General features: G+C 64.6%; 234 protein-coding genes (2 of these 234 only partly in view). 113 read left to right on the top strand and 121 right to left on the bottom strand.

From position 1 onward, the window contains the following. The 5 genes from OIT41_RS10180 to rhaI form a co-directional block, all read right to left on the bottom strand. Window positions 1-941: the 5' portion of an MFS transporter gene (locus OIT41_RS10180; RefSeq protein ID WP_264636392.1), read on the bottom strand. Its footprint begins 544 nt before the window's first position; 941 of the gene's 1,485 nt are visible here — the first part of the coding sequence; it begins with the start codon at window positions 939-941; its stop codon lies beyond the left edge, outside the window. A gap of 168 nt (window positions 942-1,109) precedes the next feature. Further along, a complete protein-coding gene (locus tag OIT41_RS10175; protein ID WP_264636391.1) occupies window positions 1,110-1,508 on the bottom strand; it encodes a hypothetical protein in 399 nt (132 codons plus the stop codon). Window positions 1,509-1,554: 46 nt separating this feature from the next. Further along, window positions 1,555-3,051, bottom strand: a complete 1,497-nt coding sequence (locus OIT41_RS10170; protein WP_264636390.1) for a rhamnulokinase — start codon at window positions 3,049-3,051, stop codon at window positions 1,555-1,557. Next, on the bottom strand, window positions 3,048-5,087 hold the full coding sequence (locus OIT41_RS10165; protein ID WP_264636389.1) for a bifunctional aldolase/short-chain dehydrogenase: 2,040 nt from the start codon (window positions 5,085-5,087) through the stop codon (window positions 3,048-3,050). Before OIT41_RS10165 ends, OIT41_RS10170 begins: the two co-directional genes overlap by 4 nt. A 3-nt stretch (window positions 5,088-5,090) precedes the next feature. Further along, window positions 5,091-6,257: an L-rhamnose isomerase gene (gene rhaI / locus OIT41_RS10160; protein ID WP_264636388.1), complete on the bottom strand. Its 1,167-nt coding sequence runs from the start codon at window positions 6,255-6,257 to the stop codon at window positions 5,091-5,093. A 198-nt stretch (window positions 6,258-6,455) separates the two neighbouring features. Between rhaI and OIT41_RS10155 the strand changes: the two genes are divergently transcribed. After that, window positions 6,456-7,472, top strand: coding sequence for a LacI family DNA-binding transcriptional regulator (locus tag OIT41_RS10155; RefSeq protein ID WP_241708570.1), 1,017 nt, complete (start codon window positions 6,456-6,458; stop codon window positions 7,470-7,472). Here OIT41_RS10155 and OIT41_RS10150 read toward each other — a convergent pair. Then, entirely contained in the window at window positions 7,469-8,104 is a 636-nt protein-coding gene (locus OIT41_RS10150) for a TetR/AcrR family transcriptional regulator (protein ID WP_264636387.1), read from the bottom strand. The two genes, OIT41_RS10155 and OIT41_RS10150, sit on opposite strands and share 4 nt — an antisense overlap. Before the next feature lie 134 nt (window positions 8,105-8,238). Between OIT41_RS10150 and OIT41_RS10145 the strand changes: the two genes are divergently transcribed. From OIT41_RS10145 to OIT41_RS10130, 4 genes are read left to right on the top strand one after another with little or no spacing between them, the layout of a single operon-like run. After that, entirely contained in the window at window positions 8,239-10,155 is a 1,917-nt protein-coding gene (locus tag OIT41_RS10145) for a primary-amine oxidase (RefSeq protein WP_413542326.1), read from the top strand. Next, entirely contained in the window at window positions 10,152-11,666 is a 1,515-nt protein-coding gene (locus OIT41_RS10140) for an APC family permease (RefSeq protein ID WP_264636385.1), read from the top strand. Before OIT41_RS10145 ends, OIT41_RS10140 begins: the two co-directional genes overlap by 4 nt. Before the next feature lie 27 nt (window positions 11,667-11,693). After that, entirely contained in the window at window positions 11,694-12,221 is a 528-nt protein-coding gene (locus OIT41_RS10135; protein WP_264636384.1) for a hypothetical protein, read from the top strand. A gap of 52 nt (window positions 12,222-12,273) precedes the next feature. After that, entirely contained in the window at window positions 12,274-13,683 is a 1,410-nt protein-coding gene (locus OIT41_RS10130) for an aldehyde dehydrogenase family protein (RefSeq protein ID WP_264637951.1), read from the top strand. A gap of 57 nt (window positions 13,684-13,740) precedes the next feature. On the opposite strand, the gene OIT41_RS10125 is transcribed toward OIT41_RS10130, so the two are convergent. Both OIT41_RS10125 and OIT41_RS10120 read right to left on the bottom strand, forming a co-directional pair. Beyond that, window positions 13,741-13,899, bottom strand: a complete 159-nt coding sequence (locus tag OIT41_RS10125; protein WP_264636383.1) for a hypothetical protein — start codon at window positions 13,897-13,899, stop codon at window positions 13,741-13,743. Beyond that, window positions 13,899-14,279, bottom strand: coding sequence for a low temperature requirement protein A (locus OIT41_RS10120; RefSeq protein WP_264636382.1), 381 nt, complete (start codon window positions 14,277-14,279; stop codon window positions 13,899-13,901). Before OIT41_RS10120 ends, OIT41_RS10125 begins: the two co-directional genes overlap by 1 nt. A gap of 218 nt (window positions 14,280-14,497) precedes the next feature. Between OIT41_RS10120 and OIT41_RS10115 the strand changes: the two genes are divergently transcribed. Both OIT41_RS10115 and OIT41_RS10110 read left to right on the top strand, forming a co-directional pair. Then, complete coding sequence (locus OIT41_RS10115; protein ID WP_241708576.1) at window positions 14,498-14,722, top strand: hypothetical protein; 225 nt, start codon at window positions 14,498-14,500, stop codon at window positions 14,720-14,722. Between the two features lie 75 nt (window positions 14,723-14,797). After that, window positions 14,798-14,989, top strand: a complete 192-nt coding sequence (locus OIT41_RS10110; RefSeq protein ID WP_241708577.1) for a hypothetical protein — start codon at window positions 14,798-14,800, stop codon at window positions 14,987-14,989. Window positions 14,990-15,140: 151 nt separating this feature from the next. Here OIT41_RS10110 and OIT41_RS10105 read toward each other — a convergent pair whose 3' ends face one another. The 10 genes from OIT41_RS10105 to fdh are packed head-to-tail and all read right to left on the bottom strand — an operon-like array spanning window position 15,141 to window position 24,517. Beyond that, entirely contained in the window at window positions 15,141-16,967 is a 1,827-nt protein-coding gene (locus OIT41_RS10105) for a complex I subunit 5 family protein (RefSeq protein ID WP_264636381.1), read from the bottom strand. Window positions 16,968-16,971: 4 nt separating this feature from the next. Beyond that, on the bottom strand, window positions 16,972-17,319 hold the full coding sequence (locus tag OIT41_RS10100; protein ID WP_078105144.1) for a sodium:proton antiporter: 348 nt from the start codon (window positions 17,317-17,319) through the stop codon (window positions 16,972-16,974). Further along, window positions 17,316-18,104: an MnhB domain-containing protein gene (locus OIT41_RS10095; RefSeq protein WP_264636380.1), complete on the bottom strand. Its 789-nt coding sequence runs from the start codon at window positions 18,102-18,104 to the stop codon at window positions 17,316-17,318. The genes OIT41_RS10100 and OIT41_RS10095 overlap by 4 nt, the downstream gene beginning before the upstream one ends. After that, window positions 18,101-18,394: a Na(+)/H(+) antiporter subunit B gene (locus OIT41_RS10090; RefSeq protein ID WP_264636379.1), complete on the bottom strand. Its 294-nt coding sequence runs from the start codon at window positions 18,392-18,394 to the stop codon at window positions 18,101-18,103. The genes OIT41_RS10095 and OIT41_RS10090 overlap by 4 nt, the downstream gene beginning before the upstream one ends. Continuing rightward, window positions 18,391-18,696 carry a monovalent cation/H(+) antiporter subunit G gene (locus tag OIT41_RS10085; protein ID WP_241708581.1) on the bottom strand — a complete coding sequence of 102 codons (306 nt, stop codon included), beginning with the start codon at window positions 18,694-18,696 and terminating at the stop codon, window positions 18,391-18,393. The genes OIT41_RS10090 and OIT41_RS10085 overlap by 4 nt, the downstream gene beginning before the upstream one ends. Continuing rightward, window positions 18,693-18,983: a monovalent cation/H+ antiporter complex subunit F gene (locus OIT41_RS10080; RefSeq protein WP_264636378.1), complete on the bottom strand. Its 291-nt coding sequence runs from the start codon at window positions 18,981-18,983 to the stop codon at window positions 18,693-18,695. The genes OIT41_RS10085 and OIT41_RS10080 overlap by 4 nt, the downstream gene beginning before the upstream one ends. Further along, window positions 18,984-19,526, bottom strand: a complete 543-nt coding sequence (locus OIT41_RS10075) for a hypothetical protein (protein WP_264636377.1) — start codon at window positions 19,524-19,526, stop codon at window positions 18,984-18,986. 1 nt (window position 19,527) lies between these two features. Next, complete coding sequence (nrfD, locus tag OIT41_RS10070; RefSeq protein ID WP_264636376.1) at window positions 19,528-20,460, bottom strand: NrfD/PsrC family molybdoenzyme membrane anchor subunit; 933 nt, start codon at window positions 20,458-20,460, stop codon at window positions 19,528-19,530. Further along, the gene (locus OIT41_RS10065; protein WP_241708595.1) at window positions 20,457-21,275 is read right to left on the bottom strand and encodes a 4Fe-4S dicluster domain-containing protein; all 819 of its coding nucleotides are present in this window, start codon (window positions 21,273-21,275) and stop codon (window positions 20,457-20,459) included. The genes nrfD and OIT41_RS10065 overlap by 4 nt, the downstream gene beginning before the upstream one ends. After that, window positions 21,272-24,517 (bottom strand): formate dehydrogenase, encoded by a 3,246-nt coding sequence (gene fdh, locus OIT41_RS10060; protein ID WP_264636375.1) that lies wholly within the window; start codon window positions 24,515-24,517, stop codon window positions 21,272-21,274. The genes OIT41_RS10065 and fdh overlap by 4 nt, the downstream gene beginning before the upstream one ends. A 293-nt stretch (window positions 24,518-24,810) precedes the next feature. On the opposite strand from fdh, the gene OIT41_RS10055 reads away from it, so the two are divergent. The 3 genes from OIT41_RS10055 (at window position 24,811) to OIT41_RS10045 (ending at window position 28,863) form a co-directional block, all read left to right on the top strand. Continuing rightward, window positions 24,811-25,866 (top strand): zinc-dependent alcohol dehydrogenase family protein, encoded by a 1,056-nt coding sequence (locus OIT41_RS10055; protein ID WP_241708599.1) that lies wholly within the window; start codon window positions 24,811-24,813, stop codon window positions 25,864-25,866. 112 nt (window positions 25,867-25,978) lie between these two features. Further along, window positions 25,979-27,847, top strand: coding sequence for a glycoside hydrolase family 15 protein (locus tag OIT41_RS10050; RefSeq protein ID WP_264636374.1), 1,869 nt, complete (start codon window positions 25,979-25,981; stop codon window positions 27,845-27,847). A gap of 17 nt (window positions 27,848-27,864) precedes the next feature. Then, a complete protein-coding gene (locus tag OIT41_RS10045; protein WP_264636373.1) occupies window positions 27,865-28,863 on the top strand; it encodes a zinc-dependent alcohol dehydrogenase family protein in 999 nt (332 codons plus the stop codon). Between the two features lie 176 nt (window positions 28,864-29,039). On the opposite strand, the gene OIT41_RS10040 is transcribed toward OIT41_RS10045, so the two are convergent. Next, complete coding sequence (locus OIT41_RS10040; RefSeq protein WP_078105154.1) at window positions 29,040-29,402, bottom strand: SPW repeat protein; 363 nt, start codon at window positions 29,400-29,402, stop codon at window positions 29,040-29,042. Window positions 29,403-29,796: 394 nt separating this feature from the next. On the opposite strand from OIT41_RS10040, the gene OIT41_RS10035 reads away from it, so the two are divergent. The 4 genes from OIT41_RS10035 (at window position 29,797) to OIT41_RS10020 (ending at window position 34,687) form a co-directional block, all read left to right on the top strand. Next, the gene (locus tag OIT41_RS10035; protein WP_264636372.1) at window positions 29,797-31,017 is read left to right on the top strand and encodes a sugar ABC transporter substrate-binding protein; all 1,221 of its coding nucleotides are present in this window, start codon (window positions 29,797-29,799) and stop codon (window positions 31,015-31,017) included. A gap of 7 nt (window positions 31,018-31,024) precedes the next feature. Continuing rightward, window positions 31,025-33,142 carry an ABC transporter permease subunit gene (locus tag OIT41_RS10030; RefSeq protein WP_264636371.1) on the top strand — a complete coding sequence of 706 codons (2,118 nt, stop codon included), beginning with the start codon at window positions 31,025-31,027 and terminating at the stop codon, window positions 33,140-33,142. A 136-nt stretch (window positions 33,143-33,278) separates the two neighbouring features. Beyond that, window positions 33,279-33,755: an SRPBCC family protein gene (locus OIT41_RS10025; RefSeq protein ID WP_241708609.1), complete on the top strand. Its 477-nt coding sequence runs from the start codon at window positions 33,279-33,281 to the stop codon at window positions 33,753-33,755. A gap of 17 nt (window positions 33,756-33,772) precedes the next feature. After that, a complete protein-coding gene (locus OIT41_RS10020) occupies window positions 33,773-34,687 on the top strand; it encodes an SDR family oxidoreductase (RefSeq protein ID WP_413542325.1) in 915 nt (304 codons plus the stop codon). Here OIT41_RS10020 and OIT41_RS10015 read toward each other — a convergent pair. After that, window positions 34,684-37,179: an ATP-dependent Clp protease ATP-binding subunit gene (locus OIT41_RS10015; RefSeq protein WP_264636369.1), complete on the bottom strand. Its 2,496-nt coding sequence runs from the start codon at window positions 37,177-37,179 to the stop codon at window positions 34,684-34,686. The two genes, OIT41_RS10020 and OIT41_RS10015, sit on opposite strands and share 4 nt — an antisense overlap. A gap of 171 nt (window positions 37,180-37,350) precedes the next feature. Between OIT41_RS10015 and OIT41_RS10010 the strand changes: the two genes are divergently transcribed. Next, window positions 37,351-37,815 (top strand): GatB/YqeY domain-containing protein, encoded by a 465-nt coding sequence (locus tag OIT41_RS10010; protein ID WP_241708614.1) that lies wholly within the window; start codon window positions 37,351-37,353, stop codon window positions 37,813-37,815. A 28-nt stretch (window positions 37,816-37,843) separates the two neighbouring features. Further along, window positions 37,844-38,707: an HNH endonuclease gene (locus OIT41_RS10005; protein ID WP_241708615.1), complete on the top strand. Its 864-nt coding sequence runs from the start codon at window positions 37,844-37,846 to the stop codon at window positions 38,705-38,707. An 89-nt stretch (window positions 38,708-38,796) separates the two neighbouring features. Here the strand turns inward: OIT41_RS10005 and OIT41_RS10000 are convergent, their stop codons facing one another. Beyond that, window positions 38,797-39,030: a hypothetical protein gene (locus tag OIT41_RS10000; RefSeq protein ID WP_264636368.1), complete on the bottom strand. Its 234-nt coding sequence runs from the start codon at window positions 39,028-39,030 to the stop codon at window positions 38,797-38,799. On the opposite strand from OIT41_RS10000, the gene OIT41_RS20970 reads away from it, so the two are divergent. Beyond that, a complete protein-coding gene (locus tag OIT41_RS20970; RefSeq protein WP_413542324.1) occupies window positions 38,978-39,292 on the top strand; it encodes a hypothetical protein in 315 nt (104 codons plus the stop codon). The genes OIT41_RS10000 and OIT41_RS20970 overlap by 53 nt on opposite strands. A 113-nt stretch (window positions 39,293-39,405) precedes the next feature. Further along, complete coding sequence (locus OIT41_RS09995; RefSeq protein WP_264636367.1) at window positions 39,406-40,998, top strand: AMP-binding protein; 1,593 nt, start codon at window positions 39,406-39,408, stop codon at window positions 40,996-40,998. Window positions 40,999-41,010: 12 nt separating this feature from the next. On the opposite strand, the gene OIT41_RS09990 is transcribed toward OIT41_RS09995, so the two are convergent. From OIT41_RS09990 to OIT41_RS09980, 3 genes are all read right to left on the bottom strand, one after another. Beyond that, window positions 41,011-43,167 (bottom strand): bifunctional polysaccharide deacetylase/glycosyltransferase family 2 protein, encoded by a 2,157-nt coding sequence (locus OIT41_RS09990; protein WP_264636366.1) that lies wholly within the window; start codon window positions 43,165-43,167, stop codon window positions 41,011-41,013. 622 nt (window positions 43,168-43,789) lie between these two features. Next, a complete protein-coding gene (locus tag OIT41_RS09985; RefSeq protein WP_264636365.1) occupies window positions 43,790-48,619 on the bottom strand; it encodes an NAD-glutamate dehydrogenase in 4,830 nt (1,609 codons plus the stop codon). 174 nt (window positions 48,620-48,793) lie between these two features. Further along, a complete protein-coding gene (locus OIT41_RS09980; RefSeq protein WP_241708619.1) occupies window positions 48,794-48,970 on the bottom strand; it encodes a CsbD family protein in 177 nt (58 codons plus the stop codon). Between the two features lie 145 nt (window positions 48,971-49,115). On the opposite strand from OIT41_RS09980, the gene OIT41_RS09975 reads away from it, so the two are divergent. Then, on the top strand, window positions 49,116-50,087 hold the full coding sequence (locus tag OIT41_RS09975; RefSeq protein ID WP_264636364.1) for a magnesium transporter CorA family protein: 972 nt from the start codon (window positions 49,116-49,118) through the stop codon (window positions 50,085-50,087). A 10-nt stretch (window positions 50,088-50,097) separates the two neighbouring features. Here OIT41_RS09975 and OIT41_RS09970 read toward each other — a convergent pair whose 3' ends face one another. After that, window positions 50,098-51,756: a phosphodiester glycosidase family protein gene (locus tag OIT41_RS09970; RefSeq protein WP_264636363.1), complete on the bottom strand. Its 1,659-nt coding sequence runs from the start codon at window positions 51,754-51,756 to the stop codon at window positions 50,098-50,100. Between the two features lie 462 nt (window positions 51,757-52,218). On the opposite strand from OIT41_RS09970, the gene OIT41_RS09965 reads away from it, so the two are divergent. Together OIT41_RS09965 and OIT41_RS09960 are read left to right on the top strand one after the other, a co-directional pair. Beyond that, window positions 52,219-52,803 (top strand): histidine phosphatase family protein, encoded by a 585-nt coding sequence (locus tag OIT41_RS09965; RefSeq protein ID WP_241708624.1) that lies wholly within the window; start codon window positions 52,219-52,221, stop codon window positions 52,801-52,803. Next, window positions 52,769-54,208, top strand: a complete 1,440-nt coding sequence (locus OIT41_RS09960; RefSeq protein WP_264637904.1) for an alkaline phosphatase family protein — start codon at window positions 52,769-52,771, stop codon at window positions 54,206-54,208. Before OIT41_RS09965 ends, OIT41_RS09960 begins: the two co-directional genes overlap by 35 nt. Before the next feature lie 20 nt (window positions 54,209-54,228). Here the strand turns inward: OIT41_RS09960 and OIT41_RS09955 are convergent, their stop codons facing one another. The 9 genes from OIT41_RS09955 to OIT41_RS09915 all read right to left on the bottom strand — a co-directional run bounded on the left by OIT41_RS09955 (window position 54,229) and on the right by OIT41_RS09915 (window position 62,568). Further along, window positions 54,229-55,338 (bottom strand): AI-2E family transporter, encoded by a 1,110-nt coding sequence (locus OIT41_RS09955; RefSeq protein ID WP_264637903.1) that lies wholly within the window; start codon window positions 55,336-55,338, stop codon window positions 54,229-54,231. 62 nt (window positions 55,339-55,400) lie between these two features. Further along, the gene (locus OIT41_RS09950; protein ID WP_264637902.1) at window positions 55,401-55,853 is read right to left on the bottom strand and encodes a DUF1003 domain-containing protein; all 453 of its coding nucleotides are present in this window, start codon (window positions 55,851-55,853) and stop codon (window positions 55,401-55,403) included. 26 nt (window positions 55,854-55,879) lie between these two features. Continuing rightward, on the bottom strand, window positions 55,880-57,049 hold the full coding sequence (locus tag OIT41_RS09945; RefSeq protein WP_264637901.1) for a glutamate--cysteine ligase: 1,170 nt from the start codon (window positions 57,047-57,049) through the stop codon (window positions 55,880-55,882). Between the two features lie 103 nt (window positions 57,050-57,152). Further along, the gene (locus tag OIT41_RS09940; protein WP_078105172.1) at window positions 57,153-57,356 is read right to left on the bottom strand and encodes a hypothetical protein; all 204 of its coding nucleotides are present in this window, start codon (window positions 57,354-57,356) and stop codon (window positions 57,153-57,155) included. A gap of 79 nt (window positions 57,357-57,435) precedes the next feature. Then, window positions 57,436-58,050 (bottom strand): TetR/AcrR family transcriptional regulator, encoded by a 615-nt coding sequence (locus OIT41_RS09935; protein WP_241708632.1) that lies wholly within the window; start codon window positions 58,048-58,050, stop codon window positions 57,436-57,438. Between the two features lie 222 nt (window positions 58,051-58,272). After that, a complete protein-coding gene (locus OIT41_RS09930) occupies window positions 58,273-59,439 on the bottom strand; it encodes an NAD(P)/FAD-dependent oxidoreductase (protein ID WP_264637900.1) in 1,167 nt (388 codons plus the stop codon). Beyond that, window positions 59,436-59,630 carry a ferredoxin gene (locus tag OIT41_RS09925; RefSeq protein ID WP_241708636.1) on the bottom strand — a complete coding sequence of 65 codons (195 nt, stop codon included), beginning with the start codon at window positions 59,628-59,630 and terminating at the stop codon, window positions 59,436-59,438. Before OIT41_RS09925 ends, OIT41_RS09930 begins: the two co-directional genes overlap by 4 nt. Continuing rightward, entirely contained in the window at window positions 59,627-60,799 is a 1,173-nt protein-coding gene (locus tag OIT41_RS09920) for a cytochrome P450 (protein WP_264637899.1), read from the bottom strand. Before OIT41_RS09920 ends, OIT41_RS09925 begins: the two co-directional genes overlap by 4 nt. A gap of 47 nt (window positions 60,800-60,846) precedes the next feature. Continuing rightward, window positions 60,847-62,568, bottom strand: a complete 1,722-nt coding sequence (locus OIT41_RS09915; RefSeq protein ID WP_264637898.1) for an MFS transporter — start codon at window positions 62,566-62,568, stop codon at window positions 60,847-60,849. Between the two features lie 218 nt (window positions 62,569-62,786). Between OIT41_RS09915 and OIT41_RS09910 the strand changes: the two genes are divergently transcribed. The 6 genes from OIT41_RS09910 (at window position 62,787) to OIT41_RS09885 (ending at window position 69,631) form a co-directional block, all read left to right on the top strand. Beyond that, on the top strand, window positions 62,787-63,797 hold the full coding sequence (locus OIT41_RS09910) for a phosphotriesterase (protein WP_264637897.1): 1,011 nt from the start codon (window positions 62,787-62,789) through the stop codon (window positions 63,795-63,797). Window positions 63,798-63,848: 51 nt separating this feature from the next. Further along, window positions 63,849-64,802, top strand: coding sequence for a phosphotriesterase (locus OIT41_RS09905; RefSeq protein WP_264637896.1), 954 nt, complete (start codon window positions 63,849-63,851; stop codon window positions 64,800-64,802). Between the two features lie 78 nt (window positions 64,803-64,880). Next, window positions 64,881-66,023: an FAD-dependent oxidoreductase gene (locus OIT41_RS09900; protein WP_264637895.1), complete on the top strand. Its 1,143-nt coding sequence runs from the start codon at window positions 64,881-64,883 to the stop codon at window positions 66,021-66,023. A gap of 5 nt (window positions 66,024-66,028) precedes the next feature. Then, window positions 66,029-66,961 (top strand): alpha/beta hydrolase, encoded by a 933-nt coding sequence (locus OIT41_RS09895; RefSeq protein WP_264637894.1) that lies wholly within the window; start codon window positions 66,029-66,031, stop codon window positions 66,959-66,961. Beyond that, window positions 66,958-67,926: an MBL fold metallo-hydrolase gene (locus OIT41_RS09890; RefSeq protein ID WP_264637893.1), complete on the top strand. Its 969-nt coding sequence runs from the start codon at window positions 66,958-66,960 to the stop codon at window positions 67,924-67,926. The genes OIT41_RS09895 and OIT41_RS09890 overlap by 4 nt, the downstream gene beginning before the upstream one ends. After that, the gene (locus tag OIT41_RS09885) at window positions 67,919-69,631 is read left to right on the top strand and encodes a CocE/NonD family hydrolase (RefSeq protein WP_264637892.1); all 1,713 of its coding nucleotides are present in this window, start codon (window positions 67,919-67,921) and stop codon (window positions 69,629-69,631) included. Before OIT41_RS09890 ends, OIT41_RS09885 begins: the two co-directional genes overlap by 8 nt. Here the strand turns inward: OIT41_RS09885 and OIT41_RS09880 are convergent. The 5 genes from OIT41_RS09880 to OIT41_RS09860 form a co-directional block, all read right to left on the bottom strand. Continuing rightward, on the bottom strand, window positions 69,621-70,214 hold the full coding sequence (locus tag OIT41_RS09880; RefSeq protein WP_264637891.1) for a hypothetical protein: 594 nt from the start codon (window positions 70,212-70,214) through the stop codon (window positions 69,621-69,623). The genes OIT41_RS09885 and OIT41_RS09880 overlap by 11 nt on opposite strands. A gap of 72 nt (window positions 70,215-70,286) precedes the next feature. Then, window positions 70,287-70,892, bottom strand: coding sequence for a DUF1326 domain-containing protein (locus tag OIT41_RS09875; protein ID WP_241708652.1), 606 nt, complete (start codon window positions 70,890-70,892; stop codon window positions 70,287-70,289). Between the two features lie 78 nt (window positions 70,893-70,970). Then, window positions 70,971-71,309 (bottom strand): YciI family protein, encoded by a 339-nt coding sequence (locus OIT41_RS09870; RefSeq protein WP_264637890.1) that lies wholly within the window; start codon window positions 71,307-71,309, stop codon window positions 70,971-70,973. Beyond that, a complete protein-coding gene (locus OIT41_RS09865) occupies window positions 71,306-72,646 on the bottom strand; it encodes an RNA polymerase sigma factor (RefSeq protein WP_264637889.1) in 1,341 nt (446 codons plus the stop codon). The genes OIT41_RS09870 and OIT41_RS09865 overlap by 4 nt, the downstream gene beginning before the upstream one ends. A 43-nt stretch (window positions 72,647-72,689) precedes the next feature. Then, complete coding sequence (locus OIT41_RS09860) at window positions 72,690-73,016, bottom strand: YciI family protein (protein ID WP_319801850.1); 327 nt, start codon at window positions 73,014-73,016, stop codon at window positions 72,690-72,692. 214 nt (window positions 73,017-73,230) lie between these two features. Between OIT41_RS09860 and OIT41_RS09855 the strand changes: the two genes are divergently transcribed. From OIT41_RS09855 to OIT41_RS09805, 11 genes are all read left to right on the top strand, one after another. Then, a complete protein-coding gene (locus tag OIT41_RS09855; RefSeq protein WP_264637887.1) occupies window positions 73,231-74,109 on the top strand; it encodes an FAD binding domain-containing protein in 879 nt (292 codons plus the stop codon). Between the two features lie 5 nt (window positions 74,110-74,114). Then, window positions 74,115-74,651 carry a (2Fe-2S)-binding protein gene (locus tag OIT41_RS09850; RefSeq protein ID WP_241708660.1) on the top strand — a complete coding sequence of 179 codons (537 nt, stop codon included), beginning with the start codon at window positions 74,115-74,117 and terminating at the stop codon, window positions 74,649-74,651. After that, window positions 74,648-77,041 carry an aerobic carbon-monoxide dehydrogenase large subunit gene (locus tag OIT41_RS09845; protein ID WP_264637886.1) on the top strand — a complete coding sequence of 798 codons (2,394 nt, stop codon included), beginning with the start codon at window positions 74,648-74,650 and terminating at the stop codon, window positions 77,039-77,041. Before OIT41_RS09850 ends, OIT41_RS09845 begins: the two co-directional genes overlap by 4 nt. A 1-nt stretch (window position 77,042) precedes the next feature. After that, complete coding sequence (locus tag OIT41_RS09840) at window positions 77,043-77,993, top strand: XdhC family protein (protein WP_264637885.1); 951 nt, start codon at window positions 77,043-77,045, stop codon at window positions 77,991-77,993. Between the two features lie 76 nt (window positions 77,994-78,069). Then, entirely contained in the window at window positions 78,070-78,921 is an 852-nt protein-coding gene (locus OIT41_RS09835; RefSeq protein WP_241708710.1) for an AAA family ATPase, read from the top strand. Window positions 78,922-79,462: 541 nt separating this feature from the next. After that, window positions 79,463-80,209 carry a VWA domain-containing protein gene (locus OIT41_RS20965; protein ID WP_413542319.1) on the top strand — a complete coding sequence of 249 codons (747 nt, stop codon included), beginning with the start codon at window positions 79,463-79,465 and terminating at the stop codon, window positions 80,207-80,209. Continuing rightward, on the top strand, window positions 80,202-81,140 hold the full coding sequence (locus tag OIT41_RS09825) for an ATP-binding cassette domain-containing protein (RefSeq protein ID WP_264637883.1): 939 nt from the start codon (window positions 80,202-80,204) through the stop codon (window positions 81,138-81,140). Before OIT41_RS20965 ends, OIT41_RS09825 begins: the two co-directional genes overlap by 8 nt. Continuing rightward, the gene (locus OIT41_RS09820; protein ID WP_264637882.1) at window positions 81,137-82,246 is read left to right on the top strand and encodes an ABC transporter permease; all 1,110 of its coding nucleotides are present in this window, start codon (window positions 81,137-81,139) and stop codon (window positions 82,244-82,246) included. Before OIT41_RS09825 ends, OIT41_RS09820 begins: the two co-directional genes overlap by 4 nt. Continuing rightward, window positions 82,246-83,346 (top strand): ABC transporter permease, encoded by a 1,101-nt coding sequence (locus OIT41_RS09815; RefSeq protein WP_264637881.1) that lies wholly within the window; start codon window positions 82,246-82,248, stop codon window positions 83,344-83,346. The genes OIT41_RS09820 and OIT41_RS09815 overlap by 1 nt, the downstream gene beginning before the upstream one ends. Window positions 83,347-83,362: 16 nt before the next feature. Then, complete coding sequence (locus OIT41_RS09810; protein ID WP_264637880.1) at window positions 83,363-85,078, top strand: FAD-dependent oxidoreductase; 1,716 nt, start codon at window positions 83,363-83,365, stop codon at window positions 85,076-85,078. Beyond that, window positions 85,075-86,310 carry a cytochrome P450 gene (locus tag OIT41_RS09805; protein WP_264637879.1) on the top strand — a complete coding sequence of 412 codons (1,236 nt, stop codon included), beginning with the start codon at window positions 85,075-85,077 and terminating at the stop codon, window positions 86,308-86,310. The genes OIT41_RS09810 and OIT41_RS09805 overlap by 4 nt, the downstream gene beginning before the upstream one ends. A gap of 14 nt (window positions 86,311-86,324) precedes the next feature. On the opposite strand, the gene OIT41_RS09800 is transcribed toward OIT41_RS09805, so the two are convergent. Next, on the bottom strand, window positions 86,325-87,224 hold the full coding sequence (locus tag OIT41_RS09800) for a diacylglycerol/lipid kinase family protein (RefSeq protein ID WP_264637878.1): 900 nt from the start codon (window positions 87,222-87,224) through the stop codon (window positions 86,325-86,327). Window positions 87,225-87,588: 364 nt separating this feature from the next. Here OIT41_RS09800 and OIT41_RS09795 point away from each other — a divergent pair, with 364 nt between their 5' ends. After that, window positions 87,589-88,470, top strand: a complete 882-nt coding sequence (locus OIT41_RS09795) for a transglycosylase domain-containing protein (RefSeq protein ID WP_264637877.1) — start codon at window positions 87,589-87,591, stop codon at window positions 88,468-88,470. Window positions 88,471-88,527: 57 nt separating this feature from the next. Here OIT41_RS09795 and OIT41_RS09790 read toward each other — a convergent pair whose 3' ends face one another. The 3 genes from OIT41_RS09790 to OIT41_RS09780 all read right to left on the bottom strand — a co-directional run bounded on the left by OIT41_RS09790 (window position 88,528) and on the right by OIT41_RS09780 (window position 91,175). Further along, window positions 88,528-89,178 (bottom strand): hypothetical protein, encoded by a 651-nt coding sequence (locus tag OIT41_RS09790; RefSeq protein ID WP_264637876.1) that lies wholly within the window; start codon window positions 89,176-89,178, stop codon window positions 88,528-88,530. A gap of 84 nt (window positions 89,179-89,262) precedes the next feature. Next, window positions 89,263-90,294, bottom strand: a complete 1,032-nt coding sequence (locus OIT41_RS09785) for an aldo/keto reductase (RefSeq protein ID WP_264637875.1) — start codon at window positions 90,292-90,294, stop codon at window positions 89,263-89,265. Between the two features lie 8 nt (window positions 90,295-90,302). Next, on the bottom strand, window positions 90,303-91,175 hold the full coding sequence (locus OIT41_RS09780) for an NAD-dependent epimerase/dehydratase family protein (RefSeq protein ID WP_264637874.1): 873 nt from the start codon (window positions 91,173-91,175) through the stop codon (window positions 90,303-90,305). Between the two features lie 137 nt (window positions 91,176-91,312). Here OIT41_RS09780 and OIT41_RS09775 point away from each other — a divergent pair, with 137 nt between their 5' ends. After that, entirely contained in the window at window positions 91,313-91,897 is a 585-nt protein-coding gene (locus tag OIT41_RS09775; protein WP_078105204.1) for an HhH-GPD-type base excision DNA repair protein, read from the top strand. Between the two features lie 48 nt (window positions 91,898-91,945). After that, window positions 91,946-92,368, top strand: a complete 423-nt coding sequence (gene arfB, locus OIT41_RS09770; RefSeq protein ID WP_264637873.1) for an alternative ribosome rescue aminoacyl-tRNA hydrolase ArfB — start codon at window positions 91,946-91,948, stop codon at window positions 92,366-92,368. Between the two features lie 5 nt (window positions 92,369-92,373). Here arfB and OIT41_RS09765 read toward each other — a convergent pair whose 3' ends face one another. The 4 genes from OIT41_RS09765 to trxA (OIT41_RS09750) form a co-directional block, all read right to left on the bottom strand. Continuing rightward, complete coding sequence (locus tag OIT41_RS09765) at window positions 92,374-92,754, bottom strand: carboxypeptidase-like regulatory domain-containing protein (protein ID WP_264637872.1); 381 nt, start codon at window positions 92,752-92,754, stop codon at window positions 92,374-92,376. A 23-nt stretch (window positions 92,755-92,777) separates the two neighbouring features. Then, complete coding sequence (locus tag OIT41_RS09760; protein ID WP_264637871.1) at window positions 92,778-93,248, bottom strand: cupin domain-containing protein; 471 nt, start codon at window positions 93,246-93,248, stop codon at window positions 92,778-92,780. A 69-nt stretch (window positions 93,249-93,317) separates the two neighbouring features. Then, complete coding sequence (locus OIT41_RS09755; protein WP_264637870.1) at window positions 93,318-93,710, bottom strand: heavy metal-responsive transcriptional regulator; 393 nt, start codon at window positions 93,708-93,710, stop codon at window positions 93,318-93,320. A 62-nt stretch (window positions 93,711-93,772) separates the two neighbouring features. After that, window positions 93,773-94,099, bottom strand: a complete 327-nt coding sequence (gene trxA, locus OIT41_RS09750) for a thioredoxin (protein WP_264637869.1) — start codon at window positions 94,097-94,099, stop codon at window positions 93,773-93,775. Window positions 94,100-94,293: 194 nt separating this feature from the next. Here trxA (OIT41_RS09750) and OIT41_RS09745 point away from each other — a divergent pair, with 194 nt between their 5' ends. After that, window positions 94,294-95,031, top strand: coding sequence for a hypothetical protein (locus OIT41_RS09745; RefSeq protein WP_264637868.1), 738 nt, complete (start codon window positions 94,294-94,296; stop codon window positions 95,029-95,031). A gap of 10 nt (window positions 95,032-95,041) precedes the next feature. Here OIT41_RS09745 and OIT41_RS09740 read toward each other — a convergent pair whose 3' ends face one another. Beyond that, window positions 95,042-95,539, bottom strand: a complete 498-nt coding sequence (locus OIT41_RS09740; RefSeq protein ID WP_264637867.1) for an SDR family oxidoreductase — start codon at window positions 95,537-95,539, stop codon at window positions 95,042-95,044. A 22-nt stretch (window positions 95,540-95,561) separates the two neighbouring features. Further along, on the bottom strand, window positions 95,562-96,158 hold the full coding sequence (locus OIT41_RS09735; RefSeq protein WP_241708712.1) for a dihydrofolate reductase family protein: 597 nt from the start codon (window positions 96,156-96,158) through the stop codon (window positions 95,562-95,564). A gap of 275 nt (window positions 96,159-96,433) precedes the next feature. Between OIT41_RS09735 and OIT41_RS09730 the strand changes: the two genes are divergently transcribed. From OIT41_RS09730 to OIT41_RS09720, 3 genes are all read left to right on the top strand, one after another. Next, window positions 96,434-97,618 carry an integrase catalytic domain-containing protein gene (locus OIT41_RS09730; RefSeq protein ID WP_264637414.1) on the top strand — a complete coding sequence of 395 codons (1,185 nt, stop codon included), beginning with the start codon at window positions 96,434-96,436 and terminating at the stop codon, window positions 97,616-97,618. Window positions 97,619-97,867: 249 nt separating this feature from the next. After that, window positions 97,868-98,281 (top strand): hypothetical protein, encoded by a 414-nt coding sequence (locus tag OIT41_RS09725; protein ID WP_241708482.1) that lies wholly within the window; start codon window positions 97,868-97,870, stop codon window positions 98,279-98,281. Window positions 98,282-98,358: 77 nt separating this feature from the next. Beyond that, complete coding sequence (locus OIT41_RS09720) at window positions 98,359-99,432, top strand: DNA polymerase IV (RefSeq protein WP_241708481.1); 1,074 nt, start codon at window positions 98,359-98,361, stop codon at window positions 99,430-99,432. Between the two features lie 17 nt (window positions 99,433-99,449). On the opposite strand, the gene ggh is transcribed toward OIT41_RS09720, so the two are convergent. After that, window positions 99,450-100,805, bottom strand: coding sequence for a glucosylglycerate hydrolase (ggh, locus tag OIT41_RS09715; protein ID WP_241708480.1), 1,356 nt, complete (start codon window positions 100,803-100,805; stop codon window positions 99,450-99,452). A gap of 188 nt (window positions 100,806-100,993) precedes the next feature. Here ggh and OIT41_RS09710 point away from each other — a divergent pair, with 188 nt between their 5' ends. The 8 genes from OIT41_RS09710 to OIT41_RS09675 all read left to right on the top strand — a co-directional run bounded on the left by OIT41_RS09710 (window position 100,994) and on the right by OIT41_RS09675 (window position 107,163). Further along, window positions 100,994-101,587, top strand: coding sequence for a sulfite oxidase-like oxidoreductase (locus OIT41_RS09710; protein ID WP_241708490.1), 594 nt, complete (start codon window positions 100,994-100,996; stop codon window positions 101,585-101,587). A gap of 10 nt (window positions 101,588-101,597) precedes the next feature. Continuing rightward, entirely contained in the window at window positions 101,598-102,335 is a 738-nt protein-coding gene (locus OIT41_RS09705; protein WP_241708479.1) for a ferredoxin reductase, read from the top strand. After that, on the top strand, window positions 102,332-102,679 hold the full coding sequence (locus tag OIT41_RS09700; RefSeq protein WP_241708478.1) for a DUF6510 family protein: 348 nt from the start codon (window positions 102,332-102,334) through the stop codon (window positions 102,677-102,679). The genes OIT41_RS09705 and OIT41_RS09700 overlap by 4 nt, the downstream gene beginning before the upstream one ends. 81 nt (window positions 102,680-102,760) lie before the next feature. Beyond that, the gene (locus OIT41_RS09695; protein WP_241708477.1) at window positions 102,761-103,744 is read left to right on the top strand and encodes an MTAP family purine nucleoside phosphorylase; all 984 of its coding nucleotides are present in this window, start codon (window positions 102,761-102,763) and stop codon (window positions 103,742-103,744) included. After that, complete coding sequence (locus OIT41_RS09690; RefSeq protein WP_241708476.1) at window positions 103,741-104,805, top strand: NAD-dependent epimerase/dehydratase family protein; 1,065 nt, start codon at window positions 103,741-103,743, stop codon at window positions 104,803-104,805. Before OIT41_RS09695 ends, OIT41_RS09690 begins: the two co-directional genes overlap by 4 nt. Before the next feature lie 74 nt (window positions 104,806-104,879). After that, window positions 104,880-105,704, top strand: coding sequence for a glycosyltransferase family 2 protein (locus tag OIT41_RS09685; protein ID WP_308196788.1), 825 nt, complete (start codon window positions 104,880-104,882; stop codon window positions 105,702-105,704). After that, on the top strand, window positions 105,701-106,402 hold the full coding sequence (locus tag OIT41_RS09680; RefSeq protein ID WP_241708475.1) for a DUF2064 domain-containing protein: 702 nt from the start codon (window positions 105,701-105,703) through the stop codon (window positions 106,400-106,402). The genes OIT41_RS09685 and OIT41_RS09680 overlap by 4 nt, the downstream gene beginning before the upstream one ends. Beyond that, complete coding sequence (locus OIT41_RS09675; protein ID WP_241708474.1) at window positions 106,345-107,163, top strand: SAM-dependent methyltransferase; 819 nt, start codon at window positions 106,345-106,347, stop codon at window positions 107,161-107,163. The genes OIT41_RS09680 and OIT41_RS09675 overlap by 58 nt, the downstream gene beginning before the upstream one ends. On the opposite strand, the gene OIT41_RS09670 is transcribed toward OIT41_RS09675, so the two are convergent. Both OIT41_RS09670 and OIT41_RS09665 read right to left on the bottom strand, forming a co-directional pair. Further along, window positions 107,124-107,636, bottom strand: a complete 513-nt coding sequence (locus OIT41_RS09670; protein WP_241708473.1) for a hypothetical protein — start codon at window positions 107,634-107,636, stop codon at window positions 107,124-107,126. The two genes, OIT41_RS09675 and OIT41_RS09670, sit on opposite strands and share 40 nt — an antisense overlap. Further along, window positions 107,636-108,853, bottom strand: a complete 1,218-nt coding sequence (locus OIT41_RS09665; RefSeq protein WP_241708472.1) for a molybdopterin-dependent oxidoreductase — start codon at window positions 108,851-108,853, stop codon at window positions 107,636-107,638. Before OIT41_RS09665 ends, OIT41_RS09670 begins: the two co-directional genes overlap by 1 nt. A 111-nt stretch (window positions 108,854-108,964) precedes the next feature. Between OIT41_RS09665 and OIT41_RS09660 the strand changes: the two genes are divergently transcribed. Beyond that, on the top strand, window positions 108,965-110,365 hold the full coding sequence (locus OIT41_RS09660) for a glycosyltransferase 87 family protein (protein WP_241708471.1): 1,401 nt from the start codon (window positions 108,965-108,967) through the stop codon (window positions 110,363-110,365). Here OIT41_RS09660 and OIT41_RS09655 read toward each other — a convergent pair. Together OIT41_RS09655 and OIT41_RS09650 are read right to left on the bottom strand one after the other, a co-directional pair. Beyond that, on the bottom strand, window positions 110,358-110,489 hold the full coding sequence (locus tag OIT41_RS09655; protein ID WP_264637866.1) for a hypothetical protein: 132 nt from the start codon (window positions 110,487-110,489) through the stop codon (window positions 110,358-110,360). The two genes, OIT41_RS09660 and OIT41_RS09655, sit on opposite strands and share 8 nt — an antisense overlap. Window positions 110,490-110,503: 14 nt before the next feature. Beyond that, on the bottom strand, window positions 110,504-111,082 hold the full coding sequence (locus OIT41_RS09650; RefSeq protein WP_241708470.1) for a TetR/AcrR family transcriptional regulator: 579 nt from the start codon (window positions 111,080-111,082) through the stop codon (window positions 110,504-110,506). 134 nt (window positions 111,083-111,216) lie between these two features. Between OIT41_RS09650 and OIT41_RS09645 the strand changes: the two genes are divergently transcribed. Beyond that, window positions 111,217-111,927: an SDR family oxidoreductase gene (locus OIT41_RS09645; RefSeq protein WP_241708469.1), complete on the top strand. Its 711-nt coding sequence runs from the start codon at window positions 111,217-111,219 to the stop codon at window positions 111,925-111,927. 53 nt (window positions 111,928-111,980) lie between these two features. Further along, window positions 111,981-112,529: an NAD(P)H-dependent oxidoreductase gene (locus OIT41_RS09640; RefSeq protein WP_241708468.1), complete on the top strand. Its 549-nt coding sequence runs from the start codon at window positions 111,981-111,983 to the stop codon at window positions 112,527-112,529. Between the two features lie 132 nt (window positions 112,530-112,661). On the opposite strand, the gene OIT41_RS09635 is transcribed toward OIT41_RS09640, so the two are convergent. Next, complete coding sequence (locus OIT41_RS09635; RefSeq protein WP_241708467.1) at window positions 112,662-113,006, bottom strand: hypothetical protein; 345 nt, start codon at window positions 113,004-113,006, stop codon at window positions 112,662-112,664. Window positions 113,007-113,071: 65 nt separating this feature from the next. Beyond that, window positions 113,072-113,554 (bottom strand): MarR family winged helix-turn-helix transcriptional regulator, encoded by a 483-nt coding sequence (locus OIT41_RS09630; RefSeq protein ID WP_241708466.1) that lies wholly within the window; start codon window positions 113,552-113,554, stop codon window positions 113,072-113,074. A 158-nt stretch (window positions 113,555-113,712) separates the two neighbouring features. Between OIT41_RS09630 and OIT41_RS09625 the strand changes: the two genes are divergently transcribed. Continuing rightward, a complete protein-coding gene (locus OIT41_RS09625; RefSeq protein WP_241708465.1) occupies window positions 113,713-114,408 on the top strand; it encodes a maleylpyruvate isomerase family mycothiol-dependent enzyme in 696 nt (231 codons plus the stop codon). A gap of 110 nt (window positions 114,409-114,518) precedes the next feature. Next, window positions 114,519-115,394 (top strand): alpha/beta fold hydrolase, encoded by an 876-nt coding sequence (locus tag OIT41_RS09620; protein ID WP_241708464.1) that lies wholly within the window; start codon window positions 114,519-114,521, stop codon window positions 115,392-115,394. A gap of 28 nt (window positions 115,395-115,422) precedes the next feature. Here OIT41_RS09620 and OIT41_RS09615 read toward each other — a convergent pair whose 3' ends face one another. Further along, window positions 115,423-115,884 (bottom strand): GyrI-like domain-containing protein, encoded by a 462-nt coding sequence (locus OIT41_RS09615; protein ID WP_241708463.1) that lies wholly within the window; start codon window positions 115,882-115,884, stop codon window positions 115,423-115,425. A 12-nt stretch (window positions 115,885-115,896) separates the two neighbouring features. After that, window positions 115,897-116,202 carry a hypothetical protein gene (locus OIT41_RS09610; RefSeq protein ID WP_078105227.1) on the bottom strand — a complete coding sequence of 102 codons (306 nt, stop codon included), beginning with the start codon at window positions 116,200-116,202 and terminating at the stop codon, window positions 115,897-115,899. Window positions 116,203-116,421: 219 nt separating this feature from the next. Between OIT41_RS09610 and OIT41_RS09605 the strand changes: the two genes are divergently transcribed. Together OIT41_RS09605 and OIT41_RS09600 are read left to right on the top strand one after the other, a co-directional pair. Continuing rightward, window positions 116,422-117,540 carry an alanine racemase gene (locus tag OIT41_RS09605; RefSeq protein WP_241708462.1) on the top strand — a complete coding sequence of 373 codons (1,119 nt, stop codon included), beginning with the start codon at window positions 116,422-116,424 and terminating at the stop codon, window positions 117,538-117,540. A 535-nt stretch (window positions 117,541-118,075) separates the two neighbouring features. After that, a complete protein-coding gene (locus OIT41_RS09600; RefSeq protein ID WP_241708461.1) occupies window positions 118,076-118,396 on the top strand; it encodes a hypothetical protein in 321 nt (106 codons plus the stop codon). 230 nt (window positions 118,397-118,626) lie between these two features. Here the strand turns inward: OIT41_RS09600 and OIT41_RS09595 are convergent, their stop codons facing one another. Together OIT41_RS09595 and OIT41_RS09590 are read right to left on the bottom strand one after the other, a co-directional pair. Further along, window positions 118,627-118,974, bottom strand: coding sequence for a UBP-type zinc finger domain-containing protein (locus OIT41_RS09595; RefSeq protein ID WP_241708460.1), 348 nt, complete (start codon window positions 118,972-118,974; stop codon window positions 118,627-118,629). Window positions 118,975-119,064: 90 nt separating this feature from the next. Continuing rightward, window positions 119,065-119,985 (bottom strand): DUF5996 family protein, encoded by a 921-nt coding sequence (locus OIT41_RS09590; protein WP_241708459.1) that lies wholly within the window; start codon window positions 119,983-119,985, stop codon window positions 119,065-119,067. Window positions 119,986-120,080: 95 nt separating this feature from the next. Between OIT41_RS09590 and OIT41_RS09585 the strand changes: the two genes are divergently transcribed. The 12 genes from OIT41_RS09585 to OIT41_RS09530 all read left to right on the top strand — a co-directional run bounded on the left by OIT41_RS09585 (window position 120,081) and on the right by OIT41_RS09530 (window position 129,128). Next, window positions 120,081-121,352 (top strand): phosphatidylserine decarboxylase family protein, encoded by a 1,272-nt coding sequence (locus OIT41_RS09585; RefSeq protein WP_241708458.1) that lies wholly within the window; start codon window positions 120,081-120,083, stop codon window positions 121,350-121,352. Beyond that, the gene (locus OIT41_RS09580; RefSeq protein ID WP_241708457.1) at window positions 121,349-121,486 is read left to right on the top strand and encodes a hypothetical protein; all 138 of its coding nucleotides are present in this window, start codon (window positions 121,349-121,351) and stop codon (window positions 121,484-121,486) included. Before OIT41_RS09585 ends, OIT41_RS09580 begins: the two co-directional genes overlap by 4 nt. Window positions 121,487-121,575: 89 nt before the next feature. Beyond that, entirely contained in the window at window positions 121,576-121,992 is a 417-nt protein-coding gene (locus OIT41_RS09575) for a hypothetical protein (RefSeq protein WP_241708456.1), read from the top strand. Window positions 121,993-122,001: 9 nt separating this feature from the next. Then, window positions 122,002-122,802: an MIP/aquaporin family protein gene (locus OIT41_RS09570; RefSeq protein ID WP_241708455.1), complete on the top strand. Its 801-nt coding sequence runs from the start codon at window positions 122,002-122,004 to the stop codon at window positions 122,800-122,802. Window positions 122,803-122,822: 20 nt separating this feature from the next. Next, window positions 122,823-123,275, top strand: coding sequence for a hypothetical protein (locus tag OIT41_RS09565; RefSeq protein ID WP_241708454.1), 453 nt, complete (start codon window positions 122,823-122,825; stop codon window positions 123,273-123,275). Window positions 123,276-123,548: 273 nt separating this feature from the next. Continuing rightward, on the top strand, window positions 123,549-124,460 hold the full coding sequence (locus tag OIT41_RS09560; RefSeq protein ID WP_264637865.1) for an EamA family transporter: 912 nt from the start codon (window positions 123,549-123,551) through the stop codon (window positions 124,458-124,460). After that, window positions 124,435-124,677, top strand: coding sequence for a hypothetical protein (locus OIT41_RS09555; protein WP_241708453.1), 243 nt, complete (start codon window positions 124,435-124,437; stop codon window positions 124,675-124,677). Before OIT41_RS09560 ends, OIT41_RS09555 begins: the two co-directional genes overlap by 26 nt. Before the next feature lie 99 nt (window positions 124,678-124,776). Then, a complete protein-coding gene (locus OIT41_RS09550; RefSeq protein WP_241708452.1) occupies window positions 124,777-125,190 on the top strand; it encodes a hypothetical protein in 414 nt (137 codons plus the stop codon). Continuing rightward, window positions 125,187-126,323 carry a cysteine desulfurase family protein gene (locus OIT41_RS09545; protein WP_241708451.1) on the top strand — a complete coding sequence of 379 codons (1,137 nt, stop codon included), beginning with the start codon at window positions 125,187-125,189 and terminating at the stop codon, window positions 126,321-126,323. The genes OIT41_RS09550 and OIT41_RS09545 overlap by 4 nt, the downstream gene beginning before the upstream one ends. 1 nt (window position 126,324) lies before the next feature. Beyond that, complete coding sequence (locus tag OIT41_RS09540) at window positions 126,325-126,891, top strand: cysteine peptidase family C39 domain-containing protein (RefSeq protein ID WP_241708450.1); 567 nt, start codon at window positions 126,325-126,327, stop codon at window positions 126,889-126,891. Between the two features lie 395 nt (window positions 126,892-127,286). Then, complete coding sequence (locus OIT41_RS09535) at window positions 127,287-127,856, top strand: RNA polymerase sigma factor (protein WP_241708448.1); 570 nt, start codon at window positions 127,287-127,289, stop codon at window positions 127,854-127,856. A 3-nt stretch (window positions 127,857-127,859) separates the two neighbouring features. Continuing rightward, window positions 127,860-129,128, top strand: a complete 1,269-nt coding sequence (locus tag OIT41_RS09530; RefSeq protein ID WP_241708447.1) for a hypothetical protein — start codon at window positions 127,860-127,862, stop codon at window positions 129,126-129,128. Here the strand turns inward: OIT41_RS09530 and OIT41_RS09525 are convergent. The 3 genes from OIT41_RS09525 to OIT41_RS09515 all read right to left on the bottom strand — a co-directional run bounded on the left by OIT41_RS09525 (window position 129,125) and on the right by OIT41_RS09515 (window position 132,224). Beyond that, entirely contained in the window at window positions 129,125-130,717 is a 1,593-nt protein-coding gene (locus tag OIT41_RS09525) for a GMC family oxidoreductase (RefSeq protein ID WP_241708446.1), read from the bottom strand. The two genes, OIT41_RS09530 and OIT41_RS09525, sit on opposite strands and share 4 nt — an antisense overlap. Beyond that, window positions 130,714-131,481, bottom strand: coding sequence for a glucose 1-dehydrogenase (locus OIT41_RS09520; protein ID WP_241708445.1), 768 nt, complete (start codon window positions 131,479-131,481; stop codon window positions 130,714-130,716). Before OIT41_RS09520 ends, OIT41_RS09525 begins: the two co-directional genes overlap by 4 nt. Window positions 131,482-131,717: 236 nt before the next feature. Then, window positions 131,718-132,224, bottom strand: coding sequence for a hypothetical protein (locus OIT41_RS09515; protein WP_241708444.1), 507 nt, complete (start codon window positions 132,222-132,224; stop codon window positions 131,718-131,720). 937 nt (window positions 132,225-133,161) lie between these two features. Here OIT41_RS09515 and OIT41_RS09510 point away from each other — a divergent pair. Next, a complete protein-coding gene (locus OIT41_RS09510; RefSeq protein WP_264637864.1) occupies window positions 133,162-133,905 on the top strand; it encodes a hypothetical protein in 744 nt (247 codons plus the stop codon). 119 nt (window positions 133,906-134,024) lie between these two features. Here the strand turns inward: OIT41_RS09510 and OIT41_RS09505 are convergent, their stop codons facing one another. From OIT41_RS09505 to map, 4 genes are all read right to left on the bottom strand, one after another. Next, window positions 134,025-135,035, bottom strand: coding sequence for a LacI family DNA-binding transcriptional regulator (locus OIT41_RS09505; RefSeq protein WP_241708442.1), 1,011 nt, complete (start codon window positions 135,033-135,035; stop codon window positions 134,025-134,027). Window positions 135,036-135,116: 81 nt separating this feature from the next. Next, window positions 135,117-135,758 carry a VC0807 family protein gene (locus tag OIT41_RS09500; protein ID WP_241708441.1) on the bottom strand — a complete coding sequence of 214 codons (642 nt, stop codon included), beginning with the start codon at window positions 135,756-135,758 and terminating at the stop codon, window positions 135,117-135,119. Further along, window positions 135,748-135,897, bottom strand: a complete 150-nt coding sequence (locus tag OIT41_RS09495) for a hypothetical protein (RefSeq protein ID WP_241708440.1) — start codon at window positions 135,895-135,897, stop codon at window positions 135,748-135,750. Before OIT41_RS09495 ends, OIT41_RS09500 begins: the two co-directional genes overlap by 11 nt. 66 nt (window positions 135,898-135,963) lie before the next feature. Further along, window positions 135,964-136,746 carry a type I methionyl aminopeptidase gene (gene map, locus OIT41_RS09490; protein ID WP_241708439.1) on the bottom strand — a complete coding sequence of 261 codons (783 nt, stop codon included), beginning with the start codon at window positions 136,744-136,746 and terminating at the stop codon, window positions 135,964-135,966. 43 nt (window positions 136,747-136,789) lie between these two features. Here map and OIT41_RS09485 point away from each other — a divergent pair, with 43 nt between their 5' ends. Beyond that, window positions 136,790-137,092 (top strand): helix-turn-helix domain-containing protein, encoded by a 303-nt coding sequence (locus OIT41_RS09485; RefSeq protein ID WP_241708438.1) that lies wholly within the window; start codon window positions 136,790-136,792, stop codon window positions 137,090-137,092. Window positions 137,093-137,107: 15 nt separating this feature from the next. On the opposite strand, the gene OIT41_RS09480 is transcribed toward OIT41_RS09485, so the two are convergent. Beyond that, entirely contained in the window at window positions 137,108-137,989 is an 882-nt protein-coding gene (locus tag OIT41_RS09480) for a helix-turn-helix transcriptional regulator (protein WP_241708437.1), read from the bottom strand. Window positions 137,990-138,202: 213 nt separating this feature from the next. Here OIT41_RS09480 and OIT41_RS09475 point away from each other — a divergent pair, with 213 nt between their 5' ends. Then, window positions 138,203-139,087: an aldo/keto reductase gene (locus tag OIT41_RS09475; protein ID WP_241708436.1), complete on the top strand. Its 885-nt coding sequence runs from the start codon at window positions 138,203-138,205 to the stop codon at window positions 139,085-139,087. Window positions 139,088-139,124: 37 nt separating this feature from the next. Beyond that, a complete protein-coding gene (locus OIT41_RS09470; RefSeq protein ID WP_264637863.1) occupies window positions 139,125-140,153 on the top strand; it encodes an aldo/keto reductase in 1,029 nt (342 codons plus the stop codon). 28 nt (window positions 140,154-140,181) lie between these two features. Here OIT41_RS09470 and OIT41_RS09465 read toward each other — a convergent pair whose 3' ends face one another. Then, window positions 140,182-141,243: an NAD(P)/FAD-dependent oxidoreductase gene (locus tag OIT41_RS09465; protein ID WP_264637862.1), complete on the bottom strand. Its 1,062-nt coding sequence runs from the start codon at window positions 141,241-141,243 to the stop codon at window positions 140,182-140,184. A gap of 121 nt (window positions 141,244-141,364) precedes the next feature. On the opposite strand from OIT41_RS09465, the gene OIT41_RS09460 reads away from it, so the two are divergent. Next, on the top strand, window positions 141,365-141,949 hold the full coding sequence (locus OIT41_RS09460) for a helix-turn-helix domain-containing protein (RefSeq protein ID WP_264637861.1): 585 nt from the start codon (window positions 141,365-141,367) through the stop codon (window positions 141,947-141,949). Between the two features lie 66 nt (window positions 141,950-142,015). Here OIT41_RS09460 and OIT41_RS09455 read toward each other — a convergent pair whose 3' ends face one another. The 6 genes from OIT41_RS09455 to OIT41_RS09430 all read right to left on the bottom strand — a co-directional run bounded on the left by OIT41_RS09455 (window position 142,016) and on the right by OIT41_RS09430 (window position 147,628). Next, window positions 142,016-142,834 (bottom strand): class I SAM-dependent methyltransferase, encoded by an 819-nt coding sequence (locus OIT41_RS09455; protein WP_264637860.1) that lies wholly within the window; start codon window positions 142,832-142,834, stop codon window positions 142,016-142,018. A gap of 9 nt (window positions 142,835-142,843) precedes the next feature. After that, window positions 142,844-144,382 carry a putative bifunctional diguanylate cyclase/phosphodiesterase gene (locus OIT41_RS09450; protein WP_241708431.1) on the bottom strand — a complete coding sequence of 513 codons (1,539 nt, stop codon included), beginning with the start codon at window positions 144,380-144,382 and terminating at the stop codon, window positions 142,844-142,846. Between the two features lie 39 nt (window positions 144,383-144,421). Beyond that, window positions 144,422-144,940 carry an STAS/SEC14 domain-containing protein gene (locus tag OIT41_RS09445; protein ID WP_319801848.1) on the bottom strand — a complete coding sequence of 173 codons (519 nt, stop codon included), beginning with the start codon at window positions 144,938-144,940 and terminating at the stop codon, window positions 144,422-144,424. A gap of 13 nt (window positions 144,941-144,953) precedes the next feature. Continuing rightward, window positions 144,954-145,892 carry a 5'-3' exonuclease gene (locus tag OIT41_RS09440; RefSeq protein ID WP_264637949.1) on the bottom strand — a complete coding sequence of 313 codons (939 nt, stop codon included), beginning with the start codon at window positions 145,890-145,892 and terminating at the stop codon, window positions 144,954-144,956. A gap of 377 nt (window positions 145,893-146,269) precedes the next feature. Then, window positions 146,270-146,827 (bottom strand): pyridoxamine 5'-phosphate oxidase family protein, encoded by a 558-nt coding sequence (locus OIT41_RS09435; RefSeq protein WP_264637859.1) that lies wholly within the window; start codon window positions 146,825-146,827, stop codon window positions 146,270-146,272. 48 nt (window positions 146,828-146,875) lie between these two features. After that, window positions 146,876-147,628, bottom strand: coding sequence for an AfsR/SARP family transcriptional regulator (locus tag OIT41_RS09430; RefSeq protein ID WP_241708429.1), 753 nt, complete (start codon window positions 147,626-147,628; stop codon window positions 146,876-146,878). Window positions 147,629-147,692: 64 nt separating this feature from the next. On the opposite strand from OIT41_RS09430, the gene OIT41_RS09425 reads away from it, so the two are divergent. The 3 genes from OIT41_RS09425 to OIT41_RS09415 all read left to right on the top strand — a co-directional run bounded on the left by OIT41_RS09425 (window position 147,693) and on the right by OIT41_RS09415 (window position 149,855). After that, on the top strand, window positions 147,693-147,851 hold the full coding sequence (locus tag OIT41_RS09425; protein WP_241708428.1) for a DUF1059 domain-containing protein: 159 nt from the start codon (window positions 147,693-147,695) through the stop codon (window positions 147,849-147,851). Between the two features lie 50 nt (window positions 147,852-147,901). Beyond that, the gene (locus OIT41_RS09420; protein WP_241708427.1) at window positions 147,902-148,744 is read left to right on the top strand and encodes a sulfurtransferase; all 843 of its coding nucleotides are present in this window, start codon (window positions 147,902-147,904) and stop codon (window positions 148,742-148,744) included. 85 nt (window positions 148,745-148,829) lie between these two features. Then, window positions 148,830-149,855 (top strand): NADPH:quinone reductase, encoded by a 1,026-nt coding sequence (locus OIT41_RS09415; protein ID WP_241708426.1) that lies wholly within the window; start codon window positions 148,830-148,832, stop codon window positions 149,853-149,855. Between the two features lie 57 nt (window positions 149,856-149,912). On the opposite strand, the gene OIT41_RS09410 is transcribed toward OIT41_RS09415, so the two are convergent. Then, window positions 149,913-151,607, bottom strand: a complete 1,695-nt coding sequence (locus OIT41_RS09410; protein WP_241708425.1) for an APC family permease — start codon at window positions 151,605-151,607, stop codon at window positions 149,913-149,915. Window positions 151,608-151,955: 348 nt separating this feature from the next. Between OIT41_RS09410 and OIT41_RS09405 the strand changes: the two genes are divergently transcribed. From OIT41_RS09405 to OIT41_RS09375, 7 genes are all read left to right on the top strand, one after another. Continuing rightward, entirely contained in the window at window positions 151,956-152,567 is a 612-nt protein-coding gene (locus OIT41_RS09405) for an NADPH-dependent F420 reductase (protein WP_241708424.1), read from the top strand. Window positions 152,568-152,650: 83 nt separating this feature from the next. Further along, the gene (locus OIT41_RS09400) at window positions 152,651-153,328 is read left to right on the top strand and encodes an NADPH-dependent F420 reductase (RefSeq protein ID WP_241708423.1); all 678 of its coding nucleotides are present in this window, start codon (window positions 152,651-152,653) and stop codon (window positions 153,326-153,328) included. Between the two features lie 90 nt (window positions 153,329-153,418). Further along, window positions 153,419-154,420 (top strand): alcohol dehydrogenase, encoded by a 1,002-nt coding sequence (locus OIT41_RS09395; protein ID WP_241708422.1) that lies wholly within the window; start codon window positions 153,419-153,421, stop codon window positions 154,418-154,420. A 115-nt stretch (window positions 154,421-154,535) separates the two neighbouring features. Then, on the top strand, window positions 154,536-154,964 hold the full coding sequence (locus OIT41_RS09390; RefSeq protein WP_241708421.1) for a pyridoxamine 5'-phosphate oxidase family protein: 429 nt from the start codon (window positions 154,536-154,538) through the stop codon (window positions 154,962-154,964). Between the two features lie 173 nt (window positions 154,965-155,137). Continuing rightward, window positions 155,138-155,560, top strand: coding sequence for an Hsp20/alpha crystallin family protein (locus tag OIT41_RS09385; RefSeq protein WP_241708420.1), 423 nt, complete (start codon window positions 155,138-155,140; stop codon window positions 155,558-155,560). 139 nt (window positions 155,561-155,699) lie between these two features. Then, window positions 155,700-156,143, top strand: a complete 444-nt coding sequence (locus tag OIT41_RS09380; RefSeq protein WP_241708419.1) for a universal stress protein — start codon at window positions 155,700-155,702, stop codon at window positions 156,141-156,143. 19 nt (window positions 156,144-156,162) lie between these two features. Further along, window positions 156,163-156,606 (top strand): pyridoxamine 5'-phosphate oxidase family protein, encoded by a 444-nt coding sequence (locus OIT41_RS09375; RefSeq protein ID WP_264637858.1) that lies wholly within the window; start codon window positions 156,163-156,165, stop codon window positions 156,604-156,606. Between the two features lie 37 nt (window positions 156,607-156,643). Here the strand turns inward: OIT41_RS09375 and OIT41_RS09370 are convergent, their stop codons facing one another. The 5 genes from OIT41_RS09370 to OIT41_RS09350 form a co-directional block, all read right to left on the bottom strand. Further along, window positions 156,644-157,072 carry a universal stress protein gene (locus OIT41_RS09370; RefSeq protein WP_319801847.1) on the bottom strand — a complete coding sequence of 143 codons (429 nt, stop codon included), beginning with the start codon at window positions 157,070-157,072 and terminating at the stop codon, window positions 156,644-156,646. A 63-nt stretch (window positions 157,073-157,135) separates the two neighbouring features. Beyond that, a complete protein-coding gene (locus tag OIT41_RS09365) occupies window positions 157,136-157,456 on the bottom strand; it encodes a DUF3040 domain-containing protein (protein WP_241708417.1) in 321 nt (106 codons plus the stop codon). A 40-nt stretch (window positions 157,457-157,496) separates the two neighbouring features. Further along, window positions 157,497-158,882, bottom strand: a complete 1,386-nt coding sequence (locus OIT41_RS09360) for an MBL fold metallo-hydrolase RNA specificity domain-containing protein (protein WP_241708416.1) — start codon at window positions 158,880-158,882, stop codon at window positions 157,497-157,499. A gap of 69 nt (window positions 158,883-158,951) precedes the next feature. Beyond that, window positions 158,952-159,314: an SPW repeat protein gene (locus OIT41_RS09355; RefSeq protein ID WP_241708415.1), complete on the bottom strand. Its 363-nt coding sequence runs from the start codon at window positions 159,312-159,314 to the stop codon at window positions 158,952-158,954. Next, window positions 159,311-159,832 carry a universal stress protein gene (locus OIT41_RS09350; RefSeq protein ID WP_241708414.1) on the bottom strand — a complete coding sequence of 174 codons (522 nt, stop codon included), beginning with the start codon at window positions 159,830-159,832 and terminating at the stop codon, window positions 159,311-159,313. The genes OIT41_RS09355 and OIT41_RS09350 overlap by 4 nt, the downstream gene beginning before the upstream one ends. Window positions 159,833-160,025: 193 nt before the next feature. Here OIT41_RS09350 and OIT41_RS09345 point away from each other — a divergent pair, with 193 nt between their 5' ends. Continuing rightward, window positions 160,026-160,724 carry a response regulator gene (locus OIT41_RS09345; protein ID WP_241708413.1) on the top strand — a complete coding sequence of 233 codons (699 nt, stop codon included), beginning with the start codon at window positions 160,026-160,028 and terminating at the stop codon, window positions 160,722-160,724. Between the two features lie 20 nt (window positions 160,725-160,744). On the opposite strand, the gene OIT41_RS09340 is transcribed toward OIT41_RS09345, so the two are convergent. Next, the gene (locus OIT41_RS09340) at window positions 160,745-162,460 is read right to left on the bottom strand and encodes a GAF domain-containing sensor histidine kinase (protein ID WP_241708412.1); all 1,716 of its coding nucleotides are present in this window, start codon (window positions 162,458-162,460) and stop codon (window positions 160,745-160,747) included. A gap of 167 nt (window positions 162,461-162,627) precedes the next feature. Here OIT41_RS09340 and OIT41_RS09335 point away from each other — a divergent pair, with 167 nt between their 5' ends. From OIT41_RS09335 to pta, 7 genes are all read left to right on the top strand, one after another. Next, window positions 162,628-163,098 (top strand): pyridoxamine 5'-phosphate oxidase family protein, encoded by a 471-nt coding sequence (locus OIT41_RS09335; RefSeq protein WP_241708411.1) that lies wholly within the window; start codon window positions 162,628-162,630, stop codon window positions 163,096-163,098. 63 nt (window positions 163,099-163,161) lie between these two features. Beyond that, the gene (locus OIT41_RS09330; RefSeq protein ID WP_241708410.1) at window positions 163,162-163,626 is read left to right on the top strand and encodes a pyridoxamine 5'-phosphate oxidase family protein; all 465 of its coding nucleotides are present in this window, start codon (window positions 163,162-163,164) and stop codon (window positions 163,624-163,626) included. A gap of 60 nt (window positions 163,627-163,686) precedes the next feature. After that, window positions 163,687-164,754, top strand: a complete 1,068-nt coding sequence (locus tag OIT41_RS09325; protein WP_264637857.1) for a zinc-dependent alcohol dehydrogenase family protein — start codon at window positions 163,687-163,689, stop codon at window positions 164,752-164,754. A gap of 62 nt (window positions 164,755-164,816) precedes the next feature. Next, entirely contained in the window at window positions 164,817-166,709 is a 1,893-nt protein-coding gene (locus OIT41_RS09320) for a heavy metal translocating P-type ATPase (RefSeq protein ID WP_241708408.1), read from the top strand. A 45-nt stretch (window positions 166,710-166,754) separates the two neighbouring features. Further along, a complete protein-coding gene (locus tag OIT41_RS09315) occupies window positions 166,755-167,216 on the top strand; it encodes a universal stress protein (RefSeq protein ID WP_241708407.1) in 462 nt (153 codons plus the stop codon). Window positions 167,217-167,607: 391 nt separating this feature from the next. Continuing rightward, window positions 167,608-168,468, top strand: coding sequence for a universal stress protein (locus OIT41_RS09310; protein ID WP_264637856.1), 861 nt, complete (start codon window positions 167,608-167,610; stop codon window positions 168,466-168,468). A gap of 33 nt (window positions 168,469-168,501) precedes the next feature. Continuing rightward, a complete protein-coding gene (pta, locus tag OIT41_RS09305) occupies window positions 168,502-170,598 on the top strand; it encodes a phosphate acetyltransferase (RefSeq protein WP_241708405.1) in 2,097 nt (698 codons plus the stop codon). A 61-nt stretch (window positions 170,599-170,659) separates the two neighbouring features. Here pta and OIT41_RS09300 read toward each other — a convergent pair whose 3' ends face one another. The 3 genes from OIT41_RS09300 to OIT41_RS09290 form a co-directional block, all read right to left on the bottom strand. Further along, window positions 170,660-171,406: a glucose 1-dehydrogenase gene (locus OIT41_RS09300; protein ID WP_264637855.1), complete on the bottom strand. Its 747-nt coding sequence runs from the start codon at window positions 171,404-171,406 to the stop codon at window positions 170,660-170,662. A gap of 130 nt (window positions 171,407-171,536) precedes the next feature. Next, a complete protein-coding gene (locus OIT41_RS09295; RefSeq protein ID WP_264637854.1) occupies window positions 171,537-172,499 on the bottom strand; it encodes a 1-phosphofructokinase family hexose kinase in 963 nt (320 codons plus the stop codon). 27 nt (window positions 172,500-172,526) lie between these two features. Continuing rightward, window positions 172,527-172,979 carry a flavodoxin domain-containing protein gene (locus OIT41_RS09290; protein WP_241708402.1) on the bottom strand — a complete coding sequence of 151 codons (453 nt, stop codon included), beginning with the start codon at window positions 172,977-172,979 and terminating at the stop codon, window positions 172,527-172,529. 148 nt (window positions 172,980-173,127) lie between these two features. On the opposite strand from OIT41_RS09290, the gene istA reads away from it, so the two are divergent. From istA to OIT41_RS09275, 3 genes are all read left to right on the top strand, one after another. Continuing rightward, window positions 173,128-174,801, top strand: a complete 1,674-nt coding sequence (gene istA, locus OIT41_RS09285; RefSeq protein WP_241708401.1) for an IS21 family transposase — start codon at window positions 173,128-173,130, stop codon at window positions 174,799-174,801. Beyond that, entirely contained in the window at window positions 174,798-175,616 is an 819-nt protein-coding gene (istB, locus tag OIT41_RS09280) for an IS21-like element helper ATPase IstB (RefSeq protein WP_241708400.1), read from the top strand. Before istA ends, istB begins: the two co-directional genes overlap by 4 nt. A 121-nt stretch (window positions 175,617-175,737) precedes the next feature. Then, entirely contained in the window at window positions 175,738-176,259 is a 522-nt protein-coding gene (locus OIT41_RS09275; RefSeq protein WP_241708399.1) for a hypothetical protein, read from the top strand. Here the strand turns inward: OIT41_RS09275 and OIT41_RS09270 are convergent. The 17 genes from OIT41_RS09270 to OIT41_RS09190 form a co-directional block, all read right to left on the bottom strand. After that, complete coding sequence (locus tag OIT41_RS09270) at window positions 176,256-176,798, bottom strand: hypothetical protein (protein WP_234750377.1); 543 nt, start codon at window positions 176,796-176,798, stop codon at window positions 176,256-176,258. The two genes, OIT41_RS09275 and OIT41_RS09270, sit on opposite strands and share 4 nt — an antisense overlap. Before the next feature lie 634 nt (window positions 176,799-177,432). Further along, window positions 177,433-180,603, bottom strand: coding sequence for an HAD-IA family hydrolase (locus tag OIT41_RS09265; protein ID WP_241708398.1), 3,171 nt, complete (start codon window positions 180,601-180,603; stop codon window positions 177,433-177,435). A gap of 64 nt (window positions 180,604-180,667) precedes the next feature. Beyond that, window positions 180,668-181,114 carry a universal stress protein gene (locus OIT41_RS09260; protein WP_241708397.1) on the bottom strand — a complete coding sequence of 149 codons (447 nt, stop codon included), beginning with the start codon at window positions 181,112-181,114 and terminating at the stop codon, window positions 180,668-180,670. Window positions 181,115-181,173: 59 nt separating this feature from the next. Next, window positions 181,174-181,848, bottom strand: a complete 675-nt coding sequence (locus tag OIT41_RS09255; protein WP_241708396.1) for a BON domain-containing protein — start codon at window positions 181,846-181,848, stop codon at window positions 181,174-181,176. Further along, window positions 181,845-184,292, bottom strand: coding sequence for a phosphoenolpyruvate synthase (gene ppsA, locus OIT41_RS09250; protein WP_241708395.1), 2,448 nt, complete (start codon window positions 184,290-184,292; stop codon window positions 181,845-181,847). Before ppsA ends, OIT41_RS09255 begins: the two co-directional genes overlap by 4 nt. After that, entirely contained in the window at window positions 184,289-184,759 is a 471-nt protein-coding gene (locus OIT41_RS09245) for a pyridoxamine 5'-phosphate oxidase family protein (RefSeq protein ID WP_241708394.1), read from the bottom strand. Before OIT41_RS09245 ends, ppsA begins: the two co-directional genes overlap by 4 nt. Window positions 184,760-184,859: 100 nt before the next feature. Beyond that, on the bottom strand, window positions 184,860-185,300 hold the full coding sequence (locus tag OIT41_RS09240; protein ID WP_241708393.1) for a universal stress protein: 441 nt from the start codon (window positions 185,298-185,300) through the stop codon (window positions 184,860-184,862). After that, window positions 185,288-185,935 (bottom strand): V-type ATP synthase subunit D, encoded by a 648-nt coding sequence (locus OIT41_RS09235; protein WP_241708392.1) that lies wholly within the window; start codon window positions 185,933-185,935, stop codon window positions 185,288-185,290. The genes OIT41_RS09240 and OIT41_RS09235 overlap by 13 nt, the downstream gene beginning before the upstream one ends. Continuing rightward, window positions 185,932-187,377, bottom strand: coding sequence for a V-type ATP synthase subunit B (locus OIT41_RS09230; protein ID WP_241708391.1), 1,446 nt, complete (start codon window positions 187,375-187,377; stop codon window positions 185,932-185,934). Before OIT41_RS09230 ends, OIT41_RS09235 begins: the two co-directional genes overlap by 4 nt. Then, window positions 187,374-189,089: a V-type ATP synthase subunit A gene (locus tag OIT41_RS09225; protein ID WP_264637853.1), complete on the bottom strand. Its 1,716-nt coding sequence runs from the start codon at window positions 189,087-189,089 to the stop codon at window positions 187,374-187,376. Before OIT41_RS09225 ends, OIT41_RS09230 begins: the two co-directional genes overlap by 4 nt. A 20-nt stretch (window positions 189,090-189,109) precedes the next feature. Further along, window positions 189,110-189,631, bottom strand: coding sequence for a hypothetical protein (locus tag OIT41_RS09220; protein ID WP_241708389.1), 522 nt, complete (start codon window positions 189,629-189,631; stop codon window positions 189,110-189,112). Then, window positions 189,628-189,849, bottom strand: a complete 222-nt coding sequence (locus tag OIT41_RS09215) for a V-type ATP synthase subunit F (RefSeq protein ID WP_241708388.1) — start codon at window positions 189,847-189,849, stop codon at window positions 189,628-189,630. Before OIT41_RS09215 ends, OIT41_RS09220 begins: the two co-directional genes overlap by 4 nt. A 15-nt stretch (window positions 189,850-189,864) precedes the next feature. Further along, window positions 189,865-190,308 carry an ATP synthase subunit C gene (locus OIT41_RS09210; protein ID WP_241708387.1) on the bottom strand — a complete coding sequence of 148 codons (444 nt, stop codon included), beginning with the start codon at window positions 190,306-190,308 and terminating at the stop codon, window positions 189,865-189,867. Continuing rightward, window positions 190,305-191,633, bottom strand: coding sequence for a V-type ATPase 116kDa subunit family protein (locus OIT41_RS09205; RefSeq protein WP_241708386.1), 1,329 nt, complete (start codon window positions 191,631-191,633; stop codon window positions 190,305-190,307). The genes OIT41_RS09210 and OIT41_RS09205 overlap by 4 nt, the downstream gene beginning before the upstream one ends. Continuing rightward, on the bottom strand, window positions 191,620-192,546 hold the full coding sequence (locus tag OIT41_RS09200) for a hypothetical protein (protein ID WP_241708385.1): 927 nt from the start codon (window positions 192,544-192,546) through the stop codon (window positions 191,620-191,622). Before OIT41_RS09200 ends, OIT41_RS09205 begins: the two co-directional genes overlap by 14 nt. Beyond that, window positions 192,543-192,977, bottom strand: coding sequence for a hypothetical protein (locus OIT41_RS09195; protein WP_241708384.1), 435 nt, complete (start codon window positions 192,975-192,977; stop codon window positions 192,543-192,545). Before OIT41_RS09195 ends, OIT41_RS09200 begins: the two co-directional genes overlap by 4 nt. 35 nt (window positions 192,978-193,012) lie before the next feature. Then, window positions 193,013-193,297, bottom strand: coding sequence for a PEP-utilizing enzyme (locus OIT41_RS09190; RefSeq protein WP_241708383.1), 285 nt, complete (start codon window positions 193,295-193,297; stop codon window positions 193,013-193,015). Window positions 193,298-193,301: 4 nt separating this feature from the next. Between OIT41_RS09190 and OIT41_RS09185 the strand changes: the two genes are divergently transcribed. Continuing rightward, entirely contained in the window at window positions 193,302-193,667 is a 366-nt protein-coding gene (locus OIT41_RS09185; protein ID WP_241708382.1) for a hypothetical protein, read from the top strand. Between the two features lie 127 nt (window positions 193,668-193,794). On the opposite strand, the gene OIT41_RS09180 is transcribed toward OIT41_RS09185, so the two are convergent. From OIT41_RS09180 to OIT41_RS09150, 7 genes are all read right to left on the bottom strand, one after another. Then, on the bottom strand, window positions 193,795-195,078 hold the full coding sequence (locus OIT41_RS09180; RefSeq protein WP_372489649.1) for an MFS transporter: 1,284 nt from the start codon (window positions 195,076-195,078) through the stop codon (window positions 193,795-193,797). A gap of 107 nt (window positions 195,079-195,185) precedes the next feature. After that, entirely contained in the window at window positions 195,186-196,598 is a 1,413-nt protein-coding gene (locus tag OIT41_RS09175) for an MBL fold metallo-hydrolase (protein WP_241708380.1), read from the bottom strand. An 84-nt stretch (window positions 196,599-196,682) separates the two neighbouring features. After that, window positions 196,683-197,045 (bottom strand): thioredoxin, encoded by a 363-nt coding sequence (gene trxA, locus OIT41_RS09170; protein WP_241708379.1) that lies wholly within the window; start codon window positions 197,043-197,045, stop codon window positions 196,683-196,685. Window positions 197,046-197,093: 48 nt separating this feature from the next. Continuing rightward, window positions 197,094-197,390: a rhodanese-like domain-containing protein gene (locus OIT41_RS09165; RefSeq protein WP_241708378.1), complete on the bottom strand. Its 297-nt coding sequence runs from the start codon at window positions 197,388-197,390 to the stop codon at window positions 197,094-197,096. A 32-nt stretch (window positions 197,391-197,422) separates the two neighbouring features. Continuing rightward, a complete protein-coding gene (locus tag OIT41_RS09160; RefSeq protein WP_241708377.1) occupies window positions 197,423-197,764 on the bottom strand; it encodes a rhodanese-like domain-containing protein in 342 nt (113 codons plus the stop codon). A 22-nt stretch (window positions 197,765-197,786) separates the two neighbouring features. Further along, on the bottom strand, window positions 197,787-198,545 hold the full coding sequence (locus tag OIT41_RS09155; protein ID WP_241708376.1) for a sulfite exporter TauE/SafE family protein: 759 nt from the start codon (window positions 198,543-198,545) through the stop codon (window positions 197,787-197,789). Then, a complete protein-coding gene (locus OIT41_RS09150; protein ID WP_241708375.1) occupies window positions 198,542-199,159 on the bottom strand; it encodes a rhodanese-like domain-containing protein in 618 nt (205 codons plus the stop codon). Before OIT41_RS09150 ends, OIT41_RS09155 begins: the two co-directional genes overlap by 4 nt. Before the next feature lie 120 nt (window positions 199,160-199,279). Between OIT41_RS09150 and OIT41_RS09145 the strand changes: the two genes are divergently transcribed. The 8 genes from OIT41_RS09145 (at window position 199,280) to OIT41_RS09110 (ending at window position 205,273) form a co-directional block, all read left to right on the top strand. Next, complete coding sequence (locus OIT41_RS09145; protein WP_241708374.1) at window positions 199,280-199,537, top strand: metal-sensitive transcriptional regulator; 258 nt, start codon at window positions 199,280-199,282, stop codon at window positions 199,535-199,537. A gap of 33 nt (window positions 199,538-199,570) precedes the next feature. After that, window positions 199,571-199,834 (top strand): hypothetical protein, encoded by a 264-nt coding sequence (locus tag OIT41_RS09140; RefSeq protein WP_241708373.1) that lies wholly within the window; start codon window positions 199,571-199,573, stop codon window positions 199,832-199,834. 173 nt (window positions 199,835-200,007) lie between these two features. Further along, entirely contained in the window at window positions 200,008-200,592 is a 585-nt protein-coding gene (locus tag OIT41_RS09135; protein ID WP_241708372.1) for a TetR/AcrR family transcriptional regulator, read from the top strand. 81 nt (window positions 200,593-200,673) lie between these two features. Beyond that, entirely contained in the window at window positions 200,674-201,363 is a 690-nt protein-coding gene (locus OIT41_RS09130) for a type 1 glutamine amidotransferase domain-containing protein (RefSeq protein ID WP_241708371.1), read from the top strand. 305 nt (window positions 201,364-201,668) lie between these two features. After that, window positions 201,669-201,989, top strand: coding sequence for a PadR family transcriptional regulator (locus OIT41_RS09125; protein ID WP_241708370.1), 321 nt, complete (start codon window positions 201,669-201,671; stop codon window positions 201,987-201,989). Continuing rightward, entirely contained in the window at window positions 201,982-203,235 is a 1,254-nt protein-coding gene (locus tag OIT41_RS09120) for an APC family permease (RefSeq protein WP_241708369.1), read from the top strand. Before OIT41_RS09125 ends, OIT41_RS09120 begins: the two co-directional genes overlap by 8 nt. 462 nt (window positions 203,236-203,697) lie before the next feature. Next, on the top strand, window positions 203,698-204,237 hold the full coding sequence (locus OIT41_RS09115) for a TspO/MBR family protein (protein ID WP_241708368.1): 540 nt from the start codon (window positions 203,698-203,700) through the stop codon (window positions 204,235-204,237). A 340-nt stretch (window positions 204,238-204,577) separates the two neighbouring features. Beyond that, window positions 204,578-205,273 carry a response regulator gene (locus tag OIT41_RS09110; RefSeq protein ID WP_241708367.1) on the top strand — a complete coding sequence of 232 codons (696 nt, stop codon included), beginning with the start codon at window positions 204,578-204,580 and terminating at the stop codon, window positions 205,271-205,273. A 12-nt stretch (window positions 205,274-205,285) separates the two neighbouring features. Here OIT41_RS09110 and OIT41_RS09105 read toward each other — a convergent pair whose 3' ends face one another. Further along, window positions 205,286-206,143 (bottom strand): universal stress protein, encoded by an 858-nt coding sequence (locus OIT41_RS09105; RefSeq protein WP_241708366.1) that lies wholly within the window; start codon window positions 206,141-206,143, stop codon window positions 205,286-205,288. A gap of 176 nt (window positions 206,144-206,319) precedes the next feature. On the opposite strand from OIT41_RS09105, the gene OIT41_RS09100 reads away from it, so the two are divergent. After that, complete coding sequence (locus OIT41_RS09100) at window positions 206,320-207,501, top strand: acetate/propionate family kinase (protein ID WP_241708365.1); 1,182 nt, start codon at window positions 206,320-206,322, stop codon at window positions 207,499-207,501. Here OIT41_RS09100 and mgtA read toward each other — a convergent pair. Then, window positions 207,488-210,175 (bottom strand): magnesium-translocating P-type ATPase, encoded by a 2,688-nt coding sequence (gene mgtA, locus OIT41_RS09095; RefSeq protein ID WP_241708364.1) that lies wholly within the window; start codon window positions 210,173-210,175, stop codon window positions 207,488-207,490. The two genes, OIT41_RS09100 and mgtA, sit on opposite strands and share 14 nt — an antisense overlap. 250 nt (window positions 210,176-210,425) lie before the next feature. Here mgtA and OIT41_RS09090 point away from each other — a divergent pair, with 250 nt between their 5' ends. Further along, the gene (locus tag OIT41_RS09090; protein WP_241708363.1) at window positions 210,426-212,834 is read left to right on the top strand and encodes a phosphoketolase; all 2,409 of its coding nucleotides are present in this window, start codon (window positions 210,426-210,428) and stop codon (window positions 212,832-212,834) included. An 18-nt stretch (window positions 212,835-212,852) separates the two neighbouring features. On the opposite strand, the gene OIT41_RS09085 is transcribed toward OIT41_RS09090, so the two are convergent. Continuing rightward, window positions 212,853-213,101, bottom strand: a complete 249-nt coding sequence (locus tag OIT41_RS09085; protein ID WP_241708362.1) for an SHOCT domain-containing protein — start codon at window positions 213,099-213,101, stop codon at window positions 212,853-212,855. 194 nt (window positions 213,102-213,295) lie between these two features. On the opposite strand from OIT41_RS09085, the gene OIT41_RS09080 reads away from it, so the two are divergent. Both OIT41_RS09080 and OIT41_RS09075 read left to right on the top strand, forming a co-directional pair. Beyond that, entirely contained in the window at window positions 213,296-213,739 is a 444-nt protein-coding gene (locus OIT41_RS09080; RefSeq protein WP_241708361.1) for a pyridoxamine 5'-phosphate oxidase family protein, read from the top strand. A 61-nt stretch (window positions 213,740-213,800) separates the two neighbouring features. Beyond that, window positions 213,801-214,682, top strand: coding sequence for a universal stress protein (locus OIT41_RS09075; protein ID WP_241708360.1), 882 nt, complete (start codon window positions 213,801-213,803; stop codon window positions 214,680-214,682). 23 nt (window positions 214,683-214,705) lie between these two features. On the opposite strand, the gene OIT41_RS09070 is transcribed toward OIT41_RS09075, so the two are convergent. Then, window positions 214,706-215,191: a pyridoxamine 5'-phosphate oxidase family protein gene (locus OIT41_RS09070; protein ID WP_264637852.1), complete on the bottom strand. Its 486-nt coding sequence runs from the start codon at window positions 215,189-215,191 to the stop codon at window positions 214,706-214,708. A 288-nt stretch (window positions 215,192-215,479) separates the two neighbouring features. Here OIT41_RS09070 and OIT41_RS09065 point away from each other — a divergent pair, with 288 nt between their 5' ends. Together OIT41_RS09065 and OIT41_RS09060 are read left to right on the top strand one after the other, a co-directional pair. Further along, window positions 215,480-216,181, top strand: coding sequence for a cytochrome b N-terminal domain-containing protein (locus OIT41_RS09065; RefSeq protein WP_241708358.1), 702 nt, complete (start codon window positions 215,480-215,482; stop codon window positions 216,179-216,181). Then, window positions 216,178-217,131 carry a hypothetical protein gene (locus tag OIT41_RS09060; RefSeq protein WP_241708357.1) on the top strand — a complete coding sequence of 318 codons (954 nt, stop codon included), beginning with the start codon at window positions 216,178-216,180 and terminating at the stop codon, window positions 217,129-217,131. The genes OIT41_RS09065 and OIT41_RS09060 overlap by 4 nt, the downstream gene beginning before the upstream one ends. A gap of 12 nt (window positions 217,132-217,143) precedes the next feature. Here the strand turns inward: OIT41_RS09060 and OIT41_RS09055 are convergent, their stop codons facing one another. The 8 genes in view from OIT41_RS09055 to OIT41_RS09020 are tightly spaced (at most 59 nt apart) and all read right to left on the bottom strand, a layout consistent with a single transcriptional unit that may run on beyond the window. Then, entirely contained in the window at window positions 217,144-217,638 is a 495-nt protein-coding gene (locus OIT41_RS09055; protein ID WP_078105280.1) for an FMN-binding protein, read from the bottom strand. Beyond that, window positions 217,635-219,050 (bottom strand): ferric reductase-like transmembrane domain-containing protein, encoded by a 1,416-nt coding sequence (locus OIT41_RS09050; protein ID WP_241708356.1) that lies wholly within the window; start codon window positions 219,048-219,050, stop codon window positions 217,635-217,637. Before OIT41_RS09050 ends, OIT41_RS09055 begins: the two co-directional genes overlap by 4 nt. A 59-nt stretch (window positions 219,051-219,109) precedes the next feature. After that, the gene (locus OIT41_RS09045; RefSeq protein ID WP_241708355.1) at window positions 219,110-220,402 is read right to left on the bottom strand and encodes a sensor histidine kinase; all 1,293 of its coding nucleotides are present in this window, start codon (window positions 220,400-220,402) and stop codon (window positions 219,110-219,112) included. Then, on the bottom strand, window positions 220,399-221,070 hold the full coding sequence (locus OIT41_RS09040; RefSeq protein WP_241708354.1) for a response regulator transcription factor: 672 nt from the start codon (window positions 221,068-221,070) through the stop codon (window positions 220,399-220,401). Before OIT41_RS09040 ends, OIT41_RS09045 begins: the two co-directional genes overlap by 4 nt. Window positions 221,071-221,107: 37 nt before the next feature. Then, complete coding sequence (locus OIT41_RS09035) at window positions 221,108-221,332, bottom strand: ferredoxin (protein WP_241708353.1); 225 nt, start codon at window positions 221,330-221,332, stop codon at window positions 221,108-221,110. Further along, window positions 221,329-222,552, bottom strand: coding sequence for an NADH-ubiquinone oxidoreductase-F iron-sulfur binding region domain-containing protein (locus tag OIT41_RS09030; protein WP_241708352.1), 1,224 nt, complete (start codon window positions 222,550-222,552; stop codon window positions 221,329-221,331). The genes OIT41_RS09035 and OIT41_RS09030 overlap by 4 nt, the downstream gene beginning before the upstream one ends. Next, window positions 222,549-223,118 carry a ferric reductase-like transmembrane domain-containing protein gene (locus OIT41_RS09025; RefSeq protein ID WP_241708351.1) on the bottom strand — a complete coding sequence of 190 codons (570 nt, stop codon included), beginning with the start codon at window positions 223,116-223,118 and terminating at the stop codon, window positions 222,549-222,551. Before OIT41_RS09025 ends, OIT41_RS09030 begins: the two co-directional genes overlap by 4 nt. Further along, a protein-coding gene (locus tag OIT41_RS09020; protein WP_241708350.1) for an FAD:protein FMN transferase crosses the window boundary here: on the bottom strand, window positions 223,115-223,445 show its end. It continues 605 nt past the right edge of the window; 331 of the gene's 936 nt are visible here — the last part of the coding sequence; its start codon lies off the right edge, out of view; its stop codon occupies window positions 223,115-223,117. The genes OIT41_RS09025 and OIT41_RS09020 overlap by 4 nt, the downstream gene beginning before the upstream one ends.

The following is a 223,445-nucleotide window of genomic DNA, read 5'->3' as shown; positions in this document are numbered from 1 at the left end:
GTCAGGGCTGCCAAGGAGAGCCCCGCCGTGATGGGCGAGACTGAAAGCGCGCCCTGAAGGAACGTGGGAACGTACGACGTGAGGCCAAGCACGACCGCTCCGGCACCGAAGGAAATCAGTGCGGTCGTGGCGAGGAGGCGCCTCGAAACGACCCACGGCGGCAGGACGGGTTCAGCTGCTCGTCGCTCCACCAGGATGAACGCAACAAGCAAGACGGCACCAAGGGCGAACACTGCGATGCTGATTGGAGAGTCCCAGGCCCACGCCTGGCCACCTTCGAGGGCCCCGAGGATGGTCAAGGTCAACGTGAACGTGAGAAGGGCGGCTCCAAGATAGTCGACGCGGTGCTTTACCCGTTCGATGTTCTCGTGGAATCTTTGGACCAACATCCAGGCAGCCACGAGGCACAGCGGAATGTTGACCAGGAAGATCCCGCGCCACGCTCCAAGCGAAGAGAACACCCCGCCCAGGGTTGGGCCGACAACCGACGAGGTTGCCCACACGCTGGCGAGGTAGCCTTGCACCTTCGCGCGCTCGGCCAGGGTGTAGATATCGCCGGCGATGGTAATGGCCACAGGCAGGACGGCGCCGGCACCCAGGCCCTGCACCACGCGGAAGGCGATGAGCGCGGGCATGCTCCACGCAAGCCCGCAAAGGATGGATCCAAGCAGGAAGAGTCCGATGCCAGTGAGAATGATTGGCTTCCGGCCCGCAATGTCGGAGAGTTTCGCGTAGACCGGGACCGAGACGGCCTGTGCGAGCAGGTACGCGGAGAAGAGCCACGGGAACGAGGCGAACCCGCCGATTTCATGAACGATCGAAGGCACAGCGGTCGCCACGATGGTTGCATCGATCGCGACAAGGCCGCTTGAGAGCATCAGGGCTATGAGTATCGGGCCCCGTGTGGAACGGAAGCCTACGCCGTCGCTTTGAGTTGCCATGTCTGGGCCCGTCTTTCCCCTATGCCGCGGCGTATCCTCATCACGTTTCCGGCACCGACCTCGGCCGGCATACTTCTCTGCACCCACCATTTATCCCTGCACCCATTCAGTTAGGCGCCATCCATGGACATGAATGTCAGGGACCATTGGCCGAAGTGATCGACCCGGTCATTCGTCGCCGTCGTCATCCGCTGGCGCCGGTGGATTTGCTGCCTCACGCAGCGGTCCCACTGCCCCGTCCGTGCCGAAGTCCCCTTCGGCGTACTGTCCGATTTCCGACTCGGCTGTTCGCCCCGGAACGGCTCCCGCGTTGCCGAGGTCGGCTTCTGCGTAGCGCCCGGATTCCTTGGCCTTCTTACCCAACGGTTCGGGCAAGCCGCCTTGACTACCTGCTGATCCGTAGTCGCCTTCGCTGTATTGGCCTTCTTCGTCTTCGGAGTGCCGCCCGGGCTCCATTCCCGTCTTGCCGTAGTCGCCCTCGACGTACCGGCCCCGAAGTTCCGGTTCCTCGGGAGCTTCGGCTTTGTCGTCTTCAGTGGGTTCTTCGACGCCGCTGCTATCAGTCATGATCTTGCCTTTCGCGCAACTTACCTCGCGTCTCTTCGGCGCCCCTTCAGTTTATCGAGGGGCTTTGCGGGGCAACAGGGCGATGGCCATAGGGACTCTGATCTACCAGGCCCGTTTCGTAGCTTTCAAGGCCGACACTTGCCCTCACGAGTGCCCGGAGTCCGGACAGGCCTCCCGTAACCACTCCGGCCGCCCGGGCCTGGACCAGGACGTTTCCGAGCGCCGTGGCTTCCACGGGACCGGCCACAACCGTCTTGCCGGTGGCATCAGCGGTGAGTTGGCACAGGAGCCTGTTCTGCGATCCGCCGCCCACGATGTGGACCACCGACGTCTGCTTGCCGGACAGTTCTTCGGCACGCGCCAGGGTCCTCGCGTAAGCGGCCGCGAGGCTGTCCAGGATGCAGCGCACGACGGCGCCCGGACGGTCCGGGAGGACGGCACCACCGGCGCGAACCGCGGATCTGATGCGCTCAGGCATATTGTCCGGGGCGATGAACGCCGGATCGTCGGCATTGATTTGCGGGCCTCCCGTGGGCAGTGCCGCCGCGGACTCGAGGAGCGCGGCCAGATCCTGCCGGTGACCCTCGGCGGCCCAGGTGCGTTGGCATTCGCTGAGCAACCACAGGCCGCCGACGTTGCGCAGGTACCGGATGGTGCCGTCGACTCCCCGCTCGTTGGTGAAGTTGGCCAAGCGGCTTGTTTCATCCAGGACCGGGTTGCCCAATTCCACGCCCACGAGGGACCAGGTGCCGGAGGAAATGTAGGCGAAGTCCTCCTGCTGCGCGGGTACGGCTGCCACTGCCGAGGCGGTATCGTGCGATCCCACGGCAACCACGGTAGTCTCCTGCGGCAACCCCGTCCGGGCTGCCACTTCCTGTAGCAGCGTGCCTATCGTCTCGCCCGGCTGGATGATGGCCGGGAACAGGTTCTTGTGCAGCCCCAGTACCTTGAAGAATTCTGAGGCCCACTCCCCCGCGACGGCGTCAAAAAGCCCGGTGGTGGAAGCATTCGTGGCCTCGGTACGGCGTTGCCCCGTGAGCCTGAACGCGATCAAGTCCGGAATGAGCAACGCCTGGACGCCGAGCAGTTCAGGTTCGGTGGCGAGCTGGTAGAGCGTATTGAACTGCAGGAACTGCAGTCCGGTGGTCGCATAGAGCCGTGCCGGGTCCAGCACCTTGTGGACGTCCGCGACGGCGGTGCGCCCGCGCTCGTCGCGGTAGCTGAACGGCTGGGCCCGGAGGGCACCGGCGGGATCCACGAGTCCGTAGTCGACGGCCCACGTGTCGATCCCGATACTGGCGATCCGCTCCCCGCTTGCGGCGGCCGTTTCCGCGGCCGCCGCAAGTCCCGTGAGCACCTCCTCGAACAGGGCGTCGAAATCCCAGTGGAGTCCGCCGTCGAGCTCTACGACGCCGTTGGGGAAACGGTGCACTGTTTCGAGGGAGACGCGCCCGCCGGTGACCCGGCCGAGCATGACACGCCCGGACGAAGCACCGATATCGACGGCGGCGAAAACGCCGCCCGCACTGGACTGTCCCCTCATCGCAGGAAAGCGGCCGCGACGCCCGCGTCCACGGGAATGTGCAGGCCCGTGGTGTGCGAGAGCTCGTTGCTGGTGAGCACGGCGGCCGCGTTGGCCACATGCTCAGGCAGGACTTCGCGCTTGAGCAGGGTGCGCTGGGCGTAGTACTTGCCCAGTTCCTGCTCCTCGACGCCGTAGACGGCGGCGCGTTTGGCGCCCCAGCCGCCGGCGAAGATGCCGGAGCCGCGGACCACTCCGTCGGGGTTGATGCCGTTGACGCGGATACCGTACTCCCCCAGCTCAGCGGCCAGCAGACGGACCTGGTGGGCCTGGTCTGCTTTGGTGGCGGAGTAGGCGATGTTGTTCGGCCCGGCGAAGACCGAGTTCTTCGAGGAAATGTAGACGATGTCCCCGCCCATGCCCTGCTCGATCATGACCTTCGCGGCGGCCTTCGAGACCAGGAACGAGCCCTTGGCCATGACGTTGTGTTGCAGGTCCCAGTCCTTCTCCGTGGTTTCCAGCAGGGGCTTGGAGATCGACAGGCCCGCGTTGTTCACCACCAGGTCCAGTCCGCCGAACGCGAGCACCGCGTCCTGGATCGCGGCTGCGACCTGGGTTTCGTCGGTGACGTCGGCCTGCACGCCGATGGCGACGTCCGCGCCGCCAAGCCCGGCCGCGACTGCCCGCGCGTTGTTCTGGTTGAGGTCGGCGATGACCACGCAGGCACCCTCCGCGGCGAGGCGGGTGGCGATCGCCTTGCCGATGCCCGACGCCGCGCCGGTCACCAAAGCGATGCGCGTGGCGTGCGATTTGGGCTTGGGCATCCGGGCGAGCTTGGCTTCTTCGAGGGCCCAGTATTCGATCCGGAACTTCTCGGATTCCTCGATCGGGGCGTAGGAGGAGATGGCCTCGGCGCCGCGCATGACGTTGATGGCGTTGAGGTAGAACTCGCCCGCCACGCGGGCGGTCTGCTTGTCCTTGCCGTAGGAGAACATTCCGACGCCGGGGACCAGGACGATGGCCGGGTCCGCGCCGCGCAAGGCCGGGGACTCGGCGTCGGCATGGCGGTCATAGTAGGCCTGATAGTCCTCGCGGTACGCGGCATGCAGTTCCTTGAGGCGTGCGATGCTTTCCTCGATGCCGGCGTCGGCGGGCAGGTCCAGGACGAGGGGCTTGACCTTGGTGCGCAGGAAGTGGTCCGGGCAGGAGGTGCCCAGCGCTCCAAGGCGGGGATGCCCAGCGCCTTCGAGGAATTCCAGGACACGCGGATCGTCGCTGAAATGACCCACCTGCGGCTTGTCGGCCGAGGCGAGGCCGCGGATGGCGGGAGCCAACGCGGCCGCTTTGGCGCGGCGCTCGGCTTCCGGGAGCGCGGCGTAGCCGGGGAGTTTGGCGCCGAAAGGCTCGGCTTTGCCGTTCCGGGCAATGTAGCCTTCGGCCTGCTCGATGATCCAGAGGGAGTTGGCCTCGGCTTCCCCGCTCGTTTCGCCCCACGCGGTGATGCCGTGTCCGCCCAGGATGGTGCCGATGGCTTGCGGGTTGGCTTCCTTGATCGCCGCGATGTCCAGTCCCAGCTGGAATCCGGGCCGGCGCCAGGGAACCCACACGACCTTGTTACCGAAGATCTTGGACGTCAGCGCTTCGCCGTCCACCGCCGTCGCGATCGCGATGCCCGAGTCCGGGTGCAGGTGGTCCACGTGAGCGGCGTCGACGAGTCCGTGCATGGCGGTATCGATCGACGGCGCGGCGCCACCCTTGCCGTGGAGGCAGTAATCGAAGGCGGCCACCATTTCGTCTTCGCGCTCGACGCCGGGGTAAACGGACTTGAGTGCCTGCAGCCGGTCCAGGCGCAGCACAGCCAGGTTTTCGGCCTTCAGCGTGCCCAGATCGCCGCCGGAACCCTTGACCCACAACAGCTCGACGCCCTCCCCGGTGACGGGGTCCTTGTCCGTTCCCTTCGCGGAGGTGTTCCCGCCGGCGAAGTTCGTGTTCCGCTTGTCCGCACCGAGGCGGTTGGAACGGGTGATCAGTTCTTCAACAGTCTTGTTGTTGCTCATGCTCTATGCGCCCCATCCGGCTTGCTGGCCGCCCACGCGGTCCTCGTTGATCTTCTTCTGGTAGCCGCTTGCCTTGAACGCCCTCATCGGGTCGGCGGGCAGGCCACGCTGTTCACGCCATTGCGCCAGCATCGGCCGGACGTCCGTGTAGAAGGCATCGTTGAAAATGCCGTTTGCAGCCAAGACATCCCCTTCACGCTGGGCTTCGGCCAGTGCATCGGTGTCGATGAGCAGTGCGCGGGCCGTCATCTCCTGGACGTTGAGCACGGACCGGATCTGGCCGGGGATCTTCTCCTCCAGGTTGTGGCACTGGTCAAGCATCAGGGCAACCCCTGACTCTTTCCCGAAGCCGCCGCCGCGGATGACCTCGTGCATGATGCGGAACAGCTGGAAGGGATCCGCGGCACCGACGATCAGGTCGTCGTCGGCGTAGAAGCGCGAATTGAAGTCAAAGGAACCGAGCTTCCCTAGGCGCAGGAGCTGCATGACGATGAACTCGATATTGGTTCCCGGGGCATGGTGGCCGGTGTCCAGGCAGACGAAGGCCTTCTCCCCCAGTGCCAGGGTCTGGGCGTAAGAGGTACCCCAGTCCGGAACATCGGTGTGGTAGAAAGCCGGCTCGAAGAACTTGTACTCCAGGACCAGGCGCTGGGTTTCGGCGAGCCCGGCGTAGATTTCCTGCAGGGATTCCGCGAGGCGGTCCTGGCGGCCGCGCATGTCGTCCTGGCCGGGATAGTTGGTGCCGTCGGCCAGCCAGACCTTCAGGTCCCGGGAGCCGGTGGCGTGCATGATGTCGATGCACTCCAGATGGTGGTCGACCGCCCGGCGCCGCACAGCCGCGTCCGAGGACGTCAGGGAGCCGTACTTGTACTCATCGTCCTGGAACGTGTTCGAGTTGATCGTCCCCAGCCCCACGCCAAGGCTCTCTGCAAACTCGCGCAGGGCGGAGTAATCATCCACCTTGTCCCACGGGATGTGCAGTGCCACCGTGGGCGCAAGGCCCGTCAGTTCGTGGACTTTCGCGGCGTCGGCCAGCTTCTCCTGGATAGTCCGCGGGGTGCCGGACGTACCGAACACCTTGAATCGCGTTCCCGAGTTGCCATAGGCCCACGAGGGAACTTCGACGGCCAGTTCCCCGAGGCGGCCCAGGGCCGTTTCAGTGGTGTTCATGATTGTTCCTTCTGTTGCCTGTGCGTCGTCTTTGAATGGGAGGCCCAAGTCTTGTTTTGAATCGATTCATTCAAGAACCTACTCACACGGTAGGGCCTGCTTCCATGGCGTGTCAACAGTCAATCCAGGAGATCGCCGGTTGAGCCACGTAACATTGACGAAACGGATTGATTCGATTCATCAATTGGGAGGTTCAGCGTGCCAACCGGACCGGGTGCGAAGCTGGCGGACGTCGCCGCTCTTGCGGGAGTTTCGGTCGGCACTGTTTCGAATGTCCTCAACCGGCCGGACCAAGTGTCGTTCGACAAGAGAAGCCGGGTCCTGGCCGCGATCGACCAGTTGGGATTCGTGCGAAACGAATCAGCCCGCTCGCTACGGTCCGGATCCACGCGGAGCCTGGGCATGCTGGTGCTGGACGTCCGCAACCCCTTCTTCACCGATGTGGCCCTGGGGGCTGAAAACGTCGCCGAGGACCACAAGCACTCCCTGATCCTGGCCAACAGCGCCGAAAACGCCGGGCGTGAGCAGGCCTATCTGGACCTGTTCGAGCAGCAGCGTGTCCAAGGCGTCCTGATCACTCCGTTCGGGAACGTCCTTGAACGGCTTGAGAAAATGCGCACCCGGGGCATCCCCTCCGTACTCGTGGACAGGCTCGCAAGCACAGATCAGTTCTGCTCGGTTTCGGTGGACGACGTCGCCGGCGGGGCGACCGCCCTGGACCATCTTGTCAGCATCGGCGCAGTCCGCCCTGCTTTCGTGGGAGGCCCCTTCACGCTGCAGCAGGTTGAGGACCGCTACCGGGGTGCAGCCGACGCGGCGCAACGGGCGGGCCTCCCCCTTCAATTATTCGAAACGCCCGATCTGAAATTTGAACGCGGGCGCCAAATTGGCGATCTCATGTGGAATCTCCAGCCCGCCAAGCGGCCGGACGCCGTGTTTGCGGCGAACGACCAATTGGCGCTCGGGCTCTTGCAGTCCTTCGCGGCCAACGGGCTCCGCGTGCCCGAGGACATCGCGATCGTGGGCTTCGACGACATCGATTTCGCTTCGCAGTCGAGCATCCCGCTCAGCTCCATCAGTCAGCCAAGACAGCTGATCGGCGAGCGCGCCGCCCAGCTGCTCTTCGACGAAATCGACGACGAGCCCGGCCACGTGCACAGCCAAGTGGTGTTCACGCCGGAACTCGTAGCGAGGCAGAGCACCCTGCGCCGCTAAGCGGATCTTTTGGGGCCGGTCGTCGGCACAAGATCGCCCTTCCCGGATGAAATGAGCGATATATAGGTCTCCAGTTGGGACCGCAGCTGATCCGCTGAGTGGTGTTCCGGCGTCAGAGTGGCCGTGATCTGGGCACCGAGCGCGAACGTCATGATCCCGCCGACCACGTCGTCGTCGTTCAGTCCTTCCTTCAGTTCGCCAAGCTCCCTGGCCTCATGGAGCTTGGCGAACAGGGCCTCACGCCATTGTTCCATCGAGGAATCATGCAGGGCGGCCTTCGCCGGGTCCGTCAGGGCGCGCTGCCAGAAGGCAATCGCGATGCGCGCTTCGTTGAGCCTCTCGGCGTCGAGCGGCAAAATTTCATGGCAATAGCTGCGCAATGCAGGCAGGCCCCGCAGTCCTGCAGTGGAGCTGCCCATACGAGTGTTCGTCTGGTTGAAAATGTGCGAGAAGGCAAACGTCAGCAGGTCATCCTTCGTTGGAAAATACGGCTTGAGCGCGCCGTTGGCAAAGCCTGCTTCCGTTGCTATCTCGCGCATGGTGGCTCCTTCGATCCCCCTGCTGGCAATGATCCGCCACGTGGCTTCGACGAGCTCCACCCTGCGCTTGTCGTGGTCTACGATCTTCGGCACGCTTTCCCCAAATCTTTTTTTCTACAACCGTTGTGACTCAGATTACACGATGCTATTCTCTACACACATAGAAAATAAATCGCCACTCACAAAGGCCTTCCATGAGCACAACTTCCTCTCCAGAAATCGCCGAAATGGCTGCGTTTGCCGGACCGTCTCCGTTTGCCTTGACGAGTGCCGAAGACATCAGGGCCGTCAGGGGCGTCCTGGCCGACGCCGGACTCTTCGACGGCTCCATCCGGATCGCCTACCTTGGCCTCCTTGAGCCACCGCGGAATGCGGAGGCTGTGGACCGCAGGTTCAGGGCGTTCCTGCACAACGTTTCAACCGGTGCGGCCCAGGACGTCGTGGTCTCCGTGACGCATCAGGAAGTGGTCTCGAAAGTGGAACTCGACACCTCGGTGACGGGCGAGCTTCCGGTGATCGAAGAAGAATTCGAGGTGGTTGAAGAGATACTCGCCCAGGACGAACGATGGCTCAAGGCCTTGGCTGACCGGAACCTCGATGTCAGCAAAGTCAGGGTCGCTCCCCTGTCGGCCGGAGTCTTCGAGTACCCGGAAGAGAAGGGCCGCCGGATTCTGCGGGGTTTGGCTTTCGTCCAGGAGTTCCCCGGGGACAGTGCCTGGGGCCACCCCGTGGACGGGCTGGTTGCCTACGTCGACGTCGTCAGCAAAACGGTGGACCAGGTCCTGGATTTCGGGCCGGTCCCGGTGCCGGAAGAACACGGCAACTTTACGGACCCTGAATTGACCGGGCCGATGCGAACCACCCAGAAGCCGATCCACATCACCCAGCCGGAAGGCCCGAGCTTCACGGTCCACGATGGAAACCACGTCGAGTGGGAGAAATGGAGCCTGGACATCGGCTTCGATGTCCGGGAAGGCGTCGTTCTCCACAATGTGGCGTTCGACGACGGCGATCGCCGTCGCAGCATCCTCAAGCGGGCTTCCATCGCCGAAATGGTGGTGCCTTACGGGGACCCCTCCCCCGTGCGCTCCTGGCAGAACTATTTCGATACCGGCGAATACCTGGTGGGCCAGTACGCCAACTCGCTCGAGCTCGGCTGCGATTGCCTCGGCGACATCACCTACCTCAGCCCGGTCGTCAGCGACGCGTTCGGCCGCCCACGGGAAATCCGCAACGGAATCTGCATGCACGAAGAGGATTGGAGCATCCTCGCCAAGCACAGCGACCTCTGGAGCGGCGTGAACTACACTCGCCGGAACCGCAGGCTCGTCATCAGTTTCTTCACGACCATCGGCAATTACGACTACGGCTTCTACTGGTACCTCTACCTCGACGGAACCATCGAGTTCGAAGCCAAGGCCACCGGCGTCGTCTTCACCAGCGCCCACCCCGGAAAGGGCTACCCGTACGCCTCGGAGCTCGCCCCCGGCCTTGGGGCTCCCTTCCACCAGCATCTTTTCAGCGCGCGACTGGATTTCGCCATCGACGGCCTGAGCAACCGGGTCGAAGAAGAGGACGCCGTCCGTGTGCCCATGGGAGAAGGCAACGAGCGCGGCAACGCCTTCGCCCGCCGTCGGACGGTGCTCAAGAGCGAATCTGAGGCCGTCCGCGAGTCCGACATGGCGGCCGGACGGGCCTGGATCATCTCCAACCCCGAATCACTCAACCGCCTGGGCGACCCCGTCGGCTACAAACTCCACGGCCAGGGGCATCCCATGCTCCTGGCCGACCCCGAATCGTCCATCGCCCGGCGTGCAGCATTCGCAACGAAGGATCTGTGGGTGACCCGCTACGACGAGAACGAGCGCTACCCGAGCGGCGACTTCGTCAACCAGCACTCCGGAGGGGCCGGACTGCCGTCCTACATTGCCGGCGACAGGGACATCGACGGACAGGACATCGTCGTCTGGCATACCTTCGGACTGACTCACTTCCCCCGCCCCGAGGACTGGCCCATCATGCCCGTGGACACCGTGGGCTTCAAACTGCGCCCCGAAGGCTTCTTCGATCGGAGCCCCGTCCTCGATGTCCCCGCCTCAAAGCCCGCCGGAGGCGGCCACTGCCACATGGAGGTCCAGAAATGAGCTTAACAACCGGGAAAGAGACCACTGAGGTGGATCACCCGCATCACCATCGACGCCGTCTCGGCGTCCCGGCAGTGACCTTCATGATCATTGCCGCCTCGGCTCCGCTCACGGTCCTCGCCGGCGGGGTGACGACGACGTTTGGCGTCACCGGAGTCACCGGAGTACCGCTGTCCTTCCTGCTGCTCGGCGGAACCCTCGCTGTGTTCGCGGTCGGCTACGCGGCAATGAGCCGTTACGTCGTCAACGCCGGTGCCTTCTATTCCTACGTTGCCCAGGGCATCTCGCGACCGATCGGCGTTGGTGTTTCCATGGTGGCGCTGATGGCCTACAACCTGATGCAAGTCGGCATCTACGGGCTCTTCGGCTTCACTGTCTCAAGCTTGATCAACGAACGATTCGGCGCCACTGTCCCGTGGTGGATTCCGGTGCTCGTCTGCATCGCCGTCGTCGCATTCCTCGGCGTGAACCGGGTGGACCTGTCAGCGAAGGTCCTCGGAGTGCTCGTCGGACTGGAGTTCCTCGTGGTGATCGTCTACGACGTCGCCTCCTTCATCGTGGCACCCGAGGGAGTCAGCGGCGCGCCGCTGAGCCCGCAGAGCCTCTTTGTCCCGGGCGTCGGGGCCGTCCTCTCCTTCGGCATCGCGGCGTTCATGGGATTCGAATCGGCCGCGATCTATGGCGAGGAAAGCAAGGACCCCAAGCACACCGTCGCCCGGGCCACGTATACGGCAGTGGCCATCATTGCCCTGTTCTACGCGGTGTCCTCCTGGGCCATGGCGGTCGGAACCGGTCCGTCCGCTGTGGTCGACGCCTCCGCGAAACAAGGACCGGACCTGATGTTCGGTTTCCTGAGTGACCACGCAGGTGTCCTCGTCGCCGACCTGGCCCGCTTGCTCTTCGTCACCAGCCTGTTCGCAGCCTTGGTCAGCTTCCACAACGCCGCCGCGCGCTACTTCTTCTCCCTTGGCCGGGAACAAGTCCTTCCCCGGAAGCTGGGTGCAGTACGGCGGCACAGCGGCGCCCCCTACGCCGGCTCGATCGCCCAGACGGTGATCGCCGTCGTCGTCACGGTGGCGTTCGCCATCGCCGGGACCGGATCCTCGCTCGGTGATCTCTACCCTGTCCTCACCATGTTCACGTGGCTGACCAACGACGGCGCGATGGGACTTGTCCTCTTGATGACCGTTGTCTCCCTGGCGGTCATTGGATACTTCCGCAAGAACAGGCATGACGCCGGTTTGTGGACCCGCGTGGTCGCCCCTGCACTGGGATTCGTGCTCCTGACGGCGATCTTCGTTCTGATTGTGGTCAACTTCAACGTACTGCTGGGCCAAAGCGAGACCAATGCGCTGACGTTCATCCTGCCGGCAACGATCATCGTGCCCGGGCTGGTGGGGATCGCCTGGGCGTTCCGCATCCGCCGGAACAACCCCGGCGTATATCGGCGGATCGGGCACGGCGAAGAGGGGCCGGCGGCTGTCCACCTCGGCGACGAAGAAGACGTGTAGCGCCGGGACCGATGACCTGTGAACACCATGCACACGACCCTTTCGATAGTCATGCTGGCCTGCTGCGCCCTCGGAATCTGGAGCCCCCTGCGCGAAGGCGTGGTCAGGAACCTCAGCCAGTGGGGACCGATGGCACTCATGCTCGTGGCAATGGCGGACACGAGTGTCGGGCCCGGCATCCTTCCAGGCGTCGTGTGGGGCCTCCTGCTGCTTCTCACTTCACCGTTACCGCTGATGCTCCTGCCCAAGGATCGCCGCGGCGGCATGGAAATACACCGTTCCTTGTCCATAGTGGCGATGTTCGCCGTTTTCGTCACAACCCTTCCCACAGCCCCATCCGGTTCTGTACACCAAACCCATGCGCACGCGGGACTTGGTGGAGCGAACCCGGCCCTGGCATTTGTCCTCGCGGCAGCGGTCATCGCCTACTCGATCGTCCTGGCGGTCCAATCGCTTTGCCGGAAAGGGCGCGGACACCGTTGTCACGCGTCCGCCCCGCTTGAAGCCATCTCTTCGGCTGGTGCCTTGGGCGCCATGATCCTGATGGCCGTCTGACCGCAGTGTCCAATCCTTGAAAACCATTACCAACTCAGAGTGGAGTAACCCCTTGGAAAGCTACGACGCCCTCCTCGCTTCAATCACCCCGGCCACCGGCGAAACCCGGACCATCCTCGACCCCGCCACGGGCACCGCCGTCGGCGAGGCACCGGTCCACACCGTCGAGGACCTCCAGGCGGCCATCGACGCCGCCCGGGCAGCCCAGCCGGCATGGGCTGCGGCCGGCCACGACGCCCGGTCCGCCGCGCTCCTGAAGGCCGCCGACGCCGTCGAGCGCTCCGCCGAGGAACTCGCCCGCTTGCTCTCCCGCGAGCAAGGCAAGCCCCTGAACGGCCCCAACGCCCGCTTCGAAGTCGGCGCCTGCGCCGCGTGGCTCCGCGCCACCGCCGCCACCCCGCTCGAGGCCGAAACCGTGGTGGACGACGGCGACACCCGCGCCGAACTGCACTACCGGCCCATCGGCGTCGTCGGCGCCATCGGACCCTGGAACTGGCCCATGATGATCACCGTCTGGCAGATCGCCCCCGCCCTGCGCATGGGCAACGCCGTCGTCGTCAAACCCTCCGAATACACACCCCTGTCCGTCCTGGCCCTCGCCGCCGTGATCAACGAAGAACTCCCCGAAGGCCTCCTCACCGTGGTCTCCGGCGGCCGCGACGTCGGCGAAGCGCTCGCTACCCACCCCGCCATCGGCAAGGTCATGTTCACCGGCTCCACCGCCACCGGCAAAGCCATCATCCGCTCCAGCGCAGACACCGTCAAACGCCTCACCCTCGAACTCGGCGGCAACGACGCCGGCATCGTCCTGCCCGACGCCGACCCCGCCGCCATCGCCGAAGGACTCTTCTGGGGCGCCTTCATCAACACCGGCCAGACCTGCGCCGCACTCAAACGCCTCTACGTCCACGACTCCCTCTACGACGCCGTGTGCACCGAACTCACTGCCGTGGCGAAGGCCATGCCCATGGGGAACGGCCTCGACGAAAACAACGTCCTCGGCCCGCTGCAGAACCGCCAGCAATACAACATCGTCGCCCGCCTCGTCGACGCCGCCCGCGACTCCGGCGCCCGCATCCTGCTCGGTGGCAACCCCGAGACCGGCCAGGCCGGCAACTTCTACCCCACCACCCTCGTGGCCGACATCGACAACAACAACCCGCTCGTCGCCGAGGAGCAATTCGGCCCGGCACTGCCGATCATCCGCTACACCACCATCGACCAGGCCATAGCGATGGCGAACGCGCTCGACGTCGGACTCGGCGCCTCCGTCTGGTCCACGGACCTGGACGCCGCCCGCGACGTCGCCGCCCGCCTCCACGCCGGCACCGTCTGGATCAACAAACACGGCGCCGTCGACCCCCGCATCCCCTTCGGCGGCGCCAAGCAATCCGGCTACGGCCTCGAATTCGGCGTCGAAGGCCTCAAAGCACTCGGCGTGCCGCAGGTGATCAACGGCTGACCCAACTGACTCGCAGTTGTTGTCGTTTTGAGGGCCCAGAACGACAACAACTGTCAGCTAGTTGGGGCGTGCCGTCACCCCCGGAACCAGGAGAAACGGCATGAACAACGTGGTCTGAAGGATCCCGGCGAAATCGGACCGAGCCTGGAGGCGCTCGAGCCCCACAGTGATGGTCCCGGTGCCGTACTGGAAGAACGCCCAGCCGAGGAAGGCCACTACCAGGAATCCGAGATGACGAACAGGCCAAGCCGCTCGGAAGCGTGTTCGATATTGATGCCGCCGATGCTCCGGTCGGGCCAAAGGCGGGCTCCAACCACCATCATGCCAACCTCGACGACGATCGCGGCAGCCCACAGAACGACGGCGATGTGGAGCGGCAAGACGGCAGAGATGAGCCAGAGGACCGCTGTGCCGCCGTTGTAGATCCAGATCCGCCACGGAGTTTCGGACGAATTTTCGCGGTGTTGGTCGCGGTGTTGGTACAGCCACAGGACCAGCAGGACAACACGAATCGCAGCATTGGCCAGCGAAAAGGCCCACGCCCGTTCGCCAAAGGCACCGGGCGCGGCGGCGGCCATGACGCTCGCCGCAGCCATGGCAGCGAGCATCGCGACACCCAGCGCCCGGGACGGGGATCACGGGCCACCTCGTGCTTCAACGCGCCGGGAACCGACGACTTATCCATCATTGCCCCATGGTATTGGCTGCCGAGGTTGCGCCACCCGCGGTTTGGGATAGTAGCATTTGTGAGGCAGGAATACCTTATGCGGGGAGCGTCCTACGCGCAGGGAAACATCGGGGGCAAGCAGAGGTCATGGATTCGGAACCGTTACAGCCAGAAGTAAATCCGCGATTCAGTAACACCCGGAAGCAGAATACCGAGCTCGCTATCCAGCAACTCCGGGACGGCGGGTTCACCACCACCCAAATAGATGATTTCCTGGCCACGTTGCATCGCATGGAAGCCGACGATTCGATTCTTGCGCCCCTGACGAATGCCTTGCTCGCCATGAACGTCTCAGTCCAATGGCTCATGTAGCGGCGCGCCGGCGCCCTCCATCCGAACGATTTTCAACCTCTTTTGGGGAACGCTTTCGAGTGGGACGATTTTGATATGAGCGAAAACCAAGACCATAAGCTCGCGTCCCCGGCAGCCGGCTACTTTCCCAGGGAGAAGGGCATGTCCGCGGAGGAGTACGAGCACCCGACCACCCACCAGATGCGCATCGTAGGCCAGCGGCGGACGGATGCGGAAGCCAAGCTTGAGCGGCAACAGCGCGAGGCCCGGAACAAATCACACGACTAGGGGGCGCGCTTGAGGAGCCGGCGCTGAATCGCAGTCCAGCGATATTTTCGTCATCCTTGCCCCGCTGTGCCTGGCAGCTCGACTACCGCCGTTGCATCGCTCGCTCCGGGCGCCGGCAATCTTAGGCTTCCACTCCACGCCGCGGAAGATTTCAGCCGAGCACCAGGGCCCACCCTGCCGCGAGGCCCACGAGCAGCCACACGACATAGTCGCCGACGCGCCCGGAGTGCAAGCGCCGGAGGATTCTTAGCGCCGGCTGGGCCGCGTGCGCGGGGCTGCGGAGAGCGGAAGGCAGACGCCAGCCATGGAGCGCCGCGGCCGCCATGACGACGGCGATCGTGGTCGACAGCAGCCCCAGCGCGACGCTCGTCGGCTCCCATGCGGCGCCCGTGGCTGGGTGCGACACATAAGGGGTCGGACCCTCGAGGACGGCCGATACATAGCCGGCGCGGTCCATGAACCGGGCTGCGGCCTCTTCGGCGGCATCGCCGATCGACGGAAGCACCCCCAAAGCAAGGGCGCCCGCCAGCAATCCCACAGCCGGCGCACCCATTGATATCGGGATACGGCGCAGGCCGATGGGTACTTCGATACGCTCCTCGTCCCCGCTCATCCCCTCCGCCTCGATCCCGGCGGGGCGGCCGCCGAGACCCAGGAATATCCGCCCGCAAACACGGAACACAGCGGCGGCTGTCACCGCCGACACCCCGACCATAAGGACAGGGACCCAAAGCCGCCCTGCACTCGATGAGGCATGCTCGGCGATGCCCTTGCCCAGGCCGGCGGCGAAGGGCGGCGCGCCTGCGAGCGCGGCACCGGCGACCACGAAGGCGATTCCAAGCACCGGCGAATCCTTTCCGCGTCCGCGGAGCGTGTACTCGTCGACGCTGCCGTACCTGTTCAATATGATTCCGCTCAGCAGGAACAAGGAGCCCTTGACCGCAGCGTGGCCGAGGACGTACGCGGCAACCCCTCCCAGCGCATCCGGGGAAGCGGTGCCGAGAACAGCCAGGAAGACTCCCATGTGGGCAATCGTTGAGTACGCCAGCAGTCTCTTGATGTGCCGCTGAAGGAAGCACATAACGCTCCCCACGACGGCGGTCAGGATGCCAAGCACTATGAAAAGGACCTGGGCCGGGGAAGCGATCTGTGAACCGGCGAAGGCCGCCCAGTACACCCGAGCGACGCCATAGAGGCCCAATTCGACCATCACTCCGGAAAACAGCACGCATACGGGCGAGGGTGCGACGGCGTGGGCGTCGTCGAGCCAAAAATGGAACGGGACGATCGCGGCTTTCACGAGGAACCCTGCGCACAGGAGGATGAACGCGGTCGCGATCAGCGGGCTCCGGTCACCAAGCAGTGCTGTGGAGATGGCCGCCAGATTCAAGCTGCCGGTGCGTGCGTACAGGAGCCCGACGCCCATGAGCGAAAAGTAGGCGGCCAGTGAGTTCACGATGCCGAAGTTGATGGCACCGTGGACTGCGGACGGGTCTTCGGCCTTGAGCCCTGTCAGTGCGTACGCCGCCACGCCCATCAGTTCGAAGAAGACGAACATGGTGAAGACGTCGCCCGCGAACGCGAAGCCTGTCATACCGGCGAGGAAGAGCACCATCAACCCGTGGTAGTGGACGGTGTCCGACTCGAAGTACCGCCACGAGAAGATGAGGGAAGCGACCATCAGCACCGCCGCGAGGAGGGAAATCCCGATGCTGAATTGGTCTCCGACCAGGGCGATTCCAACGGCACGGCCGCCCTGGGGCTGCCACGCGCCCATCCAGTAGACAAGACGTTCGCTCCCCGCCAGAGCCATCATAAACACCTCAAGCGTTGCTGCCGCCGCGGCGGCAGCAAGGGAGATCACGTCAGCGAAACGGCGTGGAAGGCGGGACCCTAGGGACATCAGCACACACGAAGCCAGGATCAGGACGATCACGGCCGCGGGCATGAGGGCTGCGGCGGCCGTACCCGGGACCATGCGCTCAGCCCTCCAACCGACCGAGTCGGTCGGGATCGATCGCCTGATGGCGCTTGGCGATTTGAATCACGAGCGCCAGCAGCATCGACGTCACTGCTGCCGAGACGACGATGTCGGTCAGGGTCAATGCCTGGACCACAGGGTCGACGACCGGGGTGGTCTTGCCGACTTGCGCGCCGAAAATGGGTGCCACGCCCCCGTATTGAAAGCCGACGGCGACGAGCAGCACGTACGTGCCCGACTGGGCCACCGAAAGGCACACGACAGTGTGGACCAGGTTGCGGCTCGTAGCGATCCCCGCGACGCCAAGGAGCATGATGCTGACTGCGACAAAGTATGCGTAGTAGTTCACGACGCAGACCCTTCCTCGTAACCGGAGCGTGGCGTTCGCCCTGAATCGCTTACCCGCTCGGCCCGGATCGCGAGCGCTTGGTCCAGGAAGCTGGCCAGGAGGACGATGACGCTGCTGCAGACGGTCATTCCCACGGCGATGTTGAAGAGCGGCACTGTTCCCGAGGAGATGAAATCGCCGAGCTGGCCTTGCGGGATGACGTTGGCGAAGAGTGCCGAGCCGAGCGCGGCACCCGTGATCCCGAGGGCTCCGAACAAGACGACGCCCAGCGCCTCGCCCTGGTGGAACCATGCAAGCGGCCGCAGCTTGCGCAGGAGGGAGTATCGGCCGCCGACGTATAGCAAGTGGATGCCCGTTGAAAGGATGACGCCACCTTGGAAGCCGCCGCCAGGGGTGACGGCCCCGTGCGCTAGTACGTTGACGGCCAGCACGACGGTCAGCGGAAACAGGAAATAGACGAGGAGGTTCGTCGATTCGAGCACGTGGCCCGCCTCGCTGACCTCCCGCCGTCGTTCGCGGTAGACCGGCCTCAGCAACGCCGCGACGCCGACGACGGCGCAGAACAGGATCGTCTCTTCCCCGAAGGTGTCGAAGCCGCGCTGGTCGAAGTTGATGCTCGAAACGGCGTTTGCGGTGTCATGCGCGTAGGTGGCCGCAACGGCCGCGTCACGGTATGCGTGGAGGTCCCCGCCGAACTGCGGCATGCCCGTGAACGCGAGCGCCATCGAGACCGCGAAGGCGACGATGCCGACGCCAAGAACGATGAGGCGGATCCGCCGCGTCATTTCTCCTCCTGCCCGTCTGTCATCCCGCGGTGTTCGGCACGGATGACGGATACTTTCCGGATCGCGAGAACCACGATCAGGGGGACCACAGCCGTTCCGATGGCCACTTGGCTGAGCGCCACGTCGGGTGCCTGGAGGACGACAAACAAGATGGTGAGCAGCAGCCCATAGCCGGAAAGGACCACAGCCTGCTTTGAGGGATGGTGCGAGAACACGACGGCCGCGGCTCCCACAAGCACCAGGGTGAGGCTGACGCCAATCAGGAGGTTGCTCAGGACTCCGTCGTTCATTCGGGCGACCTTCCGACATCCAGTCCCCGCTCGTCGGCGAGCGACCTCCCGACCGCGATCGTCACTGCGGGACCGCCGAAAGCGGCGACCAGCGCGATCAGGATGATGGTGGCGCTACCCAGGGAGAATCCAAAATAGATCACGGCTGCGACAGAAAAAAGCGGCACTCCGAGCGTCGTCACGGGCGCCAGGAAGTGCAAGCGTGCGAGGGGCTCGCGCGCCAGTACTGCTCCCACGCAGCCGAAAGCCGCCGCCAGTACGCCCAATCCGGCAAAGATGGACTCGAAGATCATTGCAGTCATTCCTCGTCCCTTACCGCTTGCGCATCAATGCCCGGTTTCAACAGCCTGGTGTAGACGAGCGTCCCGATCGAGGCGAGCACGGCAAGCACGAGCGGGACGATCAGGTACGAAGACTGGCCGACGATGATCGAGAGGCCTATCAACACCATGATGCTCGAACCCGTGAGCAGCTGGAGTCCAACCAAGCGTTGGACGTCGCTACCGCGGGCAACCAGGAACAGGCTTGGCGCCACCCCGAGGAGCAGTAACGCCAAGGTCACTGCCGACCACAAGATCGCGGTATCCATTCATAACCCTTGTCCGGTGCCTGGCGACACGTGGCGGTCGAGCCGGGGCCAGCCTTCTGCCAGGACGTGTACGTGGATCCGGTGCGCGTCCGGGTCGGAATAGAAAACCACGGATCCGGGTGTCGAGGACAAGGCGATCATGGCCGCGGCGCGCCATCCTGTTGCTTTGGGGCTAGCCGTTCCCGGCATCCGTTGGTCCTGCAAGGACTCCCCCCGGGGGCCCGCGAGCCAGCGTGCGAGACGCACGGTATCGGTTACGGCCGCGGCGGGAACAAGAGCCGCCCATCGTAGCCAGATGCCGCGCGCCGCGGCCTGGAAACCCATGGCGCGCCGGGCCGTGCGGGCAAGCACCGCGCCGAGTAACGCCGACGACGCTGCCGCGACCGTCTCCGGAAGCGTCACGGTGCTCACCGTGACGAGCCAGGAGAGCGTTCCCCCCATCCACCAGAGAACCAGCTCCAGGACGGCCCTCGAGACCCCGCGTGCCCCGGGAAGCCCGAAAAACCTGCCGACGGGGCCGTTTCGATTTCGGTTCGCCGTCACACTATGCGCCCGCTGCTTCGCGCTGTCGGGCGGCCTCGTCGGCACGTTCCCGCTGCGGTACCACGACGTATTTGGGATCGAGGGTCGAGGCTACACCGGCTTCGAACACCCCGAAGCGAAGCAGCGCCGATCCGGCAGCGACAGCAAGTCCGCACATCGTGCTCACGAGGCGCGAATGCCGTCCGCCCAATGCGAGACCCACGGCGCCTCCCACGGTGAATGCCTTCGACAGCCGCAGTAGTGTCCCTGCGCGGCCCTGGTGCAATGTCTCGGCGGACAGCTTTCCGCTGCGTTCCATCTTCAGGCTCATCACCGTTTCCAGCACGGCACCGCCTACCGCCATGCGTCGGGCGGGAGCAGCCTCGGCCACAGGAGCCAGGGCAGCGGCAACGCCGCCAGCCGACGCCGCGGCGGAGCCTGCGAAGACGAAGGGCAGCGCCTCGTGGGCGTCGTGCCAGGTGGGTACGGCGGTATCGGCAAGCAGCACGCCGGTGTACGTGGCCACGGCAGCACCCGCCACCGCGGCACCGACTCCGCATGCGCGGCCGGCGCGAGGCAGGATGCCGAGGACATTGGATGCCGCACTCGCCCCAGCCAACGGACCATAGAGGGAAAGGATCCAGGAGCCCATGCTCATCGGCGAGGTCGGTTTCGCCACGCGCAGCATGTTCAGGAACCTCTCCGGGCGGCCAAGGTCATGCACGAGCGCCACCGCGGAGGCTGAGATCGCGGTCAGGGCCATAAGTTTGGAGCGCCGCTCAAGGGACGGCCGGGCGCTGTACTGCGCACCGGCCGCGAGCATCGACGTCGCCCCTGCCAGGCCACCCGCGAAGATGTAGCCCGCAATGTCCACGGCGCTCCAGGTCGGCTTCTTGAGGATCGGCCGGCCATAGTAGGACGTGAACTCCTCAGGGGCACCACGACGCGGGCTCAATTCCTGGCTCCCCAGAAAACGGCGACTGCGCCGAGCAACAGACCGGCGGCCGCACCCGCCGCACGCTTCCACATCACCGGCAGATCCCTCGTCGTCACCACGGGGTCAGGGGGCAGGCCGTAGGTCTCAGGCTCATCCAGCAACAGGAAGAATGCGCCGTCACCGCCTACCCCGTCGTCGGGGTTGTGCCCGTACAACCTGGCGCCCTCTTCGCCCCGCTCGTGCAGCTCAGTCACGCGTGCATCGGCCCGTTCACGGAGTTCGTCGAGCTCACCGTACTGGATGGACTTCGTAGGGCAGGCTTTCGCGCAGGCAGGCTCCTCGCCGGCGCCGAGCCGGTCGTAGCACATCGTGCACTTGAATACCCTGCCGTCGCCCTGCCGCTGGTCGATCACACCGTACGGGCATGCTGAAACGCAGTAGCCGCAACCGTTGCAAATGTCTTGCTGGACGACGACGGTGCCGTGCTCGGTGCGGAAGAGGGCCCCTGTGGGGCATACGTCCAGGCAAGCGGCGTGTGTGCAGTGCTTGCACACATCCGAGGACATGAGCCACTTGACGCCATCATGCGCCGACGGGTCCGCCGCGGGAACCTGCTTCTCGATGAACGCCACATGCCGCCAGGAATCCGCACCCAACGCTGACGTGTTGTCGAACGATTCGCCTGTGAGTTCAAGCGATGTGTCCGCGGGAACGGAGTTCCACTCCTTGCACGCCACCTCACACGCCTTGCAGCCGATGCACAGGCTCGTATCGGTGAAGAAACCCTTGCGCGGGACTCCGATCGACGGCATTCCCAGTTGGGTGACGCTCATTTGGTGGCTCCTTGAACTCCGGTGTGCTCGTCAATGCCGGCCCGCAGGCGGTAAGTCTCAACAAGGGACAGCAGTGCCGGCCCGCGAGGGCGCCTGCCGGGGCGTATGTCGACGGTCAGCGCCTTGACCTCCTGGATGTGCACATTCGGATCCATGGCGATGGATGAGAGTTCGTTCATGGCATCCCCTCGTGACAGTCCGTTGGGCCCCCAGTGGTAGGGCATTCCAATCTGGTGGACAGTGCGTCCGTGCACCGTGAGCGGCTTCATCCGGTTCGTTACCAGTACGCGCGCCTCGATGGCGCCCCGGGCCGAGACCAGTGTTGCCCAGCCCTTGTGGTCCAATCCGCGCACGTCGGCCAACTCCGGCGAGACCTCGCAGAAGGCCTCCGGTTGGAGTTCCGCCAGGTAGGGCAGCCAGCGGGTCATTGTTCCCGCGGTGAAGTGCTCGGTCAGGCGGTAAGTCGTCAAGACGTAGGGGAAAACGTCGGCGCCGCGGTCCCGGCCGCTGGGGTGGTAGCGGTTTCCCTCGCGGGACATGAGCTTCCGCACCGGATTTCTTTGCTGGCTGTACAGCATGTTGTCGAAGGGCGACTCCTGAGGTTCGTAGTGAACCGGCATGGGTCCGTCCACCAGCCCCGCCGGAGTGTAGAGCCAGCCCTTCCCGTCTGCCTGCATGATGAAAGGATCGACGCCGGAAATCGCCTCCGTGCCCATGGCATCCTCTTCGGGGCGGTAGGACGGCGGTTTCGTCGGCTCGAAGTCCGGCACGTCGTCGCCGGTCCATTGTCCGGCATCCTCGTCCCACCAGATGAGCTTCTTCCGCTCACTCCACGGGCGGCCCTCAGGGTCGGCGGAGGCCCGGTTGTAAAGCTCCCGGCGGTTGGCGGGCCACGCCCATCCCCACTCCCTGCTCGAGATGCTCTGCTCTGTGTGAGGCTTGCGGCGCGCGGCCTGGTTGACGCCGTCGGCCCGGCACCCGCAGTAGATCCAGCAACCGCACGACGTCGATCCGTCGTCTTTCAACTCGGTGTAGGCCGAGAGCGGAGTTCCGTCGGCCTTGGTCCCGTTGATCTCGGCAAGAACGGCGTCCGAGTCAGGCTCCGCGTGGGTTCCGATCGTCGGGTAGTTCCACGTCAGATCCAAGACCGGCTGGTCGGCCGGATCATCCGAAGCCGCGAGCATCGCACGCACGCGGTTGCCCAGGTGCCACATGAACCACAAGTCACTGCGCCGGTCCGCTTCCGGCTCCACTGCCTGTTCGCGCCACTGCAACAGCCGGTTGGTGTTGGTGAAGCTACCGGCTTTTTCCGTGTGGGCGGCAGCGGGGAAGAAAAAGACCTCGGTGGCGATGTCTTCGGTCCGCATCTGTCCGGTGGCGATCTCCGGACCGTCTTTCCACCAGGTGGCACTTTCGATGAGGGAGAAATCGCGCACCACGAGCCAGTCGAGCTTGGACATGCCTTCGCGTTGTAAATGTGCGTTGGCCGAGCCGACGGCGGGATTCTCGCCCATGAGGAAATAGCCCTTGCAGATTCCGTCCAGCTGGGCGGCAACCGTGTCATAGGTGCTGTGACTCCCCGTGATGCGGGGCAGATAGTCGAAGCAGAAGTCGTTCTCGGCAGTCGCGGCATCCCCCCACCAGGCCTTGAGCAAGCTGACGGTGTAGGCGCGCATGTTGGCCCAGAAGCCGCGCTCCGCGGAGTCGGCCTCGACGTATCCGTCCAGGTCGATGTGTTGCTGGGCGTGCGGCATCGGCAGGTACCCGGGCAACAGGTCGAAAAGCGTCGGGATGTCGCTGGAGCCCTGGATGCTCGCGTGGCCCCGCAGCGCCATGATTCCGCCCCCGGGCCGGCCGATGTTCCCGAGCAGCAACTGCAGGACCGAGGCGGCACGGATGTATTGCACGCCCGTGGTGTGTTGGGTCCAGCCGACGGCGTATGCGAAAGCGGTGGTGCGATCGCGCCCGGAATTGGCCGTGATTGTTTCGGCCACCTCGCTGAACAGATCCTGTGGCACGCCGCAGATCTGTTCGACCATCTCTGGTGTGTACCGGGCGTAATGCCGGCGGAGCGTCTGGAACACGCACCGCGGGTCCTGCAGCGTTTCGTCCCTCCGCCAGTGTCCACGCAGCGAGGGGCCGCCGGAACCGTGGGAGTGCGCGTGCCCGGACTCCCCCAGAGGGCTTCCCCCCTCCTGGGATTGCGATTCCCTCTCACCGGACGAAGCCGCAACGTTGGCGCCCTCGTACTGCCAGCTCTCGGGGTCGTAAGACGGCCCCGAGGGGTTGAACCCGGAGAACAGGCCATCGAGCTCTTCCGTGTCCTGGAAATCGTCCCGCAGGATCGTGGCCGCGTTCGTGTAGTTGACAACATACTCGCGGAAGTACGCCTCGTGGGTGAGCACCCAGTTGATCAAACCGCCAAGGAATGCGATATCGGTGCCGGCGCGGATCGGCACGAAGGTATCGGCCAGGGCACTCGTCCGGGAGAAGCGAGGGTCCACGTGGATGATTTTCGCACCGCGTTCCTTGGCTTCCATCACCCACTGGAAGCCCACAGGATGGGCTTCGGCGAAGTTGGAGCCCTGGATGACGATGCAGTCCGCCCGTTGAAGGTCCTGCAAGTAGGTCGTCGACCCGCCGCGCCCGAAGCTCGTGCCGAGGCCGGCGACGGTGGAGCTGTGGCATACCCTCGCCTGGTTTTCGACTTGGACTATTCCCAGCGACGTGAACAACTTCTTGATGAGGTAGTTCTCTTCGTTGTCCAGCGTTGCACCGCCCAGGCTCGCGATTCCGAGGGTGCGGCGGGTACGCACGCCGTCGCTTTCCCACTCCCACGTCCGACGCCGTGTATCGACAACCCGCTGAGCCACCATGTCCATCGCCGTATCAAGATCCAGCCGTTCCCAGCCGGCACCGTGGGGACGGCGGTAGAGCACGTGCTTCTCCCGTGATTCGCCGGTGGTCAGCTGCAGCGACGCAGACCCTTTGGGGCACAAGCGGCCGCGGCTGATGGGCGAGTCCGGGTTGCCCTCGATCTGGGTGACCTTCCCGTCTTTGACGTAGACGTTTTGTGCACAGCCAACGGCGCAATACGGGCAAACCGAGGGAACAACCCGGTCCGCAGTTGCAATCCGGGCGGTGAGTCTTTCGGTCGCCGGCGACTTGGCAGCGTGATGGCGACCGGTGGGATCGTGTTCGAGGAGCTGACGCAGAACGGGCCATTGCAACGGATTCGCCATCGGGCACCTCCAGGTCGTCGGGCTGCCGCCGCATGACCTCGGTCACACGGGTGTCACGAGGACGATAGTAGCCCGGTCATCTTCGGGTGGGAACCCACCGGCTTGATCAAAAGCACCTGGGGCTTGTTCACCAAAGCGCGGGCCATCACAACCCGCTGCTTCTGTCCTCCGGTACCGATTGAACCCGGTAGCGATGGAGAGCGGCACGACGCCTGGCTACCGGCCAGTACAGGACCATGGGCGCGGCGGGATAGACTCGATTCAAGCCCAACAACCACCATTTGAGGAGCCCCATGCGCGCCACCATTATCCACGGTCCCGGCGACATCCGTGTTGAAGACCGTAACTACCCCACGGTCCAGCTGCCCACCGACGTCGTCGTCAAAGTCACTGCCTCCTGCGTCTGCGGATCGGACCTGTGGCCGTACCGCGGCGTCAAGCCCACCCACCAGCCTTCGGCCATTGGACACGAATTCATCGGCACGGTGGAAAGCATCGGCGACGACGTCACCACCCTGGCGGTAGGCGACTTCGTCATTGCTCCCTTCCTGGTCAGTTGTGGCGCGTGCCCGCAGTGCTTGGGCGGCGTCACGGTTGCCTGCGACCATTTGGCGGGTTGGGGCGGCAAAGACGACAGCGGGCACGCGATCGACGGCGGCCAGGGCCAGGCGGTGCGCGTACCGCTCGCCGAATCCACCCTCGTCAAGGTCCCCGGCGTCACGGAACCAGACGACGCGCTCCGCGCGAGCTTGCTGACGCTCTCCGACGTGATGGCCACCGGCCACCACGCAGCCCTTGCGGCGAAGGTCGGCCCCGGCAGGACCGTCGTCGTGGTCGGCGACGGCGCGGTGGGACTCTGCGGCGTGCTCGCAGCGAAGCGGCTCGGAGCCGAACGAATCATCGCGATGTCCCGGCACGCCGACCGACAGGCGATTGCCCTCGAGTTCGGGGCCACGGACATCGTCTCCGAGCGCGGCGAGGAAGGCGTAGCCAAGGTCCGCGAGTTGCTCGGAGGGGTCCTGGCCGACTCGGTGCTGGAGTGCGTCGGAACCAAGGAATCCATGGAACAGGCATTGCACAGTGTCCGCCCGGGCGGTGCCCTCGGCTTCGTGGGTGTCCCGACGGGCGGAGCCGAAGCCCCGCTGCGCTACTTGTTCGACACGAACATCTCGATCGCCGGCGGCATGGCACCGGCCCGCACGTACATCCCCGAACTGCTCGCGGATGTGCTTGACGGCAAGATCAATCCGGGCCGCGTCTTCGACACCGTGATGCCGCTCGAGGAAGCACCCGAGGCCTACCGCGCCATGGACGAACGGCGCTCCATCAAGGTCCTCCTCACGCCCTGAGGTCGCGGCCTGAACCCGCGGTTTCTTGGTGCCGGCGGACTGTGGCGTGCGCGCGGGAACGGCGAGAGAATCCATATAGGAAGCCTCGCCTGAACCCAAAGGAGTGAACACGATGATCACTGGTGCCGAGGCACGCCCGGTGGTTAGGCAGGATGGATATTTGCCCATCGAGGATCATGGACTCATTGGCGACGGGTCCACGTGCGCCTTGGTGGGGCGGGACGGCGCAATGACCTGGCTTTGCCTGCCGGAATTCGACAGTCCCCCGTTCCTGGCCGGCATCCTTGACGCCGAGTCGGGCGGCCGTTTCGAAATAGCCCCTCTCCGCACTCTGGCATCCTCCCAGCGCTATACCGAGGATTCCTGCGTGCTGGTCACGTCCCTCGTATCCGATCGCGGCGTGCTGCAGGTGACGGACGGACTGACGCTGCGTGCCGGCGCCGAGCTATCGGAGCCGGTGCCGGCTGGCCGTTCCGAACTCCTGCGGCACGCGAGGGCCGTGGGCGGGGACGTCCCGCTGCGCATCAGCCTGGTACCGAAGGCCGGTGTCACCTTTGAGACCTTGGCCACCGGCTGGCGGTTTGATTGGCGGAAGGACGGAGTCCAGGAGGTCTACCTGTGGTCTTCAGTTGAACTCATGCCCGACGGTCGCGGCCTGTCCGCCGAGATGACGCTTCGCGCGGGAGAAACGCTGACCATGGTCCTGCATTGGTCGGGTCGGTTCCGGCTCCGTCAGCATCCGGAGAGCAAAAAGCTCATTGACCAGACCGTCTATGCCTGGCGCCGGTGGGCATCAAACCTGGATTGCGAAGGCTCCCAAGCGGAGCTGATGAAGCGTTCGGCCCTGACGCTGAAGATGCTGGATCACGCCGAGACGGGAGCCATCCTCGCGGCGGCCACCTCGTCCCTGCCTGAGTGGCCCGGCACGTCGCGGAACTGGGACTACCGGTACACGTGGGTGCGCGACGCGTCCTTCTCCAACTACGTGTTCCGGCGCATTGGCGATCCCAGTGATGCGGACGTCTTCCTGGCCTGGGTCCTGACCAACGTTGAGCGGGACGGTATCCCGCACGTCATGTACGCCCTCGACGGCTCCCAGCCGCCCGACGAGGTGCAGGACCCGCAGCTGCGGGGATACCGGGGCTCGGCCCCGGTGAGGTGGGGAAACGGCGCCCGGCACCAACTCCAGCACGATGTGTACGGAGAAATCGTCGACATCGCCTACCAATGGTCGGGCAGCGGAAAGCGGGTCGATGAGCGGCTCTGGGCGGCATTGGTCCCGATCGTGGAAATGGCCATCAGGAGTTGGCGGGTTCCGGACTCCGGGCCGTGGGAAATCAGGGACAAGAGCACACCCTTCACCTACTCGGCGGCACTGTGCTACGTCGCGATCGACCGCGCCATCCAGATCGCGCGCAGGGACGGGCTTCCCTACCCCAAGCGCCGGTGGGAGGCCACGGCCCGGCGGATCCGGCAGGCTGCCTTGACGCAATCCTGGGACCCCCGGCGTCGCACCTTTACCGAGAATCTGGGCGGCAGCGGCGGCCTGGACGCGTCCCTGTTGACCCTACCCGTCCGCAACGTCATCGAATTCGACGATCCGCGGATGGTGTCCACCACAAAAGCGATAGCGGCAGAGCTCGACGCCGGCAACGGGCTTTTGTTCCGCTACCTGCCAGAGGTTTCTCCCGACGGTTTGCCCGGAAGCGAAGGGGCGTTCCTCCTCTGCAGCTTCTGGCTGGTGGACAACCTGGCCGGTCAAGGGCGGGTGGATGAAGCCCATGAACTCTACGAATCCCTCTGCAGACGCGCGAATCCGCTGGGCCTGCTGCCTGAGCAGATCCACCCGGACACCGGCGAGTTCCTCGGGAACTTCCCGCAGGCGTTCAGCCATGTGGGCGTGCTGGCCAGCGGCCTGCGCCTGCTGAAAGCGGAGCGGCGGGCCGCCAACGGGGACCCCGCCGCGCGGAATCAGAGTTAGCAGCGAGGGAGAACACGATGCGTGCATGGTGGGTCCGGGAACCAGGCCCGATGGAATCCCGGCCGCTGGTTTGGGGCGAACGGGCCGATCCGCGCCCGGGGCGGCGGGAACTCCTCGTCAGTGTCCGCGCCTGCGGTGTCTGCCGCACGGATCTGCACCTCGCCGAAGGCGACCTTGCGCCGCGGAGGCCGAACGTCGTACCGGGCCACGAAGCGGTGGGAACAGTCAGCGAGACCGGCGACGGGTGTGTGAGGTTCCGGCGCGGTGACAGGGTCGGAGTCGCATGGCTAGGGGGAACCTGCGGGAGCTGCGCGTATTGCCGCCGCGGCGACGAGAACCTCTGCCTCTCCCCTGTCTTCACCGGATGGGACAGGGACGGCGGCTATGCCGAACAACTCACGGTATCCGAAGATTTCGCCTATGCCATCCCGCCCCGGTTTTCGGACGAGCAGGCGGCCCCTCTATTGTGCTCCGGCATCATCGGGTACCGTGCGCTCAAACGGGCCGAGCTTCCGCCAGGTGGCCGGCTGGGCATCTATGGTTTCGGAGGCTCTGCCCATCTCACGGCACAGATGGCGCGCCACCAAGGGGCGCAGGTCTACGTGATGACCCGTTCGGAGTCCGCCCGTGAGCTGGCACGTGAACTGGGAGCGGTGTTTGTGGGCGACGCGTACGATTCCCCGCCGGACCCACTCGACTCGGCAATACTTTTTGCTCCCGTGGGTGACCTTGTTCCTGTGGCACTCAAGGCGCTGGACCGGGGCGGGAGCCTTGCCATTGCGGGGATCCACCTCAGCGACATACCGCCTTTGAACTACTCCGCGGATCTCTTCCATGAGCGGCAGCTCCGTAGTGTTACCGCCAATACCCGGGCAGACGGCGAAGAGTTCTGGTCCCTCGCCGCGGACATCCCGCTGGCCCCCACCACGACGGCGTATCCGTTAGCCGAAGCCGACACGGCGTTGCAGGACCTGGCCAACGACCGGATAACCGGCGCTGCCGTCCTCATAGTCTGAGCCGCAGCTCCCTGGTCGGGCGGCCGTTTTGACGGCGGCATTCGCGGCGCCCGCCGTCGGGATACCTGCGCAGAGCAGCAAGCGGCCGGCGGGTCCGATGACGGCCCGCCGGCCGATGTTCCCGCTGTTCGGCGTTTCAGCACTTCAGCGTTTCAGCACCTGAGCGTTTCACCACGTCAGTGCGAAGGGCTGACCATGTGATGCCGGTGTTCCTCGGTGCTGGGTTTGATCGCCATCGCGGTGACGACGAGCGCCACCAGACCGGTGATCCAGGACGTCCAGGCGACGCCGGTTTGCATGGCGTAGGAACCGAACCACGGGGAAAGGAACAACAGGGCGCCAAAGGCTGCCTGGATCCACTCCATGACCGGGGTTCCGGGCATGGCCAGATTGATGACGCCGCTGATGACCAGCAATGCGCCGAACACGAGCATCAAGGCAGTCGAGCCGCCGGCCGCCTTGGTCCAGATGACTGATAGAACAGCGTAGAGCCCGGCAACTACCGTGACCCAATCCTGCCATCGCGTCCATTTCTTCATTGAACCCACCTCTGTGATGTGGACTGCATCCCGGGGTATCGGGCAGGTACTCCGGTATTGATGTAACAAAATCCGAGCCCGGCTGCTTCCCGGCATCCCGTCGTCGAATCCTGCCCCGCACGAAGCCTTGCTAAGCGCAGACTTCCGGTCTACAACGTAGTCATAGAGCAACATCGACGGACATGCCCGGCGTCGCCGCCGTGTCCGTCCGGAGAGGACCCCGTGATATCGAGTCGCTGGTCATAAAGTCGCAGTCAGCCGAGTGCTGGCTCCTCGACGTCCGTTGGTGAGAACCGCCGTGGCCTCCGGCGTGGACCTGCGTCCGGCGCCAACGCCCAGGTTCCGGCCCGACCCCGCCAGGTCGCCTGCTGTCGAAACCAATGGAAGGAAAGAAATGTTAAACATGAAGGTCCCGGCACGAGGCGCCGGAACCGCCTTCATTGCAACCCTCGCTATCACGGCACTCGCCGCATGCTCGAGCACGAGCACATCGTCCACGTCGAGCGCCACGAGCTCCGGAGGAGCGGTGCCGCAGATCTCTGCGGATGCGTTCACAGCCGATTTCTCGGCCATGAAACAACTCACGTCCCTCGCATCCCAAGGCAAAGGGATGGTCGGGGTGCTGCTGCCGGACACCACCACCTCCGCACGATACGTCACCTTCGATGCCCCCTACCTGAAGAAGGCATTCGAAGCCGCGGGACTCGACTCTTCCAAGTTCAAAATCGACAACGCGCAAGGCAGCGCAAGCACCATGCAGACGCAAGCCGAGGCTGACATCACGGCAGGGGCATCCGTGCTGCTGGTCGACGCCCTCGACTCCGGTTCGGGCGCAGCCATCGAGGCGGCCGCCAGCGCGCGCGGCGTCAAGGTGGTCGACTATGACCGGCTCGTCAAAGGCGGGGCCAAGGACCGCACCTACGTCAGCTTCGACAACGTCAAGGTTGGCCAGCTGATCGGACAGGGCGAAGTCACGTGCATCGCGGACTGGAAAGTCACCAAACCAAACATCCTGGTCATGGATGGCGATCCGACCGACAACAACGCGAAACTGTTCGCCGAAGGCTATAACGGCGTGCTCAAGCCGCACTTCGACAATGGCGAGTACGTCAACGTAGGAGAGCCGGCAGGCACGTGGACGCCGTCGGTGGCACAGACCACGTTCGCCCAGCAATACACCGCCCACCCGAACATCAACGCGGTGGTCACGCCGAACGACGACAACGCCAACGCTGTGATCGCCTACCTGCAGAGCAAGCAGATCCCCGCCAAGACCTTCCCGACGACGGGACAGGATGCGTCGTTGTCCGGCCTGCAGAACATCCTGAAGGGTTACCAGTGCGGAACGGTGTACAAGCCGATCTACTTTGAGGCCCAGGCGGCCGCCGCAGCAGCCCTTTACCTGCGGGCGGGCGTGACCGTTCCATCGACCCTCGTGAACGGCAAGACCACAGACGACACCGCGAAGTCCGACGTCGCATCGGTCCTGCTGACCCCGCTGTGGGTGACCACGAAGAACATGGCGGACACGGTGGTCAAGGACGGTGCCGTGGCGACTTCTTCGCTGTGCATCTCGCAAGTGAAGGACGCGTGCACGGCGGCAGGTATCCAGTAGTTCGACGATGAGCGAGTTGGTAGCGCCGGGCCCCGCCGACGTCGGGCCCCTGCTTCGGCTGGAGGGCATCGACAAGAACTTCGGGCCGGTGCAGGCACTGGTCGACATCACCCTCGAGGTGCCGACCGGCAAGGTGACCGCCCTTGCCGGCGACAACGGCGCGGGCAAATCGGTGTTGATCAAATGCGTGGCCGGCATTCACGCTCCCGACGACGGGCAGCTGTTTTGGGAAAACCAACCCGTCCGGTTGAACTCGCCGCACGAAGCCGCAGCGCTCGGCATCGAGACCGTGTACCAGGACCTTGCACTGTGCGACAACCTCGACATCGTGCAGAATCTGTTCCTCGGCCGCGAACGCCTTCGCCATCTTCTCCTTGATGAAGAGAGCATGGAGATCGCGGCCCGGGAGACGCTCGCGAGCCTGGCCGTGACCACCGTGCGGTCGATCCGGCAACCCGTCGCGTCCCTGTCCGGCGGGCAACGCCAGTCCGTCGCCATCGCGAAGTCGGTGCTGTGGAACTCGAAGCTGGTCATCATGGACGAGCCCACCGCGGCACTCGGCGTCGCCCAGACGGAGGTTGTCCTTCACCTGATCCGCCAGCTCGCCGATCGCGGCGTCGCCGTCATCGTCGTCTCGCACAATATGAACGACGTGTTCGAAGTCGCGGACCGCATCGCCGTGCTCAGGCTCGGGCAGCTTGTGGCCATCCGACCTGTCGCGGAGATGGACCGGCAGATCGTGGTCGACCTGATGACCACGGGGTTCTCCGATCGGGCACGGCCGGAACTTGCGCCTCCATCGCCGTCGAACCGTCAGCTGACCGCCGCCAAGGGGCCCCTCCCCTCCGCGGCGGCGGTGCTCCAGGACGAGCCGACCACGGCTGCGGCCAAGCGGAAGGCCGCATTGGCGTTGAACCCGGACATCACCGCGACCTCGCTGCCCGATTACTTCCGCGCGGCGTTCGCTCGGGTCCGGGGCGGCGAGAGCGGAGTGCTGCCGGTTCTCGCGGGCCTGTTGCTGATCTCCGTGCTGTTCCAATCCCTGAACCCGAATTTCCTGACTCCCGGCAACTTGGTGAACCTGCTCATCCAAGGTTCGGTTTTCATGCTCTTGGCGATGGGCCAGGTTTTCGTGCTCCTGCTCGGCGAAATCGACCTGTCCATCGGGTATGTCGGCGGGGTGGGCGGCGTCATCATGGCCGAACTCGTCCAGGAGTCCACAGGCTGGCCCTGGTGGGCGGCGATCGCCGTCGGCTTGCTGAGCTGCGCCGGGATCGGACTGCTCCACGGGACGATCATCACCCGGCTCGGCCTGCCGTCGTTCGTCGTGACCCTCGGCGGCCAACTCGGCTGGCTTGGGGTGATGCTCATCATCCTCGGCAGCGGCGGCGTGGTGCCCATCAATGACACCGTCATCAACAACATCGCGAGCGGCAACCTCAGCCCGGTCACCAGCTGGATCCTCATGTTCGTCGTCGTCGGGGCGTTCAGCGCGTGGACATGGCTGCGGGACGCCCGCAGGCGCAATACCGGGCTCGTCGCGCCGCCTGCCAGCGTGAGCGCCTTGAAGATCGCAGCGGCGCTCGCCGCGGGCGTGGCCATCGTGTGGCTCTGCAATACCGACCGGGGCACCCTCGTGGAAATCAGCGGCGTGCCGTGGGTGCTCCTGGTGGTGCTCGGGGTCCTCGCCGCCTGGACGCTGTTGCTCGGGCGTACCCGGTTCGGCCGCTACGTCTACGCGATTGGCGGCAACGCCGAGGCCGCGCGGCGGGGAGGCGTGAACCTTGCGCGCATCCGTACCCTCGCCTTCATGCTCGCTTCCTTCACGGCGGGAATCGGCGGAATCGTCTACGCGTCGCGGCTCCGCTCCGTCTCGACGTCATACGACGGCGGCACGCTGGTGCTTTACGCGGTGGCGGCCGCAGTGATCGGCGGGACCAGCCTGTTCGGCGGGCGCGGCAAAGTGCTGCACGGGGTCCTGGGCGGGCTGGTGATCGCGACGATCGATAACGGCATGGGCCTGCAGGGCTACAGCGCACCGGCCAAGTACGTCGTCACCGCGCTGGTCCTCGTCGCGGCAGTGACGATCGACGCCGTCGCGCGCCGCGGGCGCTCCAGGACGTAACTGCCAAACCGGCTTGTGCCTGGCAACACTGGACGTGGATGGTCAGCAGGCTTAATGTTCAAGGGTGGCAGGCTTCCTCGAGGGACCGTTGGCCACCCCTGCGGCCTGTCCATGCAAGTCCAACGGAGGAGGAAAGATGCGAAAGGTTGAAGAAGCCATTGACGTGGATGTCCCTGTCCGTGCCGCTTACAACCAGTGGACGCAGTTTGAGTCGTTTCCCCGATTCATGTCCGGTGTGGAATCCGTAACCCAGTTGAGCGACACGACCAACCATTGGGTCACCAGGATAGGGGGCGTGGAACGGGAGTTCGACACGGAAATCGTCGACCAGGAACCCGACGACCGGATTGCTTGGCGCAGCATTGACGGTAAATCGCACGCCGGCATCATCAGGTTTTCGCCGCTGGACGCCAACCACACCCACGTCAAGGTCCATTTCGAGTGGGCGCCCGAAACCTTCATGGAGAAGGCCGGAGCCGCGCTCCAAGTAGACGAGATGCAGGTGAAGGCGGACCTGAAGAAGTTCAAGGAATTCATCGAGGCGCGTGGAGCCGAAACCGGAGGGTGGCGTGGCCAGGTGGAGGATCAAGGCCCCACAGGCACGCAACCGTGACGCCCTCCGAGTCAACAATGACCGACCTGGGACCAGTGCTTGTGGTCGGCGGTACCGGGATGCTCGGCAGCCAGGTGGTGTCCCGGCTGCTGGCGGGAGGTAAACAAGTCCGCGCCTTGGTGCGGCCCGGTTCGGATGCGGGCCGCCTCGAAGAACTGGGTGCCACGATCGTACGTGGCGACATGATGGACCCGGAATCGCTTGCGCACGCCATGGACGGCGTCGACGCGGTGATCACCTCAGCGGCCGGATACACCCACCATCGGGAGGGCGACACCCCTCTCACCGACACGGTGGGCAACATCAACCTCGTCGATGCGGCCAGCCGCGCCGGTACTCGCCGATTTGTCCTCACCAGCATCCTCACCTGCGATCAGACTCCGGATGTCCCGCACTTCTGGCACAAGAAGCTGACCGAGGACCGTCTGGAAGAACTCGGGGTCCCGTTCGTAGCCCTGCGTCCGGGCGCTTTCCTTGAGCAGATCACCCGCTTCGGCGACCCGTTCAGCGAGGGGCGGCTCATGTGGTTCGGGTCGTCCACGGTCCCCCTGACATACGTTCTTGCCAGTGACCTCGCCGGATACCTTGCAGCCGCAGTCGACGCAGGCGGCGTCGAGGGCCAACGCATCGACATCGGCTGGAACCGGCCGGTAACCATGCAGGACATCGCCGATATCTCCGGTCAGATGCTCGGCCGCCAGATCGAGCTCGTCCTGAACCCGGTCAGCCAGATGGGACCGGACTTCGGGGCGATGATGGAGTGGTTCCAGACCGGCCGCTATGTCGCCGACACCTCACGCCAGCGCGATGTCTTCGGCCCACCGCCGACCGCGGAGGACGCCGTCGCACGCTTGCTCGCGGGCCTCGGGCACAAGGTTGACCGGGAAAGGCCCGACGGCGGCAGGACGGGGCAGTCGGTCGACTCGTCCTAGCCCACGGCGGGCAGCGCATCCGGGATGCGTGGCTTGGCGTTGCCGGCGAACGTGAATTTCGCGTCGTCGCCTTCGCCGTCTACGTCGACCACCACGATGTCACCCGGGTGCAGTTCGCCGAAGAGGATCTTCTCGGAGAGCTGGTCCTCGATCTCGCGCTGGATGGTCCGGCGCAGCGGCCGCGCACCCATGGCGGGGTTGTATCCGCGGGTGGCCAGGAGGACCTTGGCGGCGTCCGTGAGCTCGATGCCCATGTCCTTGTCGGCCAAATGCTGCTCCAGCCGACGGATCATGAGGTCAACAATCTCGATGATCTCGTCCTGCGTGAGCTGCGGGAAGACAATGACGTCGTCAACACGGTTGAGGAACTCGGGACGGAATTGCTGCTTGAGCTCCTCCGTGACCCGGGCCCGCATCCGGTTGTAACCGGTGGTGGTGTCCGTGCCGGACTGGAAGCCCGTCGCGACGCTCTTGGAGATATCGCGGGTGCCGAGGTTGGTGGTCATGATGATCACCGTGTTCTTGAAGTCCACCACCCGGCCGTGGCTATCCGTCAGGCGGCCGTCCTCGAGGATCTGCAGCAGCGAGTTGAACAAGTCGGAGTGCGCCTTCTCCACCTCGTCGAACAGGACCACGGAGAACGGACGACGGCGGACCTTCTCGGTCAGCTGCCCGCCCTCGTCGTAGCCGACATAGCCCGGAGGGGCACCGAAGAGACGCGACACGGAATGCTTTTCGGAGTACTCGGACATGTCCAGCGTGATGAGGGCCTCTTCGTCAGCGAAGAGGAACTCGGCCAGGGCCTTCGCGAGCTCGGTCTTGCCGACGCCGGTGGGTCCGGCGAAGATGAACGAGCCGCCCGGACGCCTGGGATCCTTCAGGCCCGCACGGGTGCGGCGAATGGCACGCGACACCGAGTTGATCGCCTCATTCTGCCCGATAACGCGCTTGTGCAGCTCCTCCTCCATCTTGAGGAGGCGGCTGGATTCTTCCTCGGTGAGCTTGAAGACCGGGATGCCGGTGGAATTCGCCAGAACCTCGGCGATCAGCTCCTCGTCTACCTCGGAGTGGCCTTCCATGCCGCCGGACTTCCATCTCAGTTCCTTTTCCCTGCGTTCGGCGACGAGCTTTTGCTCCTTGTCGCGCAGCGACGCGGCGCCTTCGAAGTCCTGCGCGTCGATGGCCGACTCCTTCTCCATCTTCACCTCGGCGATGCGTGCATCCATCGCTTTCAGCTCCGGCGGACGGGTCATCCGGCGGATCCGCAGCCGGGCGCCGGCTTCGTCGATCAGGTCGATAGCCTTGTCCGGCAGGAAGCGGTCCGAAACGTAACGCTCCGAGAGGCTCGCCGCCGCCGCCAGGGCGCCGTCGGTGATGGTCACCCGGTGGTGCGCCTCGTAACGGTCACGCAGGCCCTTGAGGATCTCGACCGTGTCGGCCACCGACGGTTCCTGGACCTGGATCGGCTGGAAGCGGCGCTCCAGTGCCGCGTCCTTCTCGATGTGCTTGCGGTACTCGTCCAGTGTGGTGGCACCAATGGTCTGGAGTTCACCACGGGCCAGCAACGGCTTGAGGATGGACGCGGCATCGATCGCACCCTCGGCAGCGCCGGCACCTACGAGCGTGTGGATCTCGTCGATGAAGAGGATGATGTCGCCACGGGTCCGGATTTCCTTGAGGACCTTCTTCAGGCGCTCTTCGAAATCACCACGGTAGCGGGAACCGGCCACCACGGACCCCAAATCGAGCGTGTAGAGCTGCTTGTCTTTCAGGCTCTGGGGCACGTTGCCCCGGACGATCGCCTGGGCAAGGCCCTCGACGACGGCGGTCTTGCCGACGCCGGGCTCACCGATCAGCACCGGGTTGTTCTTGGTGCGGCGGGAGAGGACCTGCATGACGCGTTCCATCTCCAGCTCGCGGCCGATCACGGGATCGAGCTTGTTCTCCCGCGCGGCCTGGGTCAGGTTGCGGCCGAACTGGTCCAGCACCACCGAACCGGCCGGAGCCACCTCGGGCTGGCTCGGTCCGGCGACCGTTCCGCCGGGGTCCTTACTCTCATAGCCGGAAAGCAAATGGATCACCTGCTGACGGACCCGGCCAAGGTCGGCGCCAAGCTTGACGAGGACCTGCGCGGCAACGCCTTCACCCTCACGGATGAGGCCGAGCAGGATGTGCTCGGTACCGATGTAGTTGTGGCCGAGCTGCAGGGCTTCCCGAAGTGCGAGTTCAAGCACCTTCTTGGCGCGCGGGGTGAAGGGGATGTGACCCGACGGGGCCTGCCGGCCCTGGCCGATGATCTCCTGTACCTGCTCGCGGACGCCATCGAGCGAAATGCTCATCGACTCCAACGCCTTGGCGGCAACCCCCTCACCCTCCTGGATCAGACCCAAAAGGATGTGCTCGGTACCGATGTAGTTATGGTTGAGCATGCGTGCCTCTTCTTGGGCAAGCACAACAACGCGACGGGCACGGTCCGTAAATCTCTCAAACATTTCGCCACACTCCTGGCAGCCACCTACCTTGATGCTACGTCGCGGAGGGCCTTCTTGGGGGATCGCCGGAGGCAGAATTTTAGATACCGGACCGGCCGGCCGCATGGCTCTTCTGCACAGACGCTCCAGACCGTGAAGAATGAAAACAATCACCAAGTAGAGGGAATTACCATGAGCACCTTGAAGCAACGCCTGCATGCTGACGTCGTAGTCCACATGAAGGATCGCAACAAAACTGCGCTCACGACGGTCCGCAACGTCCTGGGCGAAATCGAGACGCGTGAGAAGTCCGGCAAGACACCCATCGAGTTGGACGACACCCAGGTGACGGCGCTGCTGCAAAAGGAAGCCGCCAAGCGCCGGGACACGGCCCGCATTTACACGGAGGCCGGAGAGGCCGAACGCGCCGCGGCGGAAATCGCCGAGGCCGAAGTCATCGAGGCCTACTTGCCTACAATGCTGACATCCGCCGAAGTCGAGGACATCGTCGACGAGGCAATCGCCGCGTTGAAGGCCGGTGGCACTGAACTCTCGGTCAGGCAGATGGGCGCCGTGATGAAGCCCGTCACGGCAAAGGTCGCCGGCCGCTTCGACGGCAAGGCCGTCAGCGAAATCGTCCGAAACCGACTCGCATAATTTCACCGGCACGCAGGGAGGAGCAGCCATGGTGGCCATCATCCTGGGATGGAATCCACGGCTTGGGAACGACTGGAACTACGAGGCTGTAATCGAGCAGGTCGCCGAAACAGGGCAATTCCTGGAGCGGTGGAACGTCGGGCGGCACCGGAAGATCCAGCCTGGCAGCCAGGCATGGCTTCTCCTGCAAGGCGAGGGCCAGCACGGACGCGGGCTGATCGGACACGGCGTGGTGATGTCCGAAAGCTACGAGGCGCCACAACGCACCGGGCCGAAGAGCGGTGCGCGGTACGTCAGCGTGTCCTTCGACGCCGTGCTCCCCCTGGGCAGCCAAATACCATCCAGTGTCCTCACCAGTGAAGTGCCGGATGTGGCCTGGAATACCTTCCGCGGTTCTGGGCGGTCCATTCCGGCAGAGTCGGAACCGCGGCTTCAGCGCTTGTGGCGAGAGCACGGGCCGGCAGCCTCGGAACCGTGCCGGATCGTCCCCGGAACCTACCCGGAGGACGCCGTCAGCCGGATCGATACGAACCGCTACGAACGGGACCCTGAAGCGCGTCGCGTCTGCTTGGCTTTCCACGGAACGTCCTGTGCCGCGTGCTCTTTCTCCTTCGAAGTAAGCTACGGCGACATCGGCAAGGACTACATCCACGTCCACCACGTGGTTCCCGTTTCACAGCTTGGCGGCAATTACCGGCTGGATCCCATAGCGGACCTCGTGCCGCTGTGTGCCAATTGCCACGCCATGGCGCACCGGGGCGTGGGCAATCCCCGCACTGTGGCGGAGTTGCGGCGGGCGATCGCCGCAGCCGGACACCTGCCGGGCCGGATTTTAGACGACAGGGCCTTGACCGCACAGGACGACGCGCACAGGATCCTCGAGCAGCATTGAACGTCGTTCCGTCCCGAGCACTAGCCAGCCAGGGTTCTTCACCGTATTTTGGTTAACTACACCGTGTGGCGAGCACCATGCACTGTGAGTCAGATGATCCATTTGCCGGCTGAAAGACCGGGGCGCAACGTCGCGCCCCGGTCCCGGCGAAACCTACCGGGCGTCACGCGCCGCCCGCTGTTCGGGAGGATACGCATGACCGGGATGTTTGAACTCTTCATCGACGAGGACACGAGCTTCAGATTCAGGCTCAAGGCTCCGGACGGAACGGTGGTGGCCGTCTCCAGGTCCTTTCCGGACAAGCGGGCCGCAGTGTGCGGCATCAGTGACGTACGCGAATATGCAGGAATGGGCCTGATCACCGATCTATGCCCCGAAGTCCCACTTCGCGGACCAGCAGCCGCGCCACAGGTTCCCGTCGTACGGCAACCCAATCCTGCCCCCATGCCGCCTAAGCCACCGATGCCGCCTCTTCCCGTTCCCCCGCGGCACCATAAACCACTCCCCCAAAGGGACCGGAGCGGCCATCCTTGGCACACTCCCGCCTTGGTCGACGCGCCCCGCGCAGACTTGGTTGAGGCGTAGACCCTTCCGCTGAAGGGGCATCCGGCCGCGGCAGGCCTTGTCCGGGCCCCGCACCGCCGGGTGTAATGGACGCACGACGGCGACTCCCGGCGTCGTGCGTCGAAGGAGCCGCCATGTTCACCAGCCCGTACGCTGATGTAGAGATCCCCGAAGTCACCATTTATGAGTACCTGTTCGGTGGGCTGAGCGACGAGGACCTTGACCGGATTGCACTTGTGGACGGCACATCCGGTGCGGAAATGAGCTACCGGCAACTCGTCAGCCGAATCGATGCCACCGCAGGCTGGCTCGCAAGCCACGGGGCCGGCCCCGGGACCACCGTGGGCCTTTTCTGCCCCAACGTGCCGGCGTTCGCCGTCGTCTTCCACGGTGTCCTCCGTGCGGGCGCCGCCGTCACCACGGTCAACGCGCTGTATACCGCCGATGAAGTAGGCAGCCAGCTCAGCGACGCGGGCGCCTCCTGGCTCTTCACCATCTCGCCGTTCCTCGAGCGTGCGCAGGCCGCGGCGCTGGCTGCAGGCATTCCCGCGGAACGGCTCGTGGTGCTCGACGGCGGCGACGTCACCACTGCCGCGGGGCATCCCTCGCTCGCGGACGTGCTGGAAGCCGGCCTTCCCGCGCCGACGCTCAGCGTCGATCCGCACGCCGCCGCCGTCGTGCCCTACTCGTCCGGCACGAGCGGCACGCCGAAAGGCGTCCTGTTGAGCCAGTACAACCTCGTGGCGAACGTCGCCCAGTCGAGCGCCTTCTTCCGGGTGACTCCCGACGACGTGTTGCTTGCCGTCCTGCCTTTCTTCCATATCTACGGGCTGACGGTGCTGCTTAATCTCGCTCTCGGCGAGCGGGCCAGGCTCGTCACGATGCCGAAGTTCGACCTCGCCGAATTCCTCCGCATCGCACAGGACCATCGCTGTACCTACCTTTTCATCGCGCCGCCCATCGCCGTCGCACTGGCGAAGCATCCGCTGGTGGACCAATACGATCTTTCCTCCGTCCGCGCGGTGCTTTCGGGAGCGGCGCCCCTCGACGGCGAGCTGGGGCACGCCGTCGCGAAGAGGCTCGGCTGCACGATGCTCCAGGGCTACGGGATGACCGAGCTGAGCCCTGTATCCCATGCCATTCCGCGTGACGGCGCCGAACGCATCCCCCTCGACTCAGTGGGCTACACCGTGCCGAACACGGAGTGCAAGCTCCTCGATCCCGCCACTGACGAGGAGATCGACGTCCCGGCCGAGGGACCGAGCGCCCCGGGACAGCTCCTCGTCCGCGGCCCGCAGGTCATGCTCGGCTACCTGAACCGGCCCGACGCGACCGCTGCGACGATCGACCCGGATGGATTCCTCCGCACGGGCGACATCGCGACCGTCACGGCTGACGGCATCGTGACGATCGTCGACCGGCTCAAGGAGCTGATCAAGTACAAGGGCTACCAGATCGCGCCCGCTGAGCTCGAAGCCCTCCTGCTCACCCACCCGCGTATCGCGGACGCCGCGGTCATCGGCATCCACGCGGACGACGGCGAAGAGGTACCGAAGGCGTTCGTCGTCAGGCAGGCGGGAGCCGAGCTCGGGGACGGGGACGTCATGGAGTTTGTCGCCGGTCACGTGGCGCCGTTCAAGCGCGTGCGATCGGTCGAGTTCGTCGAGGTGATTCCGAAGTCGGCGTCGGGGAAGATCCTTCGGCGGGAGCTGCGCGCGAAGGGCTAGGAGGTTACCGCTTTATGCGGTCGGCGGCACGCGCAGGCTTCCATACCTCTCCATCCGATGCCATCGCAGGTGCACGCCCGCCAAGGCCGTGACTACCGACTGGATGACGACGAGGTACATGAGCTGCCTATAGACGAACTGCTGAAGCGGAAGGGTCCACAGTGGGCGAAGCGACTCATTGTCGAGCCGGAACGCATAGGCCGCCATGAGGAATTGAACCAGGAGGAAGGCAAGCCAGAGCGCCGCGATCCGGACCGGATCAAGGAAGATCAGGCCGTAGATGGCAAAGACATCCACTACCGGTGCGAACAACGGCAGCAGGACCTGCAGGACGAGCAGGTAGCCAAGCCCGCGTCGGCCGAGCTTGCCGGCCGCGCCGCCCTGCAGAACCGCGCCACGGTGCTTCCACATCGCCTGAAGCGTGCCGTAGCACCATCGGTACCGCTGTTTCCACAGCGCCCCGAGGCTTGCGGGTGCTTCGGTCCAGGCCCTGGCATCGTCTTGGTACACGACGCGCCAGCCGTCGCGGCACAGCGACATGGTCAGGTCCGTGTCCTCGGCAAGCGTGTCGTCACTGACTCCGCCCACCCGGAAGAGTGCATCGCGGCGGAAGGCGCCAATCGCCCCGGGGACGGTCGGCATGCACTCGGCGATGTCGAACAGCCTGCGGTCCAGGTTGAAGCCGACAACGTATTCGATGTGCTGCCAGGCGCCGAGGATCCCTCCGCGGTTGGCGACTTTGGTATTACCGGAAATTGCGCCCACCCGAGGGTCGGCGAAAGGCTGAATGAGGGCGTGGACCGTTTCCGGCTCGAAGACGGTGTCGCCGTCGACCATGACCACAAGTTCGTGGCTGGCGGCGGCAAGCCCGGCATTCAAGGCCGACGGTTTGCCGCCGTTCTCTTTCCGGATCAGTGTGACGCCCGGCAGGCCGAGCCTTTCCACGATGTCCGCGGTATCGTCGGTCGACCCGTCGTCAACCACGATGATCTCCACCGGATGGCTCGAGGCGAAGATCGATCGGACTGCGGCTTCGATGCCGGCCGCCTCGTTGTACGCGGGAACGATGACGCTGACCGGCTCGATAACCTCAGGCCGGACCGGCACGTCCACCCGGCGCCGACTGCGGCCGGCCGCTACCGAGCGTCGCGCCGCTCTCCGGTGGCGCGCCGCGAACACCACCACGAGGACGGCCCGGACCACCGTCACCACTCCGGCCGCAACGAGCGCCCACGAGATGGCGGTGATGAAGAAGTCGCTGAGCCGGATTCCCCATATCAACGCGGATCCGCTGGCCTGCTCCCCCGCGGAGGCATCGCGCATGCTCGCGATTCCGACGGCGTCTCCCGCGGTCGTGACCCGGAACCCTTGATCCGCGAACTTCGTGAGGACGGAGTCGAGGGCGGCGACCGTCTGTTCCCTGTCTCCACCGCCGTCGTGCATGAGGAGCACCTGGCCCTGCGGGCCTGAGGGCGTGAGATTCTTCTCGATCGTCGCGACGCCGGGCCGCTGCCAGTCCTCGCTGTCCCGGGTAGTGAGGACCGTGAGGTAGCCCTGATTGGCGGCCGCGCGCATTGCCGTCCAGGTGCCGTCCCTGACGGCGTCGTTCTCGGAGCTGTACGGCGGCCGCAGGAGCGTTGCCGCGCGGCCCGTGATTCCGGCGATGACCTGCTGGTCGCCCTGCACTTCAAGCTGCTGGCGCCACGCCGGGGCGCTTCCCAGGTCCGCATGAGTCAACGTGTGCACGCCGATCTCGTTACCGTCCGCCAGGATGCGGCGCACAAGGTCTGGATTGTCGATGGCGGCCGAACCGACCACGAAAAACGTGGCATGGACATGGTGCTTGCGGAGAACGTCGAGAATCCGGGGCGTCCACACCGGGTCCGGACCGTCGTCAAAGGTCAAGGCGAGTGTGCGGTCCGGTGGACTGACCGTACGGACGGTCCCGCCGCGGGAATCGACCACCGGGCCGCCGTGCGAGACCGCGTCCGGGACAGACCCGGCAGACCCGCCGGCAGCGACGGAGTCATCGCCGATCCCTGCCAGGTGATGCATGTACCCCTGCACGACGAGGGCAGCAGCCAGCGCCAACAGGACAGCCACAAGGATGAACCAGTGTGCCTTGACGCTGACCGGAGCATTGCGCTTGCTTAAGCGGCGCGCACTCACGGGTGCGTAGGCGTGAACGGTCTCGTGGCCTGGCCCGGAGCCGTCCCGCTCTTGTCCGGGCTCGTCGGCGACGTGACGGGCGCGGGAGTGGTAATCGGGGCGAAACGGGCAGCCTGCTGCGTGGTCGCACCGGTAGGCGCTGGTGCCACGGGCACGGGCACGGACGACGGCGAAGTCACCAGAGCCTCAAGCGTCGTCGGCGCCAAAGGGGCAGGCAACCGAGCACCCCCGGTTGGGAGCCCGGCTCCGGCAGAAGGCGGTGCTGGTGGGGATGACGGAAGATCCCGGGCCACTGGGGCAACCGGATCAGGCGCCGGGGGCTTGGCTGCGGTCGGTAGGGGCAGGTATGGCGCGGCAACGTTAGGCCCTCCCATGAACGCAACGAGAAGGAGGAGCACATACCCTGCCACGAGCCCGAGGGCTCCGAGCCCAATCAGCTTGAGCCTGCGCAGGCGCCGGCCTGATGCGTCGACGAAGACGGGCCCACGCGGCGCGGGCCCCGATTGATCGGGCGTTTCATTTAAAGCTGCCATCGCGCACCAACCTTAGAGGATTCGCATTGCCTACCCCAAAAACGTCATGTGCGAAGTCGTTCCGCTGGCAGTGTATTCAAAGGAGCCTCCTAGCGCTTCGCCAGCGTGCGCAGGAGTTTCAGGGCCACGGAGATCGACGCGAGGTCCACCTGCCCGGGTTTGGTGACCTCCACGAAGGTGTCCTTGATCCTCCCCAGTTGCTCTTGGCGTCCGCTCTCCCACTCCACAATGCGGTCCACGGCGGAGGCGCCGGAGTCGCCGCTTGCCCGGGTGGCCCGCATGACGGAAACGGTGATGTCGACGACGGCGGAATAGGCGTCGTCGCGCAAGGCCGCACGAGCCAAGGCTTCCCACCGGCTCTGCCTTGGCAGGTCAGTGATGCGCAGCAACAGCGTTCCCACGCCGATCCAATGAATGACCGTGTGGTACATGTCGGCGATCGTGGTGAGTGGCTCCTCCACCTGCTCCGCCACGAGCGAGATGTCCAGGAGGGAGAAGCTCTCCAACAAATCGGAGGCCCGCCGCCCCAGATCACCCGGCATCCCGGCGTCGTTCCAATGCGTTAACCTCTGCTCCGCGCGGTCAAGGTCCGAGCCGCGGAGAAATTCGGTGGTCCGGGTCCGCAGCAGGTCCAGGGTCGGCCCGATCCTCCGCAGGGCTTCGTCGATGGTTTGGTCCCGGTGATCGTGTGTCACGTACCACCGGGTTGCGCGGTCGAGGAGCCTGCGCAGTGGAAGGGCAACCGCGGCTCTGTGTTCGCCGGGAAACCCGGGAGGCAGGCTGGCGACCCTGTCCACGAAGCGCTGCAGCCCATAAGCCTCGCGAACAACCACGAAGGCCTTCGCCACGGCCGCGGCGGCGGCCGTGGTTTCCTCGATGGCGCGGAAAGCGAAGGTGATCCCTCCAAGGTTGATCATGTCGTTGGCCACCACCGTGCAGATGATCTGCCGACGCAGGGGGTGGGAGTCCAGCTCAGCGTCAAAGCGCTCGGACAATTGGCGTGGAAAGTAGCCACGAAGGACCCGCTTGAACCAAGGATCATCGGCGAGGTCGCTCGCGGTGAGCTCCCTGGCCAGCTCGATCTTCGCGTACGCTGCCAGCACCGACAGCTCCGGCGAGGTCAATCCGGTGCCGGCCCTTAGCCTGTCCTGGAGTTGTTCCGTGCTCGGCAGGGCCTCGAGGCCGCGGTCCAGGTCCGCTGCGCTTTCCAGCCAGTCCATGATCCGCTCAAAGCCGGGATTCAACTCGAGCGCCAGGTGCCGGTCGTTGAAGAGGAGGACGTTCTGGTCAACGTTGTTTGCCAGGACCAGGCGGCTTACATCGTCGGTCAGGGAATGCAGGAAGCCTGCCCGTTCGTCGGGGCCAATCTTCCGCGCAGCAATCATCCGGTCAACGAAGATCTTGATGTTGACCTCGTGGTCCGAGCAGTCCACACCGGCGGAATTGTCGATCGCATCGGTGTTGAGGAGGACGCCGGCGAGGGCTGCCTCTATCCGGCCGCGCTGCGTGAAGCCCAGGTTCCCGCCTTCCGCCACGATCCGGGCCCTCAGCTCGTTGCCATTGACCCTGATGGCGTCGTTGGCCTTGTCTCCGACGTCTGTCTGGCTTTCCGTGGAGGCTTTGACGTAGGTTCCGATGCCGCCGTTGTAGAGCAGGTCCACGGGTGCCCGGAGAATCGCCTGCATCAGCGCGTGGGGCGGCAGCGAGGACGTCCCCGGCTCCAGGCCGAGGGCAGTCCGGACCTGCTCGGTGATCCCGATGGCCTTGGACCGGCGGGAGTGGACGCCCCCGCCGGCGCTGATCAGCGAAGGATCGTAGTCGGCCCAGGACGAACGCGGAAGACGGAAGAGACGCTTGCGTTCTTCGAAGGAAGCTGCCGCATCGGGGTCCGGGTCAAGGAAGATGTCCCGATGGTCGAAGGCCGCCACCAGACGGATGTGCGGCGAGAGCAGCATCGCGTTACCGAACACGTCGCCGCTCATGTCGCCGATGCCGCCCACGGTGAAGCCCCCGGTCTGTGAATCCATGCCGAGCTCGCTGAAATGGTTCTTCGCGGATTCCCACGCCCCACGGGCCGTGATGCCCATCTGCTTGTGGTCGTATCCCACGGATCCCCCGGACGCGAACGCGTCGCCGAGCCAAAAACCGTACTCCTGGGCGACCGAATTGGCTGCGTCCGAAAATGACGCTGTTCCCTTGTCCGCTGCAACCACCAAGTAGTAATCATCGCCGTCATGGCGTACCACGCCGGCCGGTGGCACCACTGACTCTCCCCGGTCTGTGGTGAGCAGATTGTCCGTGAGGTCCAGAAGGCCCTTGACGAAGATTCGGTAGCAATCCAGGCCTTCAGTGAGCCAGGCTTCGCGGTCCGCGCCGGGGTCCGGCAACCGTTTGGGATAGAAGCCTCCTTTTGCCCCTGTGGGCACAATGACGGAGTTCTTCACGTTTTGTGCCTTGACCAGTCCCAGTACCTCTGTCCGGAAATCCTCGCTTCGGTCAGACCACCGCAAACCCCCGCGTGCCAACGTCCCGAATCGCAAGTGAACGCCTTCCACCCGCGGCGAGTACACCCAGATCTCGAACTTCGGCCGTGGAAACGGCGCACCGGCGATCGCGGCCGGATTGAGTTTGAAGCTCAAGTGGGCCTTGTCCAGGAAGTAGTTGGTCCGCGTTGTGGCTTCCACGAGGTTCATGAATGTGCGCAGCAGACGGTCTGCGTCGAGGACCGGGATGTCATCGATCGCGGCCAACAATTCCCTCTTCGCGTCTGCGGTGTCCCTGTCGCGGTCGGCTTCGTCCAGCCCGGGATCGAACTTCGCGTGGAACAGCGCCAGGAGGGCGCGGGTCGCCCGGACGTTGGCGACGAGCGTCTCGGCGATGAATCCGTACGAGTTGGTGGTCCCCAACTGCTGGAGGTACTTCGCGTAGCCTCTCAGGATGACGGCCTGCCGCCACGCAAACCGTTCCCGGATGACGAGGGCGTCGATCCGGTCGGATTCGATGTCCCCCCGCATGGCGGCCGCGAAGGCATCCGCGAGCAGTCCGCTGGTTTCCTCAGGGTCAACGCCGCCGGGATACTTCACGCCGAGGTCGTAGAGAAACAGCTCCCGGCCACTCCGCCGAAGCTCGAATGGCCGCTGGTCCAGCACTTCAAGCCCGAAGTTGTGCAGGAAGGGCAGGATCTGCGTGAGGCTCCTGGGCCGTGTCAGGTAAAGGCGGATCCGGGCGTCCTCAACGAGCGTGGTCGGCGCGTCCTTCCTGACATATACGGTGAGCAACGGATCCCCGTATGGCCTGCCGCCCGCGCCGTCCAGGTCGAACGTCTCGAAATTGATGATGTCCCCGACGGCGGCCTCCGCCTCGTGGACCGCGCGATAACCAGGCGGAAAGGCGTCCGGCCAAAGCCCGGCGAGCCTTGCGGATTCCGCCGCCGGGAAGCGGTCGCGGATTGCGTCCTCGAGCGCGTCCGACCATGAACGCGTGGCAGCTATGAGTCGCCGCTCCAGCCGGGAGGCGTCGACGACGTCGGAGCCGCCCGCCCGGACGTCCCGCGCCGCCGCGCCCACATGGATCCGGAAGAACACCCGGGCCATGGCTGACCCGGTCAGTCGGACCTCGAAGTCGACAGAGTCCGCCTCGAACGACCTCTTGAGTTCTTCTTGCATCAATAGTCGGACCGCCGTGCTGTAGCGGCGGCGCGGGAAGAGGACGAGGGCGGACACGAACCGTCCATGGCTGTCCGGACGAAGGAATACGCGGATCCGCTGCAGCACCTCGGCATGAAGGATTTCGTCCGCGAGGCCCGCGAGCTCAGCCGCCTCGATGTGGAACAGCTCGTCCCTCGGAAAGGTCTCCAGGACAGCCGTCAAGTCCGTGGCCTGGTGCGACCGGGGCGGAAACCCCAGGTCCACGCTGACTGCCTGGACTTTCTCGCGGATGACCGGAATCCGCAGGACCGACTGGTGCGCGGCGCCGGACGTGAACAACCCCAAGAAGCGCCGTTCGCCTGTGACCTGGCCGGCGGTATCGAACATCGGCACGCGCACTTCGTCCAGGTAGGACCGCCTCAGGACTGTGGACCGCACTTCCGAGGTGGAAAGGGCGAGGGCTTGGGACCCGCGGATGTTGGGTAAGCCGGGCCAGTCGCCTCCGCCGGCGTCCCTTGGCGGCCGCCTCAACAGACCCAGCCCGGAGCCTTGCCGTTCGGAGAGACCTTCCTGGCCGCCCGCCGTCGTGTGTTCTTCTTCGGCGTAACCAAGGAACAGGAAGTTTCCGTCGTCGAGCCAAAGAAGCAGCTCACTGAGCTGTTCAGGGGGCGGCACCACGTCGCGCGGGAATCCGTCCACGGAGGCTACCGCTTCCGCGACCTTGCCGCGGATGGCGGCCGCGTCTTCGGCGGCAACCCGAACATCATCCAGCACTCTTCGCAGGTTTTCCGTCAGTTCACTGACGGCCGCCGCGTCCGGCAGCCGGCCGATCTCCACAGCAATCCAGACCTCTGTTTCCCCGGCCTCCGGTGGGGCTTCGCCTTCCACGGACGTTCCAAGCCGGACGTCCAGCAGCTCGCGGCTCACCGGGTCGCGAAGCACCCGAAAGCTACGATGAACAAGCAGGGTGATCGGCGTGTCGCCGCGGGTGAGCTCCGCCGTGACGGAGTGGACAAGATACGGGATGTCCTCTGCCACCACGGCAATGACGCTCGCATCCAATTCGGTCAGGATCCCGACGACGGCCTGCCCGGGCGGGCGCGGGGACGACACTTTCAGATGGTGCGCAGCCCGCGCGCGGAGCGTCTCGGAACCGTAGCTCCGCAGATCCTCCGGGGGCACCTGGGCAAAGTATTCGGCCAGGAAATCTTCGCTGGGCTCAAAGGAATCCACTGAATCCGACTGCTCCGCCGGGACCGATTTACGTGCCATGTCACCGCGCCTCCACTGCGGGTACCACTCGCAAAACTGCGGTTGACGATCCAGCCCCCGCGCCTTCATTCATCATGGCGGGCGGCGGGAACCCCGTCCAGTAGTGGAATGAGGCCACAATGCAGATGCGGGCGCGGGCCGCATGGCCCGCGCCCTGCTGTCGACGTCGGAAGACTAGTGCTTCCTGAAGGCGCCTTTGATCTTTTCGCCTGCCAGCTTCAGATCGGCCCGGACCTGACGGGACTTGCCCTCAGCCTTCAGCCGGTCATTGCCGGTGGCCTCGCCGGCCGCTTCCGTGGCCTTGCCATGGAGCTTCCCGGCAGCGTGATGGATCCTCTCACCCCAACCCATGATGGCTCTCCTTAGTCGGCGGCCCGCGGCAGGACACCGTGAGGCCGCACTTAAATTGTAGGGACGGAAGTCCGGCAAGGCACGTCCCCGCCGGGAAACCTCACCACTCAGGAAGCACGGATTCTCGTCCCGTACCATGGGGCGGATGGTGTTCATACGGCTATACCGCGAAGGCAAACTCGAACGCGACGACGTCCGCGCCCACGAAATCGAAGCCCTGGCCCGCCAGGATGACGTGGTGCTGTGGATCGACTACACGGACCCGACGGCGGATGACCTGCTCGGCGTCGAAACGGTATATGGGCTCCACCGCCTCGCCGTCGAGGATGCCGTCCACGACTTCCAGCGGCCCAAACTGGACCGGTACCCGAACCATCTGTTCCTCTCGGCCTACCAGGCGGCGCTGCAGCCCGGCACCGGCGAACTGGCCGTCGTCGAGCTCTCGGCATTCGTGACCCACAACGCCCTCGTGACTGTGCACGGGCCCGAGTTCGACACCGACAAGCTGACGGCGCACTGGGACGCCGAACCCGACCTGGCGCAGCACGGGGTGCCATTCCTCTTCTGGGGCCTGTTGGACATGATCGTCGACGGACATTTCGATGCCGTCCAGGAGCTCGATGGCTACATCGACGCCCTCGAGGAGTCGCTCTTCGAGGACCACTCCCCTGACCACGACCTGCAGCGGAAGACCTTCGAACTCCGCAAAAACCTCGTCCGGCTCCGCCGCATCGTCCTGCCCATGCGTGAAGTCCTCAACACCCTCCTCCGGCGGGAGGACCTGGTCGGCTGCAGCCCGGCGATGCAGCCCTTCCTGCAGGACGTTTACGACCATGTGCTGCGTGCCTCGGAATGGACGGAGTCGCTCCGCGACCTGGTCACCACCATCCTGGAGACCCACATCAGCATCCAGGGGAACCAGATGAACCTGGTCATGAAGAAGGTCACCAGCTGGGCCGCGATCATCGCCGTCCCCACAGCAGTGACAGGCTTCTTCGGGCAGAACGTGCCGTTCTTCGGCTTCCAGAACGATTACGGTCTCTGGCTATCCAGTGCACTCATGGCCGGCGGTTCGATCTTCCTGTACCTGGCCTTCAAGAAGCGGGACTGGATCTAGCGCGGGAGCCCTACTGTCCGTCCTTGCGACCCGGAAGCACCAGCAGCGCGTCCCCGATGGCACGTTCCGATCCGCCGGACGGGCTGTTCTGGACCTTCCCTTGGGCAACCGCTGTTGTTGAACCTCCGCCATCGAGGTTCATGGCCTGGACCATGCCGAGCGAGAGTGCGACGTCCGCCTCTTCCTTCAGGCTCAGTCCCAGCGAGGCAGTCGATCGTCCATCCGCGGTTACAAGCATGGTCCTGCCCTGGGCGTCGGTCCCGGCGAAGGTCCGGGGGTTCCGCTTGTGGACCCACCCGTAGTAGAAGCTGTTTCCATCGTTGGGGTGCACCATGCCGTCATGCCGCACCGTCACGTCTTCACTGCCGTCCTTGACCAGCAGCGGGCCGCCGTTGACCACGCTCGTGGCCTTGTTCGTGTGCAAGGGTTTCCCGTCCTGGCCGAGCAGTCCGGCGTCGATCCTCAGCTTCGCGCCTACAGGAGCGAGGGCGCGGAGCCGTGCGACGTCGGTTCCGGTGGCCTGGATGGTGTGTCCGCCCGCAGGGACGGCCGCGCCACGGGTATCGGCGATGGAGGTAACGGTGTCATGGCTGTCTACCATCACTTCAAGGCCTGGACCGGCAGGCGTGGTCGGACCGAACTCCGGAGTGAAGGTGACGAGCTCGTTGGAGTTCGTGCAGGTCACGTCCTGGAGCGGGCCTGAGGTAGGCAGGTCGTTGACGCCCCCGCAGTTGCGGATCAGGCCGGGTACCCGGTCGATGCCGTCCAGAGCGGCTTCCCCGGAAGGGGCGGAGACCTTCCCCGCCCAGGTCAGCCGCTGGATGCTGATGGAATTCTTCTTTCCGTCAATGACGAAGGCCGGACGGTCCGCCACGGCTTCGCTGAGAACCCTCCCTCTGTACACACCGACGCCGGCGGGGTCACCTTCGGCGCCGGCCTTCGGGTCGAAGACGAAGAAGCCCGCGTTGACAGCCGCGAGGGCGTGGGCGTCCGATGCCAGCTGGCTGGTCGTCTCCCGCTTCTCAAGATCCGGGCCGAACGAGGCGGCGAGCTGGCCTTGGTACTTCCCCGGGTCGACCGTGATGACGTCAAGGTTCCACGGTCCGCGCGTCGTGGTGCTGGTCCCGGCGTCGCCGTCCCACCCGGTGTAGATCACGGAGGAGGCGAAACCGGCGGCCTTGATCTGCGCGACGAGGGCCGCGCCGTCGGCCTGCGCGGCAAGGTGGCCGGCACGGACCCGGTAACCCAGATCGCCTCCGGCGTCGGCAAGCTGCGGAGACTGGACATGTTCAACGCGGGCATCGACGCCGCCAGCCTTGAGCTTGTCCGCCGTGCGCTGGGCGGTGTCCTGGCTTGAGAGCGCCGACGCCGGAGCATCCGGATCCGGCGAATCCGCGGGGATGGCCACTTCGGCCGTCCAGAAAAGCGAAGAGTCCGCTCCGCCGCGGCTGATTTTGGTCAACGTAACGCCTGGGGCGAGGGTCGTCACCGTCCGGCTCTCGGGAAGGTCCGCGGCGCCAAGGTTGAGGTGCGAACTCTGATCCGTGCCGTTGTCACCAATCCGGCCATCATCCGCCTGGGCTGGGCTCACGGGGCTGAGGAGCGCCGACACGACGGCCACGACCAGTCCGCCGGTGAGGGCAGTGCGGTGCTTAAGGGAGTCATTCATGCGTCCACCGTATAAAGACCGGGCCGTCGCCCGGGCCGGTTTTACGGGTTTACGATGCCTATTGACCGAACCTTCATGCCACGTTCACTTGTACGCGGCATGTTCCCTACGGCCAGAAATCCCGGTTCCGCCAGACCCCGACGGTGGGCCTGGGAACCCGGCTTAACCCCACGGGGTCGAAGGAACCATCCTTGGGCGCCGCGGCGTCCGTATACGACTCTTGAGTATCACCTTGCGATACGTCGTGTGGCTCGTCAGGCGACTGCTGGCTGTTGGACACAACTCCCCCTTGATATTTGTCCAGATTGGCGTGGGTACGAGCTGCCCCTCAGTCCCCACACGCACAATATTATGAACAGCTGGTTAATGAAAGAGTTATAGGCGGTTAACCGAGAGATCTTCGGTGGAATCCCGGATTCCGGCTTGGAGCCACGTCGAAGGACTCAAGGCAGAATGGACAGCATGCCCCAGACTACGTTTGCCCTCGTCCGCCACGGCCAGACAGACTGGAATGCCCAGCGCCGGCTGCAGGGATCCACCGACATCCCGCTGAACGGGGTCGGCCGCGGCCAGGCGCGCGACGCCGTCGCTGTCCTCTCCGGTGACGAGTGGGACGCCGTCGTGTCGTCCCCCCTGAGCCGGGCCGCGGAAACCGCCGCGCTGATTGCTGCAGGGCTGGGGCTGAGCGTGGACCGCCACATACCTGAGCTCACCGAGCGCCGCTTCGGGCCTGCCGAGGGCCTGCGCGCAGGACCAGAACTGGAAGCACTGCGCATTCCCGGAGGCTTCCGCGGGGCGGAAAGCGAGGAGGAAGCAGCGTCCCGCGGCTTGGCCGCGCTGGAAGCCCTGGCCGAAGAGTTCCGCGGCGGACGCGTGCTTGTTGTCGCCCATGGGACATTGCTCCGTCTGAGCCTCGGCCGCGCGGTCGGCCGCACCCTGGACAGCATCGACAATGCCGTGCTCAACCTTGCCCACCACCATGCCATTGACGGGTGGCGGCTCGAATACTTCAATGGTGAACGCGTCATGGCGAACGTTCCCGGCTGAACACCGCCGAACCGAAGGCATATCCGCCAGGACGGCGGCGTGGGAGACTGTTCAGCACGCACAGGAACTCTTTCCGAAGGGGATGGTCACCGTGGCGGCAACCGGTCTCAACGCCGTCGAGCACATTGTCGTCTTGATGCTTGAAAACCGCTCATTCGATCACATGCTCGGATACCTCTATGCCGATTCCGGCAATGTTTCCCCCGCGGGCGACCCGTTCGAGGGCTTGACCGGCACGGAGTCCTGCCCCGGAACCGATGGCAGTCAAGTGGGCGTCTATCGCTTGCTCCCCTCCACTCCTGACGTCTACTTCATGCCGGGCGCCGACCCCGGAGAGGGATACCAGGCAACGAACGAACAGCTCTATGGCACCGCCGCCGCGCCGAAAGCGGGGACGGTTCCGTCCATGACCGGCTTTGTGAGCAACTATGCCGGCGCCATCAAGGACAACCTGGCCAAGGGCTGGCATGTGGTGCCGGGAACAACGGAGCACATGATCATGGGCTGCTTCACTCCGGAGACCCTGCCCGTGTTGTCGGCAATGGCTAAGGGATTCGCCGTCTGCGACGCGTGGTTCGCGTCAGCTCCCACCATGACGATGCCCAACCGGGCCTTCGCCTGTGCCGGCACCAGCCAGGGCAACCTTGATGACAAGGCCAAGCGGTTCACCGTACCGAGCATCTTCGGGCACCTGGGCAACCACGGGATTCCGTGGAAGATCTATGGCGAAACCGCGTCGCCCTTGACGAAACTCGACTTCGACGACACCCGGCACGCTCCGGCGTCGAACATTGGCCTGTTTACGGACTTCCAAGCCGACGCTGCGGCCGGCAAGCTGCCCGCGTACGCGTTCCTTGAGCCTTCCTGGTCCTCGACGGGCAACAGCGAACACCCCAACTACAACGTCGCGCTCGGCGAGCAGTTCCTGCTCGACGCTTATCGCGCCGTCCACGACGGGCCGGCGTGGGACTCCACCCTGTTCATCGTCACGTATGACGAACACGGCGGCTGCTACGACCACGTGGCTCCGGCCTGGGGCGCGACGCCGCCGGACAACATCCCAGGGGAATTCGGCTTCGATTTCACCCGGTTCGGGGTGCGGGTGCCGACGGTATTGATCAGTCCGCTCATCCCGGGCGGCACCGTCTTCCGGGCTCCAGGTCCTGTCCCGCTTGATCACACCAGCATCCTGGCGACCGTCGAACATCGATGGAATCTGCCGCCCCTCACCCACCGGGATGCAGCGGCGCCCGACGTCGGCGCGGCCTTGAGCCTCGCCGTCCCCCGCACCGACGACCCCCTCGCGGGCGTTCAGGCACCTGCTCCTCCGCCGACCACGAGGGCACTGGCAGAACAACCGTCCCACCTGCAGCAGTTACACGACGAACTCCTCGCGCAACCGTAGCATTTGGCCCTGGGTTCTGTTCAGGCCACGGTTCCATCGCCGGACTCGATGCCGGCCGCTTCACCGCGCCCCGACCACGTCTTGATGGCGGTCCAGGCAACAGCTGCGGTGGGCACTGCCAACAAGGCACCGATAATCCCTGCGAGCATCGTGCCGATGGCCAATGCCAGCAAAATGGCCAGTCCATGAATGCTCAGGACCTTGCCCATCAGGACGGGTTGGAGGAAATGGTGCTCTAGCTGGTTGGCCGCCACAAGAACAGCGAGGACGATGAGCGAGGTCACCGGACCGTTCGAGATCAGGGCGACACCTACGGCGAGGGTACCTGCCGCGGTGGAACCAATGATGGGAATGAACCCGCCGATGAACACAAAAACGCCCAGGGGCAGGGCGAGCGGGACACCGAGGATAGCCAGGACGGTCCCGATGATCAGGCCGTTCACTGCTGCGATCAGGGCTGTGCCCCGGACATAGCCTCCCAGCACGGTGGCGCTTCTTTCCGCAGCCAGGTGCGCCTTTCCGCGATGGGCCGCCGGAAGGAATCCGAACAGGAACGTCCTGATCCTCTCGCCGTCCTTGAGGAAGAAGAACAAGATCACCACCATGAGAACCAGGCCGGCCAGGATTTCACCGACAGTACGGGCGCCGGTCAGCGCTTCGGCACCGAAGCTGCTGCTCGTGAAGAAGCGCTGGATGGAATCGGCTACGGAGCGGAGTTGCGAGTCGCTGACTCGGAAGGGCCCGTTGTTCAGGAACTGGTGCAGTTGGTCGATACCGGCAGTGAATTTCACGGCAAGTTCCTTGGATTGCGCCCTGATAAGGAAGACGATTCCGGTGATGACCCCGCCGAAAACTGCAAGGATCCCCACGAACGATGCTGCGACAGCAAGGGCACGTGGCCATCGGTGGTCAGTCAGCCAACGCACCAGAGGTGAGATCGCGGAGGCAAGAATGAGCGCGATGGTGACCGGGATCATGACGAGCGGCACCCTGGTCATCGCCCACACAATCACCGAAACAAAGATGATGACCAGGAGCATCTGTGCCGAACGGATCCCGGCGCGGCCCAGGCCGTCAGACCAGATCGTTGACATTTTGGGATTGTTCGGCGAGTCATTGCTTTCAGTCATGGAGTTCCTTCCTGGTGGTTCCGGCGCGGATGCCCCGCCGTCGTGCCTTTAGCCATCGTGCATTAAGAACGTTCCAAGCTCTTGCCTGCGCTTGTGTCGATCCTGATGTTCCCTGCGGCTGCCAGTTCCTGAAGTTCCCTAAGGATCTCCAGTTGCTGGCTGTTGATGGCCATGAGCAGGTCGATTTCCTCTTTGGATTTCACGTTGGTGTCATGATCGTGCCGGGACATCACCGCGGCAATCGCATCCTGGCGCTTGGCGGCGATGAGGAGGATGGCTCCCTGCAGCCCTGCCAGCATCGAGAGGAAGAGATTCAACAAAATGTAGGGATATGGATCCCACGAGTTGTTCGCCAACGCCCAGCTGTTGATGGCCGCCCAGAGAATCATGAACCCGACAAAACCGCCGACGAACGGCCAACTCCCCATCCCGTTGCGCATGACATCCGCGGCGCGTTGACCCTTCGTCAGTGATTCCTTGTGGCTTTCGTGCCAGGTCTTTCCCTTATCGCTCATGCCTCACCCTAACGGGGCACGACCAGCTAGCCCGCAACGAGCGTGGCAGTCCCTGCTTCAGAAGCGAGGTACGGTTCGCCGTTGTGCTGGTGATCAGCGGGGTCGAGGTGGGTAACGCCTGTTGCGTATGCGACGACTCCGGCGAAGCTGCCGGTGCGTTCGTAGGCCTGCCGTTGCCGGGCGGCTCCCGTGCCCTGGCTGAAGATCCTCTGCAAACCGTCCGTGGCGTAGAGTGCGTCCCCGGTCTCTTCGAGGGCATCGCGGACGTGGGCGAGGAGAGCACCGAGGACATGCGCTGCCGTAGCGGGCTTGTGGGTTATCGGGTCGAGCAACTCTCCGTGCAGGCCGAAACGGCTCGACCGCCACGTGGCCTGGCGCAGGACCGTGGCAGAAACCATGTCCGGCAGTTGGCCGGACTGCCATTCCCTGGCGGCAGTCTCCACCAAAGCACGCACCAAGGCCGCAATCAGGACGGAATCGCGGGCATCAAGGCAAACATCCGACACACGGATCTCGACTGTAGGGTGCCGAACGGAAAGCCTTGCATCAAAGTCCGGGCTCATGACCACCCCGGTACCCGACAGGTCCGCCACCAAGGAGTGATAAGCCGCGGCTGATCCGAAGACATCGGTGGGACCGGCGCTGGACCATCGGTTCCAGGCTTGGGTCCGGAAACTGGCATAACCGCTGTCGGTCCCGTTCCAGAACGGTGAATTCGAACTCAGGGCAGTCAGCACCGGGAGCCATGACCTGATCCGGTCCAGCACTGCGACGCCTTCCTCATCCGAGTCGACGGAAACATGGACGTGATATCCGCAGGTCAGCTGCTCTCTGGCCGTCAAGGCGAACTTTTCCAGGAGGGCGTCGTAGCGCTCAGTGTTTGTCGCATGCGGCGTGACCGCCAGCGGCGACGTCGCGAGAGCGGCAATTCGGGCCCCCGCCTTCCGGGCGAGCGAATCGGCGTACGAACGTCCGGCCCGTATTTCGGCGGCGAGCCCACTCAGCCTGCTGTGCGGCGAGGTGATGACTTCGACTTGCTCCTGCTGAAGCTCGATCGCCAGCGTCGGGCCGACAGGAGGAGCCACGCCCTGGAGGCCGGCGCCGTGAAGGCGCAAGATATCGCCGGCGAGGGGCACGGGACTGCCGTTCTGGGGATCTACGATCAGGAATTCTTCTTCAACGCCAAAAGTACGCACTTGCCAAGTGTGGGCCACAAAAGCTGCCGCCGATGACCACAAGTCGCAGGACCTCTGAAGTAAAACGTCTCTCGCCTGTGTCCGAGGCGCGCAAGTGCTGCTATCAGCTGGCCGGCGTCACGACGTCTTCCAGGACTGACCTGTCAAAGAATCGGATCTCGCCGGTCGCCTGGAAGTACACGGGAACAACCGATGTGTTGGCGTCCTTCGAGGTTTCGTAGATCTCCGGCGCGCTGCCGTGTTTCCGGGCGATGGTTCCTACCAACTCGGTGCCGCGAACGCGGACGGTTCGATACTTGTAGCTCATGTGGACCCCTATCCTCAGCCAAGGCAAACGCTACTCCTGTGAAGCGCAAAGACCAGCTGAGCAGCTGCGTAGAGCTTGATTATCCTTCATCGCAGAGCAAGTGGTACCAGCTGTCGGCGAGGACTTCGAGCGCGTGGTCGCGGTGTGGTTCGAGCTTGCGGCGCGTCCAGAGCGTCGCGACGTAGTCCAACTGGGTGAAGGCGAGTGTTCCGCGGATGTGGTGCGTTTCTTCGGGGAAGCGCCCCGCCAGCTGCATGCCACGGACGATGTCGGAAATCACTTCCTGATGCCATCCATCCACCAGGGTCCGCACTTCGCGATCGACTGCAGCGGCTTCGTCCAGCACATCGAGGTACGGACGGAAGACCGGCCAGAGCGCAGCACGCGACTCGAGCCAGCCAAGGATGCCCGGTAGCTTGCCCTCCCGTACCACGTCGACGAGTTCGACGGCGGTAGACGCCTTGTCGGGGCCGTCGGCGCGGTCGAGCACGGCGTTGACGCGCGCCATGAAGTCCCGCATCAGGTCACTTCGCGAGGGGTAGTAAGCGTAAAAAGTCACGCGGGTGGTGCCTGCAGCAGCGGCGATCTCGTCGATCGTCGTGGCAGCGTAGCCCTTCTCGGTGAAGAGCTCCAGCGCCCGTTCCACGATCATGTCGCGGGTCAGCTGCTTCTGGGCTTCTCGCAACGACGACATGGCTCAATCCTAACCGTGGTGTGCGGCAATTGTGCGGAGGAAGAACAAAGGATGCACGTCGCCAAGCGGCCTGACATGCCGTAAAGATGGTCCCGCCTCCTGGAATTTGGCGATATAAGTGAGCGAGGGTCTTGGAATCTGGCGGTTTATCTGAGCCGGGGTCCGGGAATTTGGGCGTATATGTGAGCGAGCGTCTGGGTTGAGGCGCCACCGCTGGTTCCGTTAGGGGCCGGCGTCGGCCAGGCGACGCAATTTCGGGACCGGGATCCGATAGTTGATCGCCGCCGCTGTCCCGGAACCGTCCTTGTTCGTCCAGCGCAGGAGCATCGAGTCGCGGCCCTCCCCCGGCTCGCAATAGTCCGGTGCGCCGGCCACCGGCGTGAAGCCGATTGACTTGAGCGACAAGCCGAAGGCCTCCGTCCAGAAGTATGGCTGGAAGGTAAACCGTGGCGCCGCGTCGCCCTTGAGCAGTCCGACGGCGGCAGCCTTGGCCTGGTCGATGGCACTCGTCCATAAGGGCACTCGCCGTACCCCGCGGCTGCTCGGGAAGTACGCGACGTCTCCGGCGGCGACGATATCCGGCCGGAGCCTGCCACGGGAGTCCACCCGCAGCCCTCCATCGACGAGGAGTGGCGTGCCAGCCAACCAGCCGGTGTTCGGCTCGTCGCCGATGGCGGTGACCACCAGATCCGCCGAAAGCTCGGTGCCGTCGGCCAGCGCAACCCGCGCTCCGTCGTCGGAGTCCATCAGGCGGGCTTTCCCGCCGGCAACCACGCGCACTCCACGCCGGATGGCAGCGGAGGTGAACACCTCCGCCAGGTGGTCGCCAAGCTGGCGCGTTAGGGGCTTGGCGTCGGCGACAAGCGTGACGTCGCAGCCAAGGTGCAAGCATCCCGAGGCGACCTCCATTCCGAGTGGCCCACCGCCGATCACGACTACCGAGGGACGCGATGCAAGGCGTTCCTTGAGCATGATCGCATCGTCGATGGTGCGCAGCGTGAGTTCCCGGGTGGAGCCATGACCGTCCGCTCCCGCCGCGAGTCGCTTCGCCCGGGAACCGGAGGCGATGACGAGGCCGTCGTACGGCAGTGCATCGCCTCCATCGAGACGGACCAGCCGTGCGTCGACGTCCAGTCCCTTGGCGCTCACGCCCAGCAGTTCGATCGCCCCGTGGCCCGGCTCGGGAAGTTCGTGCGCCTGGAGAGCGTCAATTCCGTTCCCTTCTGTACCGTGCAGCAGGGCCTTCGACAGGGCCGGACGGCTGTACGGTTGATGGCGCTCGGCGCCTATCACGGTCAATTCGCCATCGAAGCCCGCCGCGCGCAGCGAGTCGCAGGCTGTGAGCCCGGCGATGCCGTTGCCGACCACGACGATCCTGCGCATGGTCATGCCGCAGCCAATCGGAGCGCCGCGACCGGGCAAACCCTGACCGCCGCCTTCGCGGCATCAAGCCCGGCCCCCTCCACGACCGGCACATCGATGACCAATTCGCCGTCGAGATCCAGGTGCATCAGCGTGGGCGCGGCCTCTTCGCACAGGCCGTGGCCTTCGCACCGCGGACGGTCCAGTTCGATCCTCATGCCGCCACCACTCTTTCAACCTGGAGCGCCTCGAAGCTCCGCGTAATATTGCTTGGCCCGCGGACCCCATCGGAGAGGGTCAGGGATTTCACCCTGCGGGCAAGCGCTTCGATGATCGCATGCGCCTCGAGTTTCGCGAGTCCCTGGCCGGCGCAGCCATGCGGTCCGTAACCGAACGAGAGGTGGTCCACGGGGTTGCGTTTCACATCGAAGGTGTCGGGGTTCGCGTAGTGGCGAGGATCCCTGTTGCCGGCGCCGAAGAGGATGCCCACTTGGGCGCCTGAAGGAATGGTGACTCCATCGACCTCCACGTCGCGGGTAGCCTTGCGCCCCCAAATGTGGACCGGCGCCCAATAGCGCAGCACTTCGGCGAAGGCCGCGGGAACCAGGTCCGGGTTCGCCCGCACCAGTTCGAACTGATCGGGGTGGTGGCCGAAGAGCGCGACGATGTTGCCAATGGAGGCGATGGTCGTGTCGACGCCGGCTCCCAGGTACTGGTGGATGATGTGGCCCGCGGAGCCCGCCGGAATGTCCCCGCGGGTCTCGGCGTCGAAGATGCCGCGGCCGATGGAGCCGGGAGTAAGGTCGTCCGCGGTAACCGATGAGCACCAACCGTAGAGTTCGCCGGCGATCGGGAAGCTCTCCTGGGTGCGCTGGTTCAACGGACCTATGACCTGCATCGCTGCCTGGCCCCAGCGCAGCATGTTCTCCTTGACATGACCGCTGAAGCCAATGAGGTCGGCGACGATTTCGATCGGGAATGCCCGGGCCAGGGCATCGATTGCCTCGAAGCTACCGCTCGCGGCCAGTTCGGCGACGAGTTTGTCCGCCTTTTCGTCGATGACGACTTTGAGCCCGCGGAGGGCCCGCGGGGTGAGGTTCTGCGACAGCGTGGCGCGGAGCTGCGTGTGGATCGGCGGGTCGGAGGCCAGGGAGGTGCCCTGAAGTGCCTCGTTCACCATGGGGTTGAATCCGATGCTGGTGGACGAGAAGGCCTCCGGATCGCCGAGCGCATTGCGGATGGCGTCGTAGCGCGTCAGGACGTAGAGATCGTTCTGAGGAAGGCGGACCACGGAAGCCTGCTCGCGGAGCGCAGCGTAGCTGGGATAGGGGTCTACGAGGATGTCGTCGTCCCAAATGTCGATGTCTGACTCGATGGGTGCAGTCATGGTGTTCTCCTTGCGGTTCGTAGGTGGTCGGGTCAGTGCCGGAGGACTTAGACGGCGGCCTCGGCGCTTGCTTCGGTGGTCTCCGCCATGGCGTCTGCGGCAGGCGCCGAGGACCGCGCGGAGATGAAGAGTGTGAGAACTGCGGAGAGCGTCGCCGCGATGCCCGCGCAGAGGTAGACGGTCTGGAAGCCTTGGCCGAGGGACGTCCCTGCGACCCCTTGGATGTGCGGCTTGGCGGCGGTGAGGGCCTTGACCATGCCGTCGACCACCTGCGCGGGTGCGCCACCCGCCGCTGCTTGGCCGGAGAATTGGGCGACGACGCCGTCCCAGCCTGAGAGGAAACCCAGGGGCGGAACGTGCGCCAGCCCCGCCACCGCATCTGCGGGCAAGCCTGCCGCCCCGAGGATCCCGGCAAGGGGACCCGCGAAGACTGTGGCTCCGATGCCGAAGGCGATGGCCGAGCCGATGACCGGGCCAAGGGCGAAGCCAAGGTCGCGCAGGAGATTCGTGGTGGCGGAGGCCATGCCGATTTGCCCGGCCGGGACGGTGTTGATGGCCACGGCCGTCACGGAACCGACCGTGAGGGCGAAGCCGATACCCAGCAAGAGCAGCGGCGGGATGAATGCCGTCCACGGGGTGCCACCGAAGGTCTCCGGAGTGCCGAGGGCGAACGTGGAGAGCCAGAAACCGGAGACGGCCATGAAAGCGAACCCCGCCGTGAGCACCCACCGTGGAGCGACGTGGTGAATGAGCCACCCGACAACCGGGATGAAGGCGAACGCCGGGCCTTGGATGAAGACGAACAGGACTCCGACCTTCCAGGTCTCGGCCAAGGCCAGGCCGCTGACGGCGACGCTCGTGCTGAAGCAGATGGCGAGGAAGGCGAACATCCCGGTGACTGCCACAACGCCGGTGATCGAGTAGGAGCTGTTCTTGAACAGCGAGAGGTGGATCAGCGGCTGCGCGGTGCGTGACTCGATGACAACGAAGGCGAGCAGCAGGACTCCTCCCGCGATGTAGCTTGCGATCACCTGCGCGCTGCCGAAGCCGGCGTCAACCGCCGTCACCGTGGCGTACAGGACAGCGATGAGGCCGACGGCGAGGGTGAGTTGGCCGGGAATGTCCAGTTTGCGCCCCTCGGCGGCCGCGGAATCTTTCGCCCGGACCGCGATGAGAAGCACGACGACGGCAACAGCTGCCGCGATCAAATACGCCGCCCGCCAGCCGCTGAAGGTGTTCGGGGCGCCGGGCCCGCGCCCCGCCACGGTGAAGAACTGCGCCGTGAACCCAGCGAGAACCGGGGAAATCACCGCGCCGAGTGACAGGAATCCGGCCCAGGTGGCGATGACCTTCGCCCGGGCACGGTGGTCGGGAGTAATCGCCGCGATCATGGAGAGCGAAATGGGAAACAGGATGCCGGCCCCGATCCCGCCGATGGCCTGCGCCGCGATCATGATCCCGGTGGAGGGCGCCATCGCGGCCATGACGGAGCCGACGATGCTGACGGCAGCGCCGGCATAGAGAAGCTTCTTGCGTCCGAACATGTCGCCGAGGAGTCCCCAGCTGAGCTCGAAGACCACAATGCCCATGAGGAACATGCCCGCGATCCAGGTCAGTCCGGCGCCCGAGGTGTGGAATTCGACGGCGAACGTGCCGCTCAGGGCTCCCGGCAACGCGTTGGTGATCTGCGCAAGGGTGACCGCGCTGTAGGCGGCGACGAAAGTGGCCCGTACAGAGCCGCGGCTCTGCACGGAAATGGGCTGACTCATCGATGAAACTCCTTTGTTCCGGTCGATCTGACGGAGAGGGACTGTATGAGACAGTGTGGAGTTAAGTCTTACAGTGTGTCAAGGAAAATTCGAAAAGATAATTTTCTTGACATGATGTAAAGGAAAATGTGATGCTGGCAGCACCGCAACGGAGCGACGGCATGGTCACACTCCGCGGCGTCCCTGCATTCCGAACCCGATCTATAGGGAGAAGCCCCGTGAGTCACACCACCCCCGCCGACACCGCCGACGAGACTGCTGCCCCCGGCGGGCAAACCGTCAACACGGTCCTGGGTCCCGTACCCGCAGCCGAACTCGGCGTCGTGGCGGTCCATGAGGCCTTGTTGTCCGTACTCCCGGGCGCCCAATACGCTCCAGACATCTCCATGGACCGGGCAGGGATCTTCAAGGCCCTGGCCGCGAAACTCACCGAGTTCCGCGAGCACGGCGGGCAAACGATCGTCGACAGCACCGGAATGTTCCACGGCCGCGACCTCAGGCTCTACGAGGCGCTTTCCCGGTCCACGGGCGTCCACATCGTCGCTTCCACAGGCCTGGGCCCGGAAGAAGAACTCGGCGGCTACTTCCTGACGCCACAGACCAACCCGCCCACCCCGTGGCCGGCCGAAAAGTTCGCCGAGCTCTTCGGCAAGGAGGTCAGCGAGGGGATGGTGGTTCCCCGGCTTGAGCGCCGCGCCCCCGCAGGCATCGTTGCCACCATCGCCGACCGTGCCGGGATGACCCCCACCGAGGAGAGCCTGTTCCGGGGCTCCGCCCGCGCCGCCAAGGACACCGGCGTTCCGGTCTCCATCCGCTTCGGCGCCGATGTCCTGCACGATCTGGACATCGTCCTGGATGAGCAGATCGACGCCGGGCGCGTGCTTGTCGGCGAACTGGACCGCAAGGACGCCGCGGGCTCAGCCCTTGAGGTGGCCCGCCGCGGAGCATTCGTCGGGATCGACCACGTGGGCTTGAACGACCATCCGGGCTACCTCAGCGACGACGAACGCACCGCGCTGGTTCTCGAGCTTGTCCACGCCGGCCACGCCGACAAGATCATCCTTTCCGGCAACTCGATCGGAGTGGCCAAGGGACTCCCCGAGTACAACCTGCCTTACAGCCACGTGCTGTCCACGTTCGTGCCCCACCTCAAGGCCTGCGGCCTGAGCGATGAGGACTCCCGACGCATCCTTGTGGACAATCCACGCCGGTTGCTCACTGTGCGCTAACCACGCCAACGACCCACCCCCAACAAGCTTGAGAACCCCCGAGGTAAACGAATGACCAAGGTCAACACAGTGCTGGGAACCATCCCGGCCGAAGAACTGGAAATCGTGGCGGTCCACGAACACATCGGCTACGGCATGCCCGGTTCCGAACTCGACACCAAATGGTGGAAAACCCCGGAACAGGCTTACGAAGAAACCGTGCCCAAGCTGCGGCAGTTCCGGCAATACGGCGGCGGCACCTTCGTCGATGCCACGGGTATCTGCAACGGCCGCGACGTCGACTATTACAAGTCTCTGTCCCGGAAAACCGGCGTACACATTGTGGCCAGCACGGGGTTCGTCGGCGGCGACACCGCCTTGCCGCATTTTTCCCGCGCCACCGTTGACTACCTTGCGAAAGTCTTCATCCACGAGCTCACGGTGGGCATCGGAAACACTGGCGCCAAGGCCGGCGTCATCAAGGTCGGCGTGAGCCGCGGTGGACGGATGACATCCTTGGACAAACGCATCTACCGGGCCGCGGCCCGCGCCGCCGTCGTCACCGGCGCGCCGATCCTGACTCACCTGGCCATCGACCCCGAACCGGCGGTGTCCATCTTCAAGGAAGAGGGCCTCTCCCTGGACCGCGTGCTCTTCGGCCACGCCGACGACGGGCTAAACGCTCCGATCACGCCGCACGACTGGATCTACGAGCAGGGCGGCCGAATCGGCTTCGATACCTTCGGCTACGACCTGGAGCTTCCGGATCCCCCGTTTTGGGGCCGCAAGCGCGCCGAACGCATGCAGCACTTCGTCAGCCTCGTGAACAAGGGCTACGTGGACAAGCTCCTCGTTTCGGCAGACGCGAATTGCAGCCCGCTGGGCTGGCCGGGGGTGAAGGGCCACACCATCAACTACATCTTCGAGGACATGATCCCCGACATGCGCGCGGCGGGAATCGACGACGCCACGCTCAAACTCCTGCTCGAAGACAACCCGGCCGACTTCCTGTCGCTGCACGCCTGACGCCGGTCAGGCACCCCAAGCTACCGCTTCGCCAGACTTGGCCGCGGCCAAGGAAGAGTCCAGAAAGTGATCCACGCAATGAAATCTGAAGATATCAAGAAGCTCAATATCGCCATCATCGGCGCAGGGTATGGCGGCGCAGCTGCGGCCAAGGCCCTGAGCCTGCTCGGTGCGAACGTCAACGTGTATGAGCAAGCGTCGCAGATGCGGGAGGTCGGCGCCGGCATAGGATTGCGTCCCGCCACGATGGACCGTTTCAGCACGTGGGGCATCTTCGACGCAATCGCGAAGGTCAGCTCGCCGAGCGACTATTTCGAAATCCTCACGGCCACCGGTGTTCCGATCATGAAGGACACCTGGCCGGAGTTCGGCGGACAGGCCCGCACCTACCTCATCCACCGCGGCGACTTCATCGAAGCCTTGCTGGGCGTGCTCCCGGAGGGAATGGTGCACCTGGGCCACAAGCTCGAGAGGATCGAGGAAAAGGACGGCCATTCCGTGCTGAGCTTCACCAACGGCAACACTGTCGAGGCAGACCTCGTGGTTGGTGCCGATGGCATCAAATCCGCGGTGCGCGAGCAGCTCTTCAGCGACAAGGGCCCCGTGTTCTCCGGAGAGCACGCCTATCGCGTGGTCATCTCCGCCGACGACGCCCACGGACTGGTGGTCGACGACAACCTTCGGATGTACATCGGCAAGGGCACCAAGGTCTATCTGTTGCCGCTTCGCCACCGGAACCAGGTGTCCTTCGACATCACTGCACTGAACCCGGACGGCACCTGGGCGCCTGAAGTAGGCAAGGAAAGCCTCCTGGAAACCGTGCGCGGATTCGACGAGCGCATCGTGAACATCACGCGCGGCCTCGACATGAGCGCGGTCAACATCCGTGCCGTCTATGACATCGACCCCGTCGACTCATGGCACACCGACTCCGTGGTGCTCATGGGCGACGCAGCGCACTCGATGCTGCACCACCAAGGACAAGGCGCGAACTCCGCCATCGAGGATGCAGGCGCGCTCGCCGACGCGCTCGGCGAGGCCGAGACGGTCAAGGAGGCGCTGGCCCTCTTCCAGGCCACCCGCAAGCCCGTGACGGACGAGCTCCAGCGCATTTCCCGCCAAGGCTGGAGCGAGGAAGAAGTCGACGATGTCTTCCCGGGTCAGAAACCTACGTCCCAAAAGCCCTCCAGCACGCCAGCAACAACAGAAGGGAGGGCCTGAAAGCCATGGCCATCCACCCGCAAATCGCCAAGGTCCTGGCCACTTTGCCGGCACCCGATGGTTCCCCCTTGGACCCCGGCGCCCTGCGCGCCGGGGAGGCAGCCCAGGTCCCGCCGCTGGCGGAGCGGCTACAGCTGCACTCGGTGGACGACGCCACAGCCGTGACGCCGTCGGGCGAGGTCCCGGTGCGGATCTACACGCCGATGGAGGCCGACTCCTATGGCCTGCTGGTGTACTTCCACGGCGGCGCCTTCTTCCTGGGCAGCCTGGACACCCACGACCACGTGGCACGGGCCTTGGCACAGGAAACCGGGCACAAGGTCATCTCGGTGGGGTATCGTTTGGCCCCCGAGGCCGCCTTCCCGGCAGGGCTCGAAGACTGCTACGCCGTGGTCCGCTGGGCGGCCGGGAAGGGTGGAAGCCTGAAGTGGGACGGGAAGAACCTCGCCATCGCCGGCGACAGCTCCGGCGGCAACTTCGCCGCCGCCGTCGCCGCGATGGCCCACGACGACGGGTTCAACCGGATCACCCACCAAGTCCTGTTCTACCCCTCGCTGGACCTGGACTTCGACGTCGAGCGGTATCCCTCATTGCGCGAGAACGCCGAAGGGTACGGCCTGGAGACAGCGGGCCTGAAGCCTTTCAACTCCTTCTACCTCGAGAGCGGGGCCGACCGTGGGGACCCGCGCGTCTCCCCCGTGAAGCGGGAAGATCTCGCCGGACTGCCGGCGGCGCTGGTCATCACGGCCGAGCACGACCCGCTCCGGGATGAGGGCGAACTCTACGGCCGGCGCTTGGCGCAGGCCGGCGTCAAAGCGAAAGTGGTGCGCTACCCCGGCGCCAACCATGGTTTCGTACAGCATTTCTCCTGGATCCCGGAGCTCTACCGGGCATTCGAGGAGACAGCGGAATTCCTGAACGCGGGGGCCGGACAATGACGACACCGGTCGCTGTGCATCCGCTCGTCTCGCCGTGGGGCCGCTTCGGGCTCTATAGCTTTTTCATCGACGCCGCCGAACCGGCCATCGTCGATACCGGGATCGCTTCCTCCCCTGCTGAAGGCATGATGCCGGCGCTGGAGGCGATCGGACGCCGGATCGAGGACGTCCGCTGGATCCTGCTGACGCACGGGCACATCGACCACATCGGCGGCGCCTACGCCTTGTGGGAGCTCACCGGGCGGCGCGCCCGGGTGGTCATCCATGAGGCCGACGCACCGTTGCTCCGCTCGCGCCGGGCCCATGTGGACGAATACCTGTCCGGGCGGGCGCAGTATGTGCAGGATCCCGACGGCGAAGCGAAGCTCACCGCGGCCACGAATGCCGTGATCTCGGGCGAGATGGAGCCGACGTTGCTCGTGCGGGGCGGCGAGAGCATCCCGCTGGGCGGCGGCGTCACGGTGTCGGTCCACTCGATCCCGGGCCACACCCCGGGGTCGGTCGCGTACGTCCTCGACGGGCAGAATGACGTCTTCGTCGGCGACGCGGTCCAGGTCCACGGCGCGGCCAACGGCTTCCCCGGGTTCGTGGATCCGGCCGCCTACCGCTCGAGCCTTGAATACCTGCGCGATGAAGTCCGTCCCGGGCACTTGTACCTGGGGCACCCCTATCGCCGCGGGGACGGCACGCCCTACGGCGTGGAGCTCGACGCCGAACAGGCCAGGGAAGCGCTCCAGGGGAGCCTGGACATCGAGGCCCGCGTCAACAATGCGGCGTGTGCCAGCTTGACGTTGGGCCTGCAGGACACGGACTCGCCCTACTCCCCCTTTGCGCCCGCGGCCAAGGAGCTTGGATACGAAGGAGATCCCACGCTGGAGCCCTCCCCGTTCTTCACCACCCTGCACGGGTACCGCACGTCGCTGGACCATTTGATCGAAGATGAGGAGACCACCACTCATGGATGACTTTCAGTTGCTGAATGCCAGCGGGCAATCCATAGCTTTCCGCAAGGACCTTCGGGTCCCGATGCGGGACGGCGTCGAGCTCGCGGCGGACGCCTACCACGGCACCGAAGACAAGCCGCGGCCGGCCCTGGTTGCCCTGAGTCCGTACGGCAAGGAACTGCAGGCGCTCGCCCTCACTACTCCCCCGCAGCGGCGGCCGAGCCCCATGTGGGACGGCTGCATCGAGGCCGGGGACATCGCCAGGATCGTGAAGGAAGACTACGTCCACGTCATCGGCGACCTCCGCGGCTCGGGCTTCTCGGGCGGCGAGCACATCGGCAACTACAACGCCGGCGGTGTCCCGCTCGGCGAGGATGCCTACGATTTCATCGAATGGGTCGCCGCGCAGCCCTGGTGCGACGGCAACGTCGGCATGGTGGGCATCTCCTACTTCGGTTCCATGCAGGTGCTGGCGGCCGCGGAGCGTCCGCCGCACCTCAAGGCGATCTTTGTCTCTGGCGGCCACTACGACTTCTACGAAACGACGTACCACGGAGGCATCATGTGGTTCATGCCGCGTGCCGCCCGCGAGGGCCGTGGAGGCGACTCCGGCTGGGCGTTCACCGACAACGTCAAGTCCCGCATGATCGAGACGTATTCCCCAGGGGAACTCAAGAAGCTCGTCGCCATGCGCCTTGAGGACCCGGACATCGGTGCCTGGCCGAACCTCGTCCACCTGCTGAACTACCCTAAGAACCATGAGGCCTGGTTCGACATCGTCATGAACGAGCTGGACGGCGAATGGTACGAAGAGCGCAACCCCATCACGCTGGCCCCGAACATCGACATCCCCGTCTGGCTGCAGCTCGACCAGGGCCGCGGGTGGACCCTGGACGGCACCATCGAGCTGTACAGCGCGCTGAAAGGACCGAAAAAGCTGACCATCGGCCCCTACCCGCCCATGCAATCGCGTCCCTTCATCGAGGAGCACGACAAAATGTTCCGGTGGTACGACTACTGGATCAAGGGCATCGACAACGGGGTCATGGACGAGCCGCCCGTCAGCGTCTTCGTGGAGGGCTCGCGCGAGGTGGTGACCGCCGGGCAGTGGCCGCCGAAGGACATCGAATACACGTCCCTCTACTTCCGCCCTCGCCACAAGCTGTCGCAAGAGCCTGAGCCGATGGGTGCCGAGTACGCAGCCCCGGATGGTTTCTATCAAGCCCCGCTAACGGTAACGGACAAGGTGGAGATCCTCTCGTGGAGCACCGACCCGTTCGAGCAGGATACTGAACTCATCGGCGCCGGCGCCGCCCATATCTTCGCGGAAATCGACCAGGCCGACACAAACTTCATCCTGCGGCTCTGGGACTCCGCGCCGAACGGGCAACGGCAGCTGATCACCACTGGATACCTCAAGGCCTCGCACCGCGAGCTGGATGACCGGACCACTGAGGGGAACCCGTACCACCCGCACACCCGGTCCGTGCCCGTGGAGGCCGGGGCGATCGAGGAGTACGTACTGCGCCTCTACCCGTTCGCGAACAGTTTCAAACCAGGCCACCGCCTCACGGTTGAACTGTCCAACAATGAGCCGCTGGCCGACGATCACAACGCACTGCTCCCGCCTGACGCCTTTCATCTGCCGGTGGGCCGCCCCGTCACGCACAAGATCTACCGCGACGCCGCCCACCCATCGCGGCTCGTCTTGCCGTTCACGACGTGAGTGGCTGGGAAGCGGCGTTGATGAATCCGATGACGATCGCTGTCCACCAGCACAGCTGCGAGATGGCCAGGCACGAGAGCATGTGGAAGCGTTGGCCCAGGGTGAGATCCAGAAACGATGCCGAAGGCGGCAGGTGTGCCAGCCGCCTCATGAGCGGGATGAGCATGATGCCGTTCAAGGTGAGGACCAGCACGGCCAGCAGCTTGACGTCCGTCAAGGGGCTGCTCAGGCGGGCGTCAAGGAAGACTCCGCTCGCCAGCAGGCCGGCGAGTCCACCCCAGATCAACGGTGTCGCGGCCCCGTCGAGCCGGAGTGTCTCGGCCAGTCCACGCCTGCCAATCAGCCACAGGAACCCGTGCCAGTCCACCAGGAGGATGGCGCCGAAGGACACCACCATGGCAAGAATATGGGCGATCAGCGCGTAGGTGGGAACGACGCCGACGACGTGCGTGGTCGCCGCCATCAGCACGGAAGCCAGCCACGCCGTGGCCGCCGAAATGCTCAAGATGACAACCAGCCGGCGCGTGGCCTGTTCGGACTCGCGGCGTCGAGCCGTACGCCTGCTCACTGCGATATAACTCATAACTACCCCGTTGCAGCCCGGAGCGCTGACGGCGGGGGAAGAGCCGCCATGGACGGCTATCCCCTGCCGTGCCTAGGCCGACCAGGCAAACGGAGCCGAGAAGGAGTTCTTCCCGGCGTTGTCCCAGGTCATCCCGAACACGTCCACGCGGGCCGTGCTGGCGGTACCCGCCGCCAGGGTGTCGGCCGGGAAGCCGATTCCGCTGACTTTCACTCCCAGCCCGGTGGCATCCAACGGGGACACGAAGTCCTCAACAGCCATGTCGACGGCGCTGCCAATGCGGACCTGGTGCGAACGCCCGTCCTCGGTGTAGGCCATTTCCAGGGACTCCATTCCCGCCATTTCACCGATCAAGGGGGTCAGGCCCTCCATCGGTCCGCCTAACTGTCCACCGAAGACGCCACCGAGCGCTTCCGCCTGCTCCGGCGAGGCAGCGGCATCCATCAGAACGCCGATCTTCCATCCCCCGTCGCTCATGAGGGCGGGTGTATCGGCGACGACGCAGACTGTCAGGCCTCCGACGTCGACGCCGTTCACCTCACCGGAGTCCACATGAAAGGCGAGGGCCACGTTGCAGCGATCGTTGTCCGCCGGTGCGGTCAACCCGGAAGTGGAACACGGGCAGACCATGTCGCAGTTGCAATTCTCAAAATACGTACCCTCGACGTGCCACGACATCTGGGGCTCCTTTCGACGAGGCATCCCCAGAAAAAGTCTCCTCGTGGCCCGGAACAGTGTCAACGCTCTCCGGATCCCTCACGGATCCATGGGACGTACCTCGATCGGCCACAGCCTGGCCTCCCCGAACTTGCCCGCAATTTCCACAGCCCGGGCCATGTCCACGCAGTCGACCACGTAGTAGCCGGCCACGATTTCCTTCGTTTCGATGAACGGGCCGTCGGTCACCGTAGGCCCGCCGCCGTTGTTTCTCACGAACTTCGCTTCCTCACCCAATTCATGAGCCTCCACGAACTCTCCGGAGGCCCTGAGTTCCTTTTGCAAGGAGGTGTGCGCCTCCATGATCGCGTCGATCTCGGACGCGGGAAGCGCGCTCCAGGTGTCGAAGTTGTTTTGAATCAGCAAGAGGTGTTTCATTTTTTCTCCTTAATGGCAGGGGTGCGGCTGTTCCGTTTGGGTTCCGACAAGGACGAGGACGCAGAACTAGTCTCCGCGAGGCGCCTGCCAAGGTAGCGGCGTTCCGCCTCGGACGGTGCGAGTTCGCAGGCCCGTTGGTATTCGTCCCGCGACTCCGACCTCCGGCCGAGCCGCCTCAGGAGGTCCGCTTTCGCGGCAGGCAGAAGGTAGTACCCCTCGAGCGACCGCGACTGGTCCAACTGCTCGATGAGGGCAAGCCCGGCTTCGGGACCTTGGGACATCGCGACGGCGACAGCGCGGTTGAGCTCGACAACCGGCGACGGCGTAATCTGCGCCAGGGAATCGTACAGCAGGGCCACCCGGGCGAAGTCTGTACTCCCAGGGGTTCGGGCGGTCATATGGCACGCCGCAATCGCGGCCTGGACACGGTAGCTCCCCGGCCGGGAACGGCGTGAAATTCCAAGCCGTTCGGCCGCGGCAAGGAGCGCAACGGCCTCGGCAATCTCAGCGTGGTCCCACAAGCCGCGGTCCTGCTCCTCCAACGTCACCAAGTCCCCCGCGTCGTCAGTTCGCGTGTTCCGCCTGGCGTGGTGGAACAGCATGAGGGCCAGGAGACCCGCAGCCTCCGGTTCTTGCGGGGAACCGGCGAGCAGCGAAACGAGCAAGCGGTTGAGGCGTATCGCTTCCAGGGCAAGGGACTCGCGGATCAAGGATTCACCGCCCGTGGCGGAATAGCCTTCGTTGAACATGAGATAGAGCACCGCCAAGACCCCGGACGTGCGTTCAGCCCTCAGCTCCGGCGGCGGTACCCGATACGGGATTCCTGCGTCACGGATCTTTGCCCGTGCGCGGACGAGCCGCTTTGACATGGTTGCCTCCGAGACGAGGAACGCGCGCGCAATCTCACCCGTGGTCAGCCCCGCGACGGTGCGCAGCGTCAACGCAACCCTCGCGTCGAGCGGGAGGGCGGGGTGGCAACACGTGAAGATCAGGCGCAGCCGGTCGTCTTCCGCGCCCGGATCAATGCCACCCCGTTCTTCCAGGCTTTCGAGCTGGGCGATGATCGCTAGTTCACCGACCGCCCTCTTTTCGCTGGCGGCACTCCGCATCCGGTCGATTGCCCTGTTCCTGGCCACAGTGGTCAGCCAGGCCCCGGGATTCCTCGGAATGCCGTGCTCGGGCCAGTCGACGAGGGCCTTCGCAAACGCGTCCTGCACACAATCCTCTGCCAGGCTCCAGTCGCCCGTCACGCGGATGAGGGTTGCAGTGATGCGCGCGGTCTGCCCGGAGGAGGCTGCCTCGACGGCGGTCCGGGTATCCGTCAGTCCTGAATCCACGTCTCCCCTCCCACGTTCACGACGCCGGCCACCGGGCGTACCGCTACAGCCCGAGCGGCCACACTGGCCTGATCTCGATCTTGCCGAATCGTGCCATGGGATGCTTGGACGCCACCTCAATGGCCTCATCGAGATCGGCGCACGCGATGATGTCGTATCCGGCAATCCATTCCTTTGTCTCCGCGAACGGGCCGTCCGAGACAACCACCTCGCCCGCCCGCACCGTGACGGTGGTCGCGTCCTCGACAGGACGCAGCCGATCACCGTGGCGGCTCACGCCCCGGCTTTCCATCTCGGCCACCCATTCCTCGATATTGTCCTCGGCGGCGACATATTCCGGCGCTGCTGGATCGCTGCAAATGAAAAGCATGTACTCCACGATGACTCCTTTTTATCGGTTGATACACCATGACGACGGGCGGGACCCCGCGAAAAGGACACTGCCACGGAAATTCTTTTCTTCAAGCAAAAAAGGCCGTGATCCTGCCCCCTTGACCATGTTGACACCCACAAGGGCGGGGGCAAGACTGATCATAGGTTCGCGTCCTGCGCGCGGCAGGACGTCTGGCCCTAAGGGGTGGACAATGCAGATTCCGGCTCCATTTGATTATGAGCGCGCGAGTGACGTCGCAAACGCGCTGGCCCTCCTCGAACGCCACGGTCCCGAGTCGCGCATCATCGCAGGCGGACACAGCCTGCTGCCGATGATGAAGCTGCGGCTGGCGCGGCCGGAGTGGCTCATCGACATCAACGACCTGGCGGAACTGGAATTCATCCGCCGGGACGGTGAAGAGTTGCGCGTGGGAGCATTGACCCGCCACACGGCGCTCCTCGAGTCCGCCGACGTCGCCGATCTCTTCCCGATCATTCACGACGCCGAGCAGGTGATCGCGGATCCTGTGGTCCGCAACCGCGGAACAATCGGCGGCTCCCTCTGCCAGGCCGATCCGGCGGAAGACCTCTCTACCGTTTGCGATGTTCTGCGCGCCCAGGCCGTGATCCGCGGGCCCGACGGCGAACGGACCGTCCCGATGTCGGATTTCCACCGCGGCCCCTACGAAACCGCGGTGGCGCAAAACGAACTGTTGTACGAAGTCCGCTTTGCGATCCGCCCGCGCTCGGGCAGCGCCTACGAAAAGGTGGAACGGCGGGTGGGTGACTGGGCGGTCGTCGCGGCCGGGGCCGCCGTCGGGCTGGCCGCGGACGGCACGGTGGAGGAGGCCGCAATCGGGCTGACGGCGGTCGGACTGGACGGCACTATTCCCGAGGCCGAGGCCGTGCTCCTCGGACAACAGCCGCATGAAGAGCTGTTCGTCTCAGCCGCACGCATCGCAGCCGCCGCATGCCACCCGGTGGACGACCAGCGTGGGCCGGTCGACTACAAACGGCACCTGGCCGACGAACTTACCCGCAGGGTCCTGCGCCGTGCTTGTGCGCGTGCCGCAGGTGCACAGGAAGGCTGAAGGCAATGCAGATCAGCATGGCGGTCAACGGGGACGAGGTGACCCGGGAGATCGAACCCCGCGTGTTGCTGGTCCACTTCATCCGCGAAAACCTTGGATTGACCGGCACGCACTGGGGATGCGACACGAGCAACTGCGGAACCTGCGTGGTCCTCATGGATGGACAACCGGTGAAGTCGTGCACCGTGCTGGCAGCCATGGCCGACGGACACGACATCCGGACCGTCGAGGGACTGGCCGTCGGCGGCACGCTCGATCCCGTGCAGCAAGGGTTCATGGAGGAACACGGCCTGCAATGCGGATTCTGCACTCCCGGCATGATGCTCACCGCCAGGGCCCTGCTGGACCGCAAGCCGCATCCCGACGACGCCGAAATCCGCCAAGCCATCTCCGGCCAGATTTGCCGGTGCACCGGGTACGCGACGATCGTCCGCTCGGTGCAATGGGCCGCAGCCCACCCGCCTGGTTGGGACACTGAGACGGACGCTGGGACGGACGACGGCGGTGCCGCCGGCACCACCGCGGAAGAGGTGACGGCATGACCACCGTTCAGGAGCATGCACCCAACCCGGCGGCCGGAGACCCGGGCCGCCCGATCGGGTTCGGCCGCCTCCAGCGCAAAGAGGACCCGCGGTTCGTCCGCGGCAAGGGCAATTACCTCGACGACATCGTGTTGCCCGGCATGCTGCACGGAGCCATCCTGCGCGCACCCGTCGCGCATGCCCGGCTGGTGTCGATAGACACGTCCGAAGCGTTGGCGCATCCCGGGGTCCGCGCGGTCATCACCGGCAAGGACCTGCAGGCCCTCAACCTCGCGTGGGCGCCTACCCTGTCGGCGGACGTGCAGGCAGTCCTTGTCACGGACAAGGTCCGCTTCCAGGGCCAGGAGGTCGCTTTCGTCGTCGCCGAGGACCGCTACGCCGCCCGGGACGCCCTCGAGCTGATCGACGTCGAATACGACATGTTGCCACCCGTGATTGATGCCCGCCACGCCCTCGACGCCGGCGCGCCGGTCATCCGGGACGATATCGAGGGCCGGACGGACAACCGGATCTTCGATTGGGAGATCGGCGATGCCGCTGAAACCGAGGCGGTGTTCGCCGCCGCCGACGTCGTCGTCACCCAGGAGGTCGTGTACCCGAGAGTGCACCCTGCACCCATGGAAACCTGCGGTGCCGTGGCGGACTTCGACCCGATCGACGGCAGGCTGACACTCTACGAAACAACCCAGGCCCCTCATGCCCACCGGACGCTGTACGCGATAGTCGCCGGCATCCCGGAGCACAAGATCCGGATCGTCTCCCCCGATATCGGCGGGGGCTTCGGCAACAAGGTGGGCATCTATCCCGGCTACGTCCTGGCCGTCGTCGGCTCGATCGTCACCGGCAAGCCGGTCAAATGGGTGGAGGACCGCTCGGAAAACCTGATGTCGACGTCGTTCGCCCGCGACTACATCATGCAGGGCGAGATCGCAGCCACCAAGGAAGGCAAGATCCTGGCAGTCCGGACCAGCGTGCTGGCAGACCACGGCGCCTTCAACGCGACCGCGCAGCCCACCAAGACCCCGGCCGGCTTCTTCTCCATCTTCACCGGGAGCTACGACCTGAAGGCGGCCTACTGCAAAGTCACGGGTGTCTACACCAACAAGGCGCCCGGGGGCGTGGCCTACGCCTGTTCCTTCCGCGTGACGGAAGCTGTCTACCTCGTGGAGCGCATGGTGGACATCCTGGCCCGGAAACTGGAGATGGATCCGGCAGAGCTCCGGCTGAAGAACTTCATCAAACCGGAACAATTCCCGTACGCCAACAAGACCGGCTGGGTCTACGACTCCGGCAACTACGAGCCCGCCATGCGGTTGTCCATGCACATGGCCGGGTACGAGGACCTCCGGCGCGAGCAGCGCGAAAAGCGGGAGCGCGGCGAGCTCATGGGCATCGGCGTCTCCTTCTTCACCGAGACCGTCGGCGCCGGGCCCCGCAAGCACTTCGACATCGTCGGACTCGGGATGGCCGACGGCGCCGAACTCCGCGTCCACCCCACTGGCAAGGCCGTCGTCAGGATCTCGGTACAGAGCCAGGGGCAGGGCCACGAGACCACGTTCGCCCAGATCGTGGCCGAAGAGCTCGGCATCCCGCCGGAGAGCATCGACGTCGTCCACGGCGACACCGACCAAACGCCTTTCGGCCTGGGCACCTATGGGAGCCGCTCGACGCCGGTCAGCGGCGGCGCGGTGGCGCTGGTGGCGCGGAAGGTCCGGGACAAGGCGCGGTTCATTGCGGCGGCCATGCTTGAGACGCGGCCCGAGGACCTTGAGTGGGAAAAGGGCCGCTGGTTCGTGAAAGGCGATCCAAGCGCCGGCAAGACGATCGCCGAGATCGCGTTCGGCGCCCACGGCACAGTGGCTCTCCCGGACGGCATCGACGGCAACCTGGACGCGGAGGTGACCTATGACCCTCCCAACCTGACGTTCCCGTTCGGCGCCTACATTTGCGTGGTGGACGTCGACGCCGGGACCGGCCACGTCAAGGTCCGGCGCTTCATCGCGGTGGACGACTGCGGAACCCGGATCAACCCGATGATCATCGAAGGCCAGGTCCACGGCGGGCTGACCGACGGCGTCGGGATGGCGCTCATGGAAATCATCGCGTTCGACGAGGACGGCAACTGCCTCAGCGGATCCTTCATGGACTACCTCATCCCGACGGCGATGGAAGTCCCCGACTGGGAGACAGGGTTCACCGTCACACCGTCCCCTCACCACCCCATCGGCGCCAAAGGCATCGGCGAATCGGCCACGGTCGGATCCCCTCCAGCCATCGTCAACGCCATCGTGGATGCCTTGGCGCCGTACGGCGTGACCCACATGGATATGCCGTGCACGCCCGCCCGGGTGTGGGAGGCCATGCAGGGCCGAGCCAGGCCACCGGTGTGACATGCCCTTGCACGGAGAAGCCTTGGCCGCGAAGGCGCAGGAACTGGTAGGACGTCGGGAACCGTTTGTGCGCGCCACGGTAGTGCGCGCGCAGCATCCCACCAGTGCCCATGCCGGGGACACCGCCCTGGTGTTGGCCAACGGAGACATCGACGGGTTCCTTGGGGGCACATGCGTCGAGGCTTCCGTGCGCGAATACGGATTGCAGACGTTGTCCAAGCACGAACCGCTGTTGCTCCGCGTTGTTCCCGGCGAACCGTCCCGCACCCGCGAGGAGGGCGCCGTCGAGGTCGCCAACCCCTGCCTCAGCGGCGGCGCGGTGGAGATCTTCCTTGAGCCGCACATGCCCGCTCCCCGGGTGGTCGTAGTCGGTGCAACCCCCGTGGCGCAGGCCTTGGCTGCCTTGGGTGCCATCCTCGACCTGGACATGGAACTCAGCGACGGAACCGCTGCTGAACCGCGGGCCGACGACGCCGCCCTCATCGTCGCGTCCCAGGGTCGGGACGAGGAGCCCGCGTTGGAGGCAGCGCTCCGGCTGGGGGTACCGTACGTCGCCCTCGTCGCGAGCCGCACACGCGGCGCGGCCGTCCTGGCCTCGCTCGACGTCGACGACGACGAGCGGGCGCAGGTGCACAGCCCGGCGGGCCTGCTGCTGGGCGGCCGGACACCTGCCGAAATCGCGCTGTCGATACTGGCGGAACTTGTGTCCGTGCGCCACCTTGGCAGGTCCGCTGCGGCGGCGGAGACTGAGACGGCGGATCCGGTTCCGGCGAGCGCCGAACCTGCGAGCGCCGAACCTGCGAGCGCCGTGGATCCCGTCTGCGGCATGAGCGTCGCGGCTGTGGAGTCGACGTTGCACGCCGAGCATGCAGGAACGACGTATTACTTCTGTTCCGCTGGATGCCGGAGGGCTTTCCTCGCCGATCCGGAACACTATGCCACCGCGTCGTGAACCCCCCGCCGCCCGAGCGGCGCGCTCGGGCGCGGAAGACGAGGTGCGGCGGCTTGTCCCGGATGTTTCCGCGCTCATGTCCGCCCTCGACGACGGCGACTACCTTGCCGACGTCGGGTTGGCCACCGCTCTGTTCCTGTCCGTCCGGTTGCCGCAACCCATCCTGTTGGAGGGTGAGGCCGGCGTCGGGAAGACCGAGGCGGCGAAGGCCCTGGCCAAGGTGCTCGGCACTCCCCTGTACCGTCTGCAGTGCTACGAGGGCATAGATGTGGGCGAGGCCCTCTACGAGTGGAACCACCAACGGCAGCTTCTGGGCATCCGCTTGGCCGAGGTCCGGGACGTCCGCGTGGAAGAGGCTGATCTTTTCGGGGAACAGTATTTGTTGCGTCGACCGCTGCTGAAGGCGATCGAGCATCGCGGGCCGCGCCCGGCCGTCCTGCTGTTGGACGAGATCGACCGGGCGGACGCTGAGTTCGAGGCCTTCACCTTCGAGCTGCTGGCCGAGGCCGCAGTGACGATCCCGGAGCTGGGCACGATCCGGGCCACGCATCCGCCGGTCGTCGTCCTGACCTCCAACCGGACGAGGGACCTGCACGACGCGCTGACCCGGCGCTGCCTCTACCACTGGATTGACTACCCCCGGCCCGAGCGCATCGCCGCGATCGTGCGGCGCAGGGTGCCCGGGAGCGCCGAGCCGCTCGCCTTGGACGCCGCAGCCGCGATCACGAGGCTGCGGTCCCTGGACATGGCCAAACCCCCGGGGATCGCGGAGGCAATCGACTGGGTGGCCGCCCTCACGGTGCTCGGCGTGGAACGGCTGGACCCGGCCGCGGTGAAACAGACCTGGGGTTCGGTCCTGAAGAATCGCGACGATCTGGACACGGCCTGGGCGCGTGGCCCCGCGTGGGTGGCCGGCAGCCATGACTGAATACCCGCTCAGGAATGGCCTGGCGCATGTCGATGCCGCGGCTTTGGCGGTGGGGCTCAGCACGGCCCTGCGCCGTGCCGGGCTGCCGGGTTCTCCTGATCGCGTGGCCTGGCTGGCGCAGGCACTCAGGCTCGTTCCCCCTCTTGCGCGAGAGCCGCTGTATTGGACGTGCCGGGTGGCCCTCGTCTCCTCGCACGAACAACTGCCGGTATTCGATGCCGTCTTCTCTGCCGCGTTTGACGGGATCCTCGATCCAGCGGACACCCGCGGCGATGCCAACAGCCCTCCGGCAGGCCGCGCGGCAGAGCACATCCGGGCCGCTCCCGGCGAACGAGTACCCGCTCATGCGGGCAGCCGCGTCCCGGCGTCGCGGACACCCGTCGCCACCCCCGGCGTGGAGGGCGGGAACGGCGAATCCGACGCACCCTGGGTCGAGGCAATCCTGGCGATGGCCTCCCCTGACGAGCACCTGCATGAGAAGTCCTTCGCCGAGCTCACCCCCGAGGAAACAGCCCGCGTGCGCCAGCTGGTGCGGCGCATCATGCTGGCTACCCCGGAGCGACGAAGCCGCAGGACACGCCAGTCGACCCGCAGCGGCGCCAAGCTGGACCTCCGGCGCACCATCCGCGCGGCCCGGCGCAGCGGCGGTGACGCGAGCTCCCTTGTCTATGCCCGCCGTCGTCCGCGTCCGCGCCGCTTGGTGTTCCTGTGCGATATATCCGGCTCCATGGAACCGTACACGCAGGTCTTCCTTTCCCTGCTTCAAGGCGCAGTAGCCGGGGCCCAGGCCGAAGCTTTCGTGTTTTCCACCCGGCTGACCAGGCTGACCCGGCAGCTGTCGAACCGCAACGCTGACGAAGCCCTGGCGCTGGGAGCCGCCGCCGCCCGGGATTGGGCGGGTGGCACCCGCCTTGCGGAGAGCATCCAACGGTTCATCGATGGCCATGGACGCCGTGGATTGGCACGGGGTGCGGTGGTTGTGGTGCTCTCGGACGGTTGGGCCCAGGACGCACCGGAACTGGTGGACGCCCAGATGGCGAGGCTGCGGCGCCTCGCCTTCCGGATCGTCTGGGTCAATCCGAGGAAGGCGGGGACGGACTTCCAACCGCTTGCAGGTGGCATGGCCGCTGCGCTGCCCTATTGCGACGCCTTCGTCAGCGGCCACAATTACGCCGCGTTGGCGGAAGCCGCAACCGCCATCCGCTCGCAGCGGTCACGTCCGGCAAGGGGCCGCGGAAACGGCCGCGTAGGTCAACTGAACAGGTCAGGAAAGGACAGGCATGACTGAGACCGCCATAGAGCTTGTTGGCGTGACGAAGCGGTTCGGTTCCCTCACCGCCGTCGACGACCTCAGCCTGCAGGTTGAACGCGGGGAGATTTTCGGCCTCCTCGGACCCAACGGCTCAGGCAAGACGACCACCATCGACATGATCAGCGGCCTCAGCCGCCCAAGCTCCGGCCACGTCACGGTTCTGGGCGTCGACCTGCTCAAGGATCCGCGCGGGATCCGGCGCTCGCTCGGGACAGTGCCGCAGGAGAACGCCCTGTACGAGGAACTCACGGCGGAGGCCAACCTCCGGTTTCATGCCGACCTCTTCGACGTGCCCAGGCACGGCCTCGAGAGAAAGATCACGTCGCTGCTTGAGCTTGCGCAGTTGGTGGAACGCCGGAAGAGCCGCGTTTCAACTTTCTCCGGCGGCATGAAGCGAAGGCTCGCATTGGTCCGGGCCATGCTCCACGAACCCGAGCTGCTCTACTTCGACGAACCGACCCTCGGCGTCGACGTGCAAAGCAGGCATGCCCTCTGGGACCGGATCCTCGAGCTCAAGGATCACGGCACCACCGTACTCATCACCAGCAACTACCTTGAGGAAGCCAACGCCTTGTGCGATCGCTTGGCCATTATCGACCGCGGACGGCTGGTAGCGCTCGATTCGCCGTCCAAATTGCGGCGCAGCTTCGGTGACACGGTGCTTGAAATGCGCACGCGTCCAGCGCCCGGGGAGGAGATCGTTCGAACGGTTCTCGCGCTCCCCGGCGTTGTCTCGGCATTTGCTTCCGACGGCTCGCTGAAGGTCACGGTGGAGGGCGGCGCCGATGCCACCGGCAGGGTGGTGACCGCCGTCGTCGGTGGAACCAGCCTGGAGGAGATCCAGAGCCGGGAGCCGAGCCTCGACGAGGTCTTCCTGAGCCTGACAGGCAAGGAGCTTCGGGAATGAGCCTCCGCCATGACCTGCGTGTGGTCCGGGCCGTCGCGGCAGCGGACATCCGCCTGACCCTCCGGGAACCCTTGTTCGCGGTCATCGGCGTCCTCATCCCGATCAACTTCCTGCTTCTCTTCCTGCTCTTCGCGATCAGCGGCGGCCAGGCACCGATCGCCGTGGTGATGAATGACCATGGTCCGCTCGCGGAACGCTTCGTCCAGGCCATGGACGGCGCGCATTCGTTCATCATCCACACCGCGACCCCCGCCGATGCGGAACGGGAGATCCGCTCCGGCGGCATTGTCGCCGTCGTGACCGTGCCGCAAGGGTTCGACTCCGCCCTCGCCGCCAGAGAGCGGATCGAGATTCCGGTGGAAGTCAACAACTTGAACGTCGACTTCACCAACGACATCCGGCGGGCCGTTCCGCTGTCCATCACGTCCTTCTACGCGGATGCCTTCCCCGAGCAGGTGGTGGTGACAGCCCGCGAGTCCGATGTGCAGGCCCAGGACACCGGCTACATTCCCTACCTCGCCGTGAGCATCATGGTTGCCGGCCTGATGCTCGCGTCCCAACTGCAGGGCAGCGTCAATACCGCGCGCGACTACGAGCTCGGGACCATCAAGGAACTCGCGCTGGCGCCTGTGAGCCGTCTGACCATCGGTGTGGGCAAGGTACTTGGTGCCGCAGTCCTCGCCTCGGCGTCCACGCTGCTGCTACTCGCCGTCGTGGTCCTCTTGATCGGAGTCCGCCCGCTCCATCCCCTTGAAGTAGTGGGCTTCGGACTCCTGATTCTTGCGACCTTCCTCGCCCTCGGTGTCCTTGTCGGGACGCTGGTCCGTAGGAGACAGCAGGCAATCCCCCTGTCGATCGCGGCTGTCCTTCCCCTGTTCTTCTTGAGCGGACCGTTCGGGCCGGCGAACTGGCTGGGTGCCATCCCGGGCGCGATCGCCGCGATATCGCCCCTCACGTATGCGATCGCGGCCTTCCAGCACGCCTTCCACGGTTACCAGACTGCTCCGCAAGGCCTTGCTGTCGACGCGATCGTGCTGGCAGCCTTCACCGTGGTGGCCATCGGGTGCGCGGCTTTCGTGTTCGGCCGGCGGGGGGCGGGGCACTAATGGCCGCCGGACGTGCCGTGCTCGCCATTGCGGCGAAAGACATCCTGACCTGGTTCCGGACGCCGTCGGCGATTCTGGCCAGCCTCCTGCCGCCAGTCGCGTTCATGCTGATCATCTTCGTGGTGGCCGGTGCGGTGGGCCGCAACCCGGTGGCGCTGGTGGTGGAGGACAGCGGACCGCAGGCTCAACGACTCGTCTCGATCCTTGAGAACTCGGATGCCTTCCGCGTCCAGCGTGCCGACCCCGCTGAAGCCACACACCTGCTGGACACCCTTCAGGTTGCGGCGGTCATTACCGTGCCGGCCACGTTCGACGACGACTATCGGGCACAGCGGCCCGACCCCGTCAGCGTGCAGATCAACAACCTGAACCTCGACTTCACCAACGATCTGCGCCGCTCGGTTCCCGCTGCGATTACCACCTTCTATGCCGGCCAGCCGGACACGCCGATCATGGTGGGCGTCGCCGAATCTGACTTGAGGCCGCACGACGTCGACCTGGTCCAGTTCCAGCTCGTGCCGATCCTGGTGCTCCTGCTCACGATCATGGGAATCGTGAACGGCGGACTGGCCGCCGCCCGTGAGTTCGAGGATCTGACCATCAAGGCCCTTTTGCTCTCGCCGATCGCCCGCGGCACCTTGATCATCGGCAAAATCCTGGCGTGCTGGGTCACGACGATGCTCGTGGCGGCGGTGGTGCTGGTCTTGTCGTTCGCCTTCGGGGTCCTCCGGCCTGCCGGCTGGTATTGGTTGCCGGCGCTGGCCGCGATCGGGCTGATCGCGCTGGCGGCCTCGGGGCTCGGCACTGCCCTGGGAGGTGCGCTGCGGCGCTTCTCAGCCGTCGCCGGGGCCGGAATCAACCTATCGATCTACCTGTTCTTCCTCAGCGGAGGCATCAGTGTTGCAGCGTTCCTGCCCGGATGGATCCAGGCCATAGCGCACTTCACCCCGACCTTCTACGGCGTGGACGCGCTCGAGGCGGCGATCTTTTACCAGTCGACCGACAACCTGGGCCGCGACTTCGCGGTGCTCATGGCGACAGCCGCCGTCGGGCTCGCGTTAGGGACGCTGTCCCTTAGACGGCGGCTCGCCGATTACTAGGAAGGAGAAACTCGGCATGAGGATCGTCGTCGATCTCACGAAATGCCAGGGTTACGCCCAGTGCGCTTTTCTTGCCCCGGATGTCTTCACGATCCAGGGAGACGAGGCGCTCACGTACGACCCGGACCCCGACGACGCACAGGGCACGAAGGTCCGGCGCGCTGCCGCTGCATGTCCGGTCCAGGCCATCCGGCTCGAACAGCCGCCCGCCCCGGGCACCCTCGATGGACAGTCCGGTCCGGACATGGCTTACCAAACAAGCACGCGGCCCGGAATGTCCGACCCCGTGCTCAACAACGGAGGCGCCTTCAAGAAAACCGGACGGATCGTCATCGTCGGAGCCTCACTGACGGGACTCCACGCCGCAGAGGCGCTGCGTGAGGAGGGCTTCACGGGCTCCCTGACGTTGATCGGCGAGGAACCGCACGAACCCTATGACCGGCCGCCGCTGTCGAAACAGCTCCTCGCAGGGGCATTCCGGTCGGCGGACACTTCACTGCCCCAGCGCCGGGACATCGGCGCCACCTGGCGGCTGGGCGTGGCCGCGACCAGCCTCAATCTGGCGACGAAGCAGGTCCAACTCGCCGACGGCAACCGGATCGGCTTCGACAAGTTGCTGATTGCCACCGGCTTGCGCTCCCGCCCCTGGCCCAACACGGCGGAGGCCGCCCTTGCAGGAGTGCTGACGTTGCGCACCCAGGAGGACTCCGCCACCCTGCGCCACCTCCTCGCAGGCCATCCCCGTCGGGTGTTGGTCATCGGCGCCGGATTCATAGGTTGCGAAGTCGCGTCCGTGTGCCGCGAACTGGGCCTGCAGGTCACCGTCGCCGAGGCTGGTCCGGCTCCGCTCGTCGCTGCCTTGGGAGGCACAATCGGCGCAATAGCCGGCGAACTGCAACTCGAGAACGGCGTGGATTTGCGCTGCGGTGTCCGGGTCACGTCCCTTGAAGGCGATGCCACGGGGCAGCTGCGCCGTGCCGTTCTGTCGGACGGAACAACCCTTGAAGTCGACGTCGCGGTGGCCGCGCTGGGTTCCGTCCGCAATGTCGAATGGCTCGCGGATTCCGGATTGGCATGCGGAGTGTGGGGCGTCGCGTGCGACGCCGGCTGCCGCGCCTTCGACGCGAACGGACTGGTCACCGACGACGTCTTCGTCGCCGGCGACATAGCGCGCGCACCGCAGCCGATGTACGGATATCAATACCTCGCCGTCGAGCATTGGGGCAACGCCATCTCGCAGGCCGAAGTCGCAGCGCACAACATGGTCAGCCGGGAGACCGAACGGTGGCCGCACTTGGCGGTGCCGAAATTCTGGTCGGTTCAATTCGGCACCGAGATCAAAAGCGTGGGAGTGCCTTCGGCCGCCGACGAGGTCGCCATCGTCCAAGGGTCGGTGGCGCAGCGGCGATTCCTGGCCGTCTACGGGTACAAGGGCCGCATCGTGGCGGCGGTCGCCTTCAACCAGAACAAGTGGCTCGACTTCTACGAACCGCTGATCGAGCAAGCGGCCCCGTTCCCGCCGGCATTCCACCACGTCGACGAAGCAACCCATGCCGATCCCGTGCCGGCAGGGTTCAAAGCCGCGCCCAGCCCCACGCAGGACGCCACCGTCGTCGTCACCGGACACGATCCGAATGAACGCCGGGCGAGGCTGACCAACCCAGCCGCCGGCGAAACACCGTCACGCAGACCGGCGGAAAGCGCCGCGAGGACAAAGGAGGGGTCACCATGACCGTGGACAACATTTGGGAGCAGATCCTCGACTACTCACACAGGGCCAATCCCTACCCGCTATACGCTGAGCTCCGCCGGACGCCCGTGGCCAGGCTTCAGGACGGCGCGTATGTTGCCAGCGGCTACGCAGAGATCGCTGCGCTCCTGCATGACCCCCGGGTGAGTTCCGACTTCAGCCACAACCCGGTCGCAGCCGCGGCGGCAGCCGGAGAGAACGGAGACGGCCCCGGCATGTCTCCGACGTTCTTGAGCATGGACCCGCCCGACCACGACAAGTTCCGGCGAATCACCATGCGACACTTCGGCCCACCCACGACGCCGGGCCGCGTCGCCGGGATGGAGCCAAGGATGACGGACATCGTCACGGATCTGATCGACAAGATGGAGGGCCGGACCAGCGTTGACATCGTGGACGAACTGGCATACCCGCTGCCCGTCACCATCATCTGCGAGCTTCTCGGCGTAGCCCCCGGAGACGAACACCGGTTCCGGGCCTGGGTGGAAGTCGCCCTGCAATCCACCGACCCCGGGCTCGACCCGGAAACGCAACAGAAGAAGAGAGCCGAAGCCGGCAAGGAACTACGGGCCTTCATGGAAGAACTGGTGGAAGCCCACCGCCAGGCCCCGGGAAACGACCTGCTTTCTGCGCTTGCCACCGATGACGGCCCTGAAGGCCGCATGCCTGCCGATCAGCTGGTCAGCACCGGACTTCTCCTGCTCATTGCCGGACACGAAACCACGGTGAACCTCATTTCCAACGGGATCCTCACCCTGCTTCGCCACCCGCACGAACTTCGGAGGCTGCGCAACGACCCGGACCTGGCCATCCCGATGGTCGAGGAGCTGCTGCGCTACGAGCCGCCGGTCCATTTCATTCCGTTCCGCACAGCCCTCGACGATATCGACATCGGCGGAACGACCATCACGGCGGGCTCCTCGATCACCCTGCTCCTGGCCGCGGGAAACCGCGACCCCGCCCACGTCGCCGACCCCGACGTGTTCATCCCGGAGCGGCGCGACAACCAGCATCTGGGCTTTGGCGGCGGGATCCACCTCTGCTTTGGCGCCCCCCTCGCGCGACTCGAGGCGCAGACCGCACTCACGGCATTTGCCCGCAGGCTCGAGAACCCGCGGCTCGTGGAGGATCCGCCGAGCTACCGGCCGAGCCCGTTCCTGCGCGGGCCTTCGCACCTGCCGATCGACATCGACGGCGTCGTGGCGCGGCGCTAGGCCCCCGCGCCGTCCTATCCCAGGGTGGAGAGGGCCGCCGGAGCGCACTCGATTCTGACAGGGACGTTCGCATCAACGGACTTGACTTCGCCGTCGATCTGATAGGCCAGCGGCTCGATGGTGGTGAACGAATAGCTGCTCATGCTGGGCTGGTCCCCCAGCCCCATCGTGGCGGCCCGCAGCGCCATCAAGAGGACCCGCCATTTTGGCCTGTGGGCAAAGAGGACCACTTCGAATTTGCCGTCAGCGAGCTTGTCGTCCGCGTCGCTGAGCGTGGCGTACTTCGCCATCTCCGGAATGTTGGCGAGCACGAGGCTGTCCAAACGGCGGCGCTTGCCGTCGGCCTGGCGTATTTCGAAGGGCTCGAACTTGGAGAAGGTCCGCATCACGGAGACCATTTCCTTCAGGGCCCCCTTGCCGCCCTTTTCCAGGTCAATCGCCACGACCGGGGTCAGTCCAAAACCAACATAGGAGTGCGCGTACTCCGCGGGCGAGTCCGATCCTTTGCCTGTGTGGACGCGCAGCAAGTCGATGCTCCGCACACTGCCCGCGGCGATCGCTTCACCGAGCGGCTGGGTGCCGGTGCTCCGCCGGTGGTCATTGGCATTGCCCGCCCCAAGCACCGCGCAGACGGCTTGGGGATTTCCGCCCTGCATCACGCCGTTGACAACCTCGTTGTAACCGCCGTCACCGCTGACGGACACCACCAACACGTCCCCGCCGCCGCTCACCGCATCCCGTGCCAGCTCGACGGCATGTCCGGCGCGGGCGGTCGGCTGGAGCCTGATGTCCACCGGGTAGCTCAGCAGACCCTTCAGCTCACTCTGCAGACCTTCGGCCAGTCTGCGCGCATCCCCGGTGCTGTTGGGATTGAAAATGATGACGATCGATTCAAACGTCCGTGCAGAAGTCATGTGCCGCTCCGATTTTCGCTCGTGATCACTTCGCTAAGTGTACTTACAATCCTCCGCCGCACCCTACGGGCCGTCGGCGAGGACTGCTCTTACCCGGCTGAGCGCGCCTGGCTGAACTGAACAAGCAGCAAGGCCCGGTAGACTTTCGTGCCATCCTCAACCCCTTTCAGGGGTTCCGTGCGGGACGAGAAGCGAAAGCAGACCGATGGACAATCCAACACCACCGACCTCGCCTCGGCGTCCGCAGCCAGGGCGCCGTCCTTCAGCGGGCCGCACTCATCAGGCGCGGGCCAAAGTCACCAGCTACCCCGTGCCTGTCGCCATGGAGCCGGAGGGAGCCGTGCAGGACCCGTTGAAGCGGCCCGTGACGGAGCCTGATCAAGCCCAACCGCCGGCCCCTGCAAACGGCAAGAAGGCCAAGCGATCCAAACGGAAATGGCGCCGCAAGCTCTTGCTGGCCCTGATCACCCCGCTGGTCCTGGTCCAAATCATCGCCTTCATGTTCAGCATGGGCGTGACGCCGGCGCGCACCGCATACATGCTGGAGGCGGGTGAACCCAACGTCTACCAGTTCGTCTCGATCAACCACATGAGCCGGCACTTGCTGGCCGCGACCATCGCCCACGAAGACGAACAGCTCGGCACCCGCAGCGGGGCCTTCGACCTCGGCGACCTCCAGGCGAGGGCCCAGGCATATTTCCAAGGAAAGCCCGACCCGAGCGGTTCCACGATCCCCCAGCAGCTAGTCAAGAACATCTTCCTCTGGGACGACCAAAACGCCGTGCGGAAGGGCATTGAAGCTGTCCTGGCAACCCAGTTCAGCTACACCTTGAGCCCTCAGCGCACCTTGGAGCTGTACCTGAACTATGCGCAGTTCGGCCCCCATCTGTATGGCGTCTGCGCCGCCAGCTGGTACTACTTCGGAACACCGCCGTGGAATATGACCGACTATCAATCCGCGCAGCTGATGGGCGTCCTTCCGCTGCCGGATCTGGTCAAGCGGGATCCCAAGGGAGGCATCTACCTGGGCGCGGGCGTCGACCCCGCCGTGTGGAACCTTGTGAACGGGGCCGCGAATGTCTGGGTCCCCCGGCAGCTCGTTGGCTTGGGCGGATGGCAAGGAGCCGTTGGGACGATCGGCATCTCGGACACTGCGGACAGCCATGCCGACCAGCGCTCCGACAACGACGCATGCTCGACCATGCCCCAAAGCGTGAAGGACCGCATTCAGGGCGAAGCCGGTTAGGTGTGCCTACCGGCGTCGAACCGGGAGCAAATCCCGCCCCGACGGGAGGCTCCGGGCTCAGCCACGCGGCGCCGGCAGGTCCAGGTTCCAGTGGCGCGAGACCATCAGCAGCCAGTCGACGTCGTCGTCGTGGCCTGCGCCCGCGGGTCCCGGGGTGATGAAGAAACGGGAGACAACGCGCTGCGAGCCCTCGGCGTCTCCGTAGAGCACGTCGACGGCGAAGCCCTCGCCAGCCGCTCCCGCGGTGGCGTTGCGGAAGTCGGCCGACTCCGGGTCCCGGATCGCGACCTGGCAGAATCCGGCGTCATTGGCTGGCACGTAGATGTCCCGGGTCAGCCGGTGGAACTCCCCCACCGGCGACAACGGAGCCCTGGAGTCCGGTGGAAGGTGCCAGCCGTGCAGGATCGCCACGCCCGCGCCGGCATTGCGCACCGACATCAGCAGGTACACAGCGTTGTCGCTGATCTCGAGAGCGGCATGGCCCCCGCGCACCACCATCCACTTGCCTTCCATGAACCGCACCTTCTGGGGCGCGTCAGACCAGTTGGAGGGCAACAGGATGGGGCGCAATCCATTCAGCAGGGCGCGCTCGGCCAGCCGTGCAGATCGGTTGGCCGATCTCGTGGAGATGAACGTCGCGACGGCGAGAACAGTCGTGCCAAGCGCGGTGCCGAGGTTGGAGAGCAATACCCAGTCGACCATAGCCACATTCAACGCCTGTCCCGCGTTGTGGGCAATCGACGTCGGATGTCTACGACGCCCGGCACGGGACCGGGCGCCCGGCGCTGTGCGTTACCGGCCGCCCTCGATCTTCCGGCTGCGCTGGTTCTGCGCCATCGGACCATACGGATAGACGCCGACGCGCGGTTGGCTGGCCTCCGTGAGCCGGCTTGTTTCCTCGGAGCTGAGTTCCAGGTCTGCCGCGGCCAGGTTGTCCGCGAGCTGTTCCGTGGTGCGGGCGCCGAGGATCACGGAGGTCACGGCGGGCCGGTCCGCCAACCACGCGAGTGCAACCTGGGAAGCACTGACGCCATGATCCGCTGCGATCTTTTCCACTGTCCCGATGACGTCCCAGGTGCGGGGGTCGTCGTTGCGGGCCTGCCATGCCTCCATGCCACGTTCCGGGTTTTCACCCAGGCGGGTGGCCCCGGTGGGCGGCACGTCGCGCTTGTACTTACCGGAGAGCCATCCGCCACCCAACGGCGACCACGGCAGCAGCCCGATGCCGGCATCCAACGACGCCGGGACGATTTCCGATTCGATTTCGCGGACGAGCAGGCTGTACTGGGGCTGCAACGTCACCGGCGCGCTCCAGCCAAAGGCCTTGGCCACGTGGACGGCCTTGGTCAACTGCCACCCCAGGAAGTTGGAAAAACCGTAGTACGCGATCTTGCCGCTGCTCACGGAGTCGTGCAGGAAACGCAGCGTCTCCTCCAACGGCGTAATGGGGTCCCACGCGTGCATTTGGTAGAGGTCGATCTGCTCCACGCCCAAACGGCGCAGCGAATCGTCCAACGCCCGGGTGAGGTGGCGGCGGGAGGTGCCGACGTCATTCGGTGCCGTCCCCATGGGGAAGCGGCCCTTGGTGGCCAGCACCACGCGGTCCCGCGCGTCGGGCCGCTCGGCCAGCCAGCGGCCGATGATCTCCTCCGATGCGCCGGCGCTGTAGACATCGGCGGTGTCGATGAAGTTGCCTCCCGCCTCGACGTAGCTGTCCAGGATGGCGCGGGACGTTTCCTCCGTTGCCTCGGCTCCGAAAGTCATGGTTCCCAGCGCGTAGTTCGAAACCACGGCGCCGCTGTTGCCCAAAGTGCGGTATAGCATGCTGCTCCTCAATCCTCGACGGGGGTAGTGCGGTTCGAATGATAGGTGCGCCACGTGTGTTCGGGCTCGAACCCGAGCAAGCGCTTGGCCTTGTCGATGGAGAGCATGGTCTCGTGCTCTTCCAGGTCCTTGACCACCTTCACATCAGGGAACACCTCCGCAGCCAGGCTGGCACTGGACCGGCTCATGACGGTGTCCGCGTTCGCCACGATGAACGCCTCGAATCCGGGCTTGCCGTATTCAAGGGCCCGGGCCACGGCCTGCGCGCCGTCCCGGCCGTCGATGTAACCCCATAGGTTCCATTTACGCAGCCTCGCGTCGGCGTCGAAGGACGGGAACCGTTCGTAGTCTTCCACGTCCATGACATTGGAGAACCGGAGCCCCACGATACTCAGCCCAGGGTCCCAGCGCGTCAACTCGATGGCCATCTGCTCTTCGAGGTGCTTTACGAGCGAATAGGTGCTTTCGGGCCGCGCCGGGTATTCCTCATCCACCGGGATATAGGGAGGGTCGACGTCGAACGGCAGTCCCAGCACCGTCTCGCTTGAGGCGTAGACAATCTTCTTGATCCCGGCCCGGCGGGCCGCTTGGAACACGTTGTACGTCGAGAGCATGTTGTTCTCGAATGTCGCGACATCCGGGACGATGCCGGGTGCTGGGATGGCCCCCAGATGCACGACGGCGTCGAAGCCGCTGTGCCGGTCGTCCAGGCCCAGGAACACATCCAGCACCTGGCCATAGTCACGCAGGTCGACGATCGCCAGGCCCGGACTCCTTTCGCCCGCACGGTCCAGGTTCAACACCTGGTGGCCGTCCCCGCTCAGCCGGCGCACCACGTGCCGGCCCAGTTTTCCGCTTCCACCCGTCACTGCAATTCTCATCGGTACTCCTTCGATAGGGCTTGCTGGTCTCCTCATCGACACTAGGGCAGAAACCGGCTCCTGCGCATGGCCCTCCGGATCCTAGGAACGTCAGGCACCCGCTCCCGCGGGACTAATCAAGGTGGGAGGATGGGCGCATGGAACTGCACATTACCGGCGACCCCGCCGCCGACCAGCTGCTCAGCGATGACGCGTTCGCACTTCTCATCGGCATGCTGCTAGACCAACAGGTGACCATGGAGTCTGCCTTCGCCGGACCCGAAAAGATCCGGACGCGCATCGGATCCATGTCCCCTGCCGCAATCGCCGAATATGACCCTGCAGGTTTCGTTGAGGTCTTCAAGGAGCGTCCGTCCGTCCACCGTTTCCCCGGCTCGATGGCCGGCCGCGTCCAGGATCTCGCCGCGACCGTTCAGCGCGATTGGAATGGAGACGCCACTGCCATCTGGACCCAGGACAACCCGGACGGCCAGGAGGTGCTCCGCAGGTTGAAGGAATTGCCCGGCTTCGGAGAGCAAAAGGCAAAAATCTTCCTGGCACTGCTCGGGAAGCAGCGCGGACTCCAGGCACAAGGTTGGCGCGAGGCTGCCGGCGCCTACGGCCAGGAGAGCGCTTTTCTTTCTGTCGCCGACATCGTGGATCCGGAGTCGCTGAGAAAAGTTCGCGCCAACAAGCAGGCTGCCAAAGCCGCGATCAAAGCGGCGAAGGCCTCCGGAAGCTGAGAAGCAGCGGGGCGGGTGTTCCCGCCCATATCGTGAAACGCTTGCAGCATGGATCTCGAAGTGTCGCCCGCGCTCACGATTCCGACGTCGGAACTCGGCTGGCGGTTCTCCCGCTCGTCAGGGCCTGGCGGTCAACACGTCAACACCTCGGACAGCCGCGTCGAACTGTCATGGAATGTCGCCGACTCGGCAGCGCTTTCCGATGACCAACGGCTGCTGCTGGTCACGCGTCTTGGACCCCGTCTCGTTGCCGGGGTGATCACCCTGGCCGCCTCCGAGCAACGGTCCCAGTTGCGGAATCGCGAAATCGCACTGGCCAAGCTCTCGAGCCTCGTGGCGGAGGGTCTTGCTCCCGAAGCGGCTGCCCGACGGGCGAGCAAACCCACCCGGAGCTCGAAGCGCCGGCACCGGGTCGCAAAGGAACACCGGGCGGCGACGAAACAACAACGAAAACGGCCGTCCGCCGAGTAGCTCGCTTAGCGAATCCCGCTGTCGACAACCAGCGTGACATGAACGGGGATCTGCGAGATGACCACCGTCTGGGTCGCCGTCGAAAGGTAACCGCCGATGTTGCTCGCCTTGATCACGTAACGACCGTCAGGCAGCGTGAGATGGAAGGAACCAGTGCCGTCGGTCCGTCTGGAGCCTCGGACAGCGTCCCCGTCCAAGGCGACAACCGCGGCGCCCGAGACGGGGCGCGGCGGACACTCCTGACCGACACGTTCGACGGGACATGCCGGGGCGGTCAGGACAATGCCGGTGACAACGCCGGTATGCCCCGCGTCCGGACCTCCCGGACCGGCGCATCCGCCCAACCACAGGGCCGCGGCCAGCAGGGTCACGGGGAATCGCTTCACTGCACTCACCAATATGTGTCGATTCAGGGCGCAGGGTGAAGGGGATCGATCCACCGGACTATTTCCGGTGGCTCAGCGGACTCGATATCCAGGTTGATGACTATTGGGTCCTGGCCGCTGCGGACAAGGACGCAATTGAGAGCCTCGGTCTGGCTTGCGTTGATCTCCTGATGGGGTACGAACGGCGGAACGAATATGAAGTCGCCCGGCCCGGCGTCGGCGACGAACTCCAGGCTGTCTCCCCACCGCATGCGTGCCCGGCCGCTGACGACGTAGATGACGCTTTGCAGTTCCCCGTGATGGTGGGCCCCGGTCTTGGCATCGGCATCAATGGTGACGGTGCCCGCCCACAGCTTGTTGGCTCCCGCCCGGGCATGCGTGATTGCCGCGGCTCTCGCCATGCCAGGGGTTTGGGGTGTGTTCGGATCGAGCTGCGAACCTGGAATGACTTTGACTCCGTGGTCGCGCCAATTCGGCTGTGAGTCAGGGCTCATTTTCATCCTCCGCGAAGCAGTGGCGGCACCCCTGAGACAATGATAGGCGCGTCAGTAGTGATGCGGTCGTCAGAGGTAGCTGCAGATCCTATCGGCGTCGCACGCCTCCGGATCCGCGGCAGCCGCGGCAGCGTGGTATCCGGCGACGGTGGTGCGCAGCGCGACGAGGTCGGCGATCTGCGCGTCGAGGTCGGCCAACTGCCCGGCCAGAAGGTCGCGAACATGGGTACAAGGGGAGCGGCCTGCGTCGCGCAAAAGCAGGATTTCACGAATCTGCGCGAGTGCCAGTCCTGCGGCGCGCCCACGGCGGATGAAGTCGAGCCGATTGACGGTTTCGTCCGGGTAATCGCGGTATCCGCTGGCAGTGCGCTTCGCCGCAGGCAGCAACCCGTGCTCTTCATAGAATCTCAAGGCCTTGCTGGTCATACCCGCCGCCTGGGCAGCTTCACCGATTCGCACCATGCACCTCGTCTTCCCCCGTTGACCTCCACTGTAGGGGAAGGCGTTCATGGGGTGAAGGCGGACTAGCGCAAGTATTCAGCGAACTCCATTTCGAAGTACCTCTTCGCCCCCACCCCGATCACGGAGATTCTGCGTTCGCCGTCCTTGAACAGGAACACCGACGGAACAGAGCTAATCCCGAAGGCAACCGCGGTTTCGGGATTCTCGTCGACGTTGACTTTGACGACATCGATTTTGTCGGCGTATTCCACCGCGAGCTGTTCCAGGACCGGGAAGAGCCTGGTGCAGGGTCCAGACCAGCCCGCCCAGAATTCCACGACGACGGGTTTGGGTGACTTCATCACCTCGGCGTCGAAGGACGCGTCGGTGACTTCCTTGGTTTTTGCCATGCTTTTCCCCCTATTGAATGGCCCGGTCTGTGATGCCGGACTACTCCTGCGCTCCGTCCCCTTCGCTGTCACCCCGACTGGAAGCCTGCCGTGCCCTCCACCTTCGCACCTTCCCCCAAGGGAAAAGTCAAGGGGAACGGCGGGCGGCCGGACTGGCGAGTCGCACGAAAAGCCATCAAGCTATGTAGGGGGTAATGAGGGAAGAACGCATTCCCTCCGCACAGGAAGGCCCCGCAATTCCCAGCCCAAAACGATCATTCAGTCCCTGGATCCGCACGTACCTCAAGGGCAGTGACGCGGGGCGCGCAGATGCCAAAGGCCTCGGCGCCCTCAAGCCTGTCGAGCCGGCCACCCGGCGGGAGGGCAAGCCCCTCCTCGGCGAAGATCAGGTCTATGTCATGAAATACGAAAAGGAGTACCACCCGGCGTGGTGCCGCGTCGTCGCCGAGAAATGGAGCAGCGCCCCCCGAGGCTTGCTTGTGACCCTTTTGGCCGACGTCGGGATGCGGACCAGGTGCCCGGAATGCGATCGATCCGTGAATTCGGCCACGGAGCCACCCGTGCACGAACACGCAAGACATCCCCAACCCACCCGGCAGCCTGACCAGGTCATCCCGTTACGCGTCGTCGGGTTCTCCCACGGAGTCCTGTTCTTGGCGGCGGGGCCAAAATATCAAGAGCTCCTCAAGGGAACCGCCGTCGAGCCGGCCACCCCGCTGCTCGTCGATGGTCGACGGCACGGAATGCTGCTGCGGGTGGATGCTTCCCGCCAGGAGCCGCTCCTGGTGATCCAGATGGATCCCCGCTACAAGTTCCGAAACGGCGCCTATCAGGTGCGCTTACGACCTCCGCTGCAGCGCTCCGCCACCAAACCGTATGCCGTGGACTTCGTTGAACCGGCGGCGCGGGCCAGGCATGCCGCCCCGCACTGAATCCGCCGCGTCACCTCCCGACCACACCGGGCACCCGTTGAGTGAGGAACTCATCCCAGGTCTTCCGCCCGACGGCCATTTCCTCGGACAGGTTTGCACCCTCCCTGATCGCCTTGGCGGCCTTCCCCGGCATGTGAACGGGAACGAGAAGGCGTCGCTGACCGGCCGCGGAGAGATAGGAGCGGATGAGGTCTCGCATTGGATAGCAGAGCGGCCCGGCAAGATCGGGCACCAGGCCGGCCGGCTCATTGAGGGCGAGTTCCACGAGCCGGTCCGCGACCTCGCCAGCGTCCACCGGCTGGAACCGGAAGCCCTTCGGCACGGGAATGACGGGAAGCTTCGCCATAGCGCGCGCAGTCAGCAGCGTCAGTTCGAAGAACTGGGTTGCGCGGAGTGTACTGAAGGGGATCCCGGATCCTGCCACGACGTCCTCCGCATCCCGCAAGCGCGAAGCCACGAGCCGGCCAAGCGTGCCGGTACCACCCGTCACCAAGATCGTCGAACTCACCTCCGCTTCCCGTCGCATTGGCTCACACCGCGCCGCTGCCCGGCGGACCGCTGAGTACTGTGGGGACATACTCGAGCAGCTGGAGCCGACCATCGAAGGTCTTGCTCTCCACCATTTCGAGCGAAACGTCCGGATAGCCGTCGTAGATCCGCTCCCGACCGGTGCTGCCTGTGATCACGGGGAAGACGACCAGCCGGAACCTGTCCACGAGTCCGGCGCTCAGCAGTGACCGGCACAAGCTGACGCTCCCCAGAGTGCTCAAGGGTCCTGTCCGGGTCCGCTTCATCTCCGCCACAGCCCGGACCGCGTCCCCGGTGACAAGCTCCGAGTTCGGCCACGTCAGGGGCGCCTGCAACGTGGACGAGAAGACGACCTTCGGCACGGCGGCAAGGCCGGTGAGGGTAGCCCCCTCATCATCGGAGAATCCCGAGCTCGCGGCCGCCGCCTCCTCGGACATCCTGGACATCAGCCGGTAGGTGTTCGCCCCGAGAAGGAAGGTGTAGCCCTTCTCCCCCTCCTGCTGAAGCCAGTCAAGGTATTCCGGCCCCTCCAGGCCCCACCAGCCGGGCCATCCCACGGCCGAGGCATACCCGTCCAGGGAGATGATCAGGTCGACCATCAGCTCCGCTGAGGACGCAGCCGCAGTTGTCTCGCCCACGCCTCCTCCTCGAAGTTGATCGACGTCGGTCCCGCCCGGCCGCAAGGCCCGGGACGGACGGGTCCGGTGGCGGCCATGCTATCCCCGGAGCGGTCGGGGGTTCAAGGGACCGCGTTGACTCATTGAAAACCTCCGCGTAGCCGGATACGTTGCCTCATTTGAAAACCTCCGCGTAGCGGCGTGGTTCGCAGGTGTGGCGGCGGTTGGGGGCTATGCCCGTTTTCATGGAGCTAACGATGGCCCAGCGGCAAGCTGTGACGAAGAAGAAGGCCCTCGCCTATAAGGGTGCTGATCGTGCAGGGAAGTCCCGGATCCTGAACGAACTGGTCGAGCTGACCGGGTGGCACCGCGACTACGCCCGGGCGGCGTTGCGGGATGCCCTGGTGTTGAAGATCGTCAGACCACGCCCGGGCAGGACCCCGGTGTACGGGCCCGATCTGCTGCCGGCCCTCATCAAGTGCTGGGCCGTGCTGCGCGCCCCTGCCGGCAGGCTGCTGGCCCCGATGCTGCCTGTCCTGGTGCCGCTGCTGCGCCGGGACCGGGAGCTTGAGCTGACCGATGAACAGGCCGGACTGCTGATGCGGATGAGCGCAGCGACGATCGACCGGAAACTCGCCGGCGAACGGGCAAAACTTTTCCCGCGGGGAAGGTCCCATACCAAGCCGGGCACGCTGCTCAAATCCCAGATCCCGGTCCGCACCTGGGCCGAGTGGGATGACGCCGTCCCGGGGTTCGTGGAGATCGACCTGGTGGGCCACGAAGGAGGCAACAGCTTCGGGGAGTTCTGCTGCACCCTGACGGTGACGGACATCGCCACGGGCTGGACCGTGAACCGGTCGGTGCGGAACAAGGCCGCCAAATGGGTCTTCGAGGCCCTCGAACACGTCACTGCCGTGTTCCCGTTCCCCATCATCGGCATCGATTCAGACAACGGTTCCGAGTTCATCAACGAGCATCTGCTGGCCTACTGCCACGCGCACGAGATCACCTTCACCCGCTCCCGGCCCGGCAACAAAAACGACGGAGCCCACGTGGAGCAGAAGAACTGGGCCAGGGTCCGGGAACTGGTCGGCTACCTGCGCTACGACACCCCCGCGGAACTGGCCAAACTCAACGAGATCTGGGAGCTGGACCGTGTCCTCACCAACTACCTGCTGCCCCAGCAGAAGCTACTCTTCAAGCAGCGGCACGGCGCGAAAGTCACCAAGAAACACGACGCCCCCGCCACACCCCACCAACGCGCGATCCGGCATGAACGGATGCACAAACGCCCGGTCATCCAGATGAACGCCGCCTTCAAACGCATCAAGCCCGGAGCCCTCTCACGCCAGATCCTGGCGCTCACCGGGCAACTGGAAACACTGGCCTTGGCCAAGAAACCAGCACCCCTCAAACCCTTCAACCGCGCCTGGAACCACTAGGCCTCGCGGAGGCACTTCACCGAGGCAACGAAACCACCCATCCGGAGGTTTTCAAATGAGGCAACGTATTACTCTTCCCGGAGGTATTGCAATGAGGCAACAGGGGGACCTCATCACGAGCAAAATCGGAAGGATCTCCAGGCCGCCGGTTCGCGCGCGGGAATCATGCCGGGTTCCCGTCCGTTCTCTTCGTTGATGACCTTCTTTCGGAGGCGGGAAAGACACACACACGAAGTTTGGGGACTGACCATGACGATGAACGAAACGATTGCCCGTCTCCGGGCCGGACACCTCATGGTCCGCGACGCCGAGGAATGGGACGAACTATCGACAGACCTCGAGCGCGCTTACGGGAGCAACGACGACGAGCTCATTGAACAGCTGCAGCCCCAGTTCCTGCAGTCATGGAGGACAGTCACAAGATACGTCCTCCGCGACACCTTCGACGCAGCAGGCATCGCAGTCACCGATCCCAGCCATCCGTGGGGAATAGCAACCCTCACCGCGAACGGAACGAGTTGCGAGCCGCTTCTCTGCCGCCCCGACGATGCTGGTACCGAAAAGGCTGGCGCAGGCGGCGGACTCCAACTTCTCACTTTCGCAGACGCAATGACCCACTACACCGACTGCCTGGCGCTTCTCTTCGACGAGCGGGACTACTGAGATAGGACCGCAAGCAACAGAACTCAAGCCGGGCGGAATCCGATGCTTGGCAGGGACGTTTACGGCAGACTAGTGCCGTGAGCGGAATCCCGTGGGTACTGCACGTTGATCTCGACCAGTTCATCGCGGCCGTCGAGGTGCTCCGGCGGCCGGAGCTTGCCGGCAAGCCGATCATTGTCGGCGGCCGGGGCGACCCCACGGAAAGGGCTGTGGTGTCGACGGCGTCCTACGAAGCCAGGGCGTTCGGTGTGGGTTCCGGGATGCCCCTGCGCATTGCGGCCCGGAAAGTGCCCGACGCCGTGATCCTGCCCGTCGATCACGAGGCTTACCTCGCGGCATCTGAAGCGGTCATGGCCACCCTGCGCGCGCAGCCCGGCGCCACCGTGCAGGTGCTGGGCTGGGATGAAGCCTTTGTAGGCGTTGAGACGGAGGATCCGGAAGCCTACGCCCACCGCGTTCAGGCCGCCGTGCTGGCGCGAACGGAACTCCATTGCAGCGTGGGCATCGGCGACACCCTGGTCCGGGCCAAGGTCGCCACCGGGTTCGGCAAGCCGGCCGGCGTCTTCCGCCTCACCGCCGGGAACTGGCTCGACGTCATGGGCAGCCGGCCCACCAAGGACCTGTGGGGCGTCGGCGCCAGGGTGTCCGCCAGGCTGGCCAAACTCGGCATCAGCACCGTCGCCGAACTCGCCGCGTCCAATCCCCAGGACCTGGTCCCGGAGTTCGGCCCCAAGATGGGTCCGTGGTATGCGCAGCTCGGACGAGGCGACGGCGCCAGCGTTGTGGATGACACCCCGTGGGTTGCCCGCGGACATAGCCGGGAGACCACCTTCCAGCACGACCTGATCGACCCGGTCCAAGTGGAGGATGCTGTGCGCGAGCTGACAGCGCATGTCCTTGAGGACGTCGAGGCCGAAGGACGGGCCGTCATTGGACTGACCCTGAAGGTCCGGTACGCGCCGTTCCTGACCACGACCCAGGGGAAGAAGATTCCGGAGACATCCGACCGGAACGAAATCCTCGCGCGGGCCATGGACCTCGCAGCCGGAATCGAGGCCGGCCGTCCGATCCGGCTCCTTGGCTTGCGGGCCGAAATGGCAATGCCCGACGATGCCCGGAAAGGACACACACCCACGCGCGGCGGTTGGTGAGGCCGTCGTTCCCTTCCTTATGCGGTCCGCACCTGCCAATCCGGCCCGATCCATTCGAGGCAGGCGGCGGCTGTCCACGCCTGATTCAGGCTCCCGAGCGGTTCTCCGGTGAAGGGTTCGTAGTATTCGCCGAACTGGAGGTCGGCTAACTGATCGAGTGACGCGGCCTTGAGCGCTTGGTAGATCTCGTTTTGCCCGTCACGGTGCGCGGCCCAACCAAGGAGGAGATTCAGGAAGGGCCAGACGGGGCCGCGCCAATAGGTCCGGGGTCGGAAGGCACCACTGGACGGCGAGGTGGACGGCGGGAGAGGAAACCGCAGCCCGGGATGCCCCATCCAGTCCGGCCCGAGAAGGAGCTTCCTTTGCGCCGCGAGCAACGGCTCCCCGCCTCCGGACACCAGCGGGGCAAATCCGGAAACGGTCTCGGTCGAGATCCACTCCTTGGCCAGGATGTCGTAGTCGCGGGCAAGGCCGCTCAGGGGATCAATCGTCGACGCCACCCCGTCGCGGAAGCGCCGCGCGAAATCCCGCAGCTCCCCGGCGTCGGAACTGCGCCCGATCTCCTCGCCCAGAGCGGCGAGGACATCGCTGGCAGCAGCCATGATCGCGGAAAAGAAGACGTCCCGCACCCGGAAGTCGACGACGTTCCGCACGGCCTCGTCGTCGTACTCCACGGAAGCCATCTGCTGAACGAGCCACAGATACTTGGTGTATTCGCTGTCGTCGGGCCGTTCGCCCGTGTCTGCAACATGCAGGGTGTCACGCCGCGTGAAGGCAGGGACGGTACCGGCCTGGACGCGGGCGTAGGGCCCATCCCAGCGCGGGGAATTATCGAATCCGGACTCCCAACCGTGATGGATTTCAATCAGCCCTGCGGCGTCCGGGTCACGCACGGTGGCCAGCCACCGGTGCCACGCGAGCCAGCCGTCGAAGGATTCGGCGAGGAAGGTCTCTGCCGCTTCCTGGTCGGCGCCGCCGTTCGCCCGCCCCCGGTCCAGGATATGACGCAGGGCGATCGCATGGACGGGAGGCTGGCAAATGCCGCTGCTCTTGATGCCGGAAGGACGTGCGCGGGCGGACTCCGTGCCCCAACGGTCAAAACCTGGAAAGTAGTCGGTGCTGTTCTCGCTGAAGACGATGTGCGGGATCATTCCCGTGGACCACTGCGCGGCCAGCAGGGTCCGGAGTTCCGTGATGGCGCGTGGGACATTGATCCGCGCCAGTCCAATAGCTACGAAGGCGGCGTCCCAGCTCCACATATGGGGGTACAGATTGGGCGCCGCAGTGGTCATGGTGCCCAGATCGTTGAGCCGGAGGACCTCGGCTGCTGCCCTGTGAAGGTCCTGCACACTGACGCGAGGAGTGGTGTTCATGTGGCCTCCGAGGCCATTGGCTTGGTGCGGATCCGTGACTGCGCGAAAGCGTGCACGACACTTACCAAGCTACTGCAGCGGCCGTGACCCGGTCAGGCTTTGCCAGGCACCTAGACCGCGCCCGGCCGTTGGCCTATCGTGGGGGAACCGGGCACGGCCGGCGTGAGTCTCCGCATCGGAGGTACATGGTGGGCATCATCTCTTCTGGATTTCATGGAAGACGGCAGAGCGGCAATCCGGCGTTGCCGCCGGGCCAATACGAGACCGGCAGCTTCCCGGTCCTCACCGCAGGCCCCGCTCCCCGGATCGCCCCTGACCGCTGGGAATTCTTCATCACCACTGAGGCAGGGCAGCGCCATGCGTGGTCCTGGGACGCTTTCATGGCATTGCCCCAAACCGACATCCATACGGACATCCATTGCGTAACCAGCTGGTCCAAGCTGGGCACCACGTGGCGCGGAGTGTCCCTGGATTCCCTTTTTGAAAACGTGGAAACAAGCTGCAGGTTCACGATGGCCCACTCCTACGGCGGATACACAACCAACGTCCCCCTGGCGGACCTTCTGGGCGGCAGGGCATGGGTGGCCTGGGAGTTCGACGGCGAGCCGCTTGATCGCGTCCACGGCGGACCCGCCCGACTCCTGGTGCCGCATTTGTACTTTTGGAAGAGCGCAAAGTGGATCAACGGCATCGAGTTGACCCAGGATGATGTTCCTGGTTTCTGGGAATCCAACGGCTACCACCTCCACGGCGACCCGTGGCGCGAGGAGCGCTACTCATGAGGTGCGCACGATGAGCACGCAATGGCGCGTGGCCGACGTCGTCAGCAGCATGCCCGAAACGGATACCGCCCGGACCATCGGGCTCCGGGCAGCCGGCCTTAACGGCAACCTCGCCGGACAGCACATCGACATCCGCCTCACCGCAGACGACGGGTATTCGGCCGTCCGCTCGTACTCCGTGGCGCGGGCAAGCATGGACGAAACCTTGGAGATCACCGTTGACGAATTGGCCAACGGAGAAGTCTCCCCCTATCTGGTCAGGGAACTGGCCGTCGGAGACCATCTGGAGATCCGCGGACCTGTGGGTGGCTGGTTCGTCTGGAAACCAACGGATACGAACCCGGTTCAACTGATTGCCGGAGGATCCGGGGTGGTGCCGCTCATGTCGATGATCCGCGCGCACCACGCTTCGGAGAATCCTGCGCAGTTCCGGCTGCTCTATTCGCTCAAGTCACCCGAAGCGGGGTTCTATCGGGAAGAACTCCTCACCTTGGCCCGGCAATCCGGCAAGCTCACCATCGACTACGTATACACACGCAAGGTCCCGGAGGGTTGGCCGGCTGCCCCGCAACGGCTCACGGCGGAAACCCTGCTGGCCAACATTTTGCCGAAGGACCGTGCCCCGGACGTCTTCGTCTGCGGCCAGACCGTCTTCGTGGAAACGGTCGCGGAATGGCTCGTGCAAGCGGGATATCCCGCCGGGTCGATCAAGACCGAGCGCTTCGGCGGAACAGGAGGAACCGGGTGAATGGCAACAATGGGCCCGATTCTCCGGGCGCAATGGATCCGGGCTTCGCGGATCAGGACATCGCGGGAACCACTGGCAATGCGATACCCCACCTGGACGGAAACGCGCTCGCCGGACCGCTCTGGGAACTCTTCCGCTTCGATATCGTCGCCGCGATCGGACGCTGCAAGCACTGCGGAGCGGTCCGCGTCTTCGCTGAAACGATGGTCTACGTCGACGCGCCGGGAATCGTTGTGCGCTGCGCTTCCTGCGAGGGCGTACTGCTCCGCCTCGTGGAGACGCCCACGCGATACTGGCTCGATGTGAGCGGACTCAGTTACCTGCACATCGACCGCGACGGCTAGGGCGATTCGCACCAGTACGCGTTCCGGACACGTAAGGATTCCACCCGCGACGGCGCGGGCCTGCATTGGCATGATGGGGTCATGTCATTGCTCCCGGAAGACACCGCAGCACCCCGCTCACGGATCGCCATCATAGGCGGCACCGGCCTGTACAGGCTGCCCGGGGCCGTCATGCTCGACACGCTGGACATCCCGACGCCGTTCGGGCCTCCTTCCAGTGCCGTGACGGTCGCCCGGCTCGCCGCGCCGGACGGCCTCGCCGCGCCGGACGGCCCCGGCGGCGATGACGGCGACGGCGGCCCGGTGGTCGCATTCCTGAGCCGGCACGGCCGCGGGCACAGCGTTTCACCACAGCAGATCAACTACCGCGCCAACCTCTGGGCCCTCAAGAGCCTCGGCGTGGAGGCCGTCATCTCCTCCGCGGCCGTGGGCGGACTGGTTTCCAGCCACGGAACCGGCACTTTTGCCGTACCCGACCAGGTCCTGGATAAGACCTGGGGACGGGCCGACACCTTCTACGACGGCTCGTCGCCCACCGGGGTGCAGCACCTTCCCGCCGCCGAGCCCTACAGCGCCCCGTTGCGCGCAGCGCTCATCTCGTCCCTGCAGCGGCACGGGGAAGACTTCGCCGGGGCGGGCACCGTGGCCGTGATCAACGGTCCGCGATTCTCCACCAAGGCTGAGGCCGCGGCCCTGGTCCAGGCAGGCGCACATCTGATCAGCATGACCCAATACCCGGAACCCATGCTCGCGGCTGAATTGAACATGCACTTCGCCGCGCTGGCATTCATTACCGATGCCGACACCGGGCACGATGGCTCCGAACCAGTCACGGCGGAACTGGTGCTGGGCCGGCTGGCGGGGGCGCAACCGCGGATCCTCGCGGTGTTGTCCGACGCGGTGCGGACGGTGTCCGAGGCGATCACTGGCGCCGATCCAGCGGACGACGACGGGCCGTGGCGGATGGCTCCCATGCCGCCTGCCGCGGTGGCCACCGTGATGGGCACCGCCGGCCCCGCCGGCGACGGCCCCGTCCTCCCCGGCACGGGGCGAACAGCGCCGTGAGGCTATTGGTCACGGGCGGGGCCGGTTTCATCGGCAGCCACATTGTGGAGGCAGCCGTGGCACGCGGCTGGGAGGTCCGGATCCTGGATTCACTGGATCCGGCAGTACACCCCGATCGGCCGCAAGGAATTCCCGGGGCGCACCTGACGGCGGGCGATGTCGGAGACCCAGCCGCCGTGGCAGAAGCGCTCGCGGAAGTCGACGTCGTCGTGCACCAGAGCGCCAAAGTGGGTCTCGGCGTCGACTTCTCCGACGCGCCGGACTACATCCGCAACAATGACCTGGCCACAGCCGTGCTCCTGTCAGGCATGGCATCCGCAGGTGTTGGCAAGCTCGTCCTGGCTTCGTCCATGGTGGTGTACGGCGAGGGCGCCTACACCGACGCTGCGGGCAGGCTGGTGCGCCCTGGCCCGCGCCTGGTGGAGGATCTGGAGCACGGAATATTCGATCCCCGCGACCCTGCCACGGGCGAGCTGCTCCTGCCGGCGCTGGTCAGCGAAGACGCGGCCATGGATCCGCGGAACGTCTATGCCGCCTCCAAAGTGGCACAGGAAAACCTGGCTTCCGCATGGGCGCGCGCAACCGGAGGCACCGCCGTCGCCCTCCGCTACCACAACGTCTATGGCCCCCGCATGCCCAAAAACACCCCCTACGCGGGCGTAGCCAGCCTGTTCCGCTCCGCCCTGGCCCGCGGCGAAGCCGTGCGGGTGTTCGAGGATGGCGGCCAACGCCGCAGTTTCGTCCATGTCCGGGACGTTGCCGAGGCGAATCTGTTGGCCATTGACGCGTTGGCAGGGGGCCGGATGGCCTCGGGCAGCCTTCGGGCGTACAACATCGGCGCCTCTGAAGTCCACACCATTGGGCAGGTGGCGGCCATCTTGAGTTCCGTGAGCGGGGCTCCCGAACCTGTGGCCACCGGCGGTTTCCGGCTAGGCGACGTCCGGCATATCACCGCGAGCTCCGCCCGGGCCCAGGCAGAGCTCGGTTGGATCCCCGCGCAAGGTTTCGAGGACGGAATGCGCGAGTTCGCTACCGCGCCCTTGCGCGGGGACCATAGCTAGGCCGGTGGCAAACGTCCCGGTTCCGTAAGGAAATCCGCCTGTCGCACCGGGCCTGCGGATTCTACGGTCAAAGGGTGGAGAAAGAGCAAAGCGGTTCGCGCGGTTCAAACGATGGCATCGGCATGGCCGACATTCTCAAGGGACCGGCGGGTGACGACGGAGGCCCACCCGCCCCACTCGTGGACGTGGTGTTTCCGTGCCTCAACGAGCGTGCGGCCCTTCCCATGGTGCTCGGAGCCTTGCTGCCCGGGTACCGCGCAATCGTCGTGGACAACGGATCAACCGATGGATCCGGAGGGCTGGCCGCCGGTCTGGGGGCCACAGTCGTCGAGGAACCGAGGCGCGGCTTTGGCGCGGCAGCTCATGCCGGACTGCTCGCGGCCACGGCGGAGTTTGTGGCCTTTTGCGATTGCGATGGGTCGTTGGACCCTGCCCAACTGGCCCCGATGCTTGACCTCGTCCGCACCGGTCGCGCCGACCTGGTGCTAGGTGCCCGGCGTCCGGCGTCGGGCGCTTGGCCGCTTCACGCCCGCTTGGCCAACAGGGCCCTGAGCTGGCGGTTGCGTCGGCTCACGGGGATCGCCATCACGGACCTTGGCCCACTTCGCCTTGCCCGGCGCAGCGCGCTCCTGGGACTGGACCTCAGGGACCGGCGCAGCGGCTATCCGCTCGAGATGTTCCTCAAGGCCCACCGGGACGGCTGGCGCGTGGCCGAGGTCCCCGTCGATTATGCACCGCGGCTGGGGAACTCCAAGGTCACGGGGACACTCCGCGGAACCGTCACGGCCCTCAAAGACATGGGGACCCAGTTGGCCGCCGCTTCACAGCGGACTAAGGCGACGAAGGCCGCCGGACCGGCCGGTCGACCATCGGCCGATGCCCACGGAGCGACGCCGTGAACCTCACCGTCGCCGTCATTGCCAAAGAATGCAGCCCCGGCAAGGTCAAGACCCGCCTCACTCCCCCGCTCACGCCGGAGCAGGCCGCAGCCTTGGCCCAGACGAGCCTGAGCCAGACGCTGGAAACCGTACGGACCCTTCCCGCGGCCAGGCGATTGCTGGTGTTTGACGGCACGCCGCACCACGCGGACGCTGCCGGTTTTGAAGTCTTCCCCCAAGGGGCCGGCGGCCTGGACGAACGGCTGGCGGCCATCTGTTCGCTCACTGCGGGACCGCTGCTGATTCTGGGCATGGATACGCCCCAGCTACGCCGCGAGCAGTTGGCCCCGCTGCTGGCGGACTGGGAAACCCCCGCCCCGGCACCCCGCCGTGCCTGGTTCGGCCCGGCGTCGGATGGTGGCTTTTGGGCGTTGGGCCTGTACACGCCCGACGGCGGCCTGCTCCGCGGGGTGGACATGTCCACCCCGCACACCGGGGCGCAGCAACGGGGCCGGCTGGCCGGAGCCGGCCTGCACGTGGGCGTGCTGCCCGTCCTCAGGGACGTGGACTACTTTCCCGATGCTGTGGCTGCCGCGTGGGAATGCAGCGGAAGCCCGTTTGCCCGCGCCGTGGACCTCCTGAGCGAGGGACTGCCGGCGGAATGGACAAGGACGGTGCCATCCGACGCCGCACCCATGCCATGGGCTGCCCGGACATGAGCATCCACACAGTCCCGAGGGATCCCGGTGCCCGCGCCGACGCTTTTGCTGCGGGCTCCCGCCCGCGCGCCCTGTTTGGACCGGCTCTATTTGGCCAAGCGCTCTTCGGGCAGGGCGGCTACGAGCCTTACGCCCGCAGCCTGCCCCTCGGAGTGGGGCGACTGACGTTGCGACCGGAATCGGCCTTGCCGGAGGGCATCGGGCCAGTCCACTTCAACATGCTCTCCTGGTCCGGCCCGGCCACCACAAGTGAGCGCGAGCTGCTCCGCACCCTCCGCGGGCCCGTCCTCGATGTGGGTTGCGGCCCAGGCCGGATGCTGGAGGCCGCCCGGGAACTGGGGCTGGCCTCCATGGGTGTCGATTCGAGCCCCGCCGCCGTGAAGCTGGCCACCGAGCGAGGCGGCGCGGCCGTCCTGGGCTCCATCTTTGACCCGGTCCCGCACGAACGGGGTTGGGGTTCGGCCTTGTTACTGGATGGCAACATCGGCATCGGCGGAAACATCCGGATACTGCTGGAGCGTGTTTCCTCGTTGCTTGCCCCGGACGGCCAAGTACTGGCGGAAGCCGAAGCACCGGATTTTCTCGACGTGGCCTACCTGGCGGTGCTGGAGGATTCAGACGGACGTGCCAGCGCGGCCTTTCCCTGGGCGCGCGCAGGCAAAAAAGCGCTCGCGCGCCACGCGGCCCGGGCCGGGCTCAAGGTGGTTGCCACCCGCACCGTTCAGGAGCGGATCTTCCTGACCTTGGAACGGCGGCCGTAAAGTCCGACGGCGGCCACAACAACGGCCGCGGCGACCGCCAGGACCACCCAGAAGACACCCAAGGCCAGCGCATAGTCCCCCTGCAGGACCGTGTTGTTCACGCCGCTGCCCGGCCCCCTCGGCTGCAGCACCTGCTGGGCACGGATCAGCGGGGCCGCGACCAAGGTCGCCACCGCACCCACGAGAAGCGCGCCGCGCACTATCCCCTGCTGGACAGGGGACAGCCCAAACGTGAACCTCGACAATCCGCCACCGACCAACGTTGTCAGCGGGACCAGCATGCCGTCGTGCACCAACAACGCCACGGCAAGCCACGCTGCCACACCGATCAGCTGGGCGGGCGGCACGTTGGCCAGGAATCCGAAGAGCGCATACCCGAGGGCAGCCACGCCCAAGGCGCCAAGTGCTGCCCGCGCCCACCAGAGAGTCCTGCGCCCTGACGATGCCGCAGCACCCACCAAGGGAAGCCGCATCAGATCACCTCCACCTTATGCACCCATTTGGTCTGCAGCACTCCCGGCCGACCTGGTGCGATGATGCGTGCCGGATAGCCATGGTCAAGGTCGAGTGGCTTGCCATTCAGCTCAAGTGCCAGCAATGTCTGCTCGTCCTGGCTGTATGCGGCGGGCATGAAGGAACGCCCATAGACGCCGCCCTTCTCCATGCTGGATATCTGCAGCTCAGCATCTACGGGTGCGCCCACCGTTGCCATCAGGTCCCGGATCCGGACACCACGCCATTGCGCCCCTTGGCTCCAGCCCTCCACGCAGGCGATGGGCAATCCGTAGCTGTATTGCGGCAAGGCCGCGAGCTGCGCCAGCGTGAACGTCTTCCGGACCGATCCCGAGGACACTGTCAGCACCCAGTCGCGGGCAAGCGCAGCGTCCGCCACACCGGCCTGGGCTGCCGTCCTGTTGATGGGTACGGCCTGCGGGCCGGTATCCATGCGGCGCGGCGCGAACAGGTTCAGGCCCGACAGCCAAGCGAACGACTGGCCGGCCGTCGTCAAGACGACGACGCCGGTGCCGGCGGTGAGTGCCGCAAGGAACCCCCGGCGGCTCCAGCCGTTCCCGGTTCCACGCTTTACCGCGGCCGGAACCGTTTTGCTGTCCGGCAAAACCTCCTCAGTGTTGGCGGCGGTGGCGGCCGCGTCCGATCTACGGCTCCAATGAGCCAGGATGACGGGCATCTTCACAGCGATGTGGAGCGCCAAAGATCCGATGATGACCCAGGCCAGCCAATAGTGGACATCCCTGAAGGAAAACGGCCACGCATACCACTGGAAAGTGTTGAGCAAGCCGATGGTGACTTCCACGAGGGAAGCGGCCACGAAGAGCGCAATCGAGGCGCGTTCGAGTGCATGCACCACGGATTTCAGCGGAGGCCAGCGCAAGAGTTCGGGGTAGACGGACCAAAGCTTGGCTGCCAGGAGCGGGATGGAAGCTATCCCGGTGGTGACGTGGATGCCCTGCGTAGCCACGTACAGCCACGCGGGACGGGTAAGGAAAACCATCCAAGCCGGCGGATCCTGCAGGAGGTGGCTGAACAGTCCGGTCAGGAAACACACAGTGAAGGCAAGGCCGAGCCAACGGCCCAGCACCACCGTCAGCCGTCTGCTGCGCAAAGGCGAGGAGAACCGTCCGTTCACCGCTTCCATCCGCTGTTGGAGGAAAGTGGTCAATCTGTCCATACCTTGATCAGACCACCAAGACCCGTCGGTCGTCCCGGTCCAGACCTTACGAAACGCAAACGGTCCCTTGGGTTCATGGCCCCCGGCCCGCGAGTGATGCAGGATCAAAGGGTGAGCGAATCAACACCCCGGCGCGCGTCCGGTATTTCGGCTGCGGTGGCGCTCGCCTTGGTGGCCTTGCTCGCCGTCGTCATCTGGTGGACGGTCACTACGGATCCGTCCGCGGAGTGGGTTTCCCCCCTTGGCACGCTCGCGGCCTGGACCGTCTTCGTCCCGGCAGCACTGGTGGCGCGCCGGATCCCGGCGCGGTACGCGGCCGCCGTCGTGCTCCTGGGCTCCCTCCTGGTGGGAGTAGCAGCCATCGCCGCCCCGCCCGCCACCAGCAACGACTCCGCCCGCTATGCGTGGGACGGCATCGTTCAAAAGGCCGGGATCTCCCCTTATGCCCACGTTCCGGCGGACGAGGCGCTGCGGCCGCTGCGGCCGTCCTGGCTATTCCAGGATGCCGGGCCTGACGGAACGTGCCATACCAATCCCTTCCCGACCGGCACCGAGACCACATCCAATATTCCCGGCGGGAGCACCCTGTGCACGGCAATCAACAGGCCCACCGTACCCACCGTGTATCCCGCAGCGGCAGAGTTGTATTTCCTGGCGGTGCGGCTCATCCCTGGCTCCGAGGTGGGGTTCGTCGCCTTCCAGCTGGCCGGGCTGCTCCTCAGTCTCGCTGTGACGGTGGCGCTGCTTGCGTTCCTGCGCCGCACCGGCCGGCCCGCACACCAAGCGGTGTGGTGGGGATGGTCTCCGCTGGTCGCTTTTGAGGCCATCAACGGCGCTCACGTGGACGCGCTGGGCACCGCACTGGCCCTGGCGGCAGCACTGTTGTTGGTGGGCGGACGCACCCTGGGTTCCGGAGTGGCGTTTGGCGCGGCGGTTGCCACCAAGCTCATTCCCGTCATCAGCGCCCCGGCCCTGCTGTATCGGAGGCCGGTCCGCTTCGTCGCCGCGGCCACGGCAACCTTTGCCGTGACGTACGTCCCGTACGTGCTCGCCAGCGGCTGGGCGGTACTCGGCTATCTGCCCGAATACCTTCGATCGGAGGGCTATGACGGGCAGGACAGTCCGCGATTCACCTTGTTGAAGCTGCTGCTCCCGGCCGGTTGGGCAGGACCGGCCGCATTGGTGCTGCTGCTCGGCCTGGCCCTCTACGTGTGGCGCACCACCGACGCCGCCCGGCCTTGGGACGGGCAGGTCTTGATGGTCGGAGGAACGCTGCTGATCGTGTCGCCGAGCTACCCCTGGTATGCGCTCCTGCTCCTGCCGTTCGTGGTGCTGAGCGCTCGTTACGAGTTCACAGCGATCGCTCCTGTGCTGGCACTGATGTATCTCACCGGAGCGGAACCCTACGGCCAATTGGCGGCGCGACTGGGCCTGGGCGCCGCCGTCGTGCTCTTGCTGGTAGCCGCCATGGTGAGGCGACGGTCGCGGCAATTCCGGCCGTCGATCACATGACGTCTGTGGAGCCATCTGGTGTGGCCTCGGTGACGATGGATTCCAGCATGGGATCCCCTGCTATGCCGTCCGCGGTGAGCGCGGCTGGCACCGCGACGATCCACATCAAGTCTTTCGCCTTCACCGGCCCGGACGGTCCTAAGAACCCGGGCAGGAGTCTTCGATCAGGAACCGGGCAAGGCGGAGGGCGCGCCGGCCGTAGGTCGCGCCGTCGAGGACGGCCGCGGTGGCATAGGCGCCGTTGAGGATGATGAGCAGTTCATCGGCGAGCTGCCCGGGGTCCTGCGCGCCGGCGTCGGAGGCGAGGGAGCGGAACCAGTCCCGCACTTGCTGCTTGTGCCCGACGGCGACGAGGTGCGCCGGGTGCCGCCCCTCGGGGAACTCGGTGCTGGTGTTGAGCATCGGACACCCGCGATACGCGGGACCGGCTGTGTCCCCCGCGAGCACTTCGAAAACAGCCATCAACTTGCCCGCCGGGGACGACGCTTCCCCGGCGGCCTGCTCCATCCGCTCGAACCAGGCATCCGCGCGCCCCTGAACATAGGCGGTGGCCAGGGCGTCCTTGGTGGGAAACTGGCGATAGATCGTGGCGTTGCCCACCCCGCACTCCTTGACCACGGTGTCCATCCCGACCGCCCTGATCCCCTGCTGATAGAAAAGGCGCGTCGCCACATCGAGCACGTTGCGCCGGTTCTCCTCGCCACTCCTGCGTGCCACGGAAACCACACTCCTTCTGAAACCTTCGTCCGCTGTTGCCTTGCATCCAGTTTGACAGACGGATCGTTCCGTCACAAACTGTTTGAGAACGATCCGTCACATCTGATCGACGCCCTACTTACGGGAGAACCCCCATGAGCTCTTACAATTTCGCCGGGAAGCACGTCCTCGTCATCGGAGGCACCTCGGGCATCGGACGCGCCGTCGTCGAGCACGCAGCGGCACAAGGCGCCCGCGTCACGGCCGCCGCCCGCAATACCGGGAAGGCCAACCTCCCCACAGGGGTGGCGATTGAGCACGTGGACCTCACCTCCACGTCCTCGGTCGAGTCCCTGTTCGAACGGATCGGGGCGTTCGACCACTTGGTGCTCTCGGCCGGGCCCGGCGCCATGGGCGGAATCCGTGAGCTGAGCTCCGAGCAGGTGCGGCCCTTCATGGACATCAAGTTCTGGGGCTACTACGAAGCGGTGCGTGCGGCGGCCGACCGCATCGCCAAGGACGGATCCATCACCCTTGTGGGCGGGGCCGCCAGCCGCAAGCACGCTCCGGGGCGTCCCATGATGGCCGCAATCAACGCGGCGCTCGAGGCCTTCGGCAAGGCCAACGCGATCGATCTCGCCCCGATCCGCGTCAACGTGATCGCCCCCGGCTTGGTGGACACCCCGGCCTACGCTGGAATGCCCGAAGAGATGCGCCAAGGCATGCTCAATGGCTACGCGGCGAGCGTGCCGGCCGGCCGTGCGGGACTGCCTTCGGACGTGGCCACCGCGGCCATATTCCTCATGGGGAACACCTTCATCACGGGCACAGTACTGGACGTCGACGGCGGAGTCCACGTCAGCTGATTCGCCATCCGACCCGTCCTCGACTCCGATCCTGAAAGACGTACAAACCTTCCATGACCCCCACCCGCACTCTCATCGTCGTTGCCCATCCTGATGTGGAAAAATCCAGGATTACCGCACACCTCGCCGCAGCCGCCATGGACGTCGAAAACGTCACCGTCCATGATCTCTCAGCCACTTACCCGGACCGGCGCGTCGACGTCATCCGGGAGCAGGGGCTTCTGCGCGAGCACGACACCATCGTGTTCCAGTTCCCGTGGCATTGGTATTCCGTTCCGGGCGTACTCAAAGAATGGATGGACCAGGTGCTCACCTACGGGTTCGCTTACGGTTCCGGCGGAGGCGCGCTCCACGGAAAGCGCCTGCGCCTTGCCATCTCGACCGGCGGCCCGGAGTCGTCCTACGCGCCCTCGGGAAGCAACCGCTTCACCATGGCCGAGCTATTGCGGCCCATGGAAGCCACCGCGCACCTTTGCGGCTTGGAGTTGGAGGAACCGCTGATCCTGCATTCGGCTCCGCGCGTGACGGATGAAGAATTGGCGGCCCATGCGACCCGCTACCGGGAGCTGCTTTCGGCCGTTCCCGCAACTGCCGGCCGCTGACTGCCCCCGGTCCTGGCGAAAGTCCGCCCGACCCTGGGGAATCCCGGAGCGGAACCGAAGGGCCCCTCACCCTCCGCCTGTCGGCGGATCGGCAAGGGGCCCTTCGAGGCCAACGCAGCTCCGGGATGCGTGTCAGGCCAGGGCCTGATTGATCTGCAGCGTTCCGCCGCGCGTGACGAACGGGTGGGAGGCGAGCAGTTCGCTCACGGCTTCGGCCGAGTCGGCTTCCAGAATGGAATAGCCGAGGATATCCGCAACAGCCTCCGGCGTCCCGGTGGCGACCTGGCCAGCAAAGCCCAGCGGCGCACCGGGATCAGTAACGGCCGGACCGGCATTGCCGAGCCACGCCATGAAGTCCTTCCGGGCAGCTTCCATTTCGGCCGGATCCGGATGCCCGGCGCCGTGATAGGTGATCAGAAATCTGGCCAAGATGACTCCTAAAATACGAATCGTCCACTGCGGGATCTCCCGCAGCACCGCCAGTGTACCCGGCCACTCTGACGGCCCCTCACAAACTCCGTGAAGGGATACGCAGCCGGTACCTAGCCCTGCTCGGGCAGGGCCCTGTCCTTTGAGATCGGCGCCCGCTCGGGCTTCTCTTCGCCCCAACGGGCAGACCCGAGCCAGCGGATCACGGCCGTCAGCTTGTCGCGCAGTTCCTCCACACCGATGTCGACGCCGGGAGTCAGGCTCCGATCAATCTCCCGAGCCTGGACAAGGGCCGCTTTCCCCAGGTCCGAAACTGCGACCCTTTGCGACCGCCCGTCCAGGCGGCTACGTTCCCGGGTGATGTGCCCGTGCGCCTCAAGCCTGGAAAGTGTCTGTCCCATGGTCTGCGCCTGCACCTGGACTTTGGCCGAAAGCCTGGCCTGGACCATGGCCCCTTCCGCATCGAGAACTTCGAGCGCGATAACGCCCGCATGGGTCAGGCCCAGGACGGCAAGCTCCTCGTTCCAGGCATGCTCGACCAATCGCGCTGCCGTTGAGAGCAACCGTGGAGTCGTCCAGTCGTTTAGGTCCGGCATGGTCCCACCATAGTAAGCCTGCTTCCTATGTGCAGGCTGAGTAATCCATCAGATGGACTTGCAAAGACCTTAGCCTCACCCGGTAGCCAGGAAATGAGCTGTCCTGGCATCGGGCCGACTCGGAAAGAATCCTCCGCATCGCCCGTTATGCTCAAGACATGTCGCCGGATCTCTATCTTCCCGAGTTGATCAGCTCCCTGGACCGTCTTAGCCTCCTGGCACGCCAACCCGAGAACGTTCTGACTCGTCCCGTGCCGGCTTGTCCCGGCTGGAACCTCAAGGATCTCTTCGGCCATCTGGGTTCCATTGAACGTTGGGCGGCCGAAATAGTCCTTTCGGGCAAAGTCGCCGAAGAACCGGTCCCACCGGCCACCGGCGCCGTAGCGTGGTTCCTTGAGGGCGCGGACGCTTTCCTCGGGACAATGTCGGCGCTCGATCCGGAAGAACCATGCTGGAACTTCGGCCCTCCCCCGCGCACGGCCGGGTTCTGGCGTCGACGCCAGGCGCATGAACACGCCGTGCACCTCATCGACGCCTGCCAAGCATCGGGCTTGGCGGACCCCGCTTTCTCAGCCGATTTCCTGCTCGACGGAATCGACGAGATCCTCACAATGTTCACCCCGCGCCAGCTCCGCCTCGGACGGATGCCGCAGCCAGAGGGCGCGGTGACCTTCGAGGTAGCAGGGGCCGGCCGCTGGAAAATCGGCGAAGGAGAAGCCAAAGCTTCGATTTCCTCGACGCCGGGCGGGATGTACCCGGGTCTGTGGGGCCGCTCCAACCTCGCAGAATCAGCGTCCATCGAAGGGGACAAGGCCCTCGCGGTCCGCGTCCTGCGAGGTCCGCTCACCCCCTGACCACGAGGGTGCCGGCATACGGCGCATCGTGGACCAGCTCGTCGAAGTTGATCCAGTCCAGTACCTCCGCGGCTACGAACCACTGTCAACGAGCAAGAGCGAAGGCGACCATGAGTGTTCAACAGAAAAACGCCCCTACGCTGCGGCGCCATGTCCTTCCCACCGAGTTGGGTCCCTGCATGGTGCGCGTCCAGCAGGGCACCCACGGGCCGAGGGCCGAATCCGGCACCCCGGAGGTCTACCTTCACGGAGCCGCGGGGTCATGGACAACTTTCCAATCACTGCTTGCCAGGGCAACGGCCCATGACCGGGTATTGATCGACCTGCCGGGCTGGGGCGAATCCACGGCAGGCGCCCGGCGTGAACAATTCAGCATCGAGGCGATGGCACGCGCCGTCGTCGGGGTGCTGAGTGCGCTCGGCTACAGGCGGTGGAAACTGGTGGGCCACTCCATGGGAGGTTTCCTGGCCTTGCACATGGCTGCGGCTTGGCCGGAGGAGACCGCCGGGGTAGCCGCCATTTCGGCCACCACATTCAGTGTGTCCGACGCCTGCGGCGCGCCACTCCGCGGCCTCTACAAATTCCCGGCGTTCACCGGCATGCTTCTGGCCATGCGCTCCATGGCCGCCCTCGGCGCGGCAGGGACCGCTGTGGTCCGTACCATCGCCACCACGCCCCTGATGCGACCGCTGATGTCCCCGTTCTTCGCAGATCCTGGAGCCATACCCCCGGCCGTGTTAAGGGAGCTCGGCGACGATGCCCGGCCCGGCTCCCACTACGATTTCGGCCAGTGGCGCGGCATCCTCTGTCCGGTCCTGGCGATCCGGGGCGACAGGGACGTGTTCACACCCGAGTCCGACCTGGCCCGGTTGGCTGTGGTGGTCCCCCAAACCCGCTTGGCGACTTTTGCGCGGTGCGGCCACTTCGCCCACATCGAGCAGCCGGATCACGTTCACCGGCTGATCGACGAATTGTGGTCCCGGTGAAGAGTCCCGGGCGCGCGAACGGTCAGTGCTACTTCAGCAGGTGCACGACTGTCGTTTCGGTGTCAGCCGGATCTGGGGTCGGATCTCCGTAGATCTCCCAGGAGTGCCCGGCAGACTCCCTATGATTCGCCGCCATCCACTCCTCGATCGCCTTGTACGCCTCGTTCATGAGGTGGTACGGCCCATGGTGGACTGCCACGGCAGCTTCGCCTCCCGGTGTTTCGCTCGCGTACACCTCGCCCGCTGTTTCGAAGGTGCGGGTGACTTCGACGCCGAAGTCGCACAAGAGCGGCGCATCGGGCTTGTTCGGGTGGTGGTAGACAAAGATGTTATGGCCGTCCGTCCACAAGCCGGGCTGACGGCGAATGAAGTCCCAGACAAGGCCCACCGGAGGGCCCCATGCCGAACCGACTTCGCCCGGCGCGACTTTGCGCCGGACGGCGGCCAGCGTGCGCGGGAGGACAGTCTGGACGGTGACGGTAACCGACATGCAGGGAGTCCGCTAGTACTTGTCCGCGGAGTCGACGGATTCCCCCACGGTGACTTCGGGGGCCACGTTCGGATCTCCGCCGACCGAGCCGATGAACGCCTGGATCTCGGACGCCCCGAAGAATTTCTGGAATGCCTCTGTCGATTCCCATTCATCGACGACGAGGACAAACCCGTCCCCCACCGCGAACTGATGGTGGATCGCTCCTGCCGCCCGGCCGCGCTCGCCCCATTGGCGGTACTCGTCCGCGCGTTCCTCAAGCGATTTTGCAAAAACGCTCGTGTCACCGGAAATCTTGGTTGCAATGATGACAGACATGATGTGACCTCCTATGGCCTGAACTCAGCTCTTTGCAGCCGGCCACGCGGCGATGCGCCTGAACGGCCTGACACGTGAAAGACCATACTCACTCCGCCCGGTTACCGCCCGAGTGGCCGCTACCTGTCATTCGCCGCGATCCGTCGAGGGTTCTCTAGTTAGTGAACCCGGATAGGATCTCGGGGTACCCAGCTTCCCGAACCATCCTGAAAGAACCGCATGCCGCACCTTGATCCTGCCCTCCCGCTCCGCACCTTGCCGCAGATGCTCCTGGACGTTGCCGCCGTCGAGCGCAATATCGGCATCAAAGAGGGCTGGACACGTGAGCACGGCATGGTGCTGGCCCCACACATCAAGACCACCATGACAGGTGAGATTGTCCGCCGGCAGCTGCCCGGTTCCTGGGGCGTGACCGTGGCGACAACCGCGCAGGCCGCGCAGGCCGTCGAGTGGGGAGCCACCCGGATCCTCATCGCGAACGAGGTACTGTTCCACGGCCACCTCGAGCAGTTGCGGGCCTGGCTGGCCGCATCGCCGGAACTGGAAATCTACTGCCTGGCCGATTCGGAGGCGGGCGTCCAGGCCATGGCCGAGGTGTTCGAGGAGTCGCCACAGGCCCTGAAGGTGCTGATCGACGTCGGAACTCCCGGCGGCCGCACCGGGATCCGCACTGCGGCCGAAGCCGGGCCGCTGGCGGCGGAGATTCGCGCGGCCAGCGGGCTGCTGCTGGCCGGCGTCAGCGCCTACGAGGGCGTGGCACCGAACACCCGGACGGATGAGAACCTGGCCGGGATCGATTCGCACTGCCGCTTGGCCCGCGACATTTTCGATGAACTGCACCCCATCTTCGAGGTGGAGCTCCCGGTCTTCACCAACGGCGGCTCGGCGTTCCAGGACCGTGCGGCCGCTTTCCTGCCGCAGAACGCCTCCGTCAATGTGCTGCGTTCAGGCTGCTACGTAGTGCACGACCACGGCACCTACCAGAGCGTCTCGCCAGTCCCCGGCCTCACCGCCGCAGCGGTGGTGCGGGCTTTGGTCATCTCCGCCCCGGAACCCGGGCGCGTGGTCCTGAACGCGGGCAAGCGCGAATTGGCGTACGACGCCGGCCTGCCCGTGATCGTTTTCCGGTACCGCGACGGGGCCCTCCTGCATGCCGGTGCACGCGCCACGCTGACCCGCCTCTTCGACCACCACGCCATCGTTGACGATGCCGAAGGGCTGCGGGTCGGCGACATCGTGGACCTGGGTATCTCCCACCCTTGCTCGCTGTTCGACCGCTGGCGCGAAGTCGTGGCCGTCAGCAATGACGCCGTCGAGACCTGGCGGCCTGTGTTCTAGACGGCCGGTTCGACTCTGCTTAAGGGGGCTCACCGCCGCTGCGGGACCCCTGCGAACGCGAGCCGGACCTGGCACCCGACATCGCGGATGTGCAGCCCCGGCTGGACCGCATCCTGACGGCGCTGATCGACGGGTTCGCCGGCCCCAAAACCCGGGATGGAGGGTTTCGTGGAGTAACGAGCGCCCTACTGCTTGGTTTCCCAGGGTAGGGCCCTGCGACGGATCGCTTGGCATTATTATCTGCCCTGTTCTTGCCTGTCGGGGTGCTCTTCTGCCCACGTCCTCACGCTTCAACAACCGAAGGGCCCAAGTCGGAACCCACATTCGTGACGGCAGTCATCCGGCCAGCAGTTTGTGAAATCAATTCTCTGGTCAATCAAATGGAGGCAATTGCGAGATTCGGGTAAACACTTTTGCAGAGGGCGTACCTTTTCCGTGGACGCAGACGATTAAAAGAGTGCGTACACAACCGAGTCAGCCCTCGCGAAGCCCGCAAGACAACGGTGCGCCGTACAACCCGGGAAAGAACACATCAATGACACTCACTGCCGAGGCCGTACACACGCTAGAAGAGATCGCCGTCCGCTTCAGCCCCGATGGCATCCCGTTGGCCGTCCGATATGACGGCAGCATCTTGGCCGTGGATCCCGACGCCGACGCCGCGCACTGGTTCGGGCGCGGAGGTTGGCCGGATGGCAGCGACCCGGCCGCCAACGACAGCGAAGACTCCGCATCCGTTGAACACTGGCGGCTGCAGGTCCGCCGCAACTCCAACTCCGCATTGCGTACTTTCCATCTGCTGCGGAATCTGAGCTCCCCCGACTGGTTTCTGGCCGACATCACCGACGCGTCCTAGAAACCAGCCATCCCTCGGCTCGTTCCGTTCGTCCATCTATGGACACCGTCGGATTCTGCTGGATCACTCACCTCGCCGGAGTCGAGTGATTGAGTAGAATGCCACAGGCGAGCGACGCCAAGCCGACCGGAACCCAAGTCACCGACGCGACCTCGGCGTTCAGCCCGGAAGCCATGCACTCCTAAAATCAGAGCTTGAGCGTCTCCGTCCTCATGGAAGCGTGCGCCCCGTCAATGCAGCCGCTGTTCCCAGTCAGTCGGGACGCGTGAGGCCGGGCCCGGAACGCTTTGATCGAGAGGATGATGCGCCGGTGGTTCAAGCTCAGGTCCGGCGAAAAATGCCGAGTCCGGATAGTTGAAGAACCAGTCCTCGCCCGGTTCAAAGCTGCGGATGACCGGGTGTCCGCTGGATTGCGCATGGGCCGTGGCGTGTTGCCCGGGCGAGTTGTCGCAGCAGCCGATGTGCCCGCACTGGGCGCATCGCCGCAAGTGCAGCCACCAGCCACTGTTGGCCTCGCATTCAACACAGCCCGGCCCGCTGGGTGGAATCGAAACGTCGATTCCTTGATATGCATTCATTGCGGCTTTCCCTCGCATTGGAGTGCCTCTAGACCACCCATCACTTTACGCCCACAGCCATTCCGCGCCGAAGGAATGTCGGCATCGTCGTCAGCGCCGCCCACGGGCCGGATCCACATCCAGTGCGGTACGGTCCCACCGTCCCGTTTCAGCCGCCGCCTCGTAGGTGGATTGCAGGAACCGCAACAGCATCTTGTCAGCGTCCGACGCCGTGCGGACGTTCTCGTACGGGAGGAGATACAACTTGCCATCGCTGCTATAGAAGGCGCCATCGGCATCGTTGACATATTCGGCGTAACCGGCCGGCTCCGGATAAGAGTATGCATAGAAGGCTCCTTCGTCCCCTCCCCCGGGCCAAAACCCACAGCTGCTGAGCTCGTGGGAATAACCCTCCACCATCACCCAGTCGGCGCAGTTCGGGACACCACCGGGATGAATAGGCGCGCCCCGCCCGGAGAAGCGGGAGTGTGCCAAGTCCATGCCTCCCCAGAAGAAATGGACGGGACTGGCTTTGCCCCGGAATCGCGACCTGAATTCATTCATAACCCGGTCCGACTGGACTAATTGCCTCCAGAACAACCGAATAGCCTCCGGGTCGTAGGAGGCATGTTGAAAGTCCTGGGCAAAGGGTATGGCCGGGTCCACCTCGTTCGGAATGCCGCGGATGGTCGCCTCGATACCGAGCCTGCCCAAGGCTTCGAATACTTCGGAGTGGAATTCGGCCACCGACTTGGCTTCGAGGACAACGGATGCCGACGTCCCGTTGCTGGCACGTATGTGCAGCCGATGGTCAAGGAAATCGAATTCGATGTCGTATGCACCGCCGGCGTACGGGATCGCTGATGTGGTCAGTCCGCGCGGGGTGACGTACAACGTTACCTGCCACCAGTGGTTCAACATCGGGGCATGCGCCATACGGATTTTTCCCACAATCTGAGTCCACATGTGCACTGTCTCCCTGGTTGGGGTCCACTCATCGGCGCGAAGCTCGGGCCATTCCGGGTGAGCCATCTCACAATTCTGCCACTCCTGCCGCCCGGACCGCCGGGGATTCTCTGACGCGTTCCCATCGCCCGCCCCGGTCGAGGGCGCGTAGGCTCGGCGCTATGACTATCAACTCTTCATCTGACCGTGTCCGCCGAACGGGTGGCTGGCTGCCCGAGCGACAGGACGAGCTCGAGGAATGGATTGCCGGCCACCGGGAACGGGCGGAGGCCCGGGGCGACGATGCTCCTCTGCATCCCGTGATCGCGGAGTTCAAGGAGCTTATCGCCGGCGATCCGGTTGTCCGCCTCTACATGACAGAGATGATCGAGCAGGTTCCCAAGTCGAAGCCCTACCGCAATCGGCACCTGACAAGCGTTGACCAGATGCTCCGGCTGATCAACGAGGTGCTGACGACCGCCCCGGAGTTCAGCGAAGGTGGCATGGTCACCACGCCGTTGACAGCGATCCTTGACTGGACCATGGGAACCGAGGCCGGGTTCGCCGCCCATCGCGATCCTCGAATCGTCGCCATGTTCCGCAAGATACTGAATGCCTGGTGCGAGTTCCTAAGCAGCGAGGACTCGCTGTACGTGCTGAACGACTCGCCGTCCGGCTGGATGTCGGAGAAGGCGCGGCAGGTTGTCGGGATGGACGACTATGAACATGATCCCCTCGCCGAGCACTGGGGTTTCACTTCGTGGAATGATTTCTTCACCCGCCGCCTCACCTCGACCTCCAGACCCGTTGCTGCACCCGAAGACGACAAAATCATCGTCAGCGCCTGCGAATCGACCCCCTACAAGATAAGCTCCGACGTTCAACGCCAGAGCCGGTTCTGGGTCAAGAACCAGCCTTACTCACTCGAGGACCTGCTCGCCCGGGATGAATCGGTGGATCACTTTGTTGGCGGAACGGTGTACCAGGCGTTCCTGAGCGCACTGAACTATCACCGGTGGCACGCGCCCGTCGCCGGAACGATCGTGCGGGCGTACCTCAAGGACGGTACATACTTCTCCGAGGCAGAATCAGAAGGGCCCGACGCCGTCGAGCCGACCCTCTCGCAGTCATACCTGGCCCATGTCGCGGCACGCGCGATCATCCTGATCCAGGCCGACGACCCCGTCATCGGCCTCATGGCGGTGATACCCGTGGGCATGGTCGAGGTCTCGTCCTGCGTCATCGATCAGGAGATCGTCCCGGGCCACCACGTGAACAAGGGCGACGAGTTGGGGTACTTCCAGTTCGGCGGCTCCACAGAGTGCCTCGTCTTCCGGCCCGGCGCTATCGACCAGTTCGCTCTCACCGCTATCCCCCAACCGCAGAATCCGGACGCACCCCTCGTACGGGTCCGGTCGAAGCTTGCCTCCGCCAGGCATGAGGAGAACGCATGATCAATGCCGACGCCGTGTCGCTGGAGGCAATCGGTGTCAATCCGCTGGATCCGGGGGCGCGTGCTCCCGCAGCTCGCGCCGCCCGGGATCAGGGCTGTCGCCTCGCCGCGGAGCTCGACATCTTCTGGGACTGAGTTCTGCTAGCCGTCCCCCGCGATGGAGAGGATAATCCGGACCACCGGCAACGCAGGATGCCCGCCACCAACGGATCAAAAGGAGCATCATGACCAAACACGGCCAACCTTCCAACGCCACAGACCACTCCAAGCCGCTGGCGAAGTGGCTGGACAAACCGCAACAACACGACTATCCGGCCGCCGCCTCCTACCTCTCCCTCATCGCCGGGCCCAAAGCCGTCAGTCGGGCGGTCAAGGCCCTGGAGCAGGCGGACACCGTGTCATTCAAAGCCAAGGACCTTCTGCGTGCGGCGGGGTTGCCACTGCTGCCAGCCGATGACCCGGACGTTGCCAAGGAACTCGGCCGGGTCAGGGCCGGTACGGCACTCTCACCCTGCCTGGTCATCCGCGGCAGCAGGAAAGCCGGGACGACCGCCCGGATCGCGGACGGCTACCACCGGATCTGCGCTTCCTATCATCTGAGCGAAGACACGGTCGTTTCCGCGCGTATCGCCGGGTTCTAGGCCTGAGAGATGCCAATACGCGACGCGGCAGGCCGGTCCGGACGGCGAAGGCACCCCGGCCTCTCGGTCCAAGACCACCGCATGATCCGGACCTTCAACCAACCCGGCAACGGATCACGGCGCCTCATCGGTGAGTTCCTCGGGACCTACCTTCTGGTGCTGGCCGCAGCCGGCGCCGACATCGTGAACACCGCCACACACGGAGGCCTCGGGCACACGGCCATGGTGATGACCCCGGCGCTGACCATCATCGCCGTCGTCCTCTTCGTAGGACCCATTTCCGGGGCCCACCTGAACCCCGTGGTGACTCTGGCGTTCGCCCTGCGCCGGGACTTCCCCTGGCCAAGAGTTCCCGGCTATATCCTCGTCCAGGCTGCCGGGGCGGCGCTCGCGTCCGCCACGCTCCTGGCCGTGTTCGGCCACTACGGCAAGGACGGGATGACCGTTCCGGGCCCGGAATTCACCGATTTCCAAGCTTTCACCCTGGAAGTCCTGCTGACTGCGGGACTCGTCAGCACCGTGCTCGCCGTCGCCTCCGGGGCGCAGAACGTCGGCGCCTTGTCGGCATTCGGAATCGCGGCTTACATCGTCATGGCCGGGCTTTGGGGTGGCCCGGTCAGCGGAGCGTCGATGAACCCGATCAGGTCGTTCGGCCCCGACCTAATCACAGGTGACTTCAGCCGATACTGGATCTACGCCACCGGTCCGATCGGTGGGGCCCTCCTCGCAGTCGCCATAGCGCATGTCCTGCGGGGCCGGGGCGGCAGGGCCGCCGCCGAAAAAGCCGCCCAGGGCTCCCTGAGCGGCTGAGCCGGGGAGGGCGGACTGGTATGCGCACAAGCGATGGGGAAACCGCAGCCGGACGGCTCACGGCGAATCGGCGTTTGGCAGCCGTGGCTGCGGCGGCTGTGGCCGCCACGATCGTGGCGGCATTCCTGGTCACCCAGCCGCGGGCCGGCGTCGACGGTCCGCTGCCATCGCCTCCCGGGCCGAGCATCCCGACGACCTCGTCCCAGTCTCCTTCGAGTCCAGGTTCGCCGCCGCCGTCGAGCCCTTCCGGTGTCCCGGGCGATCCGATCAGGCTGATCGGATCGACAATCCCGGTTGGCGCAGCAGCACTGTGGCCGGATGTCACGTTTCCAGTGGCGCCGAGCGCGGGACGCCCAATAGCCCAGGCCGGATCGGTCATCGTGGAGGCGGGATTGCAGGGCAGCACCTTGGTGGTGGCCCACAGCTCCGATTCGGGAGCCACCTGGACGAGCAACCACGTTGGGGTCGCTTGAGAAAACGGACGTCAGAGTACGCTAAGGGCCCCGTTCTCCCTTGGAGGTGTCCCTGGAGGACAAGTAACACAGACTTGTAAAAGCGAAATATCCGTCATCCCGACCTCGGCAGGAAGGGGAGGAAGCTGTCCGCACCGGTTTTTTGACTTGGAAGAGCATCCGCTGGTGCTGTAGCGTGCCGTTGAATTGCGGAGTGTTACGACATATTGGGGAATATAAGCGTATGGCGGCATGGGGGACGGCTGGCGTGGTTTTGTCGTGTGCACGGATCACATGAGGAAGCCAGGGACTGCTTCGGCAGGTGTGGCTGCGGTTGCCGCGAGCCTCACCGCACTGCAACTCGGTAACGGCGTGGCCGTTGGGCTCATTGAAGCCGTCGGCGCGGGAACCGCGACGTGTCTGAGGGTGGGAATCGGAGCTTTGGTGCTCCTACCTGCCCTCTGGTTTGCACGACATTCTGCTGCCGTGTCCGTGCACCGCATCGTTGCTTACGGAGTCGTCTTGGGTTTGATGCAGCTTTGCTTCTATCAAGCAATTTCGCACATCCCGCTGTCTCTGGCGGTTTCGGTTGAATTCGTTGTCCCTTTGGCAATCGGCTGTCTGCGTTCGCGCTCTTGGGCGGTCCGGCCTGCGGTTTTGGGCGCCGTAGCGGGACTTTTCCTCATTGTGGACTACGCCGGTCAGCCGGATCCTGCAGGGATCCTGTGGGCCGTGGCTACCGGGATTCTGTTGAGCGTCTACATCAGGGTAGGGACGGCCATGCCGGCCACGACCCATCCACTGGCAGTGCTATCCAAGGCTTTGTGGGTCGCGTTCCTGGTTGTTCTCGCCGGACAGCTCCTGGCCCCGGCTCCCGATTTGCAGACAGCAGGCCCGTTGGCGGGCCAGGCGCTTGTCGTGGCACTGCTGACCATGGTTATTCCATTCTCTCTGGAACTTTTCGCGATGAAGCGTCTGCGCGCGCTTCCCTTCGCGATGGCCTCGGCTTTGGATCCCGCGCTGGCTTCGGCCGTTGGCGTACTTGGCCTGAACCAGTTCCTGGACGGTCGGCAGATCATGGGGCTGATCGTTCTGACCGGGTGTGCCGCACTCAGCGTCTGGACGGATACACGCGCTCAAACAAGCAACCAACTGACATCTGAAGAACGAGGAGTAGAAGTTGAAAACGAACCAATTGCTGTCTGAATTGGACTTGTCCTTTCCGTTAAAGCGTGACACCCAGGTACTGATTGCGTGCGGCTACTTCGACGTCTCAACGGGAATCGATGAATTCGCCGTGGAATCGATGAAGTCGGGCCTACGTCTCGGGGACGAACTCCAAAGCACCTATTCTCTGACGCGGAGACCGGCGTACACCATCATCGTCAACGACCTGGGCATGGACTGTTCCCAGGATGTGTGAGAGCTGCGGACCGCAGCCACCGCCGAAGTCGATACGTCGGCGCTTCTGGAACTCTGTGCCCCTTTCGGGGTGAGCTTCGAGGTTGTGAAGGAACGTACGTTGCGGAATCGTTCCGCCCGGTTCCTCAAGCGATGGCTGAAAGACATGGACTCGGACGAATCGCTGCGGCTGGAAGGGACCGAAATCCTCTTCGACTCCGACCTCTACCCGAAAGTCATTGCCGGGGCCGTCAACGAGGCAGGGGCGGGCATTCCACGTTGCCCGCTCATTGTCAGCGAGTACCTCGATTTGTCGTTCAAACGACTAAGCGCATCACGGCAGCGATCCTCCCGGGTCGTCTTTGATTTCAACCGGGTAGCGGACAAGGACAAAGTCATCAAGGGAACAGAGATGTACCTCGCCCGGAAATCCCAGGGGCAGGAAGCCGTTGTGCAGGTGTTCTTCGATGCAAAGACACACGATTTCGTCTCGATCCCCTACAGTTCCGAGGACCTTGGGCGGAGAGCAGCATGATCTACCTGGATTATCAGGCAACGACCCCGCTAGACGACGAGGTTGCTGATCTAGTCGACAGCGCCGGACGCCGGTTCTGGGCCAACCCGTCCAGCCCGCACATGGCAGGGATGAGGAGCCAGGAGGCCATCGAAGGCGCGCGACGGAAGATGGTCCGGCTTCTTGGCTGCCGTCCCCGTGAGCTGTTCTTCACTTCAGGCGCCACCGAGGCCAACAACTGGGCCATATCCATGGTCAAAGCCAGCCAGGAACACCACATCATCACCACGGCGATAGAACACAAATCCATGCTGGACGCCTGCCGGGCCTTCCAACGGGGAGGCGGGGACCTCACCGTGCTCCCGGTAGACAACAAAGGATTCGTGAACCCCACCGAGGTAAAGAGGGCCATCAAACCGACGACACGGCTTGTCTCGGTCATGGCGGCCAACAACGAAATCGGCTCGGTCCAGCCCATCACCGACATCGCTTCGGTCACAGGAGAGGCCGGGGCCCCTCTTCATTCCGACGCCACCCAGGCCATCGGCTACCTGATTGAGGACATCACCCAGTACCCCGCCGACCTGGTCAGTTTCTCCAGCCACAAGCTTTACGGGCCCAAAGGAATCGGTGCCCTGTACATCAGTGACAAGTTCCAGACCTCCAACAAGGGTGTCCCCTCCCTGCTTCACGGCGGAGGACAAGAGGGCGGCAAACGCCCCGGAACCCAGAACCTCCCGGCGATAGTCGGCTTCGCGAAAGCCCTCGAGCTATCCCGGGCAGCATTGACGGACGAACGGTCACGGGTCAAACAGCTCAAGAGCATGTTCCTGGATCTTCTGCTATCCCACCACCCCGACATCATGACCAACTCCCCGCAGGAGCTTTGCCTGCCGAACTGCCTGAACATCAGGATCCCCGGCCTGGACGCCGGGGAACTCATGTCCGCGGTTCCGCACGTAGCGATCTCGGCCGGTTCTGCATGCAACAGCAACGACCAGCAACCCTCCCACGTGCTCATGGCCATCGGGCTGTCCGCAGCCGAGGCCCGGTCCAGCCTACGAATAGGATTCGGAAGAACAACAACCCCCGAAGAAACCCGCGACGCTGCGCTGGCCATTTCCGCGGCCGTTTCCCTCATGAAAGCCTCGTGAAATGCCAGCGGCTGAGACCGGTGAAAGAGTTCCCTTCTACAGCTCCATGGTCAGCCACGACTGGGAAGCCCTGGGCTACCCGTCCCGGAACGCGGCACGGTTCTGGGACACCAGATCCTGCGGCGTCGCATGCCTGCGCATGGTCTACGCACAGCTCCTCCCCGGCATGCATGTTCTTCCGGCAACGATCACCGAGGAACTTCTCCATGACGGCGCCTACACCGAACAAACCGGCTGGCACCACGCCGGACTGGCCCGCCATGGGCAAAAGAACGGACTCGAAGCCGACCGGTTACAGTTCTCGACCACGGAAGAATTCATCGAAACCGCCCGAGGGCCGGGGGCACTCATCGTTTCCGTCGGCCCCTCCTTCGAATCTCCCGGCAAATCAGGTCACCTAGCAGTGCTAGCAGCCATAACGACTTCCAGCGACCTGCTGATCCACCGGCCCTCAAGCCATCACCCTATCGAAGGGCGAAACATCCGTCTTGATCCCGCGACGTTCTGGGACCACTTCTCAGGCCGGGCAATTCATTTCCGGAATAGGCGGCAAGAATCCGGGCTTTGAGTCCTCAAAGCCCGGCTTCACAGTTGTTTACCGCTCGAGGCTGGGAGCAAGCGGTAGTTGGCGGGCACGGAGATACTGAGATCGCGGGCGACGTCGACCACGAGCGTTTTCAATGTTCCGGCCCGTGGCTGTGGTCCGGGTTGGGTGTCTTGGCGTGGCTGGTCGCTTTAGCGCGCTGGTTCTGGGCGGCGCGGCCGGCAAAGGCGCGGCCCTTTGCTGCCTCCTGGGCGGGTGTGCCTCGGGTGGGCGGCTTTGGCCGGTACTGTTCGGTGCACCATTTCGGTTCGGTCTCCTGGACAGCTGCGAGTTTCCGGGCGGCGTGGGTGGAACTCGGGCACTGGCAAGGCACAGCGGGAACTTTTGTGCTCGCGGAGACATGAATGGGTATGGAGACCATGAGTTCGTCCATCTCAGGCCAGGTGTTGTGGGACCGCAGCGTTGCAGGCGATACAGACGCCTTCCGCGACCTGTTCGTTCGACATCGCGACGCGGTCTACAACTACTGCTTCCGCCGAACGGCCTCGTGGGACGCCGCGGAGGATCTCACGTCCTCCGTGTTCCTGGAGGTCTGGCGGGGCCGACGACAGCTGGCTCTGGATCGGGAGTCAGCTCTGCCATGGCTGATCGGAACCGCATCGAATCTGGTGCACAGCAGGACGCGGTCCGCTGCGCGACGTTTCGCTATCGAGCGGCAAGCGGCTCCGCGCGACGAGGTCACAGATCCCGCTGAGGACGTCGCCGAGCACATCGATTCCGAGCGGCGGATGGCCGCCGTTCTGGCTGCCATAAGACGCCTCCCCCGAGGCGAGCAAGAAGTCCTGGCCGCGTGTGTGTTCGCCGAGCTCGACTACAAAGCGGCCGCGGATGCCCTGCATGTGCCGATAGGCACCGTGCGCTCACGGCTGTCCCGCGCCCGGGCCCGCCTTCAGGAGATCAACCGACCCGCAGAAGCCCGAGGGGAATAGACGATGAACATCTTCGATGAAGTGCCCGCCAAGCGGCGCATGCCCGAGGACGCCGAGCGCCGTGCATGGGCGCGAATCAAAGAAGGCATACACGCAGGCGAGGAGAAAACAGCACACGGGCGGCCCCACGCGAAGTGGCGCTTCACAGCCTTGGCTGCCGAGGCGGCTGCGGCCATCGCCGCGGCGTTCCTGATCATCCAACCGTGGGCAGGCGTCGGCGGTCCGCCCCTATCCGCTCCAGGGGCCAGCAGCCCGAACACCTCCCAGTCTCCTTCGGGCACTGACTCGCTGCCCCCGTCGAGCCCTACCGGTGTCCCGGGCGAACCGATCATGCTGATCGGATCGACAAACCCGGTTGGCGCGGCGTCACTGTGGCCGGATGTCGTGTTTCCGGTGGCGCCAAGCACGGGCCGCTCGATCGCCCAGGCGGGATCCGTCATCGTTGAGGCAGGGGTGCAGGGCACCACCATGGTAGTGGCCAACAGCTCCGATTCGGGCGCCACATGGACGACCAACCAGGTTGTCCTGCCGACCCCGGTGCCATACGTCGACGTATCGCTCTCCGGTGACGGCAAGCACTGGATAGTCGGCCCGCCACACGAAGGAGGGGCGACGGTGTCGACCTACACGGGCGCCTACGTCTCGACGTCGGGCGGCGCTCTCCAGCGGGTCTCCCTGCCAGGCCCGGCATCGCATGCCGCCTGGGCTGGATCAACCCTGCTCGTGAGCGGCGGAGCGATGGACACCCACCTCTGGTCGAGCACCGACAACGGCCAATCCTTCACGGACATCAGCCCGAGCATCCAAGGATCGATGCCGCCACCGGGGTACCAGGGCGCTCCCTCGATCTCGCTCCTGCAACTGGGCACCGGGGTGGCAGCTGTCGCACTAGCACCGAATGGAACCGGAAGCACTGCGACCGTCTACGTGACGCATGACGGCGCCACGTTCAAAAAGGGCGCCTCGGCGGAGCTCCCGAACATCGCCCCCGGGCCGCTCAACGGCCTCGCCAGCACCTACGGCAGCGACGCCGCCATCGTGACCAGCGCCGTACAGCTACTCAAGGTCACCGCCGACGCCCAGTTCCAGCCGATCGCGACGTCGGGGATCCCCTTAGGGGCTAACTCGCTCGGAATCCAATTCCGAGACGCCGCCAAGGGCCTCGTCGACGCGACCAAGACCACCTGCACTGCCGGGAAGACCGGCTGCACCACACTCACCACCCGGTACACCACCGCCGACGGCGGCACCAACTGGACCCCGGCACCTTAGAGGATGCGCTCGGCGATGCGGTCGGCGACGCGCAAAGCGTTGGCGATGATGGTCAAAGTCGGATTCACCGCGCCGATGGAGGGCATGAAACTGCCATCGACGACGTAGAGGTTGTCAAGGTCGTAGGCTTTGCAGTCCAGATCCAGGGCTGCAGCCGCGGGGTCGGATCCGAAGCGGACCGTTCCGGCCTGATGGGCGGTGGCTGCGATGTCCATGTCCTTGTGGGGGTAGATGCTGCGTGCGAAAGAAGTCGAACGTGCATCGAGTCTGTTCAGGACGCCGTCGAACGCTTTCCGAAGTCGTTTGACGCCCTCGGTGTTGTTGTCGGGCTGAAGTGCCAGCTGCACGGACCCGTCCGCGCGCAGCGTCACCCGGCTCTCGGGCAAGGGAAGGTCTTCCCCCGCCAACCAGAAGTCGAGCGCGTGCGACGCGACCGCCCCGAAAGCGGCGGACGGTCCAAGCCCGAACGGCTTGGGCGCTTCCGCTTTGATCTGCCAGTCGTCCGATTTGCCCAGCATCTGGACATTCCCCATCGGATATTCCCATTCCGCGCTGGGACCGTAGAAGTCGTTCAGGGCCAATGTTTTCTGGAACACGGTGGGATTGGGGTCTTTTGACACGGCCATCAAACCGACGTTGTTATGCCGCATGTAATGCCTTCCAACGACGTCGGAACTGTTCGCCAGCCCGCGGGGGTGCCGCTCGTTGGCTGACTGAAGCAGCAGCACCGTTGAAAGGATCGATCCGGCTGAGAGGACCACGATGTCTCCGACGAAGGTTCGGGCGCTTCCGTCCTCCATGGTTGCGTGGACCCCCGTGATGGTGCGGCCGGTCTCATCGGTTGTGAGGCGCTGGACGGTGGCCCGGGTGATCAGGGTCAGGTTTGGGTGCGCGGCCAATGCGGGGCTCACGGCCGCGGTTTCGGCATCGGACTTGGCGCCCAGGAGGCAAGGGAAGCCGTCAACCCGGTCGCAGCGGATGCACACGGAGCCAACCGCGGCAGTGCCGTCCTGGTTTTGATCCAGATTGATGCCCAGGGGCAGGTGGAAAGGGTGGAGTCCGAGTTTTTCGAGCCCGTCGGAGAGTTCCTGGATCCGTGGTTCGTGCTTCACCGGCGGGTGCGCATAGTCGCGGCTCGATGGCCCGGCGAAGGGATCCTCACCGTGCAGGCCGTGGACCATGAACTGGTGTTCGGCCTGGACATAGTAGGGTTCAAGATCTGCATAGCTGATGGGCCATGCCGGCGAGATCCCGCCGTGGTGGCGGATTTGTCCGAAGTCTTCCGGGGTAAGCCTGAAAAGCGCAGCCCCGTAGACCTTCGAATTGCCGCCTACGTAATAGTGCAACCCTGGATGGAACGGTTTGCCGGTCCGGTCGTAGAAGGTTTCGGCTGCTGTGTAGCGGCCCTTGGCGAACACCTCGCGGGAGTCCCAGTTGGCCCGCTCGCGCTTGAGGTAATCGCCCCGTTCCAGGAGCAGGATCCGCTTGCCGGTCCTGGCCAGTCTGCCGGCAAGGGTGCCGCCGGCGGGTCCGCTACCAATGACGACGACGTCGTACGCGTCACCTGCGTCGGTGGAGTGCGCGTTCACAGGCCGACGCTCCCCTGCATGATGCCGCCATCGACGAAGACGGAAGTCGAGGTCACATAGGCGGACGTGTCGGAGGCAAGGACAACGGCCATGCGGGCGATTTCCTCCGGCTTTGCCATGCGTCCGAGCGGTATGGCACCATTCAGGGACTTCAGCTTCCCGGCATCAGCCATGGTGGAGGCATTGATGGGAGTTTCCACCGCGCCGGGGCACAGGTTGAGGACACGGATACCGTGCTCGCCAAGTTCAACACCGGCCGTGCGCGTGAGCATCCTCATCCCGCCTTTCGAGACGCAATAGGCGGTGTTGCCGGGCATCGGCCAATCCTCGTGGACGGAGGAAACATTCAAGATCACCCCGCCACGGCCTTGGAGGATGAACTGCTTCGCCGCCAGTTGGGTGCCGAAGAACGCGCTCTTGAGGTTGATGTCGAGCACTTTCTGGTACTGCTCCTCCGAGGTTTCCAACACTGAGGTCCGGGTTTCGATCCCGGCATTGTTAACGAGTACATCCAAGCTACCGAAGGCTTCGACTGCCTTTTGCACGAGTGCCTGCAAACCCGCGAGCGAGCTGATGTCGGCTTCGAGTCCGACAGCTTTCCCGCCAGCCTCCTCGACGCGGGCGATCAGGGATGAGGTCTCTTCAGGGTGCGCTACGTAGTCGATGACAATGTTGGCGCCCTCGGCCGCCGCGGCGAGCACGATCGCTTCACCGATTCCGCTGTTGCCGCCCGTCACTATGACTGTCTTGTCTTTCAGGAGCATGGCTGTATTCCGTCCTGTTGAGTTCTCCGGCTGATGCCGGGCGCTTGTACCGGATGATGATGGTCCGGGAGCGTCCGGTGTGGATGTAGGGCTCATGGTACCCAGTCCAGCTGGATGCACATGGGGTGGCAGCCACAACGGTCCAGCCGGGGGCGACACGCCACCGGAGCCGGCGCCCCTTTGGGGCTCGCGTCAACTCGCGGCGAGGACGCTCTTCGTGACTGGTGGAGATTGGCTCAAGGATCCCCTGCATGGGCTTTGCTTGGACCTCCGGAAGGCGTGCGATGCAACAAGGCCAACGCCCGCGTAACCGACATGTCCGCCCGGGCGACTATCAAGGCTGTCAGCAAGGCAGCGGCAACGTGCGTGTCCAGCATCAGATCCGGTGAGTGCCCGGACGAAACGAAAGGCACCGCGGTCAACTGCCCAGGCTGAAATCCCGTCACCCCATGCTGATGCTGGGCAGGTGCCGGAACCGAGAAGTTTCCGGAGAGCCGGTCGAAAGCCAGATGCAGAACCTGCTGGGTCACGCCGCAGAGTATGAGCAACAACCAGTTCGGCAGATATATCCGGGACACCAGCGAGGCGCACATGCTCAGCAGAGCCGTCAATGCGATCAGCACCGGGGCTCCGGGAGATACTCCACCTGAGACCAGGTGGGCTGCCAGCCCCAGTCCGACCGCCGCCGGCCCGACTTCCCACCCCGGGAATCTTCGACGTCCATGGGATTTCTGCTCATCCACGCCCGGTCTCTCCGTTCCGTCGTTGGACGGGTTCCGCTCTCCTCCATGGTGCCGCCGTTTCGCACCCGAAGGAAGGCTTTCCGGGGCACATTCACCCGATTGGCGCCTGCGCTCCCGCTCAGCTCAACGATGTGTCGGCATCGGCGAGACCCACGCAATAATCATCGGTTATTTGAGAACAGCGACGGCGAGCGCGCGTACCCGCACCCCTTGGAACCTTTCAGGGTGAGTGCTTCGTGATCCGGATCTCGGCGCGGGCGGCCGAAGACCCGACGGTTCCCGAGGGGAGAGCGACCCGGGCCGACACAGGCCCAACCACAAAGTGGATCTGCTCCACGTGTGGGCTCCCGCATGAAAACGAAACACTCACCTTGGAACTGCTGCTGGAGCCTTGCTGGGAAACAGTCAGCAAAGCCTGGGGTGCGCCCACGCAGGCCGCGGTCACAGAGTAATCCCCGCTGTCCACGGCGTTATACCCGACTGCGAATGCCGATGGTGGGCCGGTAAGTCCTCCCGATCCCTCCAGCACCGTTCCAGCGGGCTTGAGCCCCATGACTTGCCGGAGGTCAGCCACTGTCGAAGAGGCCCCAGTCAGCGCTGCCGGGGTTGTCTCGGATTGTGGCGAGTAGGAACACGCGCTCAGACCGGCTATCAGCAGGACCGATGTGGCCGTAGCCGCGGTTCGCACTGGACGGCCTTCCATGCAACGGTCCCGCCGATTTACACCTCTCCGGACCTTTGACGCCATCATCGTTGCCCCCACACGCCTCTTTGGCTGAATTGAACAAACAGTAGCCCCTAGCCAGGCGCGGCGGAAGCGGCATCCTGTTCAGAGCCAGGCTAATTCCCGGATCTAGGATCTGGATCGACTTTGTCTTGCCAGGAATCGCGTCCAAAGCACGTGGACAAGTCCAGTGCCACGTGCTGACATGTAGGCATGCAGCCCTCGGCGCGCGATAAGCGGATCCGGATCTGCGGCGGACTGGTCATCATGGCCTTGGCGATCCTCTCGCTGGTCATGGTTTTCGCGTCCGGCCGCGAGCATTGGGCTGATATTCCTCTGGACGCCTTATACGGAATCCAGGCGCTGTTCACACTGGGCGCAGGCATCTATCTCGCCAGCGGCTGGCGCAAGGCAGCTCAAATGGTGATGGCTCCAGGGCGGGCCCGGCGTATTGCGCTGGCCGCTATTGCCGTGGCCGGAACAGCCGCAGTCGCCTGGGGATTCACGAACGGCGCCAAGGCTCTCATCACAGCTGCGTTGTGGCCGAACATGGTTGGCTTGTGGACTCTGCTGCAGTTCAGGACCATTGCCGAGCGCTTCAAACACAAGGAGCAATGGACCACCGCGTTGACCCTCGAGTTCGCTTTGGAGTCCCTGGCCCGGGTCTTCCGTCAGCCCGGGCTGAGCGTGACGACGGCGCGCCAGGACGTGTGGGTCGAGATAGAAAGGGAATGGAACGGAGGAACCTGGTCCCACAAGGACGCAGCCCGTTATATGAAATCGGCGACGGGCCTCCATTTTCGGATTGAAGAGATCGTCGGCGGGACCCGGATCACTGCCAACAGCGGAGACCGGACCGTGGGAGGCATGTACGACGTTCTGAAGCTCTCCGAGGAGATGAGCGCGACCGCGGTGGAACTGGCCCGGCAAGCAACCGCCCGCAACCACGAGGGCTGACACTGTCCTGGCTTTCAATCCGGATGCTTGCCCTCACGAACGTACGCAGATCGGACAGGACTCCCGCGTCCCGGGCCTTGACCGGAAACGTTCCCAAGTGCGTGGCTACCGCGGGGCGGTCAAGCGGGCGCCGACGTGCTTTGGCGCACCACCAACTCCGGCTCCACCACGGTGGCGCCGGTGCTTTCCCCGCCCTCGATCCCGCGCAGTATGAGGTCCATGCAGCGGCGGCCGAGTTCTTCGAAGTCCTGGTGCACGGTGGTCAACGGCGGTGTGAAAAACCCTGATTCCGGCTGGTCATCGAAACCCACCACCGAAACATCGCCGGGCACGCGGACACCGGCCTCGTTGAACGCACGCAGCACGCCCAAAGCCATCTGGTCATTGCCCACAAAGAGTGCCGTCGCGGTCCTTTCACCGGCGAGCTTCCTGCCGATCTCATAGCCGCTACCGGCGCTCCAGTCCCCCACCACCAGCAAGTCATCCTCAAGGCCCGCGGCCCGCAAGACCGCACTCCACCCTTCGGTCCGGGCCGCCCCGTCGATCCAGTCCTGCGGGCCCGCCACATGCCCGATCCTGCGATGTCCCTGATCCACCAGGTGCCTCACGGCCAGTTCCGCGCCGCGCTTCTGGTCCACCATGGCTCCGCCGACGGAGGCGTCGCCCAGCGATCCCGCGGCCACTACGGGAACCCCTGGGTTCATTTCCGCCACCGCCGGCAGGGACTCCGAATGCGGCACGATCACCACGATCCCGTCCACTGACTGGTCCAGGAAATGCCGGACCGCATCAAGGATCACCTCGCGGTTGACCGTCCTCAAGGCGGCGATACTGACGAAATAGCCGGCATCCCTCGCCGCCTGCTCGACGCCCAGCAAGGTGTTCGCAGGGCCGTATTGAGCCAGCTCGCTCGCCAGGACGCCGATGGTCCGGGAACGCCGGGTCACCAGGCTCCGTGCAGCAGTGTTGCGCCGGTATCCCAGTTCGGCAATGGCCGCCTCCACCCGCTCACGGGTCCCCTTGCTCACGTTGGGGTGGTCATTGATCACCCGGGACACCGTCTGGTGCGAAACTCCCGCCCGCTCCGCCACATCCTCAAGCCGAGGCAAGCGCCCGCTGGTATTTGTCATGGGGCTATTGTGGTCGATCCGGTGCGCAACCACGCAACGCGCCGCGAGCACCAGGCTTCCGACGAGCTGACAACAACGCTGTCACGACGACCACGCTGCTTGCCGTCTTTTCCGGTCCCAGACTGTCCATGCGATGAGGGCGGCGAAAGCGATCACTGCCAGGGCGGCGGAAAGCCCCACCATGACATCAATGGGCAGCAAATAGAGTAGGACGGCCCGTACGCAGGCTTCGGCAATCAGTCCCGCACCCCAAACGGCGGAGACCTTCAGGTGCCAGCGGTGCGCCGCCGGATTACTGTGGAAATCGCGGTCCATTTCCGCGGCGCGCTCCGGTCTCCACGTCTTGGCTGCGTCCAAAGTCAGGGGATGACCCAGCGCGGCCAGAACCAGGAACGAAATGCCCATGCCACCGGTGATTGCCGAATCCTTGAGCAGCAGAAACCGCGGGTCACCGGTGAGGAAGGACAGAACCAGCCCGAGTCCGAAGACGATGACCATCAGCATCGCAAACGGGTTCAGGGAGTGCCGTTTGGAGGCTGTCCAGAACAGCCGGCAGCCAGCTGCCGCCGTCGCCGCCAGCAGCGCAGCCCAGTCCGTGGCACCGGCTAGGTGCAGGGCGTAGTAGACAGCCAGCGGCGCCCCCACGTCCCAGGCGAGGCCGCGCACCAACGTACGCATCATGAATGTCGGACGCAACGGTCCCGAAGCTTGCTCAGCGTTCATTGGCGCGCGTCCATTTACGGAAACAGGGCCGTTCCATTGTCCCGATTGGCGGAATCGCCGCAACGGCGACCGCACCGAAATCGATGATCACCGGAGCCGCCATTTCAGCTCCTCCTCCGCTCATGACCGAGAGCTTCATGCGCCAGCAACGCCATGCTAGGTCCGTGCAAGAAGCCTCGTCAACGGGTCGCGGGCTCGCCTCACTTCACGAGTGCGCCTGCGTCGCCATCGTAAGGATTTCAGCCCCGCCCTCGGTGATCGCGATCGTGTGCTCACTGTGTGCTGTCCGGCAGCCTGTCGCACTTCGGAGCGTCCACCCGTCCGCGTCCGTGATGAGTTCGGCGGTGTCCGCCATGACCCACGGCTCGAGTGCCAGCAGCAGCCCTGGACGCAGTTCATATCCGCGTCCGGGCCGTCCGGTGTTCGGAATGTGCGGGTCCTGATGCATCGTCGATCCGATGCCGTGACCGCCGAACTCGGTGTTGATCGGGTACCCCGCCTCGCTCAGGACGGAGCCGATGGCATGGGCGATGTCGCCGATGCGGGCCCCCGGCACGGCAGCAGCTATCCCTGCGCTCAACGCGCGCTCGGTGGCGCCGATCATCGCGACGCTCGCCGGGGGCCGGGAGTCCCCCACGATGAAACTGATGGCAGAGTCCGCGGCGACCCCACCCTTGGAAACGGCGAGGTCGAGAGTCAACAGGTCGCCGTCGGCAAGCGAGTAGTTGCGTGGAAGTCCGTGGAGCACGGCGTCGTTGACTCCCGTGCAGATGTAGTGGCCGAACGGTCCACGACCGAAGGAAGGCGCGTAGTCGACGTAACAGGACAGTGCACCCGCCTCGACGATCATGGCCTTGGCCCACCGGTCGATGTCCAGCAGGTTCGTGCCGACCGTGGCGCGGCTCTTCAGCGTCTGCAGGATGTCAGCGACCAGCGCGCCTGTCTCTTTTGCACGTGCCAGTTCAGCGGCATTCAGAATCTCAATCATCCAATAACTATACCGGCCATATTATCCCGGTATAATCGGAACCATGGTCAGATTGCCGCTCACATTAGACGAGGTGGAGCGCGGACGGCGCCTCGGTGCCCTGTTGCGTCGCGCCAGGGGCCAGCGCTCGATTCTCGACATCGCCCTCGATGCGCAGGTCTCACCGGAAACCCTCCGAAAGATTGAGACGGGCCGCGTAGCGACCCCTGCCTTCCCCACCATCGCCGCGATCGCCGAGGTCCTGGGGCTCTCCCTCGATGTGGTGTGGGCCGAGATCAACCTGCCCGAACGTGGCGCCGAATCGACCCTCCCTGATCACAAGACACGTGAGCGCTTAGCCTCGTAATTCCCGCAACTGCGTTCAATTCTTCTCCTTGACCGCTATCTGTGTGGTGTCGCGTTGGGTGGCGGCCCAGCTGGCGAGGAGTTTCAGGGCGTCCTCGGAGGGGGTCCCGGGGTCTGCTGTGTAGACGTTGATGCGCAATCCCGGGTCCGTGGGTAATTCCAGGGCCTCAAAACTCAGGTCCAGGTCCCCGACGATCGGGTGGTGAAGGTGTTTGCGGCCGGCGCGATGGTACTTCACGTCGTGACGGGCCCACCGGGTCCGGAACTCCTCACTGCGGGTGGAGAGTTCCCCGATGAGGTCCGTGAGGTCCTTGTCGTACGGGTTCTTTCCGGCCGTGGAGCGCAGCACAGCGACGATATCGTCCGCTGCGCGTTCCCAGTCGGCGAAGAACTCCCGCGCTTTCGGGTTCAGGAACGTGAAGCGCGCACTGTTCGGCGGGACGGCCACCTCCGCCATCATGTCCAGATACAGGGCACGGCCCAGGTCATTCGCGGCGAGGACATCCCCGCGGTCGTTGCGGACCCACGCCGGAGCGGCCGTGATCGCATCGATGACCCGCTGCACACTCGGCCGCACTGTCTGCGGGCTGTGCCTGCGCCGCACCCGGGGAGAGGCAGTGGCGGCGCGGGCCAGATCAAAAAGGTGGGCCGTTTCGGCGTCGTCGAGCTTCAACGCGCGTCCGAGGGCTTCAAGGACACTGTCCGAGGCGCCGGAGAGGTTTCCCCGCTCCAGACGGATGTAGTAATCGATGCTCATCCCGGCGAGCATCGCGACTTCCTCCCGGCGCAGCCCGGAAACCCGCCGGTTGCCGCCGTAGACCGGCAGACCCGCCTCATCCGGGGTGATCCTGGCCCGGCGGGAGGTCAGGAACTTCCGCACGTCCTCGCTGTGTGTCATGGCAACCACGCTACGCCCGGTCGACGGCACGAGGGAGGCACTGACGTTACCCGGAACGGCCATGACTCCCGCCCCGCACGGAATCACGGTTGCATGGAAAGCATGAAACCTGAACCTGCAACGGCTTCCCACCCTGCCGGACACCCACATCAAGGGGGTACTGACGTGCCCTTCCACAACCCCGCACAACTGCATACCGTGAAAGGCATGGACATGGAACTTACTCTCAATAACGGCGTCACAATGCCAGCGCTTGGCCTGGGTGTCTTCCAAAGCGCCCCGGAGCAAACGACGGCGGCCGTTGAGGCCGCACTGGCCGCCGGCTACCGGCACATCGACACTGCCGCCGCATACGGCAACGAGCGGGAAGTCGGCGAAGGCATCCGCCGCTCACGCCTCGATCGGGCAGAAGTGTTCATCGAGACCAAAGTCTGGGTCAGCGACTATGGCTACGACGAGGCGCTCCACGCCTGGGACAAAGCGACCGGCAAACTCGGCGTCGACTATCTGGACCTGCTCATCCTTCACCAGCCCGCCCCGGACCGGTTCGAAAAAACCATCGCAGCGTACAAGGCACTGGAGGCCCTGCTCGCCGACGGGCGGGTGCGGGCGATCGGCGTCAGCAACTTCATGCCGCACCACCTGGAGCAACTGCTCGGCTCGACCGACGTCGTCCCAGCGGTGAACCAGGTCGAACTTCACCCCTACTTTACCCAGCCGGCAGTCCAAGGCGCCGACGCCGAACACGGCATCCTCACCCAGGCCTGGTCGCCGATCGGAGGGATCACCTTCTACCCAGGATGGGGTGGCCAGGAGCGGCGGAACGTCATGGAAGACCCCGCGATTGCAGCCATCGCACGGACTCACGGCAAGAGTCCGGCCCAGGTCATGCTCCGCTGGCACCTGCAGCAAGGCCGCTCCGCCATCCCGAAATCGACCAACCCGGCACGCATCGCCGAGAACTTCGACGTCTTTGGTTTCGAACTCAGTGCGGCCGAACTCGCCGCCATCGACGCGCTCGACACCGGCAACCGCAGCGGTCCGGACCCGGACGAAGCCCGCGAGGAGCGTTTCGCCATGGTCATCCCCGAAGCCTGAGACAGCCAGAAGCTTTAGACAGAGAGAAGGAACCAGCATGGAGTACCGTTCCCTTGGCCGCACGGGTGTGCAGCTCAGCCCCTTATGCCTTGGTGCGATGATGTTCGGCCCGTGGGGCAATAACGACATCGCCGACTCCGTCCGGATCATCCACCGGGCCCTCGACGCCGGCATCAACGTCATCGACACCGCCGACGTCTACTCCGGCGGGGCATCCGAGGAAATCCTCGGGCAAGCACTGGAAGGCCGCCGCGAGGACGTGTTCCTTGCTACGAAGTTCTTCATGCCCATGAACGAAGACGATCCCAACCAGCGCGGCGGATCCCGCCGCTGGATCATCCGGGCGGTCGAGAACTCCCTTCGCCGCCTGGACACCGACTACATCGACCTCTACCAGGTGCACCGGCCCAGCCCCGACACCGACGTCGAAGAGACCCTCGGCGCCCTCACCGACCTCGTCCGCCAAGGCAAAGTCCGCTACATCGGCTCCTCCTCCTACTCCGGATCCCAGATCGTCGAAGCCCAATGGGCATCCCGGGAACGGAACCTGGAGCGGTTCGTCACCGAACAGCCGCCGTATTCGATCCTGGTCCGCGGCATCGAAGAAGACATCCTCCCCACGGTCCAGCGACACGGCATGGGCACCCTCACCTACAGCCCGCTCAGCGGAGGCTGGCTCTCCGGGCGCTGGCGCAAAGACTCCGCGTCCGCACCCACCTCCTCCGCGCGCCCTAGCGCCCGCTTCGACATGAGCAGCCCGGCCAACCAACGAAAACTCGACATCGTCGAAGACTTGGCCCAGCTCGCCGAACAAACCGGCCTGACCCTCATCGAGCTGGCCATCGCGTTCGTGATCAACCACCCCGGCGTCACCGCCGCCATCGTCGGACCACGCACCATGGAACAGCTCGAGTCCTACCTGCCCGCCGCGGACATCACCCTGAGCACAGACGTACTGGACCGCATCGACCAGCTCGTCGCACCAGGAGTCACCGTCAACCCCGACGACAACAGCTACGGAACCCACGAACTCACACCGCAGGCCCGACGACGGCAGCAGCCGTGACGGCGAGGGGGGTGCGCCGCGATTCCCCTCATTCTTTGAGGGCGGCCCCGTGACGCATGCCGGCGGTTTCCTGCCCGTCGTCAAGGCCATGGGGCCGATGACCCAACACGATCGTGGAAACGTCGGCTTCCGAGGCCGCGGAGAAGGGACCGAGCCGCCCGTCGACAGCCCACCGGGTTTCCTCTTCTATCAAATCGGCGTTGATCCGTGCACCGGTCATGACGCCCTCGGCCGCCGCGGTGATCACCTGGGCCATCATATTGGAGACATTGCCCGCTGCGTACACACCCTGGACGGCCGTCGCACCCGTGGCATCCGACTCGATAAACCGCCCCATCCCCATGGGGTGCGCCTGAGTACTCAGCCCGAGTGATTGCAGGACCGCGGACCTGGCCTCCATCCGAGTGCCGACCGCGAGGGCCTGCATGTCGAAGGAGGAGCCCTGGCGGAGCGTGAGGCCCGCGAGGACTCCGTCGACAGCGTCAACAGAGGCCACGGCGCCGTCGACGACCCTCACGGACCGGGCGCCGAGCTTGTCCCATTCCTCGTCAGTGGGTTCCACCGTGTCATTGAGGAAAAGGGTGATGTCCGGGGACCACTGCCTGAACAACAGTGCCTGATGGACGGACATCGGACCGGTGCCGAGCACTCCAATCCGTTTCCCGCGGATTTCCCAGCCATGGCAGTAAGGACAGTGCACAACGCCCTTTCCCCATTGCTCACGCAGTCCGTCGATGGGAGGCAGTCCGTCGGTCAATCCGGTGGTGACGAGGAGGCGCCTGCCGGAGAACCGGCGGCCATCTCCGAGCATCACTTCGAATACATCCGTGGTGCGCCGTGCCGAAACGGCTTCGCCGTCAATGACGGTTCCCCCGTAGGAGACTACTTCATTGCGTCCGATGGACAGCAGCTCCGACGGGCTCATACCGTCCCGTGACAGATAACCGTGCACGCCCGCTGCGGGCGCGTTACGGGGTGCTCCGGAATCGATGACCAGCACCGAGCGCAGCGCGCGGCTCAGCGTCGTTGCCGCGCTGAGGCCCGCAGCGCCGCCCCCGATGATCACAACGTCATACCGCGCGGTGTCCATAGTGGGTGCCCTTCGTTTGTCCTGAAAGTCCGCCGCCAGCGTCCTGCAGCGGTTACAAACCAGCTTTCACCCCACGAGAGGAAACTGGCAAACAACTTTGCTGATATGGCAAACTGCAGAGATGGCAAATGAGCTTGATGGTGTTCTTGGAGCTGTCGGTCCCCGGCTTCGGGCACTCCGTACGGAAAGGGATCTCACCCTCGGAGAGGTATCCACCGCCTCCGGAGTATCGGTCAGCACCCTGTCCCGGCTGGAATCCGGCCAACGCAGGCCGAACCTCGACATCCTGCTGCCCCTGGCACGGTTGTACGGTGTTCCCCTTGACGATCTGGTCGGCGCCCCGCCCACCGGGGACCCGAGAATTCATCTGAGGCCCATCACCCATGGCGGCATGACGGCCGTTCCCCTCACCCGCCGCCCCGGCGGTCTGCAAGCCTTCAAGATGGTGCTCGCCGGTGATGCCCGCGGAGCCGAACCCGATCCGCGCGTTCACGAAGGCTACGAATGGCTTTACATCCTCAACGGACGGCTGCGCCTGGTGCTGGGCGACAAAGACTTCGAACTCCGCGCTGGCGAAGCCGCGGAATTCGACACCCGCACACCGCACTGGTTCGCCAGCGCCGACGGAAAACCCGTCGAATTCATCAGCCTGTTCGGGCAGCAGGGCGAGCGGATGCACGTACGCGCCCGCCCCAAGCCCTCATAGCCAGACGATAGTGCCGGGCCCCATCCTCATCACTTCGGCGTTCCCCGCGTTGCGCACACGTTGCAGCTACACCGGTTTGTGATCGGTACCCGAATCTTCCGCGCCCGACAGGAGTGCGTAATATCCCGGAACCCACTGCGGAAGACCGCTGGCGTTCATCGGGACCACTTCGATGTTGACCGGGCCGTCCGCAATCAATCGCCAGTCCGAGTGCGAAAAGACGCGCTGGCGTTCCGCGGAACCGAAATGCCCGGGCCGTGGAAGGTTTTCCAAGGCGCGCCGCAGCTGCACGGGCATGCTTTGCCGGGTGGCGCCGAGTTCGGTCAGGTAACCGAGGCTGTTTCCACGGAAGTTGGTTTCAGCCAGCAACAACCTGCCCCTGTTCCCGATGACGGTCCGCAGGTTGGCGGCCATGGCAGCCTGCTTGCCGGGTTTCAGGACGTGGAAGACCCCGCGGACAAAGACGTTGGCGGGCCCCAGCCGCTCCAGCAAGAGCTCTCCGGCCCCTGCCCCCGCCGCATCCAGAACCATGAAATCGGCGTTTTGGACGCCTTCTGCTTCCCTGCTGGCCCTCTCGATCGCCCCCTTGGATACGTCGATTCCCAGGACCCGGGGAAACATGCCTGCAAGCCAGCGGGTGTGTGTGCCGTTGCCACACCCGACGTCAACCACCGGAAGATCCGGATCAAAATGAGCCCCAATCGCGTCGGAGTACTGACCATGCTCGGCCGTGGAACCGGAGTCCCAAAGCACGTCCCCGGAACGTCCAGTGGTGCGGATTCCACGCCAGTATCCTTCCCACGCTGTGTCCGGATTTCTGGGTGCCCGGGAAGCAAGGCGGACAACTGTGGGGACAAGCAGCATCTGGTCCCAAAGCTTTGACATGCGCTAACTCTACAGACGCCGTGCGGGCCGGCGGAGCTGATCCGGTATTTCCACGGGAGGCACCGGATATCCGTAGAAGTACCCCTGCCCATAGAGGCAACCCATGGCCCCCAGCTGCGCCGCCTGCTCGGCGGTTTCGATGCCTTCCACGGTGGCATTGAGCCCCGCAGCGAAAATCAGCTGCAGAATCGCAGAGACGAACTTTTGCTGCCGTGGATCCGACTCCATGCCCTTGATGAGGGACTGATCAACCTTCACAGTGTCCGCCGGAAGCGACCTGAGGTAGCTGATGGACGAATAGCCCGTGCCGAAGTCGTCAATTTGCAGCCCCACACCCAGCTCCCGGAGTCCGCTGAGGACCTGTTCTTGTCCGGTCTCACGGGCCATCAGCACGGTCTCGGTGATCTCCAAGACCAAACGCCGCGGCTCCACGGCGTACCGTGCCAGCGTGTCCCTGATGTCGTCCAGCAGGTCTGTCCGAAGCAATTCAGCGGCAGAAAGATTGATGTGCAGGCAATAGTCTGGCAGGTCCGGATCTGTTTGGCTCCAGCGCACCATTTGGGCAATACCTTCATGCAGCACCCACCGTCCCAGCTCAAAGATCAAGCCGGTTTCTTCTGCGATGCCAATGAAGCTGCCCGGCATGATGGTTCCGCGGACAGGGTGGTGCCATCGGACGAGGGCTTCGACGCCGATGACGCGGCCGGAGGCCAATTCGACCACCGGTTGATACAGCAGCGCCAGCTCCCCTCCGGCAACGGCGGTGCGTAGTTCGGCGGTTATTCGCGACCGTTCCTGAACGGCGTCGAGCATGTCCGGGTGGAAGAGCTGGACATTGTTGCGGCCCCGCGCCTTGGCCTGATACATCGCAATATCGGCATCGCGCATCAGCTCCTCAGCCCGACACCCCGGCGTACCGATGCACACGCCGATGCTTGCCATCGCCCACACCGTTTCCATCCCGATGCACATGCTGTCCTGCAGGTACTCCGATGCGCGGTGCGCAATTCGAAGAATCTCCGCTTCCGTGGCCGCGGCAATGAGGATGGCAAACTCATCCCCGCCCAGGCGGGCCACCGTGTCCGTAGCCCTGACGGCGGAGCGGAGGCGCTTGGCAACTTCCACCAACACGGCGTCACCGGCGCTGTGGCCCAGGATGTCGTTGATGGCTTTGAAGGAGTCCAGATCCAGGAGCAACACGGCCGGAGCTTTTCCGCCGTTCGCGCTGGACCTGACCGCTTCCTGGATCCGCTCGGTGAGCAGCGTCCTGTTTGCAAGACCGGTGAGGGCATCCGTCTTGGCCATCTGCTCCAGCTCGACCTGCGTTCGCCGCAACATGGCTGTGCGGGCGGCCACGCGCTGTTCCAGATCCGCATGGATGTGGCCCAGTTCCTCCGCAAGCAGGTTGACGCCGGTGATGACAGCATCAATGTCGTCACGATGCGACGAAGGTTCAATGCGTGCTTCCAGGTCACCCGCGGCCAATCGGACAACGCCATCAACCAGCAGCTGCAGGCGCGGGTCCTCAACGCTCTTTTTCGAGCTCATGCGATCCCAGCGTGCAGAAGCCGGAAGCACATCCGCGGCTCACGCACCCGCATCAAGCCAGTCCATGGCCTCACTGCGCGACGTGAAGAAACGAGTCGGGCAAGGCGGGACGTGCACTCCGAGGAAGAAGTTCGCGAGGACCCGGTCGACGGGCGACGTGCCCAACAAAGCTATGCGCGACGCGCCGCAGGGAATAGACCACACGCCCCTGGCCTCCCGGCTTACGGAAGCGACTGCTGCCATGTCGACAAGCATTGGATGCTGCTCCTGCTGGCATAGCTCATTGACTTTCGCCATGGCTTCGCGGGCGTCGTCAACCTGGATGGCGACCCCGGGCGCCCAACGCAAGTGGAGAAGTCCGTCGGCCCTCAAGACGACACTGGACTTTTCACCGTCCGCTGTTTCCGGTACCACGCTCACGTCCTCCCCCGGGCAGCCGCCGATCTCTTCGGCAACTCCCAAAAAGTAATCCGGCTTCCCGGCTTCCCTTGAAACGACGCCGGGGGCCGAGCTTTCGCCAACCCCGCCAGCGTAGCTTTCCCGCGCGTTTGTCCTCAAGCCCCTCCCCCGCTCACAGGCATCGTTCGAGAGCGTCGAGCAATCGCTTCATCGAGCCGCCGAGGTTCCAGTCCGTAGCCAGACGCTCAAGTTCGCGGCGCGAGTCGTCGTCGACCGGGCGCAACCGCGCTCCCGCCTCCTCAAGGGTGGGCAGTGCGAGGTCGCGCACGACGTTCACAACAACGGGCGCGACCGCCAGATAGTCTGCGGACGCGGCGAGTTTGGACCGCACCGACGCCGCCAATCCGCTGCCGGGATCCGCCGCTGCAGCGAGCAACGCGTCGAGCGTGCCGTATGCCGCCAGCAACGACGCCGCTGTCTTTTCGCCAATCCCGGCCACGCCCGGCAGCCCATCGGAGGCGTCGCCGCGCAGCGTCGCGAAATCGGCGTACTGCTCGGGCAGCACGCGATATTTGCCGACGACGACGGCGTCGGTCACGATCTCGAGGTTCTTCATGCCTCTCGCCGTGTAGATGACGCGCACCTCGCCGGCGTCGTCGACCACTTGGAACAGATCGCGGTCTCCCGTCACGACGTCGACAGGAAGCTTCGCGTGGCTCGCATAGGAGCCGATGACGTCGTCGGCTTCATGTCCCGCGGCCCCGACGACGGCGATGCCCGCGAGGCCGAGCACCCGCCGGATCATCGGAACCTGCACCTGCAGCGCGTCCGGCACCACTTCGACGTCGGGAGCGCCCTCTACCGCCTCCGCGACACGATGCGACTTGTACGTCGGGATGAGGTCCACCCGCCACTGCGGACGCCAGTCATCGTCCCAGCACGCCACCAGATGCGTCGCCCCATAATCGGTGGTAAGCCTCGCGATCATGTCGAGCAGGCCGCGAACGGCGTTCACCGGCGTACCGTCGGCCCGGCGGATCGAATCGGGTACGCCGAAGAAGGCCCGAAAGTACAGAGAGGCCGTATCGAGGAGCATGAGGCGGTGAGGCATAACCGATCCTTGCATCAACAAACCCGATCCGGCGATCCGCCCCGCCGCCTGCCCCCTGAAACGTGTTGCAGCCAGACCGGAATTGCCCTTGCCGTTGCCGCCGTCCGGGAAGGTAATGGTGGTGGAGAACGCGCCCGTGCCGTCGGCATTGACGCTGAAGCTCGGCGGAGCGGGCCACCCTCCATCCGAAGCCTTCTTGCCGCCGGTCCGCTGGAAGGTGATGTTGATGGTTTCGCCGGCGATGTAGCCGCTTCCGGAGAAAGTAATGGATTCGCCGCGGGCTACGGTGCCGTCGGAAACGGTTCCGTACCCATTGCCCGGAGCCGGGTAGGTGGTGGCTGCCACGGCCGGAGGGGCGCCAGCCCGTGCGGGTGAACCTACGGTCCATCAGAGAGAGGGAATCCAGGCAGACCGTCGATGCTCCGAGCGTTCCTTTCGGCGCGGTAGGCAGACATGCCCTCCACGCCCTTTTTCTCTGCCTGGAGACGGAGAAGGTCGCGCTCTCCGGTCATCTCCATGACGGGAACGCCCCATCCGCATGAGTCGCTGACGCGTGTGACATCCACAGAGATGACCGCCCTGGCGCTCGGGTGGTGCGGATGGAGTGCCACCACCTCTTCGAATACAGCATCTCCCGGAAGGAACACTGAGCCGCGGCCGTGCAGGCGAACGATTCGGGGCCGGGGGCCAAACGAATTGAACATGAGGCACACGCGGCCGTTCTCCCGGATGTGCGCGATGGTCTCGACGCCGCTGCCGGTGTAGTCGACCCAAGTGACGCGATGGGAATCCAGGACTGAGAACGAGTCGTGGCCGCGGGGGGACATATTCACATGCCCGTCTGCTCCGAGGGGCGCGGTTGCGACAAACCACATGGGCTGTTCCTCGATCCACGCCTTCAGCTTCTCATCTATGGAATCAAATATTTGGGCCACGACCTGAGCTTAGTGGAACGGGATGCGGACCCCGCGCTTCGTCAAGGATCAGGTCCGCTCGAGGAGCTGCTGGTAAAGCGCACGGGTACCCGGGCCGGGCGAGACACCTAGCTGGTCGCGAAGAAGATCGGACAGCCGGCCGTACACGGCCAGCGCCTCGGCCAGATTGTCCTGGGCGGCAAGAGCCTTCATCAGGAAGCGATGCCCGCTTTCGCGCAAAGGATCCAAGGCGATCAGCCGGCGGCCGGCACGGAGCGCTCCGGCAAGTTCCGCGCCGCCGAGGCCGAGCTCGGCGGCGGCGTAGCATTCCAGGGCCCGCAGCCGGATCTCGACGAGTTGGTTCCGGGTCTGATCGATCCAATCCGCGTCCTCCCCCGGCAGGAATCCACGTTCGGAGACGAACAGGGCCAGCAGAACCGGTCCCCAAGCCCGGGCCCAATCCTGCTGGGCCACCGCAGACTCTGCCCGGTGGATGGCGTCCACCGCAGCTTCGAGGTCAATCCATGCGTCCGGGAGATGCAGTTGTACAGTGACGCGCCCATCCACTGTCTCCGGACCGAAGACATGGCGAATCTTTGAGAGCAACGGATTCAGGCGCGCGTCGATCCCGGCTGAATCGGGAGAGTTCCACAGCGCCTCGGCGAGTTCCTCGCGGGGCACCTGCCGGTGCCGGTTGACGACAAGATAGGTGAACATCAGGCGCCCTTGACGACCCGGCAGGCCGTGATCAAGCCTGACACCGTCCCGCTCTATGACCAGTGGCCCGCAGATCTGGAGACGCAGCGTTGACTGCACGCTCATGACACCATGATCTCATGCGCCCTCGTCGCTCCGGAGAGGGCCCGGCAATGTTTGGGAGGTCGTCATGGCGAAGCTCATCCGATGCGAATGTGGGTTCGTCGTCCGCGGCGATACGGATGAGGAAGTGATCGGAGCGATCCGCGGCCACCTGGCCAGGGACCACCCGGCCCTCCTCCAAGCCGTCAGCCGCGAGGATCTGCTCGGGTGGATCCAAGTGGAGTAGGCGGACGCCCGACGCCAATGTAGCGCCAACTTTGAGCCAATATTGGGCCAATGACAAGCGCGCAGAATGTGGACATGCTCATCGAACCCATCTGGCTGGCAAATCACCTCTACGATCCTGCGGTCCGCGTCGTCGAGGTTGATGTTTCCGCGACCGCCTACGACCAATGGCACATCGACGGCGCCGTCCTGTGGAACATCTACGCCGACCTGAAAGACGAACGGTACCGCCCGATCGACGGGGACGCGTTCGAACGGCTGTTGGTCCGCTCCGGCATCGGGCCGGCGTCGACGGTCGTATGCTACGGCTACGCTCCGGCGCTCGGCTACTGGTTGCTCAAGTCGTACGGGCACGCCGACGTCGGCATCCTGAACTGCTCCCGCGACGCCTGGCGCGCCCAAGGACATCCCTACGGCACGTCCTCGATCCCTGTGGCAGAGGCTCCGTACCGGCTCGCCGAACGGGACCAGCGGCTGTTCGTGGACATGCGCGCCGTGCGGCAGGCCATCGGCCGCCCTGGAACGGCGATTCTGGATGTCCGTTCCGAGGCCGAATTCGTCGGCGAACGGTTCTGGCCCTCCGGCGGAATGGAGCCGGGAGGGCGCGCCGGCCACGTCCCAACGGCCGTCCACCGGCCGTTCGGTGATCTCTACGACCAGAACGGCGCCTTCCTCCCGATTGACGAACTGCGTCAGGCGATGCGCGTGTCCGAGCTCAACGACCAAGACGAGCTGATCACTTACTGCACCGTCGGGGGCCGCGCGGCCACCGCTTGGTACGTTCTCACCGAAATTCTCGGACACCACGGTGTCCGGGTTTACGACGGATCATGGGCCGAATGGGGTCTGTGCCCCGACACCCCGGTCGAGGCACCGCACGCTTCAGCGCGCTAGTGCTGCAAAAGCGCTCACCGCGAGCCGGAATCCGGAGAATAATGGCGGAAGGAGACCAAATAGGTCCGAAAGACTAGGAGCAACGGTGAAAGCCATCGTGTACGAAAGGACCGGGCCGTCGTCGGTCCTGGCTCTGCAAGACAAGCCACTGACCTCACCGGGACCGGGCCAGGTCAGGGTCCGGGTGGTGGTGTCCGGAGTCAATCCCACAGACTGGAAGTCCCGGGCCGGCAGCGGGACCGGAAACAAGTTGAAGGAACCAAAGGTGCCCAACCAGGATGGCGCCGGCGTGATCGACGAGCTCGGGCCCGGAGTAACGGGATTGTCCATCGGAGATCGCGTGTGGCTCTGGGACGTTGCGTGGGGCGGCAATGAGGGCACAGCCCAGGAATATGTGGTGGTGCCGGCGGCGCAGGCCGTCACACTTCCGGACACGGAATCCTTCGATACTGGCGCATCCCTGGGAATCCCGGCGTTGACCGCACACCGTGCGCTGACAGCCAATCAAAACGGACCGGCCAGGCTCTCCCCTGGATCTTTGGAAGGGAGCGTGGTGCTTGTCACGGGAGGCGCGGGCGCCGTCGGGCACGCGGCCATTCAGCTCGCCCGCTGGGCGGGGGCGACGGTTATCACGACCGTGAGCGGGGAGGAGAAAGGTGAACTTGCCCGTCAGGCGGGTGCGCACTGTGTGATCAACTATCGCACTGCCGACGTCGCGCAGACCGTGTATCAAGCAGCCCCCGGAGGCGTTGATACGATCGTCGACGTCAATGCTCCGGCGAACATCGGCACTGACCTCGAGGTGCTGAAGCCCGGGGGAACCATTTCCATTTATGCTGCTGCACCCGGTGAATCCTTGGCCATTCCCATTCGCGAGAGTATGGCCAAAAACGTTCAATACCAGTTCGTCCTCACGTACACCGTTGCCGATCAGCAAAAGAAGGCGGCCGTTGCGGCCGTCACCGATGCACTAACCGCAGGGGCATTACGTGTCGGCAACGAACACGGGCTCCCGTTAGTCCGCTTTCCGCTTGAGGAAACCGCGGCAGCCCACGACGCCGTCGAGCAAGGCTCCGTCGGAAAGATCCTGATCGACGTGTCCGATTCTTGAGTGAACCCCTCCGGGTGACGGCCGCGACCAAGCGCTTGACGACAGAACCGGGGCGAATCACCCCTTATCTGAGGGGTTCGATGTTCCCGTCACCTTGGGCGTGAGCGGAAGGTCGATGGATCCGAATTCAAATTCGTCTTCCTCCACTGCGGCCGCAATATCGTCGGGCTTCATCGCGAGGCTGACCGCGTAGTAGAACATGATGAGGCTGAAGACAACCACGAAGAGAATGTCGATCCACTCAGGCAGGACGTTGAGGGATCCACTTCCGTAGCGGCCCAGGAGCCCGATCACAAGGATGCCGATCAGCCACGGCCAGATCCAGGATGCGGCACGCCAGTCGATGTCGCGGCGTTGCTGCAGGGACTTGGAGCGGCGGAGCGCAATTTCGAAAATGATGCGGCCCAGGAGAATCGCTGTCAGCAGCTTCCATATCGCCTCGAACCCGGACCAATAAATGATCAGGTTGGCGGCCACGAACCCAAACGGAGTCAGTATCGACGGCCATGGAACCCGGTACGGGTGTTCGCGCCCGGAGTGCTGGCGGACAAGCGCACCCAGGGAAACCGGAGCGAACGCGTACATGATGGCCGTAGCATCGGTGACCAGCCCGACCAGGGACTGCCAACTGGGGAACGGCAACAGGGCGATCATTCCCACCACGAAGGACAGCAGGATGGATCCGAACGGAACGCCCCGCTTGCTGACCTTGGTGAGCGAGCCAGGCAAGGCGTCGTCCTCGCCGAGCGCGTAGGAAATCCGTGCGGAGGTTCCGACGTAGACCAAGCCTGTGCCGGCTGGAGAGATGACAGCGTCGATCAGAAGAACGGTGGCCAGCCATCCCGCTCCTGCGGCAATGGCCAGCTCGTAGTAAGGACCGAATGAACCGGCTCCCACCGGGTTCTTCCAATCATGAGCGATGTCACCAGGGTTGAGGGCCCCGATGAACGCCACCTCCAGAAGGATGTAGATCGCCGCGCCGACGAACATCGCGATGATGATCGCCCGCGCAACATCCTTCTTGGGGTTGCGGGCTTCGCCTGCCATCTGGGCGGCCTGTTCGAACCCCTGAAGCGCAAACACCACCCCGAGCGGAAGTGCGGCGAAAATCCCGTGAATGCCGTTCGGCGCGAAGCCACCCGCCCCCTGGCTGAAGTTCCCCGGGTGGAAGGTCAGGATGATGAGCACAACTATCGTGAGGACCGGAACCGCCGTCTTCCAGATCACCAGAATGATGTTGCTGTCCGAGAGCCACTTCGCGCCCAAGAGATTGACTACCGTGAAGAGTGCCAGCGAGAGAACTGCGATGAGCAACCCGATGGGAGTCAGTGTGGAGTCAGGGTTCACCATTTTGATGCCCGAAGCCCACGGTGCGCTGGCAAGATAGGTGATGCTCCCCTCTACCTCGATGGGAGCGATCGTGACCGCCTGAAGGTATCCGGCCCACCCCGCGGTGAATCCGGCAAGGGCACCGAATGCGTAGTGCGGGTACCGCGCCGTGCCACCGGCCACCGGATAGGCCGCCCCCAGATCGGCATGAATGAGGGCCAGAACCACCAGCAGGACCGCCGCGAGCAACCAGGAAATGATCGACGCCGGACCTGCAGTCTGCGCCGCACCGAGGGCACCCAGCAACCAGCCCGACCCAATGATCGAACCGAGGGAAACAAACAGCAATCCCCAGAACCCGACCACCCTTTTCAGGGCATGCAACCGCCCCTCGCCGGGCCTGACGACAACCTCACTTGCCATACAAACCACTCCCTCGGAGGGTCGCATACAGTCATGATCCTTTGACGATAGCGACGCCGCCGCGAACTGGAAAGAGGCACCGCGAGGAAACTCGCTAAAGTGCTCGGGAAATTTCCGGAGGGACTCTGAGCTGGGGAAAAGCCGGGCGGTCGGAGCGAGCCCCGAGCCGGGTTCCCGGCAGCGCGCCACTCCTGCGTGCCACGGAAGCCACACTCCCCCTGAACCTTCGTCCACTGTTGCCTTGCATCCAGTTTGACAGACGGATCGTTCCGTCACAAACTGTTTGAGAACGATCCATCACATCGGACCGACGCCCTGCTTACTCAGCGGAACAAGGAGGAATCCGAGATGAACGGCATTCGCGTAGCGGTCATCGGCAACGGAATTATCGGCAGGACACTCGCCGCCCGATTCGCCGAAGCAGGCCACACGGCCACCATCGGTACTCGCAACCCGGGCCGGGACGGCCTGGAGGACGCCCGCCACACGGGAGCCCGCGTTACGAGTATTGAGGAAGCCATCGACTCCTCCGAGGCCGTCGTGTGGGCGATCAACGGCGCCGCCATGGTCGAAGCCATCCCCGCCTACGGCCGGCAACTGGCGGACAAGGTGGTTATCGACGCCACCAACAACATCGGCGCCCCGACCATGAACAGCCTTGATTTGATCGCCGAACACGCCCCCACCGCCCCGGCGTACCGAGCGTTCAACAGCCTGGGTTGGGAAAATTTCGAGGATCCTTGCTACGGTGAAGAAACGGGCGACCTCCTCTACAGCGGGCCCGCGGGCCCCTCCCAAGCCGTCGCCGAAGCCCTCATCGCGGCCACCGGGCTGCGCCCGATCCGGGTCGGGGACAACGACAAAGCGAAAATCGTCGACGACTTCGTCACCCTCTGGTTCACCCTTGCCTTCGAAGCCGGGTTCGGCCGCAACCTCGGATTCAAAATCCTCACCCGCTGACCATTCCTGCAGTCACATCCCGCAGTCGGTTCCTGTACCCCAATCCGTACTTGACCATCCGCACTGAACAAGGAGATCCATCCATGAAGACCGCCATCCTCGGAACCGGCACCGTAGGCCGCACCATCGCAGCCCGCCTCGCTGAACTTGGCCATGCCGTCACTATCGGCACCCGTGACCCCGAGGCCACCTTGGCCCGCACCGAGCCCGACGCAATGGGCACCGCACCGTTCGGGGCCTGGGCCGCGGAAAACCCCGGTATCACCCTGGCAGCCTTCGCCGATGCCGCCGTCGGCGCCGAGATCATCGTCAACGCCACGAACGGCGGCGCTTCCCTGGACGTCCTGGCCCAGGCCGGGGCCGGAAACCTCGACGGCAAGATCATCCTGGACATCGCCAATCCCCTCGATTTCAGCAACGGCATGCCCCCTACCCTGTTCGTGAAAGACACCGATTCCCTCGGCGAGCAGATCCAGCGCACCTTTCCCGCCGCGCGGGTGGTCAAGGCCCTCAACACCATGAACACAGCCCTCATGACCCACCCGGACCGGTTGGCCGAGGCCAGCACGGTCTTCGTCTCCGGGAACGACGCCGACGCCAAGGACACCGTCACCGGGCTCCTGAAGAGCTTCGGCCACCAGGACGTCATTGACCTCGGCGACATCACCACCGCCCGCGGCACCGAAATGCTCCTGCCCGTCTGGCTCCGCCTCTGGGGCGCCCTCGGGACACCGGACTTCAACTTCAAGATCGTCCGCTAGATCCTCCAGACCTGGCCGTGCCGGACCGGCTCGATCGTCGATCCGGCACGGCCGCGAATCCATAAACCTACTCACGAAAGGCATCTCGCCATGAAAGCTGTTCAATTCGCCAACCCCGGAACCTCCCTTGAGACGGTCGAACTCGATGTTCCCGAGGTCCCGCGCGGGCATGTCCTGATCAAGGTCGCTGCCAATGGCATCTGCCACAGCGACTCCATGGCGGCCGCGGGCATGTCCTCCTCCTACCCCCGCACCCCAGGCCACGAAGTCGCCGGAACCGTGGAGTCCGTAGGCGAAGGCGTCACCCGCTGGACTGAAGGCCAGCGCGTGGGCGTTGGCTGGTTCGGCGGGGCATGCTTCGAATGCGAATCCTGCCAGCGCGGGGACTTCATCGCATGCACGGTCGGAAAGGTCACCGGCCTGAGCTCTGACGGCGGTTACGCCGAATACCTGGTCGCCCCCGCCGACGCCGTCGCCCTCGTCCCCGACGCGCTCAGCTTCGCCGAAGCCGCCCCGCTGATGTGCGCGGGAGTCACCACCTTCAACGGGCTCCGCCACAGCGGAGCCCGCCCCGGGGACCGCGTCGCCATCCTCGGCCTAGGCGGCCTGGGCCACCTCGGGGTCCAGTTCGCCGCCAGGATGGGCTTCGAAACCATTGCCATCGCCCGCGGCGCCGAAAAGGAATCATTCGCCAAGAAACTCGGCGCACACCACTACATCGACAGCACCACCACCGACGTCGCGGCCGAACTCAAGCGACTCGGCGGCGCCACGGTTGTCCTGGCCACCGTCACCGACGCCCAGGCCATGTCGGTCACCATCCCTGGACTTGCGTCCCGGGGCCGGCTCGTCGTCGTCGGGGTCCCGCACGAACCCCTCGCCGTCAGCGCAGCCGACCTCGTCATGGGCAGCAGCTCCGTCGCCGGCCACGCCTCCGGCACCGCGAAAGACTCCGAAGACACCCTCCGCTTCGCCGCGCTGACCGGCGTTCGCCCGATGATCGAGACCTACCCGCTGGAGAAGGCAGCCGAAGGCTTCGACCGCATGATGTCAGGCCAGGCCCGCTTCCGCGTCGTCCTCACCAACGACTAACGAAGGCCCGCGCATTGTTGGCGCCCGTGTCCATTCCCGACACGGGCGCCAATCGTGCCGCCACAAAGATCCATTCCTCTATTGCCGCTTGGCCCGGATCTGTAGGCTCAGCCACATGGAGAATTCAGAGTCGAGGCCCGATACCGAAGTGCTCAGTGTCCATGAGTGCTGGAGATACCTCCGTTCCGCCTCCGTCGCCAGGGTTGGCGTGGTCAGTGGCGACAGCGCGGAGATCTTTCCCGTCAATTTCCTGCCTGACGAGGGAACGGTAATATTCCGGACCGGACCGGGCACCAAACTGGACGCAGTCCTGGCCGGGAAAACGATCACCTTGGAGGCCGACGGTTTCAACACCTATGGCACCATCGCTTGGAGCGTCATCGTCAAAGGCCATGCCGAGATCGTCACGAAGGCCGACGATCTTCAGGAGTCCGCAGCAATGGAACTGTCTCCGTGGGAACCTGGCACCAAAGACCATCTGGTCCGGGTCACGCCCGCGGAATTGAGCGGCCGAAGGTTCGTGATCAACGCACCCTCCGAGTGATCGGACCCGCAGGATTCCTGGTCCCGAATCCGACCGTCGCCTCCCTGGCCCCACGGCGCAACCCGGAGGCGGGGCATAAGGGACCAAAGACTCTGTGATCTACTCCCCGTGCTTCGCATTCTGGAAGAGTCAGGCCGATTCCGGCCTGACCGGATCGAAGCAAGGAGGCAGCCATGACGGACTTGATCAGGTGGTTCGATAACCGCCGTTCACCCATTGAGATGATCGAACGGCTTTTCGAAGGTGATGTGGCAGCATCCGGGATCCGGGTCGAACAGTTGGTTGAAGGCACTACCCTGGTGGTTCGCGCCGAACTGCCGGGGATCGATCCGGAGAAGGATGTTGAAATCACGCTTGGGGACGGGTTTCTTGAAATAAGGGCTGAACGGCAGGAGAAGAAGGAGCAAAGGGACAAGGGCAGCTACAGATCGGAATTTCGCTATGGTTCCTTCGTCCGCAGGCTGCCAGTGCCGGATACGGTCCAAAAGGACGACGTCTCCGCTTCATACAAGGACGGCGTCCTCGAAGTGAGGGCCCCGATTCCGGAGAGGGTCCAACCCTCCTCGGCTCACAAGATCCCGATTACGCGGGAGTAGGCCACACGGTCCTGCCGCCGGGCCGGACCGTGCCTCCCGCTGGCGCGGATCCCGGCTGTGACTTTCGGCCCTACAAGCCGCGACAGCCCCGGGCCACGCTAGCGGGGTACGGATTCAACCTTATCGCGGGAGGAAAGTCATGGGCGGGGAAGCATCCACAGCCAGGATCGTTGTTGGCGTTGACGGATCGGAAGCCTCCATCGAGGCGCTGAGGCAAGCTCAGAGCCTCGCCGTGCCATTGGGAGCGCAGGTAATAGCTACGGTCTGCTGGGAGTTCCCCCAGGTCTATGGCGGCTACGTGGCCATGGGCATCGACGACTTCGAAGAAAGTGCCAAACAGGTCCTCAAGGAATCCTTGGCGAAGGTGTTCGGTCCGGATTTGCCGGACAACGTCGTCTCACGCGTTGTCCGCGGTCACACACGGGAATCCCTCATCGAAGCGAGCCGGGAAGCCGACCTGATCGTTCTCGGCAGGCGTGGCCACGGAGGATTTGGCGGGCTCTTGATCGGATCGGTGAGTTCCGCCTGCGTCGCCCACGCCCACTGCCCGGTCCTTGTTGTCCATGCTCCGGAAGCGAGCTGATCGGCGCGAGGAGAAACCAATGTCCGTTCCCGAGATGGATCCGGGCCGCTTCGACGGCGCCCGGCACGTCACGCAGGAGCTTAGCCAGGAGCGGTGCTGGGAGTTGCTGTGCTCTCAGGACACAGGCCGCTTCGGCTTCAACTACAAGAACAGAGTGATGATCCTGCCCGTCAGCTACCTCGTCCACGGCCGGGCAATCTACTTCCGCACCTCCGCTGCCGGGACCATCGGCGACGCCGTGCCTCGCCTGAGTTCATCGTTCGAGATTGATGGGGCACGGCCCGACCGGAGCGAAGGGTGGTCGGTCCTTGTCAGCGGTCCTTCCTCACACGTGGACGAGCCGGCGCTGCTGACCTATCTTTGGGGGCAGGTCATGGAAGAGCCCTGGGCAGGCGGCCCAAGGAATGACTTCATCCGGATCCACGCTGCGGTAGTGACTGGCCGACATGTGCATCTGGCCTGAATCCGGTTTCGGGCGCCAGGCGTCGACGGCGTCCGCGCTATTTGCTGTTCTTGACCCGGCGTATCCGGGTGATGATGGTGGGGCACGCCAGTTGGGCAAGGACTGCGTGGGCGGTTGAGCCCAGCAGGAGACGCTTTAGTCCGCCCCTGCCGCGGCTGCCGAGGACCAGCAGCTTCGCTGTCGATGCGGCTTCAGCGAGGGCCTGGGCCGGGGGATCGGTGGCCAGGACTTTGTGGACCACGAGGTCGGGGTACCTTCCCGCCAGGCCGGCAACTGTCTCGGCAAGGACCACCTGTTCTTCTTCCATGAACTGCTCGACGAAACTGCCCTTGGGCAACCCCTTTTGCAACCAGGCACCTGGTATCGGGCAGGCGTGCAGCACGGCCAGTTCCTGCCCTTCACGATCTGCCTCTGCCTCTGCGGCAGCGAAGGCTACCGCTTGCGTTGATTCCTCCGAACCGTCCACTCCGACGACGACTCCGCGGCGGGATCAATACGGTTCGAACATCAACTGTCGGTTCCACCTCAACTACCCGAGCTCTGCGGGTCCAAGCAGCGGAGAAGAACTCGGACGCCGTCGGAACCTCGGGGAACCGATACACTTCGAGGCCACGTACGCTCCGGTGCCCATGATAATGAATCCCGTGATTCCCAAAACCGGGGCTCGGGCCGCGACACCCGTCAGCAGGACAAGGCATCCGACGAGTGCGGTGAAAATGCCTGATGCCAAGTGCCTCCCGGCAGCAGGCTCAGTCATCGATTTCATCTTGGACGCGAATTTCGGATCATCGCGTTCCAGTTCCTGGGCGAGCTGTTCCAGGGTCTTCTTTTCGTATTCAGAGAGAGCCATCACGGGCCTCCTTTGCCGGCGTGGGTGGAAACTATTGGTGCTACAGCGGGTTGTCGAGCGGGACTGCTTCGAGATGTTCGGGAACCCTCGCGTTCCAGCCCAGTTCACGTTTGATGCGACGCCGCAGAGCATCGGAGGCGGCAGGTTCGCCATGGGTGATATAGGTCATCTGCGGTGCCTGGTCCGCTGCGTGCATCCAACGGATGATTTCGTCGGCGTCGGCATGCGCTGAGAATCCTTCAATGTGTATGACCTCGGCCTGGATGGGGACGTCCTGGCCGTAGATTCTGAGCTCCTTCGCTCCGGCCGCCAGGTCGGCACCGCGTGTTCCTCCGGCCTGGTAGCCGCTGAGGACGATGGCATTTTTCGGATCCGGACCATAGGCCTCAAGGTGGTGAAGGATCCTTCCTCCCGTGAGCATGCCGCTGGCGGAGATGATGATCATGGGTCCTCCCCTCAGATTGAGAAGCTTGGAATCGTCTGCGGTGCGTGTCATGGTGGCCAGCTTGTACATGTCTTCGAACTCGTCCACGAGCAGTCGGTGTTCATCCGCATGCTGCCGGTACATGTAGGAAGCGTCGATGGCCATGGGGCTGTTGAGATAGACCGGAATGTCCGGAATAAGGTGCTTGTGACGGAGCCTCGTGAGGTGGAGCATCAGCGTTTCTGCGCGGCCGACGGCGAACGCGGCAATCATGACGACTCCCCCTCGTTTGGCAACGCGGGACACGACCGCTCCGAGCTCGGCCTCCGGGTCCTGGTCCGGGTGGCTCCGGTTACCGTACGTAGATTCAGTGACAAGAATGTCGGTGGCCTCCAGTTCCCGCGGCGGGAACATGAGGGGATCGTCGGCACGGCCCAGGTCTCCGGTGAAGTGTATTGAACGCCCGTCTATGTCTAAATGGATTTGGGCTGCGCCCAGGATGTGTCCGGCCGGAAGGAAAGCGGCCACGATGCCGTCTCCAAGATCCAGCGGGGTATCGAAGTCCCGGGGCTCGAAAGCGTTCAAGGACCTGACCGCATCTGCCGCGGTGTACACAGGAAGAGCGGGAACATGCGCCGAGGAGCCCCGGTGGTCAGCGTAACGCGCTTCCTCTTCCTGAAGATGGCCGCTGTCCGGTAGCAGCAGCTTGCACAGTTCACTGGTTCCGTGGGTAGCGTAGATCGGCCCCGTGAAGCCGTCCCGGACCAGTGCCGGAACATATCCGGTGTGGTCAAGATGCGCGTGGGTGAGCAGCACAGCATCGATGGAACCGGGCGGGACGGGAAACGGCACCCTGTTGCGGTCCCGGATACGTTTATAGCCTTGGAAGAGGCCACAGTCGACAAGGATCCGAGTGTCCCCGGATTCGACGAGATAGCGGGACCCCGTGACAGTGTCCGTCGCTCCCAAAAACCGCAGTCGTGCCGGGCGTGTGCTGTTCATGTTGCCTCCTCGATATTGGCAGTGCCGGGCATCCGGGCGCTGCCGGATGCCCGGACCGGAATTGCGCGGCTACGGGGCCGGCATCACGTGGTGATGACGGTATTCCTCCGTGCTGGGCTTGATCGCCAAGGCCGTGACCACCACGGCGACCGCGCCCGGGATCCAGGCGCTCCAGGCGCTCCCCGTCATGGAGGTGAAGCCGGCAATCCAAGGCGCAACGAGGAGGACGACGGCGAACGCAGCTTGCGCCCATTCGGCGGCCGGCATCCCCGGCCTGGCCAGGTTGGTCACACCGGCGGCGACCAGCAGGACACCGAGGATGACCATGAACGCTGTGGACGATCCACCTTGACTTGTCCACAGCACCGAGAGTGCGGCATAGGCGCCGGCGGCGATGACCGTCCAGTCCTGCCAACGAGTCCACTTCTTCATCTGGATCGTGCTCCTTTGATCGGTTGGGTTTTTCTGATGGCCGCCCCGGCGGCGCCGGGACGGGGCTCCGGGTGTGCGGTTGCATCGGGCGCGTGGACGACGAGAACGGGACAATGGGCGTGGGCGACGCAGGCCGCGCTGACCGAACCAAGCAACAGGCCGTTGAACCCGCCGTGTCCGCGCCGTCCGACGACCAGCAACGAGGCGAATCTGCTGGCGTCGACGAGCGACTGCCGCGCGGCGCCGAGGACGAGCCTGGTCCGGACGTTTCGAGGAATTTGGGAGCCGAAGGCCCTCGTCATGGCGTCACGGAGTATTTCGGATGCCTGATGGCTGAATCCGTCCCGCCCCATCATTTCGTAGGTCTCATGACCCACGGGAAAGTCCCAACATGCCCACGCCTCGACGTTTGCTCCCAGTGCTGATCCGAGGCGGTGGCCTTCGCGCAGGGCCTCTACGGAGGCATCAGAGCCGTCGACGCCGACGATGATCTTGCCGTGCCGGGCTCCCGTGGTCATGGTGTTCCCTTCCGTTCCGCGTTTTCTCTAAGAATGGGCAGAAAATTCCCCGTCAAACAGGGCCGAAAGTCATGGCCCCGGCTTGGGTCCTTCGGCCCTTGTTTGCCATTGGCGGGCACGGAAAAATGACATTGCCGGGCAAACCATGACGGGCCGGCGGGACCGCAGCCACGGGCTGCCGGACAGGAGGATCATGGATGGCCCAGTACGATCCCCCAGCGATGCCCGGTTCGTCGGCGTACCGCCGATCCGTGTGTATGTCCTGGACGATCATGAGCTTGTCCGCAGGGGACTTCAGGAACTGCTGGAAAGCGAAGGCTTCGTGGTGGTTGGCATGTCCGGTTCGGCGGAGGAGGCGGTCCGACGCATTCCTGCGTTGCACCCGGATGTGTCGGTGTTGGACGCCCGATTGTCCGACGGCACGGGCATTGAAGTATGCCGGGATGTCCGCTCCGTTGACCCCACACTGAACTGCCTGATTCTGACCAGTTACGACGACGAACAAGCTCTTCGTGGAGCGGTCCTTGCGGGGGCGGCGGGGTATGTCTTGAAGGAAATCGGCGGCACCGACCTGATAGGTGCGCTCCGGCGCGCCGCGCGAGGCGAGTCCTTGTTTGATGGCGGGGTGAAGGCGCAAATCATCCGGCGCCTCACGGAACGCCATCGCGTAGATCCCAGGGTCGCCTTGTTGACTACCGAGGAGCGGCGGGTCCTTGACCTAGTGGGCCAGGGCCTGACCAACCGGCAAATCGGGGAACTGATGCAGCTCGCCGAAAAAACCGTGAAGAACTACGTTTCCTCGATGTTGGCGAAGCTGGGATTCGAACGTCGCACCCAGGCGGCGGTCCATATTGCCCACGGACCAGATACGGACCGTGGAACCGTCCGCTGACGGTCCGGCGGACCGGAACCTCAGTGGACCGGAACCGACCACACCACGGTTGTGCCCTTCGTCGGGGCGCTGGTCACCTCAAACGAACCGCGCAGCTCCAAGGCCCGCTGTTGCATGTTGACCAGACCATTTCCCGGGACAGCATCCCTGAAGCCCCTGCCGTCGTCTTTGATGATCAATGTCAGCATGCCATCTTCCACCGAGACGGAAACGCTCATTGCCTGCGCCTCGGAATGACGGACCGCATTGCTGAGGCCTTCGGAAATGACCGCCAGCGCGTTGATGACGATTCCGTCGTCGAGCACGGAATCGACTGCCCCGATGATCGTCAGGTGAGGGGCGAAGGGCAGCGACCTGGTGGCAGTGCGGACAGTCTGCAGTATCCGGCTGCTCAGCAACTCCTGCTCCCCGGAAGAATGCAACGAGTAAATGGTGTTTCGGAGGTCCCTGATGGTTTCATCCAGTTCCGCGGTGACCGCATTGATCCGAGTCAAGGCAGGTTCGCCTGTCGTGAACCGCCGCAGGCTCTGGATGCTGAGTCCAGCAGCGAAAAGGCGCTGGATGACAAGGTCGTGCAGGTCCCGGGCGATGCGATCCCGGTCCGAGAAAACCACAAGCTCTTCACGGAGCCGGTGAATCCGGTCAAGCTCCAAGCCCAAGGCCACGTGCGAACCAAAGACTGCGCCCATCTCCACATCCGTCTTCGCAAAGGGCCCCGTTCCAGGAGATCGAGCCAGAACCAGAAGCCCATGGTGGGCGCCCTGGGCGCTGAGATCGATCGCCAGGAGTCTTCCGATGGACAAGCCGTGAGCCGGTCCGAGGAGGTCTCCCGCTTCGTCGATGCAGGCGGGCATCCCGGTGGCCGCGACTGACCTGATGACGGCGGAATCCATAGGCAGGATGTTTCCGGCGAAATGTGCGCTTTCAGTCCCTGCGGCACCCGCGACACAATACGAGCCCACGCCCTCATCTGGAACGAGGATCAGGGCCAGCTGGGATTCCGATTCCCGGAGCGCCCGGTCGGCAATCTGGTCGAGCCCGACAATTTCCGGCTCCGCCGTCCGGTCTCCGCCGATCATCCGGCCGGTCACATCCATGCAGGCCTCAAGCCAGGACGAGCGTCGGCGGGCGTCCTCATAAAGCCGTGCGTTCTCGATGGCCACACCAGCGGCGGCGGCCAACGCGACGGCAAGATCCTCATCTTCGGGAGTGAAATCGCCGCCTCCTTCCTTTTCGGTCAAATAGAGATTGCCGAAAACGACGTCCCGAACGCGCACAGGGACACCGAGAAAGGATTTCATGGGTGGATGGTTCTCGGGGAATCCGTAAGATTTGGGGTGCTCGTGAAGATCATGAAGGCGAAGCGGCGCAGGCTCCGTAATCAGCAGGCCGAGGACACCATGCCCGGTCGGTAGCGGGCCGATACGGCTGGCAAGGTCCTCGTCGATGCCGACCGTGACGAAGTGACTTAGTGATTTGTTCTCACCGATTACCCCCAGGGCCCCGTAGCGGGCGTGCAGCAACCGGCAGGCGGACGTCACGACCCTGTCCAACACAGCCTCGAGGCTCAAATCTTCGGCGACCGCGACAACAGCTTCGAGCAGTCCGCGCATATGCTCCTGGGCTTCGAGGAGTTCTCCCGCCCTGGACAAGAAGTCCCGGAGGAGGTCTTCGATCCTGATTCCGGGGACGTGCGGGCGATCGGCCCGCACAGGATCTGGAGTAGAACCGTTCATTTACTGCCTTTCGAGCGGTATTGCCACACGGGGCAGGTACCCGTGTCGCGCCAGGTGGCACATCCGATGCCAGACTACTACCGAGTCCCGTGCTCGCCCAGATGACCGCGAGGCGATGGGCCTTTGTGCCCTGTTTCCCTCTCATCCCCGGGCGTAGCCTCTGCGACATGACCAACAAGCCATCAACACCTGAGCCAGAGATCCTGCAACCTCAACAATGCTGGGAACTCTTGCGCGGCGTCTCCGTAGGACGCCTCGCAGTCTGGGTAATAGACCACCCCGACATCTTCCCGATCAACTACAAGGTCGACCACGGTACCCTCGTCTTCCGGACCGGAGAAGGAACGAAGCTCCACTCAGCCCTCGGCGAAACACCCGTTGCGCTGGAGGCCGACGGCGTCAATCCGGACAACGGGGTGGCGTGGAGCGTGGTCGTGAAAGGGCAGGCTGGTGCCATTAAGCTCACCCAGGAGGTCCTCGATACGGTGGGTTTGCTCCTTTTCCCCTGGCAAGCGGGCCGCAAAGACCACTTCATCCGCATCGTCCCGACGTCGATCACCGGGCGCCGCTTCACCGTCACCCCTCCCCTGACCTGGTGGAGTCCCTTGGACGACGCCACCCGCGCCGGACTCGAATGAAGGGGCGCACGGCGGGCCTAAAGCCCCTAACGACGTCGGACAGCCGCCGGTAGCGTCAGGCTCATGAACCCTCAATCAGCGGATGCGATCGAAAGACTGAACCCTGAGGAATGCCTTGAACTGCTTGGCCAAACCACCGTTGGCAGGCTGGCCGTGATTGTCGAGAACCATCCGGACATCTTCCCGGTGAACTACATCGTGGACCACGGCTCCATCGTCTTCCGTACAGGGATCGGCACGAAATTCTGGAGCTCGATGCGGGACGCCTGCGCTCTCGAAATCGACGGCTTCGACGCGGGCTCCGGGAAGGCCTGGAGCGTCGTTGTCCGCGGCCAGGCGCACCTCATCGTCGACCGGGAGGAAAAGTCAGCCGCCGACGCCCTGCACCTCGATCCGTGGCAGCCGGGCAGTAAGAGCCACTATGTTCGCCTCACCTTGGATGCTCTGACCGGGCGACGTTTCAAGACCACCCGGCCCGACATCTGGGATACCCCCGTGTGGGATGCCCGCTCCGAACTCTTCCACTGACTTGCCGTTGCTTCCCGGTGTCACCGGGGGCACGGCTTGCACTCTTTGAATGGATCAATCATGAAAGCACTCGTCTATGGCGGACCAGGACAAAAGTCTTGGACCGACGTTCCGGACCCCATCATCATCCATCCAACCGACGCCATCGTCCGCATCGACACAACCACGATCTGTGGAACGGACCTCCATATCCTCAAAGGCGACGTACCGGCAGTCCAGGAGGGACGGGTCCTCGGGCATGAGGGCGTCGGAACGGTCACCGAAGTGGGTTCCTCGGTAACGGGACTAAAGACCGGAGATCGCGTCATCATCTCCTGCATCAAATCCTGCGGACACTGCGGCAACTGCAAGAAGGGCCTCTACTCGCACTGCGCCGGGGAGGAAGGCCAGTCCGGAACGGGTTGGATATTCGGCCACCTCATTGACGGCACCCAAGCCGACTACGTGCGCGTCCCTTACGCGGATAACTCGCTCTACAAATTGCCTCAGGGGGTCACCGACGACCAAGCGGTCATGCTCTCCGACATCCTGCCCACGGCGTTCGAAATCGGCGTCCAGGCCGGTCACGTCAAGCCAGGTGACGTCGTCGCTGTCGTCGGAGCCGGCCCCATCGGCCTCGCTGCGATGGCCACATCGAATCTCTACGGCGCCGCCACGATCATCGCCATCGACCCGAACGAAGGCCGCCTTGCCCGAGCCCGGGAGTTCGGCGCAACCGAGGTCGTGAACCCAGACGATCCCGGGTGGATCAGCGACGTCATGTCCCACACCGACGGCGCAGGAGTGGATGTCGCCATTGAAGCAGTCGGAATCCCGGACACCTTCGACATGGCCTTGCGGCTCGTGCGCCCGGGCGGAAATGTGGCCAACATCGGCGTACACGGTAGATCCGTTGAACTGCGCCTCCAGGACCTCTGGATCCGGAACCTCAACATCAGCATGGGCCTGGTCAACACCAACACGACCCCGATGCTGCTCCAGCTGGTGGCCCAGCACAAGATTCCCGCCGAGAAATTTGCGACCCACCACTTCCCCCTGGCACAGATCATCGATGCCTACGACACCTTCTCCAGGGCGGCTGAAACACACGCACTGAAGGTCATTCTCAACCGGGAATCCCACCACTAGGCATCATTTCACCCTCCCTGAGGCTCGTCCCTGAGGAGGCACACCCGAGCGGGGCGGCTCCCATGGCCTTGATCCTTCGTTTTCCCCTGGTAGCGTCCACGCTCCTCGCTGGATTGTGCGTTGGGGTATTGCTGGGCCTCGGTCAAATGCCTGCCGCACAGGCAACAGCGACTATTTATGCACTGGCTGTGGCCACGTACCGGGCCGTGTCCATGATCAGGGATCTCTTCCGGGGACGGTGGGGCATCGACCTGCTGGCGGTGACGGCCATCGTCAGCACCCTCGTGGTGGGGGAATATATTGCGGCCCTCATCATCGTCCTCATGCTCACCGGAGGAGACGCCCTGGAGGAATTTGCCCACGGACGGGCTACGCACGAACTGAAAGCCCTCCTTGAGCGGGCTCCGCGGATCGCGCACCGCGAGACCCCGGGCAACCCTGTGGAAGAGGTTCCCGTGAGGAGCATCCGTTCCGGAGACACGCTGTTGGTCAAACCGTCCGAAATCGTCCCGGTAGACGGTCTGTTGCTCTCCCCCGCCGGGACTTTCGATGAATCCTCCCTGACTGGCGAAAGCCTGCCGGTCGAGCACGGCAAGGGCGACGCCCTCATGAGCGGATCGGTCAACGGCGAAGAAGCCGTTCGCATGGTCGCGAGCGCCACTGCCGCAGACTCCCAGTACGGCCGAATCGTGGCCCTGGTCCAAGAGGCTGCGGCGAGCCGCGCACCGACAGTCAGGCTTGCGGACCGTTACGCCGTGCCATTTACGCTGTTTGCGTTCCTGCTGGCCGGAATCGCGTGGTACGTCAGTCAGGATCCAGAACGATTCGCCCAGGTGTTGGTCGTTGCGACACCGTGTCCCCTATTGATCGCGGCCCCTGTAGCATTCCTTGCGGGCACCAGCCGCGCAGCCCGCTCGGGGATCATTATCAAGAATGCAGGTACCCTCGAACAACTTGCCCGAGTCCGGACTGCAGTCTTTGACAAGACCGGAACCCTCACGCACGGCCGCCCCGCCCTGCAGGCGATACGGGTCGCCCCGACCGCCGCAGAAGGGACCTCTCCCGGGCGAATACTCCAACTCGCAGCGTCCGCTGAACAGTCTTCCTCCCATGTGCTGGCGGCCTCCGTGATTGATGCCGCGCGATCCTGCGGCCTGCTCCTGCTCCCCGTCAGCAGCGCCAATGAACACGCGACGCAAGGTGTCACGGCTGTCTGTGGGGACCAGACTGTGGTGGTTGGGAAAGCTGGCTTCGTTGGCTCGGCCACGACCGGCTTCGAACAAGCAGACGTGGCCAGCGGGCAACTTCGGATCTATGTCGGAGTGGACAAGCGCTTCGCCGGAACGCTGATCATGAGCGACCCTCTGCGGGAAAACGCGGTAGCCACCCTGGCCCAGCTGCGACGCCTCGGCGTGCGCGAAACCTTGCTCCTGACCGGTGACACTCTTTCCACCGCGTCACATATTGCGGCCGAAGCCGGGATAACGCGGGTCTTGGCCGATTGCCTGCCTGCCGACAAGGTGGCTGCCGTCGCTGAGTTGAACCATCGCCCCGTCATGATGGTCGGTGACGGCGTCAACGATGCACCTGTCCTGGCCGCGTCCGACGTGGGAGTAGCAATGGGTGCCAAGGGAGCCACCGCAGCCAGCGAATCAGCCGACGTCGTCATCATGCTCGATGACTTATCCAAAGTGGCAGATGCCGTGGACATCGGCCGGCGCACCATCCACATCGCCCGAACCAGCATCTGGACAGGAATTCTCCTCAGCGCGGGGTTGATGGCAGCTGCAGCATTCGGCTTCGTCCCGGCAGTGGCCGGCGCTCTCCTCCAGGAACTGGTGGATCTCGCGGCAATCCTGAATGCGCTCCGGGCCCTGGGACGCAGCCGAACGCCGGGCGCCTATTCGCCAGAGCCTGTTCTCCTACCCCTCCCGTCTCCGAAAATTAGACCGTGACTTTCGGCCCTAGCCTGCCGGTCGCCCGCCAGACAGGGTGGAGCAATGAACACAGAACCATCGTCGAATCGGATCATTGTGGGCGTGGACGGCTCCGAGTACTCGTCGGCAGCCTTGCGATGGGCAGGACGGATGACTGAGCGCCTGGACTTGCCGCTGGAAGCTATTACTTGTGTCGGCATGCCGGATCTCTTTTTCTCCTCGCGTATGGAGCAAGGGATCAGCAAATTCTCAAGCGAATTGGAAGAATCCGCCAGGCAACTGGTAGAACAAGCGCTTGACCGGGCTTTCGACGCGGATAGACCAGAGAACCTCAGCATCACAGTCAAGTTCGGGGCACCGGCCAAGGTCCTTGTCGAGGAGAGCAAGAACGCCCAGCTCCTCGTCATTGGCCGCCACGGAGAGGGCGGGTTCCTGGATCAGGCAATCGGTTCGGTAAGCCGGGCATGCGCGGCGCACTCACAATGCCCCGTGCTGCTGGTGGACCAAGAGGTCGACAACACCTGAGTCCAGTGTCGCTCGTTTCCGACCCCTCCCGGGTTGAGGACAGGAATCTGCTGACCCGGCTATGGGGAAAAGTCATGGCTGAGCGGTGGGCGGGCGGAACTCGGAACCTCTTTATCCGCCTCCCTGTGATAATGGTCGGCACGATCTCCACGAAGACCCGTTTTCCGGTGAGGTAGGTCCTTTCGGTCATTCAGAAATTTGTGAAAACTACGTACGTATATGGCATGGACACCGTCAAGGATCCGCGGGCGCAGTCGGTCCCCGGTCACGGCGGCGTCACGAGCGTCGCTAACGGGACTTCCGGCCCTGCCGGGCTGGACCAAACGAGCAGAGGATGGTGCGTAAAGCACCCGGAACGCGGGAGCCACATTTCATGGAGGCGGACAAAGTCATGAAAAAACCAATCGTTGTCGGCGTCGTTGACACCCAGGCGAGCCGGGCCGCGCTGGCTTGGGCAATGAACCGGGCGGCACGACGGAAACTCCCGGTGCTGCTCGTTCACGCCGTCGACAGTCGATGGCTCGACGAATCAGCCCATTCCAGCGAGGTGACCAAGGCCGCAGCAAACGAACTGCTGAGCAAAACCGCAGCATATGCAGGCGAATTGGAGCCATCGGTCCAGGTAAAAACCGTGCTGTTCCCCGGCAGCCCCGGGCAGGCACTCAGGAAGCAATCCAAAGGAGCCTCGATGGTAGTCATCGGAACCGGGCACAACTGGCCCGGAGGACCCGTCGCTGACAGGGCACTGCAGATCGCCGCCGTCGCCCAGGGCCCTGTCGCAGTAGTCGGGGAACAGAACATGACAGAGCGCCGCGGCATCGTGGTCGGCGCTGACGGTTCCGAAGAATCAACGCAAGCAGTTTCCTTCGCCGCCGCCGAAGCGGACAGGGACAACCAGGACCTGACAGTAGTTCACGCCGTCCCCGCGCCGCCGCTCATCCACCGCGCCATGCCAGCGGCCGACGTCGCCGAGGACATCCTGGAAGAAGAACGAATCGTCCTCGCCGAAACCGTCGCCGGTCTGGCCGAAAACTACCCCGACCTGATTGTCCACCAGGTTCTGGTATCCAACAACGAACCAGCGGAAGCACTCACGGAAGCCGCAGCCAACGCCACCATGCTGGTACTGGGAAGCCGCGGAAGAGGCAGCTTCAAACGCCTCCTCATGGGATCGACCGCCCACACCGTACTCAGATCCCTGCCCTGCCCAACCGTCATTACCCGCGTACGACGGGCGAAACTCACAGGTTAAAGCGAATCAACGGCGGACGGAGGGCAACGCGGTATGGTCACAGGTATCTACGTCAGTGCTGTCACACCGGAGTCCGGAAAATCGTTGGTGAGTCTTGGGCTGGCCGACACCCTGCACCGGCATGCAGATAGGGTCGGCTTCTTTCGACCGATCGTGGAAGGCCCCGACGCCGGCCACGATCCCATGATTCTCCTGATTCGGGAAATGTATGGGCTCAATCCATCCCTTTGCCTGGGTGGAATCACACTCCCCGTGGCGCTTGGCTTGTTGGGCGCCGGACGAGGTGACGAGATATTCGGGGACGCCGTCGTGGCGTACGGCCAGATCGCGAAGCAGTGTGATGTGGTGATCGTCGAGGGTTCAGGCCTCAGGGGCCACGACGCGGCCGCTGAATTCGACCTGAATGCCAGGCTTGCCAACAATCTGGGATTGCCAGTGCTGGCGGTGGTCGGCGCAAAGGGGCTGTCTTCCGAAGAAACTGCCGATGCCGTCGATGTGGCGCGCAAGGAGCTTGCTTCCATGCATTGCTCCCTTCTATCCGTCATGGTCAACCGGGCCGACGCCAGCACGGTCGGCGACATCCATGCCGCATTGCGGCCGGGAGTCAGCAGACGTCCTGTCTACGTCATTCCGGAAATAGCAGAGATATCGCGGCCGACGGTGGGAGACATTTCGGCCGCGCTTCGCTTGAGCCACGCGGGCGGCAGCACAGAGCTTGACCGCGACGTCGGCCGGGTCACCGTGGCCGCAATGACCGTAGGCAATTTCCTGAGTGGGCTCGGTACGGGGGACCTGGTGATTGTTCCCGGAGACCGGGCAGATGTGATGGTTGCTTGTTTGGCGTCTGCCTTGTCGCCCCAATTCCCCACCCCGAGTGCCATGATCCTGACCGAGGGGTTGGACGCGGATGCCCATGTCCGTCCACTGCTCAACCATGCACCGTTTCCGGTATTCACCAGCGAAGAAGGTACGTACACCGCGGCCCATTTGACCGCGGGCGTGCGCAGCGAAATACACGCCGGCCAGCACCGCAAGGTGGCGGCCGCACTCGGCGCATGGGCGCGCTGCGTTGACGAGCGGGAAGTTCTGGAAAGATTGTCCTTGCCAAGGCCAACCACCGTCACGCCTTTGCGCTTTCTGCACGAACTCATCGAGCGTGCCCGGGTACAGAAGCGGCGGATCGTCCTCACGGAGGGAGAAGACGCCAGGGTGCTCCGCGCCGCTGAGCTCCTGCACCGGAGGGATGTCTGTGAACTGATCATCCTGGGGAACAAGGCCGCCGTCGATGGGTTGGCCGCAGCTCAGGGGATCGACCTTGACGGGCTGGTTGTTGTGGATCCGGCAACGTCGAACTTGCGCGAGCGTTATGCAGCGGAATACCAACGGCTACGGGCGCACAAGGGAATGGTCTTGGCGCGGGCGCGGGAAATCATGCTGGAGGGAGCCTATTTTGGCACCATGATGGTTCAACTGGGCGAAGCGGACGGGATGGTTTCCGGAGCGTCCCACACCACGGCGAATACCATCCGTCCGGCCCTGGAGTTCGTGAAGACCCGGGATGGTGTGCGCACGGTGTCATCGGTGTTCTTCATGCTCTTCCCCGACCGCGTCCTCGTGTATGGCGACTGTGCCGTCATCCCTGAGCCGACGGAGTGGCAGCTTGCCGATATCGCGATTGCATCCGCAGACACCGCCGCGCAGTTCGGCGTGGAGCCCAGGGTCGCCATGCTGTCCTACTCCACTGGAGGTTCGGGCACAGGCGGTGCGGTGGACAAGGTGCGCCGCGCGACCGCTTTGGTCAAGGCGGCCCGGCCGGAGCTTCCCGTTGAGGGCCCAATCCAATATGACGCCGCCGTGGATGCCGCAATTGCCAATTTCAAATTGCCCTCGTCCACCGTTGCCGGCCAAGCGACGGTGTTCATCTTCCCCGACCTGAATACCGGCAACAACACGTACAAGGCTGTTGAGCAGTCGTCGGGGGCGGTCGCGGTCGGGCCCATCCTGCAAGGCCTCCGCAAGCCGATAAACGATCTCTCCAGGGGTTCAACGGTGGAAGACATCATCAACACTGTTGCCATCACTGCCGTACAGTCCCAAGTTGCCGCCCCCCTGGCACGAGACCAGGCTTGACGCAGCCTGTCAACGCGACGGGGCACTGCCTACGCGCACGCTCGTCCGGCCACGGTGAGGGCTACCCTTCCTCAGGCGGGGTGACCGTTCCTGCAGTGTCGCCGCCGTCGATGACGAACTCGGCTCCGGTGACGAACGAAGACTCATTCGAAGCCAGGTACAGGACGAGGTCCGCGACTTCCCCCGGATGACCCATCCGGCTGAGCGCCACGTGGCTCATGTCCATTGGCATGTCGGCCGTCATCGGGGTGGAGATGACTCCGGGATGGACAGAGTTCACCCTGATGCCGTGGCGCCCCAGATCCAGCGCGGCGCTCTTGGTCAGTCCGCGCACGCCGAACTTCGAGGCAGTGTACCCGGGGATCTGCTCATAACCCCGGATCCCGGCAATCGAGGAAATGTTGATGATCGAGCCGCCCTTGGACTGCCGCAGGGCCGGGATCGCGGCCTTGATTCCTTTGAACGTGCCGGTCAGGTTGACGCCGATGACGTTGTCCCACTGCTCCAGGGTGTAGTCCTCGATGGAGGCGAAGTTCACGATCCCGGCATTGTTCACCAGGATATTCAGGCCTCCGAAGGTTTCGACGGCGGCGCTCACCGCTGCCTCCCAGTCCTGCGGGCTGGTCACGTCGAGATGGACGTAGAGCGCGCTCGAGCCCATGCGCTCCGCGGTTTCCTTTCCCTCTTCGTCCAGGATGTCGCCGATGACAACTTTTGCACCTTCACCGTGCAGCCGGGAGGCCACAGCGGCTCCAATACCGCGTGCGCCTCCGCTGACCAGCGCAACCTTGTCGATGACCCGTTCCATGTGATGCTCCTTCAGTGTGACGGCGAGGACTCCAAGCAAGCTCAGGCTCGACTCTTGATCGCTTTGATCTAAGACTGGGCCCGCGCATCGGTCCTCGACAGGGCCGAAAGTCACAGGCCCGTCACCAGAATCAATCCGCTGCGGCAGTGACTTCCTTCTCCAGGCGTTCGACGTCGTGCCGGTGGCACAGTTCCGTAGCGGGGGTCATCGCGGCCGCGCTTCCCGCCGCGACAGCCGAGCTGAAGGCCGCCTCAACAGGGTGCCCCTGCGCCAACCGCAGCACGAACGCTCCAAGGAAACTGTCACCGGCTCCGACGGTGCTGAGCACCTGCACTGGCGGCGCCTGCAAACGGGTTACGCCCTTTTTGGAAGCCAGCACGGCTCCGGCGTCGCCAAGGGTCAGCGCAACATATTCCGCACATCCGTCGGCAACGAGTGCCAAGGCGGCATCGACCTGGCTTTCTTCACTCTGAAGCAGTGCTCCGAAGTGTTCGCCCAGCTCGCGCCGACTGGGTTTGACGAGAAAGACACCCTCGGCAAGCGCTTTGGAGAGGGCCGGCCCCGAGCTGTCCACAACGCATCGTGCATCGCCTTTCCGCACGACGCGGGCAATCCGGGCATAGAAGTCCTCCGGAACTCCGGGCGGCAAGCTGCCGCTGGCCACCACGTATCCGCCAACCGGAACTGACCGGGCAACGACTTCCAGGCAGGTGCCCCATTCCCCTTCGCTGAGCTCCGCGCCTTGGAGTACGAAACGGAATTGGTTCCCGGTCGAATCCTCATCCACGGTGAAGTTCTGTCGGGTGTCCCCCTGGACCGGTATGACCACCGAAGGGATCCGCTCAGCTTCTATCAGCCGCCGGTATGCTTCCCCGGTGGGTCCGCCTGCACTGTATACAGCCAGAACATTGCCCCCGAGCCGTTGGATTACCCTGGCAACATTGATGCCCCCGCCACCGGGGTCGAGGCGGCTGCCGCCGCACCGGAGCTTATGACCGCTGTAGACCCGCTCAGTCGAAGTGCTGACGTCCAGTGCTGGGTTCACCGTGAGGGTAAGAATCGGCTTCGCACGCGTTGGCTGGGGGGCTTCCATAAGAGCAAGCATAGGAGCAGCGATTCCTTACAGGGGCGAACCAGGTTTTGCGATTCGGGCAATAATCTGATCCGTCCAAGCGTCAATGGCAGACCAATCCCGCAGGTCCCCGAAACGGCCGCCGGCGAGCCGGAACATGAATCGGAGCGGCGCCGGCATCTGCGTGGCCCTGTAGACACCGGAGAAGACCTTGTGTCCGCGCAGCGGGACTCTCTCGGACAGGACTCTTCCGAGCCGCTCCTGTTGTATCGCTGCACCGCGCTTACGAAACGGCTTTGGCAACGCGTCGGCCATCCCGACGCTGAAGGCCCAGACGGGTCGCTTGGCCAACTCAAGTTCATGGCGTGAGAGGAACAGCAAAGCCGGAGGCAGCCATGCCTGGTTGTGGATGGCGCTGCCGACCACAATGCCCTCATAGCGGGAGACGAACACCACCTCCTCCACGGACCGGCATTCGACGTCGCCGAGCGCAACCTCCATGTGACTGTGACAGGTTTGGATGGCCCCGGTAGGACGGATATATCCGGCCCGACTTCATGACTCGCCGGGCACCTTGTGACGGTTATTCGTGGCCCCACCTTCAACGTTGGATTCATCAATGGATGGATGCGGCAGAAGGCTGGTCTGGATGGAGTCGAGAGTGGAGTTGTTCGCACAGATCCGAAGAGACGCCCGGGTTGAGGGCCTGTCGGTTCGTGCACTGGCAGGCCGGCATGGGGTTCACCGAAGGACGGTGAGGCAGGCCCTGGAGTCCGCGGCCCCTCCGGAACGCAAACCACGGCGAGGGGTCTCCTGGCGGCTAGAGCCGTTCAAACCCGCGATCGATGCCATGCTGGTCGAGGACACCACAGCGCCGCGGAAGCAACGCCATACGGCTCGGAGGATTCTTGCCCGGCTCATCGAGGAGCATGGTGCCCAGGGGCTGTCGTATTCGACGGTGCGTGATTACGTGCGGGTCCGTCGGGCGCAGATCGATGTCGAAGCCGGTCGCCGGGTTGAAGTGTTCGTTCCGCAGGAACACGCCCCCGGCGCGGAGGCAGAAGTGGACTTCGGCGAAGTCTGGATCATGCTGAACGGGGTGAAGACGAAGTGTCACATGTTCATCTTCCGGTTGTCCCATTCCGGCAAGGCCATCCACCGGATTTACCCCACCCAGGCCCAGGAAGCGTTTCTGGAAGGCCATATCGAGGCGTTCAACGAGATCGGCGGGGTGCCGGTTAAACACATCCGCTGTGACAACCTCACCAGCGCCGTCCGGGCTGTGGTGTTCGGGCAGGGCCGGAAACGAACGGAGAACGACCGGTGGGTGTTGTTCCGCTCGTTCTACGGTTTTGATCCTTTCTACTGCCAGCCAGGTATTGCCGGGGCTCACGAGAAAGGCGGAGTCGAGGGCGAGGTGGGCTGGTTCCGCCGCAACCGGCTTACCCCGATGCCCGTCGCGAGATCCCTGGAGGAGCTCAACCACCGGATCCGGGCCTGGGAGGTCCAAGACGATCAGCGGCGGATCAATGACCGGATCCGCACCATCGGCCAGGACCTCGCCGCCGAGCGCCCGTTCCTGGCACCGTTGCCGGCCGAAGAGTTCGATCCCGGTCTGGTGCTGAACCCGAGGGTGGACCGGTCATCGATGATCACGGTGCGGATGGTGAAGTACTCCGTGCCCGCGCGGTTCATAGGCAGAAGAGTCCGGGTGTCCTTGCGGGCATCGGAGCTTGTAGTGTTCGACGGCCGCGCGGTGGCGGCCCGGCATCAGCGGATCATTGCCAAGGGCGCACAGTCGGTCCAGCTGGACCATTACCTGGAGGTCCTCAAAACCAAGCCCGGCGCTTTGCCTGGCTCCACCGCGTTGGCCCGGGCACGGGAGTCCGGTGCTTTCACCAGCGCCCATGAAGCCTTCTGGGCCGCCTCGCGCCGGGTCAATGGCGACGCCGAGGGAACCCGTGAACTGATCGACATCTTGCTGCTCCACCGTTCCATGGACGGAGCAGACATCGAGGCAGGGATCACCGCGGCATTGGGAGTGGGCGCGGTCAGCGCCGACGTCGTCGCTGTCGAAGCCCGCAGACACGCTACAAACGTTTCGGCGGGTGAGGGCGGTTCGGACCGTCATCACGGTGCTCATGACGAGGTAAATGTGCAACGGGTTGTCAGTCTCACCCAGCGGCGGCTCATGGACCCCGCCGCTGTTATTGCGGGGCTCCCGGAGGACGCTCGCCCTCTTCCTTCGGTGAGTGTTTATGACGAGCTGCTCGCCAAACGCAACAAACACCCGGACAACGCGTCGAAGGAGAACATCTCATGAGCCCCACCGCCCCTGCCGTCACCATCACCCCGACACTGCGCCGTCGCCGCGGCCTGACCGAACAAGCCGCGGTCGCGGCCGTGGACCAGGCCTGCCGTCGGCTGCGCCTGCCCACCGTCAGGGCGGTCCTGGACGAAGCCCTCACCGTCGCAGGGAAGGAACAACTCTCCTACCAGGGTTTCCTGGCCGAACTGCTGCTTGCCGAGTGCGACGACCGGGACCGGCGCTCCTCCATCCGCAGGGTCAAAGCAGCAAACTTTCCAAGGAACAAATGGCTCGGAGACTTCGATTTCGATGCCAACCCGAACATCAACCCCGCCACCATCCACACCCTCGCAACCGGGGACTGGATCCGCAAAGGCTCACCCCTGTGCCTGATCGGGGACTCCGGAACGGGCAAAACCCACCTGCTCATCGGGCTAGGCACCGCGGCCGCGGAACAGGGCTACCGGGTCAAATACACCCTCGCCACGAGGCTCGTGAACGAACTCGTTGAAGCCGCCGACGATAAAGTCCTGGCCAAAACCATCGCCCGCTACGGCCGCGTGGACCTGCTCTGTATCGACGAATTGGGCTATATGGAACTGGACCGCCGCGGCGCCGAACTCCTCTTCCAAGTCCTCACCGAACGCGAAGAAAAGAACTCCATCGCCATCGCCTCCAACGAGTCCTTCTCCGGCTGGACCAAAACCTTCACCGACCCGCGCCTCTGCGCCGCAATAGTGGACCGATTGACCTTTAACGGCGCCATCATCGAAACCGGCACCGACTCCTACCGGCTCGCCCACACCATCGCTCAACAGGCCGCCAGCTAATCGGGGTGCGGCCAATGTGGCCGTTGCCGCCAGAGGCCCTGCAGCGTAGATTCACAGCATGCCCGGGCTGCTGACCCGGTACCAAGCTGGATTGGGCTCTGTCCCATGGGGGTCGGTTAGTATGTCCGAAATTAATGAGAGCCTCGAACGTGCACGGGCAGCGGTGAGATTCGCCCTATCGCATCCGCCCAGCCGGCTGTTCGCGGTCTATACGCAGGAAGACGAGGCACGGCCAACAGAGCGTTTTGCCGGGCTGTTGCGCTTGTATCCGACGCTGGAACCGCTTCTTCCGAGAGACGGGAAGGAAGTTGTGTGCTCGCGTGAAGGTCTGGAACGGTTGGACGAGGCAATCAGAAACCGGTCTTATCCCGCCGGCGACGTTGATGACTTTTCACGTGACGTTGCGCTCTACTACGCGGACACAGTCCTGGCAGCATTCCCTGGTGCATTCTGGATCGTTGAACCAGGAAGACTCCCTAGGGTTCAAGTTCCGGGCGGGCATTACATTGACATGTTTCAAATTGCGGCCGACCGGATCCACGCCGCCGAGCCATTTCTCTGCAAAACCTATGACAGGGTTATTCAGATGCCGGAAGCCGGAGGCGGGTCCGCAAAGAACCCGGCCCCCGGCTCTGGAACTTAGTTGCCGCAGGCCCAGAAATACGTACCGTCGTACGCGGCAGCCGTGTACCTCGTACCCCCGGAGTACAACTCACCGGTAGTGCTTCCCGAGAAACCGCTGTTGTTTCCGGTTGTGCACGTGAAGGTAGCAGCCGACGTCAAGGAACTGACGTAATAGGCTGCGTTGCTGCCCTCGCCGACTTGGTCCCACCAACCCCAATATGTGTCGTACTTGTTCAGGATGGAATCCATCCCGATGTAGTAGACACTGTAAGTGCACGAGGTGAGCGCTGAGTGCACAGCGCTGCTGTAAGTGTTCGAGTGGTAATCGAAGTAAGTGATCACGTAAAGGCCGCACCCGCTGGGAAAAGCCATGGGTGTCACCGACCCAGCCTTCTTACCTGCAGCCTTCGCCGGGGCTGGTTCGTAGGCGACTTTTTGTTCGCCAACGATCTTGCCGCCGTTGACACGAATTTCTTCCTTCACTTTGGCCAGGTGAGCGTCGAAATCTGCCTTGACTTTCGGTGACGACGCTTCAATCGGAAGTGGAGGAGCAGGCATGTAGCTCCCCGGATCAGCCGTCGTGGGGGCCGCGTTTGCACCTCCAATGCCCAACAATGCACTGAAAACAAGGCCGACCGCCATTGATAATGACATGATTCTTGCTCGTTGAGAGACCTTATTCACAACAATCCTTCCCCAGTCTGATCTTGACCATTCGTCAAAAGACCAACCAACGCAAGAAGGCGTGATGTGCTTCGAAATCCAGCCCCCAAACGGAAATCGGTCACATCGAAGGCCGCTCCCAAAACCTCAAGTCCAAGCGACTATTCGGGAGGGCACAAAGACGTGCTCTGATTCTGCAAGTGGCAGCAACGGAAGTCAACGGAAATCTCGGACCGATTGTCGGCCGGTCGATTCATCAGATTCGCGAGGGACAGCCATGGAGGCGGGACAAACGCAGTCCGCGGGGTGGGGCCAGAAATACCCGTCCTACCGGGGCCAAGAATACTTGACACAATCACTCCATGCGTGAAGCAACACGTTGAGCTACTTCCCGGGTGGACCCCAGGGCACTTGCGTAGGCAACAAGGTAGGTCATGCTCCAAGACTGGGCCTGATGATGGGCCCCTGCCAGAGCCAAAAGTCATCGGCCTATTGCCGACGCCCTCCCGGTCCTCCGAATGCCAAGGCTTCAGCCCGCCATGGCGTCCGGTGCGAGCAGGAGGAACTTCCGGAGCTCCCCGGCGGCCAAGAGGACCCTCTCGGAACCGACCCGGATGCAGACACCGGCCGCGTCTCCGGGTGCAGCCGAGACAGTCAACGTGCTGTGGTCGAGGCTGACTTCAAGCAACTGGTCCCGATATCGGACACGAAAGGACACCGCTCGTATCCCATTGGGCATCTTCGGGGAGAAAACGAGGGCATCCCTGGTGATCCTCAACCCGGCGAAGCTGCGCTGGATAACGTCGATCGTCCCCGCCATGGCGCCAAGGTGGATCCCTGTGTGTGTGGTGCCTCCCTGGGTGTCGTCAAGGTCAGCCGTGAGCGCTTCCCTGAAGGTGCTCCAGGCTCGGTCCGGGTCCATTGCAGCCAGCACCGAGGCATGGGCCACACGGCTGAGGGTGGAACCGTGGGCAGTGCGCGCGAGGTAGTACTCGACCGTCGCCGCGAGCTGATCCGTACTCACTGAGTAGCCCATCCGGGCGAGGAACAGCATGAGTTCCTGCTCCCCCAGCAGGTACAGGAGCATCAGCACGTCGGCCTGCTTGGCCAGCCGATACCGGTTCGTGCTGTCTCCTTCTGCTTCCAGGATCAAATCGAGGCGTTCGATATTCTTGTACTTGGACCGGTAATGTTCCCAGTCGAGCTCCTGCAAGTCTTCGTAACCGTCGAACTGGCTGATGATCCCTTCAGCGTCGAACGGCACGAATATCCTCTTGCTGACGTGGAGCCAGGTTTCCACCTCGGACGAGTCCACCGACAGACGCCCGCGAAGCTCCTCAAGGTCGTGTCCGTGAAGCATCGTCATGATCTCGTGGGCCTGTTCACAGACCCACGCGGCCATGACATTTGTGTAGGCATTGTCGTTCAATCCCCCGCCAGGGTCGTCCGGGTAGCCCGTATGGTACTCATCAGGACCCATGACTCCGCGAAGATGGAAGCGGTCCTGCTCGCCGTCGTATTCGGCCATGGAGGCGACGAGCCGCGCCACTTCCACAACCAGCTCGGCGCCACGATGCAACAGCCAGGCCCGGTCCTGCGTGGCCAGAAAGTACTGCCATGCATTGAACGCCACGGCCAGGCCGGCATGCCGCTGAAGATGGGAGTAGTCCGGTACCCAGCGGCCGGATCGCCGGCTGAAAAGCCAACGCGGAGTCTCCTCCCTGCCGTCACTGCCGCTTTGCCACGGGAACAGGGCACCCCGGAACCCCGCTGCGGCAGCCGCTTCCCGGGCGGCTGGCAGCCGCCGCCAGCGGTAGTCGATGAGAGAGCGGGTAACAGAGGGCAACCGTGAGGTAAGCAAGGGCAGAACGAAGAGCTCGTCCCAGAAGATGTGCCCGCGGTAACCTTCCCCATGCAGCCCGCGGGCTGGCACACCGGCATCCAGCTCCGCCGTGTGCGGGCTAAGAGTCTGCAATACGTGGAAGACGTGGAGGTTCAGGATCAGTTGGACCTGGAGGTTCCCGTCAATGGTGACGACGAACAAATGCAGCAATCTTCCCCACACGGCCTCGTGCTCGGCGAGCATCACGTCGAAGCCCTGCCCGGCGGCACTCAGCACGACCCTCGCACCAGACGCCGGGGAGGAGACGGCACGGTCGCGCGAGCTCACAATTGCCGCCGTCTTGAACACCGTAAGCGGCATTCCGTCAGTCAGCGCAACCTCAAACGAACGATAGTACATTCCGGCTTGCTGACTGGGCGTTCCGTTGCCTTCCAGCCCGGAAACCCGGGTACGTAGCGCGGTCGCGATCCTGATATGGCTTTGGATCGTCTCTACCTCGACCACCGGTATCGGTTCCCCTGGCCCAGACCCCTTCAGGACGAGCAGGTGATGGTGGGAAAGGAGCGCGTCCTCCGGGACATTTTCGTTGGACACGCCTGTGTCCACTCCGCTCCGGATACCCACGGACCCGCCCCAGCCCCTCGGTGTAATGGTTGTCTCCAGCGCCATCAGGTGAGGTTGGGCCATCGAGACGAACCGGCGCTGAACCAGTTCCAGCCGCCTCCCGTCAGTTGCTTCCAAGAGAACTTCCCGCCGTAGGGTGGCACGAAGCAGGTCAAGCACCCGCCGCTCCCGGCGGATCTTCAGGCCTCCCCGGGACCACCAGTCGGTCCCATCCAGCCGGACATCCAGGACAAGCCAGTTGGGAAGATTGACCATATGTTCGTCTTCGCTCGCCTGGCCTTGGATGGTACTCACCAACCTGTTGTAGACACCGGCGAGGTACGTGCCCGGATAGTGGACCTCGCTCCCCCGGCTCTCCGGGGCAGCTCCGCGTACGGCCACGTACCCGTTGCCGAGCGTGGTCAAAGCTTCCCGGTGGCCCTCGTGGGCCGGATCATAGCCTTCATATACCAAGCGCCACGGGTCGGTGAGAACCCGTCCCAGATCCAGCTCGCTCACGTCATCAAGCACGACGTCGGCACCCGCCGCCTCCAGCGCCGACCTCCTGGCGTGCGTCCTGTCTATACCGACGACGAGCCCGAATCCCCCTTGATGCGCAGCCTCCACGCCGGCAACGGCATCTTCAATGACGACGGCGCGGGCAGGCGCGATTCCCAGCCGGTGAACGACTTCAAGGAACAATGCCGGGTCAGGTTTGCCCGCAAGCCCCAACTCGCCGGCAACAGCACCATCGATGACCAGGTCGAAAGCATTCGATAACCCGGCGGCGGCGAGGACAGCGGACGCGTTCCGGCTGGACGTTGCAAGAACCACGGGCACCCGTCCTGAGCGCAGCCTTTCAAGAAGAGCAACGGTCCCCGGAAAGACCGCCACACCCTCGTTTCCAAGCCGCTCACTGAACAACTGGTTCTTGCGCTCAGCAAGGCCGTGGACCGACCATGCGGCAGCGGGGTCCGAGACGTCACCCGCCGGCAGTTCGATCCCACGGGACGCCAGGAAAGCTACTATTCCGTCCTCCCGCGGCCTGCCGTCGACATAGTTCTGGTAGTCAATGCCGCTGAAAGGCTCCTTCCGTATCTCTGGCGGAATACGGTCATCCTTCAATACCTCGTTGAAGAGGTCCCGCCAAGCTGCCTCGTGCACGGAGGCCGTGTCTGTGACGACGCCATCAAGATCAAAGATCACGACGTCAAAAGGCGACAAGGCGGCAGCGGCGGTTGGTGACTCCGTCATGACCCATCCCTACCAACCATCGGTCTTTGCAGCCGGTGGTAGTGGTCCCGGGGAGGGATTTTGCTCAGCGAACGACGAGTACAGCACACGGGGCGTGGTTGATAACCTGAGTCGAGACCGAACCGAGGTGCAGACCCGGAAACCCGCCGTGCCCACGGGACCCGACGATGATTAGTTCCGCGTCCTTGGCGGCGTCGAGTATGGCTGACGCCGCTGAATCATTGTGGACGACATGCCCAGTGGCAGCTATGCCCTTATCGGCGGCTGTCCTCAATGCGTCAGCCTGCAGCGTCCCTGCAAGTCGTTCGGGGGAATCTTCGGCCACGATCTCGCCGACGGCTGTTTCCAACACCGCCGGGTACCAGGACATCGGCGGCTTGCCCCACGCTGTGACCAGGCGGAGTTCGCCGTCGCGCAGGCCGGCCTCGTCTAGGGCCCACTTCAGCGCGTTCCGGGAAGGTGCGGAACCGTCAAAACCAACCACAATCACGAATGATCCTGTACCGGCCATCTCATTATCCTTTCGCTTCCCCACTGGGTCCGGACGGGTTGCCGCGGCTGGCGGCCACGTTATTCCGGTTGCACGTCGAGCTGGTTGTGGACCGCGGTCACATGCGGTGAGGACCACGCAGCTTTTCCTGCCGTTTTCCGTTCGTTCCAGTTCGCGACCCTCCCGGTGAGGGTCACTTCGGTCCCATCCACTTCGACGAGTATCTTTTCTGCGTCGAGCGCCGCTTGGCGGGCAATGGCGTTCTTCACCCGGGTTTTGGTGTCGAAGGCCGAGGCCCGCTCTTTGAGGGTGATGAGGTTCCGGACTGACTTGACCCCTCGAAGGTGTTCAACGGCGTGGGATGCCGCTTCACGCTCATAGTTCCAGTCGACAATTCCTGTCAGGGTAATGATGTGGTTGCTGACTTCTGCCGTTATCGACCCAAGGGTCTGCACGGAGTTTGCTTGAAGCGCGCTCTGCGCAGCTTCGGCAATGTCGGTGTCAGTGACCGGTCCGCCGAGGTAGTGGACCGTCAGATCATCCGCGAGAGCTGTAACCCCGCGGACCCGCAAGGCTGCCTTCTTTGCTGCCAGACGGACGGAATAGCTAGGGACCTCACCTGTCAGGGTCACGACTCCTGAAGTGACCGCGACGCCGATGTGGGAGGCATCTACCTCGGGCGTCCAGTCGAGCTCGTTCAAGACCGCTTGCTGTAGGTCATGATCGGTGCGGGGGGAACTGGTGGACATGGTCATGGTCGCTCCTTGGCGTTTCGTCTGGGCGGTAGATTTGCCACGAGCCGGGCCTCGGCTGTTGCAATGCGCGGGACTGTGCGGAGGAAGCTGTCCGGGTTGAGTGAGATTGAATCAATTCCTTCACCAACGAGGAACTCAGCGAACTCCGGAAAGTTACTGGGAGCTTGCCCGCATATTCCTATCCTGATGCCGGACGCGTGGGCCTTGCGGATGACGTCCCTGATCATCGTCATCACGGCCTCGTTCCGTTCGTCAAAGAGTGCAGCTAGTTGGGCGGAGTCACGATCAACGCCCAGGACCAGCTGGGTCAAGTCGTTGGAACCTATGGAGAAACCGTCGAACCGGCGGGCAAACTGTTCAGCCAGGATGACGTTGGACGGGATCTCGCACATCATGTAGACCTGAAGCCCGTCTTTTCCCCGTACCAGGCCATTCTCGGCCATCACGGCCAAGACCCGGTCTGCTTCATCTACGGTCCGGCAGAACGGCACCATCACCATGACGTTCATGAACCCGCAATGTGCGCGAAGCCTCTTGATTGCCCTGCACTCAAGATCGAATCCCGGGCGGTACTGCGGATGATAATAGCGGGACGCGCCCCGCAAGCCGATCATGGGATTCGCCTCCGTTTGCTCGAATACAGACCCTCCCATCAAATGCGCATATTCGTTCGTCTTGAAATCGCTCAACCTCACGATGACCGGAGCCGGATGGAATGGCGCGGCAAGCTTGGCAAGACCGAGGGCAAGGGTGTCCACGAAATACTCGGCTGGGTTGTCATAGCCGTTCGCCAGCTCGGTGATCGCGCGGCGTTCCCCGGCATCGGTGATCCGCTCAGGGAATACTGACGCCATCGGGTGGAGCCGGACCATGTCGTTGATGACAAATTCCATTCGAGCCAGTCCGATGCCCCGTGCTGGCAAGCGCCACCATTTGAACGCCGCGGCGGGGCTCGCGATCGTCAGCATGACGTCGGTTCGTGTTGGTGGAAGAGTGCCGAGGTCGATTTCCTCGGTTGCGCTGGCCAGGATCCCGTCATAGACATGCCCAGTGTCCCCGTCGGCGCACGACACAGTGACGGATTGCCCATCCTCGATGACGGAAGTCGCGTCGGAAGTCCCGACGACGGCAGTGATACCGAGTTCGCGGCTCACAATAGCTGCATGGCTCGTGGCCCCGCCACGGTCTGTAATGATGGCCCGCGCCCGTTTCATGACCGGCATCCAGTCAGGATCGGTTTGCTCCGTGACGAGCACGGAGCCGTCGATGAACCGCTCGATGTCAGAGGCTTGCTTGATCACACAAGCTGGCCCCGAGGAGATGGAGTCCCCGATGGCGGCGCCTTCCACCAGAAGGCTCCCCTGTTGGGTCAGGCGATGTGTGACCAGCATTGTGCTGCTCTTGCGGGCCTGGACGGTCTCCGGCCTGGCCTGGACGATGAATAGTTCGCCGGATTCTCCGTCCTTGGCCCATTCCATGTCCATCGGACGTCCGTAGTGGTTCTCAATCTGCACTGCCCACCGCCCAAGCTGGACGATGTCCTGGTCTTGCAGGACAAACGCCTTTTGTTCGGATTCACTGTTGTCCACGAGGACCGTTCCGCCGTCGTTGCCGGGCCTGTAGACCAACTTCCGCAGCTTGGCGCCTTTGGTCTTCTCGATGATCGGTGAGTAGTCGGGGAACGCGAGCAACGGCTTGAACACGCCGTATTTGTCGGGATTGACTGAACCTTGGACTACTGTCTCGCCGAGTCCCCAGTTCGCGCTGATCACCGCTACGCGTGGAAAGCCGGTTTCCGTATCGAGCGAGAACATGACTCCTGAAGCCCCGATGTCGGACCGGACCATCAGCTGAACGCCCACGGAAAGCGCCACGCCGGACTCTCCAAAATTCATCAGCTCGCGGTACGTTATGGCGCGATCGGTGAACAACGACGCATAGCAGCGCAGGCAAGCATCGAGCAACCCCTGCTCGCCCCTGATGTTAAGGTAGGTTTCCTGCTGCCCGGCGAAACTCGCATCGGGAAGGTCTTCCGCCGTCGCGCTGCTTCTGACTGCGACTGCAGGGTCCTTACGGCCGGTGCGTGCAGCCAGCTCGCGGTACTTTGCCCGGATACCTTCTTCAAGTTCAGGAGGAATCTTTCCACCAAGAACCATGGATCGCATCGCCGCGCCGGCACTTCTCAGGCTCAGCTTCCCCGCTTGAAAATCCGAGGCGGCCTCGGACAGCCTGGGCCCCAATTGGTTCCATGCCAGAAAGCTCCGAAATGCGGCAGCTGTCGTCGCGAATCCGTCGGGGACCCGTACTCCCTCGCCGGCCAAGGCGTGGATCAGTTCGCCCGACGAGGCATTCTTTCCCCCGACTTCTGACACATCCGTGGCCCTGACGTCCTGTAGCCAGACCACGCTGCGTGCATCCACAACCGTACCCCTGGCCGGGTTCATTCGATTCCGGCGCGGGTGGTGTCGTCGAGGGGCGACATCCACCTCATGGGCGGAGTCAGCGTGAATCTCCTGCCTGTTACCGACTCGGGCACAATTCTGATCAGAATGTCCTTCCCGACGCCCTGCCACGGGAACAAAGCACGCCTTACCGAATCGAGTGCTTGCCCTGCCCCGGTCTCCCGCTGGGCCTTTCCTTTAATCACAACACTCCACGCCATGCCGAATTCGGCGCTCACGCTGTCAGCTTCCAATGCGACTGCGGCATCGGCGTCAAGGGCTTCCTGCTTGGTTCCGGACCCGGTCCGGAATAGCAGGGATTCGTTGTCCACTTGGTAGTTCACTGGGAAGACATCCGGATGCCCGTCCACGACAAGTGCCAGACGTCCAACCGACGTTTCCGCAAGCAGCCTCCAACACTCCGGGGGCTCAAGGACTTCTGCTGCTGGGATATTGTCTTTGTTTGTCATGCTGCCCATGCTAGGGATCCGGTCCAACGCGAAACAGGGCACAAGGACCCCCTTCATCCCAGCCAGTACCGCGCGTTCTTTGAAACCGGAGAGCCCTGTCTCAGGGGCCGGGCCGCAGGGGTACCACCATCACGGGGACGCTGGAGAATTCCAGGACACGCAAGGTGTGGCTTCCAATGTACGGTGATGAACTACCGGGACGGTCCACCAGCGCGACGACTATCAGGGCCGCATCGACTTCACGGGCTTCGGCGAGGATTTCGGCCGCAACGCGGCCGGAGCGATGGCCTAGGGAGACCTCCACTCCTGCCGCCGCTCCCAGCGCGGCGACGTGGCGGAAGGCAGCCTCGGCTGCCGCGTCGGCATGTCTCGCGACCGCGGCGGAGTCGGAACCGCCGCGTTGTCCTGCCATCGCCCCTTCATCCGCGACTGTCACAACCCTCAAACTCGCGCCAAGCCGGCGGGCGTAGTCGACCGCCACTTCGGCGGCACGAAACGCGGCCCGCGAGTCGTTCACTGCCACCAGAATTACTTGCCCCATGGCACCGTCCCCGCACCGGAACCGCGCACCGTTCGGTCTTTGTTCCCAACGGAACGGTCGGCGGCCCATCGCAGGCGCAGAGCCTCTTCAAGTTCTTGTGCCTCAAGTCGCCGCCGGATGGCCAGCAATTCGTTTTCCAGTTCCGGAATCCAGCGGTTTTCAACCGCCCGTTGCCGGGTCCTCGTCACAGCAAGTTCCGTAGTCAGCAGCAGTTCCGCACGCTTGACGGCGGCAAGGCGGACGCCGGCTTCGAGCGCGCTGCGATGAAGGGAAGCTGTGTAGGAAAGGGCCGAGCTCCCGCCCATCGGGTGTGCCGCCGGGTGCCGGCACTGCGGATCTTCGGGGTAAGGCACGCCCATCGTGGTGGCCCACCGCAGCTGGACCCCTGCAGGTTCCAGCGGTGCAGCCGCAGCGATCTGCCTGCTTCCGTCCAGGGCCGCGGAGCGGCGCAGCCAAAGCGCAGCTTCCCCAGCCAGACGTTCCCACTCGGCGCGGGTCAGCTCAGCGAGAAGCTGGAGCCGTTCCAGCTCTTCGGCCAGAATGCGCTGCTTCCGATCCAACAGACGGGCACCGTGGCGGGCTGTCATAAGCCGGCGCTCGACGCGGACCTTGGCGGCCCTCCCCATGCCATTCATGATCGGTGATTCCGTTGGGGAAGATAATTCTCCAGGAAGGCGGTCGACACCATGTTCAGCTCCTGTTCCGGCAGCGCCGCCAGGGCCGTCCAGGCCCGGCCCAGAGTGTCCTCAATGGACCGGATTTCGTCGCGTCCTTGGTTGAAGACACCGTTTTCCACCAGCGTTTGGTATTTGATGTAGCTGCGGTCGGTTTCACTGAGCGCGGCCTCACCGATCAGCTCAGCCAGTTCGGTGGCCTGCCGCGCGCGGGCCATGGCCGCAAGAACCTGGGCTGCAACGTCGAGGTGGTCTTCGCGCGTCCGGTCCTTGCCGGCGCCGTTGCGCATGAGCCGCGAAAGGGAGGACAAGACGTCCACAGGCGGATATATTCCGCGTGCGGCTATTTCAGGCGAAAGGACAATCTGTCCCTCCGTGATGTAACCGGTCAGATCCGGTACCGGGTGGGTAATGTCGCCGCCCGGCATCGTCAAGACGGGGATGATCGTTACCGATCCATCGTGGCCCTTGACGCGGCCACAACGCTCGTAGAGAGTTGCGAGATCACTGTAGAGGTAGCCGGGGTATGCCCGGCGGGCCGGGATTTCCCGCCGCGCTGCGGACACCTCACGAACCGCTTCGGCGTAACTCGTCATGTCTGACATGATGACGAGAACATCGTATTCTTCGGTGTACGCCAGGTGTTCGGCTATGGTCAGCGCGATCCGCGGCGTGAGGATCCTCTCAATCACCGGATCGTCGGCCGCGTTCAGCAAAAGAACCAACTCCCCGCCGGCAGAACGACTTTCCAGGCGATCCCGGACATATGCGATGTCCGCATGGGTCAACCCCATGGCAGCGAAGACCACCCGGAACGACCGGCCGCTTGAGGCCGCCTGGGCAGCGATCTGGGTGGCCAGCGTCAGGTGCGGGAGCCCGGGCACGGAGAAGATCGGGAGTTTTTGTCCCCTGACCAAGGTGGTCAATCCGTCGATGACGGAAATACCGGTCAAAACAGGTTCCTGGGGAGGTTCGCGGTAAACGGGGTTCAGCGGCCAACCACTGACAGGAAGTGTTGCCGAGCCCGTCACCGGCGGTCCGCCATCGAGCGGTTCACCGCGCCCATTGCAGACGCGCCCGAGCCATTCCGTTCCCACCTCGACGTGCAGAGGGCGCCCCTCAAAGCGGATCCGAATCCCTTCCAGCGACATGCCATCGGTGGTTTCGAGCACCTGCAAGGTGGCGAGGTCCCGGTCGACTTCAAGGACCAGGCCGTGCCGCTGCTCTCCGCCGTCCATGTCAATGGTGGCAAACTCATCCCAGCCGACGCCATCTATCCCGCCCGCGACGAGCAGCGGTCCGCGGAGCTCCCTGACGTCTCCATGCGAAATCTGTGCGGCGAAGGCCGGGGTCGGCGGTGCAGGGCCGGTACCGTTGATTTCCTGGGCTCTTTCATGGTTCATTGCAGGCCAACCAAAGCCTTGAGCATCTCGGCGTTTCGGGCTTTGACGGCCGCCGCATCCGAAGGCCCCGTTTCTTCCCGTGCACGAAGAACGCGACCAAGATCGGCTTGCTCGATGGTGGTGGCCGCCACTCCGCGTTCCACGAGTCCCTGGCAGGCATCGACGACGTCGAGCGCGAGGTCCAGCAAAGCGGCACCTTTCTCCGCGGAACAGAACCCGTCGTTGACGCTGAGCGCGTTCTGCATCAGCACTCCGTCCCGTAGCAGTCGACCGCCAAGCAGAATCATCCGCTCATGGCCGGGTAAGGACGAGGTCCCGATGATTTCCGCTAGTTCGGCCAGCCTGTCCGACTCAGCCAGCAGCGCAGCGGCCCGGGCCCGACGGGTAGCCCAGCCCGGGTCTCCGTTTGCCGTGTGCCAGATGCCGAGGGCTTCCGCATCGCGGGCAAAAGAGCCGGTCCAGCTCACCGCCGGATAGTGCCGGGAATAGGCAAGGTCCCGGTCCAACACCCACAAGGACCGGACAAAGCGCTGGGAGTCCGTGGTGACCGGTTCGGTCATGTCGCCGCCCGGCGGGGAAACAGCCCCGATCACGGTGACGGATGCGGTCTTCCCGCCTAGCGTTGTCACCCGGCCGGCCCGCTCGTAGAAAGAGGCCAGTTCCGACGCGAGGTTCGCCGGGTAGCCCTCCTCGGCGGGAAGGTCACCGTTTCGGTTGGCGAATTCGCGCAGGGCCTCTGCCCAGCGAGAGGTCGAATCCGCGATCACGACGACGTCGTACCCCATATCGCGGTAGTATTCCGCGACCGTAATCCCGGTGAAGATGCTCGCCTCACGCGCCATCATGGGCATATTTGAGGTGTTGGCGATGATGACGGTGCGGTCAATCAGCTTCCCGCCTGTCCGGCCGTCCTCAAGCTGCGAGAGTCCTTCGAGGACGTCGGCCATTTCGTTTCCCCGCTCCCCGCAGCCCACATAGACAATGATGTCCGCATCGCTCCACTTGGCGATCTGCTGCAACATCATCGTCTTGCCCGTTCCAAATCCGCCCGGAACCGCCGCTGCCGCCCCGCGCGCCACCGGAAACATCAGATCCAGGACCCGTTGGCCGGTATGCAGAGGCACGGTGCCGGTGTGCCTGGACCTGAAAGGCCGCGGGCGACGCACCGGACACCGCTCGGCGAGCGCCACATCGTGGCCGGCAATCACGGCTACGGTATCGAATAGGTGGACCGGGCCCTCCGTCGCCAGCCAGTCGAGCTCACCCGCCACCCCCGCCGGCACCAGGACCCGGTGCTCCACGGAGCCCGAGTCCGGCACAGTACCCAGGACGTCTCCGGAATTGACAAAGGTGCCAGCCACCTTTTCCGGTTTGAAGGTCCATTCGCGGGCCAACGACGTCGGGTCTTCACCGGATCCCGAACGCTCAGGTGTCAGCCACATCGGCGCCGACGACAGCGGGCGCATGAGCCCGTCGAACACGTGCCCAAGCAGCCCCGGACCCAACAGTCCGGAAAGCTCGCCGCCGGTGGGCACTGCGACGTCACCGACCTTCAGCCCACCGGTGTACTCGTAGGCCTGCAGCGTTGCCCGCGTCCCGGAAACGGCCACCGTTTCGGCGCTGATGCGCCGCGGGCCGACGGCGATCAACTCAAGCATGGACAGCCCGCCAACGCCTTCGATCTCCACGAGTGGCCCGCTGACATGCACCACGGTCCCGTCCCTCCGGGGTGCTACCGGGTCCATAGTGCACGCGCCCCTGGGGCGGATTCCACGGTTATCCCAGCCAGCACATGAAGCGACAAATCCAGACGGCGTGAGCCCGCTTCGGCGACGACGCCGCCCTCAGGGCTTTCTGACACGACGGCATCGCGGCCGAGCAGCTCCCGGCACTGTTCCGTCAGCCGCGCCATCAACTTCGCGTAGCGAGGGTCTGATTTGAGCCCGGCCGCCGCCTCCCGTACCCGGCGGTGGAGTTCCATGCGCAGGGAATTGCGCTGCGCCAGGACCAGCTCGTGCGCTTCGCGGCGTGCCCGCGCCAAGCTCAGCGCGGCCTCTGAACGGGCGGCGGATTCGCCCTCCTGGGCTGCGGCGGAAAGGATCGCTGCTGCTTCGGCCCTTGCCGCTTCCACGAGGGCATTGGCATTTCTGCGAGCTTCGTCCTGAAGCTCAGCGGCCTGTTTCTCGGCCGCTGCGCGGAGGGCCATGCGCACCGGCTGCAACGCAGCGTCGGATTCCGGCGCCAACCCGGTCATGGGAGGACCACGGTCATGGGTGATCGGGGATGAGCCAGGAGGGGCCCCAATGCGTGCGCAGAAGCGGGAGTGAGGATAACGATCGCCGTATTCGTGGGCAGCGCCCGCCAGGCGCGGAGGATTTCCGCATCGTTGGAACAGGCAAGGACGCTGACGCCAGCGAGACGAAACCCGTTCAGCAGGGCCTGTTCACCGATCGCGGCAATCGATTGGAACATCTCGGCGTCCCTTGCTCAGGCCTTGCCGATGAGGATGATGGCGATGATGAGTCCGTAGATGGCGATCCCTTCCGCGAGTCCGACCACAACCATGGCCCTACCGAAGATTTCCGGGCGCTCACTCATCGCGGCGAGAGCAGCCGACCCGGTGTAGGCAACGGCAAACGCTGCGCCGATTGAGGAACCCGCCACGGCAATCGCGGCCGCGATCAGTGCGGAGCCACCGGCGCCTGCCGGCGCGTCGGTTGCTGCCGCCGCGAGGGCCGGGGCAACTCCACCGGAAGCGGCCGCTGGCGGCGCATTCAACGCGCCGAGCAGTAATACCAGGGATCCGCCCATCACCAGGACATTGAGGGCTGCAAGTACCGTGAATGCGGACTTTCGCCAGCGTCTGACCAGGAGGATGGCCCCTGTTGCGGCGATGAGGAAGACAGGAACGGTTCCGAACCAAAGATTCACGGGAGTTGCCTTTCAGCCTGCGTGCCGGACCTGACATTTGGATTATCGGTGCCGGGTATTCCGGCGGTGGTGAGCTCCGGCGACCAGGGCTTGAACGGGCGGCCCTCGGACTGGAAGATTCGTGAAAACAGTTCGTAGTATTCGAGGCGCAGGGCCTGGATTCCCGCCACCAGCGCTTCGAGGGCAAAAGTTACGATATTGCCGACAACAAACAACAGGATCGCAGCGGCAGCGCGCCAATCCGGTGCCCACAACGCCGTCGTCCCGCTCCACACCACTGTCAGCAGTGCAGCGTGGGTCAACCCGAAGGCCGCGAGCCGGGCGAAGGAGACGAGGTTGGAGCCCAGCCGGATCACAGTGTCAACAAGTTCGACCCCGGCCTGGAAGGCGGCGGTGACCCCTCCTCCGGCCTCAACGTAGAGACCGATGAAGATGAAGACCAGCGCGCCAAGCGCGATGACCGATGCCACGGCGGTGAGAAGCCCGGTGCCGGTCCCGAGTCCCCAAACGAGAAGCCCCACGGCGAGGAACAGCAGGGAGCCTGCCACGCCGGAACGCGCATAGAGGGCGTATGCCCAGCCGCCCTCCCTGACACGGTTGATGGTGCCCACGGCATAGGCTCCGGCAAGCAGGAACGCTCCGACTCCCAGTCCCGCCAGCAGGAGTGGCACTGGATTGGCCAAGGGTTCCAGCCACAGCACGGGCACCAGCCCGGTGGGGCCGAAAGCTTCCCCGTACAGCGCTCCGAAGACCATTGCGGCCACACCCGCCCCACTCACGAAAAGCCAGGTTCTTTGCAGCTTGGCGAGTTTCTTGATGCGGCCGCCGCGCAGCAGGAGACCGGCGGCACAAAGGATCGCTCCGTGTCCCATGTCGCCGAACATCATCCCGAACATCAGAACGTAGGCAATTCCGGCGAGGCGCGAGGGATCCAGATCCTCATATGGCACGGTCCCGTAAGTATCCACAAGGGTTCGAGAGACCCTCGAGGTGCCGCTTCCGCCGTCGAGCATCGTGGGCGGTTGAAGCCACCTTGGCCGAGGGAGCGGGACGACGGCCGCTCCGATCCGCGCAAGATCTGCGCTGAGCTCGGGAATCCCGGATCTGGGCGTCCAGCCCACCAGACCCGCTGACGGCCCGGATACGATCGCGGCGGCCGCCGCCTTGTCCAGTTCTTCGGTGCTGTTACCCGGAACGTACGGGAGGTCTAGTTCGACGAGGGCGCTCCGTGCCACTTCGACGAGCATGCGCCGCCGGTCCTGCTCCGGCACCACGAGGGCTATCCGCTCCATCGGCGCCGGGGATGCCAATTCACGCCGCCTCATCGAGCACCTCGCTTGACCCGGCGCCCGCAGCAGCGGCAGTGAGCGCTGCCCGCACGCGCCACCCGTCTGTGAACAGGACGGCAATGGCGCCGAGCACCACGTCAGGTCCGGGCATCGGGCCGCGAAGCAGCTTAAAACCATCCCGCTCCACCGCGGCATGCAGGCGGGCCTCGGCACGCCACAGCTCCTTCGGAGACGAAATACCCCGGACCACCGGCCACAAAGACGGCGGAAGCGCGGAAGAGAACTCGGCAATGCTTTTGGCTGACTCCCAGGAGCGGCCGATGGCTGGCCGCAACAAGCGACGGACCATTTCCGGCGGCTCCACTCCGTCAACAGCCAGAATCCGGGCTGCCACAAGCACGCACACCGCGCCGTACCACGGCCGGGCAGCAGGTGCCACCGCCGCCAGTCTCCGCACCCAGGCCACGGTCAATGCGTCCTTGAGCGCTCCCGTACCGCCAGCACCTACGTCACCCCACGCCGAGCCGCTCAGAATGGTGGCCAGTTCTTCGCTCGACCCTGCCGCCTGCACACGAGGCCACGCGGTGGCAAGGGCACCCAAACGATAGGGCTCCGGGGCCTTTTCACCACCAGCAAGTTGGTGGGCCAAAGCCATGATGTTCTCAATTTCAAATGCGCCCGCAGCCCCCCTGGCAAGTGCGGTGCCGAACGCCGGAAGCCAACCGGCAAGCACCCGCAATTGCCACAGGACCGTCTCCTGGATGGCCCGTTCGGCGGCCGCAAGCCCGGATCTTCCTGAGAGGCGCCCGGCGTAGCTTGATCCCTCAAGCAAGGTCATCGCGCCATCGAGGCTCGGAAGAGCGGCAATTTCCCGGCTCGTGCCAGCTCCTACCCGGCGCTTCGCCATGGACCTGGCACGCACCGACGCAGCCACCCAATCCGCCTTCATTCCTGCCCGGCATCCTGTGCAGCCAGCAAGGCGTCAATGACTTCAGCGACGACTGTTGGGATGCGCGACAAGCCGGATTGCTCAAGAGCCGCAGCCTCGCGACGTGCCTGCTCCAACAGCTGCGCGTCCCGAAGCGACGCCGCTTGCTGAATCTGCGCGGCGGAGCGTGCGCGCTCGGCACCAGCCTCAAGCCGGGCCTTGGACAAGATCGCGGCGGCTTGGGCACGGGCCCGGACCACTTCGCCGTCCGCATCTCGTCGTGCTCCTTCAACAAGTGCCACGCAGTATGCGACATCGCTCGCCAGCGCGGCGAAAACCGGGCCGAGCTCAGCAGCCGGGCCTTGGTCATCAGCAGCGGGTACACCAGCCGGACCGGCGGGCCCGGGAGCGCCGACTGGCCTGAATCTGTCTAGGAAACTCAATCGTGCCATGGCACCTGCCTCGGGAATGTCCTCAGAGCCACAGTCTAGGCCCGCTCACGGCCGATTGACATGAACCACGTCACGCGACCCGGAGCGGCCGGTGTTTGGCTTGATTCGAGACGTGAGATCCAGCCCGCCAGGGTCACTGTGCCGGCGTCGCCATCTACGGTCGCCCGCTGCCCGGTGACTATGCGTTGTGTCCCGTTGCCCGCGCCCATCACCGCGGGGATGCCGTACTCGCGAGCGGCGATAGAGCCGTGGGCCGCCACTCCGCCGATGTCCGTGACCAGGCCCTTCGCTTGGGCGAGGAGAGGGGTCCACGCCGGCACGGTCGTGGGGACGGTCGGCGGCCGCAGAGTATCCGCCAACCGCATCCTCTCCCTCGCCGATCGCGGCGTACGCGCATCCACTATCCAGCTCCCCCGCACCGTGCACAACCGCACCGTGCACAACCGCACCGTGCACAACAAGGGAGACGGCGGATTCGCCGGGTTCCTCACCCGGATGGCCCACCAGACCGGTGTGGCAAGCTACCCGGGCGACGGCGACCAGCGCTGGCCGGCCGTGCATGCCCTCGACGCCGCCGTGCTCTTCAGGCTCGCGCTTGAGAAGGCACTCGGCGGCACGGCGTGGCACGCCGTCGCGGATGAGGGCGATTCGGTACGCGGCATCGTCACCGTAATCGGGCGGCGGCCCTAGCTTCCAATCGAATCGCTGCCGGCTGAGCACTTTGGCCCCCCTCGGTGCAATCTTCGTGGTCGACCAGCCAGCGTCAGGCATCCGCACCCGCACCGAGCTCTGCTGGTCAGTCGTTTGCCCGTGTTTCTTATCGAAGATATGAAGTGTGGTCGTTGCCGCGCATTCGAACGGCGACGACTAAGCCGGAGGCTGCGGTAAGCGCGGCCACGGTGGCGATGGCTGCGGGAACCCCATACTCGTCCGCGAGGAGACCGGCCAGGAGCGCCCCAATGGCGAACCCGCCGTCGCGCCAGAGCCGGTAGACCCCGACCGAGCGGGCACGCCAGGCGGGGTGTGAGACGTCTCCGATTGCAGCCAGGAGTGCGGGATAGACCATTGCCGTTCCAAGTCCCAGGAGGATTCCGCCGACGAGCCAGGGTCCGAAGCTGTGGGCTCCGGCGACTATCCCGAGTCCCGCGGACTGCACGAGCATGCCGGCCGCAATGAACCACTTGCGGCCCCACCGGTCCGAAGCCGCTCCGGTGAAGAGTTGCCCCGCGCCCCAGACCGCGGGATAGACGGCGGCCAGGATGCCTATTTGGTTCAGGCTTAGCCCGGAGCTGACGAACAAAACCGGGAAGAGGCCCCAGGCGAGGCCGTCGTTGAGGTTGTTCACTAGGCCAGCCTGGCTGGCTGCGGAGAGTGAGCGGTCCTTGAAGCTGGTGAGCGTGAAGACCTCGCGCGTGCTGAGGCCGGCGTGCGCATCGGCGTGAGCGCTGACGTGCTGGGACGCTTCAGTCCTGGCGTGGTGGTGGGTTTCGCTCACGGTCAGGACAGACAGTCCCAAACCGAGGGCGATGTATGCAGCTCCGAGGAGGAAGGGGCCGGGCCGGAGACCGTACGCGGAGGCGATGTACCCGGTCGCGAGGGCAGTGACGGCGACCCCGAGATAGCCCGCCGCTTCGTTCAGGCCCATGGCGAGGCCGCGTTGCTTCGGTCCGACGAGGTCCATCTTCATGATCACTGCCGTGGACCAGGTCAGGCCTTGGCTGACGCCTAGGAACACATTCGCCGCGACAATCCATCCCCAGGACGGCCCGAAGATGAGCATGACCGGCACGGGGATTGCCACAAGCCATCCGGCGACGAGGACGGGCTTGCGGCCATAGCGGTCTGAGAGGGTTCCGGCGAAGTAGTTCGTCGCGGCCTTGGACAGGCCGAACGCGAGAATGTACGTCAGCGCACTTGTATAGAGGTCCAGGTGGAATGTCCGGGAAGCGAGCAGGGGCAGGACAGTGCGTTCCTGCCCGAGCGTGCCGCCCACCAGGGCGTTAACTGCCACCAGCAGCATGAACTGGGCCAGGTTCCGCCGAAGACCCAGCATGGTTCCTGTGGATCCTGGGTTGTGGCTCGGCGGTCTACTTCCCGGCATTCGGGGTGCTCCGTTCATGATGGGGTCGAAGAAGTGCCCGGGCGCGTGGGGGACGCGCCCGGGCTGGATGTCCGGGCCGGAGGGGGGACCTGCCCGGACTGTTGGGGTTACTTTCCTGCGACGGCGTTCTGCTGCGTCTGATGCCACATCGTCCAGGCTGCATAGCTGCCGTCGAGTTCGACGACGTCGTAGCCGGCGCGGCGCAGGGCGCTCGCGGCAACGGAGTTCCGGACACCGGACTGGCAGTAGCTCACGATGGTGCCTTCGGCGGGGAGCTGGTGCAGGTGCCACATGACCCTGCCGCCGCTGAGCTGGTGCGAGCCGGGGATGTGTCCGGCGGTGTGCTCGGTACGGTTGCGGACATCCAGCACCATGAAAGCGTCGAAGCCGCCGAGTTCCTCGGGCTGGATCAACTTCGGGGTGGTCGCGGGCAGCCCGTCGATGCTGGTGAGGTAGCCGGCGACGTTGTCGATGCCGACGCGTACCAAGTGGTCCCACATATCCTGGGCCTGCTCATGGTCTGCTGCCAGCAGCACCAGCGGGTTCTTGTCCGTCTCAGGGTTCACCACCCATGCGCCGAAGCTTGCCATTGACTTGCCGGCGGGGACGTTCAGCGAGCGGGCAACGGTTCCCTGGTGGACCGCAGTGTTGGAGCGGGTGTCGATGAAGGTCAAGGTGTCTTCTTCCAGGCCTTCGGCGACGGTAGCGGTGTCGAGTTCCTTCAGCGGGGCTCGTTCGCCCATGACGGCCGGCCCTACCCGGTTTTCACGCTTCATCCGCCCGAAGTAGGCGTGTGCGTCCGGTTGGCCGTCCAGGAGTTCGTTGATGAAGCCCTGCTCGTCGTCCGCGGCAAGGTAGGGGCCCCACCAGGAGTAGAGCCGCTCGTAGCCCACCGTGGTAGAGGGAATGGCACCGAGGGCCTTGCCGCAGGCACTGCCGGCGCCGTGGGCCGGGTGGACCTGGACGTAGTCCGGCAAGGTCAGGAACTTGTCGCGCAGGCTGGCGAAGAGCTGTTTGGCGCCTTCGAAGCGTGTGTCCACCCCGCCGGCCGCCTCATCAAGCAGGTCCGGGCGGCCCAAGTCGCCGGAGAAAACAAAGTCACCCGAGAGCAGGTAGCCGGGCTGGTCGCTGAACGCGCCGTCCGTGATGAGGAATGACAGATGCTCGGGGGTGTGGCCCGGCGTGTGCACCGCCTGGATGCTGATATTGCCCAAGGCGATAGTGTCGCCGTCGTACAGCCGATCGCCGTCGAATTCGTACTGCCAGTCCGGCCCGCCCGCGCCGGAGACGTAGATCTTTGCCCCGGTCGCTGCGGCAAGTTCGCGGGTGCCGGAAAGGTAGTCGGCGTGGATGTGGGTTTCGGTGACGGCCACGATCTTCATGCCGTTCTTCTCGGCGAGATCCTGGTACACCGCGATGTCGCGGCGGCCGTCGACAACAATGGCTTCCCCCTTGGCCTGGCAGCCGATCAGGTAGCTGGCCTGGGCGAGGTCTTCATCGTAAATGCGCTCGATAAGCATCTGGCGCTCTCCTTCGGGTAGGGGTGGAGGGATATTTTTTCGGTGTGCTCGTAGCGGGGTATCCCCCGGCAATCCGTGCGTGCGTCAGGCCTGCTGCCGGGCATCATCAGCCCGGAGTTTGACCATGTCCAGGTTCTTTACGGCCTGGATGATCTCTTCCAGGCCGGTCGCGTTCAGGGCTCCGGGCTGGGAGAAGACCAGGGTCTTATCCTTGAAGGCCATCAGCGTGGGGATCGAAGTGATGCCCGCAGCTGCGGCAAATCCCTGTTCGGCTTCCGTGTCGACCTTGGCGAAGGTGATGTCCGGGTGCCGTTCTGCAGCGTTCCCGTAGGTGGGTGCGAACATGCGGCAGGGACCGCACCATGCCGCCCAGAAGTCAACGAAGACGATCTCGTTGCTCTCCAGGGTCTCGGCGAAGCTCTGTTCGGTGACGTCGATGGTTGCCATGATGATTCGTATCCTTTCGGGTGGTGGGTGGTTGGATTCGGGCAGGGCTCAGGTGGTGGGGAGTCCGGCGCTGATCCAGGCGATCATGCCGCCGGCCATGGTGTCTGCCGAAAAGCCGGCACCGTTGAGGGCGTCGGCCACGGCGGCGGAGCGGTTGCCGCTGCGGCAGACCGCGATGACCGGGATTGCCGGGTCCAGTTCGGACAGGCGTGCCTGCAACTGGCCCATGGGGATGTGCAGGGCGCCGGGAATCATGCCTTCGGCGACTTCGAAGTCCTCGCGGACATCGAGGATGCGGGCGGTGGTGCGGCGCTGATCGGCTTCGGTGATAGTGATTTCAGCCATGGGGTTCTCCTTCGAAGTATTGGGCGTTTCTGTTAGCGGACGGGTTCGCCGGCCTTGCGCCAGGCCGCCATGCCGCCGCGCAGCGAGTAGGCGTCGTACCCTTTCGGGGCGAGCAACCGGGCCGCGGAGGCGGACCGTACCCCGGAGGCGCAGACGGCGATGACGGGCCGGGCCTTTTGAATCCCCGCCTGGCTGGCCTGCAGCCGGTCCAGGGGGACGTGCTTGGCCTGGGGCGCTCGTCCGGAGCGCCATTCCTGGGCGGACCTGACGTCGATCAGGGTGGCACCCGAGGCCAGAAGTTCCTTGGCCTGGGCGACGCTTATGGTTCTGTAGGGCTTGTGGAATGCCTTCTTGAGGGAATCGATCAGTCCCATGGTGCTCTCCTATTGGGCGAGGTCAGGCGGTGACCGTACCGGCGGTGACCCACACCGCGACGGCGAAGATGAGTACCGCGAATGAGATGCGGATGTGCTTGTCCTTCAGGCGGCCGGCCAGCCTGGCGGCCACGAGGGAACCGAGGATGGCCGGGACCGCGAACGCCATGGTGGTGGCCCAGTCGATGGTGTAACCGGCAGCGTGGGCACTGAATCCGGCGGCGGAATTGATGACGATGATCGCCAGGGACGTACCGACGGCCTGCTTCATGCGCAGGCCCAGGAAGATCGTCAGTGCGGGGGTGATGAGGAAGCCTCCGCCCACCCCGAGCAGTCCGGTGAGGAAGCCCACGAGCAGCCCCACCCCCACCGCCTTTGGAGCGCAGGACCGGAAGGACCGGTGTGGGCCGGTGCTGCAGGATCCCTCGGTTTCGCGGGATCTGCTAAGCATTCGGATGCCCGCTGCCACCATGATCACGGCGAAGGCCAGCATCAGGATGTTCGGGTCCAGCAGCCAGCCTACGGCCGCACCGCCCCAGGCAGCCGGGATGCCGGCAGCCCCGACCAGCGCGATGACCGGCCAGTTCAGGCCTTCCCGGACCCGGGGCAGCAGGGCGGCCAGCGAGGACACCCCCACCACGAGCAGCGATGTGGGGATGGCCTGGGCGGGGCTCATGCCCACCCCATACACCAGGGCCGGAACCGCGATGATCGACCCGCCGCCGCCCACTACGCCCAGGACGATCCCGACGACGAGCCCCAGACCCAGGGCGGGAATCATGCCGCGGCGTCCTCTTCAAGGGCCGGCGCGGGAAGCCGCAGGATGGCGTTTTCGCGGGTGGGCTCCGTGGCGGCCTTGTTCCACGGCATGGCCGAGAGGGCCTTGCCCATGGCGCACGTGTTGGTGGCGGCCGAGAACGTCAGGCCGGCTCCGATGGCCCCGGCCAGCATGCGCACCTTGGGAGAGACGAACCTGCCCCCGGCCAGTCCCAGCACCACCAAGGAACCGGCAGCGAGGCGGACCTGGCGTTCCAGGTCCCAGCGGTCGTTGCCCTTGACAACATCGCCGCCTGCGACAGCGAACCCGGGAACACCGCCCGTCAGGACGTAGGCGCCGTCGATCCCTGACTTGGCAAGGCGCTGGCGTGCCTGCTCGGCGCGGACGCCGGACTGGCACACCAGGACCACGCGGGAACCCAGCCGCGCGGCGAGCTCGTCCGTGTGCTCGGAAAGCAGCGCAAGCGGCACATTGTAGGAGCCGCGGATGTGCATGGACTCGAATTCAGCGGCGGAACGCACATCGATCACCACCAGGTCCTGGTGTTCCTTGAGCCAGGACTGGAGGTCTGCAGGGGCGAGCGAGGTAACGGCAGGGGGCGTGGAAGGGGAAGTCATTGCTGGCCTCTCAATAGGGAACGTGAATACCCCACCGAGTATCACAGATACCCCTGGGGGTAGTCAAAACACCCTAGGGGGTATATTATTAGTGCAAGCACACCACTAATGGAGACCCCCATGGAACTGAACCCAACCGAACTCACGCCTGTGATCAACCGCCTCAAACGCGCACAGGGCCAACTCGCCGCCGTCACCCGCATGCTGGAGGAAGGCCGGGACTGCAAGGACGTCGTCACCCAGCTCGCAGCCGTATCCAAGGCCCTCGACCGCGCCGGGTTCGCCATCATCGCCACAGGCCTGGAGCAGTGCATCGTTCAGAAGGACGCAAGCATGGACAGGAAAGACCTGGAAAAGCTCTTCCTCTCCCTCGCTTGACCAACCCCGCCCTGAGGTCATCCAAGGAAAATCATGACGTTCACGCTCAGCACGACCATCGATCTTCCGTGGGCCGAAGCACTGGACCACACCCGGGACGCCCTGTCAGCCCAGGGGTTCGGAAACCTTACCGAAATCGACGCGCGTTCCACCTTCGAAGCCAAGCTTGGAGCCGAAGCCGCTGACGCTGTGGGCCCGCAGACCATGGTCCAGCTCAGCGCCGCGCCGGCCGTCCAAGTAATCGCCGACGACGCCGCCAATCGCCTGCGCAAAGCCCTCACCGCCTTGAGTAGCTAACACGCGCCATGCCCGCCGCCCAAGGCCCCGGCTCCACAGGAATGGTACGTCCCAGGCCTGCTCATCCATGCAGCCGGCCCGCTTGCACCAGACACTTTCGCTGGCATCCTTCGCAGTAAGGTCGCTGTTTCATCGACTAGACGACCGGTTTATTTTGGAATAGAGTCAGGCAGGTGCCCACTAAAATCGACAGCCGCCGGAGCATCCTGGATGCCGGGCAACGCGCCATCGCCCGCAAGGGCTGGGCTGCTGTCGGCCTCACCGAGATTCTCACAGCCGCTGGCGTGCCTAAGGGATCGTTCTACTATTACTTCGGCTCAAAGGAAACTTTCGGCGAGGCCATGCTGGCCGAGTACTTCATTGAATACTTGGCCGACATGGACCGGCTCTTCGCTCAACCAGGCTTTTCCGCGGCCGAGCGGCTGATGAGGTATTGGGAAGGTTGGCGTGCTACGCAGAGCATGGACGACTGCCAAGGGAAATGCCTCGCTGTGAAACTTGGCGCGGAAGTCGTCGACCTTTCCGAAACCCTCCGCCTTGCACTCAAAAATGGCACCGCCGCGATTACCGGGCGCATCGAAACGATCATCGAAGCCGGCCTCAAGGACGGGTCCCTGTCGATCGACATCCCCGTGCCGGTCGCAGCGCAGACTCTGTACAACCTATGGCTCGGCGCCAGCGTCATGGCGAAAATCCAACGAACGCCCGCACCGATGGACAACGCACTGACCCTCACGGGTCAAATGCTCCACCAATAACATTGCTTCCTCGTACCCCACCGGCAGTACGAGGCTTTACCGAATACTAGATGACCGGTCTACTGGAAGAAGAAGTTTTTCATGAAGATTCTCATGGTTCTCACGTCCCACGACCAGCTCGGCGATACCGGCAAGAAGACCGGTTTCTGGCTGGAAGAGTTCGCCGCACCTTACTACCGCTTTGTTGAGGCAGGAGCGGACGTCACTCTCGCGTCTCCCCAGGGAGGCCAACCGCCGTTGGATCCGAAGAGCAACGAGCCCGACTTCCAGACCGACCAAACCCGCCGCTTCGAAAGCGACACTTCAGCACAGCAGGCCCTTGCCACCACCGTTCGGCTGGACTCGGTGTCCTCCGAGGACTATGACGCTGTTTTCTACCCCGGCGGCCACGGGCCGCTCTGGGATCTCGCCGAGGATCAGGACTCCATCCACCTGATCGAGGCGACTCTGCGTTCCGCAAAGCCTGTTGCGCTGGTCTGCCACGCCCCCGGCGTCCTGCGCCATGCCCGCAATGAAGACGGCAGCCCACTTGTCAGCGGCCGGAAGGTCACCGGCTTCACGAACAGTGAAGAAGAGGCCGTGCAGCTGACCAACGTCGTGCCATTCCTGGTAGAGGACGAGCTGACTAAGTTGGGCGCCGAATACTCCAAGCGTGCCGACTGGGCATCATATGTCGTCGAGGACGGCCTGCTGATCACCGGTCAGAACCCGGAATCGTCGGCCCCAGCCGCCGACGCGCTGCTTGCCATGTTGCGCACCCTGACCGCATAAGCGGCAGTATCGACGGAATTTCCGCTCGCAGGCCATATTCCCGGTAGCCTACCGGAGTCCTCATCAACCGCCGATGCTTCTCCGGACAGGTTCGCCGTACACCGGAACGGCGGACCTGTCCCGGCATCTTCATCACGCCCCGGAGGAAACGAAAAACCGCCGGACCGGCGGTCCTCGATACGCCGCATCAAAGCCGCGAAATTGGCCCGGCGACAAATGCTTCCGGATACGGTGCCTGAGCAGAGATATCGTAGAACCCGACGAAATATCGGATTTCGATATCCACATTCGACAATGGGATTGCGATGCGTGAACTGATGCGTGCTGCGGTGCGACTGCACATCCTCCACCACGCCGCCAAAGAAGACATCCACGGCGCCTGGATGTCCGAAGAGCTAGCCAAGCACGGGTATTCAATCTCTCCCGGAACCCTGTATCCGACGCTGCACCGCATGGAGCAGGACGGCCTGCTGGTCTCCCGCCGGGAAGTGGTCGGCGGCCGGCGCCGCCGGGTCTACCGGTCCACTCAAGCGGGCCTTGATGTGCTGGCCGACGGTCGCAAGTCCGTTGCCGAGCTCGCCGCCGAAATCCTTCCCGAATCTCCGAAGGAGAATCCGCATGAGTAACCCCCAGGCTCTGGTCCGACGACTGGGCACCTTTGACGCCGTCATGATCGGCCTTGGCTCGATGATCGGCGCCGGCGTGTTCGCGGCTTTCACCCCCGCGGCCCAGGCTGCGGGATCGGGCCTGTTGGTCGGACTCGTCGTTGCCGCCGTGGTGGCCTACTGCAATGCGACGTCCTCGGCACAGCTCGCCGCCGCCTATCCGACCTCAGGCGGGACCTACGTCTACGGCCGGGAACGCCTCGGGCCCTGGTCCGGTTTCCTGGCGGGGTGGGGCTTTGTGATCGGGAAGACGGCCAGCGCCGCGGCCATGGCCATGACCTTTGCCGCGTATGCCGCCCCGGCGGGGTGGGAACATCCCGTGGCCATCACTGCCGTCATCGTTCTTGCTGCAGTGAATTATCACGGAGTGACGCGGACGGCCGGGCTGACCCGCATCCTCGTCGTGCTCGTGATGGCGGCCCTTGCGATCGCGGTTACCGCCTGCTGGGGAGGTTCAGTCCCGGATCCGGGCAGGATTCTTGGGGAAGGGCTGCTGGCCCACGGCTGGTACGGAATCCTGCAGTCCTCAGGTCTGTTGTTTTTCGCTTTCGCCGGTTACGCCAGGATCGCGACCATGGGTGAAGAAGTCCGTGACCCCAAACGCACGATCCCGCGGGCGATCGGCATCGCCCTGGGCCTCACCATCATCATCTACGCCATCATTGCCGTCACCCTTCTGGCGACCATCGGCCCCGACGCAGTGGCGTCCAACTCCACGCCGCTCGCCGCCGGAGTAGAAACCGGGACAATGTCATGGGCCGGCCCCGTCGTCAGGGCCGGGGCAGCGATCGCGGCACTGGGCGCACTACTGGCCCTCATCGCCGGGCTGGGACGGACCAGCCTGGCCATGGCCCGCGAACACGACCTTCCGCACTGGCTCTCCGCCATCCACCCCCGCTACAAGGTTCCCCATCGGGCCGAGACCACCCTGGCCGTGGTGATCTGCACGATCATCTCCGTCGCCGACCTGCGGGGCGCGATCGGTTTCTCCTCGTTCGGCGTGCTCATCTATTATCTGGTAGCCAACATCGCCGCGTTTACGCAGCCGGACACGGACCGCAGATACCCCAAGGCCCTCCAGGTCCTTGGCGCCTCGGCATGCGTGGCCCTGATCGCCGCCCTCCCACCGATTTCCGTGGTGTTCGGCATCCTCATGTTCGCGGCAGGGATCATTCTGCGCCTGGTCAGGCTGCGAAGGAGATCCTGACCCAAACGGGTCATGGTTTGGGTCAGGATCCCAGCAACTTGGTCGAGTGCTTCCTGAGTCAGACTGGGGACTCGCCCAACGCCTGCGGAGCCGGCAAGCGATTCAGCCATTCCCTGGCGTCCTCGATAGACCTGATGAACCCGCGCGGGCACTCCTGCTCACGCAGCACAGCACCAGCCATCACACGGTCAACCACCGTGGCCCCGACCAGAGCCACAGCGGACACAAATCGAATCCCCGAGAGTGTCGCTCCGGCGCCGGGATACATACACACGTCCGCGAGCTCAACGAGCATCGGCTGCAACCGGCCCCGGCTCACGCCCCGGATGGCCGCTATGCACGTACGCGCCCGCCCCGAGCCCTCCCTTGGGAGCCTGCCGACGGCGTTTCTCCGGACGACCACGTCAAGCCGGCAGCCTGCCAGACTGTAAGTGCAACCCTCGATCGAACAAGGTGGACCACGTGACGGCTGAATCCCAACAGACGAGCGGCCCGCTGACGACCGCCCGGACGAGTCTTGCGCGTCAAATCACGGCACTTTTGGGATTTCTCGTCCTCTCGTACACGGTATCTTTGCTGGGGTCCATGGCCATCCTTGGCAATGCCTCCGGCTGGTACGCAACGGCCAACAAAGCGCCCTGGACGCCGCCGGCCTGGGTCTTCGGATCGGCCTGGACGGTGCTGTACACGGCGATGGCCGTGGCTTCGTGGCTGGTCTGGCGCCAGCACTCGGCCAAGACCCGCGCAGCCATGACAGCGTACGGTATCCAAATGCTGCTCAACCTCGCCTGGGCGCCGACCTTTTTCGGCATGTACCCCACATGGGGCGACGCCGCACTTTGGCTGGCCCTTGTCCTCATCGCCGCACTGGCCCTGGCAGTGACAGCAACCCTCATCCGTTTTGGACCGATAAACGCGACAGCAGGAGTACTGATGCTGCCCTACCTTTCCTGGATCGTGTTCTCGGCCAGCCTGAACCTCTATGCCGCAGCCCACAACTGACAAGCCTGGCCAAGGCTTCCGGCCAGCTACCTTGTCCACAATCGAGCGGTTTTCTTCCGCACGTCCGCCACCGGAACCATCGCGAACGCCGTTCCTCGCCTGAGCACTTCATTTGAAATGACGGAGCCAGGTCAGCCGCGACGTGCATTTACGCTAAGCCCGGACACCGCGGCGCCAATCGTCTACGGCACTCCGGCGTCTGTTGGAGCCCGGCGGCCACGCACCAGGCCCTTCGGCCCTTGTGAGCCGTCGGACGGTCGTGAACAATGACAGGGCCGGACAAACCATGATGGACCGGCGCGACCGCGACCCCGGCCACAGGCTGCCGGACAGGAGGACCATGAATCGGCCAGCAGCACAAGGTGGCCCAGGGAACTCCGGCGCAGGACCAATCCGCGTCTATATCCTCGATGACCATGAACTTGTCCGGCGCGGGCTTCGCGAACTTCTGGAAAGCGAGGGCTTCGAAGTGGTCGGCATGTCCGGCTCCGCGGACGAAGCCACCCGGCGTATCCCGGCGTTGCGCCCGGACGTGTCGATTCTGGACGGCCGGCTGCCCGATGGTACCGGGATCGAAGTGTGCCGGGATGTGCGTTCCATCGATCCCTCGCTGAATTGCCTGATTCTGACCAGCTACGATGACGAACAGGCCTTGCGCGGTGCGGTTCTTGCCGGCGCGTCGGGATATGTCTTGAAAGAAATCGGTGGCACGGACCTTTTGGACGCCTTGCGCCGGGCGGCCCGGGGCGAATCCTTGTTTGACGCAGGGGTTAAGGCGAAAATCATCCAAGGACTCACCGCGCCTCAACGGGTAGATCCCCGAGTCGCCTCACTGACCCCCCAGGAGCGCCGGGTCTTGGAACTCGTCGGCCTGGGCATGACGAACCGCCAAATCGGTGAGCAGATGCTGTTGGCCGAAAAGACCGTGAAGAACTATGTGTCCTCGATGTTGGCCAAACTCGGATTTGAGCGACGCACCCAGGCAGCCGTCTACATGGCCCACGGGGCAGAGACGGATACGGGAACGGTTCGCTAACGGCTCCGAATACTATGAAGCCACGGACGGGCGGGTTATCAGCGTGGGGCACCGGACATTGAGTAGCACGTGCTGAGCCACGGAGCCGACCAGCACGCGGGCACCGCCTCTTCCTTTGCAGCCCATGACCAGCAGCCGCGCACGGGCACCGGCGTCCAGGAGCGCTTCCGCCGGCGCGCGCTCAAGGTCCAGGATCTTGAGTATGGCCAAACCCGGGTGCCGCTCCTCCAGGCCCTTGACCGATTTGGACAACAGCGCGTGCCCATCGAGCCCAGGTTCTGCAGCCCCGGTCCCGCGCCCCGGTGCCTCTGACGCGACAGGATCACGGCCGCTACCAGCATGGACGATCACGAGTTCCTGCCGCATCCGCTGTGCCTCGTCAGCGGCACACTCGACGGCGAGCTCGGAGTCCGGGGAGCCATCGACACCAACCACTACGCCAGATGACTCACGCGTTGAACGCGCAGGCACAATGGCGACAGCGCAATGGCTGATGACCGCGATCTGAAAGCTGACGGAACCAAATCCTTCGCCGTGGTTGCCGGGGCGCCTGTCCGTTCCCACGACCACCATTTCCGCGTCCGCAGAAAGCTTGCGCATGGTCTCGGCGGGCTCTCCGGAACTGAGCGTCGTAACTACCCCAAGGGAGGGAAACCGTGCGGTGACCCGTGCTGCCTCGCCTTTCAGCAGGTCCTTGGCTTGTGCGGTCGCGCCGTCGTGGAGGGCCTTCTCCGGGAACGCCCATGGCTCAGGAACGGCATGGACCAGGTTGAGCTGAAGTCCCAGATCCCTGGCCCGTTCGGCGGCCCAGTCCACGGCAGCACTGCCGACCGCGGACCCGTCGACACCAACGAGAACATTCTTCTTCACGAGCGCACGTGCCTTCCTGGAACCAGCGGCATTCTCTCCCCAGTTTCGTCGGCTGCAAAGGTGACATGCAAGGGCCGGAAGACCCTCCCAGCGCACGCAGTTTCCGGGTTATGTTCCCTGAGGGGGATCGCGTCCCAAAGCCCGGTACCGCGCGGTCTTCGTGAAAGGACATCGGCGTGCTGATCCTTGTATTGAATCCAGGTTCCTCATCCTTGAAGTACCACCTGCGTCGAATCGGCACATCTGAAGTTAAGCCCGGGATCCTGCTGGAACGGGCCATCGACGGCACGCAAGGGGGCACGCTGGATCCCGTCTTCCTTGGCAACGTGTTCGACGAGATCGATGCTGCCGTCCGGGACATGCCGGGCGGGGAACGCCCAGACGCAATCGGGTTCAGGGTGGTCCATGGCGGGGAACGCTTCAGCTCCCCCGTCCGCGTCACCCCGGACATCATGGCAACCATCCAGGAACTTGGCGAGTTGGCGCCGCTCCATAACGCGGCAAGTGTGGCGTGCATGCGGGCAGCGGCCGAGCGTTGGCCGGATACGCCGCAGGTCGCTGTGTTCGACACGGCATTCCACCACACGATGCCTGAGTTTGCGTCCCGCTATGCCGTTCCCGAGGCCCTCTATACGAAACACGGGATCCGGCGGTACGGTTTCCACGGGATCTCCGTCGAGATGGCGTGCCGCGACACAGCGGCGTTCCTTGGCGTCTCGGTAGGTTCACTGAACGCTGTTGTCGCGCACCTTGGGAATGGCGCGTCCGTCACCGCGGTTAAGAACGGCCACAGCGCCGATACCTCGATGGGTATGACACCGCTGGAGGGGCTGGTCATGGGTACCCGTTCCGGTGATCTTGACCCGTCCGTTGTCACCTTTCTCCAGCGCCGCGGCCTCGGCCCGGATGAGGTCGATAATCTCCTCAACCATCGTGCAGGCCTCTTGGGCGTGGCCGGTTCAGCCGACATGCGCTCGGTTCAGGACGCAGCGCTACGCGGGGATCCCCGGGCCATCCTCGCCTCCGACATGGCCGCCTACCGGCTGGCAAAATACATCGCCGCCTACAACATGGCTGTCGGCGGGGCCGAGGCACTGGTTCTTACCGGTGGGATCGGTGAGCATTCCATCGAGTTCAGGTCGCGCGTGCTGTCGCTGCTCGGGCCGCTCGGTCTCTACGTCGACGAGGTCAGGAACCAGTCCCGGGACACAGGCATCCGCACCATCAGCACCGACCGATCAAGGTTTCCTGTCCTGGTCGTCCCCAGTGACGAGGAACGGGCTATCGCGGAGGCGACAGCCGCCGTCGTTCTTTCGGATGATCCGGCGTGTCAACGGGCCGCCGCTATTGACCCTTAGGCCGCCGACGCACTGGACGCCTTGGCACAACCGCGACAACCGGTGCGCTGAAGCGGGCGGCGCGGCGGGAGATGCGGTGGGTTTCCGGCCGACGCCGGATCCGCGTCGGCACGCCCGGCAACTGCTGCGCGGCGCGGGAGAAGAACACGCTCTTGGCGAATTCCACCATGACCATGTAGATGACCACCATCCCTAGCAGAGCCAGGAAGAACGGCACCGGCAAAGGATCGAAACCCAACAGGCCGGCCAACGGTGACAGCGGCAGGAAGATCCCCGCGGCGACGACTCCCAAGGAGGCGCTCAAGAGGCCAACTGAAGGACGGCTTCGCAGGAACGGAACCCGCCGGGTCCTGATGGCGAAAATGATGAGGGTCTGCGTGGCGATCGATTCGATGAACCAACCCGCCCGGAACTCCCCCGGGACGGCGTTGAAAACGAAAAGCATCAGCGCGAAGGTCGCAAAGTCGAAGATTGAGCTGATCGGCCCGAAAAGGAACATGAAGCGCCGGATGAAGGCGATGTTCCAGTGCGAGGGTGCCAGCAGCTGTTCCTTGTCCACGCGGTCGCCAGGGATGGCCAGCTGGCCGCTGTCGTAGAGCAGGTTGTTGAGCAGGATCTGCCCCGGCAGCATGGGCAGGAAGCTCAGTACCACCGACGCCGTGGCGGCGCTGAACATGTTGCCGAAGTTGCTGGACGTTCCCATCAGCACGTATTTGATGGTGTTCGCGAAGATCCTCCGGCCCTCCATCACGCCCTCGGCAAGGACGCCCAGGTCCTTTTCCAAAAGGACCACATCGGCAGCGTCCTTGGCGACGTCCGTGGCGCTGTCCACGGAGATCCCGATGTCCGCTTTGTGAAGGGCCAGGGCGTCGTTGACGCCGTCGCCCATGAAGCCCACTGCTCCGCCGCTTTGGCGGAGCAGTGTGATGATCCGCGCCTTCTGTTCGGGCGAGACACGCGCAAAGATGGTGGATTGCCGGGCGGCGGCGGCCAATTCGGTATCGGACAGAGCGTCAACGTCCGCGCCGACAAGCGTTCCACCGGAAATCACACCAAGCTCGGAACAGACTTTTTCGGCGACTTTGGCGTTGTCTCCCGTGGCGATTTTCACGGAGATGCCCAGCGTGGCCAGGCGTTCGAGCGATTCTTTCGCGTTCGCTTTGGGGCGATCGAGGAAAACGAGGAATCCTGCGAGGACGAGGGCCTTTTCGTCGGGAGGCGTGATCTTACTCAGCTCCGGGGATGGGCGGGTAGCCACCGCGACGACGCGCGATCCGGCGTCGAACTGTTCATCCAGCATGGCCTGGACATTCGGCGGCGTCGGCCCGCAGAGGGCGAGGACGTCTTCCGGGGCGCCCTTGGTAACCAGACGTGCCGGGCCGCCGGCTTCCCGCACGAGGACGCTGGTGCGGCGGCGCTGGTGGTCGAAGTCGATCAAGTCGAGGCGCTCGAAGCGGTCGGGATCAAAGGCCGCGGCCCGGGCGCTTTCCCACAGTGCGGCGTCGAGCGGGTTCTGCCCGGCCGTGGATTGCTTGGCCTCGGCATAGTCGGTTTCAGTGGCCAGCAGACCCAAGGTGACGAGTTCGACGTCGGACACCTCCGGTGAGGCGGGCAGCGCTCCGGTGAAACTGATGCGTCCCTCAGTGAGGGTGCCGGTTTTGTCGGTGACCAGGATGTCCATGTCACCCAGGTCCTCGATGCAGACCAGTCGTTTGACCAACACTTTCCGCCGGGCCAGCTGGCGGGTGCCGGTAGCGAGGCTGGTGCTCACGACGGCGGGCAGCAGCTGCGGCGTGATGCCGACGGCGATTGCGAGGGAGAACAGCAGCGACTCGACGAGCGGGCGCTGCAACAGCAGGTTCGCGATGAAGATCAGCGTGGTGAGCCCGATAGCCACCTGCAACAGCAGGAACGAGAACCGCTTCAGCCCGAGCTGGAATTCGGTCTGGGGTTGGCGTTCTCCCAGGCCCAGCGCGATACGGCCGAATTCGGCGCGGGCCCCGGTCGCTACCACGACGCCAGTGCAGCCGCCGGACTGGATGACAGTTCCCATGAAGATGCAGGAGGCGAGGTCGCCCAGGGACGAGCCGGGCGCCACAGGAGCCGGATCCTTCCCGGCTGGCAGGGACTCCCCCGTCAGGATGCTCTCGTCGCAGAGGAGGTTCTTGGTGCTGAGCAGGCGGATGTCGGCGGGGATGATCGCGCCCAGGCTCAGGTGCACGACGTCGCCCGGCACCAATGCGGTCACGTTGACGTCCTCCGTGGTTCCGTCGCGCAGCACAGTGGCGCGGTGGGTCACGCGGGAGTGCAGGGCTTCGGACGCGCGTTCGGCGCGGAACTCGTTGGTGAAGCCCAAACCCACGCTGACCAGGAGGATCACGCCGATCACGATCGAATTGGTGGCATCGCCCAGGAACAGGGACAGGCCGGCCGTGATGATCAGCAGGATGAGGATGGGACTGGCGAACTGCCGGCCCAACACCGCCCAGCCGTTGGCCCGGTGGGTCCGCACGGCGTTGGGGCCGAGTTCTGCAAGGCGCGCGGCGGCTTCTTGGTTCGTCAGGCCGGTCGGGCCGGAGCCGAGGTGTTCGAGCACTTGGTCCGGAGGAAGGCATGCGGCCTCGTTGATCGGCAGCTGGACTGAGTGCCGTTCCTTGACGTTGATATCTGACATGCCGTATCCGTTCGAATGCGTCGCCTGAGGGAGTCGCCCTGGGATAAGGGTAAGGCTTGGGAAAGGTGCTTGGAGCCCGCGCGTGCACTAGCGGAGATCCGGCTGCCTAGAGACTGCCACAGCGGCGCAGCCCAGGGCCCTATGGCCCTAACCGCCCCGGCCGAGCATCTGACACCGTGAAGACCGGAACAGTCCAGGCACCAGAGACGCGTGCATTCGGCAGGCCGTCGACCCCGGAAGAGGCAAACCCATGGAAACCGGAACCTCCCTTACGGAAGCTTCGAGCGAGGACTTCGAGCTACTGAACCGGTACTGGTCCGCAGCCAATTACCTCACGGTGGCCCAGATCTACCTCCAGGAAAACCCCCTGTTGCGGGAGCCGCTGCTCCCCCACCACATCAAGCCCCGGCTCCTTGGGCACTGGGGAACCAGCCCCGGTTTGTCGTTGATCTACGCCCACCTAAATCGTCTGATCAAACGAACTTCGGCGGAAATCCTGTTCGTTGCGGGTCCGGGCCATGGCGGCCCCGCCGTCGTCGCGAACCTCTATCTGGAGGGCACCTACTCGGAGATCTATCCCAAAGCGGGGATGGACCTCCAAGGACTCCGGCGTCTTGTCCGGCAGTTTTCGACGCCGGGCGGGATCGCGAGCCATGTCGGTCCGGCCACTCCCGGTTCCATCCACGAGGGAGGCGAGCTTGGCTACTCCTTGATGCACGCCACCGGCGCGGCCATGGACAACCCCGGGCTGATCGTCGCTTGCGTCATCGGCGATGGCGAAGCCGAGACCGGCCCGTTGGAAGCATCATGGAAAGCGCCGTCCTTCCTCAATCCGGCCCGGGACGGCGCCGTGCTGCCGATACTCCACCTGAACGGGTACAAGATCTCTGGCCCCACCGTTCTCGGCCGGAGATCCGACGAGGACGTCGAGGCGCTGCTCAGGGCCCATGGCTGGGATCCGGTGACGGTTTCCGGCGACGATCCCCGACTTGTCCACCGCGCCCTCGCCGCAGCGATGGACGGGGCGTATGGGAGTATCCGCGAACTGCAATCCACGGCGCGCAGCCAGGGCGTGCACGCCCCGGCCCCGTGGCCCGCCATCATCCTGCGCACGCCCAAAGGGTGGACCGGGCCAGCCGTGGTGGACGGGGTCCCCGTCGAAGGAACCTTTCGCTCGCACCAAGTGCCCTTGGCAAACGTCCGCGAGAATCCTGAACACCTGACCCAGCTGGAGGCCTGGATGCGCTCGTACCGGCCGGAATCCCTCTTCGACAACACAGGCCGGTTCGTCACCGAAGTGGCCGCGCTCGCTCCGGAGGGCAGCCTCCGCATGGGCGCAGCCCGTGCAGGCCGGGGCGGGACCGGGACTGCCCTTGAGATCCCCGAGCTGGAACGGTACGCGGTGCCGGCTTCCCCGCGGGGATCGATCATCCTCGAGACCACCAGGCCCCTGGGTGAACTGCTCCGGGACATCTACATCGCCACGGCCGCCGATGCACGGTTCCGGCTCTTCTGCCCTGACGAAACCAACAGCAACCGGCTCGGGGCAGTCTTCGAGGCTACCGACCGCTGTCTCCTGGAACCGGCCAGGGCCTTCGACCATGCCCTGGCCGAAGACCATGTCTCGCCGGGCGGCAGGGTCATGGAAGTCCTCTCCGAACACCTGTGCCAGGGCTGGCTGGAGGGATACCTCCTCACGGGCCGCCATGGACTCTTCGCTAGTTATGAGGCCTTCGCGATGGTCAGCGCGTCGATGACCGTCCAACACGCCAAATGGCTCCAGCATGCGCGGGAACTTGAATGGCATGCCCCCGTGCCGAGCCTGAACATTCTCCTGACCTCCACCTGCTGGCGCAACGACCACAATGGCTTCAGCCACCAGGGGCCCGGACTGATCGACACGGTACTGTCCCTGTCGGGGACGGTCACCCGCGTCTACCTGCCACCGGACGCTAACACCCTCCTCGTCACCGCCGACCACATCCTGCGCAGCAAGGACTACGTCAATCTGGTGGTCGTGGACAAACAGCCGCACCCGCAGTACCTCACCCTGGAGGAGGCAAGGCGCCATGCCGCGGCAGGAGCGTCCATTTGGTCTTGGGCCGGGAACGAGCAAACCGACGGCGCCCGGGCAGTGCCCGACGTCGTCCTGGCCTGCGCGGGGGACATCCCCACCCAGGAGACGCTCGCCGCAGCCTGGTTGCTGCAAGGGCATCTGCCCGGACTCGTGGTCCGCGTTGTCAACGTCATGGATGCCATGATTTTGCCGCCCCGGGACACCCACCCCCACGGCCTGTCCGGTGAGAAGTTCGAAGAGCTGTTCACGGCAGACGGAGAAGTCATCATGGCCTGGCACGGCTACGCCCGGGCCCTGCACCAACTCCTGCATGGAAGACCCCGCCCGGAGCGGTTCCACGTCCGCGGCTATAACGAACAAGGCACCACCACCACCCCTTTCGACATGGTGGTCCTGAACAAGATGAGCCGCTACCACCTGGTCCTCGAAGCGCTGCGCCGTGTTCACCGGCAAGTCATGGGCGCGGATGAACTCGTCGACTTCTGCCGCAGGCAGCTGGATGCGCACACGCGCTACATCCTGGAGCACTTCGAAGACCTCCCGGAAATCCGGGACTGGGTCTGGACACCGCCCGTTCCCTGACGTCTGTGTGAGAGGGGGTCATTCTCGGCGCCTGAGAGCAGCCCGGCGAGCCGTGAGTTCTGTTTCGTCGATCTCTCCCCGGGCGAACCGCTCATTGAGGATACGCTCGGAATCATCGGGGGGCCCTTGGAAACCCCGTCCGAGCGAGTGGTTTCCCCTCAGCAGGAGGACAACCAAGGTGGCAATGCCACCCCAGACCAACAACATCATCAGCCCCATGACAATCCAGCCGCCGGTGCCGAAGTTTCCACCCCATCCCCACATCATGGCCAATCTCCCTTTGAATTCGATTGCGTACCTGCATCCAGTGTCGCCCGTTACTGATCCCTCCCACAGGGCATTTAGTCACACCGCAGGGTCTTTCGGCCCTACAGCAGGAGAAGGGCGCTCAATAGGCTGCAGGGAGTTGCGGGGCTTCATCCCCGCGATCGTGTCCCGGACGATCGAATATAGGAGCAGGCATGTCACTCCCCAGCATGGACGCAGGCCGCGTTGACGGCGGACTGCACGTCGCGGAAGAACTCAGCCAGGAACAGTGCTGGGAACTCCTGCGTTCAAACACCACCGGCCGCTTTGGCTTTGTTGAGCAAGGCAGGGTGGTAATCCTCCCCGTGAATTACCTGGTCGACGGCCAGTCCATTTACTTCCGTACGGCCGGAGATGGATCCATCGCCGAGGCAGTCCCGTCGCTCGGGTCGTCCTTTCAAATAGACGATTCACGTGCCGATCGGGCCGAAGGTTGGTCGGTACTGGTCAGTGGGGCCTCATCCCGTGTTGAGGACAAGGACCTGCTGACCCGGCTATGGGGAAGGGTCATGGCCGAGCCGTGGGCCGGTGGAGCACGGAACCTCTTTATCCGGATCCAGGCACACAGGGTCACCGGACGCCACGTGCATCTGGAGTGAGCCCATCGAAAGTGAGCCCGGAGCCATTCCGGTTTCACACACGCTCACGGGCAAGGAGACCATGGATACCGCGGAAGAAATCATCGTTGGGTACGACGGGTCCGCCGCGGCTGTCCCGGCCGTCCGCTGGGCTGCCCGCCAGGCGGTTCAGCGGAACTGCAGACTCCACTTGGTCCACAGTTCCCTGTGGCCGGCAATCACCCCCGAGCCCGGTCCGATGCCAGGCGTCGAAGGCAGCGGGTTGCGACGCGCGGCGGAGGACATCGCTGCGGAGGACATTCTGACCGATGGCGTGGAACAGGTCCATGACACGGTTCCCGGATTGGCTGTCAAAACGACGCTGGTCTTTGGATGGCCGGCCGAACACCTCAGGACCCTCTCTTCCGGTGCCGCGCTGCTCGTTACCGGCACCCGGGGCGCAGGGGGATTCAAGGGACTGCTGATTGGCTCCGTCAGCCTGGAACTCGCGGCAACAGCCGATTGCCCGGTTGCCGTCATCCGCTGCGGAGAACACCCCGGCGGGCCGGTAGTCGTCGGCGTCGACGTCGACGATTGGGAACTACCGCTTCGGCACGCCTGCACCCTGGCTGCATTGGCGGGTTCAGCCCTTCGAGTGGTGCACGTCCGGAAGGAACACTGGGTTCCACGCCATCTCCAAAACGCGGGCACCCCGACTCAAGACCAAGCAGATCTCCTCGTCCAGGCCGTTCTCGACTCCGCGGCGCGGAATGCCCAAGAATCAGTTCCGGGCCTTGATCTCCAGATACGATCTCCGATCGGCTCATCAATCCCGGGCACGATTCTGGCGGACGCTCAAGATGCCTCCATCATCGTCGTCGGGACGAAAGGACGCGGACTCATTCGGGGTACCATCGGTTCGGCCGCCCACGCTGTGCTTCATCACGCCAGCTGCCCGGTCCTGGTTGTGCGCCGGCCCAGCTGAGATCTCCTGTGAACAGCTGCTGTTCAGTACAAGTCGCCAGGGGCCAGCTCGTCACTTTCCGGCCCCCGGTGAATGCGCCTCCCGGTAATGGACGTCGGGATGATCTCAACGAAAACCCGCTTCTTGGTAGAGGTCAATTGTTGGCGCGGAATCCTCTCTGCGGCTTCTATCTCGGCACCGGATTCCAATTGCCGCGCCCTGCCTTTAACCACCACGCTCCAGACCGAATCGCTGCCGACCCCGTCCGTCTCGAACGCAACTTTGTCGTTGATCGTGAGCGCGAACAGCTTCTCTCCGGGATTGGTCCGGAGGAGAATTTTTCGGTCGTGGGCAACGAAATTGATCGGATAGATCTCGGGTTCATTGGCGATGCTCAATGCCAACCGCCCGAGCGTCGCACCCAAAAGGATATTCCAGCATTCTTCCTCGTTCAGGACCTCCACGGGGTTTGCGGTATCCGGTGACATGGCGGGTCCTTTCGATTGCGGCATTCCAAGCCATTCCAGCATGCACGCCGTCCGCACTATCCAATAGGGCCCTTGGACCCGTGTCTGTTGGCCAGCAAGCTTGTAGCGTTTCGTTCTAAGGACAGGTTCTCACCCTCAGGAACGCCCTTCGTCGAAAGAGGCCATGATGCTCGGAATAGAACAGTCGGATGCTGGAATGCCGGATCCCGGAATCTATTTCCAGTGGGGTGACTTCCTCATCCAATTCGGCAATCTGATGGTGATTGCGGTTATGGTCGTGCTATTCATTCTCGCCCTGGTGGTTCCGTTTCCAGGCCGAAGGAGTCGAAAATGAGGGTTGACCGCGCGCCCGTTCCGACTGACGAGGAGCCACGCTTTTCCACCTGGACAGGAAAGGCCCGGGGCTGGGCCTTGCGCCGGCTGCCACCGGACAAGCTGCTTCCCGAAGGCCAGCCGAGCTACGTATCGTCCTGGATTTACGTCTTCGGCATGGGCGCCGTTGCAGCGTTCGTCTACATCCTCGGTTCCGGTGCCGTACTGGCGTTGAACGGACCCACCTGGTTCCACGTCTCCGGCCTGGGCCGTTTCATCAACAGCACCCATTTGTGGAGCGTTGAACTTTTCTTCATGTTCATGGTGATCCACCTTTGGGGCAAATTCTGGATGGCTGCCTGGCGGGGCGGCAGGGTGCTGACGTGGATCACCGGGATGCTCGCATTCGTCGTCTCGATTGTCACCGCCTTCACCGGATACCTCCTTCAAACAAATTTCGATTCGCAGTGGATTGCGTTCCAGGCAAAAGACGCCCTCAACGCGGTCGGTATAGGTGCGTGGTTCAACGTCGCCGATCTAGGCCAGCTACTCATGTGGCACATCACGCTCCTTCCCTTGGTGGTCGCCGTCGTCGTCGCCCTTCACGTCGTACTCGTACGGATGCACGGGGTGGTACCCCCGTTGGAGGCTGCAGCATCCGATGCCCAGCTACGATCGACGGCGCCAAACCCGGCCACTGACAGCGAGGACACGAAATGAGCAAGGCTCCAGGGTCAACGTCATGGCGCGCACGAAATGACATCGCCAGCAGGCCATGGACCGGCACGTTGCGCGAATACGACCTGTTCAAGGAACTTGCTGTGGGCCTGGTGGTTGTCGGGCTGCTTGTCCTTGGGCTCTCAGCAGTCTTCAGCTCGCCGGACGACCCCAGCGTGACCCTCAAGTCATGGGCCCAGGCCCAGCCCGCGGATTTCGTGGCAACGGCAACCGCGGAACTTGGCGGTACGAGCCATACCGCCGGGTATGGACCGCCCTACAATTCGACGCCCGATGCCTCGCAAAAACTCGGCCCTGTCGACCTTCAGAGCCTTTCGGGCGTGCGGCTACCGATCGACACCGCGAGCGACTTCGTCATCACTCCCCTCCAGACCCTTCCGACACCCCCGGCGGCGGTCGAGGAATGGACGAAGGCAAGCGACGCGCAACACACTGCGTGGACTGCCGCCTACACGGACGCCCTCAGCAAAGCTCCGGACAACGACCCGGCCAAAGTGGGTCCCGGCGACTTCGGCCCCGTACCGGCCCTCACCGGGGCACTTCTGGCCATGGCGCAGCAAGGCGCACTTGATCCGGTAATGAGCGCAAAGTGCTCCTTCTACAACACCGATTACAAAGCCAGCATCCTGTTCCTCGGTGACGGTACCTACTTCCCTGGCCTCGCCGACGCCCAGCACCTGACGGGCGACCAGTGGGGAATGATGAATGAAACCGGGAACTATCCCGGCCAGTCCTGGCTGTGGCTCTTCTCCGCCCTCTACCAAGTGGAACCATTCAAATCATCGCCGAACGCCGATGTCCTTGTGGTGTTTTCCATGGTGATCCTGACGCTGCTCCTGACCCTGGTGCCCTTCATCCCCGGACTCAGGTCCTTGCCACGCCGCATACCCGTGCACCGCTTGATCTGGAGGGACTACTACAAGCACCGCTAGTCCCGCGCGCGTTCACTTGAAGTTCGCTGCGTCGAGCGCCGCCTGCAACGAGCTGAGGTAGCCCTCGCTCGTGTAGGTAGCCCCTCCCACTGTGTCCACGTTTGTTGATTGGCTCGATAGCACCTCGGATTTGAGCATCGGCACGGCCTGCTGGTCGATTTCACCGGACAGGGACCCGACGTCGGTGAGCTGCAGCGGCACCACGTCGGCGATCTTGCCGCCGGATATCACGGCCTGGACTTGCACCGTGCCATACCGGGTCTGGATCTGGCTGCCGTCGAAGGTTCCATCTTTCGCACCGGAAGCGACCGGGCCCGCGGGACCGGCGCTGGTGCTTCCCGCCGTCGGGCTGCCCGGCCCGGAAAGCGTTCCGGTGCCCGACGGCGGATTGGCCGCCTTCGTTGTGGTGCGGCTGGATGCGGAATCAGCTTGGTTTCCGGCATGCCACCCGATCAGGAGGACGGCGGCGGAAGCGAGGCCGGCCAGTACGGCGCTACGGGCCCTCACCAGCTGAACCTTTCGTAGTGGATGCGGAACCGGGGCACGCCCGCGCGTCTTGCGTCCTCAACCACCAGGTCTGTCCAGTCGCTCGGCCCGCACACGAACACGTCGGCGTCCCGCACATGGGGGACGATCGTGGACAGGCTCATGCGGTGGCTGGCCTCGCGGGCCGGAAGCCAGCTGTCGTGGCCCCTTTTCGGCCGACGCCCCAACAGGACGTAGAGCGTTGCAGATTTCTTGACACACAGTTTCTGGAGCTCGCGGTAGAGGTACAGACCCTTCTCGTCCGGCGCCCTGACGATCACCGTCATCTCGCCGGGAGCAAAGTCGCCCTGCTCCAGCAAGGAGATGATGGGCGTAATTCCGATGCCGGCCGCGACCGCAACAGCCCGCCGGGTAGTCCGGGCCCGGTCTGTGAAGAGTCCGTAGGGTCCTTCGATGCTTACCCTGGTGCCGATCGGGAGAGCACTCAATTCGGCGGTTCCGCCTCCCAGCTCACGAACGGTGACTTTGAGACGAAGGACCCCGGGGGCCGCCGAGAGCGAGAAGGGGTGGGCGTGCCACCAGAGCCCGCGTGACCAGAAGCGCCAGATGAAGAATTGGCCGCCGCGGACCCGAAGGTCCGCAAGCGATCGTCCGGTCATCTCGATGGAGTACACGCCCGGCGCCTCGGTGACGATGTTGCTCACCCGAAGGTCGTGCCGCAGAGTCCGCACCACGGGAATGATGAACCGATAGACCAGCAGAGCCGCCGCGACCCCGAGGTAGAGCGTGAGCCAGTAGTAGCGCGCCCAGGTTCCGTCCGCGAACAATTGCCCGGTGCTGAACTGGTGCGGCAGGGCGGCAAGAACGGCGCCATATGCAAGGAAGTGGACAACATGCCATGCCTCGTAGGAAAACTTCCGCCGGACAAGTACCAGTGAGGTGATCACGACGATGGCTAACAGCGCGTACCCCAGGTAGGCGACTTTCATGTCAGGCAGCGAGATGAACATGTCCCATATCTCCGCAAACACGTTCAATCGCGACGTCAGCGCGTAGCCGACCCAGAGCAGCAGCACATGTGAGGAAATGAGGTAGAAGACGGGCTTGCCCAAGCGCTGGTGGACCAACAAGGCCCGGTCGTGGCCAAAGGCCCGGTCAATGACCGGGAGCCGCGCCGCAAGGAGGAGTTGGATCAGCATCAGGTCGGTTCCTACGAGCCCCGCAATGATGCCGACGGCGGTAAAGGCGCCCGGGACGGTCTTGAACTCCACCAATCCGCTGTCCGCCAGGAACAGTGCCAGTACGAGGGCGACCGACAACCAGACGATGGTTTCCAAGAAGTCCGCCAGGCGTGCCCGCCGCAGATAACGCGCCCGTTGTGGCATCCGCCGCTGGGTGGTCGTCCGGTCCGTCGCTCCGGCCCGGGCCGTCATCTGCTACCTCCGCGGGCGCCCCATGGTCTGCTCATGCTCGCAATGCTAGGTTCGGGTTCTTAGAACATTCTTCGAACCCTGGAAACAAAGGCGCGTAACCAGGAACCGGCTGCTGGAGAGTTCCCTTGGTTCCTTCGGATCGGCAGATGCACCACGACTGCCGCTCCGGACGGTTGCGCAGCGATTTCCGCCCGGCCGCCGTGCTGCGCGGCCACTTCAGCCACGAGGGCGAGTCCGAGACCATAGTGGCGCGCCGCGGTGCCGTCCTCCGGAGCGGCGTCGGCTGGCGGCGCGGTTGCGAATCGCTCGAAGGCCCGTGGCCGGACATCGTCGGCAAATCCGGGCCCGTCATCGCGGACCGTGATGACCAGGGTCCTCGCGTCTGCCGTTACCGCCACGTCCACCCTTTCCCGGGCGAAACGGACGGCGTTGTCCAGTAACGCCACGAAAAGCCGGCGCAGCGCCGTTGGAGCGGCAATGATTCCCAGCGGCCCGGTTAGTCCACTTCGTTCAACGGTGACACCGCGACGCGCGGCGGAGACGGAAAACGACTCGACGACGTCGTCCGCCAGTGCCACGACGTCGATCTCCGTGAGCTCGATCCTCCGTGAATCCGCCGAGATGAGCAGGTCTTCGAGCAGACGGGTCAGTGAGCGCGAATCTTCAACCATGGCATCCACGTCCGCCTCGATGCTTGCCGGCGGTTCCTGCAGCGGAGAAGATGCCACACGGCGCCGCAGCATTTGCGCCCGCATACTCAGCAGGGTCAGCGGCGTGCGCAGTTCGTGGCTTGCATCTGCGACGAATCGCCGCTGCCGGTCGAGGGCCTCGGCCATGGGCCGCATGGCTCGCCGGGCCAGCCACACCGCCAGAAGGCTCGCCAACACCACCGCTCCGCCGCACGTCAACAACAGGGCCAGGCCCAGCCGATTCAATTCCTCCAGATTCTCGTGGCGATCGAACACTGCCTGGACTACCCGACTTCCGGAATCGGCGGTCCGGACGGTGTACGGGCGGCCAGCTATGGAAACGTCCTCCTGGGCGGCGTCTCCGCTGGCGGCGACCGCCTCGATGGCCTTGAGGTCCGGCAGTCCGGAGGGCATCCCGGGGGACACCGTCAACACGCCCTGGTTGGAGATCGCGAGCCAGGTTCCGGCGGGGGCGTCAACGATCGAGTCCACGTGCTCGGTGGCGGTGGTCAGGAGGCGTTGGGCTGCGCTGGCCTGGCTCGTGCTGACAATCAAAAGTACCGATCCGGCAATCGCCACCAAAAGCAGCACCAACAAAGCTCCGGTCTGCAGGGCCAGCCGCCAAGAGGAACGCTGCAGTTCGTCCTCGGCTTGGCCCTTCATGCGAGCGTGCCGATCCTGTAGCCGACGCCATGAACCGTCCGCACGCTCCCCCGTCCCAGCTTCCGCCGGAGGTAATGGACATACGTATCGACCACCCCTGCCTCCTCGGCGTTCGGGAAGACGTATTCAAGGATCTCGCCACGCCCGAAGACCCGGTTCGGCCAGCGTGCCAGCTCCTCCAGCAAGGCGCTTTCCCGTTCGGACAGCACCACGACGGAACCATCAGAGCGGGTCACGCTGCGCGCTTCGAGGTCAAAATGACCACCACTGATCCGCAGGGTCGTCGCGGTGGCGATATGCCGCCGTCGCAAGGCACGCAGCCGGGCCAAAAGTTCCTCGACGTCGAACGGCTTCGACAGGTAGTCCTCCGCACCGGCGTCGAGCCCCTCGACCCTGTCCGCAGGATTGCCCAATGCGGACAAAATGAGCGCAACCGTCTCGACGCCCTCCCTGCGCAGTTTCGTCAACAGGTTCAACCCGTCCATGACCGGGAGGCCCCGGTCTAGAACCAGGACGTCGAACTCCCCGGTCAGCGCGAGGTGGAGGCCTTTCTGTCCATCCGAAGCGCTGGACACTTCGTAGCCCTCGCCGAGCAGCAACTCCTCCAACATCGCCCGAAGCTCCACGTCATCCTCGACCAAAAGAACGCGCGGCTTCATCTCATTCATAGTCGGAGTATAGGCGGCGGAGCTGGGGCCAACGGCGTCATTGGTGCAGGCTGAGCGCTTGCGTCGGGCACAGCGCCACTGCGTCCCGGGCCGCGTCTTCCAGGTTCCGGGGGATGGCGATTTCGGAGCCGCCACGGCCGAGCGGGTATCCCCAATCGTCTCGGGTGAGCAGTTCCGGAAGCAATTCGATGCACAGGCCCCGGCCGTCGCAACGGGTCCAGTCGATGTGCATTGTGGTGCGGGGCACCTTTCCCCCGGTCATCGCAGCGCCTCGCATCGCCCGCGCAGGTGTGCTTCGACGTCGGAGGCAAAAGCCATCAGGGCACTGGAGGCAAGCCGTGCTGTCCCGTCCAGATGGGCGCAGCTGCCCCGGCCGGTCACGAGAACAGCGAGCCGGCGGATCTCCTGCGGAAGCTTCCCGGTGGTGTCACCGTAAGCCAGGCGCGCGAACAGCCTTGCGATGGCGGGAAGGCCGTTGGTGCAAGGACCACACTGGCGCGCCGACTGGCCGGCCAAGTAGGCCAGAATGTCAGCGGTAGCCGCGAGGCCACAGGACCCGGACCCCAGCGTCATGACGATCCCCGCACCTGTCCTGGCACCCACAGGGGCCAGCCCTTCCTTTGAGAACGGTACGTCGATCTGGTCCGCGGCGAGCCACGTGCCGTGGTACCCGCCCACAAGAGCAGCGCGGACAGAGGGCAGCTCGATGCCGGTACCCAGGAGGACCTCCGTCAGGCGCACGCCGGTCGGGATCTCGTAGACTCTTGGTCCGGCCGCGTTCCCGGACAGGGTGATGAGTCTGGACCCGGGTGCAGAGCCGGTTCCGACGCCGCGGAACCACGCAGAACCGAAGCGGGAGATCAGAGCGAGATGCGCCAGTGTCTCCACGTTGTGGACCAGGGTCGGCCGCCCATTCAGTCCGCTGTCGCTCAGGCGCCTTGTTCGGTCGCGCGGGATAGCCGGGCCCCCGGAAATAGCACTGACAGCCGCAGTCGCTTCTCCGGAGATAAACGTATCCGGTGCTTCGTGCAGGCGTATACGGGCCTCCCGGCGCTCTTCCAAAGCGCGGGCGACGGGAACCAGCTGCTCCGCGCCGGCATACAAATGCAATTCCCTGGCGCCAAGGCTCCGGCCTGCGATCAGGATGCCGTCGATCACCAAATGGGGGGCGTTGTGCAGCAGGGCTGCGTCCTTCTGGCTCAACGGTTCGCCTTCCGCGCCGTTGGCGACGACGACCGGCCGCCGTCCACCTGCGGGGACCGACGCCAGCTTCTGCCAAGCCGCAAACCCTGCCCCTCCGCGGCCATCCAGCCCGGACTGCAACAGTTCGTCGATCAACGGAGCCAGGTCCATTGCCGGAAGCGGACCAAAGACAGCCTCGTGGCTTGCCAAATCGGCTGAACCGGCGGCAAACAATCGTGTTGCGCCGCCCGGACCGGCAACATGGTCCCGGCGGCTTATGGTGCTCTGGTCCGACGTCATCGGGTGTCCTGGCTGCGCACGTTCCGGTATTCGACAAAGTCTTCGTGCAACCTCCACGCGATGGCCCCTCCCACTGCCAGCAGGCACAGCACCGCAAGGACGAGGAACCAGGGTTCGCGGCCGTTCGTGCCGTTTCCGATGGCATGAAGCACCGAAACGGGCCACATCGCATAGACCAGCCAGTGCACGGCCTTGAACGCCCTGGGACCGATCTTGTTGCGAAGCAAAGCGGTGATCGTCACGACGATCAGGAGATCGAAGGCGATCGTCCCAAGTCCGAGCCAGAACGGCTGATATGCGCCCAGGAAGGGAACGAAGAAATCCACCAGCCTCAGTTGGGCGAATGGATCAAAGAGCAAGGACACAACATGGACCACAACAAACAAGAGCGAAAAGAGTGAGACATTGCGGTGCACCAACGTGACCGCAAACCGCGGGATCCCCACGACAGCCCGCCCGGAGCGGACGCCAATTCCCAGCAGGACGGAAAGTGTCAGGAGCACGAGGGCCACCACGCCGGAGCCTCGGCCCACAGCCCAAAGAGCCTGATCGAAGACGGCGTTCATGATTGACCCGCCATCTCGTCCGGAGGCCAGCCACCGCAGGTGGATACCCTGCCTGCACTGTCAACCAAGCGGGCAGGCACGCCTAAGTCCCGCAACCACGACGGCGCGCGGCGGCCCCGCACCACGCATGCGGTGGAGATTGTATTGGCTTCCGCGCAGCTTTTCGCCGCCACCGTCACCGTCCTCCAGAAGGCTTCCGCCGGCAATCCCGTGTGCGGGTCGATGATGTGGTGGACTTGTCGGCCGGAATGGCTCCATCGGCGCTTTTGCGTACTTGATGTGGCCACCGCGTAGCCGGAGCGCAGCCGGACGCACCCCGAAGGATCG

The sequence above is a fragment of the Arthrobacter sp. YA7-1 genome, from assembly GCF_025960325.1.
Taxonomy (GTDB): Bacteria; Actinomycetota; Actinomycetes; order Actinomycetales; family Micrococcaceae; genus Arthrobacter; species Arthrobacter bambusae_A.
This window is presented reverse-complemented; position numbering and strand designations above follow the sequence as displayed.

Coding starts and splice junctions, on each gene's coding strand:
- OIT41_RS10175 (WP_264636391.1), bottom strand. CDS start 1,508: ATGACTGATAGCAGCGGCGTCGAAGAACCCACTGAAGACGACAAAGCC.
- OIT41_RS10170 (WP_264636390.1), bottom strand. CDS start 3,051: ATGAGGGGACAGTCCAGTGCGGGCGGCGTTTTCGCCGCCGTCGATATC.
- OIT41_RS10165 (WP_264636389.1), bottom strand. CDS start 5,087: ATGAGCAACAACAAGACTGTTGAAGAACTGATCACCCGTTCCAACCGC.
- rhaI (WP_264636388.1), bottom strand. CDS start 6,257: ATGAACACCACTGAAACGGCCCTGGGCCGCCTCGGGGAACTGGCCGTC.
- OIT41_RS10145 (WP_413542326.1), top strand. CDS start 8,239: ATGGCTGCGTTTGCCGGACCGTCTCCGTTTGCCTTGACGAGTGCCGAA.
- OIT41_RS10140 (WP_264636385.1), top strand. CDS start 10,152: ATGAGCTTAACAACCGGGAAAGAGACCACTGAGGTGGATCACCCGCAT.
- OIT41_RS10135 (WP_264636384.1), top strand. CDS start 11,694: ATGCACACGACCCTTTCGATAGTCATGCTGGCCTGCTGCGCCCTCGGA.
- OIT41_RS10120 (WP_264636382.1), bottom strand. CDS start 14,279: ATGGCTGCGGCGAGCGTCATGGCCGCCGCCGCGCCCGGTGCCTTTGGC.
- OIT41_RS10115 (WP_241708576.1), top strand. CDS start 14,498: ATGGATTCGGAACCGTTACAGCCAGAAGTAAATCCGCGATTCAGTAAC.
- OIT41_RS10110 (WP_241708577.1), top strand. CDS start 14,798: ATGAGCGAAAACCAAGACCATAAGCTCGCGTCCCCGGCAGCCGGCTAC.
- OIT41_RS10105 (WP_264636381.1), bottom strand. CDS start 16,967: ATGGTCCCGGGTACGGCCGCCGCAGCCCTCATGCCCGCGGCCGTGATC.
- OIT41_RS10095 (WP_264636380.1), bottom strand. CDS start 18,104: ATGACGCGGCGGATCCGCCTCATCGTTCTTGGCGTCGGCATCGTCGCC.
- OIT41_RS10090 (WP_264636379.1), bottom strand. CDS start 18,394: ATGAACGACGGAGTCCTGAGCAACCTCCTGATTGGCGTCAGCCTCACC.
- OIT41_RS10085 (WP_241708581.1), bottom strand. CDS start 18,696: ATGACTGCAATGATCTTCGAGTCCATCTTTGCCGGATTGGGCGTACTG.
- OIT41_RS10080 (WP_264636378.1), bottom strand. CDS start 18,983: ATGGATACCGCGATCTTGTGGTCGGCAGTGACCTTGGCGTTACTGCTC.
- OIT41_RS10065 (WP_241708595.1), bottom strand. CDS start 21,275: ATGAGCGTCACCCAACTGGGAATGCCGTCGATCGGAGTCCCGCGCAAG.
- fdh (WP_264636375.1), bottom strand. CDS start 24,517: ATGGCGAATCCGTTGCAATGGCCCGTTCTGCGTCAGCTCCTCGAACAC.
- OIT41_RS10055 (WP_241708599.1), top strand. CDS start 24,811: ATGCGCGCCACCATTATCCACGGTCCCGGCGACATCCGTGTTGAAGAC.
- OIT41_RS10050 (WP_264636374.1), top strand. CDS start 25,979: ATGATCACTGGTGCCGAGGCACGCCCGGTGGTTAGGCAGGATGGATAT.
- OIT41_RS10045 (WP_264636373.1), top strand. CDS start 27,865: ATGCGTGCATGGTGGGTCCGGGAACCAGGCCCGATGGAATCCCGGCCG.
- OIT41_RS10040 (WP_078105154.1), bottom strand. CDS start 29,402: ATGAAGAAATGGACGCGATGGCAGGATTGGGTCACGGTAGTTGCCGGG.
- OIT41_RS10035 (WP_264636372.1), top strand. CDS start 29,797: ATGTTAAACATGAAGGTCCCGGCACGAGGCGCCGGAACCGCCTTCATT.
- OIT41_RS10030 (WP_264636371.1), top strand. CDS start 31,025: ATGAGCGAGTTGGTAGCGCCGGGCCCCGCCGACGTCGGGCCCCTGCTT.
- OIT41_RS10025 (WP_241708609.1), top strand. CDS start 33,279: ATGCGAAAGGTTGAAGAAGCCATTGACGTGGATGTCCCTGTCCGTGCC.
- OIT41_RS10020 (WP_413542325.1), top strand. CDS start 33,773: ATGACCGACCTGGGACCAGTGCTTGTGGTCGGCGGTACCGGGATGCTC.
- OIT41_RS10015 (WP_264636369.1), bottom strand. CDS start 37,179: ATGTTTGAGAGATTTACGGACCGTGCCCGTCGCGTTGTTGTGCTTGCC.
- OIT41_RS10010 (WP_241708614.1), top strand. CDS start 37,351: ATGAGCACCTTGAAGCAACGCCTGCATGCTGACGTCGTAGTCCACATG.
- OIT41_RS10005 (WP_241708615.1), top strand. CDS start 37,844: ATGGTGGCCATCATCCTGGGATGGAATCCACGGCTTGGGAACGACTGG.
- OIT41_RS10000 (WP_264636368.1), bottom strand. CDS start 39,030: ATGCCGCACACTGCGGCCCGCTTGTCCGGAAAGGACCTGGAGACGGCC.
- OIT41_RS09995 (WP_264636367.1), top strand. CDS start 39,406: ATGTTCACCAGCCCGTACGCTGATGTAGAGATCCCCGAAGTCACCATT.
- OIT41_RS09985 (WP_264636365.1), bottom strand. CDS start 48,619: ATGGCACGTAAATCGGTCCCGGCGGAGCAGTCGGATTCAGTGGATTCC.
- OIT41_RS09980 (WP_241708619.1), bottom strand. CDS start 48,970: ATGGGTTGGGGTGAGAGGATCCATCACGCTGCCGGGAAGCTCCATGGC.
- OIT41_RS09975 (WP_264636364.1), top strand. CDS start 49,116: ATGGTGTTCATACGGCTATACCGCGAAGGCAAACTCGAACGCGACGAC.
- OIT41_RS09970 (WP_264636363.1), bottom strand. CDS start 51,756: ATGAATGACTCCCTTAAGCACCGCACTGCCCTCACCGGCGGACTGGTC.
- OIT41_RS09965 (WP_241708624.1), top strand. CDS start 52,219: ATGCCCCAGACTACGTTTGCCCTCGTCCGCCACGGCCAGACAGACTGG.
- OIT41_RS09960 (WP_264637904.1), top strand. CDS start 52,769: ATGGTGAACGCGTCATGGCGAACGTTCCCGGCTGAACACCGCCGAACC.
- OIT41_RS09955 (WP_264637903.1), bottom strand. CDS start 55,338: ATGACTGAAAGCAATGACTCGCCGAACAATCCCAAAATGTCAACGATC.
- OIT41_RS09950 (WP_264637902.1), bottom strand. CDS start 55,853: ATGAGCGATAAGGGAAAGACCTGGCACGAAAGCCACAAGGAATCACTG.
- OIT41_RS09940 (WP_078105172.1), bottom strand. CDS start 57,356: ATGAGCTACAAGTATCGAACCGTCCGCGTTCGCGGCACCGAGTTGGTA.
- OIT41_RS09935 (WP_241708632.1), bottom strand. CDS start 58,050: ATGTCGTCGTTGCGAGAAGCCCAGAAGCAGCTGACCCGCGACATGATC.
- OIT41_RS09930 (WP_264637900.1), bottom strand. CDS start 59,439: ATGACCATGCGCAGGATCGTCGTGGTCGGCAACGGCATCGCCGGGCTC.
- OIT41_RS09925 (WP_241708636.1), bottom strand. CDS start 59,630: ATGAGGATCGAACTGGACCGTCCGCGGTGCGAAGGCCACGGCCTGTGC.
- OIT41_RS09920 (WP_264637899.1), bottom strand. CDS start 60,799: ATGACTGCACCCATCGAGTCAGACATCGACATTTGGGACGACGACATC.
- OIT41_RS09915 (WP_264637898.1), bottom strand. CDS start 62,568: ATGAGTCAGCCCATTTCCGTGCAGAGCCGCGGCTCTGTACGGGCCACT.
- OIT41_RS09905 (WP_264637896.1), top strand. CDS start 63,849: ATGACCAAGGTCAACACAGTGCTGGGAACCATCCCGGCCGAAGAACTG.
- OIT41_RS09900 (WP_264637895.1), top strand. CDS start 64,881: ATGAAATCTGAAGATATCAAGAAGCTCAATATCGCCATCATCGGCGCA.
- OIT41_RS09895 (WP_264637894.1), top strand. CDS start 66,029: ATGGCCATCCACCCGCAAATCGCCAAGGTCCTGGCCACTTTGCCGGCA.
- OIT41_RS09890 (WP_264637893.1), top strand. CDS start 66,958: ATGACGACACCGGTCGCTGTGCATCCGCTCGTCTCGCCGTGGGGCCGC.
- OIT41_RS09885 (WP_264637892.1), top strand. CDS start 67,919: ATGGATGACTTTCAGTTGCTGAATGCCAGCGGGCAATCCATAGCTTTC.
- OIT41_RS09880 (WP_264637891.1), bottom strand. CDS start 70,214: ATGAGTTATATCGCAGTGAGCAGGCGTACGGCTCGACGCCGCGAGTCC.
- OIT41_RS09875 (WP_241708652.1), bottom strand. CDS start 70,892: ATGTCGTGGCACGTCGAGGGTACGTATTTTGAGAATTGCAACTGCGAC.
- OIT41_RS09870 (WP_264637890.1), bottom strand. CDS start 71,309: ATGAAACACCTCTTGCTGATTCAAAACAACTTCGACACCTGGAGCGCG.
- OIT41_RS09860 (WP_319801850.1), bottom strand. CDS start 73,016: ATGCTTTTCATTTGCAGCGATCCAGCAGCGCCGGAATATGTCGCCGCC.
- OIT41_RS09855 (WP_264637887.1), top strand. CDS start 73,231: ATGCAGATTCCGGCTCCATTTGATTATGAGCGCGCGAGTGACGTCGCA.
- OIT41_RS09850 (WP_241708660.1), top strand. CDS start 74,115: ATGCAGATCAGCATGGCGGTCAACGGGGACGAGGTGACCCGGGAGATC.
- OIT41_RS09845 (WP_264637886.1), top strand. CDS start 74,648: ATGACCACCGTTCAGGAGCATGCACCCAACCCGGCGGCCGGAGACCCG.
- OIT41_RS09840 (WP_264637885.1), top strand. CDS start 77,043: ATGCCCTTGCACGGAGAAGCCTTGGCCGCGAAGGCGCAGGAACTGGTA.
- OIT41_RS09835 (WP_241708710.1), top strand. CDS start 78,070: ATGTCCGCCCTCGACGACGGCGACTACCTTGCCGACGTCGGGTTGGCC.
- OIT41_RS20965 (WP_413542319.1), top strand. CDS start 79,463: ATGCTGGCTACCCCGGAGCGACGAAGCCGCAGGACACGCCAGTCGACC.
- OIT41_RS09825 (WP_264637883.1), top strand. CDS start 80,202: ATGACTGAGACCGCCATAGAGCTTGTTGGCGTGACGAAGCGGTTCGGT.
- OIT41_RS09820 (WP_264637882.1), top strand. CDS start 81,137: ATGAGCCTCCGCCATGACCTGCGTGTGGTCCGGGCCGTCGCGGCAGCG.
- OIT41_RS09815 (WP_264637881.1), top strand. CDS start 82,246: ATGGCCGCCGGACGTGCCGTGCTCGCCATTGCGGCGAAAGACATCCTG.
- OIT41_RS09810 (WP_264637880.1), top strand. CDS start 83,363: ATGAGGATCGTCGTCGATCTCACGAAATGCCAGGGTTACGCCCAGTGC.
- OIT41_RS09805 (WP_264637879.1), top strand. CDS start 85,075: ATGACCGTGGACAACATTTGGGAGCAGATCCTCGACTACTCACACAGG.
- OIT41_RS09800 (WP_264637878.1), bottom strand. CDS start 87,224: ATGACTTCTGCACGGACGTTTGAATCGATCGTCATCATTTTCAATCCC.
- OIT41_RS09785 (WP_264637875.1), bottom strand. CDS start 90,294: ATGCTATACCGCACTTTGGGCAACAGCGGCGCCGTGGTTTCGAACTAC.
- OIT41_RS09780 (WP_264637874.1), bottom strand. CDS start 91,175: ATGAGAATTGCAGTGACGGGTGGAAGCGGAAAACTGGGCCGGCACGTG.
- OIT41_RS09775 (WP_078105204.1), top strand. CDS start 91,313: ATGGAACTGCACATTACCGGCGACCCCGCCGCCGACCAGCTGCTCAGC.
- arfB (WP_264637873.1), top strand. CDS start 91,946: ATGGATCTCGAAGTGTCGCCCGCGCTCACGATTCCGACGTCGGAACTC.
- OIT41_RS09760 (WP_264637871.1), bottom strand. CDS start 93,248: ATGAGCCCTGACTCACAGCCGAATTGGCGCGACCACGGAGTCAAAGTC.
- OIT41_RS09755 (WP_264637870.1), bottom strand. CDS start 93,710: ATGGTGCGAATCGGTGAAGCTGCCCAGGCGGCGGGTATGACCAGCAAG.
- trxA (WP_264637869.1), bottom strand. CDS start 94,099: ATGGCAAAAACCAAGGAAGTCACCGACGCGTCCTTCGACGCCGAGGTG.
- OIT41_RS09745 (WP_264637868.1), top strand. CDS start 94,294: ATGAGGGAAGAACGCATTCCCTCCGCACAGGAAGGCCCCGCAATTCCC.
- OIT41_RS09735 (WP_241708712.1), bottom strand. CDS start 96,158: ATGGTCGACCTGATCATCTCCCTGGACGGGTATGCCTCGGCCGTGGGA.
- OIT41_RS09730 (WP_264637414.1), top strand. CDS start 96,434: ATGGCCCAGCGGCAAGCTGTGACGAAGAAGAAGGCCCTCGCCTATAAG.
- OIT41_RS09725 (WP_241708482.1), top strand. CDS start 97,868: ATGACGATGAACGAAACGATTGCCCGTCTCCGGGCCGGACACCTCATG.
- ggh (WP_241708480.1), bottom strand. CDS start 100,805: ATGAACACCACTCCTCGCGTCAGTGTGCAGGACCTTCACAGGGCAGCA.
- OIT41_RS09705 (WP_241708479.1), top strand. CDS start 101,598: ATGAGCACGCAATGGCGCGTGGCCGACGTCGTCAGCAGCATGCCCGAA.
- OIT41_RS09695 (WP_241708477.1), top strand. CDS start 102,761: ATGTCATTGCTCCCGGAAGACACCGCAGCACCCCGCTCACGGATCGCC.
- OIT41_RS09675 (WP_241708474.1), top strand. CDS start 106,345: ATGGACAAGGACGGTGCCATCCGACGCCGCACCCATGCCATGGGCTGC.
- OIT41_RS09670 (WP_241708473.1), bottom strand. CDS start 107,636: ATGCGGCTTCCCTTGGTGGGTGCTGCGGCATCGTCAGGGCGCAGGACT.
- OIT41_RS09665 (WP_241708472.1), bottom strand. CDS start 108,853: ATGGACAGATTGACCACTTTCCTCCAACAGCGGATGGAAGCGGTGAAC.
- OIT41_RS09645 (WP_241708469.1), top strand. CDS start 111,217: ATGAGCTCTTACAATTTCGCCGGGAAGCACGTCCTCGTCATCGGAGGC.
- OIT41_RS09640 (WP_241708468.1), top strand. CDS start 111,981: ATGACCCCCACCCGCACTCTCATCGTCGTTGCCCATCCTGATGTGGAA.
- OIT41_RS09630 (WP_241708466.1), bottom strand. CDS start 113,554: ATGCCGGACCTAAACGACTGGACGACTCCACGGTTGCTCTCAACGGCA.
- OIT41_RS09625 (WP_241708465.1), top strand. CDS start 113,713: ATGTCGCCGGATCTCTATCTTCCCGAGTTGATCAGCTCCCTGGACCGT.
- OIT41_RS09620 (WP_241708464.1), top strand. CDS start 114,519: ATGAGTGTTCAACAGAAAAACGCCCCTACGCTGCGGCGCCATGTCCTT.
- OIT41_RS09615 (WP_241708463.1), bottom strand. CDS start 115,884: ATGTCGGTTACCGTCACCGTCCAGACTGTCCTCCCGCGCACGCTGGCC.
- OIT41_RS09610 (WP_078105227.1), bottom strand. CDS start 116,202: ATGTCTGTCATCATTGCAACCAAGATTTCCGGTGACACGAGCGTTTTT.
- OIT41_RS09605 (WP_241708462.1), top strand. CDS start 116,422: ATGCCGCACCTTGATCCTGCCCTCCCGCTCCGCACCTTGCCGCAGATG.
- OIT41_RS09600 (WP_241708461.1), top strand. CDS start 118,076: ATGACACTCACTGCCGAGGCCGTACACACGCTAGAAGAGATCGCCGTC.
- OIT41_RS09595 (WP_241708460.1), bottom strand. CDS start 118,974: ATGAATGCATATCAAGGAATCGACGTTTCGATTCCACCCAGCGGGCCG.
- OIT41_RS09590 (WP_241708459.1), bottom strand. CDS start 119,985: ATGGCTCACCCGGAATGGCCCGAGCTTCGCGCCGATGAGTGGACCCCA.
- OIT41_RS09585 (WP_241708458.1), top strand. CDS start 120,081: ATGACTATCAACTCTTCATCTGACCGTGTCCGCCGAACGGGTGGCTGG.
- OIT41_RS09580 (WP_241708457.1), top strand. CDS start 121,349: ATGATCAATGCCGACGCCGTGTCGCTGGAGGCAATCGGTGTCAATCCG.
- OIT41_RS09575 (WP_241708456.1), top strand. CDS start 121,576: ATGACCAAACACGGCCAACCTTCCAACGCCACAGACCACTCCAAGCCG.
- OIT41_RS09570 (WP_241708455.1), top strand. CDS start 122,002: ATGCCAATACGCGACGCGGCAGGCCGGTCCGGACGGCGAAGGCACCCC.
- OIT41_RS09565 (WP_241708454.1), top strand. CDS start 122,823: ATGCGCACAAGCGATGGGGAAACCGCAGCCGGACGGCTCACGGCGAAT.
- OIT41_RS09560 (WP_264637865.1), top strand. CDS start 123,549: ATGAGGAAGCCAGGGACTGCTTCGGCAGGTGTGGCTGCGGTTGCCGCG.
- OIT41_RS09545 (WP_241708451.1), top strand. CDS start 125,187: ATGATCTACCTGGATTATCAGGCAACGACCCCGCTAGACGACGAGGTT.
- OIT41_RS09540 (WP_241708450.1), top strand. CDS start 126,325: ATGCCAGCGGCTGAGACCGGTGAAAGAGTTCCCTTCTACAGCTCCATG.
- OIT41_RS09535 (WP_241708448.1), top strand. CDS start 127,287: ATGAGTTCGTCCATCTCAGGCCAGGTGTTGTGGGACCGCAGCGTTGCA.
- OIT41_RS09530 (WP_241708447.1), top strand. CDS start 127,860: ATGAACATCTTCGATGAAGTGCCCGCCAAGCGGCGCATGCCCGAGGAC.
- OIT41_RS09520 (WP_241708445.1), bottom strand. CDS start 131,481: ATGCTCCTGAAAGACAAGACAGTCATAGTGACGGGCGGCAACAGCGGA.
- OIT41_RS09510 (WP_264637864.1), top strand. CDS start 133,162: ATGCAGCCCTCGGCGCGCGATAAGCGGATCCGGATCTGCGGCGGACTG.
- OIT41_RS09505 (WP_241708442.1), bottom strand. CDS start 135,035: ATGACAAATACCAGCGGGCGCTTGCCTCGGCTTGAGGATGTGGCGGAG.
- OIT41_RS09500 (WP_241708441.1), bottom strand. CDS start 135,758: ATGAACGCTGAGCAAGCTTCGGGACCGTTGCGTCCGACATTCATGATG.
- OIT41_RS09495 (WP_241708440.1), bottom strand. CDS start 135,897: ATGAAGCTCTCGGTCATGAGCGGAGGAGGAGCTGAAATGGCGGCTCCG.
- map (WP_241708439.1), bottom strand. CDS start 136,746: ATGATTGAGATTCTGAATGCCGCTGAACTGGCACGTGCAAAAGAGACA.
- OIT41_RS09485 (WP_241708438.1), top strand. CDS start 136,790: ATGGTCAGATTGCCGCTCACATTAGACGAGGTGGAGCGCGGACGGCGC.
- OIT41_RS09480 (WP_241708437.1), bottom strand. CDS start 137,989: ATGACACACAGCGAGGACGTGCGGAAGTTCCTGACCTCCCGCCGGGCC.
- OIT41_RS09475 (WP_241708436.1), top strand. CDS start 138,203: ATGGAACTTACTCTCAATAACGGCGTCACAATGCCAGCGCTTGGCCTG.
- OIT41_RS09470 (WP_264637863.1), top strand. CDS start 139,125: ATGGAGTACCGTTCCCTTGGCCGCACGGGTGTGCAGCTCAGCCCCTTA.
- OIT41_RS09465 (WP_264637862.1), bottom strand. CDS start 141,243: ATGGACACCGCGCGGTATGACGTTGTGATCATCGGGGGCGGCGCTGCG.
- OIT41_RS09460 (WP_264637861.1), top strand. CDS start 141,365: ATGGCAAATGAGCTTGATGGTGTTCTTGGAGCTGTCGGTCCCCGGCTT.
- OIT41_RS09455 (WP_264637860.1), bottom strand. CDS start 142,834: ATGTCAAAGCTTTGGGACCAGATGCTGCTTGTCCCCACAGTTGTCCGC.
- OIT41_RS09450 (WP_241708431.1), bottom strand. CDS start 144,382: ATGAGCTCGAAAAAGAGCGTTGAGGACCCGCGCCTGCAGCTGCTGGTT.
- OIT41_RS09440 (WP_264637949.1), bottom strand. CDS start 145,892: ATGCCTCACCGCCTCATGCTCCTCGATACGGCCTCTCTGTACTTTCGG.
- OIT41_RS09430 (WP_241708429.1), bottom strand. CDS start 147,628: ATGAGCGTGCAGTCAACGCTGCGTCTCCAGATCTGCGGGCCACTGGTC.
- OIT41_RS09425 (WP_241708428.1), top strand. CDS start 147,693: ATGGCGAAGCTCATCCGATGCGAATGTGGGTTCGTCGTCCGCGGCGAT.
- OIT41_RS09420 (WP_241708427.1), top strand. CDS start 147,902: ATGACAAGCGCGCAGAATGTGGACATGCTCATCGAACCCATCTGGCTG.
- OIT41_RS09410 (WP_241708425.1), bottom strand. CDS start 151,607: ATGGCAAGTGAGGTTGTCGTCAGGCCCGGCGAGGGGCGGTTGCATGCC.
- OIT41_RS09405 (WP_241708424.1), top strand. CDS start 151,956: ATGAACGGCATTCGCGTAGCGGTCATCGGCAACGGAATTATCGGCAGG.
- OIT41_RS09400 (WP_241708423.1), top strand. CDS start 152,651: ATGAAGACCGCCATCCTCGGAACCGGCACCGTAGGCCGCACCATCGCA.
- OIT41_RS09395 (WP_241708422.1), top strand. CDS start 153,419: ATGAAAGCTGTTCAATTCGCCAACCCCGGAACCTCCCTTGAGACGGTC.
- OIT41_RS09390 (WP_241708421.1), top strand. CDS start 154,536: ATGGAGAATTCAGAGTCGAGGCCCGATACCGAAGTGCTCAGTGTCCAT.
- OIT41_RS09385 (WP_241708420.1), top strand. CDS start 155,138: ATGACGGACTTGATCAGGTGGTTCGATAACCGCCGTTCACCCATTGAG.
- OIT41_RS09380 (WP_241708419.1), top strand. CDS start 155,700: ATGGGCGGGGAAGCATCCACAGCCAGGATCGTTGTTGGCGTTGACGGA.
- OIT41_RS09375 (WP_264637858.1), top strand. CDS start 156,163: ATGTCCGTTCCCGAGATGGATCCGGGCCGCTTCGACGGCGCCCGGCAC.
- OIT41_RS09365 (WP_241708417.1), bottom strand. CDS start 157,456: ATGGCTCTCTCTGAATACGAAAAGAAGACCCTGGAACAGCTCGCCCAG.
- OIT41_RS09360 (WP_241708416.1), bottom strand. CDS start 158,882: ATGAACAGCACACGCCCGGCACGACTGCGGTTTTTGGGAGCGACGGAC.
- OIT41_RS09355 (WP_241708415.1), bottom strand. CDS start 159,314: ATGAAGAAGTGGACTCGTTGGCAGGACTGGACGGTCATCGCCGCCGGC.
- OIT41_RS09350 (WP_241708414.1), bottom strand. CDS start 159,832: ATGACCACGGGAGCCCGGCACGGCAAGATCATCGTCGGCGTCGACGGC.
- OIT41_RS09345 (WP_241708413.1), top strand. CDS start 160,026: ATGGATGGCCCAGTACGATCCCCCAGCGATGCCCGGTTCGTCGGCGTA.
- OIT41_RS09340 (WP_241708412.1), bottom strand. CDS start 162,460: ATGAACGGTTCTACTCCAGATCCTGTGCGGGCCGATCGCCCGCACGTC.
- OIT41_RS09335 (WP_241708411.1), top strand. CDS start 162,628: ATGACCAACAAGCCATCAACACCTGAGCCAGAGATCCTGCAACCTCAA.
- OIT41_RS09330 (WP_241708410.1), top strand. CDS start 163,162: ATGAACCCTCAATCAGCGGATGCGATCGAAAGACTGAACCCTGAGGAA.
- OIT41_RS09325 (WP_264637857.1), top strand. CDS start 163,687: ATGAAAGCACTCGTCTATGGCGGACCAGGACAAAAGTCTTGGACCGAC.
- OIT41_RS09320 (WP_241708408.1), top strand. CDS start 164,817: ATGGCCTTGATCCTTCGTTTTCCCCTGGTAGCGTCCACGCTCCTCGCT.
- OIT41_RS09315 (WP_241708407.1), top strand. CDS start 166,755: ATGAACACAGAACCATCGTCGAATCGGATCATTGTGGGCGTGGACGGC.
- OIT41_RS09310 (WP_264637856.1), top strand. CDS start 167,608: ATGAAAAAACCAATCGTTGTCGGCGTCGTTGACACCCAGGCGAGCCGG.
- pta (WP_241708405.1), top strand. CDS start 168,502: ATGGTCACAGGTATCTACGTCAGTGCTGTCACACCGGAGTCCGGAAAA.
- OIT41_RS09300 (WP_264637855.1), bottom strand. CDS start 171,406: ATGGAACGGGTCATCGACAAGGTTGCGCTGGTCAGCGGAGGCGCACGC.
- OIT41_RS09295 (WP_264637854.1), bottom strand. CDS start 172,499: ATGGAAGCCCCCCAGCCAACGCGTGCGAAGCCGATTCTTACCCTCACG.
- OIT41_RS09290 (WP_241708402.1), bottom strand. CDS start 172,979: ATGGAGGTTGCGCTCGGCGACGTCGAATGCCGGTCCGTGGAGGAGGTG.
- istA (WP_241708401.1), top strand. CDS start 173,128: ATGGAGTCGAGAGTGGAGTTGTTCGCACAGATCCGAAGAGACGCCCGG.
- istB (WP_241708400.1), top strand. CDS start 174,798: ATGAGCCCCACCGCCCCTGCCGTCACCATCACCCCGACACTGCGCCGT.
- OIT41_RS09275 (WP_241708399.1), top strand. CDS start 175,738: ATGTCCGAAATTAATGAGAGCCTCGAACGTGCACGGGCAGCGGTGAGA.
- OIT41_RS09270 (WP_234750377.1), bottom strand. CDS start 176,798: ATGCCTGCTCCTCCACTTCCGATTGAAGCGTCGTCACCGAAAGTCAAG.
- OIT41_RS09265 (WP_241708398.1), bottom strand. CDS start 180,603: ATGACGGAGTCACCAACCGCCGCTGCCGCCTTGTCGCCTTTTGACGTC.
- OIT41_RS09260 (WP_241708397.1), bottom strand. CDS start 181,114: ATGGCCGGTACAGGATCATTCGTGATTGTGGTTGGTTTTGACGGTTCC.
- OIT41_RS09255 (WP_241708396.1), bottom strand. CDS start 181,848: ATGACCATGTCCACCAGTTCCCCCCGCACCGATCATGACCTACAGCAA.
- ppsA (WP_241708395.1), bottom strand. CDS start 184,292: ATGAACCCGGCCAGGGGTACGGTTGTGGATGCACGCAGCGTGGTCTGG.
- OIT41_RS09245 (WP_241708394.1), bottom strand. CDS start 184,759: ATGACAAACAAAGACAATATCCCAGCAGCAGAAGTCCTTGAGCCCCCG.
- OIT41_RS09240 (WP_241708393.1), bottom strand. CDS start 185,300: ATGGGGCAAGTAATTCTGGTGGCAGTGAACGACTCGCGGGCCGCGTTT.
- OIT41_RS09235 (WP_241708392.1), bottom strand. CDS start 185,935: ATGAATGGCATGGGGAGGGCCGCCAAGGTCCGCGTCGAGCGCCGGCTT.
- OIT41_RS09230 (WP_241708391.1), bottom strand. CDS start 187,377: ATGAACCATGAAAGAGCCCAGGAAATCAACGGTACCGGCCCTGCACCG.
- OIT41_RS09220 (WP_241708389.1), bottom strand. CDS start 189,631: ATGACCGGGTTGGCGCCGGAATCCGACGCTGCGTTGCAGCCGGTGCGC.
- OIT41_RS09215 (WP_241708388.1), bottom strand. CDS start 189,849: ATGTTCCAATCGATTGCCGCGATCGGTGAACAGGCCCTGCTGAACGGG.
- OIT41_RS09205 (WP_241708386.1), bottom strand. CDS start 191,633: ATGAGGCGGCGTGAATTGGCATCCCCGGCGCCGATGGAGCGGATAGCC.
- OIT41_RS09200 (WP_241708385.1), bottom strand. CDS start 192,546: ATGAAGGCGGATTGGGTGGCTGCGTCGGTGCGTGCCAGGTCCATGGCG.
- OIT41_RS09195 (WP_241708384.1), bottom strand. CDS start 192,977: ATGGCACGATTGAGTTTCCTAGACAGATTCAGGCCAGTCGGCGCTCCC.
- OIT41_RS09180 (WP_372489649.1), bottom strand. CDS start 195,078: ATGCCGGGAAGTAGACCGCCGAGCCACAACCCAGGATCCACAGGAACC.
- OIT41_RS09175 (WP_241708380.1), bottom strand. CDS start 196,598: ATGCTTATCGAGCGCATTTACGATGAAGACCTCGCCCAGGCCAGCTAC.
- trxA (WP_241708379.1), bottom strand. CDS start 197,045: ATGGCAACCATCGACGTCACCGAACAGAGCTTCGCCGAGACCCTGGAG.
- OIT41_RS09165 (WP_241708378.1), bottom strand. CDS start 197,390: ATGGCTGAAATCACTATCACCGAAGCCGATCAGCGCCGCACCACCGCC.
- OIT41_RS09160 (WP_241708377.1), bottom strand. CDS start 197,764: ATGGGACTGATCGATTCCCTCAAGAAGGCATTCCACAAGCCCTACAGA.
- OIT41_RS09155 (WP_241708376.1), bottom strand. CDS start 198,545: ATGATTCCCGCCCTGGGTCTGGGGCTCGTCGTCGGGATCGTCCTGGGC.
- OIT41_RS09150 (WP_241708375.1), bottom strand. CDS start 199,159: ATGACTTCCCCTTCCACGCCCCCTGCCGTTACCTCGCTCGCCCCTGCA.
- OIT41_RS09145 (WP_241708374.1), top strand. CDS start 199,280: ATGGAACTGAACCCAACCGAACTCACGCCTGTGATCAACCGCCTCAAA.
- OIT41_RS09140 (WP_241708373.1), top strand. CDS start 199,571: ATGACGTTCACGCTCAGCACGACCATCGATCTTCCGTGGGCCGAAGCA.
- OIT41_RS09130 (WP_241708371.1), top strand. CDS start 200,674: ATGAAGATTCTCATGGTTCTCACGTCCCACGACCAGCTCGGCGATACC.
- OIT41_RS09125 (WP_241708370.1), top strand. CDS start 201,669: ATGCGTGAACTGATGCGTGCTGCGGTGCGACTGCACATCCTCCACCAC.
- OIT41_RS09120 (WP_241708369.1), top strand. CDS start 201,982: ATGAGTAACCCCCAGGCTCTGGTCCGACGACTGGGCACCTTTGACGCC.
- OIT41_RS09110 (WP_241708367.1), top strand. CDS start 204,578: ATGAATCGGCCAGCAGCACAAGGTGGCCCAGGGAACTCCGGCGCAGGA.
- mgtA (WP_241708364.1), bottom strand. CDS start 210,175: ATGTCAGATATCAACGTCAAGGAACGGCACTCAGTCCAGCTGCCGATC.
- OIT41_RS09090 (WP_241708363.1), top strand. CDS start 210,426: ATGGAAACCGGAACCTCCCTTACGGAAGCTTCGAGCGAGGACTTCGAG.
- OIT41_RS09085 (WP_241708362.1), bottom strand. CDS start 213,101: ATGATGTGGGGATGGGGTGGAAACTTCGGCACCGGCGGCTGGATTGTC.
- OIT41_RS09080 (WP_241708361.1), top strand. CDS start 213,296: ATGTCACTCCCCAGCATGGACGCAGGCCGCGTTGACGGCGGACTGCAC.
- OIT41_RS09075 (WP_241708360.1), top strand. CDS start 213,801: ATGGATACCGCGGAAGAAATCATCGTTGGGTACGACGGGTCCGCCGCG.
- OIT41_RS09070 (WP_264637852.1), bottom strand. CDS start 215,191: ATGCTGGAATGGCTTGGAATGCCGCAATCGAAAGGACCCGCCATGTCA.
- OIT41_RS09065 (WP_241708358.1), top strand. CDS start 215,480: ATGAGGGTTGACCGCGCGCCCGTTCCGACTGACGAGGAGCCACGCTTT.
- OIT41_RS09060 (WP_241708357.1), top strand. CDS start 216,178: ATGAGCAAGGCTCCAGGGTCAACGTCATGGCGCGCACGAAATGACATC.
- OIT41_RS09050 (WP_241708356.1), bottom strand. CDS start 219,050: ATGACGGCCCGGGCCGGAGCGACGGACCGGACGACCACCCAGCGGCGG.
- OIT41_RS09045 (WP_241708355.1), bottom strand. CDS start 220,402: ATGAAGGGCCAAGCCGAGGACGAACTGCAGCGTTCCTCTTGGCGGCTG.
- OIT41_RS09040 (WP_241708354.1), bottom strand. CDS start 221,070: ATGAATGAGATGAAGCCGCGCGTTCTTTTGGTCGAGGATGACGTGGAG.
- OIT41_RS09035 (WP_241708353.1), bottom strand. CDS start 221,332: ATGACCGGGGGAAAGGTGCCCCGCACCACAATGCACATCGACTGGACC.
- OIT41_RS09030 (WP_241708352.1), bottom strand. CDS start 222,552: ATGACGTCGGACCAGAGCACCATAAGCCGCCGGGACCATGTTGCCGGT.
- OIT41_RS09025 (WP_241708351.1), bottom strand. CDS start 223,118: ATGAACGCCGTCTTCGATCAGGCTCTTTGGGCTGTGGGCCGAGGCTCC.